Annotated in this window: 213 protein-coding genes and 2 tRNA genes (2 of these 215 cut by a window edge); 133 read left to right on the forward strand and 82 right to left on the reverse strand. The window is 68.4% G+C overall.

Annotation, left to right across the window (positions count from 1 at the left end):
• Positions 1-74 carry the final stretch of an IclR family transcriptional regulator gene (locus G6N67_RS25990; protein WP_036438290.1) on the forward strand. Its footprint begins 682 nt before the window's first position, so only the last 74 of its 756 coding nucleotides appear in the window; its start codon lies beyond the left edge, outside the window; the stop codon is at positions 72-74.
• A 66-nt stretch (positions 75-140) separates the two neighbouring features.
• On the opposite strand, the gene G6N67_RS25995 is transcribed toward G6N67_RS25990, so the two are convergent.
• Positions 141-1325 (reverse strand): NAD(P)/FAD-dependent oxidoreductase, encoded by a 1185-nt coding sequence (locus G6N67_RS25995; RefSeq protein ID WP_036436380.1) that lies wholly within the window; start codon positions 1323-1325, stop codon positions 141-143.
• A gap of 152 nt (positions 1326-1477) precedes the next feature.
• Here G6N67_RS25995 and G6N67_RS26000 point away from each other — a divergent pair, with 152 nt between their 5' ends.
• From G6N67_RS26000 to G6N67_RS26015, 4 genes are all read left to right on the forward strand, one after another.
• Positions 1478-2218, forward strand: coding sequence for a TetR/AcrR family transcriptional regulator (locus G6N67_RS26000; protein WP_036436381.1), 741 nt, complete (start codon positions 1478-1480; stop codon positions 2216-2218).
• Positions 2219-2299: 81 nt separating this feature from the next.
• Complete coding sequence (locus G6N67_RS26005) at positions 2300-3841, forward strand: flavin-containing monooxygenase (RefSeq protein ID WP_036436382.1); 1542 nt, start codon at positions 2300-2302, stop codon at positions 3839-3841.
• 75 nt (positions 3842-3916) lie between these two features.
• Positions 3917-4879, forward strand: a complete 963-nt coding sequence (nrdF, locus tag G6N67_RS26010) for a class 1b ribonucleoside-diphosphate reductase subunit beta (RefSeq protein ID WP_036436383.1) — start codon at positions 3917-3919, stop codon at positions 4877-4879.
• 52 nt (positions 4880-4931) lie between these two features.
• Complete coding sequence (locus G6N67_RS26015; protein ID WP_036436384.1) at positions 4932-6281, forward strand: alpha/beta hydrolase; 1350 nt, start codon at positions 4932-4934, stop codon at positions 6279-6281.
• On the opposite strand, the gene G6N67_RS26020 is transcribed toward G6N67_RS26015, so the two are convergent.
• The 3 genes from G6N67_RS26020 to G6N67_RS26030 all read right to left on the reverse strand — a co-directional run bounded on the left by G6N67_RS26020 (position 6278) and on the right by G6N67_RS26030 (position 8643).
• Complete coding sequence (locus G6N67_RS26020; RefSeq protein WP_229477971.1) at positions 6278-6745, reverse strand: hypothetical protein; 468 nt, start codon at positions 6743-6745, stop codon at positions 6278-6280. The two genes, G6N67_RS26015 and G6N67_RS26020, sit on opposite strands and share 4 nt — an antisense overlap.
• The gene (locus G6N67_RS26025) at positions 6742-7107 is read right to left on the reverse strand and encodes a hypothetical protein (protein ID WP_036436385.1); all 366 of its coding nucleotides are present in this window, start codon (positions 7105-7107) and stop codon (positions 6742-6744) included. Before G6N67_RS26025 ends, G6N67_RS26020 begins: the two co-directional genes overlap by 4 nt.
• 84 nt (positions 7108-7191) lie before the next feature.
• Positions 7192-8643, reverse strand: coding sequence for an LLM class flavin-dependent oxidoreductase (locus G6N67_RS26030; protein ID WP_036436386.1), 1452 nt, complete (start codon positions 8641-8643; stop codon positions 7192-7194).
• Between the two features lie 143 nt (positions 8644-8786).
• Here G6N67_RS26030 and G6N67_RS26035 point away from each other — a divergent pair, with 143 nt between their 5' ends.
• Positions 8787-9125, forward strand: coding sequence for a DUF3349 domain-containing protein (locus tag G6N67_RS26035; RefSeq protein ID WP_036436387.1), 339 nt, complete (start codon positions 8787-8789; stop codon positions 9123-9125).
• Here the strand turns inward: G6N67_RS26035 and G6N67_RS26040 are convergent.
• The 3 genes from G6N67_RS26040 to G6N67_RS26050 form a co-directional block, all read right to left on the reverse strand.
• Positions 9122-10171, reverse strand: a complete 1050-nt coding sequence (locus tag G6N67_RS26040; protein ID WP_036436388.1) for an NAD(P)-dependent alcohol dehydrogenase — start codon at positions 10169-10171, stop codon at positions 9122-9124. The genes G6N67_RS26035 and G6N67_RS26040 overlap by 4 nt on opposite strands.
• 160 nt (positions 10172-10331) lie before the next feature.
• Complete coding sequence (locus G6N67_RS26045; RefSeq protein WP_036436389.1) at positions 10332-10607, reverse strand: YciI family protein; 276 nt, start codon at positions 10605-10607, stop codon at positions 10332-10334.
• 10 nt (positions 10608-10617) lie between these two features.
• Entirely contained in the window at positions 10618-11685 is a 1068-nt protein-coding gene (locus G6N67_RS26050; protein ID WP_036436390.1) for an iron-siderophore ABC transporter substrate-binding protein, read from the reverse strand.
• Positions 11686-11851: 166 nt separating this feature from the next.
• On the opposite strand from G6N67_RS26050, the gene ctaD reads away from it, so the two are divergent.
• From ctaD to G6N67_RS26065, 3 genes are read left to right on the forward strand one after another with little or no spacing between them, the layout of a single operon-like run.
• A complete protein-coding gene (gene ctaD, locus G6N67_RS26055) occupies positions 11852-13579 on the forward strand; it encodes an aa3-type cytochrome oxidase subunit I (protein WP_036438292.1) in 1728 nt (575 codons plus the stop codon).
• Between the two features lie 19 nt (positions 13580-13598).
• Positions 13599-14834, forward strand: a complete 1236-nt coding sequence (gene serB / locus G6N67_RS26060) for a phosphoserine phosphatase SerB (protein WP_229477973.1) — start codon at positions 13599-13601, stop codon at positions 14832-14834.
• Between the two features lie 49 nt (positions 14835-14883).
• Complete coding sequence (locus G6N67_RS26065; RefSeq protein WP_036436392.1) at positions 14884-15177, forward strand: hypothetical protein; 294 nt, start codon at positions 14884-14886, stop codon at positions 15175-15177.
• Here G6N67_RS26065 and yczR read toward each other — a convergent pair.
• On the reverse strand, positions 15174-16613 hold the full coding sequence (gene yczR, locus G6N67_RS26070; protein WP_036436394.1) for a MocR-like transcription factor YczR: 1440 nt from the start codon (positions 16611-16613) through the stop codon (positions 15174-15176). The two genes, G6N67_RS26065 and yczR, sit on opposite strands and share 4 nt — an antisense overlap.
• A 64-nt stretch (positions 16614-16677) precedes the next feature.
• Between yczR and G6N67_RS38835 the strand changes: the two genes are divergently transcribed.
• From G6N67_RS38835 to G6N67_RS26105, 8 genes are all read left to right on the forward strand, one after another.
• Positions 16678-16824, forward strand: a complete 147-nt coding sequence (locus G6N67_RS38835; RefSeq protein ID WP_165572175.1) for a hypothetical protein — start codon at positions 16678-16680, stop codon at positions 16822-16824.
• Complete coding sequence (gene yczE / locus G6N67_RS26075) at positions 16821-17531, forward strand: membrane protein YczE (protein ID WP_036436396.1); 711 nt, start codon at positions 16821-16823, stop codon at positions 17529-17531. The genes G6N67_RS38835 and yczE overlap by 4 nt, the downstream gene beginning before the upstream one ends.
• Positions 17492-18346, forward strand: a complete 855-nt coding sequence (locus G6N67_RS26080; RefSeq protein ID WP_036436398.1) for an ABC transporter ATP-binding protein — start codon at positions 17492-17494, stop codon at positions 18344-18346. The genes yczE and G6N67_RS26080 overlap by 40 nt, the downstream gene beginning before the upstream one ends.
• Positions 18343-19185 carry an NUDIX hydrolase gene (locus G6N67_RS26085; protein WP_036436399.1) on the forward strand — a complete coding sequence of 281 codons (843 nt, stop codon included), beginning with the start codon at positions 18343-18345 and terminating at the stop codon, positions 19183-19185. Before G6N67_RS26080 ends, G6N67_RS26085 begins: the two co-directional genes overlap by 4 nt.
• The gene (locus G6N67_RS26090) at positions 19182-19853 is read left to right on the forward strand and encodes an enoyl-CoA hydratase (RefSeq protein WP_036436401.1); all 672 of its coding nucleotides are present in this window, start codon (positions 19182-19184) and stop codon (positions 19851-19853) included. Before G6N67_RS26085 ends, G6N67_RS26090 begins: the two co-directional genes overlap by 4 nt.
• A 34-nt stretch (positions 19854-19887) precedes the next feature.
• Positions 19888-20868 carry a class I SAM-dependent methyltransferase gene (locus G6N67_RS26095; RefSeq protein ID WP_036436403.1) on the forward strand — a complete coding sequence of 327 codons (981 nt, stop codon included), beginning with the start codon at positions 19888-19890 and terminating at the stop codon, positions 20866-20868.
• Positions 20826-22028, forward strand: a complete 1203-nt coding sequence (locus tag G6N67_RS26100; RefSeq protein ID WP_051579091.1) for a THUMP-like domain-containing protein — start codon at positions 20826-20828, stop codon at positions 22026-22028. Before G6N67_RS26095 ends, G6N67_RS26100 begins: the two co-directional genes overlap by 43 nt.
• Before the next feature lie 74 nt (positions 22029-22102).
• Complete coding sequence (locus tag G6N67_RS26105; RefSeq protein ID WP_036436406.1) at positions 22103-22795, forward strand: esterase; 693 nt, start codon at positions 22103-22105, stop codon at positions 22793-22795.
• Between the two features lie 6 nt (positions 22796-22801).
• On the opposite strand, the gene G6N67_RS26110 is transcribed toward G6N67_RS26105, so the two are convergent.
• Positions 22802-24085 carry a BamB-related PQQ repeat family beta-propellar protein gene (locus G6N67_RS26110; protein ID WP_036436407.1) on the reverse strand — a complete coding sequence of 428 codons (1284 nt, stop codon included), beginning with the start codon at positions 24083-24085 and terminating at the stop codon, positions 22802-22804.
• A gap of 154 nt (positions 24086-24239) precedes the next feature.
• On the opposite strand from G6N67_RS26110, the gene G6N67_RS26115 reads away from it, so the two are divergent.
• From G6N67_RS26115 to G6N67_RS26125, 3 genes are read left to right on the forward strand one after another with little or no spacing between them, the layout of a single operon-like run.
• Positions 24240-24980, forward strand: a complete 741-nt coding sequence (locus tag G6N67_RS26115; RefSeq protein WP_036436408.1) for an acyltransferase — start codon at positions 24240-24242, stop codon at positions 24978-24980.
• Positions 24977-25360 carry a YidH family protein gene (locus G6N67_RS26120; RefSeq protein WP_036438293.1) on the forward strand — a complete coding sequence of 128 codons (384 nt, stop codon included), beginning with the start codon at positions 24977-24979 and terminating at the stop codon, positions 25358-25360. Before G6N67_RS26115 ends, G6N67_RS26120 begins: the two co-directional genes overlap by 4 nt.
• Positions 25357-25671: a DUF202 domain-containing protein gene (locus G6N67_RS26125; protein WP_036436410.1), complete on the forward strand. Its 315-nt coding sequence runs from the start codon at positions 25357-25359 to the stop codon at positions 25669-25671. Before G6N67_RS26120 ends, G6N67_RS26125 begins: the two co-directional genes overlap by 4 nt.
• Before the next feature lie 25 nt (positions 25672-25696).
• Here G6N67_RS26125 and lysA read toward each other — a convergent pair whose 3' ends face one another.
• Genes lysA through G6N67_RS26175 form a run of 10 tightly spaced genes read right to left on the reverse strand, consistent with a single transcriptional unit; the run spans position 25697 to position 37329 of the window.
• Positions 25697-26965 (reverse strand): diaminopimelate decarboxylase, encoded by a 1269-nt coding sequence (gene lysA, locus G6N67_RS26130; protein ID WP_036436411.1) that lies wholly within the window; start codon positions 26963-26965, stop codon positions 25697-25699.
• Positions 26962-27726: a glucosamine-6-phosphate deaminase gene (locus G6N67_RS26135; protein WP_051579092.1), complete on the reverse strand. Its 765-nt coding sequence runs from the start codon at positions 27724-27726 to the stop codon at positions 26962-26964. Before G6N67_RS26135 ends, lysA begins: the two co-directional genes overlap by 4 nt.
• Before the next feature lie 2 nt (positions 27727-27728).
• Positions 27729-29165 carry a xylulokinase gene (locus tag G6N67_RS26140; RefSeq protein ID WP_036436413.1) on the reverse strand — a complete coding sequence of 479 codons (1437 nt, stop codon included), beginning with the start codon at positions 29163-29165 and terminating at the stop codon, positions 27729-27731.
• The gene (locus tag G6N67_RS26145; RefSeq protein ID WP_036436414.1) at positions 29162-30526 is read right to left on the reverse strand and encodes an aspartate aminotransferase family protein; all 1365 of its coding nucleotides are present in this window, start codon (positions 30524-30526) and stop codon (positions 29162-29164) included. Before G6N67_RS26145 ends, G6N67_RS26140 begins: the two co-directional genes overlap by 4 nt.
• Positions 30527-30556: 30 nt before the next feature.
• On the reverse strand, positions 30557-31747 hold the full coding sequence (locus tag G6N67_RS26150; protein ID WP_051578964.1) for a M20 family metallopeptidase: 1191 nt from the start codon (positions 31745-31747) through the stop codon (positions 30557-30559).
• A complete protein-coding gene (locus G6N67_RS26155) occupies positions 31744-32769 on the reverse strand; it encodes an oligopeptide/dipeptide ABC transporter ATP-binding protein (protein ID WP_051578965.1) in 1026 nt (341 codons plus the stop codon). The genes G6N67_RS26150 and G6N67_RS26155 overlap by 4 nt, the downstream gene beginning before the upstream one ends.
• Positions 32766-33776: an ABC transporter ATP-binding protein gene (locus G6N67_RS26160; RefSeq protein WP_036436416.1), complete on the reverse strand. Its 1011-nt coding sequence runs from the start codon at positions 33774-33776 to the stop codon at positions 32766-32768. Before G6N67_RS26160 ends, G6N67_RS26155 begins: the two co-directional genes overlap by 4 nt.
• Positions 33773-34663 carry an ABC transporter permease gene (locus G6N67_RS26165; RefSeq protein ID WP_081812673.1) on the reverse strand — a complete coding sequence of 297 codons (891 nt, stop codon included), beginning with the start codon at positions 34661-34663 and terminating at the stop codon, positions 33773-33775. The genes G6N67_RS26160 and G6N67_RS26165 overlap by 4 nt, the downstream gene beginning before the upstream one ends.
• Complete coding sequence (locus G6N67_RS26170; protein WP_036436418.1) at positions 34660-35628, reverse strand: ABC transporter permease; 969 nt, start codon at positions 35626-35628, stop codon at positions 34660-34662. The genes G6N67_RS26165 and G6N67_RS26170 overlap by 4 nt, the downstream gene beginning before the upstream one ends.
• A 15-nt stretch (positions 35629-35643) precedes the next feature.
• Positions 35644-37329, reverse strand: a complete 1686-nt coding sequence (locus G6N67_RS26175) for an ABC transporter substrate-binding protein (protein ID WP_081812674.1) — start codon at positions 37327-37329, stop codon at positions 35644-35646.
• Positions 37330-37505: 176 nt separating this feature from the next.
• On the opposite strand from G6N67_RS26175, the gene G6N67_RS26180 reads away from it, so the two are divergent.
• Positions 37506-38336, forward strand: coding sequence for a GntR family transcriptional regulator (locus G6N67_RS26180; protein WP_073906826.1), 831 nt, complete (start codon positions 37506-37508; stop codon positions 38334-38336).
• On the opposite strand, the gene G6N67_RS26185 is transcribed toward G6N67_RS26180, so the two are convergent.
• From G6N67_RS26185 to G6N67_RS26205, 6 genes are all read right to left on the reverse strand, one after another.
• Entirely contained in the window at positions 38333-39091 is a 759-nt protein-coding gene (locus G6N67_RS26185) for an ArsR/SmtB family transcription factor (RefSeq protein WP_036436423.1), read from the reverse strand. The genes G6N67_RS26180 and G6N67_RS26185 overlap by 4 nt on opposite strands.
• A complete protein-coding gene (locus tag G6N67_RS26190) occupies positions 39084-40457 on the reverse strand; it encodes an MFS transporter (RefSeq protein ID WP_036436425.1) in 1374 nt (457 codons plus the stop codon). Before G6N67_RS26190 ends, G6N67_RS26185 begins: the two co-directional genes overlap by 8 nt.
• Positions 40458-40500: 43 nt before the next feature.
• On the reverse strand, positions 40501-41562 hold the full coding sequence (locus G6N67_RS26195) for a glycosyltransferase family 4 protein (protein ID WP_407663293.1): 1062 nt from the start codon (positions 41560-41562) through the stop codon (positions 40501-40503).
• Positions 41505-41729, reverse strand: a complete 225-nt coding sequence (locus G6N67_RS39725) for a glycogen/starch synthase (RefSeq protein WP_407663377.1) — start codon at positions 41727-41729, stop codon at positions 41505-41507. Before G6N67_RS39725 ends, G6N67_RS26195 begins: the two co-directional genes overlap by 58 nt.
• A 121-nt stretch (positions 41730-41850) precedes the next feature.
• Positions 41851-43431: a 1,4-alpha-glucan branching protein domain-containing protein gene (locus tag G6N67_RS26200; RefSeq protein WP_051579094.1), complete on the reverse strand. Its 1581-nt coding sequence runs from the start codon at positions 43429-43431 to the stop codon at positions 41851-41853.
• A gap of 5 nt (positions 43432-43436) precedes the next feature.
• A complete protein-coding gene (locus G6N67_RS26205; RefSeq protein ID WP_036436429.1) occupies positions 43437-44222 on the reverse strand; it encodes a class I SAM-dependent methyltransferase in 786 nt (261 codons plus the stop codon).
• A gap of 228 nt (positions 44223-44450) precedes the next feature.
• Between G6N67_RS26205 and G6N67_RS26210 the strand changes: the two genes are divergently transcribed.
• The 13 genes from G6N67_RS26210 to G6N67_RS26270 all read left to right on the forward strand — a co-directional run bounded on the left by G6N67_RS26210 (position 44451) and on the right by G6N67_RS26270 (position 54977).
• Positions 44451-45242, forward strand: a complete 792-nt coding sequence (locus G6N67_RS26210) for an electron transfer flavoprotein subunit beta/FixA family protein (RefSeq protein ID WP_036436431.1) — start codon at positions 44451-44453, stop codon at positions 45240-45242.
• Positions 45243-45276: 34 nt separating this feature from the next.
• Positions 45277-46233 carry an electron transfer flavoprotein subunit alpha/FixB family protein gene (locus G6N67_RS26215; RefSeq protein ID WP_036436433.1) on the forward strand — a complete coding sequence of 319 codons (957 nt, stop codon included), beginning with the start codon at positions 45277-45279 and terminating at the stop codon, positions 46231-46233.
• A 168-nt stretch (positions 46234-46401) separates the two neighbouring features.
• Positions 46402-47145, forward strand: a complete 744-nt coding sequence (locus G6N67_RS26220) for an SDR family oxidoreductase (protein WP_036436435.1) — start codon at positions 46402-46404, stop codon at positions 47143-47145.
• A gap of 1 nt (position 47146) precedes the next feature.
• Positions 47147-47869: an SDR family NAD(P)-dependent oxidoreductase gene (locus tag G6N67_RS26225; RefSeq protein WP_036436437.1), complete on the forward strand. Its 723-nt coding sequence runs from the start codon at positions 47147-47149 to the stop codon at positions 47867-47869.
• Between the two features lie 16 nt (positions 47870-47885).
• Entirely contained in the window at positions 47886-48296 is a 411-nt protein-coding gene (locus G6N67_RS26230) for a cupin domain-containing protein (protein ID WP_036436438.1), read from the forward strand.
• Positions 48296-48955, forward strand: a complete 660-nt coding sequence (locus tag G6N67_RS26235; RefSeq protein ID WP_036436441.1) for a nitroreductase — start codon at positions 48296-48298, stop codon at positions 48953-48955. The genes G6N67_RS26230 and G6N67_RS26235 overlap by 1 nt, the downstream gene beginning before the upstream one ends.
• Positions 48956-49054: 99 nt before the next feature.
• On the forward strand, positions 49055-49894 hold the full coding sequence (locus G6N67_RS26240; protein ID WP_036436443.1) for a GNAT family N-acetyltransferase: 840 nt from the start codon (positions 49055-49057) through the stop codon (positions 49892-49894).
• Positions 49891-50733 carry a lysophospholipid acyltransferase family protein gene (locus G6N67_RS26245; RefSeq protein ID WP_036436444.1) on the forward strand — a complete coding sequence of 281 codons (843 nt, stop codon included), beginning with the start codon at positions 49891-49893 and terminating at the stop codon, positions 50731-50733. The genes G6N67_RS26240 and G6N67_RS26245 overlap by 4 nt, the downstream gene beginning before the upstream one ends.
• A gap of 47 nt (positions 50734-50780) precedes the next feature.
• Positions 50781-52001 (forward strand): cysteine desulfurase family protein, encoded by a 1221-nt coding sequence (locus G6N67_RS26250; RefSeq protein ID WP_036436446.1) that lies wholly within the window; start codon positions 50781-50783, stop codon positions 51999-52001.
• Positions 51998-53068: a tRNA 2-thiouridine(34) synthase MnmA gene (gene mnmA, locus G6N67_RS26255; RefSeq protein WP_036436448.1), complete on the forward strand. Its 1071-nt coding sequence runs from the start codon at positions 51998-52000 to the stop codon at positions 53066-53068. The genes G6N67_RS26250 and mnmA overlap by 4 nt, the downstream gene beginning before the upstream one ends.
• Positions 53065-54078 carry a methionine synthase gene (locus tag G6N67_RS26260; RefSeq protein WP_036436450.1) on the forward strand — a complete coding sequence of 338 codons (1014 nt, stop codon included), beginning with the start codon at positions 53065-53067 and terminating at the stop codon, positions 54076-54078. The genes mnmA and G6N67_RS26260 overlap by 4 nt, the downstream gene beginning before the upstream one ends.
• A gap of 72 nt (positions 54079-54150) precedes the next feature.
• Complete coding sequence (locus G6N67_RS26265; protein WP_036436451.1) at positions 54151-54645, forward strand: SRPBCC family protein; 495 nt, start codon at positions 54151-54153, stop codon at positions 54643-54645.
• On the forward strand, positions 54642-54977 hold the full coding sequence (locus tag G6N67_RS26270; RefSeq protein ID WP_081812676.1) for an ArsR/SmtB family transcription factor: 336 nt from the start codon (positions 54642-54644) through the stop codon (positions 54975-54977). The genes G6N67_RS26265 and G6N67_RS26270 overlap by 4 nt, the downstream gene beginning before the upstream one ends.
• A gap of 24 nt (positions 54978-55001) precedes the next feature.
• On the opposite strand, the gene G6N67_RS26275 is transcribed toward G6N67_RS26270, so the two are convergent.
• Together G6N67_RS26275 and G6N67_RS26280 are read right to left on the reverse strand one after the other, a co-directional pair.
• Positions 55002-56579, reverse strand: a complete 1578-nt coding sequence (locus tag G6N67_RS26275; protein ID WP_036436453.1) for a 4-coumarate--CoA ligase family protein — start codon at positions 56577-56579, stop codon at positions 55002-55004.
• Complete coding sequence (locus tag G6N67_RS26280) at positions 56576-56986, reverse strand: MmcQ/YjbR family DNA-binding protein (protein ID WP_036436455.1); 411 nt, start codon at positions 56984-56986, stop codon at positions 56576-56578. The genes G6N67_RS26275 and G6N67_RS26280 overlap by 4 nt, the downstream gene beginning before the upstream one ends.
• 87 nt (positions 56987-57073) lie before the next feature.
• Between G6N67_RS26280 and ligA the strand changes: the two genes are divergently transcribed.
• The 8 genes from ligA (at position 57074) to G6N67_RS26320 (ending at position 66105) form a co-directional block, all read left to right on the forward strand.
• Entirely contained in the window at positions 57074-59152 is a 2079-nt protein-coding gene (ligA, locus tag G6N67_RS26285; RefSeq protein WP_163642301.1) for an NAD-dependent DNA ligase LigA, read from the forward strand.
• A 237-nt stretch (positions 59153-59389) separates the two neighbouring features.
• Positions 59390-60610 (forward strand): Rv0361 family membrane protein, encoded by a 1221-nt coding sequence (locus G6N67_RS26290; protein ID WP_051578966.1) that lies wholly within the window; start codon positions 59390-59392, stop codon positions 60608-60610.
• A gap of 39 nt (positions 60611-60649) precedes the next feature.
• Complete coding sequence (locus G6N67_RS26295; protein ID WP_036436458.1) at positions 60650-61654, forward strand: AAA family ATPase; 1005 nt, start codon at positions 60650-60652, stop codon at positions 61652-61654.
• 4 nt (positions 61655-61658) lie between these two features.
• Positions 61659-62534, forward strand: coding sequence for a DUF58 domain-containing protein (locus G6N67_RS26300; RefSeq protein ID WP_036436460.1), 876 nt, complete (start codon positions 61659-61661; stop codon positions 62532-62534).
• Positions 62521-62997, forward strand: a complete 477-nt coding sequence (locus G6N67_RS26305; protein ID WP_036436462.1) for a hypothetical protein — start codon at positions 62521-62523, stop codon at positions 62995-62997. Before G6N67_RS26300 ends, G6N67_RS26305 begins: the two co-directional genes overlap by 14 nt.
• Positions 62988-64070 (forward strand): vWA domain-containing protein, encoded by a 1083-nt coding sequence (locus tag G6N67_RS26310; RefSeq protein WP_036436463.1) that lies wholly within the window; start codon positions 62988-62990, stop codon positions 64068-64070. The genes G6N67_RS26305 and G6N67_RS26310 overlap by 10 nt, the downstream gene beginning before the upstream one ends.
• Entirely contained in the window at positions 64067-65131 is a 1065-nt protein-coding gene (locus tag G6N67_RS26315; RefSeq protein WP_036436466.1) for a vWA domain-containing protein, read from the forward strand. The genes G6N67_RS26310 and G6N67_RS26315 overlap by 4 nt, the downstream gene beginning before the upstream one ends.
• On the forward strand, positions 65128-66105 hold the full coding sequence (locus tag G6N67_RS26320; protein WP_131524765.1) for a tetratricopeptide repeat protein: 978 nt from the start codon (positions 65128-65130) through the stop codon (positions 66103-66105). Before G6N67_RS26315 ends, G6N67_RS26320 begins: the two co-directional genes overlap by 4 nt.
• Positions 66106-66121: 16 nt before the next feature.
• Here the strand turns inward: G6N67_RS26320 and G6N67_RS26325 are convergent, their stop codons facing one another.
• A complete protein-coding gene (locus G6N67_RS26325) occupies positions 66122-66790 on the reverse strand; it encodes an ACT domain-containing protein (protein WP_036436467.1) in 669 nt (222 codons plus the stop codon).
• A gap of 82 nt (positions 66791-66872) precedes the next feature.
• Here G6N67_RS26325 and gatC point away from each other — a divergent pair, with 82 nt between their 5' ends.
• From gatC to G6N67_RS26340, 3 genes are all read left to right on the forward strand, one after another.
• Positions 66873-67172: an Asp-tRNA(Asn)/Glu-tRNA(Gln) amidotransferase subunit GatC gene (gene gatC, locus G6N67_RS26330; RefSeq protein WP_036436469.1), complete on the forward strand. Its 300-nt coding sequence runs from the start codon at positions 66873-66875 to the stop codon at positions 67170-67172.
• Positions 67169-68656: an Asp-tRNA(Asn)/Glu-tRNA(Gln) amidotransferase subunit GatA gene (gene gatA, locus G6N67_RS26335; protein ID WP_036436471.1), complete on the forward strand. Its 1488-nt coding sequence runs from the start codon at positions 67169-67171 to the stop codon at positions 68654-68656. Before gatC ends, gatA begins: the two co-directional genes overlap by 4 nt.
• Before the next feature lie 99 nt (positions 68657-68755).
• The gene (locus tag G6N67_RS26340) at positions 68756-69787 is read left to right on the forward strand and encodes an ATP-dependent 6-phosphofructokinase (protein WP_036436473.1); all 1032 of its coding nucleotides are present in this window, start codon (positions 68756-68758) and stop codon (positions 69785-69787) included.
• 25 nt (positions 69788-69812) lie between these two features.
• On the opposite strand, the gene G6N67_RS26345 is transcribed toward G6N67_RS26340, so the two are convergent.
• The gene (locus G6N67_RS26345; protein ID WP_036436475.1) at positions 69813-70505 is read right to left on the reverse strand and encodes an NAD(P)-dependent oxidoreductase; all 693 of its coding nucleotides are present in this window, start codon (positions 70503-70505) and stop codon (positions 69813-69815) included.
• A 74-nt stretch (positions 70506-70579) separates the two neighbouring features.
• Here G6N67_RS26345 and G6N67_RS26350 point away from each other — a divergent pair, with 74 nt between their 5' ends.
• A complete protein-coding gene (locus G6N67_RS26350) occupies positions 70580-71053 on the forward strand; it encodes a MarR family winged helix-turn-helix transcriptional regulator (protein ID WP_036436477.1) in 474 nt (157 codons plus the stop codon).
• Positions 71054-71077: 24 nt separating this feature from the next.
• Entirely contained in the window at positions 71078-72580 is a 1503-nt protein-coding gene (gatB, locus tag G6N67_RS26355) for an Asp-tRNA(Asn)/Glu-tRNA(Gln) amidotransferase subunit GatB (protein ID WP_036436479.1), read from the forward strand.
• On the opposite strand, the gene G6N67_RS26360 is transcribed toward gatB, so the two are convergent.
• Positions 72577-73101: a TetR/AcrR family transcriptional regulator gene (locus G6N67_RS26360; RefSeq protein ID WP_081812677.1), complete on the reverse strand. Its 525-nt coding sequence runs from the start codon at positions 73099-73101 to the stop codon at positions 72577-72579. The two genes, gatB and G6N67_RS26360, sit on opposite strands and share 4 nt — an antisense overlap.
• A 65-nt stretch (positions 73102-73166) precedes the next feature.
• On the opposite strand from G6N67_RS26360, the gene G6N67_RS26365 reads away from it, so the two are divergent.
• Positions 73167-74210 carry an aldo/keto reductase gene (locus G6N67_RS26365; protein ID WP_036436480.1) on the forward strand — a complete coding sequence of 348 codons (1044 nt, stop codon included), beginning with the start codon at positions 73167-73169 and terminating at the stop codon, positions 74208-74210.
• A gap of 6 nt (positions 74211-74216) precedes the next feature.
• Here G6N67_RS26365 and G6N67_RS26370 read toward each other — a convergent pair whose 3' ends face one another.
• Both G6N67_RS26370 and G6N67_RS26375 read right to left on the reverse strand, forming a co-directional pair.
• Positions 74217-74843, reverse strand: coding sequence for a TetR/AcrR family transcriptional regulator (locus tag G6N67_RS26370; RefSeq protein ID WP_036436482.1), 627 nt, complete (start codon positions 74841-74843; stop codon positions 74217-74219).
• Between the two features lie 80 nt (positions 74844-74923).
• Positions 74924-76045 (reverse strand): PQQ-dependent sugar dehydrogenase, encoded by a 1122-nt coding sequence (locus tag G6N67_RS26375; protein WP_179976753.1) that lies wholly within the window; start codon positions 76043-76045, stop codon positions 74924-74926.
• A 135-nt stretch (positions 76046-76180) separates the two neighbouring features.
• Between G6N67_RS26375 and G6N67_RS26380 the strand changes: the two genes are divergently transcribed.
• Complete coding sequence (locus G6N67_RS26380; RefSeq protein ID WP_036436486.1) at positions 76181-77029, forward strand: DoxX family protein; 849 nt, start codon at positions 76181-76183, stop codon at positions 77027-77029.
• 4 nt (positions 77030-77033) lie between these two features.
• Here the strand turns inward: G6N67_RS26380 and G6N67_RS26385 are convergent, their stop codons facing one another.
• On the reverse strand, positions 77034-77432 hold the full coding sequence (locus G6N67_RS26385; RefSeq protein ID WP_036436488.1) for a PH domain-containing protein: 399 nt from the start codon (positions 77430-77432) through the stop codon (positions 77034-77036).
• A gap of 298 nt (positions 77433-77730) precedes the next feature.
• Between G6N67_RS26385 and G6N67_RS26390 the strand changes: the two genes are divergently transcribed.
• The 3 genes from G6N67_RS26390 to ilvC are packed head-to-tail and all read left to right on the forward strand — an operon-like array spanning position 77731 to position 81193.
• Positions 77731-79593, forward strand: a complete 1863-nt coding sequence (locus tag G6N67_RS26390; protein WP_036436490.1) for an acetolactate synthase large subunit — start codon at positions 77731-77733, stop codon at positions 79591-79593.
• 31 nt (positions 79594-79624) lie between these two features.
• Complete coding sequence (ilvN, locus tag G6N67_RS26395; RefSeq protein ID WP_036436493.1) at positions 79625-80137, forward strand: acetolactate synthase small subunit; 513 nt, start codon at positions 79625-79627, stop codon at positions 80135-80137.
• A gap of 42 nt (positions 80138-80179) precedes the next feature.
• On the forward strand, positions 80180-81193 hold the full coding sequence (gene ilvC / locus G6N67_RS26400) for a ketol-acid reductoisomerase (RefSeq protein ID WP_036436495.1): 1014 nt from the start codon (positions 80180-80182) through the stop codon (positions 81191-81193).
• Between the two features lie 73 nt (positions 81194-81266).
• Here the strand turns inward: ilvC and G6N67_RS26405 are convergent, their stop codons facing one another.
• Genes G6N67_RS26405 through G6N67_RS26415 form a run of 3 tightly spaced genes read right to left on the reverse strand, consistent with a single transcriptional unit; the run spans position 81267 to position 83632 of the window.
• The gene (locus G6N67_RS26405) at positions 81267-81551 is read right to left on the reverse strand and encodes a hypothetical protein (RefSeq protein WP_081812731.1); all 285 of its coding nucleotides are present in this window, start codon (positions 81549-81551) and stop codon (positions 81267-81269) included.
• A gap of 60 nt (positions 81552-81611) precedes the next feature.
• A complete protein-coding gene (gene wrbA, locus G6N67_RS26410) occupies positions 81612-82208 on the reverse strand; it encodes an NAD(P)H:quinone oxidoreductase (protein WP_036436499.1) in 597 nt (198 codons plus the stop codon).
• A complete protein-coding gene (locus G6N67_RS26415; protein ID WP_036436501.1) occupies positions 82205-83632 on the reverse strand; it encodes a phytoene desaturase family protein in 1428 nt (475 codons plus the stop codon). The genes wrbA and G6N67_RS26415 overlap by 4 nt, the downstream gene beginning before the upstream one ends.
• Positions 83633-83691: 59 nt before the next feature.
• On the opposite strand from G6N67_RS26415, the gene serA reads away from it, so the two are divergent.
• The 3 genes from serA to G6N67_RS26430 all read left to right on the forward strand — a co-directional run bounded on the left by serA (position 83692) and on the right by G6N67_RS26430 (position 87024).
• Positions 83692-85278: a phosphoglycerate dehydrogenase gene (serA, locus tag G6N67_RS26420; RefSeq protein ID WP_036436503.1), complete on the forward strand. Its 1587-nt coding sequence runs from the start codon at positions 83692-83694 to the stop codon at positions 85276-85278.
• The gene (locus G6N67_RS26425; protein WP_036436505.1) at positions 85275-86288 is read left to right on the forward strand and encodes a 3-isopropylmalate dehydrogenase; all 1014 of its coding nucleotides are present in this window, start codon (positions 85275-85277) and stop codon (positions 86286-86288) included. Before serA ends, G6N67_RS26425 begins: the two co-directional genes overlap by 4 nt.
• 175 nt (positions 86289-86463) lie before the next feature.
• Positions 86464-87024: a hemerythrin domain-containing protein gene (locus G6N67_RS26430; protein ID WP_036436507.1), complete on the forward strand. Its 561-nt coding sequence runs from the start codon at positions 86464-86466 to the stop codon at positions 87022-87024.
• Here the strand turns inward: G6N67_RS26430 and G6N67_RS26435 are convergent.
• On the reverse strand, positions 87021-88202 hold the full coding sequence (locus G6N67_RS26435; RefSeq protein ID WP_036436509.1) for an MFS transporter: 1182 nt from the start codon (positions 88200-88202) through the stop codon (positions 87021-87023). The two genes, G6N67_RS26430 and G6N67_RS26435, sit on opposite strands and share 4 nt — an antisense overlap.
• 125 nt (positions 88203-88327) lie before the next feature.
• Between G6N67_RS26435 and G6N67_RS26440 the strand changes: the two genes are divergently transcribed.
• The 5 genes from G6N67_RS26440 to G6N67_RS26460 all read left to right on the forward strand — a co-directional run bounded on the left by G6N67_RS26440 (position 88328) and on the right by G6N67_RS26460 (position 92128).
• A complete protein-coding gene (locus tag G6N67_RS26440) occupies positions 88328-89482 on the forward strand; it encodes an alpha/beta hydrolase family protein (protein ID WP_036438309.1) in 1155 nt (384 codons plus the stop codon).
• Between the two features lie 50 nt (positions 89483-89532).
• Positions 89533-90336, forward strand: a complete 804-nt coding sequence (locus G6N67_RS26445) for a fumarylacetoacetate hydrolase family protein (protein WP_036436511.1) — start codon at positions 89533-89535, stop codon at positions 90334-90336.
• 10 nt (positions 90337-90346) lie between these two features.
• Entirely contained in the window at positions 90347-91807 is a 1461-nt protein-coding gene (gltX, locus tag G6N67_RS26450) for a glutamate--tRNA ligase (protein ID WP_036436513.1), read from the forward strand.
• A gap of 115 nt (positions 91808-91922) precedes the next feature.
• Positions 91923-91997 (forward strand) — tRNA-Gln (locus G6N67_RS26455).
• A gap of 58 nt (positions 91998-92055) precedes the next feature.
• Positions 92056-92128: transfer RNA gene (locus tag G6N67_RS26460), tRNA-Glu, on the forward strand.
• A gap of 97 nt (positions 92129-92225) precedes the next feature.
• Here the strand turns inward: G6N67_RS26460 and G6N67_RS26465 are convergent.
• Complete coding sequence (locus tag G6N67_RS26465; protein WP_036436515.1) at positions 92226-92927, reverse strand: IclR family transcriptional regulator; 702 nt, start codon at positions 92925-92927, stop codon at positions 92226-92228.
• Between the two features lie 107 nt (positions 92928-93034).
• Between G6N67_RS26465 and leuC the strand changes: the two genes are divergently transcribed.
• The 3 genes from leuC to G6N67_RS26480 all read left to right on the forward strand — a co-directional run bounded on the left by leuC (position 93035) and on the right by G6N67_RS26480 (position 95913).
• Positions 93035-94477: a 3-isopropylmalate dehydratase large subunit gene (gene leuC, locus G6N67_RS26470; protein ID WP_036436517.1), complete on the forward strand. Its 1443-nt coding sequence runs from the start codon at positions 93035-93037 to the stop codon at positions 94475-94477.
• 11 nt (positions 94478-94488) lie between these two features.
• Positions 94489-95082, forward strand: coding sequence for a 3-isopropylmalate dehydratase small subunit (leuD, locus tag G6N67_RS26475; RefSeq protein ID WP_036438310.1), 594 nt, complete (start codon positions 94489-94491; stop codon positions 95080-95082).
• Between the two features lie 204 nt (positions 95083-95286).
• Positions 95287-95913, forward strand: coding sequence for an HU family DNA-binding protein (locus G6N67_RS26480; RefSeq protein WP_036436519.1), 627 nt, complete (start codon positions 95287-95289; stop codon positions 95911-95913).
• A gap of 59 nt (positions 95914-95972) precedes the next feature.
• On the opposite strand, the gene mutT1 is transcribed toward G6N67_RS26480, so the two are convergent.
• The 3 genes from mutT1 to cofC are packed head-to-tail and all read right to left on the reverse strand — an operon-like array spanning position 95973 to position 99851.
• Entirely contained in the window at positions 95973-96914 is a 942-nt protein-coding gene (mutT1, locus tag G6N67_RS26485) for an 8-oxo-(d)GTP phosphatase MutT1 (RefSeq protein ID WP_036436521.1), read from the reverse strand.
• Between the two features lie 55 nt (positions 96915-96969).
• A complete protein-coding gene (locus G6N67_RS26490; protein WP_036436523.1) occupies positions 96970-99180 on the reverse strand; it encodes an RNA degradosome polyphosphate kinase in 2211 nt (736 codons plus the stop codon).
• Between the two features lie 29 nt (positions 99181-99209).
• Positions 99210-99851: a 2-phospho-L-lactate guanylyltransferase gene (gene cofC, locus G6N67_RS26495; protein ID WP_036436525.1), complete on the reverse strand. Its 642-nt coding sequence runs from the start codon at positions 99849-99851 to the stop codon at positions 99210-99212.
• A 64-nt stretch (positions 99852-99915) separates the two neighbouring features.
• Between cofC and G6N67_RS26500 the strand changes: the two genes are divergently transcribed.
• The 3 genes from G6N67_RS26500 to G6N67_RS26510 all read left to right on the forward strand — a co-directional run bounded on the left by G6N67_RS26500 (position 99916) and on the right by G6N67_RS26510 (position 103249).
• On the forward strand, positions 99916-100914 hold the full coding sequence (locus G6N67_RS26500; RefSeq protein ID WP_179976754.1) for an NAD(P)H-dependent glycerol-3-phosphate dehydrogenase: 999 nt from the start codon (positions 99916-99918) through the stop codon (positions 100912-100914).
• Between the two features lie 33 nt (positions 100915-100947).
• The gene (locus tag G6N67_RS26505; protein ID WP_036436527.1) at positions 100948-102051 is read left to right on the forward strand and encodes a cystathionine gamma-lyase; all 1104 of its coding nucleotides are present in this window, start codon (positions 100948-100950) and stop codon (positions 102049-102051) included.
• A gap of 76 nt (positions 102052-102127) precedes the next feature.
• A complete protein-coding gene (locus G6N67_RS26510; RefSeq protein ID WP_036436529.1) occupies positions 102128-103249 on the forward strand; it encodes a D-alanine--D-alanine ligase family protein in 1122 nt (373 codons plus the stop codon).
• A 4-nt stretch (positions 103250-103253) separates the two neighbouring features.
• Here the strand turns inward: G6N67_RS26510 and G6N67_RS26515 are convergent, their stop codons facing one another.
• Together G6N67_RS26515 and G6N67_RS26520 are read right to left on the reverse strand one after the other, a co-directional pair.
• Positions 103254-103835 (reverse strand): DUF3515 domain-containing protein, encoded by a 582-nt coding sequence (locus G6N67_RS26515; protein WP_036436531.1) that lies wholly within the window; start codon positions 103833-103835, stop codon positions 103254-103256.
• Positions 103836-103845: 10 nt separating this feature from the next.
• The gene (locus tag G6N67_RS26520) at positions 103846-104088 is read right to left on the reverse strand and encodes an Lrp/AsnC ligand binding domain-containing protein (RefSeq protein WP_036438313.1); all 243 of its coding nucleotides are present in this window, start codon (positions 104086-104088) and stop codon (positions 103846-103848) included.
• Between the two features lie 106 nt (positions 104089-104194).
• Here G6N67_RS26520 and G6N67_RS26525 point away from each other — a divergent pair, with 106 nt between their 5' ends.
• Positions 104195-105166 (forward strand): thiamine-phosphate kinase, encoded by a 972-nt coding sequence (locus tag G6N67_RS26525; RefSeq protein WP_036436533.1) that lies wholly within the window; start codon positions 104195-104197, stop codon positions 105164-105166.
• A gap of 47 nt (positions 105167-105213) precedes the next feature.
• Entirely contained in the window at positions 105214-105924 is a 711-nt protein-coding gene (locus tag G6N67_RS26530; protein WP_036436535.1) for a uracil-DNA glycosylase, read from the forward strand.
• 413 nt (positions 105925-106337) lie between these two features.
• On the opposite strand, the gene rpmB is transcribed toward G6N67_RS26530, so the two are convergent.
• The gene (rpmB, locus tag G6N67_RS26535; RefSeq protein WP_036436537.1) at positions 106338-106532 is read right to left on the reverse strand and encodes a 50S ribosomal protein L28; all 195 of its coding nucleotides are present in this window, start codon (positions 106530-106532) and stop codon (positions 106338-106340) included.
• A 224-nt stretch (positions 106533-106756) separates the two neighbouring features.
• On the opposite strand from rpmB, the gene G6N67_RS26540 reads away from it, so the two are divergent.
• The 3 genes from G6N67_RS26540 to G6N67_RS26550 are packed head-to-tail and all read left to right on the forward strand — an operon-like array spanning position 106757 to position 111311.
• Entirely contained in the window at positions 106757-108385 is a 1629-nt protein-coding gene (locus tag G6N67_RS26540; protein ID WP_036436538.1) for a fatty acid kinase ATP-binding subunit FakA, read from the forward strand.
• Complete coding sequence (gene recG / locus G6N67_RS26545) at positions 108385-110607, forward strand: ATP-dependent DNA helicase RecG (RefSeq protein ID WP_036436540.1); 2223 nt, start codon at positions 108385-108387, stop codon at positions 110605-110607. Before G6N67_RS26540 ends, recG begins: the two co-directional genes overlap by 1 nt.
• Positions 110604-111311: an HNH endonuclease family protein gene (locus G6N67_RS26550; RefSeq protein ID WP_036436542.1), complete on the forward strand. Its 708-nt coding sequence runs from the start codon at positions 110604-110606 to the stop codon at positions 111309-111311. Before recG ends, G6N67_RS26550 begins: the two co-directional genes overlap by 4 nt.
• A 73-nt stretch (positions 111312-111384) precedes the next feature.
• On the opposite strand, the gene G6N67_RS26555 is transcribed toward G6N67_RS26550, so the two are convergent.
• Positions 111385-111891: a GNAT family N-acetyltransferase gene (locus tag G6N67_RS26555; protein ID WP_036436544.1), complete on the reverse strand. Its 507-nt coding sequence runs from the start codon at positions 111889-111891 to the stop codon at positions 111385-111387.
• A gap of 59 nt (positions 111892-111950) precedes the next feature.
• Between G6N67_RS26555 and G6N67_RS26560 the strand changes: the two genes are divergently transcribed.
• Positions 111951-112526 carry a TetR/AcrR family transcriptional regulator gene (locus tag G6N67_RS26560; RefSeq protein WP_230022203.1) on the forward strand — a complete coding sequence of 192 codons (576 nt, stop codon included), beginning with the start codon at positions 111951-111953 and terminating at the stop codon, positions 112524-112526.
• 13 nt (positions 112527-112539) lie between these two features.
• Here G6N67_RS26560 and G6N67_RS26565 read toward each other — a convergent pair whose 3' ends face one another.
• Positions 112540-113388, reverse strand: a complete 849-nt coding sequence (locus G6N67_RS26565; protein ID WP_036436548.1) for an aldo/keto reductase — start codon at positions 113386-113388, stop codon at positions 112540-112542.
• A gap of 5 nt (positions 113389-113393) precedes the next feature.
• On the reverse strand, positions 113394-114221 hold the full coding sequence (locus tag G6N67_RS26570) for an aldo/keto reductase (protein ID WP_036436550.1): 828 nt from the start codon (positions 114219-114221) through the stop codon (positions 113394-113396).
• A 13-nt stretch (positions 114222-114234) separates the two neighbouring features.
• Between G6N67_RS26570 and G6N67_RS26575 the strand changes: the two genes are divergently transcribed.
• The 11 genes from G6N67_RS26575 (at position 114235) to mutM (ending at position 125165) form a co-directional block, all read left to right on the forward strand.
• Positions 114235-115320: an alpha/beta hydrolase gene (locus G6N67_RS26575; protein ID WP_036436552.1), complete on the forward strand. Its 1086-nt coding sequence runs from the start codon at positions 114235-114237 to the stop codon at positions 115318-115320.
• Positions 115321-115354: 34 nt separating this feature from the next.
• Entirely contained in the window at positions 115355-116227 is an 873-nt protein-coding gene (locus G6N67_RS26580) for a DsbA family protein (RefSeq protein WP_036436554.1), read from the forward strand.
• Positions 116224-116850: a vitamin K epoxide reductase family protein gene (locus tag G6N67_RS26585; protein ID WP_036436556.1), complete on the forward strand. Its 627-nt coding sequence runs from the start codon at positions 116224-116226 to the stop codon at positions 116848-116850. Before G6N67_RS26580 ends, G6N67_RS26585 begins: the two co-directional genes overlap by 4 nt.
• Before the next feature lie 36 nt (positions 116851-116886).
• Positions 116887-120306 carry a pyruvate carboxylase gene (locus G6N67_RS26590; RefSeq protein WP_036436558.1) on the forward strand — a complete coding sequence of 1140 codons (3420 nt, stop codon included), beginning with the start codon at positions 116887-116889 and terminating at the stop codon, positions 120304-120306.
• Entirely contained in the window at positions 120303-120854 is a 552-nt protein-coding gene (gene rsmD / locus G6N67_RS26595) for a 16S rRNA (guanine(966)-N(2))-methyltransferase RsmD (RefSeq protein ID WP_051579098.1), read from the forward strand. Before G6N67_RS26590 ends, rsmD begins: the two co-directional genes overlap by 4 nt.
• Positions 120855-120898: 44 nt before the next feature.
• Positions 120899-121375: a pantetheine-phosphate adenylyltransferase gene (gene coaD, locus G6N67_RS26600; RefSeq protein WP_036436560.1), complete on the forward strand. Its 477-nt coding sequence runs from the start codon at positions 120899-120901 to the stop codon at positions 121373-121375.
• Between the two features lie 87 nt (positions 121376-121462).
• A complete protein-coding gene (locus tag G6N67_RS26605) occupies positions 121463-122029 on the forward strand; it encodes a hemerythrin domain-containing protein (RefSeq protein WP_036436562.1) in 567 nt (188 codons plus the stop codon).
• A 184-nt stretch (positions 122030-122213) separates the two neighbouring features.
• Positions 122214-122951 (forward strand): cell division protein SepIVA, encoded by a 738-nt coding sequence (gene sepIVA, locus G6N67_RS26610; protein ID WP_036436564.1) that lies wholly within the window; start codon positions 122214-122216, stop codon positions 122949-122951.
• 58 nt (positions 122952-123009) lie between these two features.
• The gene (locus G6N67_RS26615) at positions 123010-123615 is read left to right on the forward strand and encodes a YceD family protein (protein ID WP_036436566.1); all 606 of its coding nucleotides are present in this window, start codon (positions 123010-123012) and stop codon (positions 123613-123615) included.
• Positions 123612-124304: a ribonuclease III gene (rnc, locus tag G6N67_RS26620; RefSeq protein ID WP_036436568.1), complete on the forward strand. Its 693-nt coding sequence runs from the start codon at positions 123612-123614 to the stop codon at positions 124302-124304. Before G6N67_RS26615 ends, rnc begins: the two co-directional genes overlap by 4 nt.
• Positions 124305-124310: 6 nt before the next feature.
• Positions 124311-125165 (forward strand): bifunctional DNA-formamidopyrimidine glycosylase/DNA-(apurinic or apyrimidinic site) lyase, encoded by an 855-nt coding sequence (gene mutM, locus G6N67_RS26625; protein WP_036436570.1) that lies wholly within the window; start codon positions 124311-124313, stop codon positions 125163-125165.
• A 9-nt stretch (positions 125166-125174) separates the two neighbouring features.
• On the opposite strand, the gene G6N67_RS26630 is transcribed toward mutM, so the two are convergent.
• Positions 125175-125825, reverse strand: a complete 651-nt coding sequence (locus tag G6N67_RS26630; protein WP_051578970.1) for an Rv0361 family membrane protein — start codon at positions 125823-125825, stop codon at positions 125175-125177.
• Between the two features lie 111 nt (positions 125826-125936).
• On the opposite strand from G6N67_RS26630, the gene G6N67_RS26635 reads away from it, so the two are divergent.
• From G6N67_RS26635 to G6N67_RS26675, 9 genes are all read left to right on the forward strand, one after another.
• Positions 125937-126365 carry an OsmC family protein gene (locus tag G6N67_RS26635; RefSeq protein ID WP_036436572.1) on the forward strand — a complete coding sequence of 143 codons (429 nt, stop codon included), beginning with the start codon at positions 125937-125939 and terminating at the stop codon, positions 126363-126365.
• Complete coding sequence (locus G6N67_RS26640; protein ID WP_036436574.1) at positions 126352-126633, forward strand: acylphosphatase; 282 nt, start codon at positions 126352-126354, stop codon at positions 126631-126633. The genes G6N67_RS26635 and G6N67_RS26640 overlap by 14 nt, the downstream gene beginning before the upstream one ends.
• A gap of 26 nt (positions 126634-126659) precedes the next feature.
• Positions 126660-130241, forward strand: coding sequence for a chromosome segregation protein SMC (smc, locus tag G6N67_RS26645; RefSeq protein WP_036436575.1), 3582 nt, complete (start codon positions 126660-126662; stop codon positions 130239-130241).
• A gap of 215 nt (positions 130242-130456) precedes the next feature.
• Entirely contained in the window at positions 130457-131851 is a 1395-nt protein-coding gene (gene ftsY, locus G6N67_RS26650) for a signal recognition particle-docking protein FtsY (protein ID WP_036436577.1), read from the forward strand.
• Positions 131852-132073: 222 nt separating this feature from the next.
• Positions 132074-133378 carry an ammonium transporter gene (locus G6N67_RS26655; protein ID WP_036438323.1) on the forward strand — a complete coding sequence of 435 codons (1305 nt, stop codon included), beginning with the start codon at positions 132074-132076 and terminating at the stop codon, positions 133376-133378.
• A 6-nt stretch (positions 133379-133384) separates the two neighbouring features.
• Positions 133385-133723, forward strand: a complete 339-nt coding sequence (locus tag G6N67_RS26660; protein WP_018600748.1) for a P-II family nitrogen regulator — start codon at positions 133385-133387, stop codon at positions 133721-133723.
• A gap of 91 nt (positions 133724-133814) precedes the next feature.
• Entirely contained in the window at positions 133815-136295 is a 2481-nt protein-coding gene (locus tag G6N67_RS26665; RefSeq protein WP_036436579.1) for a [protein-PII] uridylyltransferase, read from the forward strand.
• Between the two features lie 66 nt (positions 136296-136361).
• The gene (gene ffh, locus G6N67_RS26670; protein ID WP_036436580.1) at positions 136362-137939 is read left to right on the forward strand and encodes a signal recognition particle protein; all 1578 of its coding nucleotides are present in this window, start codon (positions 136362-136364) and stop codon (positions 137937-137939) included.
• 3 nt (positions 137940-137942) lie between these two features.
• Entirely contained in the window at positions 137943-139019 is a 1077-nt protein-coding gene (locus G6N67_RS26675) for an amidohydrolase family protein (RefSeq protein WP_036436581.1), read from the forward strand.
• Between the two features lie 58 nt (positions 139020-139077).
• On the opposite strand, the gene G6N67_RS26680 is transcribed toward G6N67_RS26675, so the two are convergent.
• The 3 genes from G6N67_RS26680 to G6N67_RS26690 all read right to left on the reverse strand — a co-directional run bounded on the left by G6N67_RS26680 (position 139078) and on the right by G6N67_RS26690 (position 142565).
• On the reverse strand, positions 139078-140655 hold the full coding sequence (locus tag G6N67_RS26680; protein ID WP_407663378.1) for a diflavin oxidoreductase: 1578 nt from the start codon (positions 140653-140655) through the stop codon (positions 139078-139080).
• Positions 140656-140781: 126 nt separating this feature from the next.
• A complete protein-coding gene (locus G6N67_RS26685; RefSeq protein WP_036436583.1) occupies positions 140782-141612 on the reverse strand; it encodes a D-alanyl-D-alanine carboxypeptidase in 831 nt (276 codons plus the stop codon).
• Between the two features lie 68 nt (positions 141613-141680).
• Complete coding sequence (locus G6N67_RS26690) at positions 141681-142565, reverse strand: D-alanyl-D-alanine carboxypeptidase family protein (RefSeq protein ID WP_036438325.1); 885 nt, start codon at positions 142563-142565, stop codon at positions 141681-141683.
• Between the two features lie 144 nt (positions 142566-142709).
• On the opposite strand from G6N67_RS26690, the gene G6N67_RS26695 reads away from it, so the two are divergent.
• The 6 genes from G6N67_RS26695 (at position 142710) to trmD (ending at position 146519) form a co-directional block, all read left to right on the forward strand.
• Positions 142710-143927: an osmoprotectant NAGGN system M42 family peptidase gene (locus tag G6N67_RS26695; RefSeq protein ID WP_370466169.1), complete on the forward strand. Its 1218-nt coding sequence runs from the start codon at positions 142710-142712 to the stop codon at positions 143925-143927.
• Positions 143928-143973: 46 nt separating this feature from the next.
• Positions 143974-144393 carry a nuclear transport factor 2 family protein gene (locus G6N67_RS26700; protein WP_036438329.1) on the forward strand — a complete coding sequence of 140 codons (420 nt, stop codon included), beginning with the start codon at positions 143974-143976 and terminating at the stop codon, positions 144391-144393.
• Positions 144394-144585: 192 nt separating this feature from the next.
• Positions 144586-145056, forward strand: a complete 471-nt coding sequence (rpsP, locus tag G6N67_RS26705; RefSeq protein WP_036436585.1) for a 30S ribosomal protein S16 — start codon at positions 144586-144588, stop codon at positions 145054-145056.
• Positions 145057-145064: 8 nt separating this feature from the next.
• A complete protein-coding gene (locus tag G6N67_RS26710; RefSeq protein ID WP_003881089.1) occupies positions 145065-145307 on the forward strand; it encodes an RNA-binding protein in 243 nt (80 codons plus the stop codon).
• Positions 145308-145311: 4 nt separating this feature from the next.
• Positions 145312-145830, forward strand: coding sequence for a ribosome maturation factor RimM (gene rimM / locus G6N67_RS26715; RefSeq protein WP_036436588.1), 519 nt, complete (start codon positions 145312-145314; stop codon positions 145828-145830).
• A gap of 11 nt (positions 145831-145841) precedes the next feature.
• Positions 145842-146519 carry a tRNA (guanosine(37)-N1)-methyltransferase TrmD gene (gene trmD / locus G6N67_RS26720; RefSeq protein WP_036436589.1) on the forward strand — a complete coding sequence of 226 codons (678 nt, stop codon included), beginning with the start codon at positions 145842-145844 and terminating at the stop codon, positions 146517-146519.
• 87 nt (positions 146520-146606) lie between these two features.
• Here the strand turns inward: trmD and G6N67_RS26725 are convergent, their stop codons facing one another.
• Positions 146607-147551: a serine hydrolase gene (locus tag G6N67_RS26725; protein ID WP_036436591.1), complete on the reverse strand. Its 945-nt coding sequence runs from the start codon at positions 147549-147551 to the stop codon at positions 146607-146609.
• 358 nt (positions 147552-147909) lie between these two features.
• On the opposite strand from G6N67_RS26725, the gene rplS reads away from it, so the two are divergent.
• The 5 genes from rplS to G6N67_RS26750 are packed head-to-tail and all read left to right on the forward strand — an operon-like array spanning position 147910 to position 151500.
• Entirely contained in the window at positions 147910-148251 is a 342-nt protein-coding gene (gene rplS, locus G6N67_RS26730) for a 50S ribosomal protein L19 (protein WP_036436592.1), read from the forward strand.
• Positions 148252-148297: 46 nt separating this feature from the next.
• The gene (gene lepB / locus G6N67_RS26735; protein WP_036436594.1) at positions 148298-149164 is read left to right on the forward strand and encodes a signal peptidase I; all 867 of its coding nucleotides are present in this window, start codon (positions 148298-148300) and stop codon (positions 149162-149164) included.
• A gap of 21 nt (positions 149165-149185) precedes the next feature.
• On the forward strand, positions 149186-149968 hold the full coding sequence (locus tag G6N67_RS26740) for a ribonuclease HII (protein ID WP_230023029.1): 783 nt from the start codon (positions 149186-149188) through the stop codon (positions 149966-149968).
• Positions 149965-150270, forward strand: a complete 306-nt coding sequence (locus G6N67_RS26745; RefSeq protein ID WP_036436596.1) for a DUF2469 domain-containing protein — start codon at positions 149965-149967, stop codon at positions 150268-150270. Before G6N67_RS26740 ends, G6N67_RS26745 begins: the two co-directional genes overlap by 4 nt.
• 3 nt (positions 150271-150273) lie before the next feature.
• The gene (locus tag G6N67_RS26750; protein WP_036436598.1) at positions 150274-151500 is read left to right on the forward strand and encodes an amidohydrolase; all 1227 of its coding nucleotides are present in this window, start codon (positions 150274-150276) and stop codon (positions 151498-151500) included.
• Here the strand turns inward: G6N67_RS26750 and G6N67_RS26755 are convergent.
• The 5 genes from G6N67_RS26755 to G6N67_RS26775 form a co-directional block, all read right to left on the reverse strand.
• On the reverse strand, positions 151487-152191 hold the full coding sequence (locus tag G6N67_RS26755) for a dienelactone hydrolase family protein (RefSeq protein WP_036436600.1): 705 nt from the start codon (positions 152189-152191) through the stop codon (positions 151487-151489). The genes G6N67_RS26750 and G6N67_RS26755 overlap by 14 nt on opposite strands.
• A gap of 40 nt (positions 152192-152231) precedes the next feature.
• Entirely contained in the window at positions 152232-153686 is a 1455-nt protein-coding gene (locus G6N67_RS26760) for a protein adenylyltransferase SelO (RefSeq protein ID WP_036436602.1), read from the reverse strand.
• 31 nt (positions 153687-153717) lie between these two features.
• Positions 153718-154104 (reverse strand): DUF2237 family protein, encoded by a 387-nt coding sequence (locus G6N67_RS26765; RefSeq protein ID WP_036436605.1) that lies wholly within the window; start codon positions 154102-154104, stop codon positions 153718-153720.
• A 32-nt stretch (positions 154105-154136) separates the two neighbouring features.
• Entirely contained in the window at positions 154137-155339 is a 1203-nt protein-coding gene (locus G6N67_RS26770; protein WP_051579099.1) for a serine hydrolase domain-containing protein, read from the reverse strand.
• 63 nt (positions 155340-155402) lie between these two features.
• Positions 155403-156998, reverse strand: a complete 1596-nt coding sequence (locus G6N67_RS26775; protein WP_036436607.1) for a PucR family transcriptional regulator — start codon at positions 156996-156998, stop codon at positions 155403-155405.
• Positions 156999-157111: 113 nt separating this feature from the next.
• Here G6N67_RS26775 and G6N67_RS26780 point away from each other — a divergent pair, with 113 nt between their 5' ends.
• The gene (locus tag G6N67_RS26780) at positions 157112-158605 is read left to right on the forward strand and encodes a CoA-acylating methylmalonate-semialdehyde dehydrogenase (RefSeq protein WP_036436610.1); all 1494 of its coding nucleotides are present in this window, start codon (positions 157112-157114) and stop codon (positions 158603-158605) included.
• Positions 158606-158685: 80 nt separating this feature from the next.
• The gene (locus tag G6N67_RS26785) at positions 158686-160080 is read left to right on the forward strand and encodes an aspartate aminotransferase family protein (RefSeq protein WP_036436612.1); all 1395 of its coding nucleotides are present in this window, start codon (positions 158686-158688) and stop codon (positions 160078-160080) included.
• Positions 160081-160153: 73 nt separating this feature from the next.
• Here the strand turns inward: G6N67_RS26785 and G6N67_RS26790 are convergent, their stop codons facing one another.
• From G6N67_RS26790 to G6N67_RS26800, 3 genes are read right to left on the reverse strand one after another with little or no spacing between them, the layout of a single operon-like run.
• On the reverse strand, positions 160154-160624 hold the full coding sequence (locus tag G6N67_RS26790) for a methylated-DNA--[protein]-cysteine S-methyltransferase (protein WP_306666463.1): 471 nt from the start codon (positions 160622-160624) through the stop codon (positions 160154-160156).
• Positions 160617-160949 carry an Ada metal-binding domain-containing protein gene (locus G6N67_RS26795; RefSeq protein ID WP_081812679.1) on the reverse strand — a complete coding sequence of 111 codons (333 nt, stop codon included), beginning with the start codon at positions 160947-160949 and terminating at the stop codon, positions 160617-160619. Before G6N67_RS26795 ends, G6N67_RS26790 begins: the two co-directional genes overlap by 8 nt.
• Positions 160950-160953: 4 nt before the next feature.
• Positions 160954-161268 carry an ester cyclase gene (locus tag G6N67_RS26800; protein WP_197747933.1) on the reverse strand — a complete coding sequence of 105 codons (315 nt, stop codon included), beginning with the start codon at positions 161266-161268 and terminating at the stop codon, positions 160954-160956.
• A 273-nt stretch (positions 161269-161541) separates the two neighbouring features.
• On the opposite strand from G6N67_RS26800, the gene G6N67_RS26805 reads away from it, so the two are divergent.
• The 3 genes from G6N67_RS26805 (at position 161542) to G6N67_RS26815 (ending at position 163589) form a co-directional block, all read left to right on the forward strand.
• The gene (locus G6N67_RS26805; RefSeq protein WP_036436617.1) at positions 161542-162315 is read left to right on the forward strand and encodes an HAD-IIA family hydrolase; all 774 of its coding nucleotides are present in this window, start codon (positions 161542-161544) and stop codon (positions 162313-162315) included.
• Between the two features lie 84 nt (positions 162316-162399).
• On the forward strand, positions 162400-163134 hold the full coding sequence (locus G6N67_RS26810; RefSeq protein ID WP_036436619.1) for a GntR family transcriptional regulator: 735 nt from the start codon (positions 162400-162402) through the stop codon (positions 163132-163134).
• Complete coding sequence (locus tag G6N67_RS26815) at positions 163131-163589, forward strand: RidA family protein (RefSeq protein ID WP_036436623.1); 459 nt, start codon at positions 163131-163133, stop codon at positions 163587-163589. The genes G6N67_RS26810 and G6N67_RS26815 overlap by 4 nt, the downstream gene beginning before the upstream one ends.
• 10 nt (positions 163590-163599) lie before the next feature.
• Here G6N67_RS26815 and G6N67_RS26820 read toward each other — a convergent pair whose 3' ends face one another.
• Entirely contained in the window at positions 163600-164181 is a 582-nt protein-coding gene (locus G6N67_RS26820) for an SRPBCC family protein (protein ID WP_036436626.1), read from the reverse strand.
• Positions 164182-164293: 112 nt separating this feature from the next.
• Here G6N67_RS26820 and G6N67_RS26825 point away from each other — a divergent pair, with 112 nt between their 5' ends.
• The 14 genes from G6N67_RS26825 to G6N67_RS26890 are packed head-to-tail and all read left to right on the forward strand — an operon-like array spanning position 164294 to position 180461.
• Positions 164294-165289, forward strand: coding sequence for an LLM class flavin-dependent oxidoreductase (locus G6N67_RS26825; protein WP_230023021.1), 996 nt, complete (start codon positions 164294-164296; stop codon positions 165287-165289).
• Positions 165282-165560, forward strand: coding sequence for a hypothetical protein (locus tag G6N67_RS26830; protein ID WP_036436628.1), 279 nt, complete (start codon positions 165282-165284; stop codon positions 165558-165560). The genes G6N67_RS26825 and G6N67_RS26830 overlap by 8 nt, the downstream gene beginning before the upstream one ends.
• 59 nt (positions 165561-165619) lie before the next feature.
• Positions 165620-166603 (forward strand): ABC transporter substrate-binding protein, encoded by a 984-nt coding sequence (locus G6N67_RS26835; RefSeq protein ID WP_036436630.1) that lies wholly within the window; start codon positions 165620-165622, stop codon positions 166601-166603.
• A gap of 35 nt (positions 166604-166638) precedes the next feature.
• Entirely contained in the window at positions 166639-167439 is an 801-nt protein-coding gene (locus G6N67_RS26840; protein WP_036436631.1) for an ABC transporter ATP-binding protein, read from the forward strand.
• Entirely contained in the window at positions 167436-168287 is an 852-nt protein-coding gene (locus G6N67_RS26845) for an ABC transporter permease (RefSeq protein ID WP_036436633.1), read from the forward strand. Before G6N67_RS26840 ends, G6N67_RS26845 begins: the two co-directional genes overlap by 4 nt.
• On the forward strand, positions 168284-169075 hold the full coding sequence (locus G6N67_RS26850) for an ABC transporter permease (protein ID WP_036436635.1): 792 nt from the start codon (positions 168284-168286) through the stop codon (positions 169073-169075). The genes G6N67_RS26845 and G6N67_RS26850 overlap by 4 nt, the downstream gene beginning before the upstream one ends.
• Entirely contained in the window at positions 169054-171384 is a 2331-nt protein-coding gene (locus G6N67_RS26855) for a xanthine dehydrogenase family protein molybdopterin-binding subunit (RefSeq protein ID WP_036438335.1), read from the forward strand. Before G6N67_RS26850 ends, G6N67_RS26855 begins: the two co-directional genes overlap by 22 nt.
• Positions 171381-172262, forward strand: a complete 882-nt coding sequence (locus G6N67_RS26860; protein ID WP_036436637.1) for an FAD binding domain-containing protein — start codon at positions 171381-171383, stop codon at positions 172260-172262. Before G6N67_RS26855 ends, G6N67_RS26860 begins: the two co-directional genes overlap by 4 nt.
• Positions 172249-172755: a (2Fe-2S)-binding protein gene (locus G6N67_RS26865; protein ID WP_036436639.1), complete on the forward strand. Its 507-nt coding sequence runs from the start codon at positions 172249-172251 to the stop codon at positions 172753-172755. Before G6N67_RS26860 ends, G6N67_RS26865 begins: the two co-directional genes overlap by 14 nt.
• Positions 172755-175019, forward strand: coding sequence for an FUSC family protein (locus G6N67_RS26870; protein WP_081812680.1), 2265 nt, complete (start codon positions 172755-172757; stop codon positions 175017-175019). Before G6N67_RS26865 ends, G6N67_RS26870 begins: the two co-directional genes overlap by 1 nt.
• A 22-nt stretch (positions 175020-175041) precedes the next feature.
• Positions 175042-176241, forward strand: a complete 1200-nt coding sequence (locus G6N67_RS26875; RefSeq protein ID WP_051578971.1) for an acyl-CoA dehydrogenase family protein — start codon at positions 175042-175044, stop codon at positions 176239-176241.
• A gap of 27 nt (positions 176242-176268) precedes the next feature.
• Positions 176269-178431, forward strand: coding sequence for a thiamine pyrophosphate-dependent enzyme (locus G6N67_RS26880; protein WP_036436641.1), 2163 nt, complete (start codon positions 176269-176271; stop codon positions 178429-178431).
• A 12-nt stretch (positions 178432-178443) separates the two neighbouring features.
• Entirely contained in the window at positions 178444-179664 is a 1221-nt protein-coding gene (locus G6N67_RS26885; protein ID WP_036436643.1) for a CoA transferase, read from the forward strand.
• On the forward strand, positions 179661-180461 hold the full coding sequence (locus G6N67_RS26890) for an acyl-CoA thioesterase domain-containing protein (RefSeq protein ID WP_036436645.1): 801 nt from the start codon (positions 179661-179663) through the stop codon (positions 180459-180461). The genes G6N67_RS26885 and G6N67_RS26890 overlap by 4 nt, the downstream gene beginning before the upstream one ends.
• Here G6N67_RS26890 and G6N67_RS26895 read toward each other — a convergent pair.
• The 4 genes from G6N67_RS26895 to G6N67_RS26910 all read right to left on the reverse strand — a co-directional run bounded on the left by G6N67_RS26895 (position 180381) and on the right by G6N67_RS26910 (position 186614).
• The gene (locus tag G6N67_RS26895) at positions 180381-182915 is read right to left on the reverse strand and encodes an AMP-binding protein (RefSeq protein WP_229477817.1); all 2535 of its coding nucleotides are present in this window, start codon (positions 182913-182915) and stop codon (positions 180381-180383) included. The two genes, G6N67_RS26890 and G6N67_RS26895, sit on opposite strands and share 81 nt — an antisense overlap.
• 47 nt (positions 182916-182962) lie before the next feature.
• The gene (locus G6N67_RS26900; protein ID WP_036436650.1) at positions 182963-184015 is read right to left on the reverse strand and encodes an ABC transporter ATP-binding protein; all 1053 of its coding nucleotides are present in this window, start codon (positions 184013-184015) and stop codon (positions 182963-182965) included.
• A complete protein-coding gene (locus G6N67_RS26905; RefSeq protein ID WP_081812681.1) occupies positions 184012-185511 on the reverse strand; it encodes an ABC transporter permease in 1500 nt (499 codons plus the stop codon). Before G6N67_RS26905 ends, G6N67_RS26900 begins: the two co-directional genes overlap by 4 nt.
• Positions 185512-185585: 74 nt before the next feature.
• Positions 185586-186614 (reverse strand): iron ABC transporter substrate-binding protein, encoded by a 1029-nt coding sequence (locus G6N67_RS26910; RefSeq protein WP_036436654.1) that lies wholly within the window; start codon positions 186612-186614, stop codon positions 185586-185588.
• Between the two features lie 160 nt (positions 186615-186774).
• Between G6N67_RS26910 and G6N67_RS26915 the strand changes: the two genes are divergently transcribed.
• Positions 186775-187458 carry a response regulator transcription factor gene (locus tag G6N67_RS26915; protein ID WP_036436656.1) on the forward strand — a complete coding sequence of 228 codons (684 nt, stop codon included), beginning with the start codon at positions 186775-186777 and terminating at the stop codon, positions 187456-187458.
• Here G6N67_RS26915 and G6N67_RS26920 read toward each other — a convergent pair.
• The gene (locus G6N67_RS26920; protein ID WP_036438338.1) at positions 187425-188792 is read right to left on the reverse strand and encodes a sensor histidine kinase; all 1368 of its coding nucleotides are present in this window, start codon (positions 188790-188792) and stop codon (positions 187425-187427) included. The genes G6N67_RS26915 and G6N67_RS26920 overlap by 34 nt on opposite strands.
• Before the next feature lie 155 nt (positions 188793-188947).
• On the opposite strand from G6N67_RS26920, the gene G6N67_RS26925 reads away from it, so the two are divergent.
• A complete protein-coding gene (locus tag G6N67_RS26925; protein ID WP_036436658.1) occupies positions 188948-189187 on the forward strand; it encodes a hypothetical protein in 240 nt (79 codons plus the stop codon).
• A 10-nt stretch (positions 189188-189197) separates the two neighbouring features.
• Here G6N67_RS26925 and G6N67_RS26930 read toward each other — a convergent pair whose 3' ends face one another.
• On the reverse strand, positions 189198-190040 hold the full coding sequence (locus G6N67_RS26930; RefSeq protein ID WP_036436661.1) for an isocitrate lyase/PEP mutase family protein: 843 nt from the start codon (positions 190038-190040) through the stop codon (positions 189198-189200).
• Positions 190041-190162: 122 nt separating this feature from the next.
• Here G6N67_RS26930 and G6N67_RS26935 point away from each other — a divergent pair, with 122 nt between their 5' ends.
• The 8 genes from G6N67_RS26935 (at position 190163) to G6N67_RS26970 (ending at position 199239) form a co-directional block, all read left to right on the forward strand.
• Positions 190163-190531 (forward strand): YraN family protein, encoded by a 369-nt coding sequence (locus G6N67_RS26935; protein ID WP_179976755.1) that lies wholly within the window; start codon positions 190163-190165, stop codon positions 190529-190531.
• Between the two features lies 1 nt (position 190532).
• Entirely contained in the window at positions 190533-192044 is a 1512-nt protein-coding gene (locus G6N67_RS26940) for a YifB family Mg chelatase-like AAA ATPase (RefSeq protein WP_036436666.1), read from the forward strand.
• The gene (gene dprA / locus G6N67_RS26945) at positions 192041-193159 is read left to right on the forward strand and encodes a DNA-processing protein DprA (RefSeq protein ID WP_036436668.1); all 1119 of its coding nucleotides are present in this window, start codon (positions 192041-192043) and stop codon (positions 193157-193159) included. The genes G6N67_RS26940 and dprA overlap by 4 nt, the downstream gene beginning before the upstream one ends.
• Positions 193160-193237: 78 nt before the next feature.
• Entirely contained in the window at positions 193238-194104 is an 867-nt protein-coding gene (locus G6N67_RS26950; RefSeq protein WP_036436670.1) for a siderophore-interacting protein, read from the forward strand.
• 24 nt (positions 194105-194128) lie between these two features.
• A complete protein-coding gene (locus tag G6N67_RS26955) occupies positions 194129-195289 on the forward strand; it encodes a lactate 2-monooxygenase (RefSeq protein WP_036436672.1) in 1161 nt (386 codons plus the stop codon).
• Between the two features lie 77 nt (positions 195290-195366).
• Complete coding sequence (locus tag G6N67_RS26960; RefSeq protein WP_036436674.1) at positions 195367-196047, forward strand: hypothetical protein; 681 nt, start codon at positions 195367-195369, stop codon at positions 196045-196047.
• A gap of 9 nt (positions 196048-196056) precedes the next feature.
• The gene (locus G6N67_RS26965) at positions 196057-196881 is read left to right on the forward strand and encodes a DUF5995 family protein (RefSeq protein WP_036436677.1); all 825 of its coding nucleotides are present in this window, start codon (positions 196057-196059) and stop codon (positions 196879-196881) included.
• 6 nt (positions 196882-196887) lie between these two features.
• Complete coding sequence (locus G6N67_RS26970) at positions 196888-199239, forward strand: AAA family ATPase (protein ID WP_036436678.1); 2352 nt, start codon at positions 196888-196890, stop codon at positions 199237-199239.
• 8 nt (positions 199240-199247) lie between these two features.
• Here the strand turns inward: G6N67_RS26970 and G6N67_RS26975 are convergent, their stop codons facing one another.
• Genes G6N67_RS26975 through G6N67_RS26995 form a run of 5 tightly spaced genes read right to left on the reverse strand, consistent with a single transcriptional unit; the run spans position 199248 to position 209871 of the window.
• Positions 199248-200504, reverse strand: coding sequence for an HNH endonuclease signature motif containing protein (locus G6N67_RS26975; RefSeq protein ID WP_036436681.1), 1257 nt, complete (start codon positions 200502-200504; stop codon positions 199248-199250).
• Between the two features lie 47 nt (positions 200505-200551).
• The gene (locus G6N67_RS26980) at positions 200552-201946 is read right to left on the reverse strand and encodes a HEAT repeat domain-containing protein (protein ID WP_036436684.1); all 1395 of its coding nucleotides are present in this window, start codon (positions 201944-201946) and stop codon (positions 200552-200554) included.
• Positions 201943-208803: a hypothetical protein gene (locus G6N67_RS26985; protein ID WP_036436686.1), complete on the reverse strand. Its 6861-nt coding sequence runs from the start codon at positions 208801-208803 to the stop codon at positions 201943-201945. Before G6N67_RS26985 ends, G6N67_RS26980 begins: the two co-directional genes overlap by 4 nt.
• A complete protein-coding gene (locus tag G6N67_RS26990; protein ID WP_036436689.1) occupies positions 208790-209329 on the reverse strand; it encodes a hypothetical protein in 540 nt (179 codons plus the stop codon). The genes G6N67_RS26985 and G6N67_RS26990 overlap by 14 nt, the downstream gene beginning before the upstream one ends.
• The gene (locus G6N67_RS26995) at positions 209326-209871 is read right to left on the reverse strand and encodes a hypothetical protein (RefSeq protein WP_036436692.1); all 546 of its coding nucleotides are present in this window, start codon (positions 209869-209871) and stop codon (positions 209326-209328) included. The genes G6N67_RS26990 and G6N67_RS26995 overlap by 4 nt, the downstream gene beginning before the upstream one ends.
• Before the next feature lie 114 nt (positions 209872-209985).
• Here G6N67_RS26995 and G6N67_RS27000 point away from each other — a divergent pair, with 114 nt between their 5' ends.
• Positions 209986-210264, forward strand: a complete 279-nt coding sequence (locus G6N67_RS27000) for a hypothetical protein (protein ID WP_163642303.1) — start codon at positions 209986-209988, stop codon at positions 210262-210264.
• Positions 210265-210376: 112 nt separating this feature from the next.
• Here the strand turns inward: G6N67_RS27000 and G6N67_RS27005 are convergent, their stop codons facing one another.
• The 10 genes in view from G6N67_RS27005 to G6N67_RS27050 are tightly spaced (at most 15 nt apart) and all read right to left on the reverse strand, a layout consistent with a single transcriptional unit that may run on beyond the window.
• On the reverse strand, positions 210377-212728 hold the full coding sequence (locus G6N67_RS27005) for a hypothetical protein (RefSeq protein ID WP_036436694.1): 2352 nt from the start codon (positions 212726-212728) through the stop codon (positions 210377-210379).
• Entirely contained in the window at positions 212725-214347 is a 1623-nt protein-coding gene (locus G6N67_RS27010) for a hypothetical protein (protein WP_036436696.1), read from the reverse strand. The genes G6N67_RS27005 and G6N67_RS27010 overlap by 4 nt, the downstream gene beginning before the upstream one ends.
• On the reverse strand, positions 214328-214516 hold the full coding sequence (locus tag G6N67_RS27015; RefSeq protein WP_131524767.1) for a hypothetical protein: 189 nt from the start codon (positions 214514-214516) through the stop codon (positions 214328-214330). The genes G6N67_RS27010 and G6N67_RS27015 overlap by 20 nt, the downstream gene beginning before the upstream one ends.
• A gap of 5 nt (positions 214517-214521) precedes the next feature.
• Positions 214522-215733, reverse strand: a complete 1212-nt coding sequence (locus G6N67_RS27020; protein WP_051578972.1) for a phage baseplate assembly protein V — start codon at positions 215731-215733, stop codon at positions 214522-214524.
• Positions 215730-215948: a hypothetical protein gene (locus G6N67_RS27025; protein ID WP_036436700.1), complete on the reverse strand. Its 219-nt coding sequence runs from the start codon at positions 215946-215948 to the stop codon at positions 215730-215732. Before G6N67_RS27025 ends, G6N67_RS27020 begins: the two co-directional genes overlap by 4 nt.
• On the reverse strand, positions 215945-216250 hold the full coding sequence (locus tag G6N67_RS27030) for a hypothetical protein (RefSeq protein WP_036436702.1): 306 nt from the start codon (positions 216248-216250) through the stop codon (positions 215945-215947). Before G6N67_RS27030 ends, G6N67_RS27025 begins: the two co-directional genes overlap by 4 nt.
• 15 nt (positions 216251-216265) lie before the next feature.
• Complete coding sequence (locus tag G6N67_RS27035) at positions 216266-224023, reverse strand: right-handed parallel beta-helix repeat-containing protein (protein ID WP_036436704.1); 7758 nt, start codon at positions 224021-224023, stop codon at positions 216266-216268.
• Positions 224020-227826, reverse strand: coding sequence for a hypothetical protein (locus G6N67_RS27040; protein ID WP_036436707.1), 3807 nt, complete (start codon positions 227824-227826; stop codon positions 224020-224022). Before G6N67_RS27040 ends, G6N67_RS27035 begins: the two co-directional genes overlap by 4 nt.
• Positions 227823-230237, reverse strand: coding sequence for a baseplate J/gp47 family protein (locus G6N67_RS27045; protein ID WP_163642306.1), 2415 nt, complete (start codon positions 230235-230237; stop codon positions 227823-227825). The genes G6N67_RS27040 and G6N67_RS27045 overlap by 4 nt, the downstream gene beginning before the upstream one ends.
• Positions 230234-230686, reverse strand: partial view of a baseplate J/gp47 family protein gene (locus G6N67_RS27050; RefSeq protein WP_036436713.1) — the end only. 3018 nt of this gene lie beyond the right edge of the window; the window shows 453 of its 3471 coding nt (coding positions 3019-3471); its start codon lies beyond the right edge, outside the window; its stop codon occupies positions 230234-230236. The genes G6N67_RS27045 and G6N67_RS27050 overlap by 4 nt, the downstream gene beginning before the upstream one ends.

Raw genomic sequence — 230686 nt, forward strand, 5'->3', positions numbered from 1 at the left:
ACCGCGGCGACGAAGCCGGCCTGATCGCCACCCAGGCCGGGCTGCTGGAAGCCACCGCAGCGTTGGGCCGGTGACCACACAGAGAAACGTCTGCGAAAAATCGAGGGGCGATTTTTCGCAGACGTTTCACACTCGGGGGCCTACTTCGTGGTGTGCTGCGGGCCCTGGGCCTTCTTGTACAGCGCCTTGAGCATCCGGTCGCGGAACGCGGCGTTGTCGATCAGCTTGATGCCGGCGTTGGCGACCTTCGGGTACCCGATCAGCTTGTGCATGTAGCGGCCGCGCCGGTACTCCCGGCCCCACGCCGCCTCCATGCGCTGTGCGTAGTTGGTGAAGTCGTCCGGTCCGCCGTTCTGCAGCGCAGCGATCGCGCATTCGCCTGCGGCGAGCCCGGATTCGAGCGCCTTGGAGATGCCCGCGCCCGAGGCCGGCTTGCCGGCACCCAGCGAGTCGCCGGTGAACAGCACGCCGGGACGCCACGGCGGCCACGCCGTGAATCCCATGGGCAATCGCCACGCCCGCACGCTCTTGTTCTTCTTGAGCTCTTCGATGGGCGGCAGCTCCCAGTCGGCAGGCAGTGTCCGGAGGAACTCGCCGAGGAACTGGGTCGCGTTGATGGACTGCCAGTTCTTGTACGAGTTGACGTAGCCCAGGCCGATGTTGAAGACGCCGTTGCCCATCGGGAACACCCAGCCGTACCCGGGCAGCTGATCGCCCTGGAACACGAGCTTGAGGTAGATGTCGAGGCTGTCCGAGTCGGGCCGGTTCGCGTGCATCTCCGACCGGATCGCGATGGCCGAGTAGCCGTTGTATTCCGAGTCGATCTTGAGCGCGCGCTTGATGGGGGAGTAGGCGCCGTCGGCCGCGATGACCGCGTCGCCGAGCACCTTCTCGCCGCTCTTGAGCACCACGCCGACCACGCGGCCGTTGGCGTCGAATTCGGGCCCGGCCACCTCGGCGCCCTGGCGGACCTCGGCGCCCGCCGACTCGGCGTGTTTGAGCAGCACGGTGTCCAGATGCGTCCGGCTGACCGTGTGGCCATGGTCGGGCATCCCGGGGCGCCGCGGGAACGACAGTTCCCACGCGCTGGGGCTGAACACCGTCACGCGGTTGACCCGGTGATAGGTCGCGACTTCGTCGGCCAGGCCCATCTTCTGCAGATAGCTGACGGCGCGCGCGGTGAGGCCATCGCCACACGGCTTGTCGCGGGGGAATTCCGCCTTGTCCAGGACGACCACCTTGGCGCCGGTCTGCGCCGCCTGCCATGCGGCGGCCGAACCGGATGGGCCGCCACCGGCTATGACCAGGTCGTATCGCTGCGTCATGAGCCTCGTCTCGTTGGTTGAGTGTCGCTGAAATAGTACCCAAGCCCGCCGGAGGCGGCTGCGGGGGAGAAAAACCCCTGCCAGGGCGGCCCTGCGCGTGTTGTGGAACGGTCTGAGCAGGTCAGCACCATCGAAGCGAGTACAGTGATCGCGTGCGGCGAGGGTCGAGATCACATACCAGCGGTCAGGCGGGTGTCAAGGTTGACGCCCGCAGCGAGCGCTGGCGTGAGCACCGCAAGAAGGTGCGCTCGGAGATCGTCGACGCCGCGTTCCGGGCGATCGACCGGCTCGGGCCCGAGCTGAGCCTGCGGGAGATCGCCGAGGAAGCCGGCACCGCCAAGCCCAAGATCTACCGCCACTTCACCGACAAGTCCGACCTGTTCCAGGCCATCGGCGAGCGGCTGCGCGACATGTTGTGGGCCGCGATCTTCCCGTCGATCAACCTCGCCGCCGACCCGGCGCGCGAGGTCATCCGCCGCAGCGTCGAGCAGTATGTGCGGCTGGTCGACGAGCATCCCAGCGTGCTGCGGTTCCTGATCCAGGGGCGCTTCGCCGAACAGAGCGAATCGACCATGCGCGCCTTGAACGAGGGCCGCGGCATCACGTTGGCGATGGCCGACATGTTCTCCAACGAGTTGCGGGAGATGGAGCTCGACGGCGCGGCCATGGAGCTCGCGGCGTTCGCCATGTTCGGGGCGGCGGCCTCGGCAACGGATTGGTGGCTGGGCTCCGAGCAGGACAGCCCGCGCCGGATGCCTGCCGACGAGTTCGTCAACCACCTGACCACGATCATGGTGGGCTCGATCAACGGCACGTGCGAGCTGCTCGGCATCTGGATCGACCCGGACCTGCCGTTACACGAGGGTGTGCAGCGCCGCGAAACGGTGAGCTGACCGGCTCGTTGACAGCTGGCCCCGCGGGCCGGAGACTGGCAAATATCCGGTACCAGCGTTCCCAGGAAGGGCCCTGACACCATGACGACCGCTGAGCAGGCTGTGCAGCGCCAGCAACCCGTGCAGACCCGCACGTTGATCATCGGCAGCGGATTCTCCGGCCTCGGTATGGGCATCGAGATGCAGCGCCGCGGCGTGGACTTCCTGATCCTGGAGAAGGCCGACGAGATCGGCGGCACCTGGCGGGACAACACCTATCCGGGCTGCGCGTGCGACATCCCGTCGCACATGTATTCGTTCTCGTTCGAGCCGAAGGCCGACTGGACCTACATGTGGTCCTTCCAGCCCGAGATCCAGGATTACCTCCTGGGTGTCACGGCCAAGTACGGGCTGCGCCGCTACATCCGGTTCAACACCCACGTCGACCGCGCGCATTGGGACGACGACGAGATGCGCTGGCACGTCTTCACCGACACCGGTCAGGAGTACATCGCCCAGTTCCTGGTGTCCGGTGCCGGTGGCCTGCACATCCCGCAGATCCCTGATGTCGAGGGCCGTGACCAATTTGCCGGCGCCGCTTTCCATTCCGCGCAGTGGGACCATAGTGTCGACATCCGCGGCAAGCGGGTCGCGGTCGTCGGCACCGGCGCAAGTGCCATCCAGATCGTGCCGGAGATCGTCAAGGACGTGGCCGAGCTTCAGCTGTACCAGCGCACGCCGGCCTGGGTGATGCCGCGGGTGAACAACAAGTTCCCGGTGTGGCTGCGCCGGGTGTTCAGTTACGTGCCCGGCACCCGTGCGCTGCTGCGCGCCGCCATCTACTGGATTCACGAGGGCGTCGGCTTCGCCATGACACAGCAGCCGCGGTTGCTCAAGATCGGCGAGCTGATGGGCCGCTACAACATCAACCGCAGCGTCAAAGACCCCGAGCTGCGGCGCAAGCTCACCCCGAACTACCGCGCGGGCTGCAAGCGCATCCTCAACTCCGACACCTACTACCGGGGCATCGCCAACCCGAAGACGCAGGTGATCACCGAGCGCATCGCGCGGATGACCCCGACGGGCATCGTCACGGCCGACGGTGTCGAGCACCCGGTCGACGTCGTGGTGTGGGCGACCGGATTCCACGTCACCGATTCCTACACGTACGTCGACATCAAGGGCTCGGGCGGCGAGGATCTGGTGGACCGGTGGAACCGCGAGGGGATGGCCGCGCACCGCGGCATCGCCGTGGCAGGCATGCCCAACCTGTTCTTCCTGCTGGGTCCGAACACCGCCCTCGGGCACAACTCGGTGGTGTTCATGATCGAGCAGCAGATCCGGTACGTGGGCCAGGCGATCGCCGCGGTCGACGCGGCCGGTGCCGAAGCCCTCACCCCGAGCCGGCGTGCGCAGGACGAGTACAACGCCGAGCTGCAGCACGACCTGACCGGCACGGTGTGGAACACCGGCGGTTGCCGGAGCTGGTACATGGATGAGCACGGTGTCAACCGCACCCTGTGGAGCGGCATGACCTGGCAGTACTGGCTGGCAACGCGCAAGCTGGACCCCTCGGAGTTCGATTTTCTGCGCGCGGGACGCGACACGAAAACACAAGGTGTTGCGGTCACGGCTGGCCAGTAACCCCAGGGGTAGTGTCGGGGGCAGCGTCCGGCAAACAACACGACCTGGTGAAATGAGGTTCTGGTGAGCGAAGGTATGAAGCTGATCGACCGCGTGTCAGCGATCAACTGGAACCGGCTTCAGGACGACAAGGACGCCGAGGTCTGGGATCGGCTCACCGGCAATTTCTGGTTGCCCGAGAAGGTGCCGGTGTCCAACGACATCCCGTCGTGGGGCACGCTGACCGCTCACGAGAAGCAGATGACCATGCGGGTGTTCACCGGTCTCACGCTGCTGGACACCATCCAGGGCACGGTCGGCGCGGTCAGCCTGATCCCCGACGCGCTGACGCCGCACGAGGAAGCCGTCTACACCAACATCGCGTTCATGGAGTCGGTGCACGCGCGCAGCTACTCCAACATCTTTTCGACGCTGTGCTCGACGGCCGAGATCGACGACGCGTTCCGCTGGTCGGAGGAGAACCCGAACCTGCAGCGCAAGGCCGAGATCGTCATGCGGTACTACAAGGGTGACGAGCCGCTCAAGCGCAAGGTGGCCTCCACGCTGCTGGAGAGCTTCCTGTTCTACTCGGGCTTCTACCTGCCGATGTACTGGAGCAGCCGGGCCAAGCTGACCAACACGGCAGACATGATCCGGCTGATCATCCGCGACGAGGCCGTGCACGGCTACTACATCGGCTACAAGTACCAGCGCGGGCTGGCCCTGGTCGACGAGGACAAGCGTCAGGAGCTCAAGGACTACACCTACGAGCTGCTGTTCGAGCTCTACGACAACGAGGTCGAGTACACCCAGGATCTCTACGACGAGGTCGGGCTGACCGAGGACGTCAAGAAGTTCCTGCGCTACAACGCCAACAAGGCCCTGATGAACCTCGGCTACGAGGCGCTGTTCCCCCGGGACGAGACCGACGTGAACCCGGCGATCCTCTCGGCGCTGAGTCCCAACGCCGACGAGAATCACGACTTCTTCTCCGGGTCCGGCAGCAGCTACGTGATCGGCAAGGCCGTCGTCACGGAAGACGAGGACTGGGACTTCTGAGCTTTCCCGGCGGGTTGGGTGGCCGCCCGGGCGGTCCATAAGCTGGATCGCGATGCGTCACTCCATCGCTCAGCTCTCGCTCATCCACGGCTGGTTTCCGCCGGCTGTGCAGATCATCGCTGCGGTGCTGCTGGTGTGTGCCCTGGCCCGGCGGTCTGCGCGGTGGGGCACCCGGTGGTTGCCCGCCATGGCCGTCGTCGCCGTGGCGGCGTCGCTGCTCGCCCGGTGGTACGTCGACTCGCTCGGCGTGGCGGGTAATGCGGGGCCCGTGGCGTTGTGGCTCTGGGCGGGGCTGACGACGTTGGCCGTCGGTGTCGCGGTGGTCGGTTGGCCGGGTGCGCGGTGGTGGCGGCGTGCGGTGTCGGTCCTGGCCGTACCGCTGTGCGCGCTCGGCTGCCTGGTGACGCTCAACAACTGGGTCGGCTACTTCCCGACGGTGCACGCAGCGTGGAACCAGCTGACCTCGGGTCCGCTGATCGATCAGACCGATCGACTGGCCGTGACGGCCATGCAGGTGACCCATGCCCGGCCCACCGCGGGTGTCGTGGTCCCGGTCGACATCGATTCTGACGCATCGGGTTTCGATCACCGTAGGGAACTCGTCTACCTGCCCCCGGCCTGGTTCGCCACCACCCCACCGCCGCGACTGCCCGCGGTGATGATGATCGGCTCGGAACTCAACACGCCCGCCGACTGGTTGCGCGCGGGCAATGCGCTTCGCACGATCGACGGATACGCGGCCACGCACGGCGGCAACGCGCCCGTGCTGGTGTTCGTCGACGCCACCGGTGCGTTCTCGAACGACACCGAGTGCGTCAACGGCACCCGAGGCAATGCGGCCGACCATCTGACGAAAGACGTTGTTCCGTACCTGGTTTCCAACTTCGGGGTGCGGTCGGACCGTGACGGATGGGGGATCGTCGGCTGGTCGATGGGCGGCACGTGCGCGGTGGATCTCACGCTGATGCATCCGGACATGTTCCGGTCGTTCGTCGACATCGCGGGTGACCTGCGACCCAACTCGGGGGACCGGGCCGAGACCGTGGACCGGCTGTTCGGCGGAGACGACGACGCGTGGGCCGCCTACGACCCGCTCACGGTGCTGCACCGGCACGGTCCCTACGCCGGTGTCTCGGCATGGTTCGAAGTGCCTGGGCCCGAACCGGGCGGTGCCGTCGATCCGACGGCAAACCCCGAGGGACAGGATGTCGCAGCCACGACGTTGTGCGACGCGGCACGGGCCGCGGCGATCACGTGCTCGGTGGTGACGGAGCCGGGGCGCCACGACTGGCAGTTCGCGGGAAGGGCCTTTGCGTCGTCGCTGCCGTGGCTCGCGGGAGAGTTGCACACCCCGCAGTCATCCCCGCGAGCCGAAACCGCGCAAGCCCAGGCCGGGCACTAGGAATCGCGGGCGGGTTCGCCGAACCCGGCCAGCAACAGCAGCAACGCCGTCTGCCCGAGCATGCCCGGTGCGAGCGTCGGCGCCGGGCCGACGGTCTTCGTGGCGGCGTACCACCACTGCCGCAGGGGCGACAGCGATTCCCACACGTCGGCGTACCGCTGGTCCAGGAAGCCCGAATCATGGTTGGCCGCAATGTGATCGAGCACGCCGTAGATCGACGCGCCGAGGACGGCAACGGCAAGTACGCGCGCGATCAGGCGCGCCGATCGCCACGGCAGCAGCGCGAGCACCGTGGCGAGGGCCAGCACTGCGAGTGCGACCCACGGGATCAGCTGATCGGGGGTCTGCCAATGCCGCTCGGAGGCAAGTTCGAACGCGGTGGCCAGGATGCCGATGACGGTCAGCCCGTACAGGCCGATCCGGATCAGTGCCGTCCTGTCCCGCCGTGTTGCCGTGGCGGTCACGGGGTCAGCGCGGACACGATCTTGTCCACGGTCTCCGCCCCGGGGTTGTACTTCGCGAGGTTGTCGCGAAGCTTGGTCAGGTTGGCGTCGTCGGTGGGGTAGGGGCGGTACTCGACCACCTCATGTGCCCATCGTTCGGCGTTCTTGACCCCGGCGGCATCGAGTGCCGCGGCGATCTCGTCCTGCGACGCATTGTTCGCCGACACCTTGGTGCCTGCCGGCGCGGGCGCGGCGGTGGGTGTCGCGGCAGGCGGTGGGGCGCTGCTCGTTTCACCTGACGACGTAGACCCGCCGCAACCGACCACGGCGAACAAAATCGCCGTGAGAACCGCTATGCAGGAATGCCTTGCCTTACCAGACATTTCGACTCCCTCGTGGCGTGGCGGTCAAGTCTAAGCACGGTTGACCGGCGCCCCGGGGTGGTTTCGTCAGAGTCGGGTATTTGACTAGCGACCTCGTGCGGGCTGGGCGGCGGTCGAACTCGACGATGACGGCACGGTGGACGGGCGGTCGATGATGGTCGACTTCTGCGCACCCACCCGGTAGCCGGCCCCGCGATGCTCGTCGGCCAGGCGGTCACCGCGGCCCAGCAGCTTGTTGCGCAGGGTGCCTGGCGCGTACTCGGACTGGTACGCGCCGCGCGCCGTCAGCACCGGCACGACATGCGAGATGAAGTCGGCAAACGATCCGGGGGTGATGGCGTAGGCCAGGTTGAAACCGTCGACATCGGTCTCCTCGACCCACTCCTGCAACGTGTCGGCGACTCGAACACCCGATCCGACGATGCGCGGCCCCATGCCGCCGATCTCACCCCACTCCGCGATGTCGCGCACCGCCCACTCGCGCCCGTCGGGGTCGGCGCTCTGAAACGCCTTGACCGCGGACAGGATTGCGTTGGAGTCGACATTGCCGATGGGCTCGTCGAGGCCGTAGCGCGCGAGGTCGACACCCATCCAGCCGGACATGAACACCAGCGCGCCTTCGGGATCCCCGTAGGCCAGATACTCGGCGTGTTTGGCGTGGGCTTCTTCGTCGGTCTCTGCGGTGATGATCGTGGTCAGGTTGAAGATCTTGGCGGAGTACGGATCTCGGCCCGCCAGCTCCAGCTCCGATCGGATCGTCGAAACCGTCTCGCGCAGGATGGCTTTCGTTGGCGCGGCGGTGAAGATCGCCTCGGCGTTCTCGGCGGCGAACCGCACGCCGCGCGGGGACGAGCCGGCCTGGTAGATCACCGGCGTGCGCTGTGCCGACGGCTCCGCGAGATGCACGCCCGGCACGCTGAAATGCTCACCTGAATGGCCGATGTGGTGCACCTTGGCCGGGTCGGTGAACACGCCCCGTTCGGCGTCGCGCACCACCGCGTCGTCCTCCCACGAGCCCTCCCACAACTTGTAGAGCACCTCGAGGTACTCATCGGCGTGGTCGTAGCGCGCATCGTGCGCGGGCTGATCGGTCTGGCCCATGTTGCGCGCCGCCGCAGGCAGATAGCCGGTGACGACGTTCCAGCCGATGCGGCCGTTGGTGAGATGGTCGAGCGTCGACATGCGCCGCGCGAACGGATATGGGTGCTCGAAGCCCGTGCCCGTCGTGATGCCGAAGCCGAGATGCTCCGTCACCAGCGCCATCGCCGACACCAGCAGCATCGGATCGCCGACCGGGATCTGGGCAGCCTGGCGGATGGCGGCCTCGTCGCTCGCGCCGTACACGTCGTATGTGCCGAGCACGTCGGCGATGAACAAACCGTCAAAGCGGCCGCGTTCCAACAGTTTTGCCAGCTCAGTCCAGTAGGTGATGTCCTTGTAGCGCCAGGACTGATCCTCAGGGTGGCGCCACAGCCCGGGCGACTGATGGGCGACACAGTTCATGTCGAAGGCGTTGAAGCGAATCACACGGGTCACCGCGCCGAGACTGCCCGGGAATCGCGGACGCGTCAGCGGTTGCGTTCAGCGGGATTGTTTTTGGCGGTGAACCGGCAATGAACCACCGACGAACTGTCGGATCTCCGGTGGTGCCCGGGTCCGTGTGATATGAGACTTGCGTGGTGACCGCTCAGTCTCTGCTGACCTCGATCTTGAACTGGCTGCGTGCCGGTTATCCCGAAGGTGTTCCCGGCTCGGACCGGGTGCCGCTGCTGGCGCTGCTGCGCGCCACCCCGTTGACCGACGAACAGGTCAAGGAGGTGGTGCGCAACATCACCACAGACGGCGCGGTCACGGTTCCCGAGGGCGGGATCGACCGGGACGAGATCGCCGCATTCATCTCTGACGTCACCGATCACGATGCCGGCCCGGAGAACATCAACCGCGTCGCGGCCAAATTGGCGGCCGCCGGGTGGCCGCTGGCCGGAGTCGATCACAACTCCGGCCAGGCGGGCGGCTAGCCCCGCAGCGAGGCGGTATCGATGACGAAGCGGTACCGCACGTCGCTGGCGAGCACGCGCTGGTAGGCCTCGTTGATGTAGTCGGGCTGGATGACCTCGATCTCGGGGGTCACGTCGTGCTCGGCGCAGAAGTCGAGCATCTCCTGGGTCTCCGGGATGCCGCCGATCATCGAACCGGACAGGCTGCGACGGTATGCGCCGAGCGGGAAGAACGGCACCACCAGCGGCTTCTCGGGCGCGCCCAGTTCGACGAGGGTGCCGTCGGTGGCCAGCAGGCCCAGGTAGGCGCCCATGTCGAGGTTGGCCGACACGGTGTTCAGGATCAGGTCGAACTTGCCTGCCAGTTTGGTGAAGGTGTCCGGGTCGCTGGTCGCGTAGTACTCGTCGGCGCCGAGCCGCAGGCCGTCCTCCATCTTCTTCAGCGATTGCGACAGCACCGTGACGTGCGCGCCCATCGCGTGGGCCAGCTTGACGCCCATGTGACCCAGACCGCCGAGGCCGATGACCGCGACCTTCTTGCCGGGGCCCGCATTCCAGTGCCGCAGCGGCGAGTACAGCGTGATGCCCGCGCACAGCAGGGGAGCGGCCTTGTCCAGCGGGATGCTGTCGGGGATACGCAGCACGTAGTTCTCGTCGACCACGATCGCGCCGCTGTAGCCGCCGTTGGTCGGGGTGCCGTCGCGATCGGTGGCGTTGTACGTGCCGACCATGCCGGTGCCGGTGCAGTACTGCTCCAACCCGGCCTTGCAGTTGTCGCATTCGCGGCAGGAGTCGACGAAGCAGCCCACGCCCACGTGGTCGCCGACCTTGTACTTGGTGACCTCGGAGCCCACCGCGGTCACGACGCCGGCGATCTCATGGCCCGGGACGACGGGGTAGTTGGGCTGGCCCCACTCGGCCTTCACGGTGTGGATGTCGGAGTGACAGATGCCGGCGAAGTGGATGTCGAACGCCACGTCGTGCGGCCCTACCTCGCGGCGGGTGATGGTGGTCTTGGTCAGCGGCTCGGTCGCCGAGGTCGCGGCGTATGCGGAAACAGTGCTCATCACAGCCCTCTTTTATCGTCGTCAGTGCAAATTCGGGGACATCAGCCCACGTAAATGGTGCGCCGCAGAGCGCGGCCCGACACGTGCAACTATCGCAATGTCGGCGTTAGTCCCGTCCTCGACTGTGACTTTGCTCCCTGAGAGCCGGCTGGGAGCGACGTTACAGTCCGGGTGCGCGGATCGAGCCGTTGAAGGACAGCCGCTCGCAGCGGATCAGGCCGGCCAAGGTGTACGGGTCGCGGGCGATGACGTCCTCGACCTCCTCGTCGGTCAGGTCACCGGTGATCAGAACCGCACCGGTCGCGGATTCCACCCGGCCGGCCAGCAGGATGCGGCCCGCGGCCACTTCCTCGTTGAGCCACGCCACGTGGGCTGGACGCGTCTGGTCGACGACGTCGATGGGCTGGGTGTAGGTCGTGGTGAGGACGTGGAACACGCCCGTGACACTAGTTGATCGGAGCGTTGACCCACCGCAGGTCATCCAGGATGCCGCGGGCCGCGACGATGTTCTGACCGGTCTGCCACACCTCGTTGTTGACGACGAAAACCCGGTTGTCCCGTGTGGCCGACAATGCCCGCCACGCGTCGCTGTCGAGGATCTTGGTGGCGTTGTCCCTGGCGGCCGGAGACGCGAACGACACGTAGACGATGTCACCGTCTGCGATCGAGAAATCCGCGTCGGACGTGGCCAGCTCGGCGTAGGGCTTGTCGGTAAAACGTTGCGCGGCAGGGCGATCCAGACCGACGCGGGCCAACACACTGCCGGGGAAGTTCTCGGTCCCGAACACGCGCACGGTGTTCTCGGTGAGCTGCACCACCGATGCCTGGAAGTGGGTGGCGTCGTTGTCGGCACCGGTCTTGGCCGCCGCGTCGTCGAATTTGTCGATCAGCTCGTTGGCCGCGTCGGCGCGTCCGGTCGCCGCGCCCACCGTGCGCAGAGTGTCCTGCCACGCCGCGCCCGGAGCCCCGGTGAACACCGTGGGCGCGATGGCCGACAGCCCGCCGAACGCATCGGGGGTCAAAGCCTGCGATCCCAGGATCAGGTCGGGATGGGCCCCTTCGACCGCCGCGAGATCAGGTGCGTCGCGGTGGCCCGCGGCGGCGACGTCGTGCACCACCGTGCCCAGATACGAGGGCTGCTGATCGGTGCCGTCGGGCAGCGCCGCGGCGACGATGCGGGACTGCAGGCCCAACGCACACAGCGCGTCGAGTTGATCACCGGAGAGCGCGACGATGCGCTGCGGGTCGCCGCTCAGCTCGGTGTTCTCAGGGATTCCTGGTCCGCCGGCATTTCGGACCTGACGGGGTGCGGAATCCGCCGGCGCCGGGTCGGGTGCGCACGACTCGTCGGGCCTGCGCTGGTTACCCAGCACCCCGGCATCGGCGATCTTGGTGGTGCTGGTGATCATCGACTGCTGCGGTTGCGGCGTCGCGGTGTCCGAGCCGCAGCCACTGGCGAGGGTCGCCGCCGCGACAATCAGCGCGGCGGTCGCGCGCGGTCGGGTGATCAGCACCGGCCGACGGTAGCATTCGGATGCTCCGCGCCTGGTCAGCGCGCCGCAGAGGCAAGCTGACGATTAAATACGACAGTTTGTAGCACCCACGGGCGCGCGGACTCGGAGGAGCGATAGGATTCAGTCCGATAAGCGGGAATTCCCCGACGAATCTTTGGAGGATCTCTTGGTAGCCGAAGCGCCCCCAATCGGAGAACTCGAGGCACGTCGTCCGTTTCCGGAACGTATGGGCCCCAAGGGAAACCTTGTCTACAACCTGATCACCACCACCGATCACAAGCTGATCGGCATCATGTACTGCGTCGCGTGCTTCGCCTTCTTCTTCATCGGCGGGCTCATGGCGCTTTTCATGCGCACCGAGCTCGCGATGCCCGGCCTGCAGTTCCTGAGCAACGAGCAGTTCAACCAGCTGTTCACCATGCACGGCACGGTGATGCTGCTGTTCTACGCCACGCCCATCGTGTTCGGCTTCGCCAACCTGGTGCTGCCACTGCAGATCGGTGCGCCCGACGTGGCGTTCCCGCGCCTGAACGCGTTCTCGTTCTGGCTGTTCCTGTTCGGCGCGCTGATCGCGCTGGCCGGCTTCATCACCCCGGGCGGTGCCGCGGACTTCGGCTGGACGGCCTACTCACCGCTGACCGACGCGATCCACTCGCCCGGCGCTGGTGGTGACCTGTGGATCATGGGCCTTGCCGTCGGTGGTCTCGGCACCATCCTCGGCGGTGTGAACATGGTCACGACCGTGGTCTGCATGCGTGCCCCGGGCATGACGATGTTCCGGATGCCGGTGTTCACCTGGAACATCCTGGTGACCTCGATCCTGGTGCTGATCGCCTTCCCGATCCTCACCGCCGCGCTGTTCGGCCTGGCGGCCGACCGCCACCTGGGCGCCCACATCTACGACCCCGCCAACGGCGGTGTCCTGCTGTGGCAGCACCTGTTCTGGTTCTTCGGCCATCCCGAGGTGTACATCATCGCGCTGCCGTTCTTCGGCATCGTCAGCGAGATCTTCCCGGTGTTCAGCCGCAAGCCGATCTTCGGTTACACCACCCTGATCTACGCGACCATCAGCATCGCGGCCCTGTCGGTCGCCGTGTGGGCGCACCACATGTACGCCACCGGCGCGGTGCTGCTGCCGTTCTTCAGCTTCATGACGTTCCTGATCGCGGTCCCGACCGGCATCAAGTTCTTCAACTGGATCGGCACGATGTGGAAGGGCCAGTTGACGTTCGAGACGCCGATGCTGTTCTCGGTCGGCTTCCTCATCACGTTCCTGCTCGGCGGCCTGTCGGGTGTGCTGCTGGCCAGCCCCCCGCTGGACTTCCACGTCACCGACAGCTACTTCGTCATCGCGCACTTCCACTACGTGCTGTTCGGCACCATCGTGTTCGCCACCTACGCGGGCATCTACTTCTGGTTCCCGAAGATGACGGGCCGGCTGCTCGACGAGCGCCTCGGCAAGCTGCACTTCTGGCTGACGTTCATCGGCTTCCACACCACGTTCCTGGTGCAGCACTGGGTCGGTGACGAGGGCATGCCGCGCCGCTACGCCGACTACCTGCCGTCCGACGGTTTCACGACGCTCAACGTGGTCTCCACCATCGGCGCGTTCATCCTGGGCATCTCGACGCTGCCGTTCGTCTGGAACGTGTTCAAGAGCTGGCGCTACGGCGAGCCCGTGACCGTCGACGATCCGTGGGGCTACGGAAACTCGCTGGAGTGGGCGACGTCCTGCCCGCCGCCGCGGCACAACTTCACCGAGCTGCCCCGCATCCGGTCGGAGCGTCCGGCGTTCGAGCTGCACTACCCGCACATGGTCGAGCGGATGCGCGCAGAGGCCCACGTCGGCCGGGCGCATCACCCGGAGCTCGAACCCGTGGACCAATCCAGCTGACGACAGGCGGCTACTGGGGGTGAACACGCCGAAGGTGTCGGTTCTCATCACCGTCACCGGAGTCGATCAACCCGGCGTCACGTCAGCGTTGTTCGAGGTGCTGTCCCGCCATCAGGTGGAACTGCGCAATGTCGAACAGGTCGTCATCCGCGGCCGGCTCACCCTGGGTGTGCTGGTCGCGGCCCCGGCCGAAGTCGTTGACGGCGACGGGTTGCGCACTGACGTCGAGGCCGCGATACACGGCGTCGGGCTCGACGTGACGATCGAGCGCAGCGACGACATGCCGGTGCTGCGGGAACCGTCGACGCACACCATCGTGGTGCTGGGCCGTCCCATCACCGCAGGGTCGTTCGGTGTGGTGGCGCGCGAGGCCGCGGCTCTCGGCGTCAACATCGACACGATCCGCGGGGTCTCCGACTATCCGGTGACGGGTCTGGAGCTGCGCGTGTCGGTGCCGTCCGCGGCGGCCTACGGGCAGCTGCAGACCGCCATGGCGCAGGTCGCGGTCGACGAGGGCGTGGACATCGCGCTGGAGGATTACAGCCTGTCCCGCCGGGCCAAGCGGCTCATCGTGTTCGACGTCGACTCGACCCTCATCCAAGGCGAGGTGATCGAGATGCTGGCGGCGCGGGCCGGGATGGAAGCCCAGGTGGCCGCCGTCACCGAAGCGGCCATGCGGGGCGAACTGGACTTCGCCGAATCCCTGCACCAGCGGGTCGCGACCCTGGCCGGGCTGCCCGCTGAGGTGCTCGACGACGTCGCCGATCAGATCGAGTTGACCCCTGGTGCCCGGACCACCATCCGGACCCTGCGCCGGTTGGGGTTTCACTGTGGTGTGGTCTCCGGCGGGTTCCGTCAGGTGATCGAGCCGCTGGCCGAGGAGTTGATGCTCGACTTCGTCGCGGCCAACCACCTCGAGATCGTCGACGGCAAGCTCACCGGGCGGGTCATCGGACCCGTCGTCGACCGGCCCGGAAAAGCCAAGGCGCTGCGGGATTTCGCCAGCCAGGCCGGGGTGCCCATGGAGCAGACCGTCGCCGTGGGCGACGGTGCCAACGACATCGACATGCTGGCCGCGGCCGGCCTGGGGGTTGCCTTCAACGCCAAGCCCGCGTTGCGCGAGGTCGCCGACGCGTCGTTGAGCCATCCGTACCTGGACACCGTGCTGTTCATCCTCGGCATTACGCGCGCGGAGATCGAGGCCGCCGACGCGATCGACGGCATGGTGCGCCGCGTCGAGATCCCCGAGGACTGAGCGCGGGGCTCGGGTTCGCAATCGTGACCATCTCACGTAGGGTTAGCGCATGGCGACGATGAAGCATGCGGTTGTGTTGTGCGGTTTCGCGGTAGCGGCCGCCCTCGGCCCGGTGGTTCTCGCCGCACCGGCCCAGGCGAAGAACTGCCCGCCCGGGACCACCCAGACCAGGTTCGAGGGCGTGTGCGTCAAGGGCGCGTCCGGCGGCAACGCTGTCGTGGCACCTGCCGCGGGCGGCGGCCCGCAGATCTCGCAGCTGCCGGGCCAGTTGCCCACGGTGAACGGTGTTCCCTGCACGCCCGAGCACTACGGCACCTGCTACGGCATGGCGCAGCAGCCCTAGACCACCACCGCGTGGGTGTCCGGGGCGGGTGCCCCGGTGATGGATCGCCAGGCCCGCACCAGGAGCGCGACCGCTTCTTCGAGCTGGGGCTCCGGTAGCGCGTAGGGCAGTCGGATGAACCGTTCCAGCGTGCCGTCGACGCCGAACCGCGGGCCCGCCGGGATGTCGAGTCCCAGCCGCGACGCCGCCGCCGACAGCGCCGTGCTCATCGGTGCGGGCAACTTCACCCACAGCGACATTCCGCCGCGCCCCGGGCCGGGTTGCCACTCGGGCAATTCGCGTGCCAGCAGGGAAACCAGGAACTCGCGGCGCGCGCGGATGAGCTGCCGGCGCTCCGGCAGCACGTCGGTGTACTGAGTGAGAAGTCTTGCCGCGGTGAGCTGTTCGAGGATCGGCGTGCCGAGGTCGAGCGCGGGGCGGATCGCGGCGACGGTCGCAAGCGTACTGCGGTCGGCGCGGATCCAACCCACTCGCAGGCCACCCCAGAACGATTTGGACATCGACCCGACGGTCAGCACCAGGTCGTGGCGTCCCACGTTCGCGGCCAGGGGTTCCGGCGGTGCCTCGTCGAACCACATGTCGGCGATCGACTCGTCGACAACCGTGCGGGTGCGGGTATCGGAAATGATCTGTCCCAAGCGCTTTCGGTCGGCGGCCGGCATGGTGAAGCCGGTCGGATTGTGGCAGTCGGGGATCAGGTAGGCCAGGCTCGGCGCGAGCTGGCGCACCGCGGCGTGCACCGCGTCGAGTTCCCAGCCGTCGTCGGCGAGCGCGACCGGTACGGCCCGGGCGCCCGCGGTCGATATCGCTGACAGCGCACCGTGATACGTCGGCTGCTCGACCAGCACCCGGTCGCCGGGTTGCGTGTATGTCGCGAGGATCAGCCCGATCGCGTGTTGCGCTCCGCTGGTCACCATGATGTCGCTCGGATCGGTGGGAAGTCCTCGCGCGCAATACCTTTCGGCGATGGCGGTGCGGAGTGCGCACACCCCCATGAGTTCGTGTCCCGGCTCGTGCAGATACGGCGTGATGTCGTGCGCGGCCTCGGCGAAGGCCTCCAGCACGGCCGAGCTCGGCGCGGAAAGCGCCGCGGCGGCCAGGCTGACCGACGGTGGACTGGCCTCCGTGACGATCTCCGGTCGGACCGGCAGTGCCGCGGTGCTGCGTGCACCCCGGCGGGCGTTGAGGTAGCCGTCGTCGCGCAGTTGCGTGAACGCGGCCGTCACCGTGGTGCGGGAGACCCGTAGGGCGTCGGCCAGGGCGCGTTCGCTGGGCAGCCGGGCGCCGACGGGGAGCCTGCCGTCGACGATCAGCAGCCGGATGGCGTCGGCAAGCCCCAGATACGCGGGTCCAGTCAGACTGGACGTCCTCCAGTTGCCGAGTTCGCGGGCCAAAAGGTCCACATCGAGCGAGCGGGCGGCCATTTCAATGCTCATAATGTAGCCAGTATCCGCCAACTGGCTATTGAAGAGCAAGCCAGATCGCCAGCATGATCGGATCATGGGTACGAATTGGATCTCTCGGCTGGCGGAGAATCTCCGCCGTGTGTACGACCCGGTCGACGGCGTCGCAGAGTGGGATGCGGACGAGCGCAGGATCCGCAGCGAACTCGAAGCCATCCGCGTCCGATTCCCCGATCACGCATGAGGGCCGCGGTCAAACGAGGTTCGCTGCTGCTGATCGGACTGTGCGGCTACGGCTTCTCGATGGGATTGATGGTGCGGGCCGGGCTGGGCCTCGACCCGTGGGACGTGTTCCATCAGGGGCTGACGCGGCACACGCCGCTCACCATCGGGATGGCGTCAGCCGTGGTCGGCGTGGTCGTGCTGCTGGGCTGGATCCCGCTGCGCAACCGCCCCGGCATCGGCACCGTCGCCAACGTGATCGTCCTCGCGGTCACCGTCGACGCGACGCTCGCCGTGCTGCCCGTCCCGACCGCGATGCCGGTGCGGATCGCCATGATGGTGGGCGCCGTGGTGCTCAACGCCATCAGCACCGTGCTCTACATCGGTGCCGGGCTCGGACCCGGACCACGGGACGGCCTGATGACCGGGCTGGTGGCCCGGACCGGACTGTCGGTCCGGCTGGTCCGCACCGGTATCGAGGCCACCGTGCTCGCGGTCGGTTGGCTGCTCGGCGGCACCGTTGGGGTCGGCACCGTCATCTATGCGTTCGGCATCGGCCCGCTCGTGCAGCTGTTCCTGCGGCTGACACCGCGGTCGCTGCTGTTCCACGATTTCGGTGCGCAGCCCGACGCGCCCGCGCGGCGTGGCCGTCGCCGGGCGCGGGCCGAGGGCATCATTACGATGGGCGAGTGCCCACAACCGGAGAAGATGCAGCCGACGGCGCAGTAGACGAGGATCTGCTGATCGACTTCGCGAGGGTCAGCCTCCGCCGAGGCGGCAACACCCTCGTCGGACCCGTCACCTGGGCCGTGGAACTCGACGAACGCTGGGTGGTGATCGGGCCCAACGGCGCGGGCAAGACCTCGCTGCTGCGGATCGCCGCGGCCACCGAACATCCGTCCTCGGGCACGGCGTACGTGCTCGGCGAGCGGCTGGGCCGCACCGACATGTCCGAGTTGCGCTCACGGGTCGGGTTGAGCAGTTCGGCTCTCTCGCAACGTATTCCGGACGACGAGGTGGTGCGCGACCTGGTGGTGTCGGCCGGGTACGCGGTGCTCGGGCGCTGGCGCGAGGCCTACGAGGACGTCGACTATGCGCAAGCCGTCGACATGCTCGAAAGCGTCGGCGCCGAACATCTCGCCGAGCGCACCTACGGCACGTTGTCCGAAGGCGAACGCAAACGCGTGTTGATCGCGCGCTCGCTGATGACCGATCCCGAACTGCTGCTGCTCGACGAACCGGCCGCGGGCCTGGACCTGGGAGGCCGGGAGGAACTGGTGGCCCGGCTCGCCGATCTCGCTGCCGACCCGGATGCTCCGGCCATGGTTCTGGTCACCCACCACGTCGAAGAGATCCCGCCGGGCTTCAGCCACGCGCTGATCCTGTCCGAGGGAAAGGTGGTCGCGGCGGGTCTGCTGCCCGACGTGCTGACCGCCGAGAACCTGTCGAAGGCGTTCGGTCAGTCGATCGCGCTCGACGTGATCGACGGGCGGTACTTTGCGCGCCGCATCCGTAGCCGCGCGGCACACAGGAGGAGAGCATGACCCAACCTGAGCCCGATCCACTGGTTCCGCGGCCTGCCGCGACCGTGATGCTGATCCGGGACACCCCGGAGGGGATCAAGGTGTTCCTGATGCGCCGGCACGCCGCGATGGAGTTCGTCGCGGGAGTGATGGTGTTCCCGGGCGGCGGCGTCGACGATCGAGACCGCAACGCCGACATCGCATGGTTCGGGCCGGAACCATCGTGGTGGGCCGAGCGGCTGGGCGTCGACGTCGGTTTGGCCGAGGCGCTCGTGTGTGCGGCCGCGCGCGAGACCTTCGAGGAATCCGGCGTGCTGTTCGCCGGGCCGGCCGACGATCCGGACGGGATCGTGAGCGATGCATCGGTGTACGGCGAGGCCAGGGCTGCCCTGGCCAGCAACTCGTTGTCGTTCGCCGACTTCCTGCGTGACGAGAAGCTGGTCTTGCGCGCCGATCTGCTGCGGCCGTGGGCCAATTGGGTGACCCCGAAAGAGGAGCGCACCCGTCGCTACGACACGTACTTCTTCGTCGGCGCGCTCCCGGAAGGCCAGCGGGCCGACGGGGACAACACCGAGAGCGACCGGGCGTTCTGGTCGACGCCCCAGGCCGGACTCGACGACTTCGCCGCCGGGACCTCGTTCCTGCTGCCGCCGACGTGGACCCAACTGGACTCGCTCAACGGCCGCACCGTCGCCGAGGTGCTCGCGGTCGAACGCAAGATCGAGGCCGTCGAACCGCACCTGGCGATGCACGGCGGCAACTGGGAGATCGAGTTCTTCGACAGCGACCGCTACAACGCGGCGCGCAACCACAGGGCACCCGCGGGCAGGGGCGCAGCGTCCGGGGAATCGGCCCGGTGAACGAGTTCGTCAGCGTCGTCGTCGGCGGCACGCCGGAACAGGCGGGTATCGGCACCCTGCTGCTTTCGCGGCCGCCCACCAACGCCCTGACCCGGCAGATGTACCGGGAGATCACGGCGGCCGCCGAGGAGCTCGGCGACCGCGGCGACGTCACCGCGGTGATCGTGTTCGGCGGCCACGAGATCTTCTGTGCCGGCGACGACGTGCCCGAACTGCGCACGCTGGACCTCGGCGAAGCGACGGCGGCCGACGAGGCCCTGCGACAGTGCATCGATGTCGTGGCCGGCATCCCCAAACCCACGGTCGCGGCCGTCACGGGCTATGCGTTGGGCAGCGGGTTGACCCTGGCCTTGGCGGCCGACTGGCGGGTCAGCGGCGACAACGTGAAGTTCGGTTCTACCGAGATCCTCGCCGGGCTCGCTCCACGGGGTGGCGGCGGGCGCAGGTTGGCCGAGGTCATCGGTGCGAGCCGGGCCAAGGAACTGGTCTTCAGCGGCCGGTTCGTCGGGGCCGAGGAGGCCCTGGAACTGGGGCTGATCGATGAGATGGTGGCCCCGGACCATGTGTACGACGCCGCGCTGGCGTGGGCCCGCCGGTTCGTCGACCATCCGGCCGGAATCCTGGCCGCGGCCAAGGCGGCCGTCGACAGCCGGGTGGATAGGCCCTGACCCGTCCCGCTGGGCGACTATTAGGCTGCCCTGCATGACGGAAACGAAGGATGCCGCCGATCCGGCTCCGAACCCGCACGCCACGGCCGAACAGGTCGAGGCCGCGATGCGCGACAGCAAGCTGGCCCAGGTGCTCTACCACGACTGGGAAGCCGAGACGTACGACGAGAAGTGGTCCATCTCCTACGACCAGCGGTGCATCGACTACGCACGCGGCCGGTTCGACGCCATCGTTCCCGAGGCCGAGCAGCGTCAGCTGCCGTACGACCGGGCCCTGGAGCTGGGCTGCGGCACGGGTTTCTTCCTGCTCAACCTGATCCAGTCCGGGGTGGCCCGGCGTGGTTCGGTGACCGATCTGTCGCCGGGCATGGTCAAGGTCGCCACTCGCAACGGGCAGTCGCTCGGCCTCGACATCGACGGGCGGGTCGCCGACGCGGAAGGCATTCCGTACGAGGACGACACCTTCGATCTCGTGGTCGGCCATGCCGTGCTGCACCACATCCCCGACGTGGAACTGTCGCTGCGTGAGGTGATCCGGATCCTCAAGCCGGGCGGTCGGTTCGTGTTCGCCGGTGAGCCCACCACGGTCGGCAACCGCTACGCGCGTGAACTGTCCACGCTGACCTGGCATGCCACCACCAACCTGACCAAGCTGCCGCTGCTCAGCGGCTGGCGCAGGCCCCAGGCAGAACTCGACGAATCCTCCCGGGCCGCCGCTCTGGAGGCCGTCGTCGACCTGCACACGTTCGATCCGGCCGACCTGGAGCGCATGGCCACCAATGCCGGTGCCGTCGAGGTCCGCACCGCGAGCGAAGAGTTCACCGCGGCGATGCTGGGCTGGCCCGTCCGCACATTCGAGGCGGCTGTGCCGCCCGGGCGGTTGGGCTGGGGCTGGGCGAAGTTCGCGTTCAACAGCTGGACCACGCTCAGCTGGGTGGATGCCAACGTGTGGCGCAAGGTGGTGCCGAAGGGCTGGTTCTACAACGTGATGGTGACCGGGGTCAAGCCGTCGTAGCGTTCAGCCCGGCCGACGTTGTGTACCTGACGTCGGCGGCCGGCGCGCAGGCGTTGGACCAGGTGGCCGACCGTCACCTGTCCAGCGCCAGCCTGGTCGGCGATATCGCCGCGGTCCGAGCGCAATTCGGCGAGCGGGCCGCCATCCTGGTGGAGACCGTGCAGCTGCGCCGTCGGGCTGCGGCCAAATTCGACGATCCGTCGGGCTGGCTGTTCACCGACGAGGCGCTGCAGCAGGCCACCGCGGGCGCGGTGGCCGCGCATCGCGCGGGCCGCCTCGCCGGCCTGCGGGTGCACGATGCGACCTGTTCGATCGGCAGTGAGCTTGCGGCGCTGCGTGTTTCAGCCGCCGATCTGGTCGGCAGCGACATCGACCCGGTGCGCCTGGCGATGGCCGCCAACAATGTGCCCGGCGTCGGGCTGTGCCGGGCCGACGCACTGCGACCCATCACGCGCGACACCGTGGTGATGCTCGACCCGGCACGCAGGCAGGGTGGCAGGCGCCGGTTCGATCCGCGCGCGTACGCACCGGCGCTCGATGACGTGTTCGCTACCTACGGCGACCGGGACATCGTCGTAAAGGCCGCTCCTGGAATCGATTTCGATCAGGTCGAACGGATGGGCTTCGACGGTGAGATCGAGGTGACCTCGCTGGGCGGCGTAGTGCGGGAAGCGTGCCTGTGGTCGGCGGGGCTGGCCAGAACCGGGGTACGCCGGCGGGCCACCCTGCTCGACCGCGGTGAGGAGATCACCGACGCCGAACCCGACGAGTGCGCGGTGGCCCCGGCCGGCCGGTGGATCGTCGACCCGGACGGTGCAGTGGTGCGTGCCGGGCTGGTGCGGCACTATGCGGCCCGGCACGGGCTGTGGCAGCTCGACCCGGACATCGCCTACCTGTCGGGTGACGAACTCCCGGAAGGCGTGCGCGGTTTCGAGGTGCTCGAGGAGCTCGGCTTCCATGAACGCCGGTTACGCGCCGCGCTCACAGCACGTTCCGTGGGAGCGGTCGAGATTCTGGTACGTGGTGTGGACGTGGATCCCGACGTGCTGCGGACCCGGTTGAGGTTGCGCGGGCCCGAGCGCCTGGCGGTGGTGATCACCCGGTTGGGGACCGGAGCGGCAAGCCGTGCAACGGCATACATTTGTCGTCCGTCCAGATGACGGCCACGTACCCTGATGTTGATACGCCGCCACCGGTGTCGGCGTGAGTTGATCGCCTGCGAGGACGACTGACAATGCGAATTCCCACTGTGGCGGCCCTGGTGGCGGCTGGTGTGCTGGTCGGCTGGACCGGCACCACTGTTGCCACGGCGCAGCCCGCGTGCATCGAGCTCGGCGGCACCGTCGGCCCGGACCAGCTCTGCGGCGTGCACACCGCGAACTCGACGTACACCCTCGATTTCACGTTCCCGTCGGGCTATCCCGATCAGCAGGCCGTCGCGGGCTATCTCATCCAGACCCGGGATGGCTTCGTCAACGTCTCGCAGATGCCGGGCTCGCGCGATCAGCCGTATGTGCTGGACGCGCGGGGCACCGAATACACGTCGGGGCTACCACCGCGCACCCAGAGTCTGGTGTTCGAGGTCTACCAGGACATCGGCGGGGCTCATCCGCAGACCTGGTACAAGGCGTTCAACTACAACCTGATCACGCGGGCGCCCATCACGTTCGACACGCTGTTCAAACCGGGATCGCGGCCGCTGGACACGGTCTTCCCGATCGTGCAGCGCGAACTGCAGAAGCACTCGGGTGCGGAACTCGCCATTCCACCGGCGGTGGGGCTCGATCCCACGCACTATCAGAACTTCGTGATCACCGACGACGCGGTGATCTTCTACTTCGGCCAGGGTGAGATGTTGGCCGAAGCGGCGGGGGCCAGCCAGGCGTCGGTGCCGCGTTCGGCGGTGGCGCAGCTGCTGGCGGTCTGAGGGCCGTCAGGCCGGCGCGAAGCCGTACACCTGCCCGTCACTCGTCGCGGCCACCGCTCGGCCGTCGTGGGCGATGGAGACCCCGACCGGCCATCCCGTGGCATCGGGCAACGGGTAGCTGTTGAACGTGTGGCCGTCTCCGGTGTCGAACACCACCAGGGTCTGCCCGTGGCCACCCTCGCGGGCCACGGCGTAACCGACCCCGCCCGACCGGCTCGTGGTGGACAGCGGCACGACATCGTCGCGGGTCCACACCACTTCGCCGGTGTCACCGTTGTCCCGGACCGCGAGCAACTTGGCATCCGGTCCGCCGCCGGCCACGATGAGCCCGTCGGGCGACACCGAAGGCGGGGTCTGCGCCAGATACCCCAGCGGCACCGACCATTTCGCCGACCCGTCGGCGGTGTTGACCGCCCACAGGCGCTTGTCGCGGCCATTGACGTAGACAGTGTTGCCGTCCGCGGACACGACGGGGCTCGCGATGGGGCCACCACCCACAGCGGTGCTGGTCCATTCACGATTGAGCAACGGCTTCTGGCCAGGGCGGTACCGCAGCCCGACCAGAACGGGCGCCTCCGCACCGGGCTCCCACAAATCGAGCGCCACGATTCCGGTGGCTGTTCCGAACGCGGGCGCGGCCGGGACCGGGCAGCGGGGGCGCGCCGGCTGGCAATCGCCGAGACCGCGCTGCGGATCGGTGGGGTCGACGCCGGACACGAGGTCGAGCGGGGTGCCCTCGACGGTTCCGCGGTGTCCGTCGAACACCAGCACCTGTCCCAGGTGCGTCACCACCAACAGTTGTCCGTCGGCCAGCAGCCGGGGCGTGGTCGGCATGCCGATCACGGGCTGCCGCCACCGGATCCACTGGGTCGGCGGAAACGAGAGCATCGCACCGGGCTGGCCGATGTAGACGTTGTCGAAACCGTCGAACAGAGGAGACGACCAGCCGCCGCCCTGGACCAGGCGCGTGCACCAGCGTTGCCGTGCGTTGTTGTCGAACTCCCACACCATCAAGCTGCAGCCGGTCGGGGTTTGCCCGTTGACCGCCAGATAGCTGCCTGAACCGAGTGCGACCTGGGCACCCAGCTCACCCTTGACGGACCGGTTCCACTCCAGGCGCAGCGCGTTGGCCCCGGGTGATCGGGTGAAGCTGCTGTTGGCCGCGTCGCCGTACTGCGCGGACCACCCCGACGCCGCATGGGCGTTGACCCACGAATCGGTGTTCTCACACCCGGCGAGCAGGCCGGTGAGCAGTGCCGTTACCGCCAGCGCAAGGTATCGACGGAACACGGTGTCCTTTCGTCGGAAAGCGCGGCGGGCCGCATGTGCAGACCACGTGAGAGTAACCCGGCGATGTCGGAGGGTCGGAGCGGAGCGACCGAGGAGTTGTCGGTGCGCCGCGACGCGGAAAGTGGGCGAGCAGGCTCGCGTAGGCTGTGCGGCCATGACGACGATGTGGGGCGCGCCGATTCACAAGCGTTGGCGCGGGTCTCGGCTGCGTGATCCGCGCCAGGCGAACTTCCTGACCAGGGACTCGTTGAAATGGGTGCTCGCCAACCGTGCGTACACGCCGTGGTACCTGGTGCGGTATTGGCGCCTTTTGAAGTTCAAGCTGGCCAACCCGCACATCATCACGCGCGGCATGGTGTTCCTCGGCAAGGGCGTGGAGATTCAGTGCACGCCGGAACTGGCCCAGATGGAGATCGGCCGGTGGGTGCACATCGGCGACAAGAACACCATCCGCTGCCATGAGGGGTCGCTGCGGATCGGCGACAAGGTCGTGCTCGGGCGCGACAACGTCATCAACACCTACCTCGACATCGAGCTCGGCGATTCGGCGCTCATGGCCGACTGGTGCTACGTCTGCGATTTCGACCACAAGATGGACGACATCAACGTGCCGATCAAGGACCAGGGCATCGTCAAAGGGCCGGTCCGGATCGGGCCGGACACCTGGATCGCGGCCAAGGTGACCATCCTGCGCAACACCACGATCGGCCGGGGCTGTGTGCTCGGCGCGCACGCCGTGGTCAAGGGCGAGGTGCCCGACTACTCGATCGCCGTCGGCGCGCCCGCCAAGGTGGTCAAGAACCGCAAGCTGGCGTGGGACACATCCGCCGCGCAGCGAGCCGAGCTGGCGGCGGCCCTTGCCGACATCGAGCGCAAGAAGGCTGCAAGCAACTGAGCGAGCGCACCGGCGACGACACAGGCCCCTGTTCCGAGAGGGAAGAGGAGCCCGATTACCGGTTCACGCTTGCCAACGAGCGGACGTTCCTGGCCTGGCAACGCACCGCGCTCGGCCTGCTGGCCGCCGCGGTCGCCGTCATCCAGTTCGTGCCCGAGCTCGCGGTACCCGCGGCGCGCCACATCCTCGGCCTGGTGCTGACGATCCTGGCGACGGTGACCGCCGGGGTGGGCCTGTTGCGGTGGCGTCAGGTCGAGCGCGCGATGCGCACCGGCACGTCGTTGCCGCGGCATCCGACCCCTGCCTATCTCGGGGTGGGGCTGTGCGTGATCGGGCTGCTGGTGTTCGCCGTGGCCGTGGTCAGGATGGCAGGCGGATGACGACGGCCGACCGCGGACTGCAGGCCCAGCGAACCTCGTTGTCCTGGACGCGGACGGCGTTCGCAGTGCTGGGCAACGGGGCGCTGCTCATGTTGCACGACGTCGCGCACCACCGAGCCGGATTCGGGCTGATCGCCGCGGTGGTGGCGGTCGCGGTGGCGCTGCTCGTGTTCCTGGTCGGGATGCGCAGGCAACGCGCCCTGGCCTGCCAGCCGCTGCCCGGCCGCATCACACCCGCGCTGGAAGTCCATGTGGTGACCGTGGGCGTGCTGGTTCTCATCGTGGTGTCGGTGCTGTCTCTGGTGGTGTAGCGCGGGCTCGGTGGGCGATGAGGCGTCACACGTCACGGCTCAACAGGTCGGCCCAAGTGTCGCGACGGACAACCAGGCGTGCGACGCCGTCGGCGGTGAAGACCACGGGGATCCTGCGGGCGCCGTTGTACTGGTTGGACATGGTGTAGCAGTACGCCCCGGTGACCGGCACGGCCACCAGGTCGCCGACCCGCGGATCCTGCAGTGGCACCGAGGAAATGAGCTCGTCCCCGGACTCGCAGTGCCTGCCGACCAGGCTGACCTCGCGCCCGCCGCCGACCCGATCGGCGATGGTCGCTTCGAAACGTTGCCCGTAGAGCGACACCTCGAGGTTGTCGCCCATCCCGCCGTCGACCGCGACGTGTGTGACCGGACCGCGCTTGACCGTGGTGACGCGGTAGAGAGTGCAGGCGCTCGCCGCGCCCATGCTGCGCCCGGGCTCGACGATGATCCGGCTGTCCCCGGGCAGCAGTTCATGTGCTTGTTCGACCATCGCTTCGGCATATTCGGCCAGGCTCGGCGGATGCTCGGCATACGTGTACCGCACGCCGAGCCCGCCGCCCAGGTCGTAGACCTCGAACGTGCCGAGTGCGGCGATCGGCGCCACCGCGGCAGCCAATTCGCCGGCCGACAGCAGCTGGGAGCCGACATGGGTGTGTACGCCCGCGCAGTGAAGTACCGCGCTGCGCTCGATTCGGCTGATCGCGCGGCGGGCATCGCCGGGCAGCAGGCCGAATTTCGAACCGACGTGCCCGGTGGCCACCGACGTGTGGGTTGTGGCGGCGACGCCGGGGATCACCCGGACCAGGCAGGCCTGGTTGTGACCGCGCGGCACCAGCCGCTCGAGCCTGTCGATGTCGTCGAAGTTGTCGACCACCACCAGCCCGATTCCGCTGTCGACGGCCATCTGGATCTCTTCGTCGGTTTTCGCGTTGCCGTGCAACACCATTCGGGCCGGATCGGCGCCTGCGGCGACGGCGCTGACGATCTCGCCGCCGCCGGCCACGTCGAGATGCAGCCCCTCCTGCGCCATGACTCGTTGGATCGCGGTGCACGGGAAGGACTTCGACGCAAAGGCGACGTCGGACCGGGGCCATCTGCTGCGGAATTCCCGCAGATAGTCGCGGGCCCGTTGGCGCAGCGCGCTTTCGGCCACGATCATGGTCGGTGTGCCGTACTCGGCCGCGATGTCGTCGAGACGGCAGCCACCGATCGTGAGCACGCCGTCGGCGGCCAGCTGGGTGCCGGCCGGGAACAGCCCGAGAACGTCCATCCGGGTTGATGTCTCAGTCATGATTGCCGCTCCGCTCGATCATCCGCAGCGGTGAGCTCTGCGGCCGCCGACCGGTCGGCGACCACCGTCACGTAAGGGTGGCGCTGTAGCGCCGACGCAGGCACGGTGCCGTCGACCGGACCGGTCAAGGCCGCTGCCAACGCTGCGGCTTTCCCCGGGCCGCGCGCCAACAACACGACGGTGCGGGCACGGCGGATCGTCGCAAGGCCCTGGGTGATGGCGTAGTGCGGAACGTCCGCGGGGCTGTCGAAGAATCGGGCGTTGTCGCTGCGGGTCTGTTGAGACAGGCCCACGACCCGGGTGACGGAATCGAGCGGAGAACCCGGCTCGTTGAATGCCAGGTGCCCGTTGCTGCCGATACCGGCGATCTGGACGTCGACACCACCGATCTCCTCGATACGGCATTCGTACGCTGCCGCTTCGGCTTCGGGATCCTCGGCTAGCCCGTCGGGAACCAGGATGTTGCCCGGCGCGACGCCCAACGGTGCGCCCACCTCGGTGCGCACGTACGCGGCATAACTGCGCCGATCGTGGGCGCCGAGCCCGACGTATTCATCGAGCGCGATCAAAACCGCGTTCCCGAGCTCGATTTCACCAGCGTGCGCGCGGCGGGCGAGTTCGGCGTACAGCGGCATCGGGGTACTGCCGGTGGCGATGCCGAGTCGCGGGCGATGCGCCGGCAGCAGATCCTGGACGACGTCCGCCGCGGCTGCTCCGAAGTCGTCGTTGTCGACCACCCGCAGTCGGACAGTGTGGGGCATGGTCACGGTTCGATACCTCCGAGCGCGATGCGCAATGCGTCATGACGGTCCGCGGCCCGTGCCCACCACTGCGCCCGGTGGTGCCGCGGCACCACTCGATGCAGTTGCGGGGCATGGGAGATCGGCAGGCCGAGTGTCTGTGCCGCGAACATCGCCGCGCCGACGGCTGAGTGATCGCGGCAGGACCGGTCCACCAGCACTTCGCGGCCGGTGGCATCGGCGAGTTCTTGCCACAGCAGGGGATTGGTGGCAGCGCCACCGCCGAGCAGCACCGGACCGCGTCGACCGGTTGCGGTCTCCGCGATCGAGATGGCCCTGCGCAGTTCCACGATGACGCCCGTCAAGAGCGCCCGCCCGAGGTGGCCCGGGCCCATGGACAGGTCCAGCCCGTGCAGGGTGCCGGTCAACCGCGGATCCCACAGGGCCCCTTGTTCACCCGGAGTGAGGTATGGCAGGAACACCGGGGTATGGCCGGGCGGCACCGTTGCGGCAGCCTCCAGCAACTCGGCCGGGCCCGACAATCGAAGGAGCCTGGCAATACCGTCGAACGCCGAACCGACTGCCAGGACATCCATCTCAAGTCCCCACCCGGTGCCGGCCAGCGGCGTGATCAGGTAGCGGCTGTGCGGATCACGGACAGCGTGGTCGGAGATGCCCAGCACGACAGCGCTCGTCCCGGCGATCACCGCGACGTCGCCGTGCGCGCGCGCACCCATGCCGAATGCACCCAGCACGGAGTCGGCTGCTCCCAGCACGACCGGCACGTCGTCGGTGATGTTCAGCGCCGACCGCCACTGTGGCGACAGTGGTGCGACCGTACTCGACGGGGCAACCACAGGCAGGCCAGGAACGTCGGCCGTGACGATCAGCTCGGGATCCCACGCCCGTCGGTCGAGGTCGAACACCGCCGTGCCTGCGGCTGTGCTCGGATCGGTCAGCAGCCGGCCGGTGAGCCGATCGAACAACACATCCTTGGCCGCCGCCGCGACCACACCGCCGCGCCCGAGGCGGGTCAGCCGCTCGTGCATCGGTGCGAGGTACCGCCCGTCGACGCGCTGGCCCGTGAGCTGGTAGAGCCGGTCACCGCCGATCGCGTCACGCAGGCGCGCGGCCTCCGGCTCCGCGCGGCCGTCCTCCCAGGTGATCGCCGGGCCCACCGGAGTCCCCGTGGAGTCGAGCGCGACCAACGTGGGCAGCATCGCCGACAAGCCGATGCCCGCCCAGTCGCGAGCAGGTACGGCGGCGGCCACCTCGGCCAGTGCGCGTGCCAGCGCACTCCACCAATCTTGCGTATCCTGCTCTGCGGCAAGGGGTTCGGGTCTTGCGGTGGGGTAGTCGCAGCGTGCGGTGGCGCGCACCGCCCCGTCGCGCCCTACCGCGACGACCTTCAGTGCCGACGTCCCGAGGTCGACTCCGAGGTGGACCTGGTCGGTGGTCATGGGGTGCGTGCGGGTTGCCGGCCGGTGGCCACCACGGACAACGCGTCGGCGGCCGCGTCGAGTGTCTCGTCGATGTCGTGGCCGTCGTGCACGAGCGAGACGAACAGGTTCTCGAACTGCAACGGGTGGAACAGCACGCCCCGCACCAGCATCTCCTGATACCACCGGGTGAACAGTTCTTCGTCGGCGTGCGCGACTGCGTCGCGCCAGTTGCGGATCGGGCCGTCGGCGAACCATAACTGGAACACCGTGCCGAGGCCCTCGACGTACGCGTCGAGCCCACGCTCGGCGGCCAGCGACGAGAGCCCCTCGGCGAGCCGGAAGCCCAGCGCGCGTTGTCGTTCGTAGAGCCCCGGTTCGGCCAGCACGTCCATGGTGGCCGACACCGCGGCGCACTGCACCACGTTGGCGTTGTAGGTCCCGGAGTGTGAGTACTTGCCCGCGGCAACGAGTCTCATTGCCTCGGTGGTCCCGCCGACCGCGGCAACGGGGAAACCTCCGCCGAGTCCCTTGGCCAGCGTGGTCAGGTCAGGCAGCACGCCGAACCATTCCTGGGCGCCCCCGCGGGCGAACCGGAAGCCGGTGATGACCTCGTCGAAGATGAGCATCGCGCCGTGCTTGCGCGTCTCGCTGCGCAGCAATTCAAGGTATCCGGGCTCGGGCAGGATGCAGCCCGTGTTGAACACGGCGGGCTCGGTGAGGACCGCCGCAACCTCGTCGCCGCGTCGGTCCATGAGTTTGACGAAACTCTCCGGGTCATTCCAGGTCAGCACTTCCAGTGTGCCGCCGAGTTCGGCGGGCACACCCGGGCCCATGGCAACGGGTCGGGGATGGTCGGCCGGGCCTGCCAGGTCCACGTCGACATGGTTGGACCAGTACACGGTGTCCTGCCACCCGTGGTAGTGGCCTTCGAATCGGACGATCAAGCGCCGGCCGGTGGTGGCGCGCGCCAACCGCACGGCGGTGCCGACGGCCTCGGATCCGGAGTTGGTGAACCGCACCTGTTCGATGCCGGGTACCGCCGCGACCACCTTTTCTGCCGCTTCGATCTCCAATTCGTAGGGCAGTCCGAAACAGGTTCCGCGCTCTGCGATCGCCTGTTGGACTGCCGACGTCACCACCGGATGACGGTGGCCGAGGATCATGGGGCCCAGGCCGAGCAGATAGTCGATGTAGGTGTTGCCGTCGACGTCGCGGAGGCGCGAGCCGGTGCCTTCGGCCATGAAGATCGGGGCGGGTTTCCAGCCGTTGCGCGGTAGCCGGGCGGTGGATCCGGCGCCACCGGGGATGGTGCGTTTGGCGCGCTCGAACAGGGCCCGGGTGTTTGGCGTGCGGACGTTGAACGCCTCAGCGAAAGTCATTGGTTTCCTTGAGTTGTCGGTTGATGATGGTCAGGGCTGTGACGTGGCCGGGACCGGCGTCCGGAGCAGGGTCACGACGGTGCGCCGCAGGATTTCTGCTGTCGCCACGACGTCGGGGATCGACACCCATTCATCGGCGGCGTGGTAGTTGCCCCCTTCAGGGCCGAAGAGCACGGTCGGGATTCCCGCGCTCTGCAGAAGCGCCGCGTCAGTCCAGGCGTTGAGGCCCGTGATTTGTGCTCTCGTGCCGTTGACGGCTTCGGTGGCGTCGGCCAGCGCGGTCAGCAGGGTCTCGTTGCCGGCACCGGTGAACGGATCGCGGTCCAACCGGACCCGAACCTCGCCGCGGAACCGCGGCTCGACGGCCTTGACCTCTTCGAAGATGGCCTCGATCTCGGCGACCCGGTCGGCCAGCGTCTCACCGGGTTGCGTGCCGATCTCGATGCCGAGTACCACCTCAGCCGGGTATGTGGCGTAGTCGGTACCGCCGCTTATGGTGCCGGTGTGAAACACGGTTCGGCCGTTGCGCGGGTCAGGATTGAGCTTCCAGCGCGTCTCGTCGAGCCGGTGCAGTCGTGTGATGACCTCGGCCATGTGCACGATCGCGTCGACGCCCTTGTCGGGTGCCGAACCGTGGGCCGGTTCGCCGAACACCACGATGTCGATCCAGCCGAAACCCTGGTGCTCGCCGAAGATCAGGTGGGAGCCTTCGGGTTCCAGCTCGATCGCCAGGTCGATCTCGTCGGCGTGGTTGGCGACGAGATGCTCGGTGCCGATGCTGATGCCTTCCTCGTCGATCACGAGCGCCACCAGCACGTTGCCGGCCAGCGGTGTTCCGGATCGCACCAGATCGGCAGCGGCCAGCATCGCGGCCGCGCAACCGCCCTTGTCGTCGGCAACTCCGACGCCCGTCATGCGGTCACCGTCGACCACGGGGCGCAACGCGCGGTCGGGCCAGGCCGCGTACCCCACGGTGTCACTGTGGGCAGTCAGGCAGATCGTGGGTCCGGGGGCGCTCCCGCGCAGCCACGCCAGCACATTGGGGCGGCCCGGCTCGACGTCCTCGAGTGTGACGTCGAGGCCCGCCTCGGTCAGCCAATGCTGCATGAACCGCGCAACCTCGCCCTCGCCTGCGCCACCCGGGATGAGCCACGGGGTGACCGAATCGATGCGGACCAGGCTGTCGAGTAGCTGGATGGCCTCTTCGCGGCTGACAGTCATGCGATGTTCTCCTTAGCGGTTGACAGGGCTGTGGTGTCCGAGAAGTGACACGCCACAGCGTGTTCGGCGCTGATCGAGCGCAGTGCCGGTGATTCGGTGGTGCAGCGCTCGGGCTCGCCGAGCTCTTTGAACAGCGGGCAGCGCGCGACGAACCGGCATCCGGCCGCCACTGTGGTCGGGTTCGGTGGCTCACCGGCCAGCAGGGCGCGGGCGCTACGCCGGCCCCCAGGTTTGGGCATCACGTCGACCAGTGCCCTCGTATAGGGGTGGGCGGGGTTGGCGATCACTTCTGTGCCCACGCCCTGTTCGACGATGCGCCCCAGGTACAGCACGGCGACCCGGTCGGCGAACACGCCGGCCAGCGCGAGGTCATGCGTGATGAAAAGGGTTGCGATGCCGAGGCGTTCCCGCAGGTCGAGCAAGACGCGCAAAATGCCCGCGCGGAGCGACACATCCAGCATGGACACCGGCTCGTCGGCCACGAGAAGCCGGGGTTCGACGGCCACCGCCGCGGCGATGGCCACGCGTTGACGCTGGCCACCGGACAGTTCGAACATGCGCCTGCCCGCGACGGTCTCGGGTAGCCCGCACGCCGTGAGCGCACCCAGCGTGGCCTGCCTGCGGTGTGCCGTGTCGAGGTCGCGACGATGGATCGACAGGCCCTCGGCCACCACCTCGAAGGCGGTCGAGTTGGCGGGCAGGCTCTCGAAGGGATCCTGGAAGATCATCTGGAAGTCGCGGCGCATCGCCCGCAGCTTCCGGCCGCCGAGGTGGGTGATGTCCACTGCGCCGATCGAGATCGTGCCGGAGGTCGGCTCGTGCAGGCGCATGATGGTGCGCGCGATCGTGGTCTTGCCGCATCCGGATTCGCCTACCAGTGCCACGATTTCGCGCTCATGGAGGGTGAGATCGACGCCGTCGACAGCGCGCGCGACAAGCCTGTGCCTGCCGTGGCGGATCGGGAAGTGGACGTGCAGGTCGGTGACCTCGGCGACGGCGCGCCCAACGCCTGCGTCGGTCATCGGGCTGTCTCCAACGGGGCGGCGTGTTCCGCGGACACGCGGTGACATGCCGCGATGTGAGCGGTGCCGGCACGGACCGAGCGCAGCTCAGGAGCGGTGGTCGTGCACACGGGCAACGCGACCTCGCAGCGGTCACAGAACCTGCAACCGGCAGGCGGATGCGCGAGGTCAGGTGGGCTGCCCGGGATTCCGCTGATGGAGTCGGCACCCGCGCCCGGCTGTGGAAAGCATGCCAACAGCTGGCGGGTGTAGGGGTGGGCCGGCCCGGCGCCTGCCGCTTGGCTGAACACGTCGTCGGCCTGCCCGTGCTCGACGATTCGGCCGGCATACATCACCGCGGCCCGGTCGCAGAGCTCACCGAGCACCATCAGGTCGTGTGAGATCACCAGCATCGCCAGGTCCAGTTCGTCGGCCAGGCGCCGGATGAGCTCCAGGATCTGCGCCTGCGTCATGACGTCGAGCGCGGTGGTCGGCTCGTCTGCGATCACCAGGTCGGGATCGCACGCGAGCGCCATGGCGATCATGGCCCGCTGCTTCATCCCACCGGAGAACTGGTGCGGATAGTCGGCGGCCCGTCCTCCTGCGATGCCCACCTCGCCGAGCAGTTCGGCGACGCGTGCCCGGATTTCGCGTTTGCCGGTGCGCGGGCGATGGGTACGGATCGCTTCGGCGATCTGTGTGCCGATCGGCATCACGGGGTTGAAGCCGTTCATGGCGCCCTGGAACACCATCGACAACCGGCTCCAGCGCAGCCGGCGCAGGCTCTCTGCGTCCACCGTGAGCAGGTCGGTTTCACCCAGCCGGATGCGATCCGCGCGCACCTCGGTGCCGCGGGGCAACAGCTGCGCTATCGCGAGGGCCAATGTGGTCTTGCCGCAGCCGGATTCGCCGGCCAGCCCGACGACCTCACCGGTGCCGACGTCCAGGTCGACGCCGTCGACGGCACGTACCTCGTCGGGTCCGCAGCGGTAGGTGACCGAGAGATTGCGAATCTGAAGCAGGTTCATGTCGTTGCCGCCAGCTTTGGGTTGAGGATGTGCTCAAGGGCCTGGCCGATCAGCGAGAAGGCCAGCACCACGACGACGATGCCAACGCCGGGCGGTAGGAAGTACCACCAGTAGCCGCTGCCCACCGCCCCCGACACGAACGCGTTGTGCAGGATCTGGCCCCACGAGGTGCGCGCCGGGTCGCCGAGCCCGAGGAACGAAAGGGTGGCCTCGGCCAAGATGGATCCGGCGATCACCAGGACCGCGTTGGCGATCACGAGGGCCGCGACTCCCGGCAGGATCAGCTTCCACAGCACTGACGGAGCGGAAAGCCCAACGGTGCGCGCCCGGGCGACCACCTCGCGTTCCCGCAGGGCCAGCGTCTGCGAGCGGACGATGCGGGCTGTCGGCGGCCAACTTGTCACCGCGATCACCAGGACGATCATCGGAAGGCTTTGTCCCACAATGGCGCCGAGCGCGATCATGAGCGGCAGGTTCGGCAGCACCAGGAAGAAGTCGGTGACGCGCATCAGCACGGCGTCGACAAATCCGGTGAACCAGCCCGCGAGGAGGCCGACCACGGTGCCGATGAGAACGGTGACCGCAGTGGCGATCATACCGATCTCCAAGGAGACCGGGGTGCCCGCAAGCACCTGGCGTAGCACGTCACGGCCCAGCTCGTCGGTGCCCAACAGGTGAGTGGCGCTGGGGGGCTGCAGGATACCGGCGCGAGACGCGGCGACCGCAGCGCGATCGTACGGAGCCACCAGCGGCCCCACGACGGCCAGCGCCACGACGCCCACGGCCATCAGCACCCCGGTCCGTCCCATGCCGTCGTGCCACAGCTTGGTCGTCACGTCGCGCCAGCCGGTGCCCGTCGTACCGGCGGGGATGTTCACCTCGGTCATGTCAGTCTCACTCTCGGGTCGAGTGCGCGGTAGATGACGTCGCTGGCGAAATTGGCAAGCACCACAACCACGGCGAACAACAGGAAGCAGGCCTCCATCACGGGGTAGTCGCGCCGCACCACGGACAGGTAGATCAGCTGGCCCATGCCGGGCCAGGAGAACACCGTTTCGACTTGAATCGTGCCGCCGACCGTGGCGCTCGCGTACAGCGTGGTCGCGGTGGCGACGGGCAGCAGGGCGTTGCGCACTCCGTGCTGCCACAGCACCCGGCGCGGGTGTAGACCCTTGGCTCGCGCGGTCGTCATGAAGTCCTCCGACAAGGTGTTCAGCAATGAGCTGCGGGTGATGAGGACGAACTGGGCGATGTCGACCATGACCATCGCAGCAGTGGGCAGCACGAGATGCCGTGCCAGGTCGGCGATCCGGGTGAATACCGTCGGGTAGATGGCGTCTGCCGTGTACATCCCTGCGATCGGCAGCCAGTCGAGTGCGACCGCGAAGGCGAAGATGAGCAACATGCCTACCCAGAACGTGGGCAGGCTCCAGAACACCAGCGACCCGACCACCAGGCCGCGGTCGGACCGGGTGCCCCTGCGGGCTGCCGCGAACACGCCGATGACCACGCCGAGTCCCACCACGAGCACTGTCGAAACCGTAACCAGGATCACGGTGTTCACCAGGGCTTCGCCGACGATGGGGCCGACCGGGGCCGAGTAGGAGTACGAGTACCCGAAGTCGCCGCGTAGCAGGTGCGTCACGTACGTGACGAACTGCGAACCGAGTGGCCGGTCGAGTCCGTAGTAGGCGCGCAGCCGCGTGATCGCCGCCGCGTCGAGGTGCTGTCCGCGGGCGATGTGGGTGACGGGGTCACCGGGCATGAGATGAAAGATCAAGAAGTTGGTCGCGAGAACCGCGAGGAGGGTGAGCGCGAGGTAGGCCAACTTCGTCGAGAGATAACGCAGCATCTCCTCGGCGCCGCCTCAGGCCGGTTTCACGTCGAGATAGTTGACGCGGGGGAAGTTCAGCACCATGCCGCCTTTGATGGGCTGCCAACTGGTCCAGGTGTCGGTGCGGGTGCCCGTGAGCTTCTTCTGGTACCACATCACGATGTACGGGCAGCTCGCGTAGTGGATGGCCTGCATTTCCTGGACCAACTTGACCCGCTCACCGCGGTCGACGGTGGTGCGCTGCTGCGTGTAGAGCTCGTCGTAGCGGGGGTTGCTCCAGTACGTGTCGTTGTTGCCGCCGATCTGGTCGGTGGTGGCGATGCCGAGCAGATACGAGGGGTCGTACATCTCAGAGTCCCAGCCCCACACCATGATGTCCCAGTCGGGCCCTTCGGTGTTGAACACCGTGCTGCCCATGGCGTCGGCATCGGTCGTGGACAGCTTGAGGCCTATCCCGATCGCCTTGGCCGCGGTGACGAAGAGCTCGGCGGCCTTGACATCGACCGCGGTGTCGGCGATCGCGAGGATGCGGAAGTTCAGCGGCACACCGTCTTTCGTTTCCCGGATGCCGTCCCCGTTGCGGTCGGTGTAGCCCGCCGCCTCGAGCAGCCTGCGCGCCTTTTCCTGGTCGTTGTCGAGGACGTCGCCGAGTGCGGGGGTGTAGTGGAAGTCGCCGAACGCCACCGGCAGGAGGCCGGTTCCAGGTTCTCCGTAGCCGGACAGGGCGAGCTCGACGAATTGACCGCGGTCGACCGCGCAGCTCAGCGCCTGGCGTACGGCTTGGTCGAGCAGGATCCGGTTGCCCTTCGATTTCGGGTCGGTCGAGCAGTTGAAGCCGATCATGTGGAACGAAAACGACTCAAGATCATCGGTTTTGACGTTGGCGGCATCCTTCAGCCCGGCGAATATCGTGGGCGGGATCTCGGCGACGATGTCGATGTCCCCGGTGCGGAGTGCCTGTGTGACAATGTCGTCGCTGCCGAACTTGGTCCACGTCACCTTCTCGGCCGCGGGTTTGGGGCCCCACCAGCTGTCGTTGCGGGTGACGGTGACGACGCTGCCCTTCTGCCACGAGTCGAAGATGAACGGTCCGGTGCCGACGGGTTTGTCGTTGGCGAACCGGGGCAGGTCGTCTTTGGCGACGCCGGCCCAGACGTGCTTGGGCACGATCGGGGTGATGACCCCGGGGTCCAGGGTCTGGGGTTGCGAATAGGTCAGGCGCACTTGGTTTCCGGTCGCCGTCGCGTCGACGAGATCCGTGAAGTACGCCCCATAGGTGCCATAGTCGTTGTCGCGCACCATGAGCAGGGTGAACACCACATCATCGGCGCTGAAGGGGCTGCCGTCCTGCCATTTGACGTCGTCACGCAAGGTGTAGGTATAGGTCTTGCCGCCGTCGTCGACCCTGACCTCGGTGGCCAGTGACGGCTTGATGTTCAGGTCGGCGTCGTACTCCATCAACTTGTCGTAGAGCAACTGGAACACGTCATAGGACTGGGTCGAGAACGCCGTGAACGGATTGAGCGAGTCGATGTCGGTGGTCGAACCGACGCGCAGGACCGTGTGGGTCGCGGTCTCCGGGGCGCAGCCTGCCAAGGCTGCGGCGCCACCGAGCGCTGCGGCAACCACCGCTGAGTTACGCAGGAAACTGCGTCGGTCCATCATGTGCATCGCCGGGGTTCTCCTTCGGGTGCGGAGCCAGTGCTGATCACTGTGCATACACAGTATTGTGAGTATGGATATGTTCGGCCGATGTCGTGCTGGTTTCGCGAATATTTCTCATACTCTGGCGATAACTACCAGGTTGATGCCGATTCTCGGTGTGCTCAGTCGGATGCATAGTTAGTATGCTGTGTACGACGACAGGTCGGGGTGGGACCGGATGGGGAGGGCGGATGCCTACACAGAAGGGGGACAGCCCGGTGGCGGGCGACCGGAAACTGCGCTATCAACAGGTGCAGGAGTTGGTGCTGAGCATCATGGCGGAGCGTGACCTGCGCCCCGGCGACCGGCTGCCGTCGACCAACGAACTGGCCGAGATCGCCGACGTCAGCACTATTTCCGTGCGTCGTGCGCTCGACGAACTGGAACGCGCGGGCAGGATACACCGGCATCAGGGGCTGGGAACCTTTGTCGCCGAACCGCGCATCGGCGCAGACCCGACCCGGCCCGGCGAGCTGCTGCAGACATTGACCGACAACCAAGGGCGTTCGCCATCGGTGACCACATCGCTGATCACCATGTCGGTGGGCCTGCCGAGCCACACGATCGCGGCCGCACTCGGAGTCGACGCGGGCGAGCCCGTGTGGGAGATTTGGCGTCGCAGGACCATCGGCGTGGGGGCAACGGCGGATCGGATCCTGGAACGGGCGGTGCTGCCGCTGAGCCGGGTGCCGTCGATCGACCGCGAGCGCCTGGCGGGTGGTGAATCGCTGTACCGATTCCTGCAGGAGCGCTACGGGTTCACCGACGATTACACCGAGCAGGCGTTCGAGGTCGACTCGCCGAACAGTTGGGAATCCGAACAGCTTGAGCTGGAGGACGGCGAGCTTGTCGTGCGTATCCGCGGAGTCAGTTTCGACTCCGGCGGCAAGGCCTTCGACTGTTTCGAACAGTGCTACCGCGCAACCAAATTCACCTTCTACACTGCGGGCCAGACCCGGCACCGCATTCTCGGGCCCTCCGAACTGTCCAACTGGTCGGTGTCGCCGTTGGCGGACGGCTAGTTGTGCCAGTCGATGCCGAACCGCTGGTGCAGCACGATCTGGCCGGCATCGGTCACCGAGAGCGTGCGATTGCGCGGTGTGCGGGAGACCCAGCCCGCGGCCAGGAAATGGTCTAGCACGGCCCGTCCCAACGCGCCGGCGAGATGGTGGCGCTGTTCGGTCCAGTCGACGCAGTAGCGCACCAGAGGCCTTCGGCCCGTTGGTAATTCGATGCCGAGCTCGGCGAAACGATCTCGCCCGCGCTCGGTGAGTTCGTAATGCACCTCGCGGCCGGGACTGCTCAGCTTGTCGGAGCCATCCGCGTGGTATCGGCCGTCGCCTCCCGTGAGCACATCCTGCTCGAGCAGGCTGCTCATGATCTGCACGCCCAGCCGGCCGGCGATGTGGTCGTAGCAGGTCCGTGCGCTGCGCAGCCGCGCCGCCCTGGTGCCTTCCCGCAGCGATGTGACCGGACGGGCCGGTGCCAACCGGCCCAGCTGCTCGAGCAACGCCCCGACCTCCGGACCGGCCAGCTGGTAGTAGCGATGCCGGCCGTGGGCCTGAACGGACAGCAGCCCGGCCTCGGTGAGCTTGCGCAGGTGGCTGCTGGCCGTGGCGCGGCTGATGCCGGCCTCGTCGGCGAGCACGCTGGCCGGTAGGGCGCGGCCGTCGTCGAGAGCCAGCAGCACCTTGCACCGGGCCGGGTCGGCCAGCAGGGCGGCCAGTGCGGCGATGTCGGCGTCGCCCACCGACGGGATTTCCTGTGCGTCACGCACGGCACACCTCCTGTTCGACGGCGGCGGGTTCCGGCCTGGCCAGCCGCAGTGCCGCCGCCGCACCCGCGAGTTGGCACAGCCCACCGACCAGCAGCGCCACGCGGACGCCGCCGTCGCCTGGCACCGATGCCATGGCACTACCCAACACCGCGACCCCGACAGTGATACCCAGCAGCCGGGCCAGATTCACCACGCCCGCGGCCATGCCGGTGCGCTGTACGGGTATGGCCGACATCGCCAGCGCGACGGCCGGGCCGGTGTTGAGGGCCAGGCCGGCACCCGCAAGCACGAACGACAGCTCGACGAGCCACAGCGGCGCACCGGCACCCGCAGCGGAGTAGACGAGCAGCCCGGAGGCCATCAACGCCAGGCCTGCCGTCATGGCGGTCCGCGGACTGGTCCGGCCGGCCAGCTTGGCGGCGGCCGGGATCAACAGCAGGTACGTCACGGGCATCGGCAGGAACCACACCGCGGTGGCCAACGCGTTCACCCCCCGGTTTTGTTGGAACGCAAAGCTGTTCACCAACAGCAGGCCGTAGATGCCGAACGTCATCGTGAACGTGGCGACCAGGGCCGCGACCAGACGGCGCTTGCCGAACAGATCGAGCGGCAACATGGGGTGTGCGCCGCGGCGTTGGGTTCCCAGGAACGCCGTAATCGTAGCCAGGGCAATGACCGTGACCACGGCGGTCTGTGCAGCCGGCCACGCGTGACCTTCGACGAGTGCAAGTGTGAGCGCCGCGAGACCCACCACGGCCAGCACCTGCCCCCGGATGTCGAGCCGGGCCGCCGCCGGATTGCGTGACTCGGGCAGGTACCGATAGGTCAGCGCCAACGCCAGCGCTCCGACCGGTGCGTTGAGCCAGAAGATCCACCGCCAGCCCGCGGTGTCGGCCAGCACCCCGCCGAACAGCGGGCCGATGGCGGTGCTGCCCGCCGCCGCCATCGCCCAGGCGGCGGCCGACCGGGCCCGGTCGGCCGGGTCCGGAAACGCGGCCGCGGTGATCGCGAGCCCCTGCGGCAGCATGGTGGCCGCGCCGACGCCCTGCAGCGCCCGCGCGGCCAGCAACAGCGGCAGGGTGGGCGCCGCGGCGCAGCCCAGGGATGCTACGACGAACGTGACGAGCCCGATGCGCAGCATCCGGCGCCTGCCGAACCGGTCGCCGAGGGAACCCGCGGTGAGCAGGAACGCTGCGAAGGTGACGTTGTAGGCGTCGACTGTCCACTGAGCACCGGAAATGCCGCCGCCCAGGTCGCCGCCGATCGCCGGCAACGCCAGGTTGACCGCGTTGGCGTCGATGAGACCCACGAACAGTCCCAGGTAGGCCGCGATCAGGGTGAGGATCGAGGATCGATTGAGGGCCATATCCGCACGCTAGGTGCGAATCGATTCGATGCCCGTCGAATCGTCAGCGATCGGGCAGCGCGTGCTCCACGATGGGGCGGCGCCGGTGCGGTTCGCGTTCACCGCGTTTGGCCGCCAGGTACACCTGGGCGGTCTCGGCGGCGACGGTGTTCCAGTCGAAGTCGGAGGTGAGCCGCTCGCGCGCGGCCACGGCCCGGCGTGCGGCGGCGTCGGGATCGTCGAGCACGGCCCGCACGGCCGCGGCCAGTCCCGCCACATCGCGTGGGGCGAACGACATACCGGTCTGGCCATTGATCACCGCTTCACCGAGACCGCCGACGTTCGACGTCACGAGGGGGGTTCCGGTGGCCGCGGCCTCAAGCGCCACGATGCCGAACGGCTCGTAGTGGCTGGGCAACACCGCGGCGTCCGCGGTGTGCAATGCCCGCACCAGATCGTCATGACCGAGCCGTCCGACGAATCGGGTTGCCTTGAGCACCTTGTGCTTTCGGGCCTGCTCGATGAGCCACTCCTGCTGGGTGCCGTCTCCGGCGATGGTGAGCGTGGTACCGGGATGGGCGCGACGGATCCGCGGTAGCGCCGCGATGGCCTCCTGGATGCCCTTCTCATACTCGAGCCGGCCGACGTAGAGCAGTTGGGGCGGGCCTTGGCGCGGCTGCCGCGGGGCGAACGGCCACAGCGCGGCGTCGATACCGTTGCGGATCACGTGGGTCTCGGCCAGCGCGGGCCCGAACAGCTCGGTGATCTCGTCGCTCATCGACGCCGAACACGTGATGAGCGAATCGGATTCATGCACCAGCCACGACTCGATCGCGTGCACCTGCCGGCTGATCGGCCCGGAGACCCACCCCGAGTGCCGGCCCGCCTCGGTGGCGTGGATCGTGGAGACCAGTGGTACGTCGAAGAATTCGGCCAACGCGATCGCCGGGTGGGCAACCAGCCAGTCGTGGGCGTGTACGAGGTCGGGAACCCAGCGCTCGCCGAGTTCGTCGCGCACCGCGAGTCCGGCCCGCATCATGGCGTGCCCCATCGCCAGGATCCAGGCCATCATGTCGGAGCCGAACGCGAACTCATGGGGATCCTGGGCCGCCGCGACGACCCGCACCCCTTCACTGATCTCGTCGGTCGACGGATGCGTGCTCGGGTCGGTGTCGGCGGGCGGCGGCTGAGCACCACGACCTCGTGGCCGGCCGCCGCCAGTGCGGTGGCGAGGTGATGCACATGTCTGCCCAGTCCGCCGACGACAACCGGCGGATACTCCCACGACACCATCAGAATTTTCACGGCTGTGTACCTTCGGCCTTCGGCGAGTGTGCGCAAACTGCGGAGGAGGTGCGGTGTGTCGGCCGGCAGACCCGCACACAGCGCAGCGCGGTCGAGACGGGGTGATGTGTCATTTTGGCAGACGCCTGGCGTCGAGGCCACCGAACAGCCCGTCGGCCCGGTTCCAGCCGTCGGCCAGGCGCTGGGCCTGCTCGCGGCGTCCCGACGCCAGCGCGTCGGCGATCTCACGGGTGGCGTGCGCGTGCAGATGCGCGCGGTAGCGCGCGTAGTCGGCAGCGGAATCCTTGCTGACCATGAACGGCCAGTCGCTCGACACCGTCAGCAGGGTCTCGCGCAGGATCTGGTCGGCGACATGGTCGCGCGGTGTCGGCGAGCCGACCGAAGCGTTCTGGGTCAGTGCCTTGTCCACGGTGCTCAGCGCGGTGTCGACGACTTCGGCGTTGAGTTGCACCAGGTCGGCGACCTGTGCGCCGTTCCAGACCTGCCAGTCCTTGCCGGAACCCCATGAGCTGGGCGGCAACTCGACCGGGTCGCCGACGAATCCGGCGGCCTTGGCATCGGCCAGCGTGCCGACCCGGATTCCGGCCGCGGGCAGGGCCCGCAACACGCGCTCCAGCCACACCGGGCCCTCGTACCACCAATGCCCGAACAGTTCGGTGTCGAACGCGGCCACCACATGGGCGGGTCTGCCGATGCGTTCGGTCTCGCTCGTGAGTCTGCGCCGCACCACGGCGACGAAGTCGGCGACGTGGTCGTCGATGGCCCTGTCGGCGCGCTGGGGATCGTAGGGTGCTTTGTCCTCGGAAGCCACGTTGCGGCCCGTGACCCGGGCGGGCTTGAGACCGGTGGTGTGGTCGTAGGTGTGGAAGTCGCGATAGGCGGCATGGCCCGGGTAACCCGACTTGGGTGACCACACCCGGTAGCTGACCTGCAGGTCACGCCCGAACGCCACGACGTCGGAGTCGCCGACCGGACGGCCCAGTGCGGTGTCGCCGTGCAGTGAGGGACCGTCGACCATGAAGTGCCCGACGCCCGCTGCGGCGTAACCCGCCTCCATGCCGGGTGCATACGCGCACTCGGGCGCCCAGATGCCGGCGGGTGTGTGGGCGAAGCGCTGCCGGGCGTCGGCCAAGCCCTCGCGGAGGGCGAACTCGCGCAGGCGTGGGTTGAGCAACGGCTGGAACGGGTGCGCCAGTGGGCCGCCGAGCAGTTCGATGGTCTCGGCGTCGATCAGCTCGCGCAGCAGTGGGCTGGCACCGTGCCGCCACCGGGCGGTGAAATCCTCGATCGCCGCACCGGCTTCGGCGTGTTCGCGAATCCCGAACTCGCGCAGACCTTCCGGTTCGCGCAGCGTCGTCGCCTCCAACGCCCGCAGCTGCCAGTTGGCCAGCCAGTGGTGCATTCCGGTGAGGCAGTACGGGTCGTCGAGCTGTGCGGTGACGACGGGTGTCATCCCCAGGGTGATCAGGTGCGTGCGGTTCTCTGCGGCCAGGGTCCGCAGCACCCGGAACAGCGGCAGGTAGGCCGCCGACCACGACTGGTAGAGCCACTCCTCGCCCACGGGCCACCGGCCGTGGTGAGCCAGCCACGGCAGGTGCGTGTGCAGCACGAGGGTGAACAGCCCCGGTACGGGATCGGGGCTCGCCGGGTCGGGTTTCGGCGGGCAGGAGCCTAGCGACCCGGGGTCCAGCCCAGTCACGGCCGCACCGCGATCGCCACCAGATCGAGGCTGTCATCAATGTTGCGGAAGTTTGCCGGCGTGAGGTCGAAGTCGTCGGTGCGCACCGCGGCGACGTCGGCCAGCAACTGCTCGGGCCAGGGCGCCTCGGCGACCGCGCGGGCGACCTGCGCATCGATGATCGACCCGCCGTGGCGCGCGTCGAGCTCCGCGAGCCCGGCGCCGTGGAAGACACCGAGCATCGACTCGACGGTGAAGCCCGCGGCCTCCAGCAGCTCGGTCAGCTCGGCGGCGTTGAGTTCGCGGGTATGGAACGGATTGAGCGGTGTGTCGCGCCCGGGCGAGAAGGTGATGCGGTTGGGCGTGGACACCAGGAATGTCCCGCCGGGCCGCAGCACCCGGGCGCACTCGGCAACGAATTGTGCTTGGTCCCAGAGGTGTTCGATCACCTGGAAGTTGACCACGACGTCCACCGACGCATCCTCGAGAGGCAGCTCGGCAAGGTTGCCGTGCCGGATGTCGACCCGCGGATACCGGGCGCGCACGTGGGCGACCGTCGCCTCGTCGTAGTCGAGGCCGATGACGCGGTTGGCCACGTCGGCGATGAGATCGGCGCCGTAGCCCTCGCCGCAGCCGGCCTCCAGCACGTCGCGGCCGGCGCAGCGATCCGCGAGCCGTCGGTAGACCACCTCGTGGCGACGGAACCAGTAGTTTTCCTCGGCCAAGCCGGGAATGGTCCGTTCGCCGGTCAGGGGTAGGGCGGGGGATCGGGCACCGCCTGCGTCGTCCACAAATGCGCTCATTGGAAGGCAGGCTAACCCAGCCTTACCCGGGGTGAAGGTGTTGGTGGCGGATCGACCAACACTTCCCCCACCGCCCCGGTGTGATAGGGGAGACCGGAATACAAAGTCCGACCAGCTATGGTGATCCTGCGAACCACCGTAAGTTACCGACGAGTAACATGGTGCTAGTTACCAAGAACGTGATAGAGGCCGGCCCGTCGGCCTCATCGAGGAGGACGAACCAGAGTCATGACGAACATCGTGGTCCTGATCAAACAGGTCCCAGACACTTGGTCGGAGCGCAAGCTCACCGACGGCGATTTCACCCTCGACCGGGAAGCCGCCGATGCCGTGCTCGACGAGATCAACGAGCGCGCCGTCGAGGAAGCGCTGCTGATCAAGGAGCGTGAGGGTGGCGACAGCACGGTGACCGTGTTGACCGCGGGCCCGGAGCGGGCGACCGAGGCCATCCGCAAGGCGCTGTCGATGGGGGCCGACAAGGCCGTGCACCTCAAGGACGACGGCCTGCACGGGTCCGACGTCATCCAGACCGCGTGGGCGCTGGCCCGCGCGCTGGGCACCATCGAGGGCACCGAGCTGGTCATCGCCGGCAACGAGGCCACCGACGGTGTCGGTGGCGCGGTACCTGCGGTCATCGCCGAGTACCTGGGCCTGCCGCAGCTCACCCATGTCCGCAAGCTCAACGTCGAAGACGGCAAGGTCACCGCCGAGCGTGAGACCGACGAGGGTGTGTTCACCCTTGAGGCCCCGCTGCCGGCCGTGGTCAGCGTCAACGAGAAGATCAACGAGCCCCGCTTCCCGTCCTTCAAAGGCATCATGGCCGCCAAGAAGAAGGAAGTCACTGTGCTCACGCTCGCCGAGATCGGCGTCGAGGCCGACGAGGTCGGTGTCGCCAACGCCGGGTCGAAGGTGCTGTCGTCGACCCCGAAGCCGCCGAAGACCGCTGGTGAGAAGGTCACCGACGAGGGTGACGGCGGTACCAAGGTCGCCGAATACCTGGTCGCCCAGAAACTCATCTAGACACCTACTTCCCCAAAGGACATAGCGAGAACTCATGGCTGAAGTACTTGTGCTCGTCGAGCACGCAGATGGCGCATTGAAGAAGGTCAGCGCCGAACTGATCACCGCGGCCCGCGTGCTGGGTGAGCCGTCCGCCGTCGTGGTGGGCAAGCCGGGCACCGGCGCGGCGCTGACCGACGGACTCAAGGCCGCCGGTGCGGCCAAGATCTACGTCGCCGAGTCCGACGACGTCGAGAACTACCTCATCACCCCGGTCGTCGACGTGCTGGCCGGGCTGGCCGAGTCGGCGGCGCCCGCCGGTGTCTTGATCGCCGCGAGCGCCGACGGCAAGGAGATCGCCGGCCGGCTGGCCGCGCGCATCGGGTCGGGCCTGCTGGTCGACGTCGTGGACGTCAAGGAGGGTGCGGTGGGTGTCCACAGCATCTTCGGTGGCGCGTTCACCGTCGAGGCCCAGGTCACGAGCGACACCCCGGTCATCACGGTGCGTCCCGGCTCGATCGAGGCCAGCCCGGCCGACGGTGCCGGCGAGGTCGTCAATGTCGAGGTTCCGGCCCAGGCCGAGAACGCGACCAAGATCACCAAGCGTGAGCCTGCGGTGGCCGGTGATCGTCCGGAGCTCACCGAGGCCACGGTCGTGGTCGCCGGTGGCCGCGGCGTCGGCAGCGCGGAGAACTTCTCCGTGGTCGAGGAACTGGCGGACTCGCTCGGTGGCGCCGTCGGCGCCTCGCGTGCCGCGGTCGATTCGGGCTACTACCCGGGTCAGTTCCAGGTGGGCCAGACCGGCAAGACCGTGTCGCCGCAGCTGTACATCGCGCTGGGCATCTCCGGGGCGATCCAGCACCGGGCCGGTATGCAGACGTCCAAGACCATCGTCGCGGTGAACAAGGACGAAGAGGCGCCGATCTTCGAGATCGCCGACCTCGGCATCGTGGGCGACCTGTTCAAGGTCACGCCGCAGCTGACCGAGGCCATCAAGGCCCGCAAGGGATAAGTTCCCGCGCAAGCACACGCGAAGGCACCCCCAAAACGGGAGTTTTGGGGGTGCCTTTGTCATGTGCCCGGCATACCGGGTTGGAGACTACGGACTTTCCAGGGTTCGGTTCTCGGCGTGCGGTGCCAGTGTTGATGCCGTCAGCACGTTGAGAAAGGTATTCGCACAATGAAAATCACAGTCATCGGTGCCAGCGGCCAGATCGGTTCGCGGGTGGTGCGGTTGCTCACCGAGGCCGGGCACGACGTGGTGGCGGCCTCCCTTTCCACGGGTGCCGACGTCCTCACCGGTGAGGGCCTGGGCGAAGCACTCAGCGGTGCCGAGATCCTCGTCGACGTCGTCAATTCACCCTCGTTCGAGGACGGCCCCGTGATGGACTTCTTCACGAGATCGGCGAGCAACTTGGTGGCTGCCGCCAAGGAGACCGGCGTCGGCCATTACGTCGCGCTGTCCATCGTGGGAACCGACGGCTTGCCGGACAGCGGCTACATGCGGGCCAAGGTGGCTCAGGAAAAGATCATCACCGAATCCGGACTGCCGTACACGATCGTGCGCGCCACGCAGTTCCAGCAGTTCGCCGAGGCCATCACCGCGTCGTTGGTGGTGGGTGACGAGGTGCGCGTCCCGGATGCACGGATTCAGCTGATCGCAGTCGACGACGTCGCCGCCGAGGTGGCCAAGGCCGCTCAGGCCGCTCCGCGCAACGGCATCATCAACATCGGTGGGCCCGAGAAGCTCTCGTTCGCCGACATGGCGCGTGCGGTACTGGCGGCCAAGGGTGACGACAAGCCGGTCATCGTCGACCCGCAGGCCACGTACTTCGGCACCGCGGTCGACGACAACAGCCTGGTCACGGGCGACGACGGAATCCTCGGTGAGATCCGGTTCGCCGACTTCATGGCGGCTCGCTGAGATGGAGTTGCAGGGTCAGCGTGCCGTCGTCACCGGCGGCACCGCAGGCATCGGGCTGGAGGTTGCGCGGCTTCTTGCCCGCGAGGGCGCCGAGGTGATCATCACCGGGCGCAACGGCGAACGGGGCCGGGCCGCGGCCGCTGAACTGGGTGCCTCTGTCACGTTCGTCGCCGCCGACATGGCGGACATCGACTCGGTGAAAACCCTTGCCGCGCAATGCGGTGATGTCGACATCATCGTCAACAACGCCGCCAGTTTCCCCGGCGCGCTGACGGTGAACCAGGACATCGCATCGTTCGAGACCACGTTCGACACCAACGTCCGCGGTGCGTATTTCCTGGTCGCTGCCCTGGTGCCGGGCATGCTGCGCCGAGGCAGCGGCAGCATCGTCAACGTCACCACCATGGTCGCGTCGAAGGGTGTCCCCGGGGCATCGACCTACAGCGCGTCCAAGGCGGCCCTGGAGTCGATGACCCGTACCTGGGCCGTCGAGTTCGGACCGCGCGGCGTACGGGTCAACAGTGTCGCTCCGGGCCCGACCGCGACGGAAGGCGTTGCCGCCGAATGGGGCGACACCAACGAGGAACTCGGTCGCGCACTACCGCTGGGCCGGACGGCCAACCCGGCCGAGATCGCCGAAGCCGTACTGTTTTTCGCCTCGCCCCGGTCGAGTTTCATCACCGGTTCCACCCTGCATGCCGACGGCGGCGGCGCCGCGGCCTGAACCATAGGAGTCAGCAATGCCTGTTTCACCGGAGCGCGAAAAGGCGCTTCACGACGCGATGACTGTGCTCGCGAGCGTCACACCGCCGTTCATTCCGCCCAATGCCGAGGTGATGACGACCGTGATCGAGTGGCCTGCCGGGTCGCCGGGGGCACCGCCACACCGCCATCCGGCCGGGCCCGCGTTCGGCTACGTGCTGGAGGGCGAGATGCTCTTCGAGCTGGAAGGCGAAGCGCCTCGCGTGATCAAGGCAGGCGAAGCGTTCTGGGAGCCCGGTGGTGACGTCATCCACTACTCGGACGCCAACAACCGTGAAGACGTCCCGTTGCGATTCCTGGTAAACATGCTCTGTGTGCCAGGTGAACCGATGCTCGTGATCGTCGAGGACGAGGAACTCGAGGCCCGTAAGGATCGCCGGGTGGCCTGATGGGTGAGTTCGCAGACGTCGTCCGGACGCGTCGCTCTTCGCGGATGTTCTTGGCGGACAAGCCGGTTCCGCGAGAACTGCTCGACGAGGCGCTCGAGTTGGCGATCCGGGCGCCGTCGAACTCCAACACTCAGCCGTGGCACGTCTTCTTCGCGACAGGCGAGCGCCGTGCCCGGCTGGTGGAGGCGCTGCTCGCGGCGGTGCAGGCGGCGCCGCCGGCGATAGGTTCGGCCGGCCTGCCACCGCGGTTCGCCCACCTGCGCAGGGAGAGCGGAGCTTTGGTGTACGGCGCGATGGGCATCGCGCGCGACGACGCCGATGCGCGATGGGCGGCCCAGCTGCGCAACTGGGAGTTCTTTCACGCCCCGGTCGCCGGCGTGGTGTGCATGCATCGCGATTTCACCAACGTCGATGCGCTGGGAGTGGGGATGTTCCTGCAGACCCTGTTGCTGGCGTTGAACGAACGGGGAATCGGCAGTTGCGTACAGGTGTCGATTTCGTTCTATCCGGACGTGCTGCGTGAACACCTCGGCATCCCCGACGACCTGACGGTCCTGTGCGGGGTGTCGATCGGCTATCCCGACCCCGATTTTCCCGCCAATCACCTGGACACACCGCGCAATCCGGTCGGCGAGAACGTCGTGTTCCTCGACGATTGACGGTTCGACGGCGGTCGGCCACATTTCGTCACCTAGCGCTCACGGACATGTCACGCGGGCGATGCCGTCCGGAGACCCAACTGGGCGACCGTGCTGGCTATGAGCACTTCATCTGTACTCATCGCCGCTGATCGCTCGATCCCCGCGTCGGCGGACACACCGCGCTACACCCTGTTGCTGTCCACCGATTCCGATCACATCGTCGAGGCGCAACGCCTCCGTCATCAGGTGTTCACCGCCGAGCCCGGATTCGCGCTTGCCGGGGCTGCGGACGGCCTGGATGCCGACCGGTTCGATCAGTTCTGCGATCACCTGCTGGTCCGTGAGGACGGCACCGGTGAACTGGTGGGGTGCTACCGCATGTTGCCGCCGCCCGGTGCGATCGCCGCGGGCGGGCTCTACACGGCCACCGAGTTCGATGTGCGCGGTCTGGACGCGCTGCGGCCCTCCCTGGTCGAGATGGGGCGGGCCGTGGTCCGCGCCGATCACCGCAACGGCGGCGTGGTGTTGCTGATGTGGGCGGGCATCCTGGCCTACCTGGACCGCTGCGGCTACGACTACGTGTCCGGCTGCGTCTCCGTGCCGGTCGCCGGCAACGCCGACGGCCCGCCCGGCACCCAGATCCGTGGCGTGCGCGACTTCGTCCGGCGCAGGCACGCCGCGCCGAGCGAGTACACGGTTTTCCCGTACCGGCCGGTGGTGCTCGACGGCAGGGGACTCGACGACATCGACCCGCCGTCGCGGACCACGGTGCCCCCGCTAATGCGCGGTTACCTGCGGCTCGGGGCCAAGGTGTGCGGCGAGCCCGCGCACGATCCCGACTTCGGCGTCGGCGACTTCCCGGCGCTTCTGGACAAGCGCCAGGCCGACGTGCGGTATCTGAACCGGCTGCGCTCGGTGTCGGCCGCGGCCGACATGGCTGACGGGATGGGCTCGTGAGCAACCCCAGCTGTGAACACTCGTGGTTGCCGCGCGCGTCGTGCGACGCGAGCTGCGTGCACGCGGGCGGTGCCGAAACCGGCCGGCGTCCCGTGGTCTGGGTGCGTACGACGGTCCGCGTCGCGATGGCGATGGTCCTGGCCCCCGGACTGCCGCTGCTGGCCGTGCCTCTGCCCGGCCGCTCGCACCTGCAGCGGGTCTACTGCCGGCTGATGCTGCGATGCCTCGGCGTGCGGATCACCGTGTCAGGCGGCCCGATCCGCAACCTGAGCGGCGTGCTGGTGGTCAGCGGGCACGTGTCGTGGCTCGACATCTTCAGCATCGGCGCGGTGCTGCCGGGATCCTTCGTGGCACGCGCCGATCTCATCGAGTGGCCCGCGCTGGGACGGCTTGCCCGCATCATGAAGGTCATCCCGATCGACCGGGGGAGCCTGCGCCGGCTGCCCGCGGTGGTGAACACGGTCGCCGAGCGGCTCAGGGCCGGGCACACCGTGGTGGCGTTCCCGGAGGGCACCACGTGGTGCGGGCTGGCATACGGCCCGTTCCGGCCGGCGATGTTCCAGGCCGCGGTGGATGCCGGGCGCCCCGTGCAGCCGCTGCGGCTGAACTACCGGCATCGCGACGGCCGCCCCTCGACCGTTCCGGCCTTCGTCGGCGACGACACCCTGCTCGAATCGGTGCGTCGCGTCATCACCGCACGTCGGACCGTCTGCCACATCCATGTCGGGTCGCTTCAGCTGCCCGGCGAGGACCGGCGCGATCTGGCCGCACGCTGCGAGGCAGCGGTGCGCGGCGAGCAGGTGCTGCCGGTGGCACCCGCGCACGCATTGGCCGCCTGACCAGCCAGTCGGGGGATGGGCCGGACGGCGGCTATCCTAGGAGGGTTATGGCCTCCATCCCGACCTCATCCTCAGGCGGGCCGGTCTATCTCGATCACGCCGCCACCACCCCGATGCACCCTGCTGCCATCGAGGCGATGACCGCTGCACTGGCCACCGTCGGCAACGCATCCTCACTGCACGGTTCCGGCCGGCTGGCGCGTCGCCGCATGGAGGAGGCCCGCGAGACGCTGGCCCACCTGCTCGGCGCCCGACCGTCCGAGGTGATCCTCACCGCGGGCGGCACCGAGAGCGACAACCTCGCCGTGAAGGGCATTTACTGGGCCCGTCACGACGCCGAGCCTGCGCGGCGCAGGATCATCACCACCGGCGTCGAGCATCATGCTGTGCTCGACGCCGTGCAGTGGCTCGTCGAGCACGAGGACGCCGAGGTGACCTGGTTGCCGGTGGACGCCACCGGCGCGGTGTCGCCCGACACGCTGCGGGCCGCACTGCAGGCAGGCGCCGACGACGTCGCGCTGGTCAGCGTCATGTGGGCCAACAACGAGGTCGGCACCGTCATGCCGATCGCCGAGTTGACGGCCGTCGCGGCCGAGTTCGGCATCCCGATGCACAGTGACGCGGTCCAGGCAGTCGGCAACGTTCCGGTCGATTTTGCCGCGAGCGGCCTGGCGGCCATGAGCGTCACGGCCCACAAGTTCGGCGGTCCGACCGGTGTGGGCGCGCTGCTGCTGCGCCGCGACACGGCGTGTGTGCCGCTGTTGCACGGCGGCGGTCAGGAACGTGACGTGCGTTCCGGGACGCCAGATGTGGCAGGCGCGGTCGCGATGGCCGCTGCCGCGCAGGTGGCCGTCGACGGTCTGGCCGACCACAGTGCCCGTGTGCGGGCCCTGCGCGACCGGCTGATCGACGGGGTGCTGGCCCAGATCGACGATGTGCAGCTCAACGGTGCCCGTGGCGACGGCAGGTTGCCCGGCAACAGCCACTTCACTTTCCGTGGTTGTGAAGGTGATTCGCTGCTGATGCTGCTCGACGCCAAGGGCGTCGAATGCTCGACGGGCTCGGCCTGCACGGCCGGGGTGGCCCAGGCGTCGCATGTGTTGATCGCGATGGGTGCCGACCCGGCCACCGCGCGCGGGTCTTTGAGACTTTCGCTCGGCCACACCAGCACCGACGCCGACGTCGACGCCGTCCTGCAGGTGCTGCCCGCCGCGGTCGAGCGGGCCAGGCAGGCCGCTCTCGCGAGTTCGGGGACGTCTCGGACATGAGGGTTCTGGTTGCGATGAGCGGCGGCGTGGATTCGTCGGTGGCCGCTGCCCGGATGGTCGACGCCGGTCACGACGTCGTCGGTGTCCACCTGGCCCTGTCCACGGCGCCGGGCACGTTACGCACCGGCTCGCGGGGCTGCTGCTCGAAGGAAGACGCAGGCGATGCCCGCCGGGTCGCCGACATTCTCGACATCCCGTTCTATGTATGGGATTTCGCGGACCGGTTCGCCGACGACGTGATCGACGACTTCGTCGAGTCGTATGCGCGTGGGGAGACCCCGAATCCGTGTGTGCGCTGCAACGAGCGGATCAAGTTCTCGGCGCTGTCCGCCCGCGCACTCGCCCTCGGTTTCGACGCGGTCGCCACCGGGCACTATGCGCGGCTGGCCGATGGCCGGCTGCGACGTGCGGTCGACGCCGACAAGGACCAGTCCTACGTGCTGGGTGTGCTTACCGCAGAACAGCTTCGGCACGCGCTGTTCCCGATCGGCGACACCCCCAAGCCGCAGATCCGGGCCGAGGCCGCCGAGCGCGGCCTCGCGGTCGCGCAGAAGCCCGACAGCCACGACATCTGCTTCATCCCGTCCGGGGACACCAAGGCGTTCCTCGGCGCGCGCATCGGTGTGCGGCCCGGCGCGGTCGTCGACGCCAGCGGCACCGTGCTCGCCGAACACGACGGTGTGCACGGGTTCACCATCGGCCAGCGCAAGGGGCTGGGCATCGCCGGCCCTGGTGCCGACGGCCGGCCCCGCTACGTGACCGCGATCGACGCCGAAACCGGCACCGTGCGGGTCGGCCCGGCCGAGGATCTCGAGGTGTCCGAGCTCTTCGGCGAGACACCGATCTTCACCAGCGGCGTTCCGCTGCGCGGTCCTGTCGAGTGCCAGATTCAGGTGCGTGCACACGGCGGCATCACCGACGCGGTCGCCGAGTTGCGGGACGGACGGCTGGCGGTGTCGTTGCGGTCGCCGCTGCGCGGCGTGGCGCCGGGTCAGACCATGGTGCTCTACCGTCCCGATCAGGACGGTGACGAGGTCATCGCCAGCGCGACCATCGCACGCGCGTGAGTGTTTTCGCCACCGCGACCGGTATCGGTTCGTGGCCGGGTACCACAGCGCGTCAGGCCGCGGAGGTCGTGGTCGGCGAGCTGCACGGACTGAGCCACCTCGTGGAACTGCCCGCTCGCGGGATCGGCGCCGACATGATCGGCCGGACGGGTGCGCTTCTGGTCGACATCGGCATCGACACCGTGCCGCGTGGATACCGCATCGCCGCCGGTCGGCGCAGCTCTGCACTGCGCAGGGCCGTGAGCCTGCTCGGTGAGGACATCGACGCGCTCGAAGAGGCTTGGGAGCGGGCCGGGTTGCGAGGCAGCGGCCGTGCGGTCAAGGTGCAGTCGGCCGGGCCGATCACGCTGGCCGCCCAACTCGAGCTCCCCGGCGGCCACCGGGCCATCACCGATCGCGGTGCGCTGCGCGACCTGGCCGCGTCGCTGGCCGAGGGGCTGTCGGTGCACCGGGCCGAGGTCGCGCGCCGGCTGGGCACCACGGTGGTCGTGCAACTGGACGAGCCGTCGTTGCCGGCTGCCCTCGAGGGCCGCCTGACCGGGGTCACGAGCCTGACGCCGGTGCACCCGGTCGACGAGCCGTTGGCGATGAGCCTGATCGACGAGTGCGCCGCCGCGGCCGGATCGGAGCTCGCGGTGCACTGCTGCGCGCCGGGCCTGCCGTGGAAAGCGCTGTTGCGCAGCGCGGTTCAGGCCATCTCGGTGGACCCGGGCACGCTCACGCCTGCGGATCTGGACGGCATCGGGGAATTCGTCGAATCGGGCCGCACAGTTCTGCTCGGTGTGGTGCCCGCGGCGGCGCCAGAGCGCAGGCCTGCGGTGGAAGAGGTGGCCAAGGCGGCCGCCCAGATCACCGATCGCCTCGGTTTCGCACGTTCGGTGCTGCGCGAGCGGATCGGTATCACGCCGGCGTGTGGGCTGGCCGGCGCCACTGGGGCGTGGGCACAGGCAGCGTACGAACTGGCGCAGAAGGCCGCCGACGGGTTCGCCGTCGACCCCGAAGGCATCTGAAAAAAAGAGCAACCAAAAGGTTGCGCTTCGATCGGTACGCCGCTACGCTGAGAAGCAACTGAAAGGTTGCATATGAGTACTGATCGGATCGAAAAAGAAGTTCTCCTGCGTGCCTCGCTCGAGCGGGTCTGGCGTGCGATCAGCGATTCGGAGGAATTCGGCCGCTGGTTCGGCGTCCGCTTCGACGGACCGTTTGTCGCAGGGCAATCCGTCAACGGTGTGATGACGCCGACCGAGGTCGACGAGGAGGTCGCGGCGGCCCAGCAGCCGTACGCCGGGGAGGCCGACAAATGGCACATCGTCGCGGTGGAGCCGCCGCACCGGCTGGCCTACCGCTGGCATCCGTACGCCGTCGACCCCGGCACCGACTATTCGGCCGAGCCGACGACATTGGTCGAGTTCACGCTTACCGAGAAGCCCGACGGCGTGCTACTGCGGATCGTCGAATCGGGCTTCGATGCGATCCCCGCCGAGCGGCGCGTGTCGGCGTTCGAGGCCAACAGCGAGGGCTGGGCCGCCCAGACCGAGCTGGTGCGCAAGTACCTCGCGCTCGGCGAGCCGGTGTGACCACCGCCGGTTTGACCGAGACGCCGTCCTCGGTCTTCGACGCGCTCGGCGACCCCAACCGGTTGCGCATCGTCACGCGGCTCTGCGATGGCGGACCCTGTTCGACAATGCAACTGACGCAAGTGATTCCGGTGACGCGTCAGGCCGCGACCAAGCATCTGCTGCTACTGGAGGCGGTGGGTTTGGTGACCAGTGACCGCAAAGGCCGCGAACGCATCTGGCGCATCCAGCCGGAACCCCTGGTGCAGGCCGGCGATTACCTGACCGCGCTGTCGCGGCGGTGGGACCGTGCCATCGACCGGTTGCGTGCGTTCGTGGAGGAACCGGAGTAGACAGCCGGAACTGCGTACCGGGCGCTACGAACGCGAACGCAACTCGCGCCGCAGGATCTTGCCGGCCGCCGACTTCGGCACCGCGTCGATGAACTCGACCTGACGCACCTTCTTGTACGGCGCGACCTGACCGGCGACGAACTCCATGACCTCGTCGCCGGTCAGCTCCGCTCCGGATTGCTTGACCACGAACGCCTTCGGGATCTCCTCGCCCGTCTCGCTGTCGGGTACGCCGATCACCGCGGCATCGGCTATGCCCGGGTGGGTCAACAACACCGACTCCAGCTCGGCGGGCGGTACCTGGTAACCCTTGTACTTGATGAGCTCCTTGAGGCGGTCGACGATGTAGACGCACCCGGTGGCGTCCACCTTCGCGAGATCGCCGGTGTGCAGGAAACCGTCGGAGTCGATGGTCTCGCGCGTCGCCTCGTCGTTGTTGAGGTAACCGGCCATCACGTTGGGGCCTCTGAACCACAGCTCGCCGGTCTCACTCAAACCTTCTGCGGGAACGCCGATTTCGGCGCCCGTGTCGGGGTCGACGAGCTTGCTCTCGGCGTTGGGCACCGTCCAGCCGCACGAGTCCAAGGGCGCGACCGAACCGATCGTGGCCAGGCCGCCGTCGGTCGGGGTGATATGGCTGACCGGGCTCAGCTCACTCATTCCGTAGCCCTGAACGACGTTGCAGCCCAACCGGTTGGACACCGCATGGCCGAGCTCGGCGTCCAGCGAGGCCGCACCGGACATGATGCCCTTGAGCGAGGACAGGTCGTAGGAATCGACCAGCGGATGCTTGGCCAGCGCGACGGCCACCGGGGGAGCGATGTATGCGTACGTGCACCTGTGGGTCGCGATGTTGTCCAGGAACTCGGCCAGGTCGAACGACGGCATGATGACGAGCTTCGCGCGTGCGTGCAGCGCGGCGTTGAGCAGCACCGTCATCCCGTAGATGTGAAAGAACGGCAGAACCGCCAGCAGCCGGTCGTCGGCGTGCATGCCCTGCAGCGGCCGGATCTGCGCGACGTTGGCGGTCAGGTTGCCGTGGGTGAGCATGACGCCCTTGGGATTTGCCGTCGTCCCCGAGCTGTACGGCAGCACCGCGAGGTGCGTGGCCGGGTCGAAACTCACGTCGGGTGCCGGATGGCCGTCGGGCAGACCGGCGCCGTCGAGCACCACCACCTGCTCCTCGGTCAGCCCAGCGGCCGCGGCGCCCTCGCGGGCCTGCGGCAGCAGCGCGTTCACCGTCAGCAGCAGACGCGCTTTGGAATCGGTCAGCTGCTTGGCGATGTCCTTGGCGGTGAACAGGGCATTGACGGTGGTGGCCGTCGCGCCCGAGCGCAAGATGCCGTGGAACGCGATCGCGAATGCGGAACTGTTCGGCGAGAACAGTGCCACCACATCCCCGACACCGATGCCGCGCGCGGCCAGCGCACCGGCGAACGCATCGACGCGGCCCACCATTTCGGCGTAAGTGGTTTCCGTGCCCGTCTTGGCGTCGACGAGTGCCACCCGATCGGCGTCGTCGGCGCCGAGGTCGGCGAACAGGTAGTCGTAGACACTGACCGCCGGAATCCGGATATCGGCAAAGGGGCTCGCGAAACTCATGGTTCCTCCAGTCGGCGTTCGTCGAGTTGCTTGATGAGCTTGCGGGGCGCCACGAGCCGGAACGAGGCGTCGACCAGCTCCGTCACCTCGTCCCAATCCACTTCGGCCGCAGTGAAATCCAGTCCCAACCACCCGAACGGCCCCATATAGGCCGGGAAGAAGAACCGCTTGTCCTGCTCCAGTGCGCGGCGGTCACTGTCGTCGACCTTGACCAGCAGCGAGTACGGATACGGGACCATGCCTTCGGTGGACTTGACGTTGCCCCCGTACATCGCGAACATCTTCGGCGCGCAAAACACGGGCCTGCCCCACGAGACTTTCTCGAAGGCCTCGGGGAAGTCCAGTGCGATGCTGCGGAGCTCGGCCAGGCCCTGATCATCGTCGTGGAACATGATCGGATGCGGCATGCCGCCAACCCTAACCAAAGCCGTCCGGAACTCCGCCGACACCGCCAACGCTGTTTGCCTGTCGGTGCCCTCGGCTACCCTGCGGGGGTGACCTCGAGCGACGTGGAAGACGCTGACCTGCGGCGACGTTGGCAAGAACTGGCCGACCAGGTGCGTGAACACCAGTTCCGCTACTACGTGAGGGACGCGCCGATCATCTCCGACGCGGAGTTCGACACGATGCTGCGCCAACTGCAGGCGCTCGAAGAGGCCCATCCCGAACTGTTGACGCCGGATTCTCCGACCCAGCTGGTGGGGGGCGCGGGCTTCGCGACCGACTTCACGCCCGCCGAGCACCTCGAACGCATGCTGTCACTGGACAACGTGTTCGACTCCGACGAGTTGTCGGCGTGGGCGGCCAGGATCAGTGGTGAGACGGGCGACGCCGCGCACTATCTGTGCGAGCTCAAGATCGACGGCGTCGCGCTCGCACTCGTCTACCGCAACGGCCGGTTGGAGCGCGCCGCGACCCGCGGCGACGGGCGCGTCGGCGAGGACGTCACGCTCAACGCCCGCACCATCGACGACATCCCCGAGCGCCTCACCCCCTCCGACGAATTCCCCATACCCGCCGTGCTGGAAGTGCGCGGTGAGGTGTTCTTCCGGGTCGCCGACTTCGAGGAGCTCAACGCCGGACTGGTCGCCGAGGGCAAACCGCCCTTCGCCAATCCGCGCAACAGTGCGGCGGGCTCGCTGCGGCAGAAGAACCCGGCGGTGACGGCCCGGCGCAAGTTGCGGATGATCTGCCACGGGTTGGGACGGATGGAAGGCGACGGCGGATCGAGCTTCAAGACCCTGCACGACGCGTACCGCGCGCTGGGGCAGTGGGGGCTGCCGGTGTCGACGCACACCACCAGGGTGTCCGGGGTCGCCGCGGTCGCCGAGCGGATCGCGTACTGGGGCGAGCACCGTCACGACGTCGACCACGAAATCGACGGACTTGTGGTCAAAGTCGACGAGGTGGCCCTACAACGCAGGCTGGGTTCGACGTCGCGTGCCCCGCGCTGGGCGGTGGCCTACAAGTATCCGCCCGAGGAGGCCACCACCAAGCTGCTCGACATCAGGGTCAGTGTGGGCCGCACCGGTCGGGTCACGCCGTTCGCCTACATGGAACCGGTCAAGGTGGCCGGATCGACGGTCGGCCTCGCGACCCTGCACAACGCCACCGAGGTCAAGCGCAAGGGTGTGCTCATCGGCGACACCGTCGTGATCCGCAAGGCCGGCGATGTCATCCCCGAGGTGCTCGGCCCTGTCGTGGACCTCAGGGACGGGACCGAACGTGAATTCGTCATGCCCACAAACTGTCCCGAATGCGGCACCCGCCTGGCACCGGCGAAAGAGGGCGATGCCGACATCCGTTGCCCCAACACCAGGAGCTGCCCGGCGCAGTTGCGGGAGCGCGTGTTTCACGTCGCGGGCCGGGGCGCGTTCGACATCGAGGGGTTGGGGTACGAGGCCGCGACGGCGCTGCTGGCCGGCGGGGTGATCACCGACGAGGGCGATCTGTTCACCCTGACCGCCGAGGATCTCTTGCGCACCGAGCTGTTCACTACCAAGGCCGGCGAGTTGTCCGCGAACGGCAAGCGCCTGCTGGCCAACCTCGGCAAGGCCAAGGCCCAACCGCTGTGGCGGGTTCTGGTCGCGTTGTCCATCCGCCACGTCGGGCCTACCGCGGCGCGGGCCCTGGCCACCGAGTTCGGCAGCCTGGACGCCATCGTCGAGGCGTCGGAGGAACAACTCGCCGCGGTCGAGGGGGTCGGGCCGACCATCGCCGCGGCGGTGGTGGAGTGGTTCACCGTCGACTGGCACCGCGCGATCGTCGACAAGTGGCGTGCCGCGGGCGTACGGATGGCCGACGAACGCGACGCGACCGTCGAGCGCACGCTGGAAGGCCTGTCGATCGTGGTCACCGGGTCGCTGCCCGGATTCTCGCGCGACGAGGCCAAGGAGGCCATCATCGCCCGGGGTGGCAAAGCCGCGAGCTCGGTGTCCAAGAAGACGGCGTTCGTGGTGGCGGGCGACGCCCCCGGATCGAAATACGACAAGGCCGTGGAACTGGGCGTACCGATTCTCGACGAGGACGGTTTCCGGCAACTGCTCGCCGAGGGGCCACCGGCCGCGGACTGACGATCAGATCCGCTGTTTGTCGTTGCGCTGCGGGTGCGGCGATGTTGCTGGGGCGGGCTCTCCGGCGTCGGTGACGCTCAATCGTCGGTTCCGCAGATTAGTGTCAGCGCCACGGTCGGCGCCCGCTTAGAATGCCTTCGAACGACTATTTGCTTCGGGCTGTTGTTGTGCGCCGAATCGGGTCTTGGACAGTGGGGGTTTGCCAGTGCGGCGCATACCGCGGTTGGGAGTTCTGCGATGACGAATTGGTCCGGTGGCGAAGGCTACGGTGGGCCCAGCCCGATCGGTGGGCAGGGCGGCCAGGGCAACGCCGACCAGTCCGGCAGTTGGTCACCTCAGACACCCGCCTATCAAGCGCCGCCCCCGCAGCAACAGTGGGGTGGACAGCAGCCGCCCGGCTGGAGTGCACCGGGGCAGCAGGGTTGGCCGCAACCGGGCCAACCGCCGCAGGTCGGTCCACCGCAGTTCGATTCTCAGTTCACCGGATTCCAGCAGCCGGGCGGAAAGCGCAACAAGGCACTCATCGTCACGCTCATTGCCGGCGCAGCCGTGCTTCTGGTGATCGTCGTGGTGGTCGCATTCGTGTTGATCGGCCGTGGCGGTGGCGGATCGAGCGACTCTGCGGGCGCGGCCGTGCAGGGCTATCTTGAGGCGCTCGCCAACGGCGACGCCGAGGCCGCGCTGAGTTACGGTGCCGATCAACCCGCGTCCAAGGAGCTGCTCACCGACGAGATCCTCAAGCAGCAGATCGAGAAGGCGCCGATCTCGAACATTCGCATCCTGGGCGACGATTCGAAGAACGCCATCGGCATGGGACAGGTGCACGTGACCGCCAATTTCGGCGATCAGGTCTCGGACGCCACCTTGATGTTGAAGAAGCACGACGGCAAGTGGAAGTTGGATTCCGCGGCGGTGCGCCTCGATTACACGACGCAATCGACCATCAGCAAGGGCGCGGAAACGCTCACGGCGTTCGGCAAGCCGGTCGGCACATCGGTCGTGTACATGTTCCCGGGCTTCGTGGACTGGGGTTCGAACAACTCGAACCTCAAGGTTGACGGAAAACCGTTGTTGCTCGACGCAATGGCGACTTACTCCAGCTCGTTCACCACGATGCCGAAGTTCGAGCTGAGCGATTCCGCTCACTCGAGCATCGTCGCGGCCATCAAGACCATCCTGGACGATTGCGCGCGTTCCCGCGCGCTTTCACCGCCCGGATGCCCGCAGAGCCTTTATGAGTACGGTGCCGTCGACGGCTCGGTGACGTGGCAGGCACCCAGTGCCGACGGCGCCAAGATCACGTTCAGTGACTACGACCTCACTGCCAGCATCTCTTATTCCGGCAGCTTCGGCTATTCGGTTCAGACCCGTGACGGCCCGGTGACGGGGTCGGAAACGTTCAACTTGTTCGGCGACGCCGATCTTCACCAGACGCCGCCGACCATCAAGTGGAGCTGAGCGCGATTCAGGTTTGATCCAGTACGGGGGGAGTGGATTTTGACGACGGTTACGCGCGTCCAACCGAACCAGCACGAGATGGAAAGCGCCCATCGGATCGTCAACGCGATCTCACAGGTGTTCTCCACCAAGGTGGTCGGCCAGGAGAATCTGCGTGAATCGCTGTTGATCGGCCTGCTCACCGGCGGGCACATCCTGCTGGAAAGTGTTCCAGGGCTTGCCAAGACGACTGCCGCGCGCGTCGTGGCCGACGCGATCTCGGGTGGGTTTCAACGCATCCAGTGCACGCCGGATCTGCTGCCGAGCGACATCATCGGCACCCAGATCTACGACTCGTCATCGAGTCAGTTCGTGACGCAACTGGGCCCGGTGCACACCAACATCGTCCTGCTCGACGAGATCAACCGGTCCAGCGCCAAGACGCAGAGCGCGATGCTCGAGGCGATGGAGGAGCGCCAGACCACGATCGCGGGCAAGCTGTACCGGATACCGGAGCCGTTCCTGGTCATCGCCACCCAGAACCCGGTCGACCAGGAAGGCACGTATCCGCTGTCGGAAGCACAGACCGACAGGTTCATGCTCAAGGAAGTGCTGCGGTACCCCACGCCGCAGGAGGAAGCCGAGGTCATCTTCCGGATCGACGCCGGGGTGTATGACCGTGACGGGCAGCCGAGACCCGTTGTCGGACTGGATGATATGCGTCGCCTGCAGAGCGTGGTGCGCAATGTCCACCTCGATCCGGTGCTCGTGCACTATGTCACCCAGCTCATCCACGTGACCCGCAACCCGCAGCAGTTCCTGCCAGCGCAACTGGCCAAGCTGCTGCAGTACGGGGCAAGCCCCCGGGCCACCATCGCCTTCAGCCGCGCGGCCCGTGCCGCGGCGCTGCTGCAGGGTCGCAACCACGTGCTGCCCGAGGACATTCAGAAGCTCGCCTACCGCGTGCTGCGGCACCGGTTGATCCTCGGGTTCGAGGCCACCCGGTTGGGCGTGACACCCGAAACCATCATCGACGCGGTGTTGCAGTCGGTCCGAGTGCCCTGACCGCATGGGTAAATACCTCAATCGCGCCAAGCAGTACTTCGGCACCGACGCGCGGGGGCTGCTGGAGGGCGGCCGTTACGCGTTGTTGCACACCAGGACTCTGGAACTCGACGATCTGCGCCCGTACGTGGCCGGTGACGACGTGCGCGACATCGACTGGAAGGCATCCGCGCGCGCCGGTGCGGTCCTGATCAAACGTTTTGTGTCAGAACGGCACCACAAGATCCTGCTGGTGGCCGATGCGGGCCGCAACATGTCCGCGCTGACACCGGCCGGCGAGGTGAAGCGGGAGGTGGCAACCAACGCGATGGGCGCCATCGGTCTCATCGCGGTGGGGCGCAGTGACGAGATCGGCATGGTCTACGGCGATTCCAGAGGATCGGCAAACATCCGCAACCGGCGCGGTGAGACCCACATCGAGAGCATGCTCGAGCACTACTACGGCCACAGCCTGGGCGAGGTCGGCACGAGCGACATCGCCGCGCAGCTGGAGTTCGTCGCACACGCGCACCGCAGGCGACTGCTGCTGATCGTGGTGTCGGACGAACCGGAGATCAGCACCCGTCTCGACGAAGCCCTCAAAGCGCTTGCGGGACAGCATGAACTCATCTGGCTGATGGTCACCGACATGCCCGCGGTCGGAGCGGACGAAGGTGAGCACGACGGGTTCGACGTCGCCACTGGCCGGTTCGTGCTCAACGGGGCCACCCTCGGGCCGCGGGTCGTCGCGGCATACCGCGCTGCCGAGCAGGCTCGCGCCGCTGCGCTCGACAGTTTCCTCGGCTCGCACGAGGTCTCGTTTACCCGGATCGGCTCCAGTGCCGAGATCCGCGACCGGATCGTCGACATGAACGAGGTGTTCAGCAATGCCGGTCGATGACCTTTTGCGGTTCATCGGCGGACCGCTGCCGTCGTCGATGTGGTGGGTGGGGATCGGTGTACTGCTGATCGTCATCGTGATCGCCTGGTGCGTCGGGATTTTCGTGTGGACCCTGGCTCCGGCCCGGCTCCGCATGGTTCCGGTGATCGGCGGGCTGCACGGCCGGCTGGTGCGCAGGCGCTTCGTCCGATCCGTGCAGCACACCAACGAGTTGTATCGGTCCGGCGGGCTGACGGCCGCGCAAGCCGGTGCCGGCGTCAGCCGGGTGCTGCGCAGTTTCCTCTTCGTCGCGACCGGAGTCCGGGCGCAATACCTGCACGTCGGCGACATCGCCGAAGGTGAGCTGGCCGCCGCCGGACCGCTGCTCAGCGCGCTCAACGACGTCCAGTTCAGTGGCCGACCACGCAATGACATGGCGGCGCTGGGACAAGCCGCCGAGGAGTTGATCCGGTCATGGCGCTGAAATGGTGGCCGGTGATCGTCATCGGGCTGCTCTGCCTGATCGTCGCCGTCACGGCAGCTTCGCTGTTGCCCATGGCCACGGTGCAGCGGGTGCTGCGGCCGCTGGCCCATGTCGAGCGGCTGACCCGGTTGCCCGAGTATGCGCGGGTCTACCGAATCTACGTCCTCTCGATGATCGTCACCGGCGCCTTGCTGCTGGCGACGTTCATGACCGCCGTGTACGCGAGCGCCAGGCCGGCGGGAACGTCGAACAGCTCCAAGGAATTCGACAGGCAGCATCCTGAAGACGTCATGTTGTGTGTCGGTGAACCCGTCACCGATCCCAGCACCGCGAACTTCCTGACCTACTATGCGCAGCAGGCCAAGTCGTTCGACACGCAACGGATCGGGCTGACGTCGCCCACGCTGCGGGTGGTTCCGCTGACCCGGGATCGCGACTTCGCCGCGCAGCGGCTCGAGTACTTCGCGAAAATGGCTCGGCTTCAGCAGGATCTGGACACCGGCAAGCCGGTGTCGGACGCCGACCGGGCCGAACTGAAGAACGGCATCGAGAAGTTCTCGCAGCCCATCACCTACGTGGACTACGCCAAGAGCGCCGAGGACATCCTGGCCCTGTGCCTGACCGGCTTCCCGTCGTTCGAAGGCAAGAGCACCCATCGCCGGTCGCTGGTCTATCTCGGCTACAGCGCGCTGCGCTCACCCGACGAACAACGCCGGCAGCTGTACACCGAGCAGGCCGTCAAGGACATGGCGATTCGCGCGGGAGTCCAGATCAACGTGATCTCGCGGTCGGATGTGGCCCAGAGTTCGCCGGACGCCAACAACCGGCTGCAGTCCATCGCAGAGTCGACCGGCGGCAGGTTCTCGCTGTACAACCCGGCGGGTACCGCACAATCCGGGGATTCCACATTGAGCAGGTTGCTGGACGAGATCCGGGACCACCCACCCGAAGTCGTGCTGCCCAGCGGCACTGTGGTGACCACCGAGACGCTGGATGCGCCGGAGTACGCGCTGCTCGGAGCGCTTGTCGCCGCGGTCTTGCTGTCCGTGTCGCTGGCGGTGCTGCGGCGATGAGTTTCGATCCGATCGTCAGTCCGGTCCTGTTGTTCGTCCTCGGCGGGCTTCTCATCGTGATCCGGATGGCCGCGTTGTACCGCGTGCTGGTCCGCACCGGCACGGGCCACTACCGCAAGGTCGTGCTGCGCTGGTCGGGCCTGACCCTTGCGGTGCTGCTGCTCGTGCTCGCCGCGGCCCGGCCCGGATTCGACCTCGGCGACGACCATCCCGCCGAACAACCCAAGGGGTCGCTGGCGGTGGACCCGAACCTCAACGTGTTCTTCGTCGTGGACCGCTCGGTGAACTCACGCGTCGAGGACTTCGGTGACAGGGAATCACGCATGGCCGGGATCCGCGCCGACATCGCTTCACTGATCGACGAATACCCGCGTGCCCGGTTCGCCGTGATCGCCTTTGCGTCCAAAGCCGGTGTGGACTGGCCGCTTTCCGACGACGCCTGGAGCCTGCAATCTATGATCCGGGGGCTGTCGCCCTACACGTTGGTGGCCCCCGACGCGGTGTACACAGCCGATCCCGCTGCGGCCAAGGATGTGCTGGCCGAACAACTGAAGACCGCGGCCGAACGGTTCCCGAACTCGAAGAGTGTCGCGTTCTATTTCGGCTCAGGCGATTCCGGCAGCCGTGCGTCGTCGGCATCTTTCGACCTGCCCGACGACGCCATCAGCGGTGGTGCGGTGCTCGGCTACGGCACATCCGCCGGCGGACCCGTCCCGCAGGGCTGGGCGGGCACCACAAAGGTCTATCAGAGTGATCCGGCCACCGGTGCGCCGGTGAACTCCACGCTCGACGAGGCCACCCTCGAACGGATCGCGCGTGACCTGGCGGTTCCGTATTTTCACCGCGAGGCCAACCAGCCGATCGCGGTCGCCTTGCCGCCCGTGACGGCGACCGAAGCGAGCGGTGACGAGAGCGCTTTGCGGGCATCGAAATTCGTCGAACGGCGGGAGTTGTATTGGTTGTTCACAATGCTCGCGGCGGCGTTGGTGCTTGCCGAGATCGTCATGACGATCCGTGAGTTCCGCCGTAATCGCATGTCGCGCAAGGACGTGACGTCATGATGCTGAGAAGAGATCCCGGCGCCGCGATGCGCGGCGTGACCCGCCGGGTGTCTGCTTGGTACCGTTCCGGGCCCTCCCGATCGCGGTTGCGGCGGCGGCTGTACCTGTTCTCCGCGCCGCTGGTCGTGATCCTGCTGTTGGTGGCCGCGAAGGTGATCAGCGTGGTGGTCGCGGGCAATTGGGCGGCATCGGATTTCGACCGCCACGATATCGACGCCCTGCGCGCCGACATCGCGATCCTGGAGACCGTCGACGTGATCGACCCGGCGAAGACGTCGTTCGCCCGCGGTGATCTGGCGGTGCTGGAAGGCCGCCTGGCCGAGGCCGAGACCCGTTTCCAGGAATCACTGTCGCGCACCGATCAGGCCGATTCCTGCCCGGTTCGCGTGAACCTGGAATTGGTGCAGGAAACGTTGGGGGACTTGGCCACCCGCGGCAACGACAAGGATGCCGCCGAGCGGTGGTACAACGCTGCCATCGCGATCGTGCAACAGGCCCCGGCCGGATGCTTCGAGGGCAACGACGATGCCGATGCCGACCGCAAGGCCATCCGCGCGGAGGCGCTGCCCCGGCTGCGGGAGAAGTTGCGCAACCTGCACCGGCCGCCCGCGCCGCCGTCCCAGGCGCCCGGTCCGTCGCCGTCGGCGCCGCCGCATCCCGGCCAGTCCGGCGCCCCGCCGTCACCTGGCGAGCCGTCACCCGGGCAGCCGTCACCGGGCGCACCAACACCCGGCGCCCCGACCCCGGAGCCCGGCGCCAACATGCCGTCACCCGATGCGCCGGAGCCGACCGCGACGCCCGGCCCGGAAGCGGGGGCCGGAAACGACGAAGTGCTCGACCCGATCAGCGCCGACCGCCTGCCCAGCGCGGGCAACGGGCGTGCGCCCGGCCAACGCCTGGGTACGGGAGATCCGTTGGAGCAGCTCAAGATTCTGCTCGACAACGCCAACGCGCACGGGGAGAACCGGGAGTGATCTCCCGGGTTGCGACTCACCGCAGGATGGTCGCCACGATCCCCGCGAGGTAGCCCAGCCGCGCGACCTCAGACGGCCGGAATCCCGGGCCGCCGGGGCGGCCGAGCACCACCGCGGTGTCGGAATCGCCAAGCGGTGCGGCCGCGAGGGTGGTGTCCATGTCGCGCCACACCTGCGGCACCCAATCGGCGCCCGCGTCCAATGACGTCGCGGCCTGCAGCGGCAACCACGGCGCCGCGGTGGCTTGCGTCTCGGGGGCGCCGTGACTGCCGGACACGCGCTCGACGCCCGTTCCAGTGGACCGCAGCACCGTGCACCAGCCGACGCGGAGCACCCGCGGCGCCTCCTCGGCCAGCACCTGCAGTTTGGCGGCCTTGCCGGGCGCTGCGGCGACGTGGTCGATCAGCTCGAGTTCCCGGTGTGCCTCAAGGAGCCCGGTATGGGGCCGGATGCTGTCCACGTAGACGCCGGACAGGGCCTCGGCCGCGGTGATCAGCGTGTCGGGCATCGCGCCCGCGGGCAGCTCGACCACCAGATCGTCGATCGCGTATCCCGGTCCGCGTTCGACCACGTCGAGGGACAGGATGTCGGCGCCCACAGAGCCGAGGGCTACCGCCAGGGAGCCGAGGCTGCCTGGCCGATCCTCCAGCTGGACCCGCAGCAGATAGGAAGGCACGGCCAACACTGTTGCACAGCGGCGCCGCGCGGGCATTCCGGCATCCTGCCGCTGTGATGCGCGCGCACCGGCTTGACTAGGCTGCGTTGTCGTGTCGCAGATCTCCCGAGACGAGGTGGCCCACCTGGCGCGTCTGGCCCGGTTGGCGCTGACGGATAACGAGCTGGACAGTTTCGCGGGCCAGTTGGACGCGATCCTGGGCCATGTCGGCCAAATCCAGGCTGTCGACGTCACCGGCGTCGAACCGACCGACAATCCGCTCAAGGACGTCAACGTCACGCGGCCCGATGTCGTCACGCCGTGCCTGAGCCAGGACGAGGCGCTCGACGCCGCGCCGAAAGCCGAAGACGGCCGGTTCGCCGTGCCGCGGATTCTGGGGGAATCAGAGTGACCAATTCCGAGCTCATCCGGCGTGACGCCGCGACGCTGGCCGCCCAGATCGCCGCCAAAGAGGTGTCCTCGACCGAGGTGACGCAGGCACACCTGGATCAGATCGCGGCTACCGACGAACGGTTCCACGCGTTCCTGCACGTGGCCGGCGACACCGCGCTGGCCGAGGCGGGCCGCATCGACGCCGCCGTCGCGGCCGGTGAGGATCTGCCGTCACCGCTCGCGGGCGTGCCGCTGGCGCTGAAGGACGTGTTCACCACCACCGACATGCCGACCACGTGCGGCTCGAAGATCCTCGAAGGGTGGCGTTCGCCGTACGACGCGACCGTCACGGCGCGGCTGCGGGCCGCCGGGATCCCGATCCTGGGCAAGACCAACATGGACGAGTTCGCGATGGGCAGCTCGACCGAGAACTCCGCCTACGGGCCGACCCGCAACCCCTGGAACACCGAACGGGTGCCCGGTGGCTCGGGCGGCGGCAGCGCCGCGGCATTGGCGGCCTATCAGGCGCCGCTGGCGATCGGCACCGACACCGGTGGGTCGATCCGGCAGCCTGCCGCGTTGACCGCCACGGTCGGTGTCAAGCCGACGTACGGCACGGTGAGCCGCTATGGCCTGGTGGCCTGCGCGTCGTCGCTGGATCAGGGCGGCCCGTGCGCGCGCACGGTGCTCGACACCGCGCTGCTGCACCAGGTGATCGCCGGACACGATCCGCGGGACTCGACGTCGATCGACGCCGCTGTGCCCGATGTCGTCGGAGCCGCCCGCGAGGGCGCCCGAGGCGATCTCAAGGGTGTGCGGGTCGGTGTGGTCAAGCAGCTGCGGGGCGAGGGCTACCAACCGGGCGTGCTGGAGTCGTTCAACGCGGCCGTCGAGCAGCTCACCGCGCTCGGGGCCGAGGTGACCGAGGTGGATTGCCCGAACTTCGACCACGCCATGGCCGCGTACTACCTGATCCTGCCGTCGGAGGTGTCGAGCAACCTGGCGCGCTTCGACGCGATGCGGTTCGGGCTGCGCGTCGGCGACGACGGCACGCGCAGCGCCGAAGAGGTCATGGCGCTGACGCGGGCCGCGGGATTCGGCCCGGAAGTCAAGCGCCGCATCATGATCGGCACCTATGCGCTGTCGGCGGGCTATTACGACGCGTACTACAACCAGGCGCAGAAGGTTCGCACGCTGATCGCTCGCGACCTCGACCGGGCGTACGAGAGCGTCGACGTCTTGGTGTCGCCCGCGACCCCGACCACCGCGTTCCGGCTGGGGGAGAAGGTCGACGACCCGCTGGCCATGTATCTCTTCGACCTGTGCACGCTGCCGCTGAACCTGGCGGGGCACTGCGGCATGTCGGTGCCGTCCGGGCTGTCGCCCGACGACGGGCTGCCGGTCGGCCTGCAGATCATGGCGCCCGCGCTGGCCGATGACCGGCTCTACCGGGTCGGCGCCGCGTACGAGGCCGCGCGGGGTTCGCTGCCGAGCGCCGTGTAGCCGGCGGGGATCTGCCTGCGGTTTCGATGCTGATCCGGCGAGCAGTTGGCCGGCCGGGCAAGATAGGGCACATGCGCACGACGAGGAGCAGGTGAGCAGATGCGTATCGGAATTCTCACCGGCGGCGGTGACTGTCCTGGCCTGAACGCCGTGATCCGGGCGGTGGTGCGCACCTGCGACGTCCGGTACGGCTCGTCGGTCGTCGGATTTCAGGACGGCTGGCGCGGCCTGCTCGAGGACCGGCGGATTCAGCTCAAGAACGACGATCGCAACGATCGGCTGCTCGCCAAGGGCGGCACCATGCTCGGTACCGCACGGGTCAATCCGGAAAAGCTGCGCGCCGGTCTGAATCAGATCAAGCAGACGCTTGAGGACAACGGCATCGACGTGCTCATCCCGATCGGTGGCGAGGGCACGCTGACCGCTGCGCACTGGCTTTCGGAGGAGAACGTCCCGGTGGTGGGCGTGCCAAAGACCATCGACAACGACATCGATTGCACCGACGTCACTTTCGGCCACGACACGGCGCTGCAGATCGCCACCGAGGCCATCGACCGCCTGCACAGCACCGCCGAATCGCATCAGCGTGTGATGCTGGTCGAGGTGATGGGCCGCCACGCAGGCTGGATCGCGCTCAACGCCGGCCTGGCCTCGGGCGCGCACATGACGTTGATCCCCGAGCAGCCGTTCGACGTCGAAGAAGTCTGCCGGCTGGTCAAACAGCGCTTCGTGCGCGGTGATTCGCACTTCATCTGCGTGGTCGCCGAGGGGGCCAAACCCGCCGAGGGGTCGATGCAGTTGCGCGACGGCGGTATCGACGAGTTCGGCCACGTCCGGTTCACCGGTGTCGCTGCGCAACTCGGCGTCGAGATCGAGAAGCGGATCAAGAAGGAAGTGCGCACCACCGTGCTCGGCCATGTGCAACGCGGAGGTACGCCCACTGCCTACGACCGCGTGCTGGCCACCCGCTTCGGCGTCAACGCCGCCGACGCCGCGCATGCCGGTGAGTACGGGATGATGGTGTCGCTGCGCGGCCAGGACATCGGGCGGGTGCCGTTGGCCGACGCGACGCGTCAACTCAAGTTGGTGCCGCAGAGCCGGTACGACGATGCCGCGGAGTTCTTCGGCTGACCTACTTTTGGCCGAGCGGGAGAACTCACGCGCTCTTGAACGCTTCGCGGCGCAGCAACTGCCACATCGACGGGGTGTCGACGGTGGTCGAGATCGTCACGGTCGCACGTGGTGCGGGGGACTCGGCCAGCTTCAGCAGATAGTCGGCGAGATCCGTGCGGGACGTGAACGCGCCCACCGGATCGCCCTGTCCGGCAACGTATTCGGTGACGTTCGGCAGGTCGAAGAGGCCTGAGGGCCGCACGATGGTCCAGTCCAGACCGCTGTCGGCGACGATCCGCTCCATCCGCCGCATGTCCGCGTAGAGGGTCTTGCCGAAGATGCGGCTGATCACCGGTTGGACCACGCGCAGTGCGAACGGTGTCGCGGTGCGGCCGGGGTAGTCGTCGATGGCAGTCGAGCTGACCACTGCCAGCCGGCTGACCCCGGTCTTGTGCATCGCCTCGACGATGTTGGCCACGCCGACCGAGTACGTGTCGACGGGCTCCAAGGTGAACGTGACGCCGAGGGAGGACAGCACCGCGTCAGCGCCGTCGACCGCACGGGCGACGGCCGCGGGATCGCGCACGTCCGCGCCCACCACGGTGAGCGCCGGCGCGGCGAGCGGGAACTCGTCGGGATGTCGCGTGACGGCCACGGCCGTGTGACCCGCGTCGAGAACCCTGCGGGTGAGCAGGCGTCCGGTGGCTCCGTTGGCTCCGAAGATGACGATTCGCATGAATGCCTCCAATTAGTCACTAATGGTGATAATCCCGATATATGACAATCATAGGTGGTGCTAGTGTCCGCGGCATGGCTGAGGAACCGATCGGCGTCGCCGCGCTCGACCAGCGCATTCCGTTCCTGCTGTCCCAACTCGGCGCGTATGTCGCCGAGGGGTTCAAGGCCAAGCTGGAGCCGCTCGGCATCCACCCAAGGGCCACTGCCGTACTGCTGGCCCTGTCCGCCGCGGACGGCCAGTCGCAGCGCGAGCTCTCGGAGCGGCTCGGGCTGCATCGCAATGTGATGGTCACGCTCATCGACACGCTGGAGGCCGAGGGACTCGTGGAACGCCGGCCGCACCCCGGCGACCGGCGCGCATTCGCGGTGTCCCTGACCGAACGGGCGCGCACGCTGCTCCCGGAACTGGATGCGGCAGGCCGGGCGCTTGAGGCGGAGGTCACCGCGTCGCTGTCCGGCGAGGAGCGAACCGTGCTGCGGCGCCTGCTGCGACGGCTCTCGGCGGACGCGGGCCTGATTCCCGGCGTCCACCCCGGACTGGCCTGATCACCCCCAACTAGGATCGACGACATGTCTGTCGCCACCGCTGACCTCGTTGACTACGACGATGTGATCGCCGCCTACGAACCCGTGATGGGTATGGAGGTGCACGTCGAACTGTCGACGCAGACCAAGATGTTCTGCGGCTGCGCCAACCGGTTCGGCGCCGAGCCCAACACCCTGGTCTGCCCGGTCTGCCTGGGGCTGCCCGGCTCGCTGCCCGTGCTCAACCAGGCCGCGGTCGAATCGGCCATCCGCATCGGGCTCGCGCTCAACTGCGACATCGCGCCGTGGGGGCGGTTCGCCCGGAAGAACTACTTCTATCCCGACCAGCCGAAGAACTACCAGATCTCGCAGTACGACGAGCCGATCGCGGTCAACGGCTACCTCGATGTGCCACTCGACGACGGCACGACGTGGCGGGTCGAGATCGAACGCGCCCACATGGAAGAGGACACCGGCAAGCTGACCCACCTGGGTAGCGACACCGGGCGCATCGCGGGCGCGACGACGTCGCTGGCCGACTACAACCGGGCCGGGGTGCCACTCATCGAGATCGTCACCAAGCCCATCGAGGGCACCGGGGCACGCGCCCCGGAGATCGCCCGCGCCTACGTCACGGCGCTGCGGGATCTCTTGCAGGCCTTGGGTGTTTCCGACGTCCGGATGGATCAGGGGTCGATGCGGTGTGACTCCAACCTGTCGCTCAAGCCGATCGGTGCGGCCGAGTTCGGCACCCGCACCGAGACCAAGAACGTCAACTCGCTCAAGAGCGTCGAGGTCGCGGTGCGTTACGAAATGCGCCGCCAGGCCGCTGTTCTCGGAGCCGGCGGCACCGTGACGCAGGAGACCCGCCACTTTCACGAGGACGGTTACACCTCGCCCGGACGCAGCAAGGAGACCGCGCAGGACTACCGGTACTTCCCGGAGCCCGATCTTGAACCCGTGGCGCCCAGCGCCGAGCTGGTCGAGCAGCTCCGGACGACCATTCCCGAGCTGCCGTGGCTGGCGCGCAAACGCATTCAGGAAGAGTGGAGCATCACCGACGAGGTGATGCGCGACCTCGTCAACAACGGCGTCATCGACTTGGTCGCCGCGACCGTCGAGCACGGCGCGTCGAGCGAGCAGGCCCGCGCATGGTGGGGCAACTTCCTGGTGCAGAAGGCCAATGAGAGGGGAGTGGCCGTGTCCGAACTGGCGATCACGCCGGCACAGGTCGCGGCTGTGGTGAAGCTCGTCGACGACGGCAAGTTGTCCACCAAACTGGCCCGGCAGGTGGTCGAGGGCGTGCTGGCCGGCGAGGGTGAGCCCGAACAGGTGATGAACGATCGCGGGCTGGTTGTGGTGCGTGACGATTCGGTCATCCAAGCCGCCGTCGACGAGGCTCTGGCGGCCAATCCCGATGTGGCCGAGAAGATTCGCGGCGGCAAGGTGGCCGCGGCAGGCGCGATCGTGGGTGCGGTGATGAAGGCCACGAAAGGATCGGCCGACCCGGCACGCGTGCGCGAACTCGTCTTGGCCGCCTGCAGTTAGGCGCGCATCCCGCGCAACACGGTATCGAGGTGACGCCGCCAGACGTCGTCGCCTCCACCGGACTGGACGATGCCGCGCAGCGCCCACACGGTCGCGGTGACATCCATCGTCGTCACGTCGTCTCGGATCGCTCCGGCGCGTTGGGCGCGCGACAGCAATGCGGCTGACCGCTGCCTGAGGTCGTCGACCAACTCCCGCGGTGCAAGATCGCCCCAGACGTAGGCCGACAACCCGCTCTTCTGCGCGAGTTCGGCACCCACGGTGTGCAGGAACACATCTATGCACCGGTCGGGAGGGGCGTGCTGCGCGTGCTCGGCCACCAGCACCAGGCGCCCGAAAAAGACCGCGAGCACCTCCCGAACCAGGGCGTCCTTGTCGGCGAAATGGCGGTACAGCGTGGCCGGGCCGATGCCGGCTGCCCGCGCGACATCGTCCAGGGTCGCGGCGGTCCCATGCCGCGCGAATACCTCTTCAGCCGCGGCGACGAGCCGGTTTCGGTTGTCGGCCGCATCGCGTCTCATCGTCGTCTCCGTTTCGCGCGTACTATCTGATAGTGAAACTATCACTTATGCAAAAGGAGCGCGCCATGGCAGCGATCGATGGTTCGGCAACGGTCAGGCTCGGCCACTCGGATCTGACGGTCAGGCCGGTCGGGCTGGGCTGCATGGGAATGTCGCAGCATTACGGGCCGGGCGACGACGCCGCGTCGGTGCAGACGATCCGGACCGCACTCGATCTCGGCGTCGACCACCTCGACACCTCCGACGTGTACGGCGCCTCCGACATCACCTGGGGCGTGCCGATCCGGGGATTCGGGCACAACGAGGAGCTGATCGCCGCCGCGATCGCGGGTCGTCGCGACGACGTGGTGCTGGCCACCAAGTTCGCCGCCAAGATCAACGAAACGCACGACGGCATCGCCATCGACGGACGCCCCGAATACGTCACCGCGGCCTGCGAAGCCAGCCTGCGTCGCCTCGGCACCGACGTGATCGACCTGTACTACTACCACCGCCTCGACGCCGGCGTCCCGATCGAGGACACCGTCGGCGCGATGAGCGAGTTGGTCGCGGCGGGCAAGGTGCGGGCCATCGGACTCAGCGAGGTCGGCCCACAGACGCTGCGCCGCGCGCATGCCGTGCACCCCATCACCGCGTTGCAGAGCGAATATTCGCTGTGGGAGCGTGGCATCGAGGCCGAGATCGCCGGAGTCTGCCGCGAACTCGGCATCACCGTGGTGGCCTACAGCCCGCTCGGGCGATCGGCGCTCACCGGAGCGCTGACGCCCGACGCGACATTTGGCCCCGGTGATCTCCGGGCCACCAACCCCCGCTTCACGACTGAGAATCTGCGCACCAACCTCGCGCCCGTCGCGGCTCTCACCGCGCTGGCCGAGGAAAAGGGCTGCCGCCCCGGCCAATTGGCACTCGCGTGGCTGCTGTCTCGGCCGTGGGACGTCGTGGCGATACCCGGCACGAAGCGTGCCGAATATGTCGCCGAGAATCTCGGTGCCACCAACGTCGCACTCAGTGCCGATGAAAGTGCTTACCTGGCCGAGGTTTTCGCTCCCGGCACGATCGTCGGAGAGCGCTACGCGCCGGTGCACGCGCGCACGGTCGCCGCGAGTTGACGGCCCTCAGTCGGCGCCGGCGAACATGGTCATCGCGGTGATCGCGTACTGCTCGAGGCGTTCGCGGGGATAGCGGTGCGGATCGTTGACCGCGAGCCGGCCCAGCATTTCGGCGAACGACAACAGCGTGTGACCCAGCAGCACCGGATCGAGCCGCGCGAGCCGCGGATCCAGCGTCATGCCGGCTTTCGCAAGCTCCTCGGCCTGCGCGACGATCTGCGAGCGGGCACTGCGCATCGTGGCGCGATAGTCCCGCGGAGCGCTGTCCGGCACGGTGAGGATCAGCCGCCACCGGGTGGGGTTCTCCAGGACGCACCGCAGAAAGGCCGACACCGCCGTCGTGTAGGCCTCGGTCGGCCCGACGGTGGCGAGATCGTGTGGGATGGCCGCGCGCACCTGCTCCAGGCCGCGCTGATGTTCCCGCGTGAGCAGCGCGGTCACCAGTTCGGCGCGGGTGCGGAACGCGGTGTACAGCAGAGGCTTGCCCACTTCGGCGGCGTCGGCGACGGCCTCCATGCTGAGCTCGTGCAACGGGCAGTCCGCGAGCACGGTCAGCGCGACGTCGAGCAGCTGTTCACGTCGCTGCTCGCGCGGCAACCGAGGCGCATACCTGCGCCGCTGGCGGTCGGGCACCCGGCCAATGGTACGTCATGTGGCACATCTCACACCGGATCATGATCAGTCTCCGGTGCGGCCGCCAAACCCGTTGGCTGTCAGGTCTTCTCGGCGTCGCTGCGCGGGAAGCCACCGCCTTGCGGGAAGAGTGGGAACACCACGTCGTCGAAGGACTCGGCATCACCGGCCGTCCGGTTCACCGTCGCGCCCCAGACGTTGCCGTCGGGGGAGAGCTGCAGTGCCCACGCATGGCCGCGCACGTTTTCCCGGATCACCTCGGGATCGCCGGTCACCGCGCCGGTGTCCGGCGCCAGGTGCACCGCTACGGTCTTCTTGGTGTTGACCAGGTTGACCAGCACGGTTCCGTCGAGCGCCGCGCATCCGGCCACACCGGGCCGGTCGGGCCAGGTCCATACCGTGGACGTCTTGGAATCCCGCGTGATGCGTTGCAGCCGGTCGGCTGTGGGCGTGCGGTCGGTGATGTACAGCGAGCCGTCCGACGGGTCGATGCACATGCTGCCGCCTGCGCCCATGCCGGACAGCGCAGTGGTGACCGGAGCCTGATTGACCGTGGTGGGTTGTTCGATGCGCAGCACCTTGCCCGCCATCGACGCGGGGTCGGCGGCCAACGCCGGGTCGCCCGCGTCCCCGGTCTGCACCACGAGCGTGGTCGGGCTGGTGAAGATCAACGACCCGGTGTTGCCGGTCGCGCCCTTCGGAATGCCGGTCAGGATCGGCTTCGGTGGATCTGCATTGGCGATGCGGACCACGCGATTGTCGGTCGGCGTGCTGATGTAGGCGTACATCAGGCGGTCCTGCGTATACGTCGGTGACAGCACGATGTCCATCAGGCCGCCGTCGCCGGACGGATCGACCGGGATGACGGTCTTGATCTTGGGCTCGGCGCGCACCGCCACTTCCTTGATCGCCCCGGTGAGCCGCTCGGCCACCAACGCCGACTGGCTGTCGGGGCCCATGATCAACCCACTCGTGGCGTCCAGGCAGCCCTGCATCACGCCGGTGGCCTTGCACTGCTTGGGGAAAGGTTGCGCCGGAAGCGGCGGCGGAGGAGGCGGGGACGTCGTCGGCCCGGCCCGCATCTCGGGCTCGGTCGTGAACGGCTCGGTCTGGGCGGAGTCGAACCGGGCACAGCCCACCCCCACCAGCATCGCGGCGCACAAGACGGCAGCCACCCCCGATATCCGCCGGCGCGATTTCATGGTCGCCAGATTACGGATTGCCCCAGGGTGCGCGCCACGCCGGCAGGTTGACGCCGCTGGGCAGTCGCCAATACCAGGCGGAAGCGCCGGGGTAAATACCCGGATCGCGACTGATTTGCACTTACCCTGGGCAGTGTGACCAGTCACTCGCAGGACGCAAACGCTTGGCAGAGACCTGCTTCTTCGGGGTCCGGCGATTCCGGCCGGCCCGCCGCGGCAAGCCTGGTCGACCCGGAAGACGACCTGCCGTCCTCGACGTACGGCGGCGACTTCGAGACCACGGCAATCCCGCGTTACGACTCGGCCAAGCCGGAGCAGCCGGCGTACGGCCTGGTCGGTGACCCTGAGCCGCTGCCGTATGTGCAGCCCGGCGTCGGGCAGCCCCTTGCGCCCTTCTCAGCCGAGCCGGCCGAGATCGAACGCGACGAGTTCGTCGACGATCGGGTCAGGGCGGCCGGCCGGCGCGGTACCCAGGATCTGGGCCTGCTCATCCTGCGCGTCGCGATCGGCGGATTCTTCATCGTCCACGGCCTGCAGAAGGCTTTCGGCTGGTGGGGCGGTCCCGGTTTGGACGGCTTCAAGACGTCACTGTCGGACATGGGCTTCCAGCACGCCGACATCCTCACGTATGTGGCCACGGGAGGCCAGCTCGCGATCGGCGTTCTGCTGGTCTTGGGACTGTTCACCCCGGTGGCCGCGGCCGCGGCACTGGCCTACCTGCTCAACGGCGTGCTCGCCGAGGCCATGCTCGCCCACGAGCAGGCCAGGCTTTCGGCATTCCTCACCGACGGCCACGAATACCGGCTGATCCCGGTCGTCGTTGCGGCCGCGATCATCCTGACCGGTCCGGGGCGCTACGGATTCGACGCGGGCCGCGGGTGGGCCAGGCGCCCGTTCGTGGGGTCGTTCGTCGCGCTGCTGCTCGGTGTCGGTGCCGGCATCGGGATCTGGGCGCTGCTCAACGGCGGCAATCCGTTGTCGTGACGGCTCACGCGTAGGGATTGGGCACGCGGCCGCCGCTCACGTCGGTCAGTAGCGGCAGCGATCCGAAGGTGACCGCCGGCAGGCGCAGGTCCGAGCCGTCGTGCAGCTGCGCGATCGCCCAGGCCGACCGCTCGAAGCGCAGTCCGTCGATGTCGGACCACGGCACAGTGACACTGCTGAGAAGCGACCGGGCCGTCACGTTCTCGGTGTCGGCCACCGTGCGGTACCGCACGATCGCGAACGACAGCCCGACGGGGATGACCAGCAGCGGGGCGAACCACGTGGGATTGGTGAACACCAAGGCCAGCAGCCCGAGCGCGAAGAATCCGACCGCGAAGTGGGCCATCGGGGAGATCCGGATGACGACCGGCTTGGTAGCGGAACGTGGCTTCACAGTCTCCATCCTTGCACTCGCGCGCGAGCGGACCGGCCGCCTGTCCCCGCTGGTCGACCGCAATTTGACCTTTGACCAGTACGGCAGCTACCGTCAGGTGCTATGCACACCCCCGGATTGCTCGTAGTAATTGGTTGGCGCGTTGATGCCGCGCTGGCCCTCTGCCGGGCATAGCCACCAGCATCGACGCGCCACCCTCGTACAGCAGCCTGCTGACGGGGGTTTTTTGTTGCTTCAAGCGCGCCGCCCAACATTGAAAACCGAGATTCGCCCGAAGAGGACGTGACGAGAACGTGAAGAGGACATCGTGAGCGCACCGACCACACGACCGGCGGAACAGACCGCCACCTCACAGGCCAACGGCGCATCGCCGGTCAAGGCCGACCAGCCCCAGCCCAAGCGGGTTGCGCCCCATCAGCTCACCGGCGCGCAAGCGGTGGTGCGGTCCTTGGAGGAGCTCGGCGTCGACGTCATCTTCGGCATCCCGGGCGGCGCGGTGCTGCCGGTCTACGATCCGCTGTTCGATTCGCAGAAGCTGCGCCACGTCCTGGTCCGGCATGAGCAGGGCGCAGGCCACGCGGCCAGCGGCTACGCGCATGCCACCGGCAAGGTCGGCGTGATGATGGCGACCTCGGGCCCGGGCGCGACCAACCTGGTCACGCCGCTGGCCGACGCCCAGATGGACTCGATCCCGGTCGTGGCGATCACCGGTCAGGTCGGACGCGGCCTCATCGGCACCGACGCCTTCCAGGAAGCCGACATCACGGGCATGACCATGCCCATCACCAAGCACAACTTCCTGGTGCGCAACGGCGACGACATCCCACGCGTGATCGCCGAGGCCTTCCACATCGCGTCAAGCGGACGGCCAGGCGCAGTTCTCGTTGACATCCCCAAGGACATCCTGCAGGGCGAGTGCACGTTCAGCTGGCCGCCGCGCATCGACCTGCCCGGCTACAAGCCGAACACCAAGCCGCACAACCGGCAGATCCGTGAGGCGGCCAAGCTCATCGCGGCGGCCCGCAAGCCGGTGCTCTACGTCGGCGGCGGGGTCATCCGCGGCGAAGCCACCGAGCAGTTGCTGGAACTGGCCGAGTTGACGGGCATCCCGGTGGTCACCACGCTGATGGCCCGCGGTGCATTCCCCGACAGCCACCCCCAGCACATGGGCATGCCCGGCATGCACGGCACCGTCGCCGCAGTCGCCGCGCTACAGCGCAGCGATCTGCTGATCGCGCTGGGCACGCGCTTCGACGACCGCGTGACCGGTCAACTCTCGTCGTTCGCGCCCGAGGCCAAGGTGATCCACGCCGACATTGACCCGGCCGAGATCGGCAAGAACCGGCACGCCGACGTGCCGATCGTCGGTGACGTCAAGGCTGTCATCACCGAGCTGATCGAGTCGTTGCGCAAGACCGGAACCAGTGCCGACACACTGGATCTCGCCGACTGGTGGAAGTACCTGTCCGGCGTCCGCTCGACATACCCGCTGAGCTACGGTCCGCAGAGCGACGGCAGCCTGTCGCCCGAGTACGTCATCGAGAAGCTGGGACAGATCGCCGGACCGGATGCCGTGTACGTCGCGGGTGTGGGTCAGCACCAGATGTGGGCCGCGCAGTTCATCAAGTACGAGAAGCCGAAGACGTGGCTGAACTCGGGTGGCCTCGGCACCATGGGCTTCGCGGTGCCCGCGGCCATGGGCGCCAAGTTCGCCAGGCCCGAGGCCGAGGTGTGGGCCATCGACGGTGACGGCTGCTTCCAGATGACCAACCAGGAGCTGGCCACCTGTGCGTTGGAGGGTGCGCCGATCAAGGTCGCGCTGATCAACAACGGCAACCTTGGCATGGTCCGGCAGTGGCAGACGCTGTTCTACGAGGAGCGCTACAGCCAGACCAACCTGGCCACGCACTCGCACCGGATCCCGGACTTCGTGAAGCTGGCCGAGGCGCTGGGATGCGTCGGATTGCGTTGTGAGCGTGCCGAAGACGTCGAAGACGTGATCAACCAGGCACGCGCGATCAACGATCGCCCGGTGGTGATCGACTTCATCGTCGGCGCCGACGCCCAGGTGTGGCCTATGGTCGCCGCGGGCACCAGCAACGACGAGATCATGGCGGCGCGGGACATCCGGCCGTTGTTCGACGACGAGGACGGCGAGGGACACGCCTGATGAGCGCTTGCGCGAAGAAGAGAGAACCCTGATGAGTAACGGAATGCCCACGCACACCTTGTCGGTGCTGGTCGAGGACAAACCCGGCGTGCTGGCCCGGGTGGCCTCGCTGTTCTCCCGCCGTGGCTACAACATCCAGTCCCTGGCGGTGGGTGCCACCGAGCAGAAGGACATGTCGCGGATGACGATCGTCGTCAGCGTCGAGGATTCGCCGCTCGAACAGATCACCAAGCAGCTCAACAAGTTGATCAACGTGATCAAGATCGTCGAGCAAGAAGAAGACAACTCGGTCTCCCGTGAACTCGCCTTGATCAAGGTGCGGGCCGATCCGAGTACCCGGAGCCAGGTCATCGAAGCGGTGAACCTGTTCCGTGCCAAGGTGGTCGATGTCTCGACCGAGTCGCTGACCGTCGAGGCCACCGGCACGCCGGAGAAGTTGGAAGCCCTGCTGCGGATCCTGGAGCCGTACGGCATCCGGGAACTCGCGCAGTCCGGTGTGGTGTCGGTGTCCCGAGGGCCACGCGGCATCGGCACGGTGAAGTAGCGTCAAACGGCTGTATAGCTAGAAAGAGAAGGAAATTCACGCATGGCAGTTGAGATGTTCTACGACGACGATGCGGACCTGTCGATCATCCAGGGTCGCAAGGTCGGCGTCATCGGCTACGGCAGCCAGGGGCACGCGCATTCGCTCTCGCTGCGCGACTCGGGCGTGCAGGTCAAGGTCGGCCTGAAAGAAGGCTCGAAGTCACGGGTGAAGGTCGAGGAGCAGGGCCTTGAGGTCGACACGCCTGCCGAGGTCGCCAAGTGGGCCGACGTCATCATGGTGCTCGCGCCCGACACCGCGCAGGCCGAGATCTTCCGCAACGACATCGAGCCGAACCTCGAAGACGGCAACGCGCTGTTCTTCGGCCACGGCCTCAACATCCACTTCGGTCTGATCAAGCCGCCGGCCAACGTCACCGTCGGCATGGTCGCGCCGAAGGGGCCGGGGCACCTGGTGCGCCGCCAGTTCGTCGACGGCAAGGGCGTGCCCTGCCTGATCGCCATCGACCAGGATCCCAAGGGCGAGGGCCAGGCGCTGGCGCTCTCGTATGCCGCCGCGATCGGTGGCGCCCGGGCCGGCGTCATCAAGACCACATTCAAGGAAGAGACCGAGACCGATCTGTTCGGTGAGCAGGCCGTGCTGTGCGGTGGCACCGAGGAACTGGTCAAGACCGGTTTCGAGGTCATGGTCGAGGCGGGTTACGCGCCCGAGATGGCGTACTTCGAGGTGCTGCACGAGCTCAAGCTCATCGTCGACCTGATGTACGAGGGCGGCATCGCGCGCATGAACTACTCGGTGTCCGACACCGCTGAGTTCGGTGGCTACCTTTCGGGCCCGCGCGTGATCGACGCGGGCACCAAGGAACGGATGAAGGACATCCTCAAGGACATCCAGGATGGCACCTTCGTCAAGCGCCTGGTGGCCAACGTCGAGGGCGGCAACAAGGAGCTCGAGGGCCTGCGCAAGGAGAACGCCGAGCACCCGATCGAGGTCACCGGCAAGAAGCTGCGCGACCTGATGAGCTGGGTCGACCGGCCGATCACCGAAACGGCCTGATCTCATACGCCGACTGGCCAGTTACTGCACGCGAAGCTCGAAAAAGCGTGCAGTAACTGGCCTTTCGGCTCTTCTAGACAATTCGGTACCCGATCCCGGCCAGCGTACGCACGACGTTCCTGCCGTCGGCGCTGCCCGGCAGTTTTTCGGTGTGGTCGATCTGCAGGCCCTCCCCGACGACTCCGTACAGTTCGGTGGACACCGGATCGTCGGGCTCTGGCGGCTCGATGCGGCCGTCGGGATAGACGCACTGCGCCCGCATGGCCCACATCTGCTGCGACGCCGCGACGACGTGGTAACCACACCACGGTGGGCTCACGTGGTACAGCTCCATGTCGCCCACCGCGAACAACTTCATGACCGGATCCGAATGCGGCACGGATCCGACGAGACGTGCGATACCCCCGGTGCTCACCCGTCAAATCAGCCGGTCGGTCACGCTGACGACGCGGCGAGCCAGGTGCTCCAAGGCCGCTTCCGTCGTGTCGTCGAAATCGCTGATGTTGTCGTGATTGGCCAGCAGGCTCGCACCGTACGGGTTGCCGTCGGCGAACTTGAGGGGTTCGGTGTAGCCGGGCGGCACGATGATGCCGCCCCAGTGCATGAGCGTGACGTAGAGCGTGAGCAGCGTGGTTTCCTGCCCGCCGTGTGCGGTGTTGGTCGAGGTGAACCCCGCGTAGACCTTGTCGGCGAGCTTGCCCTGTGACCACAGACCGCCGAGCGAATCGAGAAAGCCGCGCAATTGCGAAGCGACGGAGCCGAATCGGGTCGGGGAGCCGAAGATCACCGCGTCAGCCCAGACCACATCGTCGCCGGAGGCCGACGGAAGATCCTTGGTGGCTTCGTAATTGGCGGTCCAGGCCGGATTGTGGGCGAACGACTCGGGGTCGGCCGTCTCGGCGACGTGGCGGACGCGGACTTCCGCACCTGCCGATTCGGCAGCCTTGGCGACGCGTTGCGCCATGCTGGTGCCGTGGCCGGTGGCTGAGTAGTAGATGACTGCGAGTTTGGTCACGGCGCCAGCTTAGGCAGTTGCGTGATGCCGAACTCGCGTTTGAGCATCGTGCGGGCGGCGTAGTAGCCGGCCATCCCGTGCACTCCGCCGTTCGGTGGAGCCGCGGCCGAACACAGATACGCCCGGGGGACCGGGGTGGCCCATGGCACCAGTCGCAGTGTGGGCCCGGCGAGCGCGCGCCACGCGCTGTTGCCGCCGCCCGTGATGTCCCCGGCGGTGAGGCTCGCGTTGTGCTCGGCGAGTCTGGACGCGGGGACGGAACGGGTTGCCACCACGATGTCGCGGAACCCGGGGGCGAATCGCTCCATGATCTCGACCACGGCGTCGGTCTGATCGAGCGGCGAGTCGCGGGGCACGTGCACATAGCTCCAGAACGGTCGACGACCCTGGGCGTCAACCCGATTCGGGTCGGCAACGTGGGGAGATGCCGCGAGCACCATAGGCCAGTCGGCATGCCTGCCCCGCGCGATGGCCCGCTCGGCGCGGGCCATCTGCGGGCGGGTGCCGCCGAGGTGGAACGTGACCGTGTGGGCCAGCCGTGCGTCGCGCCAAGGGATCTCGTCGGCCAGCACGAAATCGACCTTCGCCACTCCGGGGTTGGGGCGCAGCCTGCGCAACGCCGCCGCGTAACGCGACGGCAGCCGGTCGCCGTAGATGTTCAGCAGGGCTTTGGCCGGAGTGTCGTAGAGCACCACGCCCTGCGGCGGTTCCGTGACGGGCTCACCGAGCACCAATTCGCCGCCGTGCGCCAGCAGGTCGGCGATCAACGCGTCGGCGATGGCCTGGCTGCCGCCCGTCGGCACGGGCCACCCCACCGAGTGCGCCAACACGGCCAGCATCATGCCCAAGCCCGCGGACGTCATCGAGGGCATCTGCGAAATCGTGTGCGCGGCAACACCACTCAACAGAGCGCGAGCATCCTCGCCGCGCAGCAGATTCCACGCCGGGCTGCCCTGGATCAACATCCGCAGCGCGAGGCGGGCCGCGGTGACGAGGTCGGGCGGCAATGAGCGCTTGTCGCCGAGCACGAAGGCGGTCGCGGCCTCGCTGCGCCGCACCATCGGTCCCAGAAGCCATCGCCACGAGGCGCCGTGGCTCAACTCGGCGCACGTGCGCTCGAGGTCGCGGTAGGCCACTGCGGCGGGCCTGCCGGGCAGCGGATTGGCGTAGGAGATCTCCGGAACGTTCAACGCGATGCGATCCGCCAGACCGAACTCGGCGAAGAACGGCGACGCGTACGCCAGCGGGTGTACGGCCGAACAGACGTCATGGAGCACGCCGGGGAACTCCGGGTCGGGTGCGCTGCGGGTACCGCCGCCCGCGGTCGCCTGTGCCTCGATGACCCGGACCGACAGGCCGGCGCGGGCGCATATGACCGCGGCGGCCAGTCCGTTGGGGCCGCTGCCGACGACTGTGACGTCCACGCCACCAGTAGACCGCACGCGCTGCGGGCGTGGTAAGGGCCACACACTAGGCTGTCCGCGTGAGTCTTCCCGTTGTACTGATTGCCGACAAGCTCGCGGAATCGACTGTTGCCGCCCTGGGCGACCAGGTAGAGGTCAGGTGGGTCGACGGTCCGGACCGCGAGAAGCTGCTGGCCGCCGTGCCCGAGGCCGACGCGCTGCTGGTGCGTTCCGCGACGACGGTCGACGCCGAGGTCATCGCCGCGGCCCCGAAGCTCAAGATCGTCGCCCGCGCGGGCGTCGGCCTGGACAATGTCGACGTCGACGCTGCCACGGCGCGCGGTGTGCTCGTGGTCAACGCGCCGACCTCCAACATCCACAGTGCGGCCGAGCATGCGCTCGCGCTGCTGCTGGCGGCCGCGCGCCAGATCCCCGCCGCCGACGCGACCTTGCGTGAACACACCTGGAAGCGGTCGTCGTTCTCGGGTACCGAGATCTTCGGCAAGACCGTCGGTGTCGTCGGCCTCGGCCGCATCGGTCAGCTCGTCGCGCAGCGGCTCGCGGCGTTCGGCGCGCACATCGTCGCGTACGACCCTTACGTCTCGCAGGCCCGCGCCGCCCAGCTCGGCATCGAGTTGCTGCCGCTCGACGAGCTGCTCGGCCGCGCCGACTTCATCTCGGTGCACCTGCCCAAGACCAAGGAGACCGCCGGGCTGATCGGCAAGGAAGCGCTCGCCAAGACCAAGCCGGGCGTGATCATCGTCAACGCCGCGCGCGGCGGCCTGATCGACGAGCAGGCCCTGGCCGACGCGATCACCAGCGGCCATGTTCGCGCCGCGGGGCTCGACGTCTTCTCGACCGAGCCCTGCACCGACAGCCCGCTGTTCGAGCTGCCGCAGGTTGTCGTCACGCCGCACCTCGGCGCGTCGACCGCCGAGGCGCAGGACCGCGCAGGCACGGATGTGGCCGCGAGTGTGAAGCTCGCGCTGGCCGGCGAGTTCGTGCCCGACGCCGTCAACGTGGGTGGGGGAGTCGTCGGCGAAGAGGTCGCGCCGTGGCTGGAACTGGTCCGCAAGCTGGGCCTGCTGGTCGGTGTGCTCTCCGACGCGCCGCCCGTGACGCTGTCGGTGCAGGTGCGTGGTGAGCTGGCGTCGGAAGACGTTGAGATTCTACGGCTTTCGGCGCTTCGCGGGCTGTTCTCCGCCGTGGTCGACGAGCAGGTGACGTTCGTCAACGCGCCGGCCCTCGCGGCCGACCGCGGTGTGACCGCCGATATCAGCACCGCGACCGAAAGCCCCAACCACCGCAGCGTCGTCGACGTCCGCGCGGTGCACGCCGACGGCTCGGCCATCAACGTGGCCGGCACGCTGTCCGGTCCGCAGCAGGTGCAGAAGGTCGTCCAGATCAACGGCCGCAACTTCGATCTGCGTGCCGAGGGCGTCAACCTGATCGTCAACTACACCGATCAGCCCGGTGCGCTGGGCAAGATCGGCACCCTGCTGGGTGGCGCCAACGTCAACATCCTCGGCGCGCAGTTGAGCCAGGACGCCACCGGCGACAATGCGACGGTGATGCTGCGCCTGGACACCGACGTGCCCGACGACGTGCGCGCCGCGATCGCCTCGGCGGTCGGCGCCACCACACTGGAAGTGGTTGACCTGTCATGAAGCTCGCTGTAATCGCCGGTGACGGCATCGGACCGGAAGTCATCGCGGAAGCGCTGAAGGTGCTCGACGTGGTGCTGCCCGGTGTGGAGCGCACCGAATACGACCTGGGCGCGCGGCGGTACCACGCCACCGGTGAACTGCTCACCGAGGACACCATCGAGGAGCTGCGCTCGCACGACGCGATCCTGCTCGGTGCGATCGGCGATCCTTCGGTGCCCAGCGGTGTGCTCGAGCGCGGCTTGCTGCTCAAGCTGCGGTTCGCGCTCGACCATCACGTGAACCTGCGACCGGGACGCCTGTATGCCGGCGTCAGCAGCCCGCTGACCGGGGTGTCCGACATCGATTTCGTGGTGGTCCGCGAAGGCACCGAAGGCCCGTACACCGGTAACGGCGGTGCCCTGCGCGTCGGCACCCCGCACGAGGTGGCCACCGAGGTCAGTGTCAACACGGCGTTCGGCGTCGAGCGCGTCGTACGGGATGCGTTCGCCCGCGCGCAGACGCGGCGCAAGCATCTGACGTTGGTGCACAAGACGAATGTGCTGGCCTTCGCCGGCGGGCTGTGGTCGCGCATCGTGGCCGAGGTCGGCAAGGAGTACCCCGACGTCGAGGTCGCCTACCAGCACATCGACGCCGCGACCATCCACATGGTCACCGATCCCGGCCGCTTCGACGTGATCGTCACCGACAACCTCTTCGGCGACATCATCACCGATCTGGCCGCCGCGGTGTGCGGCGGCATCGGCCTGGCCGCGAGCGGCAACATCGACGCGACGCGGACCAACCCGTCGATGTTCGAGCCCGTGCACGGCAGCGCGCCCGACATCGCGGGGCAGGGCATCGCAGATCCGACCGCGGCCGTCATGAGCGTGGCGCTCTTGCTGGCGCACGTCGGCGAGACCGAGGCCGCCGCGCGCGTCGACAAGGCTGTCGGCGAGCATCTGGCCACCCGCGGCGATGCCAAGCTGTCGACCAGCGAGGTCGGCGAGCGGATCGTCTCGCTCCTGGGTTGATCCTGCGCTGAGGGCGCGGATCCGTCGGATTTCTGCGCCCTCACCGCAGTCTCGGCGATGTGGTCATCGGAAGCGTTGGCCGGTAACCCGATTCGCCGACGGTTGAATCCGCCCTGGCTCCGGCCTAGCGTCAGAGTTGCCTGCATTCCGGGCGGCACCGACCGAGGAGCGAATCATGACGACGTCAGATACGCAGGATCTCGTCGACAGGATCATCGCGGATCACCGCGAGGTCGAAGCAGTCTTCAAGGAGATCGAGGGCTGCGGTACCCCGGCGAAACGGCACGAACTCGTCGAGCATGCCATCGCCGAACTCGTGCGCCATTCGATCGGGGAGGAGGAATACCTTTATCCCGCGGCCCGGAAGGCTCTGCCTGCCGGTGACGACCTGGCCAATCGGAAGCTCAGAGAGCACACCGACGCCGAATGGGTCATGAAGCGCATCGAGGGGCTGCACGCGGACGACACCCAATTCGAGAGCCTTATCACCAAGCTGATCGACGACGTCCGCCAACACTTCGAATCCGAGGAACGCGAGGTTCTCCCGGGCCTGCGCACCGCATGCAGCGATACGGAACTGCGCGCCCTCGGGGAGAAGTTCGAGCACAGCAAGCGCTCGGCACCGACCCGGCCGCATCCGTCCGCGCCGAATCGTGCACCGTTCAACAAGATCCTGGCGCCGGGCGAAGGCCTGATCGACCGGTTGCGCGATGCGATGACCGGCCGCAAGGTCTAGGTTTCAGCGTCGGCCGGTACCAGCGGGACGGCCAGCAGCGGCAGTACGGCGCACACCGCGAATGCCACGGGATACCCGGCGACACCGATCAATCCACCGAAGAGCGGTGCCGAGCTGGCGGTGGCCAGGTGCTGTGCGGTGTTCTGGGTGCCGAGCGCGCGGCCACTCCAGAACGGTCCGGCGATCTCGGCGATGGCCGTGAACGCCAGACCGTTGTCGGAAACCGTGATGACCGACGCGATCACGACCAGTGCGACGCTGATCGGCGAGCTCAGCCAATCGGTGAGCGCCAGTAGACCCATCGTCACGGCGGCCGCGGCCGCGATCGTGCGGATGGGCCGCAACCGCTGTCCGACGACGTCCGACCATCGGCCTGCCGCGATTCGTCCGGCGGCGCCCAACAATTGGGACACCGTGACCAGCGCGCCGGCCGATGCGGCGGACCAGCCGCGGTCACTCATGAGCCAGACCAGGGTGAAGGTCCACACCATGCCCTGCGGCACCACCAACAGCACCGATACGGCGTGGATGCGCCACAGGACCGACGAGCCGCGGTACGGATTGGCGAGATGCTCTTGAGGCGCCTCGGTGCGCGGTGGCCGCGGCGGATCGATGACACCCACGGCGCACATCACCGCCGCGAACGCACACACGATGGCGGGGAACAGCAATGCCGCTGTCACCCCGTGAGATTCGGCCAGCCGCGGAATCACCAGGGCGCCAAGGCCGACACCCAGCGGCGTGGCGGTCTGGCGGATACCCATCACCAGTCCGCGCTGGTTCGGCGGGAACCAGCCCACCACCAGGCGTCCGCTGGCGGAATTGCTGCTGGCCGCCGCCATCCCGCCCAACAGCAGGAACGCGCCGACCGCGACCAACGACTGCGCATAGGCCGCGGCGAGTGCCGCGGCGGCCGTCAGCGCCGAGCCGACCGCGAGCACGATCCGCTCGCCGACCCGGTCGACCAGGTAGCCCCATGCGATCAGCGTCACGACGAGGCCGAAGCTGGGCATCGATGACAGCAGACCGGCGGTCGCGAGGTCGAGCCCGCGTTCGTCGTGCAGCGTGGGGATGAGAAACGCTGCGCCGTTGATGAACACGTTGGCACAGGTCGTCGCGGTCAACGCGATCACGAGCATGGACCAACGGCGTGCAGTTCCGATCGACGGGCTGGTCATAAGGCCATCGTCGCACGCCGGTCTCAAAATATTGAACATGCATTCCACATCATGAGATCGGTGAACACGGCACTTAGCCTGTGACGGTGACTGTGGGCATGCGGCTTGTCGCAATTGCGGTGGTGATGGCGGGATTTGCGACGGCGACTCCGCTGCCGGTGGCCGGGGCTGCGGCCCCGGACTGGTCCGGCCTCGACGCCCGCGAGTACGCGGGCCCGATTCCCGCGCCGGGAACCCTGATCACGTCGGCCCCGCTGCCTCCCGCGCTGTCGGTCGCAGGTGCGGCCCGCGCTTATCGGATCTTGTATTCGACGGTGGATCAACATGATTCACCTGCGGTCAGCACCGCGGCGGTGTTCATCCCGCACGGCGAACCGCCCCAGGGCGGTTGGCCGGTGATCGCCTGGGCGCACGGCACGGTCGGGCTGGGTGATGACTGCACGCCTTCGGCGCAACCGCGCAGTGAGAGGGACAACGAGTACCTCAGTCATTGGCTGGAGCAGGGGTACGCCGTCGTCGGCTCCGATTACGCGGGGCTCGGCACGCCCGGTCTCATGAGCTATCTCAACAGCATCGCAACCGCGCACGGTGTGGTCGATTCGGTCATCGCGATGCATCAGATGGGGCTTCCGCTCTCGCCGAAGTGGACGATCGTCGGGCAGTCCCAGGGTGGCGGCGCGGCCGTCAACAGCGCGCGGTGGGCAACGGAATTCAGTCGCGGGACCGGCCTCGACTACCGCGGCGTGGTGGCGACCGGAACGCCCGCGGGAGTCGAGAACATCGTCATCCAGGCCGGCCCCGGCCTGGAGTTGCCCGCCGGCGCCGGGCCTGCGGCCAACAGTTACACGGCCTACCTGCTCGCGGGTCTCCGGGAAGCGCTCACCGGTATCGACATCGACAGTGTGCTCACGCCCGACGGGCGGGACGCCGTCGACAAGGCGCAGACCGTGTGCAAGCCGCAACTCGACCACGAGCTGGCGCGTATGACGCCAACAGGGTTCTTCAGCGCGCCGTTGGCCTCGCTGCCCGGGATCGCCGATGCGCTCGACCACTACCTCGGCACCCCCACCAGCGGGTATGACCGGCCGATCTTTCTCGGCGTCGGGCTGCTCGATCGTGATGTGCCACCCACGATGTCGCTTCAGCTCGACGATCAGCTGAAGGCCAACGGGCAGGACGTCACCCTCAAGGTCTATCCCGACCAGGACCACTCGGGCACGGTGCTGGCCTCGCTTGGCGACTCGACCCCGTTCCTGCGGGCGTTGTTCGACGGGAGCTGACGGCGATCACCCGGGGCCGCGCCACCAGGGCCGGTCATTAGGCTTACCCAATGCGCTTAGGTCGAATCGCCAGTCCTGACGGGGTCGCTTTCGTGAGCATCGAAGGCGACGGTGCGGACGCCGTCTGCAAGGAGATCGCCGAACATCCGTTCGGTACACCGAATTTCACCGGGCGGACCTGGCCACTGGCCGATGTGCGCCTGCTGGCACCGATTCTGGCCAGCAAGGTGATCTGCATGGGCAAGAACTACGCCGCACATGCCGAGGAGATGGGTGGCGTGGTCCCGGAGGATCCGGTGATCTTCCTCAAACCGAACACTGCGATCATCGGCCCGGGAGTGCCGATCCAGTTGCCGGCCGATGCGTTCCCGGTGCACCACGAGGGCGAACTCGCCGCCGTCATCGGACGGCCGTGCAAGGACGTGCCCGCCGCACGCGCCGCCGAGAACATCCTCGGCTACACGATCGCCAACGACGTGTCGGCGCGCGATCAGCAACAGAAGGATGGGCAGTGGATGCGGGCCAAGGGGCACGACACCTTCTGCCCGGTGGGCCCGTGGATCGAGACGGCGATCGATCCGTCGGATCTCGAAATCCGAACGGAGGTCACCCGTCCGATTGCCGGCTCCGCCGGCGAGAGTGAGGTACGGCAGCGCAGCCGAACCTCGTTGATGATCCACGACATCGGCGCGATCGTCGAGTGGGCGTCGGCTGTCATGACCCTGCTGCCCGGTGACCTCATCCTGACCGGAACACCCGAGGGCGTGGGCCCGATAGAGCACGGTGACACCGTGAGCATCACCGTCGAGGGCATCGGCACCCTCACCAATCCCGTTGTGCGCAAGCAGAAGTAGAGGTAAGTAGATGACCAACGCTCCCGTTCGGGTCCGATTCTGCCCGTCGCCCACCGGTACTCCGCACGTCGGCCTGGTCCGGACCGCGCTGTTCAACTGGGCGTATGCGCGACACACCGGCGGTACGTTCGTGTTCCGGATCGAGGACACCGACGCCGCGCGTGACAGCCAGGAAAGCTACGACGCGATTCTCGATGCATTGCGGTGGCTCGGACTCAATTGGGACGAGGGCCCCGAGGTCGGGGGTCCGCACGAGCCCTACCGGCAATCCGAGCGGTCCGCGATCTACCGCGATGTGATCGCGCGTCTCAAAGAGGCCGGCGAGGTGTACGAGGCCTACTCGACGCCGGCGGAGGTCGAGGCCCGCCACATCGCCGCGGGCCGAAATCCCAAGCTGGGCTACGACAACTTCGACCGTACGCTCACCGACGAGCAGCGCGCCCGGTTCGCCGCCGAGGGGCGCGAGCCGGTTTTGCGGCTGCGGATGCCCGACGAGGATCTCACCTGGAACGACCTGGTGCGGGGGCCGACCACGTTCGCCGCCGGTGTCGTGCCCGACTATGCGATCACGCGCGCCAACGGAGATCCGCTCTACACGTTGGTCAATCCGGTCGACGACGCGTTGATGAAGATCACCCATGTGCTCCGCGGTGAGGATCTGCTGCCGTCGACGCCGCGGCAGCTGGCGTTGTACCAGGCGCTCATCCGGATCGGCGTCACCGACGCGATCCCCGAATTCGCGCACCTGCCGAGCGTGCTGGGCGACGGCAACAAAAAGTTGTCGAAACGTGACCCGCAGTCAAATCTGTTCCTGCACCGCGATCGCGGATTCATCCCCGAGGGGCTGCTGAACTATCTGGCGCTGCTCGGGTGGGGCATCGCCGACGACCACGACGTGTTCAGCCTCGACGAAATGGTGGCGGCGTTCGACGTCGTCGACGTCAACTCAAACCCGGCCCGCTTCGACCAGAAGAAGGCCGACGCCATCAACGCCGAGCACATCCGCATGCTCGCGCCGGACGAGTTCACCGCGCGGCTCCGTGAGTACTTCGTCACACACGGCCATGACACCGGCCTGGACGACGCGGCATTCGCCGAGGCGGCCGCGTTGGTCCAGACCCGCATCGTCGTGCTGGGTGACGCGTGGGGGCTGCTGAAGTTCTTCAACGACGGCGACTACGAGCTCGACGAGAAGGCCGCGGGCAAGGAACTCAAGCCCGAGGCCGCGCCCGTGCTTGCCGCGGCCCTGAGCGCGCTTGAGGGCCTCGAAGAGTGGACCACAGCCGCGATCGAGGACGCCCTGAAGACGGCCCTCGTGGACGGCCTGGAGCTCAAACCCCGCAAGGCCTTCGGTCCTATCCGGGTCGCCGTGACCGGAGCGGCGGTCAGCCCGCCGCTGTTCGAGTCCATGGAACTGCTCGGCCGGGAGCGCAGTTTGGCCCGGTTGCGCGCCGTGGCGGACACCGTGTGAAAAGTGGGTCGAAATCTTTGGTAGTCTGCTCGTCGGCCCGATAAGCAAGGCGGGGAAGCCCCCGCCGAGCGGTTCGAGTCGAAAATGCCCGTGACCAGCGGTGATGGGCAGCCAATGGGGTATGGTGTAATTGGCAACACAGCTGATTCTGGTTCAGCCATTCTAGGTTCGAGTCCTGGTACCCCAGCCAATCGTGTCGATTAGGTCAGCGTGATCACCTGAGCTATGCTGACCAACCGGAAGTTCTAGCCCCCGTCGTCTAGCGGCCTAGGACGCCGCCCTCTCACGGCGGTAGCGTGGGTTCGAATCCCATCGGGGGTACAAACGCGAAAAGGCGCTCAGCTCGAAACGAGCTGAGCGCCTTTTCGTTGTTCGCCCGCCGGTCGCGTGCCGCGGGCGCGGGCAGGGGAGAGATGCCTCACAGTCTCCGGGTCAACGCATCGGCTGCCGCGAGGAGATCGGCGGCCCAGCGCGCCCCGGGGCGGCGGCCCATCCGATCGATCGGTCCGGATACCGACACCGCGGCGATCACGGTGCCGCGCCCGTCGCGCACCGGCGCGGAGACGCTCGCCACACCGGGCTCGCGTTCGGCCGCGCTCTGGGCCCATCCGCGCCGGCGTACCTCGGCCAGTGTCCGGTCGGTGAACTTGGCGGTCGGCAGCACGGCCTGCTGGGTGGCCGCATCGGCGTACGCCAGCAGGACCTTGGCGCCCGAGCCCGCGGTCATCGGCAATTGCGTACCGACGGGCACGGTGTCGCGCAGCCCGGCCGGTGGTTCGAGCGCAACCACGCACACCCGCGACAGTCCCTCCCTGCGGTACAGCTGGACGCTCTCGCCGGTGATCTCGCGGAGCCTCGGCAGCACCGCGGCCCCCGCGGCCAGCAGCGGATCGTTGACGTGCGAGGCCAATTCGGTGAGGGCCGGTCCGAGCCGCCAGCGCCCATCGCCGTCTCGGGCCAGCAGGCGGTGGGTCTCCAGGCCCGCGGCCAGCCGGTGGGCGGTGGCCCGGGGGAGGCCGGTCCGCTCCACCAGTTCGGCCAGCCCACACGGAGACTCCGCGACCGAGTGCAGTACGCCCACCGCTTTGTCGAGCACGCCGATGCCGCTATCATTTCTCACAGAGAGATACTAGCGTCTCGGAATGTGAGATGGCGAGTGTAGCTCTACAGCCCACGCGGACGCTCGATGCCGCCCGCATCTGCTTTGAACCGAAGCGAGTAGTAGCGATGAACGAACCGACACAGACTTCCGGAAAGCCGCGCACCATGGCCGAAAAGGTGTGGGCCGACCACGTTGTGGCCTCCCAGGAGGGCGAGCCCGACCTGATCTACATCGATCTGCATCTCGTGCACGAGGTCACCAGCCCGCAGGCCTTCGACGGGCTGCGCATGGCCGGACGCCCGGTCCGCAGGCCCGATCTGACCATCGCCACCGAGGATCACAACGTGCCGACGGTCGACATCGACAAGCCGATCGCCGACCCGGTGTCGCGAACACAGGTCGAGACATTGCGGCGCAATTGCGAGGAATTCGGCATCCGGCTGCATCCGATGGGCGACGCCGAGCAGGGCATCGTGCACATCATCGGGCCGCAACTCGGACTCACCCAACCCGGCATGACCGTGGTATGCGGCGACAGCCACACCTCGACGCACGGCGCATTCGGTGCCATCGCAATGGGTATCGGCACGTCTGAGGTCGAACACGTGCTGGCCACGCAGACGCTTCCGCTCAAGCCGTTCAAGACCATGGCGGTCAACGTCGACGGCGTCCTGCCCGCGGGCGTGAGTGCCAAGGACATCATCCTGGCCGTCATCGCCAAGATCGGCACGGGCGGTGGCCAAGGTCACGTCATCGAGTACCGCGGCAGCGCCATCGAGGCCCTGTCGATGGAAGGCCGGATGACGATCTGCAACATGAGCATTGAAGCCGGCGCGCGCGCCGGGATGGTCGCCCCCGACGAGACCACCTTCGAGTTCCTCAAAGGCCGCCCGCACGCGCCGCAGGGTGCGGACTGGGATGCCGCGGTTGCCGCCTGGAGCCGGTTGCGCACCGACGACGGCGCCGAATTCGACACCGAGGTCTACCTCGACGCGGCCTCGCTGAGCCCCTTTGTGACGTGGGGCACCAACCCGGGCCAGGGTGTTCCGCTCTCGGCGACCGTGCCCGATCCGGAGCTCATGGGCGACGACGCCGAACGCCAGGCCGCGGAAAAGGCATTGGCCTATATGGACCTTCGCGCGGGCATGGCCATGCGGGACATCGCCGTGGACACCGTGTTCGTCGGCTCGTGCACCAACGGCCGCATCGAGGATCTGCGGGTGGTGGCCGATGTGCTGAGGGGCCGGAAGGTGGCCGACGGTGTGCGGATGCTCGTCGTGCCGGGGTCGATGCGGGTGCGGGCGCAGGCCGAATCGGAAGGACTCGACCGGGTATTCACCGCGGCGGGGGCCGAGTGGCGCCAGGCCGGCTGCTCGATGTGTCTGGGGATGAACCCCGATCAGCTCTCGCCGGGGCAGCGCTGTGCCTCGACGTCGAATCGCAATTTCGAGGGCAGGCAGGGCAAGGGGGGCCGCACGCACCTGGTGTCGCCTGCCGTCGCGGCCGCCACCGCAGTCCGCGGAAAATTGGCGTCCCCAGCGGATCTGCCTGCTGTTACGAGCCGTTAGAGGAGATGACGATGGAAGCTTTCACCACCCACACCGGCATCGGCGTTCCGCTGCGGCGGTCGAATGTCGACACCGATCAGATCATTCCCGCCGTTTATCTGAAGCGGGTGACCCGAACGGGATTTGAGGACGGGCTTTTCGCCGCATGGCGCACTGATCCGTCATTCATCTTGAATCTGCCACCGTTCAACAATGGCTCGGTGTTGGTGGCCGGGCCCGATTTCGGTACCGGATCGTCGCGGGAACACGCCGTCTGGGCGCTCATGGACTACGGCTTCCGGGTTGTCATCTCATCCCGGTTCGCCGACATTTTCCGGGGCAACGCGGGCAAAGCGGGGCTATTGGCCGCCGAGGTGTCCCAAGATGATGTGGAGCTCCTTTGGAAGCTCATCGAGCAGAATCCGGGCTTGGAAATCACTGTGAATCTTCAAGATCGAAATGTCACCGCGGGAACGGTTGTGGTGCCGTTCAGGATTGACGATTACACCGCGTGGCGACTGCTCGAGGGACTCGACGATATAGGCCTTACGCTGCGGAAACTCGACTCGATCGAGGCCTATGAGACCCGCAGGCCGAGCTGGAAACCCCGCACCCTCACCCCCTGATTCGGGGGCCTCGGCGACCCGAATTCGCCGCCTACCGAACCGGTTCTGGACCCCCCGGACAGGAGACCAAGGGGGGCAACCAGATTGCCGGAAAGTTCGCTAGCTACGCCTGAAATTGCGCGTGGCTCTTGGAAATCAGTGGTCACAGGGTTTACCGTGTCCTCTAGTCGGTTCAAAGTGGACCACTGGTTTCGGAGGTTTTGGATGAACAAAGCGGAGCTCATCGACGTACTCACAACCAAACTGGGCACCGATCGTCGGCAGGCTACCGCCGCGGTGGAGAACGTTGTCGACACCATCGTGCGTGCGGTGCACAAGGGCGACAGCGTCACTATCACCGGCTTCGGCGTTTTCGAGCAGCGCCGCCGCGCCGCTCGGGTGGCGCGTAACCCGCGCACCGGTGAGACGGTGAAGGTCAAGCCCACCTCGGTGCCGGCGTTCCGGCCGGGTGCGCAGTTCAAGGCGGTTGTCTCTGGCGCACAGCGCCTCCCGGCAGACGGCCCCGCGGTCAAGCGTGGTGTGACTGCAGGCCCCGCCAAGCGGACCGCCGCCAAGAAGACCGCCACCAAGGCTGCGGCCAAGAAGGCCCCGGCCAAGAAGGCCGCCACGAAGGCTCCGGCCAAGAAGGCCGCGACCAAGGCGCCCGCGAAGAAGGCCGCGACCAAGGCGCCGGCCAAGAAGGCCGCGACCAAGGCGCCCGCGAAGAAGGCCGCGACCAAGGCTCCGGCCAAGAAGGCCGCCGCCAAGGCTCCGGCCAAGAAGGCCGCGACCAAGGCTCCGGCCAAGAAGACCGCCGCCAAGAAGGCCCCGGCCAAGAAGGGCCGCAAGTAGATTCCCGACAGGCACGCCGTGAGCTGATTCAGCTCACGGCGTGCCTTTCTGTGCCGCCGTCACCGGGGCTTGGCCAGCGGACTGCCAAGGTGGTCGGCGGCCACGAGGCGCCCGTCGACCAGTGACAGCACCCACGTGCTGCCCTTGCGGTTGCCGGTCGTGCTGGGGCGCACCCCGTCGCGTTCACACCACCAGTCGATGAGACCGGGGATCACCTTGCCCTGCGAGCAGATCACCGGTGTTCCGGCGCGTGCGGCGATTTCGACCAGCCGGTTGCGGGCGGCCTTGTGGTTACCCGCGTATGCACCTTCGGTCAGCGTCGGCTCGTTGTGGATCGCGGTCCCGAGTTCCTCGGCCAGCGGGGCGATGGTCTGATGGCACCGCAACTGGTCGGCGGCGTACAGCGTTGTGGCGCCGAACGCCAGCAGTTGACCGACCAGGGACTCGGCCTGCGCGCGCCCGCGCTTGTCCAGCGGCCGCTGGCGGTCGTCGCCCTTGAACCGGGACCGGCGGCCGGCGGAGCCGTGCCGCACGACGAGCACGGTCTTGGTGGCAGGCGGTTGTTTTGTGAAGCGGCGCAACACTTTTCGATCATGCGGATACTGCAGCTGGTCCATGGCCGCGTCGACGGGCAACCAGATGAGCTTGTCCACCTCACTGTTGGGGGCGAACTCTCCGCCCGTCGTACGGGCCGCCCAGTACCAGACGCGTTTGGTGCCCTGCGGGATGTCGTATGAGATCGCGCCCAGCCGCCGTCCCAGGACAGCGGTGTAGCCCGTCTCCTCGTGGACTTCGCGCACCGCGGTGACCGGTTCGGTCTCACCCGGATCCACCTTGCCCTTCGGCAGCGACCAGTCGTCGTACCGCGGACGGTGGATGATCGCCACCTCTGTGACGGCAGCCGCATCGGCCGGCAGCCCGGTGCCCGGCCGCCACAGCACGGCCCCCGCCGCGGGAACGGTCCTGGCCGACTTCGCCGTTGTCGTGTTGTCGTTCGACACCTCAACTCCTGCAGGTCATTCCCTGGTACCGCCGGTGGACCGTACCCGACCCGGATCAGGGGTGCCGGTGACGTTCCATCAGCGACACCTGGTGGTCCCGTACGGTCTGCCCTTCCTGAGGCAGCGCCGTCCAGTGACCGTCGGGCCGCAGTTCCCAACAACGGGTGGCCGGGTCCATGGCGGACTCGAACACGTCGTTGAGTTGCGCAGTCAACCGTGGATCCTTGACTTGCGCCATCACCTCGACACGCCGGTCGAGATTACGATGCATCATGTCGGCGCTACCGATCCAGAATTCGTCGATGGCGCGGAAGTGAATAATGCGTGAGTGCTCGAGGAACCGGCCCAGGATGGACCGCACGGTGATGTTGTCGGAATAGCCGGCGACACCGGGGCGTAGCGCACAGATGCCGCGGACCACCACCTCGACGCGAACCCCGGCCTGCGACGCGCGGTAGAGCGCATCGATCACCTGCTCGTCGACCAGTGCATTGGCCTTCAACCGGATTCCGCTCGGGGTGCCGCTGCGATGGGCGGCGATTTCCCGGTCGATGCGTTCGATGATGCCCTTGCGGACGCCTCGCGGCGCGACGAGCAAGTTGCGGTACGAGTCCTTGCGCGAGTAGCCGGTCAGCGAGTTGAACAGATCCGTGAGATCCGAACCGATGTCGGGGTCGGCGGTCAGCAGGCCCACATCTTCATACAGGCGCGCGGTTTTCGGGTTGTAGTTGCCCGTGCCGATATGGCAGTAGCGGCGGATGGCCGACCCTTCCCGCCGCACCACGAGGCAGGTTTTGCAGTGGGTCTTCAGGCCGATCAGGCCGTACACGACGTGCACACCCGCCTGCTCAAGTGCACGAGCCCACTTGATGTTGGCCTGTTCGTCGAAGCGGGCCTTGATCTCGACCAGCGCCACCACCTGCTTGCCGGCCTCCGCGGCATCGATGAGGGCGTTGACGATCGGCGAATCGCCCGATGTGCGGTACAGCGTCTGCTTGATCGCGAGCACGTTGGGATCCGCCGCGGCTTGTTCGATGAACCGTTGCACGGTCGTGGAGAACGAGTCGTAGGGGTGGTGCACCAGCACGTCGCCGTCGCGCAGCGTCGAGAAAATGCTCTTGGGTGTTTCGCGTTCGCCGAACGCCGGTGGCGTGGCAGGCACGAACGGCGGATCCTTGAGCGCGGGGCGGTCCACGCTGTAGACCTGCCACAGCGCCGAGAGATCGAGCAGCCCGGGCACCTCGATGACATCGCCGGGTGCCACGTCGAGTTCGCGCAGCAGCAGCTCCAGCATGCTCTCGGTCATGTCGTCGGACACTTCCAGCCGCACGGGCGACCCGAATCGCCGCCGCGCCAGTTCGCGCTCGAGGGCTTGGAGCAGATCTTCGTCGCGGTCTTCCTCGACTTCGAAGTCCGCGTTGCGGGTGATCCGGAAAGCGTGGTGCTCCACCACCTCCAGGCCGGGGAACAGCACCGGAAGGAACGCCGCGATGAGCTCTTCCATCGGCAGGAAGCGCACCACGTCCGAGCCGTCGGCGGGAGGGCTCAGTTCGACGAACCGGTTGACGTTGTCGGGCACCTTGATTCGGGCGAAGTGCTGGCCACCGTCGTCGGGATGCTTGACGGTGATGGCCAGGTTCAGGCTCAAGCCGCTCACGAACGGGAATGGGTGCGCCGGATCCACCGCGAGCGGTGTCAGCACCGGGAACACCTGTTCGTGGAAGTAGGTGGACAATTTCGCGCGTTCGTCGTCGTCGAGTTCGGCCCAGGTGACGATGACGACGCCTTGCTCGGCGAGCGCCGGGCGCACCGAGTTGAGGAACACCGCGGCATGGCGGCTGGAGATCTGTTGTGTGCGTTCGTTGATGCGGCGCAGCTGTTCACGGGGTGACAACCCGTCGGCCGAGCGCACCGACAGGCCCATCTCGTCGCGGCGTTTGAGCCCGGCGACGCGGACCATGTAGAACTCGTCGAGGTTGGACGCGAAGATCGCCAGGAACTTCAACCGCTCCAACAGAGGCAGGGACGGATCGGCCGCCAGCGCCAGCACGCGGGCGTTGAAGTCGAGCCAGCTCAGCTCGCGGTTGAGGTACCGGTCCTCGGGCAGGGTCTTGTCGACCACCGGTGAGGTGGCCGCGGGCGGAGCTTCCGGTGTGGAGTCCGGACTGGGCGCGGGCTCGGTCCCGGCCGGCGCGCCGTCCCGTTCGGAGTCGGTGGATTGAATTCCAGCCTGCGCTTCGGTGGCTTCGCTCACCTTTCCGATCATTCCCTATCTGTTGCCGCTGCGGCTACCCGCTACCGGTGCTCTGCAACCGCCTGCGCAGTCGCCGCGCCGACACCTAGGCGCCGCGCAGTCAACAGATCGTCGGGAGTGTCTATGTCGCAGCGCAAGCCGGGCCACGCACCGGTCAGTTCGATCGCACCGGAGTGCCGGTGGTGGGCCGCCGAATCGGCACCGAACGCGGGCTGCAGCGGAACGCCGAACGCGAACAACGCCGAGGTGCCCGTGCCGTGCCGGTCGCCGACGAAGCTTCGCGGGTAATTCCGTGCGGCGGTCAGCGCCTCGTCGAGCTCCTGTGGCTGCAGGGCCGGAAGATCGCCTTGCAGGACAACGATATTCGGTATCGATGTGCGGAGCTCGGCCTCCGCGGCGGCGATCGCGTTGTTGAGTGGGTTGCGGTGGCCTGCCGGTGTCGGGTCCGTGATCACCGCCGCGCCGAGCTGCCTGGCGGCATCGGCGGCGACGTCGTCGGGGGTCACCACCGTGACCGGCGCCACGGCAGACGCCGCGGTCACGGTGTCGACCAGCATGGCCAGCACGACGGCCTCACGGGTTGACGCGGAAAAGATCGGTGCCAGTCGAGTCTTGGCTGCTGTGAGCCGTTTGACGGCGATCACCAACGCCACGTCGGCGCTGGGTGTCCTCGGGCCGCTCATCCTGCCATCCTGCCAGCCGAGCCGTCATCGGTGCCGGGCCGATCACCCGCGTTAGGGTGAAGCCGTGGTGGAAGCTGCGGTCATGGGCGCCGGTGCGTGGGGAACGGCATTGGCAAAGGTGCTGGCGGATGCGGGTAATCCGGTGACGATGTGGGCCCGGCGCCCCGAGGTCGCCGACGAGATCAACGCCGCGCATCGCAACAGCGCCTACCTCGGCGACGTCGTGTTGCCCGCAGCCATCCGCGCGACGAGTGATCCCGCGGAGGCGCTCGCCGGAGCGTGCACGGTGCTGCTCGCGGTGCCCGCGCAACAGCTCCGGGTCAACCTCGACGGCTGGAAGCACCTGATCGGCGACGACGTGACGCTGGTCAGCCTGGCCAAGGGCATCGAACTCGGTTCACTGATGCGCATGAGCCAGGTCATCGTTCAGGTCACCGGCGCCGATCCGCTGCGCGTGGGTGTGGTGACCGGCCCGAACCTGGCCAGCGAGATCGCCGACGAGCAGCCGGCGGCAACCGTTGTGGCGTGCGGTGACTCCGGGCGCGCGGTGGCCCTGCAGCGGGCGCTGGCCACCGGGTACTTCCGCCCGTACACCAACTCCGACGTGATAGGTGCCGAGGTCGGCGGTGCCTGCAAGAACGTGATCGCCCTTGCCTGTGGCATGGCGGTCGGCGTGGGTCTGGGCGAGAACACCATCGCGGCCATCATCACGCGCGGGCTCGCCGAGATCATGCGACTGGGCATCGCGCTGGGCGCCCAACCCGCGACGCTGGCCGGGCTGGCCGGCGTCGGCGATCTGGTCGCGACCTGCACATCGCCGCACTCGCGCAACCGGTCGTTCGGTGAGCGGCTGGGCAAGGGCGGGACCATGGAGTCGGCGCTGATCGCCGCGGGTGGCCACGTGGCCGAAGGCGTTTCGTCGTGCGAATCGGTGCTCGCGCTGGCCTCCAGTTATGACGTCGAGATGCCGTTGACCGACGCGGTGCACCGGGTCTGTCACAAGGGCCTGTCGGTCGACGAGGCGGTCGCGCTGTTGTTGGGCCGCAGCACCAAACCCGAGTAGGAGCTCTCCGGACCTGAGGAGGAAGGCGTGAGTATGGATGGGGCATACGGCGATTCCACTCGAAGTGTCAAAGCCGTTGGATCCGAGTCGATCCCGGGTCGGCCAGTGGCTCCGGTGCCGATTCCGGCCTCGACGTATCACCTTTCGCCCGACGAGACCGAGCCGCTCGACAGCTACGGGCGTAGCTCGAACCCGTCGTGGCGCCAACTGGAGGCGGCGCTGGCCGAACTGGAGGGTGCGGCCGCGGCGCTCACGTTCGGCTCGGGAATGGCGGCGATCACGTCGGTGCTGCGGGTCGTGGCCAAACCCGGTGCGACCGTGGTGGTTCCATCCGACGGCTATTACCAGGTGCGCCGTTATGCTGCGGAATACCTTGCACCACAAGGGATAACTGTCGTCGAAGCTGCCACGGCCGAGATGTGCGATGCGGCCGCAGAGGCCGACGTGGTGTTGGCCGAGACCCCCGCGAACCCGGGGCTGGACGTCGTCGATCTGCACCGGCTGGCGATGACCTGCCGCAGCCGCGGCGGCACCCTCGTCGTCGACAACACCACCGCCACCCCGCTGGGCCAGCAACCTCTTTCGCTCGGGGCCGATCTGGTGGTGGCCAGTGCCACCAAGTCGCTGTCGGGACACAGCGACCTGATCGCCGGTTACGTCGCGGGCAGTCAGCCCGAACTCATGGCCGCGGTGGAGCGGGATCGCCTGTTGGCGGGTCCGATCCTCGGGGCTTTCGAGGCCTGGCTGGTGTTGCGCAGCCTCGGCAGCGCCGGGCTGCGATTCGAGCGGCAGTGTCAGAACGCCCATGCGTTGGCCGTCATGTTGCGCAGCCATCCGGCGGTGCGTTCCGTGCGGTATCCGGGCCTGCCGGACGACCCGGCACACGAACTGGCGGCGACGCAGATGAAGCGATTCGGCGGATTGGTGTCCATCGAACTGGCCGACGCGGCGGCCGTGCACGCGCTCGTCGAACGCAGCGCGCTGTTGATCGCGTCGACGAGTTTCGGTGGGATTCACACCTCGGTGGACCGGCGGGCCAGGTGGGGCGATCCGGTCGCGTCCGGATTCGCCCGTATCTCGGCGGGCATCGAGGACACCGACGACTTGCTTCGTGATGTCGAAGCCGCACTGTCGTGAGATAACCCCAGCTCAGCACCGGTGCAGCGACGTGCCGAAATGCGACGTCAGGCCCAGCCGGTAGCCTCTGTAGGTTGTGACTGCCCGCAATCAGACCGGATCCCGTATCCGGGTCGCCGTCGTCTACGGCGGACGTAGCTCCGAGCACGCGATCTCCTGTGTGTCGGCGGGTAGCATCCTGCGCAATCTCGACCCCGAGCGTTTCGAGGTGGTGGCGGTCGGAATCACCCCCGACGGTTCGTGGATGCTGACCGACGGCAGGCCCGAGACGCTCGCCATCACCGACGGCCAGCTTCCCGAGGTCACCGAGGCTTCGGGCACCGAGCTGGCCCTGCCCGCCGCCCCCAGCCGCAGTGGTCAGCTGCTGTCGCTCGGCGCCGGTGCGGGGGAGGTGCTCACGTCGGTCGACGTGGTGTTCCCGGTGTTGCACGGACCCTACGGCGAGGACGGCACCATCCAGGGTCTCCTCGAGCTGGCAGGCGTTCCGTATGTCGGGTCGGGTGTGCTGTCGAGCGCCGCGGGCATGGACAAGGAATTCACCAAGAAGCTGCTGGCCGCCGAGGGGCTGCCCATCGGAGACCAGGTGGTGCTGCGCCCGAAGGACGCCACCGTCGAACTCGAACAGCGCGAGCGTCTTGGCCTGCCGGTGTTCGTCAAACCCGCGCGCGGCGGATCCTCGATCGGTGTCAGTCGCGTGACGTCGTGGGCCGAGCTGCCCGCGGCCATCGAACTGGCCCGCAGGCACGATCCCAAGGTCATCGTCGAGGCCGCGGTTCCCGGTCGCGAACTGGAGTGTGGTGTGCTCGAGTTCCCGGACGGTTCGGTCGAGGCCAGCACCGTGGGGGAGATCCGGGTGGCAGGCGTGCGGGGCCGCGAGGACGGTTTCTACGACTTCGCCACCAAATATCTGGTGGATGCCGCCGAACTCGACGTACCCGCCAAGGTCGACGACGACATTGCCGACGAGGTGCGACGGCTCGCGGTCCGCGCCTTCACCGCGATCGACGGGCAGGGCCTCGCTCGGGTCGATTTCTTCCTGACCGAGGACGGGCCGGTGATCAACGAGATCAACACCATGCCCGGCTTCACCACCATCTCGATGTACCCGCGCATGTGGGCGGCCAGCGGCGTGGACTACCCGACCTTGCTGGCCACCATGGTCGAGACCGCGCTGGCGCGGGGGACCGGACTGCGCTGACGCCTCAGCGCGCGGGGGCCGGATCGATGGGCCGGGCCGGCATGGTCCGGTTGATCTGGCCGGAAAGCTGCTGAATCGGCGTCGGGCCGGCGCCGGCGGGCAGGGTCAGTGCGACGTACACCGGGCGGTCCACCGCGTACCAGGTGCTGCGGCCCTGGTCGCCCGGATCGGTGGGGCCGGCCTCGCTCACGGTGTTGTCGCCGATGCGGAACCACTGCACGGCGTCGACGACCTGCAGGGCTGTTCCGACGACGAAGTCACCCGGCCGTTCCAGGCCGCACCGCAGGATCACGGGCTCCTCGCCGGTCCCGGCCTGCCACGCCGCGGCGCCGGGCGGTGTCGGCTCGACGGTCTCGGCCCGCCGGAAGTCACCGAGCTGCTCGGGCAGCGCGGCCAGCAGATCGCGGCACTCGGGGCTGTCGGCCTGCGGCGCAGGCACCGACGAAATCGCCACCGGAGCTTTCTCCGGTGACTGTTGCCGGGCGGCCGCGATCCCCAGCACCGTGATCAACGCCGAGACAGCCACCACGACCGCGGCGATCAGCAGCGTGCGTGGAGGTCCGTCGTCGGAAACCGGGTCGGTCACACCCTCAACTCTATGGGTGCGCCGCCGCGGCGATCGGACAGGTCAAGGTGCGGGTGATACCGCTGACCCGTTGCACGCCGGGCACGACGTCAGACCGCAGGGCCTCCAGGGTTTCGGCCGAGATCCGCAGCACGACGTCATAAGGGCCGGTCACATACTCGGCCGAGACCACGCCGGGCAGCGTGGCCAATTGCTTGGCGACGACCTCGGCGCGGCCCACCTCGGTCTGGATCAGCACATAAGCCTCTACCACCGGCTGCTCTCCTCCGTGTCGCTGCATAGACTCCTCGCCGCAGGGACCAAACCTACCGCAGGTCGGGTCTGTGTTCAGGGCACGACAGCTTCGGGCAGGAGGTGACATGGTCGGCGAGCAATCCGCTGACGCCTCCGACGACAGTCTGGGCGGGGTAGGCGAATTCGCGGTCATCGACCGGTTGGTGGCCGGACGTGAGCAACCCGGGACCGTGGCGCTCGGACCTGGCGACGACGCGGCGATCGTGACCGCCGCCGACGGCCGGGTCGTGGTGTCGACCGACATGCTGGTGCAGGAACGGCACTTTCGGCTGGACTGGTCGACGCCACACGACATCGGTCGCAAGGCGATCGCCCAGAACGCCGCCGATGTCGAGGCGATGGGCGGGCGGCCGACCGCGTTCGTGGTGGCCTTCGGTGCGCCGGCCGAGACCGACACGGCCGCCGCGGTCGAGCTGGCCGACGGTATGTGGGACGAGGCCCGTCGGTTCGGCGCAAGCATCGTCGGCGGTGATCTCGTGCGGGCACCGCAGTGGGTGATATCCGTCACGGTGCTGGGCGACCTCGGAGGGCGCCCGCCCGTCCTTCGCAGTGGCGCCCGTGTCGGTGACACCGTCGCGGTGGTCGGCGCCCTGGGACCGTCTGCAGCCGGATATTCGTTGTGGATCAAGGGAATCGACAATCACACCGAGCTGCGTCGCCGCCATCTGGTGCCCGAGCCGCCGTACGGACAGGGTGCCGCAGCGGCCACGGCGGGGGCGAGTGCGATGACCGATGTGTCTGACGGCCTGCTCGCAGATCTCGGGCACATTGCATCGGCTTCTGGTGTGGAAATCGACCTGCACACCGGGTTGCTCGATGCCGACCGTGCCGCGCTCGCGGGGGCGGCCGCTACGGCAGGCGAGGATCCCTGGAACTGGGTGCTGGGCGGCGGCGAAGATCATGCCCTGGTTGCCACGTTCCCCGGCGCGGTTCCCGACGGCTGGCGCGCGATCGGGCGGGTGGTCGACGGCCCTGCGGGGGTGACGGTCGACGGCACGCAATGGTCCGGAGACCCGGGATGGCAGTCATTCCGGTAGCCGCTTGCTACGTTGGCTTGTTGTGATGCGGACGTGAGGAGCAATTGATGACGGCGCATGTGAAGACCAGTTCCACAACCGCGCGTCCCTTGAACGAACTCGTCGAGGCCGGCTGGGCGCGCGCCCTCGAGCCCGTCAGCGCGCAGGTCGCCCAGATGGGCGAATTCCTGCGCGAGGAGCTCGCAGCCGGCAGGCGTTATCTGCCTGCGGGTCAGAATGTGTTGCGCGCCTTCAGCTTTCCCTTCGATCAGGTGCGCGTGCTGATCGTCGGTCAGGATCCTTACCCCACCCCCGGTCATGCCGTGGGGCTGAGCTTTTCGGTGGCTGCCGATGTGCGCCCGCTGCCGCGCAGCCTGTCGAACATCTTCACCGAGTACGCCGAGGATCTCGGTCACCCGCAGCCTTCCACCGGTGATTTGTCGCCGTGGGCGCAGCAGGGTGTGCTGCTGCTCAACAGGGTGCTCACCGTGCAGCCGGGCAATCCGGCATCCCACCGCGGCAAGGGCTGGGAAGCGGTGACCGAGTGCGCCATCCGAGCGTTGGTGGCACGCAGGCAACCGATGGTCGCGGTGCTGTGGGGACGGGACGCGTCGACGCTCAAACCGATGCTGGCAGAGGGCGGCTGCGCGACCATCGAATCACCGCATCCGTCGCCGCTGTCGGCGTCGCGCGGGTTCTTCGGATCACGGCCGTTCAGCCGCGCCAACGAATTGCTGCAGAAACAGGGCGCCGAGCCGATCGACTGGCGGCTGCCCTGACCGCACGTGCGGTCACGGCATCGGGATAGGCGGCGGTGAAGGAATCGCCGGAGGTGCCGGAATCGCGGGCGGCGACGGGATCGCCGGCGGCGAGGGGATCTCGATCGTGGCGTCTCCGTTGCCCTCAGTAGTCTCTACCGGTGGTGCGGACGGAGGTGCGGTCGGTGCGAGCGAGACCGACGTCTGCACGGTCGTCTCGACGACAGTGCTTTCACTGGTGGTGGAGGTCTGCGGCGAAGTCGATTCGGACGTCGATTCGTCGCCGGAGTCACTGCCACCGCACGCCACGAGAACCGCAGCAGCGGCAAAACCACAGATCAAGGTGTACAGCGAAGAATGGGCGAGGCGATGCGAGGTCATGCCGACAACACATACCCCGCCCACCGTTCGCTAAACGACGGCGCTGGGCCGGGTCAGCCGCGGCTGACCTTGCCTGCCTTGATGCACGAGGTGCACGCGTTCACGCGTTGCTTGTTGCCGCCGGGGCGCGTCACGGCGCGCACCGACTGGATGTTCGGATCCCAGCGTCGGCTGGTCCGCCGGTGCGAGTGCGACACCGACTTGCCGAAGCCCGGCCCTTTGCCGCAGATATCGCAGACGGCAGCCATATCAACAACTCCTCGAAATCAGTACTTGGGGTCTGGGCCAGTCCGCCGCAAACCGACGCGGCTCGACCCGACAACCTGACCAGGATACCGGGAGGCCAAGGTATCGCCAAAACGGCCCGTGAACGTCGCCGCAAGGTTGTCCACAGGCAGTGATGCTCTCATCGGGAATGTCGCTGCGACTGGATAGGCTGACGGCCACGCGCAGTTGGGATATGGGAGGTCCGATGTCTGCTCGGCGGCTCGACGCCTCCGCCCTGCGGGACTGGGCCCACACGGCCGTCGGTGACCTGATCACGCACACCGACGAGATCAACCGGCTCAACGTGTTCCCGGTCGCCGACGCCGACACCGGCACCAACATGCTGTTCACCATGCGCTCGGCCTGGGCGCATGTCGATGCCGAACCGCCAGGCCGGGACGTCGCGGCGGTCGCGGCAGCCTTGGCCGCCGGCGCGCTGCAGGGTGCACGTGGCAATTCCGGCGTGATCCTGTCCCAGATCCTGCTGGGCTTCGCGGAGGTCATCGCGTCTGCCGCCGCCGAGCGCGAGGGTGACCTCGCCGATATCGACGGTGAGCTCTTCGGTGCTGCGTTGCGGCACGCGGTCGGCCTGGTGGTCAGCTCGATGGGGGATCCGGTGCCGGGCACCATCGTCTCGGTGCTGCAGGCCGCGGCCGCGGCAGCCGAGCACAGCGCGGCCGAGGGAGTAGAACTCGTCGGGGTCATGGAGGCGACGGCGGAAGCCGCGGCGGCCGCGCTGGACGAAACCCCCGAACAGCTCGACGTGCTGGCCGAGGCCGGTGTGGTCGATTCCGGGGGGCGTGGCCTTCTGGTGCTGCTCGACGCGCTGACCGGCACGGTCGGCGGCAACACCGGCCATCGGCCGGCCTACCAGCCGTCGTCGTCGCCATCGGCACTGATGTCCCGGACAGCGGCGCCACCCCAGTTCGAGGTGATGTACCTGCTGAGCGGCTGCGGTCTCGACGCGATCGAGCGGTTGCGCGGCGAGCTCGACAAGCTCGGGGAATCGGTCGCGATCGCCACATCCGACACCGACCAGTACTCGGTGCACGTCCATGTCGACGATGCGGGCGCCGCGGTCGAGGCCGGCTTGGCCGTCGGTGTGCTGCGCCGCATCCAGATCACCGCGTTGACGGGCACCACGGGTGCGCGCTCGGCCGGCGGCTGGGCCAGGGGACGGGCCGTACTCGCCGTCGTCGACGGTGACGGTGGTGCCGAACTGTTCGGTGGCGAGGGCGCGCACGTGCTGCGTCCCGACGCCACCGAACCGGTCACGGCCAAACAACTGCTGCGCGCGCTCGTCGATGTCGGTGCGGCGCAGGTGATGGTGCTGCCCAACGGATATGTGGCGGCAGAGGAGCTGGTGGCCGGCTGCACGGCGGCCATCGGCTGGGGTATCGACGTGGTGCCCGTGCCGACAGGGTCCATGGTGCAGGGCCTCGCGGCGCTGGCCGTGCACGACGAGGACCGGCAGGCTGTCGACGACGGCTACACCATGGCCCGGGCCGCCGCCAGTGCGCGGCACGGCTCGGTGCGGGTCGCCACCGAAGAGGCGTTGACCTGGGCGGGCACGTGCAAACCGGGTGACGGCCTCGGCATCGCGGGCGACGAGGTGCTGATCGTGGGACCGGACGTGACGGCCGCGGCGGCCGGCTTGATCGACCTGCTGCTGGTCGCCGGCGGCGAGCTGGTCACGGTGCTCACCGGCGAGGGCGTCGACGCCGCGGTCGGTGAAGCGCTGCAGGCGCACGTGCATCGTCACCACCTGGGTGCCGAACTGGTGACCTACCACACCGGCCACCGCGGCGACGCGTTGTTGATCGGGGTCGAGTAATGGCCACCCTCGCCGACCGCCTCGACTTCGTTCTCGGCAAGAAGACCGCCGACAAGCTCTACGAGCATTTCGGGCTGCGGACCGTCAACGATCTGCTGCGGCACTACCCGCGCAAGTACAGCGAGGGTATGTCGGTGCGCGGCGAGGACGAGGCGCTCGATCTCGAAGAAGGCGAGCACGTCACGTTTGTCGACGAGATCACCGAGACCAAGGACGGTTTGATGCGCAGCCAGCCCGGCAAGCGCACCCGCAAATGGCTGCGCATCACGCTCGGTCATCACCGCCCCAAGGTCACCGCGACGTTCTTCAACGCGGGCTGGATGGTCGACCAGCTGCCGACGGGAACCAGGATCATGCTGTCCGGTGAGGTCGGATTCTTCAAGGGCACAATGCAATTGACGCATCCAGCGTTTCTGGTGCTGGATTCGCCCACGGGCAAGACACCCGGCAGCAAGGCCATGAAGACCATCGCCACCAGTTCGGGTGCCACGGGCGACGAGTTGTTGTCCGCGTTCGAACGGGACTTCTTCCCGATCTACCCGGCCAGCGCCAAGGTGCAGAGCTGGGACATCTACGCGTGCGTGCGCCAGGTGCTCGCGGTGCTGGATCCCATCCCAGAGCCGTTGCCGGCATCCTTTGTCCGCGAGCGCGATCTGATGAGTGAGGACGAGGCGCTGCGGGCCATCCACACCGCCGAGAACTCGGCGGAGCGGGACCGCGCGATCGAACGACTGACCTACGACGAGGCACTCGGTCTGCAATGGGGCCTGGTGGCCCGCAGGTACGGTGAGCTCAGCGAATCCGGGCCGCCGGCACCTCGCACCCACCACGGCCTCGCCGCCGCGATGGCCGGCCGGCTGCCGTTCGAGCTCACCGAGGGGCAAGCCGAGGTGCTCGACGTGATCTCAGCCGAATTGGCGTCGACCCGGCCCATGAACCGCATGCTGCAGGGCGAGGTCGGCTCGGGCAAGACCATCGTCTCGGTGCTGGCGATGCTGCAGATGGTCGACGCGGGGTACCAGTGTGCGCTCCTCGCGCCCACGGAAGTGCTTGCCGCCCAACATGCCCGGTCGATCCGGCAAGTGCTCGGGCCGCTGGCCATGGCGGGTCAGCTCGGCGGCGCGGACGACGGTACCCGCATCGCCCTGCTGACCGGATCGATGACACCGCAACAGAAGCGTCAGGTGCGCGGTGAGGTGGCCTCGGGAGAGGCAGGCATCGTCATCGGCACCCACGCGTTGCTGCAGGAGACCGTGGAGTTCCACAACCTCGGCATGGTGGTGGTCGACGAGCAACACCGGTTCGGGGTGGAGCAACGGGATACGTTGCGCGCCAAGGCCCGTGACGGCCTGACTCCGCATCTGCTGGTGATGACGGCTACCCCGATTCCGCGGACGGTCGCGCTGACGGTCTACGGCGATTTGGAAACGTCGACGTTGCGTGAGCTTCCGCGAGGGCGCCAACCCATCACCACCAACACGATCTTCGTGACGCAGAAACCCGCGTGGCTGGACCGAGCCTGGGCCCGCATCCGTGAAGAGGTGGGCGCAGGCCGCCAGGCCTACGTGGTGGCCTCGCGCATCGACGAATCGGATCAGGACAAGGGGGAGGGCGGCCCGCCGCCGGTGACCGTGCTCGAGCTCTTCGACCGGCTGAACGCGGGTCCGCTCGCGGGGCTGCGGCTCGGTCTCATGCACGGCCGCCTGTCCGGTGAGGACAAAGATCTTGTGATGGCGGCGTTCCGGGCCGGAGAGATCGACGTCCTGGTGTGCACCACGGTCATCGAGGTGGGCGTCGACGTGCCGAACGCCACGGTGATGGTGGTGATGGACGCCGACCGGTTCGGTATCAGCCAGCTGCACCAGCTGCGCGGTCGCATCGGCCGCGGGCAACACCCGAGCCTGTGTCTGCTGGCGACGCGGCTGCCCGAATCGTCGAAGGCCGGCGAGCGGATCAAGGCCGTCGCCGCCACGCTCGACGGATTCGCCCTCGCCGACCTCGACCTGGCCGAGCGCCGGGAAGGGGATGTTTTGGGGCTCAACCAATCCGGGCGCAGAATCAACCTGCGTTTCCTGTCGCTGGCCGACCATCTGGGGGTCATCACCGACGCTCGCGAGTTCTGCGAGTCGCTGTACGAGAAGCATCCAGACGATCCCGGGATGGCGCTGCTGGCGGCGCAATTCGTCGACACCGACCGGGTCGAGTACCTGGACAAGGCATGAGTCGCCGCCGGGTGTGGTGGCTCGCCGGCGCGGTCGTGCTCGCGGTGATCGTGGCGGTTCAGGTCACGCTGAGCGTGCAGCGGTCCGACCGGTTCGTGGCGCTGGCCGACACCCCGAGGGTGCAGGCCGGAGTTGACGTGCTGACCGGCGTGGCCGAGGTCCCGCAGCGCGTGCGCGGCAACGACTACCGGCGGGCGGCGTTCGGCGAGGCGTGGGACGACGACAATTCCGCTCCCGGCGGCCACAACGGATGCGACACGCGCAACGACATCTTGAACCGGGATCTGTCTGACAAGACGTTCGTCTCGATCAAACGGTGCCCCAACGCGGTGGCTACCGGAACACTGCACGACCCGTACACCAACGCCGTGGTGTCGTTCGTGCGCGGCAACCAGGTCGGCGCCTCGGTGCAGATCGATCACATCGTGCCGTTGGCGCTCGCGTGGGATCTCGGTGCCAGAAACTGGCCGGACGATCTGCGGCTGCGGTTCGCCAACGACCCGGCGAATCTGCTTGCCGTGCAAGGCCAGGCGAATCAGGACAAAGGGGATCAGGAACCCGCGCACTGGATGCCGCCCAACCAGGCGTTCTGGTGCCAGTATTCGGTGCAGTTCGCCGAGGTGCTGCGCGGTTACGGGTTGCCCGTCGACGCACCGTCGGCCGTGGTGCTGCGCGAGGCCGCAGCCACCTGCCCGGTGGCCTGACTTCCCGCGAGCAGACACGAAATCCCCTGAACCTGCCCTGTTTTAGGGGATTTCGTGTCTGTTCGGCGGAACCTCAGAGGTCGAGTAGCCAGTTCTGACCGTTGAGATCCTGGCCGAAGCTGTGGTGCGGTTCCTCGTCGACGAGGCGAAAACCGAACTGCTGATAGATCTTTCGAGCCGCCACCAGCACGTCGTTGGTCCATAGGGTCACCTGGCGGTAGCCGGCGTCACGCGCGAAGCGCAGGCACTGCTCGACCAGGCGGGAGCCCAGTCCGAGGCCCCGCGCCTCAGGGGTGACCAGCAGGATCCGCAGCTTGGCCACGCCGGGTGCCTCGTCGGCCACGCAGAAGATGCAGCCCGCCCGTTCGCCGTCCACCTCGGCGATCCAGCCGGCTTCCCGGGCCGGGTCATGGTGCGCCGCATAGTCGGCCACGATCTTGGCCACGAGTGCTTCGAAGTCGGAGTCCCAGCCAAACTGGCGGGCGTAGACCTCACCGTGGGCCATCACCACCCAGCCAAGGTCGCCCGGACGATCCGCCCGGCGCAGCGTGATCCGCGACTGGTCGGCCTGTTGCAGCATGGCGTACCTCCAAGCTACTGAAACACCTGTTTCAGTAGCGGTAGGCTACCAACGTGTCCGTGGACGAAACAACCCCCTCAGCCCGACGCGTCGAGCTGCTGGAGCGGGCCTACCAGTACGCGCTCAGTCACGGCCTGGGCGACATGTCGCTGCGCCCGCTCGCGGCGGCCATCGGCTCGAGCCCGCGGGTGCTGCTGTTCCTGTTCGGCAGCAAGGACGGTTTGGTGCGCGAACTGCTCGCGCGGGCACGCACGGACGAACTCGCGCTCCTCGACCGCCTGCCGCACGGCCTCGACGGCGCCGGCCTCGCAGGCGCCGTCGAGCAGGTCTGGGGGTGGCTGGCCGCCGAGGAACGTCGGCCCCTGCTCACGTTGTGGGCCGAGGCCTACACCCGTTCACTCGTCGAACCCGACGGCGCGTGGGCCGGCTTCGCCCGCGCGACGGTCGAGGACTGGCTGGCCGTTCTGGCGAAATGTCAACCGGCGCAAGAACGCAACGGCGACGATGGCATGGCGCGCCGGACCGCGGCATTGGCTGTGTTGCGCGGCGCGCTGCTCGACCTGCTGGCCACCGGCGACACCGGCCGCGTCACCGCGGCCGTGCGCGTCCAGCTCGGTGCTTGGGGCGCACCATGACCGCCTCGGCGGACTAGGTGCCCGTGTACGTCGCGGGGTCCGGGCGGAACCGGGTGCCGTCGTCGAGGCCGCTGAGGCTTGCCATCTCGTCGTCGGTGAGCTCGAAATCGAACACGTCGAGGTTCGAGGCGATGCGCTCGGGGTTGGCCGAACGCGAGATCACGATGTTGCCGAGCTGAAGGTTCCAGCGCAGGAGCACCTGCGCGGCAGTCTTGCCGTGGGCGTCGGCGACCGCGGTGACAGCGGGGTTGCTCAACAGCTTGCCGACGCCGAGCGGGCTGTACGCCTCGGTGGCGATGTTGTGTTCGGCGTTGGCCGCGCGCAGTGCGGCCTGGTTGAGCAGCGGGTGCAGCTCGATCTGGTTGACGGCCGGGGTGACGAAGGTCAGGTGGATGATCGTCGACAGTTCCTCGGGCCCGAAGTTGCATACGCCGATCGAGCGGGTGAGGCCGTCCTCTCGGGCCTTCATGAGGCCGCCCCAGCTGTCGACGTACTTACCGGTGTCACCGCCGGGCCAGTGGATGAGGTAGAGATCGACGTGGTCGAGCCCGAGCCGCTCCAGGCTGGCCCGCGCCGCGTCCTGCGAGGACGAGAAACCCTGGTCAGGCGTGGCCAGTTTGGTGGTGACAAAGAGCTCGTCGCGCGGAATGCCCGACGCGGCGATTGCCCGGCCGACTCCGGCCTCGTTTCCGTAGGCCGCCGCGGTGTCGATCAGCCGGTAGCCCGCTTCGAGCCCTGCCGATACCGCCCGTTCGGCGTCGCTGTCGGACAGCTCGCCGACACCGAGCCCGACGACGGGAATCGTCTTGTCGTCGTTGAGTGTGACGGTCGGGACCGCCGCTTCCCCAGCCGATGGGGTCATGTCACCTACCCTGTGAAGTTGAAGGTTCGAGGATCGGGCCCCAGACGTGTCCCATTGGCGAGGGACGCGATGGACGCGAGATCCTGTTCGCTGAGTTCGAAATCGAACACGTCGAAATTACTCGCAATCCGTTCTGGGTTCACCGACTTCGGGATGACGATATTACCCAGCTGGATATGCCACCTAATCAGTACCTGCGCGGGTGTTTTGCCCCGGCTTTCGGCGATCCCGGTGACCACCGGATCGGCGAGCAACGAGCCCTGACCAAGCGGGCTCCACGCCTCGGTCGCGATGCCCAGCTGCGCGTGCACCTCGCGAAGTTCCTGCTGGGGCAACAGTGGATGCAATTCGATCTGGTTCACCGCCGGGACGATGCCGGTGGTGTCCATGAGGATCTTCAAGTGTTCGGGTTCGAAATTGCTCACCCCGATCGAGCGGATCCGGCCCTGATCGCGCAGGTGCGCGAACGCCTTGAACGTATCGACGTAGGCGTTCTTCGCGGGCACCGGCCAGTGAATGAGATAGAGATCCAGATAGTCGACCCCCAGGCGCGCGATGCTGGCGTCGAACGCGGCGAGCGTGGCATCGTAACCCTGGTCGCTGTTCGACAGCTTGGTCACCAGGAACACCTCGTCGCGCGGTACTCCTGAGGCCGCCAGGGCCCGCCCGGTTTCGGTCTCGTTCTGATACGCCGCGGCGGTGTCGATGTGCCGGTACCCAGTTTGCAGGGCGGCGACGACCGCCCGTTCGGTGTCTTCGGGAGGGGTCTGCCAGACTCCCAGCCCGACCTGGGGTATCGAATTACCGTCGTTGAGCGTCACGCGCGGATTCACAGAGGGAGCTGCCATGTCCGAAAGTCTGCCAGGCCGGGACGGGGTCAAGGGCGCTCTGCTGGAACGGGCGACCGACTTCACCCTCAACGCGATTCCGCGGATCCCCGATCGGCGCAAGCGGCTGCTGCTCGGTGGACGGACCGTGACCGTCGACGGCAACACCCTCGACACGACACTTCAGTTCATGCTGGCGGCCCAGCGTGCGTCGGGATTGGGCGGCTTGGTCTCCGACCGTGACTCCGTCCCGGCGTCGCGTGAACAACTGCGGACAACTGCGGCGATGCTGCGGACCCGCATCCATGTGGACGTGACGAACATCTCGATTCCGGGCCCTGCGGGACCGATCCCGGCGCGTCGCTACGTGTGCGACCGCCCCGCCGCGGGCCCGACGGCGCTGCTGCTGTTCTTTCACGGCGGGGGTTTTGTGATCGGCGACCTGGACACCCACGACAGTCTGTGCCGGCTGATCTGCCGGGACGGCGGCATCCAGGTGCTGTCGGTGGATTACCGGCTCGCACCCGAACACAAGGCCCCGTCCTCGTTCGACGACTGTTATGCGGCCTACGAGTGGGCACTCGACCATGCCGCGGGGCTCGGCGCGTCGCGAATCGTGGTCGGCGGTGACAGCGCGGGCGGCAACCTCGCGGCGGTGGTATCCCAGCAGGCCCGCGACAACGATCTGCCGCTGCCGGCGCTGCAGCTGCTGCTCTACCCGGTGACCGACTGGTCGAGCGACACGCGATCGCGGACCCTGTTCGCCCACGGCTACTACCTCACCAAACCCGACATGGACTGGTTCGCCGCCCATTACCTCGACGGCGCCGACGTCGAACCGGACGACCCCGTGGTGTCGCCGCTGCTGGCCGAGGATCTTTCGGGCCTGCCACCGGCGCTGGTGTACACCGCGGGATTCGATCCGCTGCGCGACGAGGGCAACCGCTACGCGCTGGCCATGCGTGACGCGGGTGTACTGGTCGATCTGCGCGAAGAACGGTCACTGACCCACGCGTTCGCGAACTTCTTCCCGCTCGGCGGGGGCAGCGCGACCGCGACCACCGCGATGATCTCGGCGCTGCGCGCGCATCTCAGCCACGCCTGAGGTCGGGCAGTTCAGCGCCGGTACGCTTGGTCCCGTGGCCAAACCGAAAAAGACCGCCAAATACGACCTCAAGGCAGCCGACCGCAAGCGCAACCTGCTGATCCAGATCGGCCTGACCTCGGTGGTCGTCGTGTTTGCCGCGGCATTGGTGATCTACATCGTGACCCAGGGCAAGTCGAAGGAAGACGGCCGGGCCATCCGCGTGGCGTCCGACAAGGTGATCACCAGTGAGGGCACCACCGACCCGAAAGTCGTGATCGGGCTCTACGAAGACTTCCTGTGCCCGGCCTGCGGCAACTTCGAGCGCTCGTTCGGCCCCACGATCTCCAAGCTGATCGACACCGGCGCGGTCGCGGCCGACTACCACATGGTCGCGATTCTCGACAGCGCAGGCAACGGCTATTCGTCCCGCGCGGGTAGTGCGGCGTACTGCGTGGCCGACGAGTCCATCGACGCGTTCCGCCGCTTCCACACCGCGCTGTTCAACGAGAAGATCCAGCCGCAGGAGAACAGCGGCGTGTATCCCGACAACGCGCAGCTGATCGAATACGCCCGGCAGTCCGGCGTCACGGGCGGCGTACCGGATTGCATCAACAAGGGCAGCTACGTGGACATGGTCAAGAAGATGGCAGGGGCCACCGGCATCCAGGCCACTCCGACCATCCGGATCAACGGAGAGGACTACAAGCCGACGACACCGCAGGATCTGGTCGCCAAGGTCAAGGAGATCGTCGGTGACGTGCCCGGCCTGGAGGCCGTCGCACCGGGTGCGCCGGCTGCTCCGGCGTCCGCCCCCGGTGCGCCGGGCGCACAGGCTCCCGCGCCCGCTGCGCCTGCTCCCGCCGCGCCCGCTCCCGCTGCGCCAGCGCCCGCCGCGCCTGCTCCCGCTGGGTCGACGCACCCATGACCGTCGCCGCGCCGGCCGAGTCCGATCAGCCCGCGACCCAGACGTCGTCGGCCGTGGCCGTCGGCCGGCCCAGCGCGGTGTGGGTGCTGATCGCCGGTGTGGTCGGTCTCGCGGCGTCACTGACGCTGACGTACGAGAAGATCGAAATCCTGATCAACCCGAAATACGTCCCGTCGTGCAGCATCAACCCGGTGCTGTCCTGCGGTTCGGTGATGGTCACCCCGCAGGCGTCGGTGTTCGGATTCCCCAACCCGATGATCGGCATCGTGGCGTTCAGCGTCGTGGTGGTCACCGGGGTGCTCGCGGTCGCGAAGGTGCGCCTGCCGCGCTGGTACTGGGCGGGGTTGGCGGTCGGCACCCTTTTGGGCGCCGCGTTCGTGCACTGGCTGATCTTCCAGAGCCTCTACCGCATCGGTGCGCTGTGCCCGTACTGCATGGTCGTATGGTCGGTGACCATCCCGCTGCTGGTGGTGACGACGTCGATCGCGCTGCGACCGCTCGCAGGCAATCCGGTCGCGCGGATCGTGTACGAGTGGCGCTGGTCGCTGGTGGCCCTGTGGTTCACCACCCTGGTGCTGTTGATCCTGGTCCGATTCTGGGACTACTGGTCGACACTCGTTTAACACACCGGAAACAACCTGGCGGTTAGGGTATCGCGCGTGATCTCCAAACTCCTCGTCGCCAACCGTGGTGAAATCGCGATTCGTGCGTTCCGTGCTGCGACCGAGATGGGCATCGCGACCGTCGCGGTGTATCCGTATGAGGATCGCAATTCGCTGCATCGGTTGAAGGCCGACGAGTCGTATCAGATCGGTGAGGCCGGCCATCCGGTGCGGGCCTATCTGTCCGTGGAAGAGATCATCCGGGTGGCCCGCCACGCTGGCGCGGACGCCATCTATCCCGGATACGGCTTCCTGTCCGAGAACCCCGAGCTGGCTTCGGCGTGTGTGGAAGCGGGCATCACGTTCGTCGGCCCGTCGGCCGACGTGTTGGAGTTGACCGGCAACAAGGCGCGCGCGATCGCGGCGGCACGCGCGGCGGGGCTGCCGGTGCTGGCGTCTTCGGAGCCGTCGGCGTCGGTCGACGAGCTGGTGGCGGCGGCCGCCGACATGTCGTTCCCGTTGTTCGTCAAGGCCGTCTCGGGCGGTGGAGGGCGCGGCATGCGCCGGGTGACCGATCCGGACGCGCTGCCCGAGGCCATCGAGGCCGCCAGCCGGGAGGCCGACGCGGCGTTCGGCGATCCGATGGTTTATCTCGAGCAGGCGGTGATCAACCCCCGCCATATCGAGGTGCAGATCCTGGCCGACACCCACGGCAACGTCATCCACCTGTTCGAACGGGACTGCAGCGTGCAACGGCGCCACCAGAAGGTGATCGAGCTGGCGCCGGCCCCGAACCTCGACCCCGAGGTCCGCGAACGGATCTGCGCCGACGCGGTGGCACTGGCGCGGGAGATCAACTACTCGTGTGCGGGCACCATCGAGTTTCTGCTCGACGAGCGTGGCCATCACGTGTTCATCGAATGCAACCCGCGCATCCAGGTCGAGCACACGGTGACCGAGGAGATCACCGATGTGGACCTGGTGTCGTCGCAGTTGCGCATCGCGTCCGGTGAGTCGCTGGAATCGCTCGGGCTGAGCCAGGATTCGGTGCAGATCCGTGGCGCCGCGCTGCAGTGCCGGATCACCACCGAGGATCCCGCCAACGGGTTCCGTCCGGACACCGGGCGTATCACCGGGTACCGGTCGCCGGGTGGCGCGGGCATCCGCCTCGACGGTGGCACCCACACCGGCGCCGAGATCGGGGCCCACTTCGACTCGATGCTGGTGAAGTTGACGTGCCGCGGCCGCGATTTCGCGACCGCTGTGGTGCGCGCGCGGCGTGCGCTCGCCGAGTTCCGGATCCGCGGTGTCTCGACCAACATTCCGTTCCTGATGGCCGTGCTCGACGATCCCGATTTCCGGGCGGGCCGGGTGAACACGTCGTTCATCGACGACCGCCCGCAGCTGCTGACCTCGCACACGCCGGCCGACCGCGGCACCAAGATCCTGAACTACCTGGCCGACGTGACGGTCAACAAGCCGCACGGCGAGCGGCCGTCGACGGTGTACCCCAACGACAAACTGCCTGCGCTCGACCTGGCCGCGGCTCCGCCTGCGGGTTCCAAGCAGCGGTTGACCGAACTGGGCCCCGAGGGTTTCGCGCGGTGGATGCGGGACAGCCCGGCGGTGGGCGTCACCGACACGACGTTCCGCGACGCGCACCAGTCGCTGCTGGCCACGCGGCTGCGCTCGTCGGGGTTGCTGAAGGTCGCGCCGTACGTGGCGCGGTCGATGTCGGAGCTGCTCTCGATCGAGTGCTGGGGTGGTGCGACTTACGATGTGGCGCTTCGCTTCCTGAAAGAGGATCCGTGGGGGCGGCTGGCCGCGCTGCGCGAGGCTGTGCCGAACATCTGTCTGCAGATGTTGCTGCGCGGCCGCAACACGGTGGGCTACACGCCGTACCCGGAACTGGTCACGTCGGCGTTCGTGGCCGAGGCGACCGCGACGGGTATCGACATCTTCCGGATCTTCGACGCGCTCAACAACGTCGAGTCCATGCGTCCCGCGATCGACGCGGTTCGGGAAACCGGAACGGCCATCGCAGAAGTCGCGATGTCCTACACCGGTGACCTGAGCGACCCGGCCGAAAACCTCTACACGCTCGACTACTACCTGAAGCTGGCCGAGCAGATCGTCGATGCCGGCGCGCATGTCCTGGCCATCAAGGACATGGCCGGTCTCCTGCGGCCGCAGGCCGCCGCGGCGTTGGTGTCCGCGTTGCGGTCCCGGTTCGACCTACCGGTGCATGTGCACACGCACGACACACCGGGCGGCCAGCTCGCGACGTACCTCGCGGCGTGGCAGGCCGGGGCGTCGGCCGTCGACGGTGCGGCCGCACCGTTGGCCGGGACGACGAGCCAGCCCGCACTGTCGGCGATCGTCGCGGCGACCGCCCACACGCAGTACGACACCGGCCTTTCGCTGAGTGCGGTGTGTGATCTGGAGCCGTACTGGGAAGCGCTGCGAAAGGTGTACGCGCCGTTCGAATCCGGGCTGCCAGGGCCGACGGGCCGGGTGTATCACCACGAGATCCCGGGTGGGCAGCTCAGCAATCTGCGTCAGCAGGCCATCGCACTTGGACTGGGGGATCGGTTCGAGGACGTGGAGAACGCCTACGCCGGTGCCGACCGGGTGCTGGGCCGGCTGATCAAGGTGACTCCGTCGAGCAAGGTGGTCGGAGATCTCGCGCTGGCTCTGGTCGGTGCGGGCGTGACGGCCGACGAGTTCGCGGCCGACCCCGCGAAGTACGACATCCCCGACAGCGTGATCGGTTTCCTGCGAGGCGAACTCGGTGACCCCGCGGGCGGCTGGCCGGAACCGTTGCGCACCAAGGCTTTGGCGGGCCGGGGCCCGGCCAAGCCCGAACAGGAACTGTCCCCCGAGGACGAGGCCGCGCTGGCCGCGCCGGGCGTGAAGCGTCAGGCCACCCTGAACCGGCTGCTGTTCCCGGCTCCCACACGGGAATTCGAGGCGCATCGCGACGAGTACGGCGACACGTCGCGGCTCAGCACCAATCAGTTCTTCTACGGCCTTCGCCAAGGCGAGGAGCACCGCGTGGAATTGGAACGCGGCGTCGAACTGCTCATCGGGCTCGAAGCGATCTCCGACGCCGACGAGCGTGGCATGCGCACGGTGCTGTGCATCCTCAACGGACAACTGCGTCCGGTTCTGGTGCGCGACCGCAGCATCGCCAGCGATGTTCCGGCCGCCGAGAAGGCCGACAAGGCCAACCCGGATCATGTGGCGGCCCCGTTCGCCGGTGTGGTCACGGTCGCCGTGTCGGCGGGCGATGCGGTCGAGGCCGGGCAGACCATCGCCACGATCGAGGCCATGAAGATGGAGGCCGCGATCACCGCACCCAAGGCGGGCACCGTCGACCGTGTCGCCGTCTCCGCCACCGCCCAGGTCGAGGGGGGAGACCTGCTGGTGGTGGTCGGTTCGGCGGGCAGGAGCGAAGCGACCGGGGGATCAGACTGACCCGCATCATCGCCGGGACGCTGGGGGGTCGCCGAATCGCGGTCCCGCCCAGGGGAACCCGACCGACCTCGGATCGGGTGCGCGAAGCGGTGTTCAACGCGTTGTCCGCGCGGCTGGATTTCACGGGCCTCGATGTGCTCGATCTGTACGCGGGATCCGGAGCGCTTGGCCTGGAAGCCATTTCCCGCGGAGCGGCCTCGGCGCTTTTCGTCGAGGCGGACCAGCGGGCCGCGGCGGTGATCGCGAAGAACGTCGCGACCCTCGGGGTCGCGGGCGCGTCGGTGCGGCGGGGCAGTGTCGAAACCGTGCTCGCGGCAGGCGCCGACAGGGCAATGGATCTCGTGCTCGCCGACCCGCCCTACGACCTCGGCGCGTCCGCGGTCGACGCGATGGTGCTCGCGCTCGCCGTGGGCGGTTGGGTCGGCACTGGAACCGTGGTGATGGTCGAGCGCCGGGCCAACAGTGAACCGACCGGCTGGCCTGCCGGCTGGACTGCGTTGAGCGCACGCCGGTACGGCGACACCCGCGTCGAGCTCGCCGAGGTGTGATGTGGCGGCCGACAGCTGTTGTCGGCCCTGTAGCGTCGTCATCCATGAGTGGCGCGGTATGCCCCGGATCCTTCGACCCGGTGACTCTCGGTCATGTCGACATTTTCGAGCGTGCGGCCGCGCAGTTCGACGAGGTCGTGGTCGCGGTCCTGGTGAACCCCAACAAGAAGGGCATGTTCGATCTCGACGAGCGGATGGCGATGATCCGCGAATCGACCCGACACCTACCGAATCTGCGGGTCGAGTCGGGTCAGGGCCTGGTGGTCGACTTCGTCAAGTCGCGCGGGCTGACGGCGATCGTCAAAGGCCTGCGCACGGGTACCGATTTCGAGTACGAGCTGCAGATGGCCCAGATGAACAAGCACGTCGCGGGCGTCGACACCTTCTTCGTGGCCACCACACCGCAGTATTCGTTCGTGTCGTCGTCGCTGGCCAAAGAAGTCGCCTCGCTCGGCGGCGACGTGTCGGCGCTGCTGCCCGAGCCCGTCAACCGCAGGCTGCAGGAAAAGCTCAACGGTTAGCTCACGCCCCCGCCGGGTAAATACCGGATGGCGCACAACAGCCCATGGCGCCCATCCATTGCACCCGGATCAATCGGAGGTACCGCTGTGCCGAACACATTCGTCCAATCCACCGACGACGTCGTCAAGTTCCTCAAGGATCAGCACAACCTGATCAAGGATCTGTTCGAGGAGGTCTTCTCGGCGTCGAGCACCGAAGCCAGGGAGAAGGCGTTCGTCGACCTGCGCCAGCTCCTCGCAGTGCACGAGACCGCGGAGGAGATGGTGGTCCACCCGCGCGCCCGCAGTGTGGTGGCCCACGGCGACGAGATCGTCGACGCCCGGCTGCAGGAAGAGCATGCGGCCAAGCAACAGTTGTCGGACCTGGAGAGCATGGACATCGACTCCAAGGAATTCCTCGCCGAACTCGCCAAGTTCCGCGATGCCGTCGTCGACCACGCCGAGCACGAGGAACACGAGGAGTTCGACAAGCTGCAGCGCAAGCTCGACTCCGACGACCTGGAACGCATGGCCAAGGCCGTTCAGGCCGCCGAGGCGATCGCGCCGACCCGGCCTCACCCCGGCGTCGAGTCGGCCAAGCTGAACTTCGCTGTCGGCCCGTTCGCGTCGATGCTGGACCGAGCCCGCGACCTCATCGGCGCGGCAGTCCGGTGACGGGTGTCGCCGGCGGGGCCCGGCGTGACGTCGGTCGCGAAAGCGGCAGGTCACCCGGGTTGTCATACTGGCGTTGGATACAGCGTGCCGGTGCCCCGCTGGCGACACACCGATCGTGCTCCCCAGTCACAGGCGTAACACCAGGCACACTAGTCACTAACAACGACGCCTGGAGGGTTTAGCCGTGTACCGAGTTTTTGAAGCGCTCGATGAACTGGGCGCGATCGTCGAAGAAGCCCGCGGCGTGCCGATGACGGCGGGCTGCGTGGTTCCGCGTGGGGACGTTCTGGAATTGATCGATGACATCAAGGACGCCATTCCCGGCGAACTCGACGACGCACAAGACGTGCTCGATGCTCGTGACTCTTTGCTGCGGGAGGCCAAGGAGCACTCCGAGTCGGTAATGTCGTCGGCCAACGCAGAAGCCGACGGAATGCTCAATCACGCCAGGGGAGAAGCCGATCGACTTCTTGCCGACGCCAAGGCCCAGGCTGACCGTATGGTTGCCGAGGCTCGCCAGCACAGTGAGCGGATGGTCGGCGAGGCACGCGAGGAAGCTGCCCGGCTGAACGCCGCAGCTAAGCGTGAGTACGAGGCGAGCACCGGCCGGGCCAAGGCCGAGGCAGACCGACTCATCGAGAACGGCAACCTCTCGTACGAGCGCGCGGTGCAGGAAGGCATTAAGGAACAGCAGCGTCTCGTGTCACAGACCGAGATCGTCTCGACCGCAACTGCCGAGGCCACCCGCCTGGTCGACGCTGCGCACGCCGAGGCCGACCGGCTCCGCGGCGAGTGCGACATCTACGTCGACAGCAAACTCGCCGAGTTCGAAGAGTTCTTGAACGGGACGCTGCGTTCCGTGGGGCGCGGCCGTCATCAGCTACGTACCGCAGCGGGCACGCACGACTACGCGACGCGCTGACGGACACGACAACCAGAACTCGTCGTCAATAGCTGAGGCGCCGCCGTAGGATTGCTGCATGGCGACGCATGCGAGCGGGGGCAGGCACCGCGAGTCACAATCGCCGCTGGTTATCAACGTGTCTCGACTGGGCCGGCGGCCCGGTTCGATGATGACGCTCACCGAGACGGTGCCGAGCCCGGCCCGCATGGGAGCGGAGTTGGTCGCCATCGAGGCCGGTGCCCCACTGGAACTCGACCTGCGGCTGGAATCGGTGTCCGAGGGCGTACTGGTGACGGGGACGGTCTCGGCACCGACCGTCGGCGAGTGCGCCCGGTGCCTCACCGAGATCACCGGCGATGTGCAGATCGACTTGACCGAGTTGTTCGCCTATCCCGACAGCACGACCGACGAGACCAGTGAGTCCGACGAGATCGGTCGGGTCAGCGGAGATCGCGGCCGGCCCGACACCATCGATCTCGAGCAGCCGATCACCGACGCGGTCGGCCTGGCATTGCCGTTCTCGCCCCTGTGCCGTCCGAACTGTGTGGGGCTGTGCCCGCAGTGCGGCGTGCCGCTGGCGTCTGCCGGGCCGGATCATCAGCACGAGCAGATCGATCCCCGCTGGGCGAAGCTCGCGAAACTGATGCCGACCGACGAGGACCAGGCCGGGGGCGGCTCGTGAGTGATGGTCACCAAGATCTGCTGACTGCTTTGGGTGTGGCGCTTCCGGCGGAGTTGCTCACCATCGCGTTGACCCACCGCAGTTACTCGTATGAGAACGGTGGTCTGCCAACCAATGAGCGGCTGGAGTTTCTCGGCGACGCGGTGCTGGGCCTGACCATCACCGAGGAGCTCTACCACCGCCATCCCGACCGGTCCGAAGGCGACCTGGCCAAGCTGCGTGCGAGCATCGTCAACACCCAGGCACTTGCGGACGTGGGCCGGGGGCTCAGTGACGGCGGGCTGGGTGCGCATCTGCTGCTCGGCAAAGGGGAAGAGAACTCCGGCGGCGCCGACAAGTCGAGCATTCTGGCCGACGGCGTCGAATCACTGCTCGGCGCAATCTATCTGGAACACGGCCTGGAGGGCGCGCGGGCCGTGATCCTGCGGCTGTTCGCCGAGTTGCTCGACACCGCACCGACATTGGGCGCCGGCCTGGACTGGAAGAGCAGCCTGCAGGAGTTGACCGCGGCCCGCAACATGGGTGCGCCGTCCTACCTGGTGACCTCGACCGGTCCCGACCACGACAAGGAATTCACCGCCACGGTGCTGGTCGGCGAGGCCGAATACGGCAAGGGTGTCGGGCGCACCAAGAAGGAAGCCGAACTCAAGGCCGCGGCCGCGGCATGGAAGGCGCTCGACGACGCATGACCACCGATGCCTGAACTGCCCGAGGTAGAGGTCGTTCGCCGAGGGCTGCAGGAGCACGTCGCGGGACGGACCATCACCGCCGTGCGGGTGCATCACCCGCGCGCCGTGCGCCGCCACGAAGCGGGCCCTGCCGATCTGACCGCCCGGCTGCTCAACGCGCAGATCTCGGGCACGGGCCGGCGTGGCAAATACCTGTGGCTGACGTTGGAAGACGGTGCGGCCCTTGTGGTTCATCTCGGGATGAGTGGGCAGATGCTGTTGGGCCCGGTGACCAACGATCGCCATCTGCGCATCGCGACGCTGCTAGACGACGGCACCGCGCTGAGCTTCGTCGACCAGCGCACGTTCGGCGGTTGGCAGCTGGCCGACATGGTCACGGTCGACGGCACCGATGTGCCCGAGCCCGTCGCGCATATCGCGCGGGATCCGCTCGACCCCCGGTTCGACCGGGACGCCGTGGTTACGGTGTTGCGGCACAAGCATTCCGAGATCAAACGCCAATTGCTGGACCAGACCGTGGTGTCCGGGGTGGGCAACATCTACGCCGACGAGGCGCTGTGGCGGGCGAAACTCAACGGCACGCGGGCCGCGGCGTCGCTGCCCCGCAAACGGCTCGCAGAACTGCTCGACGCCGCCACCGAGGTGATGACCGAGGCCCTCGGCCAGGGCGGCACGTCCTTCGACTCGCTCTACGTCAACGTCAACGGCGAATCCGGTTACTTCGAACGGTCATTGGACGCCTACGGCCGGGAAGGCGAGCCGTGCCGGCGGTGCGGTGCGGTGATGCGGCGCGAGAAGTTCATGAACCGGTCGTCGTTCTACTGCCCCAAATGCCAACCGCGACCGCGGCCGCGCCACTGACCGGGCTGCTCAGCGCAGGCCGCGCATGGCCGGATCATCGGACATGCAGAGCTTCCAGTTGCCCGACTCCTTGCGGAAGTACAGCGTGCCGTCCTGTCCCTTGGCCTTGACGGGAAGGGTAGCCTTGTTGCCGTTGACCTGGAGATCGCCGAATTCGGCTGAATCGGTCGGCGGCTCGAGCGTGGGCTTGGGCAGCTCGATGTCGATCCCGAGATCCTTGAGCGGGTTCGAGTCGAGCAGATCGAACATCTCCTGATCGCTCTGGCAGTAGTACTGCCGCATCTCGGAGAAATCGGGCGCCGCGTTGCCGATGTCCTTGAGCGTGTTCATGATCGCCCGCTCGTCGGCTGACGGCCGCAGCACGAGGAAGAGCACTATGCCGACGACGATCACCACGGCCAGCACGGCGGCCGCGATGCCGCCGATGATCAGGCCTTTACGGCCACCGCCCGAATGCTGCGGTGGCATGCCGTAGCCGTAGGGCTGCTGGGGTGCCCCGAACTGCTGCGGGCCGCCATACGGCGGCTGCGCCCCGTACGGCTGCGGGGCCCCGTACTGCGGCATCCCGTACGGCCCGGGCGGCTGATACTGCGGTGGTCCACCGAACTGCTGCGGCGGCTGCTGCTGCCACGGTTCCTGCGGTCCGGACGGATAGGTCATTAGGCTCCTCGACAAAGGCGATGCGTCGAGTTTATCCGTTCGCCGTGCCAGACATGGATCCCAGAACTCGCTGCCGGAATAGCGAGACGTCGCTGAGTGTAGAAATACCCCATGACCGAACTCTGGGTTGAGCGCACCGGGGTGCGCCGCTACACCGGGCGCAGCTCCCGAGGCGCGGAGGTACTCGTGGGCAGCGAGGACGTCGAAGGCGTGTTCACGCCTGGCGAATTGATGAAGATCGCGCTGGCCGCGTGCAGCGGCATGAGCAGTGATCAGCCTCTGCGTCGGCGGCTCGGCGACGACTATCCGGCCACCATCCGCGTGTCGGGCCCGCCCGACCGTGAGCAGGAGCGGTATCCGCTGCTCGAGGAGAAGCTCGAAGTAGACCTGTCCGGGCTGTCGGAGGCCGACGTGACCAGGCTGCTGACCGTGGTCGAGCGGGCCATCGACCAGGTGTGCACCGTGGGGCGCACGCTCAAGTCCGGCACCGAGGTGAAGTTCGCGGTAGCCGACCAGGTCAACTCCGGTGACCAGCGCTGACGTCAAGCTCAGTGCGTGGGTGCACGGCTACGTCCAAGGCGTGGGTTTCCGGTGGTGGACCCGGGCGCGCGCACTGGAGTTGGGGCTGACCGGGTTTGCTTCCAACCGTCCCGACGGGCGCGTGCACGTCGTCGCGCAGGGCCCTCGCGACGCCTGCGAGCGTCTTCTTGACCTGCTGCAGAGCGGTAAAACCCCAGGTTCGGTGGACAAAGTGATCGCCGACTGGTCCGAACCCGACGCCCCGATGACGGGGTTTCACGAGCGGTAGCTCCCGCGGCGGTAGGGTAAGTCGCCGTGCACCTCAAGAGTCTGACGCTGAAGGGTTTCAAATCCTTCGCCTCGCCGACGACTCTGCGCTTCGAGCCCGGCATCACCTGCGTCGTCGGCCCCAACGGGTCGGGCAAGTCCAACGTCGTGGACGCCCTGACCTGGGTCATGGGAGAGCAGGGCGCCAAGACGCTGCGCGGCGGCAAGATGGAGGACGTCATCTTCGCCGGCACGTCGTCGCGGGCGCCGCTGGGCCGTGCCGAGGTGACGCTGACCATCGACAACTCCGACAACGCGCTGCCCATCGAATACTCAGAGGTGTCCATCACCCGCCGGATGTTTCGGGACGGGGCCGGTGAGTACGAGATCAACGGCAGCAGTTGCCGGCTGATGGACGTGCAGGAACTGCTGTCCGATTCCGGTATCGGCCGGGAAATGCACGTCATCGTCGGGCAGGGCAAGCTTTCGGAGATCCTCGAATCGCGCCCCGAGGACCGGCGCGCGTTCATCGAGGAAGCCGCCGGGGTGCTCAAGCACCGCAAACGCAAGGAAAAGGCCGTCCGCAAGCTGGATTCGATGGCCGCCAACCTCGCCCGGCTGACCGACCTGACGACCGAACTGCGCCGTCAGCTCAAACCGCTCGGCCGACAGGCCGAGATGGCGCGGCGCGCGGCGACCATCCAGGCCGACCTGCGGGACGCGCGATTGCGACTGGCGGCCGACGACCTGGTGCAGCGCCGGACCGAATTCGAGAACACCAACCAGGCCGAGACCCTCCTGCGTCGCGAACACGATGAGGTGACGGCCAGGCTCCAGGCCGCCTCCGTCGAGCTGGAAGCGCACGAGTCGGCCGTCGCCGACCTGTCGGAGCGGGCCGAGGCCGCTCAGCAGACCTGGTTCCGGGCGTCGGCGCTGGCCGAGCGCGTCAGCGCGACCGTGCGGATCGCGACCGACCGGGCGCAACTGTTCGACACCGAGCCCGAGATGTCGAGCGGACGCGATCCCGACGAGTTGGACGCCGAAGCCGAGCAGGTCGCCGAACTCGAGCAGCAACTGCTCGATGAACTCGCCGAATCCCGCGCTCGGCTCGAAGCAGCGCGGGACGAGCTGGCTCAGCGCGAGCAAGCCGCGGCCGAGGCCGAACGTGCGCACCTCGCCGCGGCCCGCGCCGAAGCCGACCGCCGCGAGGGACTCGCGCGGCTGGCCGGGCAGGTCGACACCATGCGCACGCGCGTCGAGTCGATCGATGAAGGCGTCGGGCGGTTGTCGGTCCGCATCGACGAATCAGCGGCGAAAGTCGAACACGCGAAAGCAGAATTCGAGACCGTGCAGGGCCGGGTCAGTGAACTCGACGCCGGTGAGGTGGGCCTCGACGAGCACCACGACCGCTCGGTGGCGGCATTGCGGCTCGCCGACGAGCGTGTCGCCGAGCTGCAGGCCGCCGAGCGTGCCGCAGAACGCCAGGTCGCGTCGCTCCGAGCCCGCATCGAGGCGCTCTCGGTCAGCCTCGACCGCCGTGACGGATCGGCGTGGCTGCAGCAGAACCGAAGCGACGCAGGGCTTCTCGGTTCTGTCGCAGAGCTGCTCAAGGTTCGCTCCGGCTATGAGGTGGCCATCGCGGCAGTGCTGGGCGCCGCCGCGGACGCGATTGCGGCCGAGAACTTCGGCGCGGCCGCCGCGGCGGTCGCCGCACTCAAGGAATCCGACGGGGGCCGCGCGTCGATCCTGCTCGGCGACTGGCCGGCGGCGAACGCCGCGCGTTCGGAGGTGCTGCCCAACGGTGCGCTGTGGGCCACCGAGTTGGTCACGGTTCCGGACCGGCTGCGCGGAGCCATCACGGCGATGCTGGCAGATGTGGCGGTCGTCAGCGACATGCCGGCCGGGCTGCAGCTGGTCTCGGCGTACCCGGGCCTGCGCGCGGTGACCACAGACGGTGATCTCGTCGGTGCCGGCTGGATCAGCGGCGGCTCGGACCGCAAGCCCTCCACTCTGGAGATCACGTCGGAGATCGACAAGGCGCGCGCCGAACTGGAGGCCGCGGAGAAACAGACCAGTGAACTGGGGGCCGCGCTCGCGGGTGCGCTGGCCGAGCAATCCGACCGGCAGGACGCGGCCGAGCAGGCGCTCGCTGCGCTCAATGAATCCGACGCGGCGATTTCGGCGATCTACGAGCACCTGGGCCGGCTCGGCCAAGACGCACGGGCGGCCGAAGAGGAATTCCAGCAGCTGATCAAGCAGCGTCACGAGCTCGAAGCGGGACGCGCCAAGACCGTCGAGGAGCTCGCCGAGCTCGAAGCCCGCCTGCGCGGCGCTGAGCAGGTGCCGATGTTCGAGGCCGAGCCGGTGGACCGGCAGACCTCGGTGGCGGCGGCCGAAGCCGCGCGCGGTGTCGAGGTCGAGGCCCGGCTCGCGGTGCGCACGGCCGAGGAACGCGCGAATGCCGTTCGGGGCCGGGCGGATTCGCTGCGCCGCGCCGCGACCGCCGAGCGGGAGGCCCGCCTGCGCGCGCAACGGGCCAGGGAAGCACGTGAACACGCTGCCACGGTGGCCGCCGCGGTGGCCGAGTCGGGACGCCTTGTCGCGCAACGGCTCAACGCGGTCGTGGCGGTTGCCTCGCGCACGCGTGACGAGCTGGCCGCTGAACGTCAACTCCGGGTCGCGGCGCTGGCCAAGGCTCGTGAGGAAGCCAACCAGCTCAGCGCCAAGATCAACTCGCTGACCGACGCGTTGCATCGGGATGAGGTCGCCAAAGCCCAAGCGTCGCTGCGGATCGAGCAGTTGGAAGCCCAGGTGCTCGAACAATTCGGCATGCCGACCGCCGACCTGATCGCCGAATACGGTCCGCAGGTGCCGTTGCCGCCGACAGAGCTGGAGATGGCCGAGTACGAGCAGGCCCGCGAGCGCGGCGAACAGGTCACCGCGCCCGCGCCCATGCCGTTCGACCGGCCTACACAAGAGCGCCGCGCCAAGAAGGCCGAGCGCGAGCTCAAGGAACTCGGCCGGGTGAACCCGTTGGCACTGGAGGAGTTCGCGGCCCTCGAGGAGCGCTACAACTTCCTGTCGACGCAGCTGGAAGACGTCAAGGCGGCCCGCAGTGACCTCCTCGACGTCATCTCGGAGGTCGACGCACGCATCCTGCAGGTGTTCACCGAGGCCTACGCCGACGTGGAACGCGAGTTCGAGCAGGTGTTCGCCACGTTGTTCCCCGGCGGCGAGGGCCGGCTGCTGCTCACCGATCCGAGCGACATGCTGACCACCGGCATCGAGGTCGAGGCCCGCCCGCCGGGCAAGAAGATCAAACGGCTGTCGCTGCTTTCGGGCGGCGAGAAGTCGTTGACCGCCGTGGCGATGCTGGTGGCCATCTTCCGTGCGCGGCCGTCCCCGTTCTACGTGATGGACGAGGTCGAGGCCGCGCTCGACGACGTCAACCTGCGGCGCCTGATCAGCCTGTTCGAACAGCTGCGGGAACGCTCACAGCTCATCGTCATCACGCACCAGAAGCCCACGATGGAAGTGGCCGATGCGCTCTACGGCGTGACGATGCGCGGCGACGGCATAACGACCGTGATCTCGCAGCGGATGCGCGGCCAGGAGCTGGTGTCGCCATGAAATGGCTTTCACGGCCGCGTTCAGCTACGCCGTAGGGGTGAATTCCAAGGCCCCTTGGCGACGAACCGGACAAGACCTTACGTGGGCGTAAGGTGCTCCTCGGTACATGCCGGTACCGACAAATGGCAAAGATTTTCCCGATGCAATCAGGGGATGTGCGAGGGCCCGCCCCGGGGCTGGGCGCCGCGGCCCGGGCCCCCTGCGACAATGGCGCGGTGACAGAAACTGCGTTGCTAGGGGTCTGGATCGCCGTTGCGGTCATCGCCGTCCTGCTGATCGTGGCGCTCGTCGTCGGTTTGGTGCGTTACCGGAAGCGGCGCATCAGCCTGCCCGGTGCCGACGAGACCAAGACGATCGACCGCTCTGGCGGCTACAAGGCGTCATCGGGGATCAGCTTCAGCCAAGGGGCGACACCGACCGCCGAACGCATCGACACCAGCGGGCTGCCCGCGGTCGGTGACGACGCCACGATCCCGCGGGATGCGCCCAAACGCCCCATCGCCGACGTGCGCCTGCCCGAGCCTGTCATCGAGCCCGAGACCGAGGCGCCGGCCGAGGCTCAGGCGCCCGCAGAACCTCCCACAGAAGCGCCTCCCGTGCCGGAAGCGCCCGCGGCGCCCGAGACGCCCGCCGAAGCGCCCGCGGCGGCCGAGACGCCCACTGAAGCCCCCGCCGCCGTCGAGGAGATCGCGCCCCCGGAAGGCCGGCTCGATCGCCTGCGCGGCCGGCTGTCCAAATCCCAGAATGCGCTCGGCCGCAGCATGTTGGGTCTGCTCGGCGGCGGCGACCTCGACGAGGACTCCTGGGAGGCCGTCGAGGACACCCTGCTGATCGCCGACCTGGGCCCCGTCGTCACCGAATCCGTGGTCTCGGCGTTGCGGACCCGGATGGCCAGCAAGGGCGTGCGCACCGAGGCCGACGCGCGTGCCGTGCTGCGCGAGGTTTTGATGTCGGAGCTGCGGCCCGATCTCGACCGTTCGATCAAGGCCCTGCCGCACGCCGACAAGCCGTCCGTGCTCCTCGTCGTCGGCGTCAACGGCACCGGAAAGACCACGACAGTGGGCAAGCTCGCCCGTGTGCTTGTCGCCGACGGCAGGCGCGTGGTGCTCGGCGCGGCCGACACGTTCCGTGCCGCGGCTGCCGACCAGCTGCAGACCTGGGGCTCGCGAGTCGGGGCAGACGTCGTACGTGGCCCCGAGGGGGCCGACCCCGCGTCCGTGGCGTTCGATGCGGTCGATGAGGGAATCAAGACGGGTGCGGATGTCGTCGTGATCGACACTGCGGGCCGGCTGCACACCAAGACCGGCCTGATGGACGAGCTCGGCAAGGTCAAACGCGTCGTGGAGAAGCGTGCCGCGGTCGACGAGGTGCTGCTCGTGCTCGATGCCACGATCGGCCAGAACAGCCTCCCGCAGGCCAAGGTGTTCGCCGAGGTCGTCGACATCACCGGTGTCGCGCTCACCAAGCTCGACGGGACCGCCAAGGGCGGCATCGTGTTCCGCGTGCAACAGGAACTCGGCGTTCCGGTCAAGCTCGTCGGGCTCGGTGAGGGTCCGGACGACCTGGCACCGTTCGAGCCCGGGGCGTTCGTCGACGCGCTGCTGGGGTGAGAAACGCGGGCAAACCCGCGGTGTAACACCGACGAAACGCAGCCGGGCTATCCGTTCACACGAGCGAAACGCAACGGCGTCGTAGCCGAAACATCCACTCAGCATTGTCTTGGACCAGGTCAATGGTCGTAAATCCTTGCGGCCGTGGCGTGGTGAAGGAGGAAACTGCGAGTGGAGCAATTCCCGATACTGGGTGCGCCGGATACCGGCGACACGGCGTGGATGCTGGCCAGCGCCGCGCTTGTGTTGTTGATGACACCGGGTCTGGCCTTCTTCTACGGCGGCATGGTGCGGGCCAAGGGCGTGCTCAACATGATCATGATGAGCGTCAGCGCAATGGGTGTCGTGACGGTGCTGTGGGTGCTGTACGGCTACTCGGTCGCGTTCGGTGACAACACCGCAGGCATCATCGGCAATCCGGGTCAGTTCTTCGGTCTCAAGGGCCTGATCGGAGCGAACGGCTCGGCCGACGCGCCCATCGCGCTGGCCGGAACCATCCCCGCCACCGTATTCGTGGGCTTCCAGCTGATGTTCGCGATCATCACTGTCGCACTGATTTCCGGCGCGGTGGCCGACCGCATCAAGTTCGGCGGTTGGCTGCTGTTCGCGGCGCTGTGGGCGACGTTCGTCTACTTCCCGGTCGCGCACTGGGTCTTCGACTTCGACGTCAAGGGCTCCGACGGCGAGACCGTGATCCACCACGGCGGCTGGATCGCCAACCAGCTCAAGGCAATCGACTTCGCCGGCGGCACCGCGGTGCACATCAACGCGGGCACCGCAGGCCTGGTGCTGGCGATCATCCTCGGCAAGCGGCTCGGCTGGCCCGGTTCGCCGATGCGCCCGCACAACCTCCCGTTCGTGATGCTCGGCGCGGGCCTGCTGTGGTTCGGCTGGTACGGCTTCAACGCCGGTTCCGCGGTGTCGGCCAACGGAGTTGCCGGTTCGACCTTCGTCACCACCACGGTCGCGACCGCGGCTGCCATGCTCGCCTGGCTCCTCACCGAGCGCATCCGTGACGGCCACGCCACGTCCCTGGGCGCCGCGTCGGGCATCGTCGCCGGACTGGTCGCCATCACGCCGTCCTGCTCGTCGGTGAATGTCGTGGGCGCATTGGTGATAGGCGCCGTCGCCGGTGCCCTGTGTGCCCTGGCGGTGGGTTTGAAGTTCAAGTTCGGTTTCGACGACTCGCTCGACGTCGTGGGTGTCCACCTGGTTGGCGGTATCGTCGGCACGTTGCTGGTCGGCCTGGTGGCGACCAAGGAAGCGCCTGCCGCGGTGGACGGTCTGTTCTACGGCGGCGGGTTCGACCAATTGTGGCGACAGGCCGTCGGGGCAGGCGCGGTTCTGCTCTATTCGGCGGTGGGTACCGCTATCTTGGCGTTGATTGTCAAATACACCGTGGGCCTGCGCCTGGACAAAGAAGAGGAAGCATCCGGTATCGACGAGGCCGAACACGCGGAAAGCGCCTATGACTTCGTCGCGGTCGGAACCGGTTCTGTTCTTGGTCGTCACGGCGGGGAGGAATAAGGGAATATGAAGCTGATCACTGCGATCGTGAAGCCGTTCACTCTGGAAGACGTCAAGACCGGCCTGGAGCAGACGGGCATTCTCGGAATGACCGTCAGTGAGGTGCAGGGCTACGGCCGCCAGAAGGGGCACACCGAGGTGTACCGCGGAGCGGAATATTCCGTCGACTTCGTGCCCAAGGTCCGCGTCGAGGTCGTGGTCGAGGACTCCGCTGTCGACAAGGTCGTGGACGTCATCGTGCAGGCGGCCCGCACGGGCAAGATCGGCGACGGCAAGGTGTGGGTCAGCCCCGTGGACACCGTGGTTCGGGTTCGCACCGGTGAGCGGGGGGCCGACGCACTGTAGCCACACTCGGTCCGGATACTCCTCGACCGAGTCTGCCGGCCATGCACCCATGTGAAGCACTTGTTGGTAATTGGCCGGGGGAGGAGTCGAGATGACAGAGAAGCAACCACAGTCCGCCGGAGCCTCACGATCGGAGGCTCCGGCGGGCTCGTCAAGGCCCGCGACCGATCTGGCCGCGGCCATCGGGCAACTGCTGTCCGGGTCCACGCGCCAGCTCGACGCGGCGGCGCTGCGCGACGCACTGCTCGATCTGCACGAATTCTGGCTCAGCACAAAAGCGTCGGAGATCGGCGTCACCGCGACCAGTGGGTTCGCGATCGTCGCGACCGGTGGTCTGGGCCGCGGGGAGATGCTGCCGTATTCCGATCTGGACCTGATGCTGCTGCACGACAACATGCCTGCCGAGGTCGTCGGCGAGGTCGCCGAGAAACTCTGGTATCCGTTGTGGGACGCCAACATCCGTATCGACCACAGTGTGCGCACCGTCCCAGAGGCGCTGCAGGTCGCCGGTGCGGACATCTCGGTGGGCCTGGCCATGCTCGATGCGCGGCACGTCGCCGGCGACGCAGATCTGTCGTCGCTGCTGGTGGGCGGGGCGCGCAGGCAGTGGCGCATCGGAATCGCCTCGCGCTTCGAAGAACTCGTCGAGCACGCGCAAGCCCGCTGGGAGCGTAGCGGCCAGATCGCACACCGCGCCGAACCCGACCTCAAATCGGGCCGGGGCGGGCTGCGCGACGTGCAACTGCTCAACGCGTTGGCCATCGCCCAGCTGGCCGACGTTTACCCCAGCCGTGCGGTGGCCTCGCCCACCGGAACCCTCGGCGGAGCGCACCTGGCGCTGCTGAACGTGCGGACGGAACTGCACCGCTCCGCGGGCCGCGGGCGCGAACTGCTGCTCGCGCAGTACGCCGACGAGATCGGTGCGGCACTGCGTATCGGTGACCGTTTCGACCTGGCGCGGATGCTGTCCGACGCCGCCCGGACGGTCAGTTACTACGTCGACTCGGGAATCCGGACCGCCGCGAATGCCTTGCCGCGGCGCGGGTTTGCGGCACTGCGCCGCCCCGTGCGCCGCCCGCTGGACGAAGGCGTCATCGAATACGCCGGTGAAGTGATCCTGGCCCGCGATGCCCGGCCCGAGCGGGATCCCGGCCTGATCCTGCGAGTTGCGGCGGCCTCGGCCACCACCGGGCTGCCGATGGCGGTGTCGACGTTGGGCCGGCTCGCCGAGACCGCGCCGGAGTTGCGCACACCGTGGCCGCGCCAGGCGCTCAAGGATCTGTTGGTGCTGCTGGCCGCGGGGCCCGCCGCGGTCGCCACCATCGAGGCGCTGGACCGGACGGGGCTGTGGGGGCGGCTGTTCCCCGAGTGGGGTGCGGTGCGCGATCTGCCGCCGCGTGATGTCGTCCACATCTGGACCGTCGACCGCCATCTGGTCGAAACCGTCTCGCGCGCAAGCGCTCTCACCACCCGGGTGTCGCGCCCCGATCTGCTGCTGCTGGGTGCGCTGTGCCACGACATCGGCAAGGGTCGCGGCGGCGACCACAGTGTCATCGGGGCTGAGCTGGCCACCCAGATCGGCACGCGGCTGGGCCTGTGGCCGTCCGACATCGACATCCTGTCGAAGGTGGTGCGCTACCACCTGCTGTTGCCCCACACCGCAACCCGGCGCGATCTCCAGGATCCCGGCACCATCGATGCCGTTGCCACCGCACTCGGCGGCGACTTGGTGGTGCTCGAGCTGCTCGACGCGCTCGCCGAGGCCGATTCGCTGGCCACCGGGCCGGGCGTGTGGGGGGACTGGAAGGCGTCGCTCATCGGCGATCTGGTGCGGCGCTGCCGGCTGGTGATGGCAGGCGAGCCACTGCCGCACCCCGATCCGATCGAATCCAAGTATCTCGAGCTGGCCGCCAAGGTCGGTGTGCACGTCGAACTCACCCAGGGCGACGGTGCTCACATCTACAACGTCACGATGATCGCCCCGGACCGGCGCGGGCTGCTGTCCAAAGCTGCGGGTGTCATGGCCCTGAACTCGTTGCGGGTCCACTCGGCATCGGTCAACAGCCACGCCGGTTCTGCGATCAACACGTTTGTGGTGTCACCGCACTTCGGGTCGCCGCCGGCAGCCGAGCTGTTGCGCCAGCAGTTCATCCTCGCGCTCGACGGGGAGCTCGACGTGATCGCCGCCCTGCAGAACCGGGAACGGGAAGCCGCGCAGTTCCCGACGACCCGCGCGGGCGAGATCCTCGCGACGGTCCCGGCCAACCACGTGCCTGCGCCGCCCCGCATCCTGTGGTCAGAGGGCAGCGCACCGGGCGAGTTGATCGTGCAGATCCGCACGACCGACCGGGCCGGGTTGCTGGCCCGGCTGACGGCGGTGTTCGAGCGCGACGGTGTCGACATCGCGTGGGCGAAGGTCACGACGCTCGGATCCTCGGTGGTCGACGCCTTCGGCATCGTGGTGCCCGCGCTGGCCGCGGGTGACGCCACGGTGCGCGACGATCTGGAACGCGATCTGTATGCCGTGCTGCCGACGCCGCCACCGGCAAAACCGGCTGCGGAGGCCAGCTGAGGGATTGGCCGGCCCCGCTCGCGGCGCGCGACCACACCGCAGTTTCCGCACCGCTAGGCTTACCACGTGTTTGAGAGCCTGTCTGACCGGTTGACCGGCGCCCTGCAGGGGTTGCGTGGCAAGGGGCGGTTGACCGACGCCGATATCGACGCGACGTCCCGGGAGATCCGGTTGGCGCTGCTGGAGGCCGACGTTTCGCTGCCGGTGGTGCGTGCGTTCGTCGCACGCATCAAGGACCGCGCCAAGGGCGCCGAGGTCTCTGCCGCGCTGAACCCCGCCCAGCAGGTCGTCAAGATCGTCAACGAGGAGCTCATCGGCATCCTCGGTGGCGAGACCCGGCAACTGGCCTACGCCAAGACCCCGCCGACCGTGATCATGCTGGCCGGTCTGCAAGGTGCCGGTAAGACCACGCTGGCCGGCAAGCTGGCCAAGTGGCTCAAGGGCCAGGGGCACACGCCGCTCCTGGTGGCGTGCGACCTGCAGCGGCCCGGTGCCGTGCACCAGCTCAAGATCGTCGGTGAGCGGGCCGGCGTGTCGGTCTTCGCGCCGCACCCCGGCACCTCGGTGGAGGGCATGGAGAGCGCCGGCCACGGCGACCCGGTCGCGGTGGCATCCGCGGGCCTGGCCGAAGCCAAGGCCAAGCACTTCGACGTCGTCATCGTCGACACCGCAGGCCGGCTGGGTATCGACGAGGAACTGATGGGCCAGGCCGCGGCGATCCGCGACGCCGTCCGCCCGGACGAGACGCTGTTCGTGCTCGATGCCATGATCGGCCAGGACGCCGTCGCGACAGCCGAGGCGTTCCGCGAGGGCGTCGGCTTCACGGGCGTGGTGCTCACCAAGCTCGACGGCGATGCCCGCGGCGGTGCCGCGCTGTCCGTCCGCGAGGTCACGGGCGTGCCGATCCTGTTCGCGTCGGCCGGTGAGAAGCTCGAAGACTTCGACGTCTTCCACCCCGACCGAATGGCGTCGCGCATTCTGGGCATGGGCGACGTGCTCACCCTGATCGAGCAGGCCGAGCAGGTCTTCGATGCCCAGAAGGCCGAGGAGGCCGCGGCCAAGATCGGTTCGGGTGAGCTGACCCTGGAGGACTTCCTCGAGCAGATGCTCGCCATCCGCAAGATGGGACCGATCGGCAACCTGCTCGGCATGCTGCCCGGCGCGGGCCAGATGAAGGATGCGCTGGCCGCTGTCGACGACAGCCAGTTGGACCGCGTGCAGGCCATCATCCGCGGCATGACGCCGGCGGAGCGGGCCGACCCGAAGATCATCAACGCCTCGCGCAGGCTGCGCATCGCCAACGGCTCGGGCGTCACCGTCGCCGAGGTCAACCAGCTCGTCGACCGGTTCTTCGAGGCCCGCAAGATGATGTCGCAGATGGCGGGCCAGATGGGGATGCCGTTCGGCCGCAAGAACTCTCCGCGTAAGGCCGCCAAGGGCAAGAACAAGCAGGCCGGCAAGAAGAAGGGCCGTCAGTCCGGGAAGGGCCCGACCCCGCCCAGGAATCGCAACCCGTTCGGTGATCCCAGCGCGTTGCCCGCCGGTTTCCCGGACTTGTCCAACATGCCCAAGGGCCTCGATGAACTGCCGCCCGGCCTGGCCGATTTCGATCTGTCGAAGCTGAAGTTCCCGGGGCAGAAGTAGCCGATGGCGCTGCACGTCCGGGGCCGGGGTCTGCCCGACGGCGAAGAAGTGCAGTGGTGGATCGCGGACGGTGTCCTGAGCGCTGAGCCGATCGGCGGTGCCGACACGGTGTTCGGAGCCGACGGCGCAGGCGGCTGGATCATCCCCGGCCTCGTGGACGCGCACTGCCACGTCGGTCTCGGCCCGCATGGTGCGGTCGACCTCGATGAGGCGGTCACGCAGGCCGAGGCCGAACGCAGCGCCGGGGCGCTGCTGCTGCGCGATGCCGGGTCGCCCGTCGACACCCGCGCGTTCGACGACCGCGACGACCTGCCGCGCATCATCCGGGCGGGCCGGCACCTGGCCCGGCCGAAGCGTTATTCGCCCGGGCTGCCGATCGACATCGAGGACGAGTCCGAGCTGCCCGACGCGGTCGCCGAGCAGGCCCGGTTCGGCGATGGCTGGGTCAAACTCGTGGGGGACTGGATCGACCGCGGCATCGGTGACCTGGCGCCGCTGTGGTCCGACGACATCCTCAAGGCGGCGATCGACGCCGCACACGCCAACGGAGCACGCGTCACCGCGCACGTGTTCGGCGAAGACGCGCTGCCGGGGTTGATCAACGCGGGCATCGACTGCATCGAGCACGGCACGGGCCTGACCGACGACATGATCGAGCTCATGGTCGACCACGGCACGGCACTGGTGCCCACGTTGATCAACATCGAGAACTTTCCTGGCATCGCCGCGGCGGCCGCGAAATACCCGACCTACGCCGCGCACATGCGCGAGCTGTACGCCACGTGCAAGCAGCGGGTCGGTGCGGCACGCGAGGCCGGTGTGCCGATCTTCGCGGGCACCGACGCGGGCGGGATGATCGCCCACGGTCGCATCGCCGACGAGATCGACGCGCTCAAAGGCATCGGGATGAGCCCGACGGAGGCGCTGGGCGCGGCATGTTGGGATGCGCGGCGGTGGCTGGGGCGGCCCGCTCTGGAGCACGGGGCATCCGCGGACCTGTTGTGCTTCACCGAGGATCCCCGCGTCGGCGGGGTGAACCATCCGGATCTGGTGATCCTGCGCGGCAATATCTGGCGTTGATCCCGCGCCGGCGGCCCAGAAGTACGAGTAGGGAGCGCCATGGGCGCAGGGGCAACGGCTAATACACGTCGCGCAGGTAGCGGTGGCTCTTGATGAGATCGTTGACGTAGGCGTGCGCGGCGTCGGCGTCCATGGCCCCGCAGCGCGCCACGATGTCGTGCAACGTCGCGTCGACGTCTTTGGCCATGCGGTCGGCGTCGCCGCACACGTAGACGTGGGCACCGTCCTGCAACCACGCGTAGAGCTCGCAGGCGTTCTCCCACATGCGGTGCTGTACATACGTTTTCGTGTCCTGGTCGCGGGAGAATGCCAGATCCAGGCGGGTCAGTGTGCCCGAGGACGCGAAGTCCTCGAGCTCGTCGCCGTAGAGGAAATCGGTGGCGCGGCGCCGATCCCCGAAGAACAGCCACGACGGGCCCGTCGCCGCGGTGGCCCGGCGCTCCTGCAGGAACGCGCGGAAGGGCGCGATCCCGGTGCCTGGCCCGATCATGATGACCGGCACATCCGGCGCGGGCAGCCGGAACGTGTGGTTGGGCCGCAGGTGCACCCGTACCGCTGCACTGCGATCCGCCAGGAACGTCGACGCAACGCCGCCGTACTGCCGGTCGCGCGCGGCGTAGCGCACGGTCGTCACGGTCAGGTGCACCCGATCGGGATGTGCCAGCGGGCTCGAGGCGATCGAGTAGTCACGGAACTGCAAGGGACGCAACGTGTCGACCAGCTCGTCGGCGGTCAGCTCGGCCAACCCGATGAGATCGAGGATGTCCTTGCCGTATGCCCATGAACCCGGTGCCGCACCGCCATGGGTGGCTCCGTCGCCGAGGGCCGCTGCGGCTTCCTCGTCGCGCGTGCGTGAGGCCACCAGGGCCTGCAACGCGCGCGACGGTGTCCGGATCTCGAACTGCTCGGCGAGCAGCACCCCGAGCGGCTCGTCGTGCCCGGCGACCGCATGATCGGGTCCGACGCCGAGCCGGGTCAGGACGGCGTCGACCAGGGCAGGGTCGTTGGTGGCATGCACGGCGATGGAATCGCCTGCGTGATAGGTGATTCCGGTTCCGGCGAGATCGACCTCGTAGTGGCGGACCTCCTTGTCGGATCCGGCCGCGGTGAGCAGCCGGTTGACCACCACGTGCGTGTCGACCGGCGCATGGCGTTCCCGGCCGGGCTGCTCCGCGGGTACGGGTGCGGCCGCGGGCGTTGTCTGCTCGGCGGACAGCAGTTTGACGAGGTCGGTGGTCCACGCCTTGGCGGGCTGTTCGTAGTACCCGTCGACGTCGACCCGGTCCGTGAGCCGGGTGGCGCCGAGGGCTTCCAGCCGTTCGTCGAGCAGTTTGCCTGCGTTGCAGAACAACTCGTAGGAGCTGTCACCCAGGGCCAGCACCGCGAAGCTCAGGTGTTCCAGCCGCTCGGTCTCGCCGCTGATCGCCTCCCAGAACAGCGTTGCGGTGTCGGGGAATTCGCCGTCGCCGAACGTCGAGGTCACCACGACGAAGTGGGTGGCGTCCTGCAGCTCGGCCGGCTCGACCTGATTGAGTTCGCGGGCTTCGACTTCGATACCGATGTCGGCGAGCGACTCTGCGAAGGTCATCGCGGCGTCCTCCGAGTTACCCATGTCGGTGCCGTAGGCGACGATCATCGAGACCTCGCGGTCCTCGGTCACACTGGCTCCCCTCATCCCCTCGACGCGCACCCGTCTGCGCGAAATTAGGGTGACCTTACTTCGGGGGAGGGTTTCGTGGGGGCGTCCCTTTCGCGGTCGGGCTCAGGTGGTTTGGCTGAAGCCCCAGTCCAGCAGGTTGATCGCCTGACCGTAGAGATCGCCCGAACCGCGCATCTGCACGACGACGAGCCTGCGGTTTCCCCGTTGCGCCGCGCCCACGTACGTCTTGCCGGCCAGGTCGGTGTAGCCGGTCTTGCCGCCGAGGTCACCGGGATAGCGCGACAGCAGTTCGTTCTGGTTGGTCAGCGTCTTGCCCGGGAACGGGGCCGACGGCTGCCGCATGATCTGCGCGATCAGGGGATAGGTCAGCGCGGCGCGGAACATCACCGCGAGGTCGTGCGGCGTCGTGATCGATTCCCAGCCCGGTCCGTCCAGACCCGACGGCGACGACGCCCTGGTGCCGCGGGCACCGACGCTGAGCGCTTTGCGGTTCATCGCCGCGACCGCCGCGCGCTGGCCGCCGAGCATGTCGGCCAGCATGTTGGCGGCGTCGTTTCCCGACACCATGAGCAGCGCCGAGAGCAGCTGGGCGGTGGTGTAGGGCTGGCCGGGTTTCAGCCCAACGCACGAGCATTCGACCTTGGTGTGCGACTGGTTGGCCCTCGCGAAATTGTCGGGCCTCAGATTGTCGAGCACGACCATCGCGAGCAGCACCTTGATGGTGCTGGCCGGGGCGTACGACCCGTACGGATCCTTCGATGCCAAAACCTGCCCGGTGTCCATGTCGGCGAGCAGGAACGCTTTCGCCGGACCGTTCGCAAATGCCTGTGCGCCTGCGGGTTCCACGGTGGGCGCCGCGTGCGCGATCGATGTCGGGGGCATCGCCACCACCGCGCTGAGGGCGAGCGCGGTCGCCGCGAACAGTCTTCGCACGAGCGCCGAGGCTACGGCTCGCAGGACTCTTTCAGCGCGCGATCAGGTTTCCATCGGATATCGCCCGGCTACAGCGTGTCGATGCCCGCCGACCGGTCCTGCGCGAAGCCCCAGTCGAGCAGGGCGGTGGCCTGATCCCAGTAGGTCGGTCCGCCCTCTTTCACCAGGCCGTACATCATCGCCACCACCAGCCGGCGGCCGTCGCGCTGGGCTGCGCCGACGAACGTCTTCTTCGCCACGTCGGTGAAGCCCGTCTTGCCGCCCAGCATGCCGGGGTAGCGGAACAGCATCTCGTCCTGATTGATCAGGTCGATCGGTCCGGACGGACCCGGGAAGGACGCCGAAGGGGCCGCGGTGATCGATGCGAACACCGGATTGGCCATCGCGGTGGTGAAGATCACCGCCAGATCGCGTGGGGTGCTGGCGCCGTCGATCCCCGGCCCGTTGAGACCCGACGGCGATCCGGCATGTGTCGACGTGGCGCCGATGGCTGCGGCCTTGGCGTTCATCTTGGCCACCGCGGCGTCGGTGCCGCCGAGCATGTGCGCGAGGGTGTTGGCGGCGTCGTTGCCCGATACCAGCAGCAGGCCGTCGAGCAGTTGCCGCGTCGTGTAGGTGCGGCCCGCCTTGATCCCGGCGCAGTTGCACTCGACGTTCGCGTCGGCCTCGTCGGCGACCACCGTCGCGTCGAGCGGCAGCTCGTCGAGCACCACCAGCGCCAGCAGCGTCTTGATGGTGCTGGCCGGCGCGTGCGCGGCGTACTGGTCACGGCCCGCGAGGATCTGGTGAGTGTCCATGTCGGCGACGATCCAGGCCGGTGCCGGGCCGTCGGGGATGGGCACATTGCCGATCTGCTGCACACTGGCGTCAGCCGCCGCTGTGGGAATGCCGACAAGCGAGGTGGGGAGAACCGCTGCGATGCACAACACGATTGCGCCGACGAGCCTGACCATGTGCACTGAGCCTAGCGGCCCGGCGTCCGGGCGCGAGGCGACGGCGTAGATCGACGTGGTTCGACCCGATCGATCCGCCGTTTGGTAGAGACGACTTGTAGCGACGACGACGTGAAGGGAGACGCTGTGGCCGAATCCGCGGTGATGCCGGAGGCAGAACGCAAATGGATGGTTGACACCCTGCTTGCGCTTCTGCAGACCCCGAGCCCGTCGGGGCGCACCGATGCGGTGATGCAGTTGATCGGCGACATCCTCAACGACCTCGGTGTGCCGTTCACCCTGACCCGCCGTGGCGCGTTGACGGCCGAGCTGCCCGGCGAGTCGGATTCGATCGACCGGGCACTGGTCGTGCACGCCGACACGATCGGCTGCATGGTCCGCAATCTCAAGGACAACGGCCGCCTCGAGCTGGTCCCGGTCGGCACGTTCTCGGCACGCTTCGCCGCGGGCGCCCGGGTCCGGATCTTCTCCGACGACCCGGACGAGTTCTTCACCGGCACGATCATGCCGCTCAAGGCCAGCGGGCACGCGTTCGGCGACGAGATCGACACCCAGCCGACCGACTGGGACCACGTCGAGGTCCGCGTCGACCGCAACGTGTCGAACCGCGCGGATCTGGAGAACCTCGGCCTCAACGTCGGTGACTTCGTCGCGCTCATCGCCAGCCCCGAACTCACCGAGGACGGTTTCGTGGTGTCCCGTCACCTCGACGGCAAGGCCGGGGTCGCGGTGGCGCTCGCCCTGGCCAAGACCATCGCCGAGCAGAAGATCGTGCTGCCGCACCGCGCGATGCTCATGGTCACCATCACCGAGGAGGTCGGCCACGGCGCGAGCCACGGGCTGCCGCCGGACGTCGCGGAACTGGTTTCCGTGGACAACGCGGTCTGCGCACCCGGGCAGCATTCGATCGAGCACGGGGTCACCATCCCGATGGCAGATCTGCACGGCCCGTTCGACTATCACCTGACCCGCAAGCTGTGCCGGCTGGCCAAGGGGCAGAACATCCCGTTCGCACGCGACGTTTTCCGCTACTACCGGTCGGACGCGGCAGCCGCCATCGAGGCAGGCGCGGGCACTCGCGCCGCGCTGGTGGGGTTCGGCCTGGACGGCAGCCACGGCTGGGAGCGGACGCATCTCGACTCGCTGGAGGCCACGTATCTGCTGTTGCATTCGTGGCTGCAGACCCCGCTGACGTTCGAGGCCTGGGACGCGGCCCCGACTGGCAACCTGCGCGACTTCCCGTCCTCGAAGCAGCCGGCTCCCAGCGAGCAGTGGGTGCCGCTGTCGCGCGGCGATCACACCGAACCGGGGGAGGCGTCGCCGGGCGAGCACTGGCCCCCGTCGGAAGGCCCGCAGTCTTGACGCGCACGCGACGAGCCCTCGGGCGCAGGTGGTGTTGAATCGAACCGTGCTGAGCCTGGAAGAGATTTCCGACCGCCTTGAGATTCAGCAGTTGCTGGTGGCCTACTCCACGGCCATAGACCGCCGGCAGTTCGATGACCTCGACGCGGTGTTCACGCCGGACGCCTACATCGACTACCGCGCGATGGGCGGCGTCGACGGGCACTATCCCGAGGTGAAGGCCTGGCTCGCCGAGGTGCTGCCGAACTTCCCGGCCTACGCCCACATGCTCGGCAACTTCGACGTCCGGATCTCCGGCGACACCGCGTCGTCGCGCACCATCTGCTTCAACCCCATGGCGCTGCCCGGTGAGCAGCAGCAGGTGCTGTTCTGCGGGCTCTGGTACGAGGACGAGTTCGTCCGTACCCCCGACGGCTGGCGGATGAGCCGCCGCGTCGAGACCAAGTGCTTCGACAAGGTGATCTGACCGCGACGACCCCGATCGGCGCGTCCGCGGGATTTGGGCAGGCCGGACGGCCTCTGGCACAATGGTCGGCTGTCTGCCGTGCGACTCGTTGAATGCGCTGCGCGGCGGTCACACACGTAAGGCAAAACCGGATCCCGGCATCCCGCCGGAGATCGCCGAATTGCAGCGTGGCAACGATTTAGGAGCTTCATCGTGGCTGTGAAAATCAAGCTGACCCGGCTTGGCAAGATCCGTAATCCCCAGTACCGCATCATCGTCGCCGATGCGCGCACGCGCCGTGACGGCCGCGCCATCGAGGTCATCGGCCGCTACCACCCGAAAGAAGAGCCGAGCCTGATCGAGCTCAACTCGGAGCGCGCGCAGTACTGGCTGGGCGTCGGCGCCCAGCCCACCGAGCCGGTGCTGGCGCTGCTGAAGATCACCGGTGACTGGCAGAAGTTCAAGGGCCTGCCGGGCGCCGAGGGCACGCTGAAGGTCAAGGAGCCCAAGCCGTCCAAGCTGGATCTGTTCAACGCCGCGCTGGCCGAGGCCGAGAGCGGCGGCGGTGCCGAGGCCACCACGCTCAAGAAGAAGAAGGCGCCGGCCAAGAAGGAACAGCAGGACGAGGCAGCTGCCGAGGCTCCCGCTGAGGCGGCAGCCGCCGACACCGCCGGCGAGAGCTGAGCGTCGCGGTGAGTTCTGTCGTGGTCGACGCCGTCGAGCACCTGGTCCGCGGCATCGTGGACAATCCGGACGACGTGCGGGTCGACATGGTGACCAGCCGTCGGGGCCGCACGGTCGAGGTGCATGTGCATCCCGACGACCTGGGCAAGGTAATCGGCCGCGGTGGCCGTACCGCCACGGCGCTGCGGACGCTGGTCGCCGGCATCGGTGGCCGCGGCATCCGCGTCGACGTGGTGGACACCGACCAGTAGCGCCATGGACCTCGTCGTCGGACGGGTTGTCAAGGCCCACGGCATCACCGGCGAGGTCGTCGTCGAGGTGCGTACCGACGATCCCGACGCCAGGTTTGCGCCCGGCACGGCCCTGCGGGGTCGTGCGAAGGGCGGAGCCGAACGTCCGGTCGTCATCGAATCGGTGCGCGAACACGGTGGTCGCCTGCTCGTGCGGGTGGCGGGGGTGAGCGATCGAGATTCCGCTGATGCGTTGCGCGGCACCGTTTTTGTGGTCGATTCTGCTGATCTGCCTGCGATCGACGACCCCGACGAGTTCTACGATCACGAACTCGAGGGCCTGGCCGTGGTGACGGTCGACGGTGCGCCGGTGGGCACGGTCGCGGAGGTGCTGCACACCGCGGCCGGTGAACTGCTCTCGGTCAAGGCCGAGGGCGGTCGCGAGGTTCTCGTCCCGTTCGTCAGCGCCATCGTCACGTCGGTTTCGCGCGATGACGAGACCATCGTCATCGACCCGCCCGACGGACTGCTGGATCTGGGCTGAAGGGCGACGCTGTGCGCATCGACGTCGTCACGATCTTCCCCGAATACCTAGCCCCGATCCGACAGTCGTTGCCGGGCAAGGCTATTGACGCCGGCATCGTCGAGCTGGCGGTGCACGATCTGCGATCCTGGACCCACGACGTGCACCATTCGGTGGACGACTCGCCCTACGGGGGCGGCCCCGGCATGGTGATGAAGGCGCCGGTGTGGGGCGAGGCGCTCGACGAGATTTGTTCCGACGAGACACTTCTGGTGGTGCCGACGCCCGCGGGCCGGCCGTTCACCCAGGCGGTTGCGCACCGTTGGAGCGACGAGAAGCACCTGGTTTTCGCGTGCGGCCGGTATGAGGGCATCGACCAGCGCGTGGTCGACGACGCCGCGCGACGCATGCGCGTCGAAGAGGTGTCGATCGGCGACTATGTGCTCACCGGTGGCGAATCCGCGGCCCTGGTGATGATCGAGGCGGTGGTGCGGCTGCTGCCCGACGTTCTGGGCAACCCCCAATCCCACCAACAGGATTCGCACTCCGACGGACTGCTCGAGGGGCCCAGTTACACGCGCCCGGCCAGTTGGCGCGGGCTCGAGGTGCCGCCCGTCCTGTTGTCCGGAGACCACGCGAAGGTGGCGGCCTGGCGGCGCGAGCAGGCGCTGCAGCGCACCAGGGAGCGCCGCCCAGACCTGCTGGACTGATTTTCCTATCGCGAGCAGACGCGGGAGTACCCGAGTAACCGCGTTATCGGGTACCGGCGCGTCTGTTCGCGGAGAAAAAGTGGCGGATTAGATCCGGCCGCCGGGGAACATGATCTTGACCGCATCGGTGATGGTTCTGCGTGCGGTGTCGGAATCGGTCGGCTGCAGCGAGCCGATCACCATGATGAAGCGCCGGTCGGGACCGATCACACCCGTGGACAGGTGCATCCAGTCCGAGCCGATACAGCACATCCAGCCCTGCTTGACGGCAACCGGTTCGGCGTAGAGACCGTCGGGAATGCCGAAGCGCTGAGGATAGATGCCGCCGGGCTGTGTGCCGTCGATCGCGGTCGGGGTGGACTGCGCGAGATTGGACAGGATGATGTTGGCCTGTTCGGGCGGCAGTCCGCCGCTGCCGTTCATCAGCATGTCGTAGTAGCGCACCAGGTCCGCCGCGGTGCTGACGGTGTTCCACCAGCGGCTGTCGTACGGCGGGCGGGTCGAGCTCAACCCGTAGCGGGTCGCGACCCGGGTGATGATCGCGTCGCCGCCGCTGCGGTTCCAGAGCACCTCGGCCGCACTGTCATCGGAGGACCGCAGCATCACGTCGAGCAACTTGCGGTCCTCGGGTGTGATGACAGTCTGGCCCCTGGCCTCCTGCAGCAGCAGGTCGTCGGCGATGAACAGCTTGGAGACCGACGCGATGGCGATCGCCGTGTCGTTTCCGTTGGAGACCCGCTGATCGGTGTTGCGGTCGAGCACCAGCACGGTGATGTCCGCGCCGGCCTTGGCGGCCGCCGAAGTGGCTTGCGCCGCACGGTCCTGCAGGCCGTTGAAGGTTGCGGCGGGCTCGTCGGGCGGGGCCTCGGGCAGCGGCGCCATGCTGCCCTGCGGCACCACCACGGTGAGGCGAGGTGCCGAAGGCGCGACGGGGGGAGTCCCGTACACGGGCGCGGTACAGCCGGCGAGGGTGACGGTGGCGACCACGCTGACTGCTGCCGGCGTGATCAGCCTCGGCGGCCGCCGTCGCATAGCCCTCCCTTGGCCCGTTTCCGCGGAATTCCGGATGGGAACGTCGGCAGCGGCGCATCCGGTGGAAGCAGAGTAACCGCTGTGGGCCCAGCCCGTGTAGTTAGTTGCGCTCATGGTTTGGGTGCCGGATATCGGTTAGGGTTCATGCGCCTGTCCGAGGCGTTATCCGAGGGGTTATCGGCCACCGATTTCACTGGATCGGACCTCGTCTGGCACAATTGAGCAGTTGTCTGCTGCAGGCCTGGGCTAGGGTGCGTCCCGCCCGCTGCGAGATACACCCGATACACCCGAAAATTAGCTTCGGCTGCGCGACCGCGCGCACTCGCCCGGAGCCGCGAACAACAAGGAAGTGTCACCGATGAACACGCTGGACTTCGTCGATCAGGCGTCGCTGCGCGACGACATCCCGACCTTCAGCCCCGGCGACACCATCAATGTGCACGTGAAGGTGATCGAGGGCACCAAGGAGCGCATCCAGGTGTTCAAGGGCGTCGTGATCCGCCGTCAGGGCGGCGGCATCCGCGAGACCTTCACCGTGCGCAAGGAGAGCTACGGCGTCGGCGTCGAGCGCACCTTCCCCGTGCACTCGCCCAACATCGATCACATCGATGTCGTGACCCGTGGTGACGTCCGCCGGGCCAAGCTGTACTACCTGCGTGAGCTGCGCGGCAAGAAGGCGAAGATCAAGGAAAAGCGCTGAGCGCCTTCCGGCGTCCCGCGCGGTCCGGTTCGCAGCGCTCGCTACTGTGGGTGCCGTGACCGGACCCACCGAATCTGCTGAGTCCTCATCGGACGACCCGCCGAAGGTCGACGCTCAATGGCCTCAGGCTGAGGAGCCCGAAGCCGAGCCCGAGGCGGAGAAGGACGATTCGCCGAAGCGTAAGCATTCCGCGTTACGCGAGGGTGCAATTCTGGTCACCATCGCGGTGGTTCTGTATTACGTGATGCTGACGTTCGTCGCGCGGCCCTACCTGATCCCGTCGGAATCGATGGAGCCGACGCTGCACGGCTGTAACGGCTGTGTGGGTGACCGCATCATGGTCGACAAGCTGACCTACCGGTTCTCCAAGCCGGAGCCTGGTGACGTGGTGGTGTTCAAGGGCCCGCCGTCGTGGAACATCGGCTACAAATCGATCCGTTCGGACAACACCGCGGTGCGGTGGGTGCAGAACGCGTTGTCGTTCATCGGGTTCGTGCCGCCCGACGAGAACGATCTCGTCAAACGCGTCATCGCGGTGGGCGGCCAGACGGTCGAATGCCGCGCGGCCACCGGGTTGACCGTCGACAGCAAGCCGCTCAAAGAGCCGTACCTGGACCCCGCCACGATGATGGCCGATCCACAGGTGTACCCGTGTCTCGGCAACGAATTCGGGCCCGTCACGGTGCCCGAAGGGCGGATCTGGGTGATGGGGGACAACCGCACCCATTCGGCCGATTCCCGCGCGCACTGCACCAACCTGCCCGCAGACGCCCAGCGCGGACTGTTGTGCACCGGCGACCCCACGGCGGGCACCGTACCGGTGGACAATGTGATCGGTAAGGCGCGATTCATCGCCTGGCCGCCGTCGCGGTGGGGCGGGATCAGCAGCGTGAACCCGCAGGCCAACTCTTAGGAGCAGCCGGTGGCCTCAGAGCTGAGGATGTCATGGCCGCCTCGAACGGTGATCCGGAAGTCGTCCGGGCTGCGCACCCTGGAGGCGGCGCTGTACCGCAGTGGGCTGGGACCGGTCGCCGGGGTCGACGAGGTGGGCCGCGGAGCCTGCGCGGGCCCGCTGGTGGTGGCCGCCTGTGTCCTGGGGCCGAACCGGCTTGAGAGCCTGGCCGCGCTCGACGATTCCAAGAAGCTCGGCGAGAAGGAACGTGAGCGGCTGTTTCCACTGATCCGTCGGTACGCCGTGGCCTATCACGTGGTCTTCATCCCGTCGACCGAGGTGGATCGTCGCGGTGTGCACGTGGCCAACATCGAGGGCATGCGGCGCGCGGTGGCCGGGCTGTCGGTTCGGCCCGGCTATGTGTTGTCCGACGGTTTCCGGGTGCCGGGCCTGGCGGTCCCGTCCCTTCCGGTGATCGGGGGCGACGCGGCGGCGGCGTGCATCGCGGCGGCGAGTGTGCTGGCGAAGGTCAGCCGAGACCGGCTCATGGTCGAGATGGAGCGCGACCATCCCGGATACGGGTTCGCCGAGCACAAGGGCTACAGCACGCCGGCGCATACCGCGGCGTTGGCGGAGCTCGGGCCGTGTCCCGAGCATCGCTACTCGTATGTGAACGTGCGCCGGGCCGCCGAGGCGGTCGGTGTGCGGCGGGTTGGGCGACCCGCGCGGCATGCGGAACCCGGGTACGCAAAGATGGGTTCGGAAGGCTTGTGTGAAGAGCAGACTGAGGCAGTGGACCAACGAGAAGGACAGCTGAGCGGATGAGTGCCGAAGATCTCGAGAAGTACGAAACCGAGATGGAGCTCTCGCTGTACCGCGAATACAAGGACATCGTCGGTCAGTTCAGCTATGTGGTGGAAACCGAGCGCCGGTTCTACCTGGCCAACAGCGTGGAGATGGTGCCCCGCAACGCAGACGGCGAGATCTATTTCGAGCTGCGGCTGGCCGATGCCTGGGTGTGGGACATGTACCGGCCCGCCCGGTTCGTAAAGCAGGTGCGGGTGATCACCTTCAAGGACGTCAACATCGAAGAAGTCGAGAAGCCCGAGCTGCGGCTGCCGGAGTAGCACGTGACCGGAAGCCGCGCCGACGCGATCCTGGCCGCATTGCCCGAGGTGCGGGCGTGGCAGGAACCGCTGTACCGGGATCTGCATCAGCATCCCGAGTTGTCGCACCACGAGCAGCGGACCGCCGGTGTGATCGCGTCGCGGCTGGCGGCGGCGGGCTTGCAGGTGCACGACGGCATCGGCGGCACCGGTGTGGTGGGGATGCTGCGTAACGGCGCCGGTCCCACGGTCTTGTTGCGTGCCGACATCGACGCGCTGCCGGTCACCGAGGTGACGGGCCTGCCGTATGCCAGCACCGAACCCGGCGTGATGCACGCGTGCGGGCACGATGTGCACGTCACGTGCTTGTTGGGTGCGGCCGAATTGTTCGCGCGCGCAACGGAACACTGGAACGGCACGGTGGTGGCACTGTTCCAGCCGGCCGAAGAGGTCGGTGGCGGTGCCCGCGGCATGGTCGACGACGGCCTCGCCGACGTGGTCGGCCGCGTGGACGTCGCGATGGCCCAGCATGTGATGCCCGCACCGGCCGGGCACCTCGGTACCCGCAGCGGCCCCGTGTTGTCGGCCGCCGACAGCATGCGGGTCACGGTGTACGGCCGCGGCGGGCACGGCTCGATGCCGCACGCGACGGTGGATCCCGTGGTGCTGGCCGCGATGATCGTCATCCGCCTGCAGACCATCGTGTCGCGTGAGGTGGCGCCGACCGAGACCGTGGTGCTCACTGTCGGCAGCATCCATGCGGGCACCAAGAGCAACGTGATCGGTGATCACGCGGTGCTCGAGCTCAACCTACGGACATACGACCAGGCGGTTCGAGCCGCGGTGCTCGACGCGATCCGGCGCGTGGTGATCGCGGAGTGCCAGGCGTCGGACTCGCCTCGCGAACCGGAATTCGAGCTGTACGACAGCTTTCCGCTGACGGTCAACGACGCCGACGTCACTGCGCGGGTCGACGCGGCCTTCCGCGGGTATTTCGGTGACCGCGTGCAGGCCATGGGGGCGCATGCGGCCAGTGAGGATTTCAGCGACATCCCCGTCGCGCTCGGCGTGCCGTACACCTACTGGGGGCTCGGCGGTATCGACGAGCAGACCTATCGCGCCGCGGCCGCCGCCGACCGGGTGAGCGCGGACATCCCGGTGAATCACTCGCCACGGTTCGCGCCGGTGATCCAGCCGACGTTGGACACCGGCACGCAAGCGCTCGTGGTGGCCGCGCTCAGCTGGCTTTAGCCTGCAGGTGTTCGCCGAAGAACGCGAACACCCGCGCCCACGCGTCGGACGTTGCCGCCTCGTTGTACCCGAAGCCCGCGATGCGCAGAAGTGGTTGGGCCGGAAGCTGATTGGCGAAACTGTGCCCGGCATCGGGATACACCTTGATGTCGGCCGGGATGTTCTTGGCCTCGACGATCTTCCGCAGCCGTTTCGGCGCGCCGATACCGGCCGGGTCACGGCGGCCGAAGCTCGCGACGATGGGGCACGACGCGTCGAGGGTTTCGTCGAGATGGCGGGGCAGCGGCGTGCCGTAGAACGGTGCTGCCGCGGCGAACCCCCTTGGCCCCATGATCAGGGCGAACTGACCGCCCATGCAGAATCCGGCGATGCCGACCGTCCCCGTGCAGTCGGGCAGCGACCGCAGATGATCGCGTGCGGCCAGGATGTCGTCGAGGGCCGTGCCGCGCTGGGTCAGCAGGTCGCGGAACACGCGCGTGATGCAGCGCGCGCGACCGCCCCGCGCAAACAGGTTGGGCGTGATCGCCAGGTAGCCGGCCCCGGCGATGCGCGCCGAGGTCGCCTCGTTGTCGGGGCCGTAACCGATCGCATCGTGGATGACCACGACGCCGGGCCACGGCCCGGAGCCTTCGGGGGTGTCCAGGAGCGCGTCGATCGGGCCGTCTGGGGTGGCGAGTGAAATCGTGGACACGTCCCCGAATGTAGCGGCTCGGGGTGGCCGCTCGCTGGGCTCAGGTGCCGCAGAACGTGCGGTACGTGCCGAAGTCCTCGGGTGCCGGGGCCGCGTAGGCGTCGAGGCCTGGCCGTTCGTCGTATGGGGCGGCCAGCGCGGCCATCAGTTTGCGCAGCGGTTCCAGCTCACCGGACGTGGCCGCGCTCAGGGCTTCCTCGACCAGGTGATTGCGCGGGATGTAGATCGGGTTGACGCGGTCCATCGCGTCGGCGTCGGGGCCCAGCGCGCGCCACCGCGCCTGCCACTCGTCGAACTCACGGGGGAGTTCGGTTCCGCCGCGTGCGGCGCGGGCGAGGGTCCGGAAGAACGACGTGTAGTCGATCCGGTTCTGCTGCAACAACACCAGCAGGCCATCGATCAGCGGACGGGCTGCCGCGCGGTCGACATCGCCCGTCAGGCCGAGCTTGGCGCGCATGCCCGCCGTCCAGGCATCGTCGAACTGGGCGCGGAACTCGCCGAGTGACTCGGTCGCGAGTGCCACCGCGGCTTCGGCGTCGTCGGAGATGAGTGGCAGCAGGGTTTCGGCGAACCGGGCCAGGTTCCACTCGGCCACCGCGGGTTGATTGCCGTAGGCATAGCGCCCGCCGTGATCGATCGAGCTGAAAACCGTTGCCGGATCATAGCTTTCCATGAAGGCGCACGGTCCGTAGTCGATGGTCTCGCCGGATATGGTCATGTTGTCGGTGTTCATCACACCGTGTATGAAGCCGACGTGCAGCCAGCGGGCCACCAGCGCGGCCTGTGCCGACACCACCGCGTCGAACAGCGCGAGGTACGGATTGTCGGCGTCCGCCGCCCGTGGGTGGTGCCGGGCGATCGCGTGGTCGGCAAGCCGCCGCAACAACTCGAAATCGCCTGCAGCTCGGCCATATTGGAAAGCGTATTGGAAGCTGCCGACGCGTAGGTGGCTCGCGGCGACCCGGGCCAGCACCGCTCCGGGCTCCTGGGTCTCGCGCCACACCCCGCGGCCGGTGGCCACCACGGCCAGCGCCCGCGTGGTGGGTATGCCCATGGCGTGCATCGCCTCGCTGACGATGTACTCGCGCAGCATCGGTCCCACGACGGCAAGACCGTCGCCGCCGCGGGCGAACGGGGTGCGTCCGGAACCCTTCAGGTGCAGGTCACGGAGGCGCCCTTCGGTGTCGGTCAGCTCGCCGAGCAGCAGGGCGCGCCCGTCGCCGAGGCGCGGGACGTACCCGCCGAACTGATGTCCGGCGTAGGCCTGCGCGACGGGCGTGGCGTCGCCGGGCACGACCGTGCCGAGCAGCAGACCCAGCCCGTCGGGGCCACGCAGCCAGTCGGGATCGAGGCCCAGCTCGGCGGCCAGCGGTTCGTTGAGCACGAGCAACCCCGGATCCGGCGCGGCCTCGGCCCGCCACGGAATGGCCAGTTCGGGCAGCTCGCGGGCGAACCGGTCATCGAGGCGGACCGTGGTCTCGGGTGTCACACTCACGACACGAGCCTACGGAGAATTCCGCTGGGGCTCAGAGATCCGCCAGGTCGTCGGGAACGTCGACGGCGTAGCGCTGCAACACCTCGAGTGGCACGACGTCGAGGGTGCGTTCGTGGGTGGCCGACAGCACGACCGGTGCGGCGTAGCCGTCCTGGTGGGCGCGCAGCCAGTTGGCCGCGGTGACGCACCAGCGGTCTCCCGGGTTGAGACCCGGAAACCGGAAATGCGGTGCCGGGGTCGAGAGATCGTTGCCGATCGAGCGTTGATGCTCCAGGAACTCGGCGGTGACCACGGCGCAGATGGTGTGCCTGCCGATGTCGGCGTCGCCGGTGGAGCAGCAGCCGTCGCGGTAGAAGCCGGTGAGCGGGTCGGTGCCGCATTCGTCGAGCGGGCCGCCCAGCACGTTGCGATCAGACATCGCATCAGTATCTCTCGGCAGGGGACCGCAGGTCAGGACAGTTGCGCGGCGATTTCGTCGAACGCGGCGATGGTCGGGAACAACTTCGCGGCGTCCTGCGGGTACGGCCAACTCGACAACTTCGCCGCAACGACGTTCGCCGACCGGTTGACATAGATCATCTGCCCGTGGATGCCGAGGCACAGCAGCACGTTGTTGCCCGACTTGGGGAACCAGCACTGATTGCGGTACATGCCGCCGGGCATGCGGTTGTCGTCGGGGCTCGCGGCGAACGCGGCCCGGGAGTCGATGCCGCCCGCGAACGTGTCGGCGATCCAGGACAGTGGCACGACCTGCTCGCCGGTGAGCGAGGTGCCGCCACCGAGGAACAGCGCCCCGAACCGGACCAGGTCGCGCAGGCTCGCGTTGATGCCGCCGTCGAACATGCCGGTGCCCACCGAATCGATACCGATGGTCGCGTCGTTCTGGGCGCCGAGCTTGCTCCAGAGCAGCTGCGACATCAGCTCGGGCATCCGGATGCCGGACGCCGCCTCGCAGATCCAGCCCAGCACGTCTGTTTCGCACGAGCGATATTCGAACGAGCCGCCGTGCGGCGACTTCTGCCGCAACGTGAGCAGGAAGTCGTACATCGTCGTGGGCAGGTCGGGCACGGTGCGCGGGGCCCAGCCGATGGCCTGCTCCAGCAGCCGCACCTCGGCCATCGGGTCCAGGTAGGTCTCGGAAAAGGCGATACCCGAACGCATGTCGAGCAGGTGGCGCACGGTGGCACCTGCGTAGCCCGAGTGCTCGAGTGCGGGCACGTAGTGGGTCAGCGGGGCGTCGACGTCGATCGCGCCGCCGGCGACCAGGGCCCCGGTGACCATCCCGACCAGCGACTTGCTCACCGACATCAGCAGGTGCGACGTGTCGGGGGTCATCCCGCCGTAGTAGTGCTCCTCGAGAATCCTGCCGCGCTGCGTGACGATCCAGCCGTCGGTCGCGGTGCCGGTCATGACGTCGCCGACCGTGGTGCGCATGGCGTTGGTGCGGTCATAGAGCGGTATCGAGGACAGGTCGGCAGGCGCGGCGGGCAACTCGGCCACCGGCCCCGTGCCACGCGAGATCGCCGCGGTCGGCAGGAAGTCGGCGACGTGTTGGAAGGTCCAGTGCAGCTGCTCGGCGGATTGCCAGTTCTGCAGCGTCAGTTCGGGGGGTACGTGAGCGGACTCTGGACCGTGTGCGTTGCCGAGCAGCATGTCCATGTCCAGCCTCCTGATGCCGTGCCGGTCACGCCCAGCAATTCCACCGACGACCCTAGCTCAGTTCCGGGCCGCGCCGTGCTGGGCATCGAGGATCAACAGTGCCACGTGCAGCGAGGTCATCGACTCGCCGTCATCCAGGTCGACGCCGAGTCGCCGCTGGATGGAAGCCAACCGGCTGTAGAGCGCCGGTCTGCTCATGTGCAGCCGTTTGGCCAACGCGGACTTGTTGCCCGCAAGTTCCAGGTAGCCGCGCAGCACCGCGGTGTCGTCCTCGCCGTGGTCGGCGTCGTGGATGAGCAACGTCTTGAGCTCGGTCTCGGCGAAGGTCTGCACCCGTGGGTCGTCGTGCAGCAGGGTGAGCAGGCCCCGGAGCCTGACGTCGGAGGCCCGGACGAACGGTCGCTGGGCGCCGGACATGGACAGCGCGACGTCGGCCACGTGCGTGGACTCCCGTAGCCCGTGCACGGCGTCGGCGAAGGCTTCCGCGTCGGCACCGATCGCCACCACCACCCGGTCGGTGTCGCCGCCGCGGCTGATGGCCTCGCGCAGGCCGTCGGCGAGCCGGGTCAGGGTCGAGTCGGGCGTCATGCCGCGCCGAACGACCAACGCCAGCACCAGGCTCACTTCGCCGTCGCGCCGGATCGAACATATCGCGCTGTGGCCCTGGGATTTCACGCTGTGCACCACGGCGTCGAGGATGCGGATGTTGCGGCGCTGCACGGCCACCGGATCGAGTCGGTCGGCTGAAGCGCCGACCCGCACCGTGACGGGGAGATAGGGCCCGTCGGCGCGCAGGCCCAGTGCGGCTGCCCGCGCGGCCGCGTCACGGTCGTCGGCGATGCGGCCGCCGAGTACGTCATCGATCAACCCGCTCTGCGCCTGGTGCTCGAGACCGGACCGCCCCCGCTCGGCCATCCGGTGCAGCGCCAGCGCCTGGGCGGCGCGCTCCAACACCGTCGTGGCCCGGGCCGGCGCCTCGGGCCGGTGCGGAATGATGAGCCGGCCCCATTCTTCGCTGCGCGGGCCGACCGGCGTCGTGATCCACGGTTCGGTCATCGCGCGCGAGCGCCGCTGCCAGTCGTCGAGCACCGCGGTGGCCGGTTCGCGGCGCGGCGATATCGCCAGCACCTGGTGGGACAGATCCTCCAGCACCACCGACTCGTTGATCATCTCGGCGGCGGCGCGGACGATGTCGGCCAGTGTCGGGCGCCGCATGCTCAGATCGGTGAAGGTCTGATGGGTGCGGTGCGCGAACGCGAGTTCCTCGTACTGGTCGGCGACGATCAGGCGGTGTACCGCCTCGGTGACCTCGACGAACCTGGTCTGCCGGTGCAGCAGCACGAGCGGAAGGCCCAGTGCCTGCGCCACTTCGGCGACTGAGGCTGGCAGTGCCTCCACTCGGGTGCCCAACTCGACGACGACGCCGACCGCCCCGGCACGTTTCATGCCTTCGAGGTAGGCGCGGGGGGCGTCCCGCAACGCCGAACCCGTGGTCAGCACCAGCTCGCCGCCCTGCAGCAGGCCCGAGAGGTCGGCCATCTCGCTGACGTGCACCCAGCGCACCGGGCTATCGAGGTGTTCGGAGCTGACCACTTCGGGCAGACCGGCCTGGACCACCGGCAAGGCGATGACGTCGCGGACGGTGGGGATCATTTACACAGTGTAAAAAAGTAGTCAATCCTGGATACACAATGACGGCGATTGGGGGCTTGCCGGTGCCCCAGAGTTGTAGGCATCACACCAACACCTCAAAGGAGGGCTCGCCCATGAACAACGTCATCCAGCACTGGCGCGACGGCAAGTCGTTCGCCGGCACGTCCACGGCGACGTCGCCGGTGACCAACCCCGCGACCGGCGAGGTGACGGGCGAGCTGTTGCTGGCCAACGTCGAGGATGCGCGTGCGGTGATCGACGCGGCCGCGGCGGCGTTCCCGACGTGGCGGGACACCTCGCTGGCCAAGCGTGCGTCGGTGTTGTTCGCGTTCCGTGAGCTGATCAACGCCCGCAAGGAGGAGTTGGCGGCGATCATCACCAGTGAGCACGGCAAGGTGCTCTCCGATGCCCTCGGTGAGGTCAGCCGTGGTATCGAGGTCGTCGAGTTCGCATGCGGCATCCCGCATCTGCTCAAGGGCGGATACACCGAGAACGCCTCGACCAAGGTCGACGTGCACTCCGTACTGCAGCCGCTGGGCCCGGTGGCCATCATCAGCCCGTTCAACTTCCCGGCGATGGTGCCGATGTGGTTCTTCCCGATCGCCATCGGCGCGGGCAACACCGTGGTCATCAAGCCCTCGGAGAAGGATCCCTCGGCCGTGATCTGGATGGCCGAACTGTGGAAGGAAGCCGGGCTGCCCGACGGCGTGTTCAACGTGCTGCAGGGCGACAAGACGGCGGTCGACGAGCTGCTGACCAACCCGAAGATCAAGGCGGTGTCGTTCGTCGGGTCGACCCCGATCGCGCAGTACGTCTACGCCACCGGAACCGCGGCCGGCAAGCGCGTCCAGGCTCTCGGTGGCGCCAAGAACCACGCGGTGATCCTGCCCGACGCCGATCTGGATCTGGCTGCCGACGCCATGGTCAACGCCGGTTTCGGGTCGGCCGGTGAGCGCTGCATGGCCATCTCCGCGGCCGTTGCGGTCGGCCCGATCGCCGACGATCTGGTCGCCAAGATCGCCGAGCGCACCGCGACCATCAAGACCGGTGACGGCACCAAGGACTCCGACATGGGTCCGCTGGTCACCAAGGCCCACCGCGACAAGGTGGCCTCCTACATCGACGCCGGCGAGGCCGCGGGTGCCAAGGTCGTCGTCGACGGCCGCACGGTGATCGCCAACGGCGGCGCCGACGGGTTCTGGCTGGGCCCGACCCTGCTGGACAACGTCACCCCGGAGATGAGCGTCTACACCGACGAGATCTTCGGCCCGGTGCTGTCGGTCGTGCGCGTCGAAACCTATGACGAGGCACTCGAACTCATCAACAGCAACCCGTACGGCAACGGCACCGCGATCTTCACCAACGACGGTGGCGCGGCGCGGCGGTTCCAGAACGAGGTCGAGGTCGGCATGGTCGGCATCAACGTGCCGATCCCGGTTCCCATGGCCTACTTCAGCTTCGGTGGCTGGAAGGCATCGCTGTTCGGCGACAGCCACGCCCATGGCACCGAGGGTGTGCACTTCTTCACCCGCACCAAGGCCATCACCACCCGCTGGCTCGATCCCAGCCACGGCGGCATCAACCTGGGCTTCCCCGAAAACAAGTAGTCGTACACCGGCGGTGCGGTCCCATACTCGGTATGGGACCGCACTTTCGGTCAGGTTCCCTACGAGTGAGAGACTTGATCATGAGCTTGATTGACGAGACTGACAACGCCACCGTGCTGCCCAACGGACTGACCGTCGAGGATGCGCGCGCCGAGGCCGCCCGTGCCTACGAACTGGACCGGGCCCATGTTTTCCATTCCTGGTCGGCTCAGGCCGAGATCACGCCCATGACGATCACGGCGTCGGCGGGGTCGTACGTGTGGGACGGCGAGGGCAACCGGCTGCTGGACTTCTCCTGTCAGCTGGTCAACACCAACATCGGCCACCAGCACCCGAAAGTCGTTGCCGCCATTGCCGAACAGGCTGCCAAGCTGTGCACGGTGGCGCCGCAGTACGCCAACGCGGCCCGCTCGGAAGCGGCCCGGCTGATCGCCGAGCGCACGCCGGGCGAGCTGAACAAGATCTTCTTCACCAACGGTGGGGCAGACGCGATCGAGCACGCGGTGCGCATGGCGCGCCTGCACACGGGCCGTTACAAGGTACTGACGCGGTACCGCTCGTACCACGGTGGCACCGACACCGCGATCAACCTCACGGGTGACCCGCGGCGGTGGTCCAACGACTACGGCAACAGCGGAGTCGTGCACTTCTTCGGGCCCTTCCTGTACCGGTCGCAGTTCCACGCCACCACCGAGGCCGAGGAGACCGAGCGGGCGCTGGCCCACCTCGACGAGGTCATCCGGCTGGAAGGCCCGGCCACCATTGCCGCGATCGTGCTGGAGTCCATTCCCGGCACCGCGGGCATCATGGTCCCGCCGCCCGGGTACATCGCCGGTGTGCGCGAGCTGTGCGACCGCTACGGCATCATGTACGTCGCCGACGAGGTCATGGCCGGGTTCGGTCGCAGCGGAAAGTGGTTCTCCATCAATCACTTCGACGTGGTTCCCGATCTGCTCACGTTCGCCAAGGGCGTGAACTCCGGTTACGTGCCGCTCGGCGGTGTGGCGATCAGCCCGGCCATCGCCGAGACGTTCGCGCACCGGGCCTACCCCGGTGGGTTGACCTACTCGGGTCATCCGCTGGCCACTGCCGCGGCCGTCGCCACCATCAACGCGATGGAGGACGAGGGCATGGTCGACAACGCGGCCAAGGTCGGCGCCGAGGTCATCGGACCCGGGTTGGCCGAGCTGGCGGCCAAGCACCGCAGCATCGGCGAGGTGCGTGGCGCGGGCGTGTTCTGGGCCGTCGAGCTCGTGGCGAATCAGCAGACGCGGGAACCGTTGGCGCCCTACGGCGGTTCGAGCCCGGCGATGAACGCCGTGATCGCGGCGTGCAAGGCCAACGGCCTGCTGCCGTTCGCCAACTTCAACCGGATCCACGTCGTCCCGCCGTGCAACGTGACGGCCGACGAGGCGCGCGAGGGCCTGGCGATCCTGGACAAGGCGCTGGACGTGGCCGACGAACACACGGTCTGATCGCAGTACCCGACCGACGGCCCGGCTGTGTGCGATCCGCACAGCCGGGCCGTCGGCGTCTGCGTCGACCCGCTCACCACAGGTACGGCGCTGACGAGATCAGTTGCAGCCGAGTGGCGTTCGCGTACTCCAGGTCGAGCAGGCGGCGTTTGCGCGCGAGGCCGCCTGAGTAGCCCGTCAGTTTGCCGTTGCTGCCGATCACGCGATGGCACGGCACGACGATCGACAGCGGGTTGCGTCCCACCGCGGCGCCGACCTGCTGCGCGGTGACATCTGGACCGATGCGGCGGGCGAGCTCACCGTAGGTGACGGTGGTGCCGTACGGGATGTCGCCGAGCGATTCCCATACCGCGGCCTGCAGAGGGTCGGCGTACGAGGGGCGCAGCGGCAGGTCGAACCGTTGCCGTTGACCGTCGAGGTATTCGGTTATCTGGTGCGCGGTCTCGTCGAATCCACGATCGAGGGCGGGGCCGAACGTCACGGGATCCGGCCGGTGCCAGTGGTGCGGAAAGTAGATTCCGCGCAGTCCCTCGGTGTCACGCACCAGGGTGAGCGTGCCGAGAACGGTCTCGAGTGTCCGATGCCAGGTCGGGTGTGGGTCGTGGTGAGCCATGGTGTCGTTTCCAATCGTTGTAGGCCTGCGGCAGGCACACCGCACACGGTCGGTACCCCGCGGTGACGGCGGTGTGCTCGTCGGCGAAGAAGACCCGGTGGCGGCCGTAACCGCCGCCCGCCAGGGCGCGCAGTGCCGCCGGACAGTCCAGTCGGCCGTAGAGCTTGCTGCGCCGGTGACCACCCAGCGTGCCGGGGGTGGTGCTGACGTACGGACGCCCGTCGGCGCCGATCAAGATGTAGCGGGCCGAAGGCATGCCGTCAGGCCGGCTTGATGAGGCCGAGCTGCTGCAGCACCGTGACGCCGTCGTCGAGGCCGATCTCTTCGGCGATCATCCCGTCGACGACCTTGAGCACCGATGTCCCGGTGAAGCGCATCGACTTGCCGCTGCCTGCAGGCAGCGCGCCGATCGGCATGTCGTCGAATGCGTCGCCCGTGTGTGTCCCACCGCCGATCCACTGGCCGACGACGTAGTCGCCTTCGGCGATCAGGTCCGCGGTGCCGCCGAATGCCAGGTCGGGGAACGCGGCGCGGAACTTCGTCGCGAACGCCTGACCTCGTCGCGCCCCCGGCACGGGGCGTGCAGCGAGTACTCGAACCGGATGTCAGGTGCGGCGAGTTGGTCGATCACGGCGGGGTTGAAATCCGGCCCCCAGAACTCGGTGAACCAGCGTCCGACAACCGCCTTGTTCTCTTCAATCGACATTGATCGTCCTTCCGTCCGTGGGATTCGGGGCGGGCTCGAATCGAGCACCTATCAGGTAGACGGCGGGCCTGGCCCGAACGTGAGATCGCCGGGAAAACTGCGTTGGACGGTGAACCCGGGGCGGTCTTGAGAGACTGAACCGGTGCGTTCACATGCCCAGTGCTGGCTGACCGATATGGACGGCGTCTTGGTACGCGAGGAATCCGCGTTGCCCGGTGCCGCGGAGTTCCTGCAAACGCTGGCCGACAAGGAGCGGCCGTTTTTGGTGTTGACCAACAACTCGATCTTCACGCCGCGCGATCTTGCGGCGCGGTTGACGCGGTCCGGTCTGACCGTGCCCGAGGCCTCGATCTGGACCTCGGCGCTCGCCACGGCCGCATTCCTCAACGACCAGTTGCCCGGCGGATCGGCCTACGTCATCGGCGAGGCCGGGCTGACCACCGCGCTGCACGAGGTCGGCTACACGCTCACCGACACCGATCCGGATTTCGTCGTGCTCGGTGAAACCCGCACCTACTCGTTCGAGGCCATCACCAAGGCGATCCGGCTGATCCTAGGCGGAGCCCGCTTCATCGCCACGAATCCCGATGTGACCGGGCCCTCGGCGGAGGGACCGCTGCCTGCGACCGGCTCGGTGGCCGCGATGATCACCAAGGCGACCGGGCGGGATCCCTACTTCGTGGGCAAACCCAATCCGATGATGTTCCGCAGCGCGCTCAACCGGATCGAGGCGCATTCGGAGAACACCGTCATGGTGGGCGATCGGATGGACACCGACGTGGTGGCAGGCATCGAGGCCGGGCTCGACACGATCCTGGTGCTGACTGGCTCGACGTCCGTCGGCGACATCGAGCGCTATCCGTTCCGGCCCAGCCGCGTGTTGCCGTCGATCGCCGAGGCCATCGAACTGATCTGACATGACCGTCGAAACGCCGAACGGGGATGGCCCCACGATCGGGTGATCGCATAGAGTATCCAATATTAGCGAAAGCGAGACCCGATGCCGCCCCGAACAGCCACTCCGCGCACGGCCTCCGACACCGCCAACGGCGGCAAGGGGCCGCGCTCGGACTTTGTCAGGCCCAAGACCGCACAGCAGGCCGTGGCGGAGGCGCTGCGCCGGGACATCACGAGCGGCAAACTCGCGCCGGGCAGCTGGATCGTGCAGGAAAGCCTCGCCGAGCAGTTCGGCATGTCCCGGATCCCGATCCGCGAGGCGCTGAAAACGCTTGAGGCCGAGGAATACATCACCTATGTGCCGCACAGCGGCTACCGGGTGGCCAAGCTGGGTCTCGACGAACTGATCGAGGTGTTCCGGCTGCGCGACATCCTCGAAGCCGAGCTGATCCGCGATGCCATGCCTGCCGTGACCGACGAGGTCGTCGAGCAGATGCGCGAGCAGATGGCCGAAATGGAGCGGGCCGCGACGGCAGGCGACCTGATCGCCGTGGGCCTGGCCAACCGGAAGTTTCACTTCCTGACGTTCGAGGGCAGCGGTATGGCGCGCACCAAGCGCATCGTGACGCAGTTGTGGAACACCGCGGACGCGTACCGCCCGCTGTATGCGCACCTCATGGACCTGGCGAAGGTCAACAGTGAACACGTGCTCCTGGTCGACGCGATGGCGGCCCGCGACGTCGAGCGGGTGGTCAAGCTCAACCACGAACACCGTCTGCACGCGATCGATCACCTGCACACCGTGTTCGGTCGCGAGGACTCCGAAGCGGGCGCGTGAGCCCGCGAGACCGCCTCGCGGCGTTGGGTTTCGAGATCCCGCCGGCACCGAAGCCCAAAGGTGCGTATTTCCCGAGCCGTCGGTGCGGTGACCAACTGTGGATATCGGGTTCGACCGCGCGGCGGCCCGGCGATCCCGGCGCCGTGGGTGTCGTGGGGGACGACGTCACGGTCGAACAGGCTCGGATCCAGGCGCGTTTCGCGGCGTTGAACCTGATCGCGGCGATCGACGCGGCGGTCGGGGTGCACGCCGTGACGGCGCTCGTGCACCTTCGCGGTTACGTCCGGGCGAGATCCGATTTCGACGGGCATCCCGCGGTGATCGACGGTGCCTCCGAGTTGTTGATCGACGTTTTCGGTGAGGACTGCGGCGCGCACGCCCGCACGGCGATCGGGGTGGCATCCCTGCCGGGCGGTGCGTGCGTGGAACTGGAACTCGTAGCAAGCGTGGGTTAGCGGGTCTGGGTCAGGCCAGCCGTTCGGCGGCGCGCCCGATGGCCAGGCCCAGTGCCACGCCGGCCAGTGCCGTCAATGCGATTGCCAGCCAGTCATTTTCGTCTACCGTCCGATCAATTCTCGGCCGCCCGGCAGCGGGTTCTGCTTCGGCCGGTGCGATCAACGCGTTGAGCCTGCGCACGAACTGGCCGATGATGCGGTTGCCGACCTGGGTGATGACGCCACTGCCGAACTGGGCGATGCGGCCCCCGAGTTCGAGGTCGGTCCGCACCGTGACGGCGGCGCGGCCGCCGCTGTCGCGGGCCGACATCGTGACGGTCGCCGCTGCCGAGCCGTTACCCTTGCCGTCGCGCGCGGTGCCGCGCACCACCATCTGATGCGCGGTGTCGTCGCGGCTGACGACCGTCGCTGTGCCGGCCAGCGTGAGCCCCACCGGACCGACCTTGACCGCGACCCGCGCCCGGTAGTCGTCACCCTCGTGGCCTTCGAGTTCCGCGCCGGGTATGCACTCGACGACGCGCGGGATGTCGGTCAGCGCCGCCCACGCGACCTCGAGCGGCGCATCGACGGAGAACTCGTTGACCAGTTGCATGACGTTTCCTTGTCCTCTCCTCGATCGGTCCGTCACCCGTTTGGAGTTGTGTGACCTGAACCGCACCCTTACGATTGGATACGATATCCAACGCAGGCCCAGGAGGTCGATAGTGCTGAGTAAAGGGGTCGGTCTGTTCCCGACCGAGCCGGTGGGCGCCATGTGCGAGTACGTCAAGCTGAGCGAATCGCTCGGGTACGACAACGTGTGGTTCGGTGACTCGCAGAACATCTGGCGGGAATCGTCGACCGTCATGGGGGCCGCGGCCGTCGGCACCGAGCGCATCATCTTCGGCACCGGCGTGACCAACGCGGTCACGCGCCATCCTTCGCTGCTCGCGTCCACCTGGGCGACGCTCGCCGAGTTCACCGGTGGTCGCGTGGCGCTGGGGATCGGGACGGGCGATTCCTCACTGCGGACCATGGGCCTCAAGCCGCTCAAGCTCGCGGAGCTGGAGCAGTCGATCGTCGACCTCCGCGCGCTGTTCAAAGGTGAGAAGGTGGTGGAGCCGACCAGCGGCGCCGAATACCACCTCAACTACGTGACCGAGCCGATGAACATACCGATCTACATCGCCGCATCCGCACCGAAGATCCTGCGGATGTCCGGGCGAATCGCCGACGGCGTGATCGTGCTCGTCGGCACGGCACCGCACTTCATCGAAGCGGCGCTGGCGACCATCGAAGCGGGTGCGGCCGAGAGCGGGCGCACGCTCGACGACATCCACATCGTGTTGTGGACCCCGACGGCGATCGACGAGGATCGCACCAAGGCCCGGGATCTGGTGCGCGCGCACGTATCCCGTGTCGCGATCCGGCCGTTGCCCGCCAAGGTCGAGCCGTCGCTTGAGCAGGCGATCGACCGGATCCGGGAGTCCTACGATTACTACCAGCACATGAACACCGAAGCCTCACACGCGGATCTGGTACCCGACGAATTGGTGGATCTGTTCGCGCTGGCAGGCACGCCGGACGAATGCGCCCAGCGGCTCAAGGAGATCGAGGCACTCGGTGTCGACCAGGTGTCGATCGTGCCGTTCGTGCGACCGGGGGAGAGCCGGGCTCCGACCATTCGCACCTTCGCCGAGATCGCCGGCGGCCGTGCCTGACGCGGCCCGCGCCGAGCGCGCGTTTCCCGCTCCGGGAAGCGCGGTGCCCGGCGCACCGCCCGCGTTGAAGCGGGCACTGACTCCCGCCGACGGTGTGCAGCTGGGTGGGCAGCAGCCGCCTGGTGTGTCTGCCGTGGTGTCCGCTGCGCCGGCGGCAGCCGGTGGTGCCCGATTCACGGCGGCCGCGGCGCTCATGGGGGTGGCGGTGGGGCTCGAACTGGCCGGTTTGTTGTCCAGGGTCACGAGGGCGCTCGGGCGTCCGAAACATTGACCTAGATCACAGTAATTCGTATAGTGTATCCAATATTCAACAGCCGGAGGTTGTGTCGGATGTCGTGGTTTCCCAAAGTCTTTGCCGCTGCGTGTACTGCGGTCGCCGTCGTCGTCGGGATGACGGCGTGTGCCGACGAATCCGCCGGTCCCGCAGGCGGCGGCACCGACGCGTTGAGCATCTCGGCGACCGGCGTCGACAGCCTGCCGTTCATGGCCATCCTCCAGGTCGGCATCGACAAGGGCTGGTTCAAGGAGCAGGGGCTCAACGTCGACCTCTACTCCGGTGGCGGCGGCGGGAACACGCTGCGGGTGGTCACCAGTGGCGACGCGGACATGGCCATCGCGGGCAACAGCTCAGTGATTCTCGCTGCACAGCAACCGAATTCGAAGCTCAAGGTCGTCGCGCCGTGGTTCCAGATCAACGACTTCTCGTGGATCTCCCCACCCGGGCGCAAACTTGAGGGCGCGACCCTCGGCTTCAGCTCGGCGGGATCCTCCACCGAACTCATCGTCAAGGGCCTCGAACGCAAACTGAACGTCAAGTCCCAGGCAGTCGGTCCGATGGGCGACAACTGGACCGCGGCCAAGGCAGGCCAGATCACCGCCGGATGGGCCATGCAGCCGTTCATCGCGGACAAGCAGGCATCGGATCACGCTGAGGTACTGGTGGATTCGCGTGATGTGGTGGGCGACCTGCCCGCCGACCTGGTCGCGGTCAACACCGACTACGCCGAGCAGAACCCGGACAACATCCGTGACTTCTTCACTGTCGTCAACCGGCTCAACGAGTGGCTGGTGGCCAACCCTGACGAGGCCGCGGCGACCATCGCACCGCTCGTCGGTGTCAGCCCCGAGGTGATGAAGTCGGCGTTCTCGGCCAACCCGGACCTTGCCAAGGGGTACACCCTGAAGGTCGACACCGCGGGCCTGACGAACCTTTCGGAGTTGATGGTGGGCGCCGGTCAGATCTCCGAGCCCATCGACTGGGCCACCACACTCGACCAGCAGTACCTGCCCGAGGATGCACGGGCGGAATTCTGAGCCACGACAGCCAGCTAGTGGAAGAGGCGCACCCCATGGACCATGACGGCATCCGGATCGAAGACGTATCCGTCGTCTTCGACGCCCCGGCAGGCAAGGTGACGGCGGTTACCGACATCACCCAGCACGTGCCGCACTCCAGCTTCGTGTCGATCGTCGGGCCGAGTGGATGTGGCAAATCCACGCTGCTGGCGGTCATCTCGGGATTGCAGAAGGCCTCCACGGGCCAGGTGCGGGTCGCCGGAAAACCCGTGACCGGGCCCGACCCCACGATCGGCGTGGTGTTCCAGGAGGACTCGACCCTGCCGTGGCGCACGGTCGAGGAGAACGTGGCGTTCGCGATGGAGATGATCGGCACCGACAAGGCCGCCCGTCGGCAGCGCGCGAAGGACGCCATCGAACTTGTGGGCCTGGGCGGCTTCGAAAAGTCGTATCCCTCGATGCTCTCCGGCGGCATGCGGCAACGGGTGGCGCTGGCCCGCACGCTCGCCGTGCAGCCCGAGGTGGTGCTCATGGACGAGCCGTTCGCCGCGCTCGACCAGCAGACCCGGCTGTTTCTCGGCGCCGAGGTCCGCCAGATCTGGGCCCGCACGCACCAGACCATCGTGTTCGTGACGCACGACATCTCCGAGGCCATCCTGCTGTCCCAGCAGGTGTGGGTGATGTCCTACCGGCCGGGGTCGATCATCGACGTCGTCGACATCGACCTGCCGGACGAACGCGACGCAGGCATGGTGTCCACGCCTGAGTTCAACGAACTGCAGAACCGGATCTGGACCTCGCTGCAGGCCGAATCCATGCGCGGGTTCAAGCAGCAGGAGGCTGCCACCACGTGACGACTTCCTATGTGGCACAAGACGACCTGCCCACCGAGACGATGACCCCGGATTCCGGCCGGCCGCACCCCACGCCGCGCAGGCGCGGGCTGGGCAACTTCGCGTTGAGCGGCATCTCGACCGTCGTGCTGATCGTCGCGTTCCTGGTGTTCGCCGAGATCGGTGCCAAGGCGGGGATGTGGAGCGACCGCATCCTGCCCGCACCGTCGGTCATCCTGGCCGAGTTGGGCCGGCTGCTGGGACAACCACAGTTCTGGGACGACGCCGCACGCACCGGCGTCGAGGTCGCGTTCTCGATCGTGTTCGGCAGCCTGCTGGGATTCGCGGCGGGCCTGGTCTTCTGGAAGGTGCCCGCCGTCGGGCGGATCTTCGAGCCCTATCTGGTGTCGTTCTACGCGGTGCCGCTCGTGCTGTTCTATCCGGTGATGATCGTCCTGGTCGGGATCAACGCCACGTCGGTCATCATCCTGGCGACCGTCATGGCCGCGATCCCCATGGCGCTCAACACCGCCGTCGGGCTCAACTCCATGCCGCCGGTGTACCTCAAGCTGGCCCGCTCGCTCAAGGCTTCCCCGCGCCAGACCCTGTTCGCGATCGCGATCCCCGCGGCAGGGCCGTTCATCGTCGCAGGCCTGCGGCTGGCCGTGGTCTACGCGCTGATCGGCACCATCGCGATGGAGTTCACCACCGCGCAGGCCGGCCTGGGCTACCGCATCCGCTATCTGTACGAGATCTTCAACAACAACGAGATGTTCGCCTACATCGCGGTGGTGCTGGTGCTCTCATGCATCCTCACCGTGCTGCTGGCGCTCGTGGAACGCGTGCTGCTGCGGGGGAGGAACCGATGACCGCCACGGTGGAAAGCACCTCGGCACCGACGAAAACCAGGTCGACCGCGCACCGGATCCGCGTGCTGCTCGGCAACCAGGCCGTAGGTGCGACTTTGCTTGCCGTGCTCGTGGCGATCGTGTGGGAGGTGTTCTCCGAGCTGACGTTCGTGATCCCGTCGCCGGTGCAGACCATCGGCGTGCTCATCGGCAACCTCTCGGATCCCGCGTACCTGTTCGATCTGCGGGTCACCGCGCAGTCGGTGTTCCTGGCCTTCGTCATCGGAACCGCGATCGGTGGGGGACTGGGGCTGCTGCTGGGGCTTTCGGAGCGGCTGCGCGTGATCTTCGAGCCGATGCTGATCATGCTCAACGGAATTCCCAAGATCGTGCTGTATCCGGTGTTGCTGCCGATCTTCAGCCTGACCGGATCCAAAGTGGTCATGGGTGTACTGTTCGCGTTGTTCCCGGTGCTCATCAACGTGTCCACCGGCGTTCAGGAGATCCCGCGCGTCTACTGGAAACTCGCCCGCTCGGTACGGGCCAACGCGTGGCAGATGCTGGTGCACATCATCATTCCGGCGATCCGGCGGCCGCTGCTCACCGGCATTCGGCTCGCGGTGAGCCTGGCGGTGGTGGGCGTGGTGCTCTCGGAGTTCTTCGCGACCCGTCGCGGCCTGGGCCGCGTGGTGTTGCAGGCCTACAGTCACGGTGACTACCCGTCCATGGTCGCCACCATCATGCTGTTGATCACGATCTCGTTCGGCATCTCGATCGCGTTGTGGCAGTGGGAGAAACGACTCCATTGAAACCGGGCTACATCGGCAGTTCGGTGCGGCGGCGCGAGGATGAGCGGCTGCTGGGCGGACACGGGCAGTTCGTGGCCGATCACGCGGCGGGCGCACACCACGTGGTGTTTCTGCGCTCCAGCGAGCCGCACGCCGCGATCACCCGGATCGACACCGCGGCCGCAGCAGGCATGCCCGGCGTGGTTGGCGTTTTCACGGCAGCCGACCTCGGGCTGTGCGGCGTGCCCATCCCGAGCCTGACCACACCGGACCCGCAGTTCACCGCGGCCACCGCGTGCGTGCTGGCCGAACAGCGGCTGTCGATCCTGGCCTCCGATCGGGTGCACTACGTCGGTCAGCCGATCGCCGTGGTGGTCGCCGAGGACCGGTACTGCGGCGAAGACGCGCTGGAGGCCATCGAGATCGACTACGAGGCTCTCCCGGTGGTCACCGATCCGGAGTCGGCGCTCGAGCCGGGGAGTCCGGTGTTGTTCGACCACCTCGACGGCAATGAAGCTGCCCGCCTGCGGTATTCGTTCGGTGATCCCGAGCGGGCATTCGCCGCTGCCGCCCACGTGGTCACCGGAACGTACCGCATGAACCGCCACGGGGCGGTCCCGCTGGAATGCCGGGGCGTGCTCGCGCACTTCGACCCCCGTCTGCAGCGCGTCGAGCTGACCACCTCGACCCAGGTGCCGCACATGGTGCGCAACGCCATCTGCGCTGTGACCGGTTGGTCCCGTCAGGACATCAAGGTTTCGGTGCCCGACGTCGGCGGCGGTTTCGGCACCAAGGCCAACGTGTACGGCGAGGAGATTCTGCTCGCGCTGCTGGCCCGGCACACGGGCCACCGGATGATCTGGGTGGAGGACCGCCAGGAACACCTGGTGGCCAGCGCGCAAGGCCGCGACCAGATTCATCGCACCCGGCTCGCGTTCGATGCCGAGGGCCGCATCCTCGCCTGGGCCGACGACTTCGTCGTGGACATCGGCGCCGGAAGCCTGTGGGTGGCAGGCATCATCGCCAACACCGCGATCCATCTGCTCGGACCGTACCGGATACCGGCGGCCGACATCGCGGGGCGGGCCGCGCTGACCAACAAGACCCTGGTGGCGCAGTATCGCGGCGCGGGCCGGCCCGAGGCGACGTTCGCGCTCGAACGCAGCCTCGACGCCGCGGCTGCCGAACTGGGCTTGTCGACCGACGAGATCAGGCGGCGCAACGTGCTCACCGACGCCGACCTGCCGTACGCGCGGCCCATTCCGTACCGCGACGGCGTGCCGATCAGCTACGACGGCCGCGACTACCGTGCGTGTCTGGAGTCGGTGCTCGAATCGCTGCCGCGCGACGAGATGACGCGTTGCGCGGCAACGCATCCGCAGTACCGCATCGGGTACGGGCTGTCCTGCTACCTGGAGGCGACGGGCCGAGGCCCGCACGAGACGGCACGGATCCGGCTGCTGCCCGACGGGCGCTTCGAGGTGACGGCCGGGGCCGCGTCCGCGGGCCAGGGCCACGAGACCGTGTTCGCCCAGGTGGCCGCCGAAGCGTTGGCGGTGCCGATGGAACAGGTCTGTTACGTGCCGGGCGACACCGAGCGGCTGCCCGACGGGGTCGGCACGTTCGCCAGCCGCTCGGCGATCCTCGCAGGCTCGGCCGTGCACAAGGCCGCCCGCGAACTCGTCGAGCTCGCCACCGGGCGCGCCGCGCGCCTGGCGGGCGCCGACGAGTTCGACGTGCAGTACGCCGACGGCCGATTCCATGTGGCCGCAGAACATTCCGTGAGCTGGCCCGAACTCGCCCGTGTCGCTGCTCTCGGCGGTGATCAGGAAAGCGGTGGCGCACTCGACGTGACGGCGGTGTACCGGGTGCCGACCGTGACCTGGACCATGGGTGTGCACGCCGTGATCGTCGGCGTGCACCGGCGCACCGGTATCGTGAAGGTGCTGCGCTACGCGGTATCGCACGAAGGCGGCCGCGAGATCAACCCGAAGATCGTCGAGGGACAGATCATCGGCGGGGTCGCTCAGGGGGTCGGTGGGGCGTTGTTCGAGCACTGGCGGTATTCGGCGTCAGGCCAGCCGCAGTCGACCACGTTCGCCGCCTACCACCTGCCGCTCAGCACCGACATGCCGCGCGTGCAGGTTCGGCACCTGCACGTCGATACCCCGGTCAACCCGATCGGCGTCCGGGGTGCGGGCGAGAGTGGCACCATCGCCGTCTACTCGGCCTTGGCCTGCGCAGTCGACGATGCCGTCGGTGGCGGATTCCACGTCGTCAGCACACCAATCTCGACGGGTGAGGTGTTCCGGGCCCTGGAGGCATCGTGAAACCCGCTGCGTTCGAGTACTTTCGCCCTGAGGCGGTCGGTGAGGCGCTGGAGCTGCTCGCCACGTACCCGGACGCCAAACTCATGGCGGGTGGACAGTCGCTCATGGCGTTGATGAATCTGCGGCTGGCCCGGCCTGCCGCGATCGTCGACATCGGCAGGCTCGAGGAGCTCACCAGGATCTTCGACGACACCGACGATCTGATCCTGGGTGCCCTGGTCACGCACCGCACCGTCGAGGTGGATCCACTGATCGCCGCGCGGGCTCCGCTGCTCGCCGACGCCGCACGCTACATCGGCCACGTCGGCATCCGTAATCGCGGCACCATCGGCGGATCGGTGGCGCACGCCGATCCGGCCGCCGAAATGCCGCTGGCGACATTGGTTCTCGGAGCGACATTCCACACCGAATCCGCATCTCGTGGGCGCCGCCAGATTCCGGCAGAGGACATGTTCGTGTCGTTCTACACCAACGCGCTGGAACCCGACGAGATCATCACCTGGATCTCGGTGCCCGCGACCCGCGCCGGTCAGGGCTGGGGTTTCGTCGAATATGCCCACCAGCACGGTGATTACGGGCTCGCGGGGGCCGGCTGCCTGCTCGATGTCGGAGCCGACGGGCGCATCGCGTCGGTCCGGTGCGCAGTGCTCAGCGCGGCCGACCGGCCGTTGCTGTTCACGGGCGACGACGTCGTCGGTCAACGACCGTCGACTCGGCTGTGGGACACCCTCGCGGCCGGCTGGGCACAGTCGACCGAGCCGTCCGCCGAGGATCCTGACTATGCCCGCCGGTTGTGTGAGGACGCGATGCGGCAAGCGCTCGCCGACGCGCACCAGCGGGTCCGTAATCACGAGAGGGATCCCGATGAACGGCGTTGACACCGTCAAACATACTGCCGGCGTGGCTATCTCGGTGACGGTCAACGGTCGCCTCGTGCAGCGCACCGTGCCGCCGCGGTTGACCCTGGCGGATTTCCTGCGCGACGAGCTGGGCCTCACCGGCACGCATCTCGGCTGCGAACACGGCGTGTGCGGCGCCTGTTCGGTGTTCATCGACGGCCGCAGTGCACGCACCTGCCTCATGCTCGCGGTGCAGGCCGACGGGCTGCGGGTGACCACCGTGGAGGGCCTCGGCGAGTTCGAGGAGACCCGTCGGCTCCGGCAGGCGTTCTCCGAACGCGGTGGTTTGCAGTGCGGATTCTGCACGCCCGGGTTTCTGGTCACCGCGGTTGAGCTGTTGCGCGACCCGAACACCGAGAAGCCGCTGACCGAGGACGCGGTCCGGGAAGCGTTGTCGGGCAACGTCTGCCGCTGTACCGGGTATCAGGGCATCGTGCAGGCGGTGCTGGACGCCGCAGATCAGTCAGGGTGATGCCGGCCGGCCGACTCCGCACGCCGAACCTGCTGCGCCCGGTCGGCTCCAGCCGGTGGGGCATGGGGATGATCCTGGCGCTCGCGCTGGGCGCCATCCTCATCGTCCCGGCCATGGCCGGCCACGCCGAAGCGGGCTCGGCCGCGGCGCTCGGGTTCGTCCTGACCGCGGTGCCCGAGCTGCCCACCACACGTCGTGCGGCGGCGGAGACGATGGTGGCGCGGGCCGCGAGCGTGGTGGCCTGCGGCGTGATCGTGGTGCTGAGCACGCCATACCCCGCCGCCCTCTTGGTCGTGACCGTCGCGGCGGCCATGTTCGGAGCCGTGGTGCCCCGGGTAGGTGCCACCGCGGGGTTGGCCGTGGTGCTGCTGGCGAGCGATCTGGACGGCGCGCGCGGCCTCGGCGCGCTGTGGCCGTATGCGTTGGGTGCGGCCGTCGTATTCGCGGCTTGGGCGGTCTGGTCCGGCTTTGCCCGCCGTGGACCTGATGAAGGCGGGTCGCCTCGAGCGGCCCCCGGCTGGCAACACGCGCTGCGCGTCGGTGCCGCCGTCGGCGTCGCGGCGTCTGCCGTCACGCTCCTGCCCGTGGACCTGGTGGGTGGGCACTGGCTCGTCACGAGCGTGTTGTTGACGATTCAGCCAAGTCAGTCGCAGACCGGAATGCGGTTGGCGCAACGGCTTTCGGGCAATGCGGTGGGAGCGGTGATCGCTGCGCTGCTGCTGGGGGCGCAGCCACCGGCGCCGGTGACGGTCGGTGTGACCATCGTGCTCTTCATGCTCGCGATGGCGCTGCGTCCGGTCAACTACACGTGGTGGGCGATCACCGGACCGCCGGTGTTGCTCGTCATCAGCGAGTACCCCGAGCTGTTCCCGTGGTACGAGGGCGGCGTGCGGCTCGCGATGAATTTCGCGGGTGCGGCGATCGTCGCGGTGGTGGTCTTCGCGATCCCGACGCTGATCCGGACCTGCCGGGAACCTCGGCCGGTCTGTACCAGCTCGCAATTATCGGATAGTGTATACAAAATCCAAACTGATTCAGGAGGTTGCGTGACCACGCTGCTCGTGGAGGACATCGGTCTCCTGGTGCACGGCGACGCCACGAGGAAACCGCTGCGGGACACCACGCTGCTGATCGAGGACGGACGCATCGCGGGCATCGGGGTCGATCATCCCCACCCCGACCGCGTGCTCTCGGCCGGCGGACTCACGGTCATACCCGGCCTGGTCGACGGGCACGTGCACCCGACATTCGGCGAGTGGACGCCCGCGCAGAACTCGATCGGATGGATCGGCAACTACCTGCACGGTGGTACCACATCGATGGTGTCGGCAGGCGAATTGCACATCCCCGGACTGGATTTCGGGGCACTCACACCCGAACTCGTGCTGAGCATCGCGATCACGTCCAAGCACACCACGGGTCGGGCCCGGCCCTCCGGCGTCAAGGTCGGTGCGGGAACCGTGCTGCTCGTGCCGGGCATGACGGAGGAACACTTCGACCGGGCCCACCGCGAAGGCATCGACCAGCTCAAGTTCATCTTCTACGACTGGAACCGGTTGGGCGACGGTGAAGCCCAGCGCTACGTCGAATGGGCGCACCAACGCGGCATGACCGTGAAGATGCATTCGGGCGGGGTGTCGCGGTCGGGGTCGAGCCGGGTCGCGGGCCGTGATGTCGTGGCCGCCGTTCGCCCCGACATCGTCGGCCACATCTCGGGTGGCCCGATCCCGCCGCCCGACGAGGACATCGTGGCGATCATCGCCGACGTGCCGACCGCCCACATCGAAGTGTGCAGCTCGATGAACTTCCGGGCCACCAAGCTCGTCGCCGAGCAACTGTCGGCCCGGGGCGAGCTGGGGCGGCTGACGCTGGGCACCGACACCCCTGGCGGCACGGGCGTCATACCGCGAGGCATGTTGCGCAACATCTGCTTTCTCGCGTCGATCTGCGGTGTCGATCCCGTGGCGGCCGTCGCGGCGGCCACCGGCCAGACCGCCAAGGCCCACGGCCTCGACACGGGTGTGCTCACCGAAGGCGCACCCGCCGACCTGCTGGTGCTCGGCCCCATCACAGGTTCCACGGCGGGCGATGCGCTGGAGTGCTTCGCGCTCGGTGATCTGCCGGGAATCGCGACGGTTCTCGTCGACGGTGTGCCGCTGGTGGAAACCCGCAGCCAACAGACCCCGCCGCCGAGCCGCTCCGTCAGCTGGCGCGGCGAGCTCACGCCTGCCACCGCGCCTGCCCGCGTCACCGGATGCTGCTGAACCGACAAGGAGTCCAGACCACATGACACAAACCGCTGTCTCCCAGGGGGTTTCGGCCGGTATCAGCGCCGACGCGCTGATCGGCATCGATGCGCTGCTCAGCGTCGAGGAGCGCGAGATCCGCGACACCGTCCGTTCGGTCGTGCAGCGCAGGATCAGCCCCCACATCGCCACCTGGTACGAGGATGGTGACCTGCCCGCCCGTGAGCTGGCCGTCGAGCTCGGCGAGCTCGGACTTCTCGGAATGCACCTCAAGGGCTACGGCTGCGCGGGCACCTCGGCCGTGGCCTACGGCCTGGCGTGCCTCGAACTCGAAGCGGGCGATTCCGGAATCCGGTCCCTCGTCAGCGTGCAGGGATCGCTGGCGATGTTCGCGATCTACGCGTTCGGCAGTGACGAACAGAAAGAGCAGTGGCTGCCCGACATGGCGACCGGGCACCGCATCGGCTGCTTCGGCCTGACCGAACCCGACCACGGCTCCAACCCGTCGGGCATGCGGACGCGGGCGACGCGTTCCGGTGACGACTGGATCCTCACCGGCACCAAGATGTGGATCACCAACGGATCGGTCGCCGACGTCGCGGTCGTGTGGGCCAGGACCGACGACGGCATCCGCGGATTCGTCGTCCCCACCGACACCCCGGGCTTCACCGCCAACACCATCAAATCCAAGATGTCCCTGCGTGCGTCGGTGACCAGTGAACTGGTGCTCGACGGTGTCCGGCTGCCCGACAGCGCCCGGCTGCCCGGCGCGACGAGCCTGGGTGCGCCGCTGCGGTGCCTGAACGAGGCCCGGTTCGGCATCGTGTTCGGTGCGCTCGGTGCCGCGCGGGACTGCCTGGAGACCGCACTCGGGTATGCGCGGTCACGGGAACAGTTCGGCCGGCCGATCGGCGGCTTCCAGCTCACGCAGCAGAAGCTTGCGGACATGACGCTCGAATACGGCAAGGGCATCCTACTGGCGCTGCACCTCGGCCGCCGTAAGGACGCCGGCGACCTGCTGCCCGAGCAGGTGAGCGTCGGCAAGCTCAACAACGTGCGGGAGGCCCTGGAAATCGCCCGAGTGTCGCGCACAATCTTGGGCGCCAGCGGTATCACCGGCGAGTACCCGGTCATGCGGCACGCCAACAACCTCGAATCGGTATTGACCTACGAGGGCACCAGCGAGATGCATAGTCTGATCGTCGGGCAGGCGCTCACCGGAGTCGGCGCGTTCCGCTGAGAGTCGCCACGAGCGCTAGGAGGCCAGGTGGCTAGTTCCAGACAAGAGGCCATCGATTCACATTTCACGACGACGGTCTCGGCGCTGCCCGGGCCCGGAGCCGAGCCGTGGCCCGACGCGTCGACGCTGACCGTGCCGAACGCGTTGGCGCTCTTCGACGCCCAGCTCGCGAGCCGTCATCTGGATCTCGCGGCGCGCTGGCTGCGCGCGCAGGGCAAGGGCTTCTACACCATCGGCTCATCGGGCCATGAGGGCAACGCCGCGGTCGCGGCCGCGCTGCGCCCGACCGACCCCGCGCTGCTGCATTACCGGTCCGGCGGCTTCTACCTGGCCCGCGCCGCACAGGTGGACGGTTCGGATCCGGTCCGCGACGTGCTGCTCGGGCTGGTCGCCGCGACCAGCGAACCGATCTCGGGCGGACGGCACAAAGTGTTCGGCCACCACGATCTCAACGTCATCCCGCAGACCTCGACCATCGCGTCGCATCTGCCGCGCGCGGTGGGCGTGGCGTTCTCGATCGCCCGGGCCCGCAAGCTCGACGTGCCCTGCGCGTGGCCGGACGACGCCGTGACGGTGTGCAGTTTCGGCGACGCGTCGGCGAACCACTCGACCGCGGTCGGCGCCATCAACGCCGCGCTGCACGCCTCGTACCAGGGCCTGCCCATGCCACTGCTGTTCGTGTGCGAGGACAACGGCATCGGCATCAGCACCAAGACACCGCGCGGCTGGGTGGCCCGCACCTACGCGAACCGCGAGGGCCTGCAGTACTTCGCCGGGGACGGATGCGACCTGGCCGACGCCTACGACACCGCGCTGGCCGCGGCGGACTGGGTGCGCAGCCATCGCAAACCCGCATTCCTGCATCTGAGCACCGTGCGGCTGATGGGCCACGCCGGTTCGGACTACGAGCCGGCCTACCGCAAACCCGACGAGATCACCGGCGATTTCGACCGGGATCCCGTGCTCAACACCGCGAAACTCCTTGTCCGGCACGGCGTCCTGACTCCGCAAGAGGTGATCGAGCGCTACGAGACCGTGCGTGGCGCGGTGATCGACCTGGCGCGCGAGGTCAGCGAGTCGCCGCAGCTCGACAGCGCCGCGGCGGTGGCGCGGCCGCTGCGCGACACGCTCGACGAAGCCAAGGCCGTCTCCGTCGTCGCACCCGGTCCGGCCGCCGACGGCCTGACCCTGGCGCTGGCGATCAACCGCGCCCTCAAGGATGTGCTGGCCCGATACCCCGAAGCCATGGTGTTCGGGGAGGACGTCGCGCGCAAGGGCGGCGTCTACGGAGTCACGCGAGGCCTGCAGGGCAGCGCGGGCCCCGCGCGGGTGTTCGACACGCTGCTCGACGAACAGACCATCCTGGGCCTCGCGCTCGGCGCGGGGGTTTCGGGTCTGTTGCCCATTCCCGAGATCCAGTACCTGGCCTATCTGCACAACGCGGCCGACCAGATCCGCGGTGAGGGTGCGACCCTGCAGTTCTTCTCCGATCGGCAGTACCGCAATCCGATGGTCGTGCGCATCGCGGGGTACGGCTACCAGAAGGGCTTCGGCGGGCACTTCCACAACGACAACTCGATCGCGGCCGTCCGGGACATCCCCGGGGTCGTGATCGCCACGCCGGCCCGCCCCGACGACGCGGCAGCCATGCTGCACACATGTGTGGCGGCGGCGAAAACGGCAGGCGCGGTGTGCCTTTACCTCGAACCGATCGCGCTGTATCACACCAAGGATCTGTACGCCGACGGCGACGGCGAGTGGCTCGCGTCCTATCCGACCCAGGCCGTGCAGATCGGCCGCGCCCGCACCTACGGCGACGGAACCGACCTGACGATCCTCACCTTCGGCAACGGCCTGTGGATGAGCCTGCGGGTGGCCCGTCGGCTCGCCGATCAGGACATCAGCGCCCGCGTGGTCGACCTGCGCTGGCTGGCCCCGCTGCCGGTCGACGACATGATGCGCGAGGCCAACGCCACCGGCCGCGTCTTGATCGTCGACGAAACCCGCGAAACCGGGGGAGTGGGGGAAGGCGTGCTGGCCGAACTGCTGTCGCACGGGTACACCGGCCGCGTGGTCAAGGTGGCCGGCAGCGACAGTTTCATCCCGCTCGGTGACGCGGCGCTGCAGGTGTTGCTGTCCGAGGACACCATCGAGGCGGCTGCGGTCAAGCTCGTGGGCAGCCGCGCTTGATAGCTTGACCGGATGGGCGAACCTGCAACGTCGCGGCCCCTGGCCGGTGTCCGGGTCATCGAGATCTCGAGTTTCGTCGCGGTGCCGCTGGCCGGTATGACGCTCGCGCAAATGGGCGCCGAGGTGGTCCGGGTCGACCCGATCGGCGGCGCGGCCGATTACCACCGGTGGCCCGTCACCGAGAGCGGCGACAGCATCTACTGGGCCGGGCTGAACAAGGGCAAGCGTTCGGTGGCCGCCGATCTGCGCTCACCGCACGGGCAGCAGCTGGTGCAGCGGCTGATCGCCGAGGCAGGCGTGCTGATCACCAATGTCGCTGGACGGCAATGGCATTCGTACGAGACGCTGGCCGCACTGCGGCCCGACCTGATCCACGTCGAGGTGTCGGGACGTGCCGACGGCGGCACCGGGGTGGATTACACCGTCAACGCGGGCCTGGGTTTCCCGCTCGTGACGGGTCCGCCGGAGCTGGCCAGTCCGGTCAACCACGTGCTGCCTGCCTGGGACGTGAGCTGTGGGCTGTACGTCGCGCTCGCGGTGAGTGCCGCACTGCGGCATCGGGATTCCACCGGCACCGGGGCACGGATCAGCATTCCGCTGGAGAACGTCGCCCTGGCGACCGCGGGCAATCTGGGCTTCCTCACCGAGGTGATGGTCAACGGCACCGGCCGTGAGCGGCTCGGCAACACGCTGTTCGGAACCTATGGTCAGCACTTCACCAGCAGCGACGGCGTGGCCTTCATGCTCGTCGCGCTGACCGGCCGGCACTTCCGCGATCTCACCGAGGTCACCGGTACCACCAAAGCCGTTGCCGCACTTGCCGAGACGCTGGGTGCCGATTTCACCGACGAAGGTCAGCGCTTCACTCACCGCGACGCCCTGACCGGGCTGTTCACGCTGTGGTTCAGCGAGCACACCGCGGACGAGATCACCACGGCGCTGGCGAGCACATCGGTGCTGTGGGAGCGCTATCGCAGCTTCGCGGAGGTGGCCGTCGACGAGAAGGTCACGGCGAACCCGTTGTTCACACCGCTGGAGCAGCCGCGCATCGGCACGTACCTGGCACCTGGCCTGCCCATGGCGATCGACGGCGCCTACCCGCCCCCTCAGATCGCGCCCGCGCTCGGTGACGACACCGTCGCCGTGCTCACCGACCACTTGGGGCTCAGCGGTGACGCCATCACCGCACTGGCCGAATCGGGCACGGTCGCAACCGGATCCACCGCGAAGTGAGCGTGCTGCCTGGGCTGCTCCGCCTGGCGGACGCCCCGGACGGCTGGGCCGGCGCCGCTGCGGGGCCTGCCGGCAAGCGGGCCTACGGTGGCCTGCTGGCAGCGCAGAGCCTGGCCGCGGCATGCCGGACCGTCGAGCCGGATCGCGCGCCGACCAACATGCACCTGCAGTTCCTGCGCGGTGGCGACGCGGGCGAGCGCGTGACGTATCGCGTGCAACCGACCTACGACGGGCGCACCGCGGCGGCCCGCCGAGTCGATGCGTACGAGCACGGCCGGATGCTGACCACTGCGACGGTGTCGTTCGCGACCGCGCTCGCCGGCCCGGAGCACGGTGTACGAAACCTGCCGCACGATCCGGAGTCGTTGCCGCGCACCGGCCCTCCCGGCCCCGCGCCCGCGGTGCCGCTCGACGAGTTCGACATCCGCATCGCGGACGACACGGTGAACGGCGCGTTCGTGCGGCGGTTCTGGTGGCGCGTCACAGCGGAGCTGCCGGATGAACCGCTCCTGCACACCCTGATCGCGGTGTACATCACCGATCTCTACGGCATCGATCCCGCGCTGGCCGTGCACGGGCACAGCATGCGGTCCCGCAGCCATCGCAGCGGCACGACCGATTCGTCGATCTGGTTCCACCGTCCGGTGCGCGCAGGCGAGTGGAATCTGCTCGAATCGACGTCACCGGCCGCCGCGCGGGGCCGCGGCGTGATCACTTCAAGCCTGATCCGCGCGGACGGGGCCGTCGCCGCGACGCTGGTCCAGGAAGGGCTCATGGCCGAGCGCGTCGTGGGCTGACTTTCCTCGCCGAAAAGACGCGTAGGTACCCGAATATGCGGCGTGTCGGGTACCCGCGCGTCTGCTCGCCAGCCGGGAACGGGCCCACGTCACGAGGTAGGTCAGCGCCACCCCGACCACCAGTGACGCGCACACCCCGATGAACGGGTGCCCACCGAACAGCGCATAGACCTGGAAGTGTGTGAGGTAGACGTACAGCGACGCCTCCGCGAGCAGGCCGCACACCACCGCGACCGGGGCGGGACAGCGAAGCGCAGGCAGCCAGATGAGCAACACCAGCCCGGCGAACACCAGGGCCTCCCGGTGCGGATTGCCGAAGTAACCCGCCAGCCCGACCGCGAGCACCGCGGTGACGGCTGCCCGGTGCCACGTGGTGGTGGCCTTGGCGGCGGCCCAACCGGCGGCGAAGAACCAGAACGCCAGCACCGTGAACCAGGCTTCGCGGCCGAGCCCGAACCCCGCCACGTCGTAGCGCAGCGCCACCCCGAACGCGAGGAAGGCCGCGGCGAATCCGAACGGGCGGTGCCGCTCCCAGCGGTCAGCGGCAGGCAGCCAGCAGACTGCGGTGAGCGCCACCAGGATCCACACCAGCACCTCGACGAACCACAGCCGGCCCGCCGTCATGCTGTCGGGCGGCCCGAGGATCTTGTTGGCCAGCAAAAGGTTCGACGCGTGATAGTCGTCGGTCAGCACCAGGGCGATCGCGATCCAGATGATCGACGGCACGGCGATCCACGCGATGGTGGTGCGCAGGTGGCGCACCCGCCGCTCGCGCGACACCGGTGTGAGGCAGAAGCGGCCGAAGTTGTAGCCTGCGACACCGAGCAGAAGATGCGCGCCGCCCCACAGTTTGAACAGGTCCGCGTGCGAACCGACGATCAGCACGATCGCGGCGGCCCGCAGCGCGACGCTGGTTTCCACCGTCGCACCCCACCGGCGCTTGGGTGCGGTGGTGGGGCGGAGGTCACGCAGTGGCATCAGGTGCCACCGGGCGGGCAGCCGCCCGAGGGCCTGTTCGAGCCGGACCGACATCGCGACGTAGGACAGCGAGTTTCCGCCGAGGTCGACGAAGCTCGCGTCGGTGTCGATCCTCGTGGGATCCAGGTGCAGAACGTCGGCGAACAGCTGCCGCAGGTCCGATGAATCGGCCATCCCGTCGTCAGCGGTTAGCGCACGTACCGCGAGATAGTCGGGCTTGCCCGACGGGAGGCGCGGCAACGAGTCGACCACGGTGGCGCGGACCGCGACCGCGGGTACACCGGCCGCGTCGGCTGCCAGTTGAGCCACCTCGGGCGCGCCGTGCGACGTGACGGCCGCGACGACGATGCCGCCGTCGTCGTCGGTGCACAACGCGTCGACACCATGGCGCGACAGCGTGGCCTCCAGCTGCTGAAGATCGATCCGCAGGCCGTAGAGCTTCACGAAACGGCCTGCGCGGCCGATGATCTCGTAGAGACCGTCGGCGCCGCACCGGGCGATGTCGCCCGTGCGCAGCTCGTCCACGGTGGCTCCGAGCGCCAGATCCGCGGGGTGCTGGGCGTAGCCCATCATGACGTTCGGGCCCCGGTAGACCAATGCACCCACGCCGTCCGGCCAGTCGCCCCCGGTGTCGATCGACAACGATCCGCCGGGGATCGGCCTGCCGATGCTGTTCGGGTGCGTCACCGCAAGCTCCGGTGGCAGATACGCCATCCGGGCGGTGGCTTCGGTGGCGCCGTACATCACGAACAGCTGCCAGCCACGGCGCCTGCCCAGCGTTGCGACCTCGCGGACCCGCTCGGGCGGCATGCGTCCGCCGGCCTGCGTGACATAGCGCAGGTGGGGGAGATCCATGCCGGCGAAGCCGATGCGGTCCAGCAACTCGAACGTGTGCGGTACACCGGCGAAACTGGTGCCGCGGTGGCGCCGGAACAGTGCCCAGAACTCGTCGTCGACGACGGAGGCGTCGGTGAGGATCAGGCCTGCGCCGCGCAGCAGGTGACTGTGCACGACGGACAGGCCGTAACAGTAGGACATCGGCAGCGTGGTTGCCGCACAATCCGTCTCACGGATGTCGAGGTACTCGGCGATGGCGGCTGCATTGCTGATCAGGTTGGTGCGCGACAACCGCACCAGTTTCGGGGATCCGGTACTGCCCGACGTGGACAGCAAGAGCGCCAGTTCGTCGTGCAGCCGGTGGGCGCTTTCGCGACGTCGGTGCCGCACACCCGCCGCGTCCACGACGGTATCGGGGTCATAGGTCGCGATGATCGCGTCGTGATCGCGGCCTGCGGGCACCGGAATCACCACGTGCCCCGCGGCGAGCGCACCGAGATAGTGCGCCAGGGTGGGGATGTCGTTGTGCGTCTCCAGCAGAACCAGGCGGCGACCCGGGCCGAGCGCGGCCGCGGCCGTTTCGACGCGGTCGGCCAGGGCGAGGTAGCTCAACTGCTCCTCGGCGGTGTACGCCGCCACCCGATCACCATGGGAGCGTAGGCATTCGGTCAGCGAGGCCGGTGCGCTCACCGGAAAACCGTTCCGCTGCCGAGCACCTTGATCCGGACCTTGGTGTCCACCGCCGGCGGATTGAGGCTGTGCTGGCGGACGGTGACCGGAGCCGCGTCACCGGCCGGGTCGATGGTCAGCAATACATCGTGGCCCAGGAACTCCGTTGCCACGACGGTGCCCACCCCCGACGGTCCTTCGGTGTCCGAAACCGCGGTGGCGACAAGCTGTTCGGGGCGCAGCAGGATCGTCGCGGTGCCGTCGTCAACGCCCGGCTGCACCGGGATACGGCCCAGCGCGCAGTCCGCGAATCCGCCCGACACCGTGCACGCCAGCGTCACGCAGTCGCCGAGGAATTCCGCGGTGAACCGGTCACGCGGATGGTGGTACACCTGCATGGGCGCACCGACCTGGGTGAACCGGCCGTCCCGCATCACCGCGACCTGGTCGGCGAGCGACAGCGCCTCCTCCTGATCGTGGGTCACCAAGAGCGTGGTCACGCCGGCGTCGGCGAGGGTCGCTGCGACGGCCTTGCGGGTGGAGGCGCGCAGGCCCGTGTCGAGCGCACTGAACGGTTCGTCGAGCAGCATCAGCGCGGGACGGCGGGCCAGCGCCCGGGCCAGCGCCACCCGCTGCTGCTGGCCACCGGAGAGCTGATGGGGATGGCGGTCGGCGAAAGAACCGTCCAGCGACACGGTTTCGAGGAGCTCGGTGATCCGGGAGCGTGCCGCGCGGCCGCGCAGCACACCACGCAGGCCGTAGCCGACGTTCTGCCCGACGGTCAGGTGGGGGAACAGCGCACCGTCCTGCGCGACGTAGCCGACCCCGCGTTGATGCGCGGGCACGTGGCGGTGGGCGGTGGCGACCTCGCGTCCGTCGATCGTGACCGAACCGGCGTCGGGGGATTCGAAACCGGCGATCAGTCGAAGCAGCGTGGTCTTGCCGCACCCGGATGCACCGACGACCGCGGTGACGGTGCCCGGCGCCAGGTCCAGGTCGATGTCATGCAGCACCGTGGTGCCGTTGAACGACTTCGCCAGGTTGCGGGTCTGCAGGGTCGGCGTGCTCACAGCGCGGCCACCTTCGTCGACTGGCGGAACAGCACCAGTGTCACGGGGATTGCCAGCACCACGAGCACCAGCGCGTACGGTGCCGCCGCGGGGTAGTCGAGTTCGCTGGCGTAGGACCAGAACCGCATCGACAGGGTGCGCGTCCCGGTGGGGGCCAGCAGCAGCGTCGCGGTCAGTTCGGTCGCCACCGCCACGAACACCAGTGACGCACCGGCCGCCGCGGCAGGAGCGGTGAGGCGCAACGTGATTCGGGTGAACGTGCCCGACGGGGAACTGCCCAGCGCCCGCGATGCCTCCTCCAGGTTGATCGGAACCTGGGCCAATCCCGCCCGCAGGCTCACCAGCGCGCGTGGCATGAACAGCAGCACGTAGGCGCCGAGGATCAACGCAACGGTCTGATACAGCGGGGGGACGACGCGGATCGCGACGGTGACGAGCGCGAGCGCGGTGACGATGCCGGGCAGTGAGCTCGTGACGAAGTTGGCGCCCTCGACGATCCGGGGCAGCGCGCCGCGGCAGCGCACCGCGACCCACGCCACCGGAAACGCGAGCAGCGTGGTGACGGCGGCAGCCGCGGTCGCCAGCGCGACGGTCTGTCCCAACGCGGAACCGAGATCGTCGAGTGCCCACACACCTGGGCCACCGATCCACAACCACCGCACGATCGTCCACACCGGTACCCCCAGTGCCGCCGCGAGCAGTGCGGCGAGGGCGGCCTGTGCCGGAAACATCATGCGGCCCAGGGGAATCGGCGTCGGGCGGCGCGGCGCTCCCGCGCCGATCCTCGCGAAGCGAGCCTCGCCCCGGGCACCGGCCTCGGCGACCAGCAGCACCAGGCAGCACAACACGAGCACACCGGCGAGCATGCTGCCCGCCGCCCCGTCGAAGGTCGCTTGAAATTGCTCGAAGATCGCGGTGGTGAAGGTGTCGAACCGCAGCATCGCGAAAGCGCCGTATTCCGCGAGCAGATGCACGGCGATCAACAAGCCGCTGCCGAGCACGGCCAACCGAAGCTGCGGCAGCACGACCCGCAGCGTCACACCCGCGGTGTCCGATCCGAGGGTCCGTGCCGACTCCTCGACGGCCGGATCCAGGCGGCGCAGCGTCGCGGCCGCCGGCAGATACACGAACGGGAAGTACGACAGCGTCGACACCAGCACGCCCCCGGCCATGCCGTGCAGCGACGGGATCACGCCCACCCACGCGTAGCTGTTCACGAAGGCGGGCACCGCCAGCGGCGCCACGAACAGCGGCCGCCACACGGCCCGGCCCGGCAGGTCCGAACGTTCCACGAGCCAGGCCACCGCGACGCCGAGCACGACGCACAGCGGAACCGTCAACGCCACCAAACCCACTGTGTTGACCAGCAACTCGCCGACCCGCGGGCGGATGAGCAACTCGCGGGCCTGGGCCGGCCCCGTCGTGACGATCGCCCACGCGACGTAGCCGAGCGGGATCGCGGTGGCAGCGACGAGGACCACCACGACAACCGTCATCACAGGTCCGGGCCGGGTCGACGGTCCCGATCGTCGGGCCGGGATCCGGGTGACCGGCGGGGCTACCACAGCACTTACAGCAGACCCGCTGCCGTCATCAGATCGGACACCTTCTTGGCGTCCAGGTCGGACGGATCGACGGCGGGCGGATGCAGCTCACTGAGCGGTTTGAGGGCGGGGTTCGCCGGAACGTCGCTGGCCACCGGGTATTCGAACGACGTGCCCTGCTGCAGCACTTCCTGGCCGGCCTTGCTGGTGACGAACTGGAGGAACTGCTGGGCCTGCTGCTGCTTCTTGCTGGACTTCAGTACCCCGCCACCCGACAGCGACAGGAACGCGCCGGGGTCGCCGTTGCCGAAGTAGTGCAGCGCGGTGTTGCCGCTGATCTCCTTGGCCTTGGCCTGATCGCGGAACCAGTAGTAGTGGTAGATCACGCCGCCTTCGACCTCGCCGGTGTTGACCGCCTTGAGCGTCGCGATGTTGTCCTTGTAGGCGACGGCGTTGGTTTTCATGCCCGCCAGCCACTGGGCTGTGGCGGGTTCGCCCTTGAGCGCGAGCAGCGCGGCGACGATGGCCTGGAAATCGGCCTTTGCCGGGGGCGCACCCCAGCGGCCCTTCCACGTCGGCTGCTGCAGATCCAGCAGGGACTTGGGCAGCTGTTCGGGCCGCAGCTTGGTGGTGTTGTACGCGAAGACCGTGGTCCTCGCCGCGACACCGGTCCACTTACCGGTGGCCGGACGGTATTGCGCGGGAACCTGTTTGATGGTGTCCGCCGCCACGTCGGCGAACAGGTCGGCCTGCTCGACGGCCGCCATCGCGGGGGAGTTCTCCGTCAAGAACACATCGGCCGGTGACGCGGCGCCCTCTGCCACCAGCTGGTTGCCCAGCTCGGTGTCACCGCCCTGGCGGTAGGTGACCTTGATGCCGGTCTCCTTGGTGAACGCGTCGATCCATTCCTTGGTCAGCGATTCGTGCTGGGCGTTGTAGATCAGCAGCTCGTCGCTCTGCTCGGAACCTGAGCACGCGGTCGCCCCGAGCGTGAGCGCGACGATCGAGGCGATCGACAGGACGGGGCCCGCGATCCGGCGCCAGGTGTTTCGCATCCGTAGGTTCCTTCCGCGCCGCTCACGACGTTGTCAGTTGGTCTTTGTTAGCCCAGCGTTGCCTAACGACCCTACCGGCGGGCATCGCGAAGCACGAAGAAGACCGGCAAACCGGGGCGGACGCGCTGCCGCGCGGTGCGCGTGGGGTGACAATTCACCCGTGCGGGTTCTGATCGTCGACGATGAGCCGCGTCTGACGGCGATGCTCAGCGTGGGCCTTCGGGCCGAGGGCGCCGTGGTGGTCACGGCCGACAACGGCGTGGACGGCCTGCACCACGCGGTGGAGGAAGACTTCGACGTCATCGTCCTCGACATCATGTTGCCCGGCATGAGCGGCTATGAAGTGCTGCGCACCCTGCGGGCCAAACACGTGTGGACACCCGTGTTGATGCTGACCGCCAAGGACGGCGAGCTCGACGAGACCGACGCGTTCGATCTCGGCGCCGACGACTATCTCACCAAGCCGTTCTCGTTCAACGTGCTGATGGCGCGGCTACGGGCGTTGCAGCGGCGCGGCGCGCCGGCCCGTCCGGCTGTGATGTCCGCCGGGGGCCTGGTGCTCGACCCGGCCCGCAAGACCGTGACGCGCGACGGCACGCTCATCGAGTTGACGGCCAAGGAGTTCTGTCTGCTGGAGTTCCTGATGCGCAACAAGGACACCGTCGTGACGAAGACCGACATCCTGCGCAACGTCTGGGATTCGCATTACTCGGGCCCGGCCAACGTGGTCGAGGTGTACGTGAGATATGTGCGGCTCAAGATCGATGTTCCGTTCGGCACCAACACGATCGCGACCGTTCGGGGGGTCGGTTACCGGCTCGAGTCCGAGGACAGCGGGAACTGAACGACCATCGCCGTGCCGCCGCCGGACGCGTCTTCGATCGTGATGTCGCCACCATGTGCCGCAACGATTTCCGCGACGATGGCCAACCCGAGGCCGGTGCCGCCCGCACTGCGCGCACGGTCGGCGTCGAGCCGCACGAAGCGGTCGAAAACGCGGGTGCGCTCGGTGACGGCGATGCCGGGGCCGTCGTCGCACACGCTCAGCACGGCGCGGCCGGCGCGGGCCTCGACCCTGATCGTGACCCGCGAATTGGCATGGCGCACCGCGTTGTCGGTGAGGTTGCGCAGCACGCGCGACAGCGCACGGGCATCGCCGACGATCTGCGCAGGCTCGACGTCGGAGCTGACGGACACCGTGGTCTCCCGCTTCAGCCGGGCCAATTCGGCCCCGACGAGCTCCTCCAGATCGACCGCATCGTGCCGCAGGTTGAGGCCGCGTTCGTCCGCGCGGGCCAGCAGCAACAGATCCTCGATCAGCGACCGCATCCGCTGCGCCTCCGGCATCAACGTCGTCTGCGCCAGCTCCTGATCCAGCAGTTCGGGGTGCGCGCGGGTGACTTCGAGCGCCGAGATGATCGTGGTGAGCGGACTGCGCAGCTCGTGGGAGGCGTCGCCGACGAACTGCCGCTGCACGGTGTGACCGACTTCCAGGCGCGCCAGCATCTCGTTCATCGTGGTGGCTAGTGCCGAGATCTCGTCGCGCCCGTCGGGCACCGGAACCCGTTCCGACAGATCTGATGTGGAGATCTCGGCGACCCGGCTGCGGATCGCGTCGACCGACCGGAGCGAGCGTTTCACCAGCACGTAGGTCACCATCGCGACGACCAGGATGACCACCGGCGCGGCTGCCAGCAGCAGCCGCCCGACGGTCTTGACGGTGGATTCGACCGATTCGGTGCCGCCCGCGACCAGGATGGTGAAGCGCCCGTCGTGCGTCGTGACCTGCCTGCCGCTGATCCGCACGTCGTCATCGGGCACGGCGTCGACGGGAATCCCGACCGTGGGGTGGGGGCCGAAGCGTGAGAGGGCGACCATGGGTTGGTCGGGTGCATCGCCGGACCGCTTGAGCACGCGTCCGTCGGCGTCGATCACCTGGATGCCGACCACCCGTTGATCGGTGGCGAGCAGCTCGGCGTCGATCTGGTCGACCGGGTCGGCTCGGAGGCTCGCGGTGATGTCGTGCAGGCGTGCCGTGGCCGCGTCGTCGACGTCGGTGATCATGATCCGGTACAGCAACACGATGAGCCCGGCGCCCGCCGCGGCGAGCGCGATCAGCACCACGGTCGCGGCCACGACTGCCGAGCGCGCGGCGATTCCCCAGTGCCCGGGCATCATCCCGTCAGTGTGGGCCGGAATGTTCCCGAGCACGTCAGCGGGGTCCGCAACGGCGCACAAGTTGCGCATCCCGGCTGGTCAGGGCGCTTCTCAGCGTCCTCTCATCGGCGCACTGAAACCATCTGGCGCGTCGTAGACAGAGAGGAGCGCAAACCATGAAGAACGCGCAACGTGCGGTGGCTTCGCGACGGATCAAACTGGTGGCGGCGACCTGCGGGTTCGCGGCGATCGGAGCCCTGGGGGCGACCGTCGGGATGGGCCAGACCGCTGCCGCGCCGAGCATCCCGACTCAGATGGGCGGGATGACGTTGGGTGCGACGGCAACCGTCTCGACCCCGCCGACCGCGCCTGCGACGTCCTTCGCGGCACCTGCGGTCAAGGCGACGCCCAAGTAGCCGCGCGCCCTCATGGGAGCGCGTCGGGTCCGATCGGCGGCAGGTACTCGTTGATCACTGATCCGGGGAGCGCATCGGCCGCGTAGGTGAACGTTCCTGACGACCTCACCTCTCGGGCTGCACGCATCACCGCGCCGAGCGCGGCGCGGGCGAACGACCCTCCGACAGAGATGCGCCGCACGCCTGCCTCGGCCAGTTGCGCCACCGAGTAGGTCGGCTCGCGCAGTCCCATGACCACATTGACCGGCTTGTCGACGGCTTGGCACACGGCCTTGATCGCCTTGAGGTCGGGAAGTCCCGGGGCATACAGAACATCGGCCCCTGCTTCGGAATAGGCCTTCAGGCGCGCGATCGTGTCCGCCAGATCAGCTGATCCCCAGAGGTGGTTCTCGGCTCTGGCGGTCAGCACGAAAGGCAGGTCGCGGGCGGCGTCGGCCGCGGCGCGGACCCGTTCGACGGCTTCGGTGAGCGGATAGATCGGTGCACCGGGGTCGCCGGTCGCGTCCTCGATCGACCCGCCCACCAAGCCGATGTCGCACGCGGCCCTGATGGTCTGCGCGCAGACGTCGGGCGCGTGCCCGAAGCCGTTGCCGAGGTCAGCCGAGACGGGTAAGTGCGTCGCCGCGACGATCTCGGAGGCGTTCGCAAGCACCTCGGCTCTGGTAAGCGCGGCAACGGAATCCCGTTTGCCCCGCGAGAAAGCGTAGCCCGCGCTGGTGGTCGCGAGGGCTTCGAAGCCCACACTCGTCAGCAGTCGTGCCGAGCCGGCGTCCCAGGGATTCGGCATCACCAGCACTTCGTCCTGGGCGTGCAAGGCGGTGAAGCGCTCGAACTTGGTTTGTTGATCTGTCACGGTCGCTCCTGGGTCGTCGGCACATGATCCCTGCCTGTGGATGAAATCAGATCTGGGGATAACCCGTTGTCGCTGCCCGGGATCTGGCCGGTGCTGTCGGACCGGGTCCGCACGGTGTTCTCATGACAGCAATGACGCGAGCCGAGATCGGCGCACTGGGCGAACGGTTGGCGGTCGAGCATCTGACGGCTCTGGGGTTGCGGATAGTCGCCCGCAACTGGCGATGCCGCTACGGCGAACTCGACGTGATCGCCGTGGACGAGTCTTCGCGCACGGTGGTGTTCGTCGAAGTGAAGACCCGGACCGGTCATGGGTTCGGCGGTCTGGCCGAGGCCGTGACGGCGCAGAAGGTGCGCCGGATCCGCCGGTTGGCCGCGCTGTGGCTGGCCGAGCAGGACGTCCGGTGGGCCGGTGTGCGTATCGACGTGGTCGGCGTCCAGCTCACCGCGGGTCAGGCGCCCGTGCTCAGCCACCTGCAGGGGGTGGGTTGAAATGGGTTTGGGGAGAGCGTATTCGGTGGCGGTGCGGAGCCTCGACGGAGTGATCGTCGAGATCGAGGCCGATATCACCTCGGGCCTGCCGGGTGTGCATCTGGTGGGGCTTCCCGACGCCGCGCTGCAAGAGTCGCGTGACCGGGTCCGCGCGGCGATCACCAATTGCGGCAACTCCTGGCCGATGTCGCGGCTGACGCTGGCGTTGTCGCCTGCGACGCTGCGCAAGGTCGGCTCGGCATACGACCTGGCGCTCGCGAGCGCCGTGCTGTCGGCGCACACCAAGACCGCGTGGGCCCGGTTGGACAAGACCGTACTGCTCGGCGAGCTCGCGCTCGACGGCCGGGTTCGCCCCATCCACGGTGTGCTGCCCGCCGTGCTCGCGGCCAAGCGCGAGGGCTGGCCCACCGTGGTGGTACCCATTGACAATCTCGCCGAGGCGAGCCTTGTGGACGGTATCGACGTGCTCGGGGTACGCACGCTGGGGCAGTTGAAGGCGTGGTTCGAGAACAAGGCCGATCTGTACGGCCGTGTCACCGCGGGCGAGCAGGCCCCTCAGGCCACTGCGGACCTTGCCGACGTGGTGGGCCAAGGCCAGGCTCGCTACGCCGTCGAGGTGGCGGCCGCAGGCGCACACCATCTGATGCTCACCGGGCCGCCCGGTATCGGGAAAACCATGCTGGCGCAGCGCCTTCCAGGCCTACTTCCGCCCCTGTCGTATGAGGAGTCGCTCGAGGTGACCGCGATCCATTCGGTCGCCGGGCTCCTCGCGGGCGACACCCCGCTCATCACTCAGCCCCCTTTCGTCGCGCCGCACCACACGTCGAGTGTCGCGGCCCTCGTCGGAGGAGGCAGCGGACTGGCCCGGCCCGGCGCGGTCAGCCGGGCCCATCGCGGGGTGTTGTTCCTCGACGAATTCGCCGAGGTGGGCACCAGCGCCCTGGAAGCACTCCGAACACCGTTGGAGGACGGCGAGATCCGGCTGGCACGCCGAGACGGCGTCGCGTGCTACCCGGCCCGGTTCCAGTTGGTGTTGGCCGCCAACCCCTGCCCGTGCGCGCCGCCCAATCCGGTCGACTGCATCTGCTCGGCGCAGGCCAGGTTGCGGTACCGGGGCAAGTTGTCAGGGCCGTTGGTGGACCGTGTGGACCTACGTGTCCAATTGCACCCGGTCATCGCGGGCGCGTTCGCACCGGAGGCGGGGGAGTCCAGTGCCACGGTTCGTGAGCGGGTGGCCACGGCTCGCCTCGCGGCGGAAGAACGATGGCGACCACACGGCATCCGCACCAACAACGAGGTGGGCGGATCCCTGCTGCGGCGCAAGTTCAGGTTGCCGCGGGCAACGATGCAGCCGCTGAGCACCGCGCTGGATCGCGGTGCGATCAGCATGCGCGGTGCGGATCGTTGCCTGCGGGTCGCGTGGACCCTCGCCGACCTGGCGGGCCGGACTTCGCCGTCGGTCGCAGATGTGGCTGCCGCGTTGAGTTTCCGGCAGGACGGGGGTGTGTCATGACCGACGAGGTGCGCCGGGCCTGGGCCTACCTGTCGCGGGTTGCGGAACCGCCGTGCCGTGAGCTGGCGGCGTTGGTGCGAAAGCACGGCCCTGTCGATGCGGCAGGGATGGTGAAAGCCGGTGACGTCGACCGGGACTTGGCGAGATGGGTCGAAGCGCGACGCGGGCTGGATCGTGCCGTCGACGATCTCGACGTGTTGGACCGGATGGGCGGCAGGCTGATCACGCCGGACGACGACGAATGGCCGCTGCTGTCCTTCACCGCGTTCGGCGGTTTGAAGAAACCCAACGCGTCTGCGCCTTTGGTGCTGTGGGCGAGCGGACCGGTACGGCTCCACGACGTCGCGGTGCGCGCCGCGGCGATCGTCGGTACCCGTGCGGCGACCGCGTACGGCGAGCATGTCGCCGCGGACCTGGCGGCCGGGCTGGTGGAGCGGGATGTGGCGGTGGTGTCCGGTGGCGCGTACGGCATCGACGGGGCCGCGCACCGCGCCGCGGTGGCGTGCGAGGGCGTCACGGTCGCGGTCGTTGCGGGCGGCATCGACAATCCCTATCCATCCGGCCACAGCGCACTGTTCCGCCGGATCCGTGAGGACCACCTGCTGGTGAGCGAGTACCCGCCGGGCACCGCGCCGGGACGGCTGCGGTTTCTCACGCGTAATCGGCTGGTGGCGGCGTTGTCGGGCGCGACGGTGGTGGTCGAGGCAGGTCTGCGCAGCGGTGCCGCCAACACGGCGTCGTGGGCCAAGGGGCTCGGCAGGACGGTGGGGGCGGTACCGGGGCCGGTGACCTCGGCGGCGTCCGCGGGTTGTCATGCGTTGCTGCGGGACGACGCCGTCTTGGTGACCCGGGCCGACGACATCGTCGAAATGGTCGGCCGCATAGGGGAACTCGCAGCCGAACCGGCACACCCGGTCGGGCCGCTCGACCATCTCGCCCCGCAGGAGAAGCGGGTGTACGACGCGCTGCCGTCGCGCGGTGTGCTCACCGCCGACGAGATCGCGGTCTCCGCGGGTATGCCGACACACGAGGTACTGGGCCCGCTGGCGATGCTCGACATCGCCGGGCTGGCTGTCGGTGAGGCAGGTTGTTGGCGCCGTAGCCGCCGCCGGTAGCACCCACCGGCGACTACGCGCTCCGTATAGTCGGTGAGGTCGGCTAATCATTGGTCGGAGCTGAGTTTTGGAGGCGGTATGGCTGGACGTCCGGTGCACACGTTCGAAGTGGTGCGGCGTGAGCAGTTGTCGCCGCACATGGTGCGGCTGGTCCTTGGCGGAAATGGGAGCGACGGCGGCTTCGGGACGTTCAACCCGAGCGAGTTCACCGATTCGTACGTCAAGCTCGTGATCGTTCCGGCCGACGCCGATGTCGCCGCGCTGCCGCGACCGCTGACCCTGGACAGTTTCGGTGAACTGCCCGAGGCGCAGCGGCCCACCGTCCGCACCTACACCGTGCGCGACGTCGATGGTCAGCGTGGCGAGATCACCATCGATTTCGTCGTACACGGGGAGCTCGGCACGGCCGGGCCCTGGGCGGCCGCGGCGGTTCCCGGGCAGCCCGTCTACCTGATGGGCCCGGGCGGTGCCTATTCGCCGGACCCTGCGGCGGACTGGCATCTGCTGGCGGGCGACGAGGCCGCCCTGCCGGCAATCAGCACCGCACTGGAAGCCCTTCCCGACGACGCGATCGGCAAAGTCTTCATCGAGGTCGCCGGACCCGACGACGAAGTGGAGCTGACCGCCCCGGCGGGTGTCGAGGTGACCTGGGTGTACCGCGGTGGCCGGGCCGACTTGGTGCCCGACGACCGCGCGGGAGACCACGCCCCGCTGATCGCCGCGGTGAAGGAGGCGGCCTGGCTGCCGGGCCAGGTGCAGGTTTTCATTCACGGCGAGGCGCAGACCGTCATGCACAACCTGCGGCCCTACATCCGCAAGGAACGCGGTGTCGACGCCAAGTGGGCCTCCTCGATCTCCGGTTACTGGCGCCGCGGCCGCACCGAGGAGACTTTCCGGCAGTGGAAGGCCGAACTGGCAAAAGCGGAGTCCGCCACGGGCAACTGACCGGGGGATGGCAGGGTAGCCGTCATGGCATACGGCGACTACCAACTCGAGATCTACCTGCAGGGTCTGGCAGGCGTGCTGCCGACCCTGCCGATGGACTACGCGGGGCTTGAGGCCAAGGCGCAGGCCGCGATGCCTGCGTCGATCTGGTCGTACGTCGCAGGCGGCGCGGGCGACGAACGCACGCAGCGGGTCAACCGCACGGCGTTCGACCGTTGGGGCCTGATGCCGCGGATGTTCAACGCACACCGCGAGCGCGACCTGTCGGTGGACCTTTTCGGACTCAAGCTGCCGTCCCCGTTGTTCATGGCGCCGATCGGCGTTCTCGGCATCTGCGGTCAGGACGGCCACGGTGATCTCGCCGGTGCCCGGGCTGCCGCGCGGACCGGGGTGCCCATGGTCCTGTCGACCTTGACCGAGGATCCGATGGAAGACGTCGCCGCCGAATTCGGCGACACCCCAGGGTTTTTCCAGCTCTACACACCGACCGACAAAGAGCTGGCCGCGAGCCTCGTGCAGCGCGCGGAGGCCGCCGGTTTCAAGGGCATCGTGGTCACGCTCGACACCTGGGTTCCGGGCTGGCGCCCGCGCGACCTGGCGACCTCGAACTTCCCGCAGCTGCGCGGCAAGTGCCTGGCGAACTACACGAGCGACCCGGTGTTCCGTGCGGGCTTGCAGCAGCCACCCGAGGAGAACCCGCAAGCCACCGTGCTGCGGTGGGTGAGCCTTTTCGGAAATCCGCTGACCTGGGATGATCTGCCGTGGCTGCGGTCTCTGACCAAGCTGCCGCTCATCGTCAAGGGCATTTGCCATCCCGACGATGCGCGGCGCGCCAAAGACGGTGGCGTGGACGGCATTTACTGTTCCAACCACGGCGGGCGGCAGGCCAACGGCGGCCTGCCCGCGATCGACTGCCTGCCCGGGGTGGTCGAGGCCGCCGATGGGTTGCCGGTGCTGTTCGACTCGGGTATCCGCAACGGTGCCGACATCGTCAAGGCGCTCGCGCTGGGCGCCACCGCGGTCGGGGTGGGCAGGCCCTACGCGTACGGCCTGGCCCTCGGCGGTGCCGACGGCATCGTGCACGTGCTGCGCTCGCTGCTGGCCGAGGCCGACCTCATCATGGGTGTCGACGGCTACCCGACGTTGGCCGACCTGACGCCGGATACGCTGCGCCGCGTCGAGTAGCACCCAGAACTCGGGTAGTCGGCTACTCGCGCGTTCGGGGCTCCGGCCGGGCGACCATGGACGCCTGGAGGTGCGCGATGGACTATGGAGTGCCCATTCTGATCGCCGTGCTGGGCCCGTTGGTGACCGGACTGGTCACCGCAGCGGGTATCGCGTTGGAACGGCGCCGAACCGAGCATGACCTCGAAGTCCGGCGCCTGAGACTTGTTGAGCTGGCCCGCAATCAGATCGAGGCCGTCCAACCGTTGCTCAACTCGCCGAGCGCCGACGGGGTGGGAACGGACAGCCGGGAACGCGCCAACAGCATCGTGGTGTCGGCCCTGGACTCACTGCTTCATGCCCAAGCCCTGACCCGGCAGGAAGAGACCCTGCAGCAGCGCGCCGCCAAGGTGGTGGAACGCCACAGCGGCAGCGTCACCAGTGAGTTGCTTCTCCGGCGCCCGTTGCGCAGCCCCGGCGCGCGGACCCTGCGGGTGATCTACTACCTGGCGTTCACCTGGGGCGGTCTCGGACTTCTGTTCTTCGGTGCGTCGGTGTTCACCCTTCCGGGTGCCGGTACCGACGCGGCCTCGGTGGTCGGCTTCGCGGTGTCCTTCGTCCTCACGGGCCTGCTGCCGGTGCTCCTGCTGCGCAAGGCGGTCCTCGGGTGCGAGCGACGGTACAGCGAACGCAAGTCCACGCGACACGAGGTGCCGCCGCCACCTCCTCCTCCGCCGGCGCCGTATCCGTACCATCCGATGCTCAGCCAACCGCGGTAGGCGCCCCCTATGGACCAACTCCCGCCCCTGCCGCGCGCGGCGACCTTCGACGACGTCATCGGCGCTCTCGATGCGGTGATCGCGTGGTCAGTCGAACAGTCCAGTCGCCTGGGCTATTTCGCCGCGCTGTACAAGCGCATCACCATCGCGGTGCGAACCGCGGTGGCCGACGGCGTGTTCGAGGATGGTCCGCGGCTGCAGCGGCTCGACGTGGCGTTCGCCAACCGGTACTTCGACGCCGTCAACGGACACTTCCACCCGGGGAGGTTCCCGAAGCCGACCCGGTCCTGGCGCGTGACCTTCGACGCCGCGGACTCACCCGAGCCGATCATGTTGCAGCACATGTTGGCCGGGATCAATGCGCACATCGGTCTCGACCTCGGCATCGCCGCCGCGGCGCAGTTACCGCGGGCCCGATTATGGGAACTGCAAACGGATTTCGACCGGATCAATGCCGTGCTCGCCAGCCAGGTCAACGGCATCGTCGTCGACATCAACGAACTGTCACCGGCTTTGGCCGACGTCTATGCGGTGCTGATGGACAACCAGATCTTCCTGATCAACGAGGCGGTTCGGACACTGCGGGACGACGCGTGGCGATTCGCGACCTTGCTGGCGCTGCAACCGGGTTTCACCCGACCGTTCGCGATCCGTATCCGTGACCATCACGTTGCGGGGCAGGGGAGCTTGATATACCGGCCGCCCGGTGTTGTCGGTCTGATCCAGTGGGCGGTCAACGCCGTCGCGGCTAGGGAAAGCCGCGATGTCGTGCGCAACATCAAAGTGCTGGATGAGATTGCTTGTGCACCAGCACCTATTGCCACGGCATTGTGACCGCCTATGCTCAACAGATGGCACGACGACATGGTCCCATCGGTGGACCGTGACGAGCCCCTTGCCGAGGCGCTGCGCCGGTTGGACGCGCGCCTGCTCAGTGTTGTCGATGAAGAGGAACACCGCGCTCACACCCTGACGGCTGAAGGAGCCGATGGGTGGGACGGTGTCCGCAACCTGATCCGCCCGTCCGTGGCGCGGCTGCGCCCCACCGCCGGGCAGTGGGATCCGCTGGTTCCTGTCATGCCGTCGCCGTTGCGCACCTTGTCCGACGGATTGTGGCTCGAGGACGTAGAACTCGAAGCCGTACTCGTCGCGCTCGCCCCGCATGTGGAGCCGCGTTACTCCGCGGTGTACGGGCTGCTGCAGGACGATGTCCGTCAACCGCTGGCCACCGAACGCCTGCTGTACGCGGTCCTGGGACGCGACCCCGTCCGGATGGCAACGCTGGCCGAAAGTCTCGGGCCTGCAGGGCGTCTCACCCGCAGCGGCGTCCTGACCCAGGTGCACAAACAGGCCGCACCGTTGGCGCGGGCGTTCGACCTGCCCGCTGACGTGGTCGCGGCGCTGCTCGGCGGCGCCCGGCCGCCCGTGACCGGTGCTGCCGGCCAACGTTGGGTCGCTGGAACAGGAGCCGGCCCCACGTCGGCGGTGACCGTGGTGCACGGCACCGGGGACCGGGTGGAGCGGGCACTGGCGTTGGTCGACGGTATCGGGGTCGTGGTGCGGCCGGGTTCTGCGACCGCCGAGGCGGTCCGGTCGGCGTGGCGCGTCGGTCTGCTGGCCGGTGCCGTTCCGGTGATCGACCTTGGGGCGTGCGAGGATCCGGCACCGATCGTCGCCGAGGCCGTCGAACTGGTCACCGACCTCGGTGGCCGCGCGATCCTGCTCACCAGGGAGCCGTTGCCGATCGCCGCCGCGCACGTCGAAGCCACCGCGCCCACCTGGGCCGAACGGCGGGCAGCGTGGTTGTGGGCCACCGACGGCACTTTGAGCGAGGCCGACGCCGGCCGGCTCGCGGCGCGGCACCGCATCGGTGCTGCCGGGATCCGCCAGATCGTCGGAAGGGCCGTTTCGCGGGATGTCGATGAACTCGATTCTGCAGCAGCAGGATCCGGTGTCGAGGCGGTGCGGCACAGCAAGCGGGTGGTGCCCGGCCGGTCGCTGGATGACCTCATCTTGCGGGACACCACGCGAGACGCGGTCGAGCGCCTGATCTACTACGTGGCGCACCGCGACGAAGCCGGCGAGGCCCTGGGACTGAGTTCTCGTTTCCCGGTGGCCACCGGACCGGTGGTGCTTTTCGCGGGCCGGTCGGGCACCGGGAAGACCGCCGCGGCCGAAGCGGTGGCCGCCGCGGTGGGCCGCCCGTTGCACACAGTGGACCTGGCCCAGTTGATGAGCAAGTACGTGGGGGAAACCGAGAAGCACATCGACGAGGTGTTCACCCAGAGCCAACGCACGTCGGCCGTGCTGCTGTTCGACGAGGCCGACACGCTGTTCTCGGCGCGTGTCGAGCAGGCGTCGAACGCTGGCGAGCAGTTCGGCAACATGCTGGTCGGCTACCTCCTGCAGCGCATCGAGCGGCACGACGGGCTGACCATCCTGGCCACGAACCTGCGCGGCGGCATCGATGAAGCGTTTCTGCGCCGCTTCCAGTTCCGCATCGAGTTCCCGCTACCGGCCGACGACGAGCGGATCCGGATCTGGGATCTCATGTTGCCGCCCAAGGTCGCCCGCGCCGACGACGTGGACTTCGCGGCCCTGGCCAAGGCGCACCGGTTCACCGGCGGCGACATCCGCAACGCGGCGCTGCGGGCGATCTTCCTCGCGCACCGGCGCGGCGAGCCGGTGCGCCAGGCTGATCTGGAGCGTGCTGTGGAACTGGAACTCCTTGAGATGGGCCGACTCTCCCGCCATGACGCTGGCGCAGAGGCCGACCGGGGCCAGCTGATGCGCCGCACGCTAGACGCGCTCGAGGACGTGCTGGGCAGCGCGTTGCGGGCGCGGTTCCGCAACGAGATCCACGTGGTCCACGGCGCGCCCACTCCGGACAATGTCGGTGCCCGCAGGCCCGCGGTGTCAATGGCACTGTTCCGGCTCGCCGCACGGCGCGGCAACGCCGGGCTGCGGACCGGGTTCATCGTGTCGGCCTGGTCCCATCGTCCTGAGGAGGAGAGCGAGCTGCTCGGTGTGGTGCACGAGGTGCTCAGCGAGGCGACGCTGCCTGCGGTGCACGGTCGCCAGACCCACTTGCGCATCGCCGAGAGTCACGACTTCGATCTGCTCAACCGATTCTGGAGCAGTCACGGTCAGGCGGTTCGGCCGTCGCTCGTCGTAGACGTCGAGATCGACTGAATCCAAGCCTAATTGGTGCTTGGTGGTGGTTGCGGTTGGAATGGGGTGTACCACCACCATTGGGCGCGTTCACCGGTGGGCCCGGAGTATGGCGGGACGTCGGGTGGGGGTGTGGTCGGTGGGCGGGCCAACGAAGCCCTGGTCAATGGTCGGCCTGAACTGTCGGTGATGGTGAGGCGGTGGGCGGGTCCGATAATGGTGATACCACCCTGATGATGTAGCCGATGGTGATACGGACAGAGCAGGACGAGGTTGTCAAGTTCGGTGAGACCGCCATCCTCCCAATGGTTTACGTGATGAGCATGCAGACCACGGGTCGCCCCGCAGCCCGGCACAACGCAGCACTTGTCGCGATGCTCCAACGCGCGGCGTAACCGCCGGTTGACGGTACGGGTGGCCCGGCCGGCGCCGATGACCTGACCGTAGCGTTCGAACCACACCTCGCACGTCGCGTCGCAGAGCAGGTAGCGGCGGTCGGCGTCGGACAGCAGCGGACCCAGGTGCAGAGCGGCGATGCGCTGGGCGAGGTCGAGGTGGACGACGACGGTGGTGTGCTGGCCATGCGGCCGGCGCGCTCCATCGGTGTCCCATCCGGCCTCGATCAGGCTCATGAAGGCATCGATGCGGGTGGGGAACGGCTGCGCCTGCTCTGAAGCCCGCTCACCGGTATCGGTTTCGTGGTCGCGGCGCCAGTCGGCGATCAGGGCGTCGTGGTGGGATTGCAGGCCGGCGTCGAGTTTGGCGGCTTCGACCCGTGGCAGGGTGATGCGGTAGGTGGTGTAGTCGTCGTGCTCGTCTTTGGTGATGGCGCGGCGCGGTTCGGGCGGTATCTCGGGCTCGGGGCGGGGTTCGAGTTTGATCGCGGTGCGCAGTTGACTCACGGTGGCGCTGGCGGCGAACTCGGCGTAGTGCTCATCGGAGCCGTCGGCGGCGCGTTCGGCGATCACCCCGACCTGATCCAGTGACAGCCGGCCCTCGCTCAGCGCCTGGGTGCACTGCGGAAATTCGTGACGGCGGCGCGCGACAGCGACCATGGTGTCGGCGTTATGTGGGGTGATGCCGGTTTTCCAGGCCACGAACGAGGACAGGGAGCGCGCACCGGTCATTCCGCACAGTTCGTCGCGTTCGATCTCGGCGACGATCTGCACCAGCCGACCGTCGATCGCGTTGCGTTGACCGCACAGCCTGGCCATCTCCTCACACAACACCTCCAACCGCTGCACCGGACTCACCCCGGTAGCGAAAGATGTTGCCGTCGTGGACATGACACTATTCTCGCAAAAGGGTCTGACAAATCCGGACGCGCCGATCACTACAGCGGGAAACGCATCGCGAGCCGCACCGGCAACAGCTCATCGGGATCGGCCGGGTGCACCACGCCCAAATCGGCCGGGTCAGCGCAGCGCCCTTGGCTCAGCCGCTCCCGCACTCCTGGCACCGCGAGTGCGCCCCAAGGCGATACAGCTATGGCCGGTGCGACGTTGCCGGCCGTGAAGCACCGGCCGTCGGGCCCGCGCAGCGCCGCCTGCCAACGCTGCGGATCGACCACCTGCAGCGGCACGTCTTCCCGCGCTGACAGCCGGCCTGCGAGGTTTTCGGCCATGGTCTCGTCGACGAGATACGGGTCGGCATCCGCGCCGTCGCACGTCAATCCCAGCTTTCGTGCGGTTCCGATGTCCACCGGTGCTGATGTCATGACGAATGCCTCCGGGCAGGCCCTCTGCAAGCGCCCTTCGCTCCACAACCAGTGGCGGACCGACGGGATCAGACACACCGGAATGCCCGAATCGCGCAGTCGTACCCCGGATTCCGGGGACAGATGAGTGGGCAGCCGCTTCGGTGCCGGGACATCGATCACAGGTTCGGCCAGCGCGAACAGCAGTAGGCTCTCGCTGTCGAACGGCTCATCGACCCGCAATGGGCGGCCAGCCCGAAGGTGCTCGCGGGCCGATCGGACCGGACCGGACAGCGTGTCGGGAACGGTGAGATGCTCGACCGTGTCCGCGACCTCGTGTGTGCCGAGGCGGGCGGCGACCACGGCTGCCGTGGCGCGGACTTCGGGATCGTCATCCGCCAATCCGGTCCGCAGCGCCTCCAGGGCCCCGGAAGTCGCGCGCCGGCGGTCGACCCCGATCCAGCGCAGAACCTGGCGCCGGTCCTCAGTCGCCATGAGCGCCAGCAGCACTGACTGCCCGGGGTGTGACGCCCGCTGGGCACGCCACCGGTCGAGCGCGGCGGTGACCAGTTCAGGCAGTCGCCACGCGACGTCTCGGGCGACTTGGCGCACCAGCTCATCGGGATGTGTCGATGCGAGCTCGCGCACCCGCCCCAGCAGCGGCACCCACACCAACGCTTGAACGCCCAACAGCCCCCGGAGAATTCGCTCGGTGTCGGTGGCATCGAGTAACTCCACCAGATCTGCTCCGTCCAGATGCGGCACGCTGGTGAGCGCGGCCAGCACGTCCGGGTTTCCGTGGGCGACGATCGTGCGCAGCCCGACCGGAGGCAGTAACTCATATTCCAGATCGGCCCCTGACGGATGTCGGTAGCGCACCCATTCCGGCTCGCCGGGAAGGGTCGGCAGCTGCTGGGACTCATTGGCCCACTCCCACCCGAGCCGCACCAGGTCATCGCGCACGGCTGCGTACGGACGTGCGGGGTCGGGGAGTAGGCGTAGCACGGCGTCCAGCCCGGGAGTGGCGGTCATGGCACGAAGGGATCGCCGAGTGTCACCGGGTCGCCGACGACTTCGCGGAAGCGGGTGCGGGTCGCTCCGTCGGCGTCGCGGAAAGTCTGGGCGTAGATCCGGCGCACCACCACGTTCTCGACGGTGCCGTCCGGATGGACGACCCGCACCGGCTTGCCCGGATTCTTGATCGCTTCGTCGAGGGCTTCGGTGATGTTGCGGAGATCACGGTCGCTGAGCGCGGCATCGGGCAGATGTCCGCGCAGCCAGTCCGATCCGAGCTGCTGAATGTCGGGGTCCGACGACATGGTCTTGAGGCGGCCCGCTCCCTCAGGTGCCCTGGGGCTGATGTCGGCGGTCGCCTTGGCGTCGCCCAACAGGTACTCGGTCACTCCCGGCCGCTCTCGGCTGACAATGAAGTCGATGTCCTGCTGTCCCCGCCGGCTCAGCAGGGCCCGCTCGAACGCATCGAGAGATGTGACCTGACGAGGGTCGAGTGTCCGGCCCAGCGTCTCGAATCCACCGTCGAGAAGGTTTGCCACGGAATCGAGTTCACCGAACAGGCCGATCCGGCTCTTGATCAGCGGATCCGTCGGGTCAACGAGTGGGATGGTCTTCCAGACCTGGTCGGCGTAGAAGAGGGAGCCACGGCGCTCGATCCCGTCGACGAGCCCGTTCAACTTGACAGCTTCAGCATTCAGCGCCGCCAGCTCCCGGGCGAGTTTGGCGCGTTCGACGTTGAGTCCACTCACCTGCGACGGGTCGGCCCGATTGCGGGCCACCATGTTCTCGTTCCATTTCTCGGCGATGGCGCTTTCGCGCTTCTGAACGTCGGCGAGCTTGGCGCGCAGGTTCTTCAGCTCCTCTGCGTCGGCCGCCGATCGGCGGACCAGGGCCTCGTACCTGTCCCAGAGGTCGGGGTTGTCCCGCGCGAGTACGTTCTCGTAGACCTCGTCCTGCATCGCGGTCAGCCGTTGGTGGTACTCGGAGGGCGACTCACCGGGTCGTCGATCGAACAGGGCCGCCTCCTGGGCCCGCCTCCCTTCCGTGGGCACTGCCGCGTACTGATCAGCGAGCTTGCTCTTGAGGGACTCGAGGTTGGCCGCCTCGTTGGTGCTCAGGCCCCCACGTTGTCGACCGCGTGCTTCGAGCCCTTCGATCTGCGCGCGCAGATCGGTGACGGTCTGGCGTTGCCGGACGATCTCAGGCGGCGCCGCAAGGCGTTTGGTGTCGGCGGTGGTCTTGCGACTCCGGGCCGGCGGAGGGCGTGTCGCAGGCGGGGCCTTGGCGAACAGCCGTGCCGGCTGGTCCAGCCACGGGGGTTGCGGGAGTACACCCCAGGCCATCAACTGGCGCTGGAACGGGCCGATCCGACCCATGTCGCGGGCCCGCTTGTCGAGGTTGTCGAGCGTGTCCCTCGCCCTGGCCAGGCGTTCGGCCAGTCCAGGGTCGTCGACTGCACGCCCTGCCCGCTCCTCAAGGGCGGCAACGACATTACGTTGCGCCTCGAGTTCGAGGTCGAGTTTCTCCTTGTACAGCACCAGTTTTTCGCGGACGTCGAGGCTGCTCCAGCGGCTCATCACGGATTCGTCGAGGCGCGCGACCTTGGGCCGCGTCTTCGGGTCGGCGGCCTGCAGCAGGTGGAACCCCTCTTGGGCGATCTCCAGTGGGTCGGCGCCCTGTTTGACGATCACGGTGGGCCGGCCGTCCTTGACGACGACGACGGCGTGCCCGGTCTTGCTGCCGGTGAACTCTTCGAACCGCTTGGTGTCCCACATTTCCACGGGGTGGTCGGCGACCACGGATTTCTGGCTCACCGGCAGCAGATCGGCGATGTTGTCCCGCAACCGTGCTTCGAGTCGCGCCTTGACCTCGGGGTTGTACTTGGCCTGCAGCATGACCAGGCCGTCGAGATCGCGCTGGAAGTCCGCGTGGGTCCGGTTCGGGTTGAGCTCGAAGTACCGGGCTTCCAGGTGGGCGTGCTCGGCAGTCCCGGGTACCAGGTCGACCAGCCGGCCCTGGATTGCCGGAACGTTGCCGGGCTCAGGCACGTGCACGCTCTTCGGGCCGCGCAGATTGGTCAGGCCGCCGATCGTCCCGCTGGCGAACGTGCCCATGCCGACGCCCATCCCCACGCCGGCGAGCATGTTGAACAGCGGATTGCCTTCGGTCCAGGTCTTCTCGTCGAGCGCCGTACCGAGCACCGCGGTCGGCAGGGACTGCAGGAATCCCTCGGCGCCTTCGGCGATCGCATGTGCCGCAGCGCGTTTCAGTGTCGTGCCCTCGGCCATCCGGCCGAGGGTGACCAGTACGCCCCGGCCGGTGGTCCCGGCAGTCTTGGCCGCGGCTGTCGCGCCCTTGAGCAGCTTGCCACCGAATCCGGCGGTCGCCGCCGACACCACGGCATCGACGACGCCGAGCGCGATGTCCACACCCAGCTCGTCGGTGCCGTATGCGGCGCCCTTCATCGACATCTTGGTGGCGATGCCCGCGGCGGCACCGAACAGTGATGCGGCGCCTGCGATGAGGGCCGCGCCCGCGAACGAGCCGACACCTCCGGTGGCGACGGTGATCACCACGGCGGCGACGATCGTGACGGCCATCGTGACGATCTGCGCGGCGAGCTCGGTGCGTTGGTCGACCAGGAACCGGTGTGTCTCGATGCCGCTGGTGAACGCCTGAGTGCCCTGGTCGAGTCGGGCCTGCGCCCACATCTTGCGCGGATCGTCGTCGGGAAGATCCTTTGTCTGCTCGCGTTCCTTGGCGGCCGCCTTGAGGTCTTCGAGCCGCTGTTCCAGCACCAGGTACTCGTGGTTCTTCACGGTCTGGACCTCGCCGGACTCGTCGACATAGGTACTTTCGCCCCCGGAACGCCGTTCGAAGTCCAGCTGTGCGGTGGCCTTGGCGACCATCACGGCCGGATCGTCGGGCTCGCCGCCGTAATCGTTGTCGACCAGCAGGTCGTTTTCCAGGCGGCCGGACGTCTCGTCGTGGATCAGATCCTTGATGGTGCGGGTGGTGCCGGTCTTGCTCTGCCAGATGGATTGCAGCGCATCCTGTTCGGCCTTGGTCTTCTGCTTCTTGATGACGCGTTTGAACTCGTCCTCGTCGGTGCCCGCCCCCTTGGTCGCGTACTCGAGCACCTGCCAGTCCTCGAGGAAACCACCCTGGTCGTACAGGGTCACGCCCTTCTCCTCGTCGACACCCTGGGTCAGGTCGATGATGGTGTCGCGGAAGCTCTCGGTGCCGCCGGTGTAGTTGGTCTCGAAGTAGCTGCCGAGTCGGCCCATCGACGCCTTGCCTTCCTTCTTGGCGGTTTGCTCGGCGGTCTTTTCGAGCTCCTTCATCTCCTCCTTGTTGGGGCCGCGGCCGTTGTGTTTGGCCGCGAATTCGACCAGGGCGTCGCGCCGGGCGTTGTCGTAGGCACGCGAATACTGCAGCGCGAGAACCTTGTTGATGGTCTCGTCCTTGGCGTAGAACCCCGTGCGTTCGATCTGGATCTTGCCCGCGTCGGCCCGCGTGAGATCGCCGGTCGCCAGACCCATCACCAGATCGCGGCGGCCGGCCCAGTACTGCTTGGCCGCTTCACGTTGCGCGGGATCCCAGATCTGATCGGTCGGCGGGTTGAACGACTTCTCCAGATCGTCCATGAGACCACGCTTGGTGTAGCCGGCATACTCGGTGGCCATCTTGCCCGTGCGGCGCGCGATCTCGGCGTTGATCTGTTCGGTCTTCCAGCCCTTGGCGTCGCCGTCCTGAGTCGCCTCGTCGCGGACCCGCGTGTAGACCTGCTCGATCTTCTCGTGGTCGGGGCCCCAGAACCCTTCACGGGCCACCTTGATCTCGATGGCGTCGGCCTTCTCCTTGTTGCCCACCCAGAGTGCGTCCACGATGGCCCGGTCGTCGCCGCGCAGTTCCCTGGCGAAGTCGACCACGAGCTCCTTGCCGTAGAGCCGCTTGTAGGCGTCGGCGATCGCCTTGCGTTGTTCCGGAGTCTTGTTGCGCAGCGTTTCCCGGATGAGGGTCTGGTCATTGCTGAACACGCGTCCCATCGCGTCGGCGAGTGCGGCAGCGTCCGCCGAGGCCTGCTGGTCGTCGAAGCCGTACTGCACGCGCTGCAGGTCGGTGCCCGACAACTCGGATTCCATCCGCTCGTCGAGATCCTCGTTGTGCGACGCCTTGTAGACGCCGCGCACGGCCTTGCTCTGCTCCAGGCTGAGCCCGCCCTTGACCGCCGCGAAGGCCTTGTCCTCGTCGGTGCCCCAGGTGTGCTCGAAAGCCTGCCACAGCTGGTCGGCGATCGTGGCCGCGCTGAACCCCGGCTTCTGCATGGCGCCGATGATGTCGAGCTCTTTCCAGTACGTGACGTTGTCGAGCGCCAGCACCTTGTCGCGGATGTATTGCTGCGCAGATGATTTGCGTTGCCTGCGGAGCCGGATGGCAAGCATGGACGCGAGCAGCAGGACGGTGTCGCCCTTCGCGTCGCCTTCGGTGAAGTAGGCCTGCATGAGCTTTTGTTCCTCGGCCGTCATCTGCCCGAGGAGGTCTTTGCCGTCGCGGTCGAGCTTCTCCATGCCGCCGAGCTTGAGATCGTTGATCACCTGCAGCGTGCCGCCAAGGGCGGCGACGGTCTCGTCGGTCTGCGCCTGTTCGAACGCCTTGTTGTCCTGCTTCTTGGTCATCAGGCCCTGCAGCCATTCGGCGATCAACGATTCGAGCCACCCGCGTTCACGCCCGATACGGCCGTCGGCCCACTTGCGGGCGGTCTCCACCCCCTCGTCGCGCGCCTTGTTCATCTCGGTGGTCCAGCCGTCGACGGTCTTGGCCAGGTCGGTCCGCAGCGCGAGCACGGCCTTGTCGACTTCTGCCCGCCGCTCTTTGACCCATTGCTGCAGAGCGGGATCGGTGAGTTCGGTGACCGCAGGTTTCGCAGGTTCGGCTTTCGCCGGTTTGGCCGGTGCCGGGGGCGGCTCCTTCTTCTCGCGCTGCTCCTGGTCGGCGACCGCGGCCTGTTGGTAGGCCGTGTACTGGTCCTCGCGGGCGCGGTTGAGATCGCGGTCGCGGACCTTGCGAATCCCGGCCCACGCCGTGGTGTGGGTACTGGCGAACGTCCGCAGTTCCTCGCCGATCCTGGCTTCCTCGGCCCGGACCGCGGTGGGATCGACACCGCCTTTGGCCTGGGCCGCCATCGAGTCGAAGTGCCGCTCCCAGGCCTGGAAGGACGCTTCGGCCATGGACTGTGCGCGGGCACCGGCCTCGGTGGCCCTGGCCACCTGTTCCTGGGTGGCCGTCGCGACCTCGACCGCATGCGCCTGGTTGCCCTTCTCGAGCTCCTTGGCCCGCTCGACGACGGCGGCGTCGAGCGCGGCCTTGCCGATGGAGGCGGCCTCGGCCACGCGTCCGAGTTCCTGGCGGAACCACAGCGCTTCCTGTTCCTCCTGCTCTTTGCCGAGGTCTGCGAGCCTGCCGCTCAAGGGTTTCGGGTACGCGGTGGCGCGCGCATCTTTCAAGACCTCGGCGCCCATGCCTTCGGCCTGCAGGTACACCCGGGCGAGCACCTTGGTGATGTCGGCGCGATGTGGTTCGGCGATGGTCGGTGTCGGTAACCGCTCCGACCCGGTCAGGGTCTGGCCCTCGCCGGGTGCCGGAGCTGGCGGACCTTGGGCCAGGGTCTCGTTGACAGCCTTGACCGGGGTCTTCGAGCGAGCCCCCTTCTTGGTCTTCGGGGACGGGGGCGGGGCGGGCGGAACCTTCGTATCCACCGGCGGCCCTGCGACATTCGGCAGGAACCCGTTCGGGGTGGCGATCAGTTTGGGTAGCTTCTGGTCGGGCAGCTTGCGCACCGCGAGATCCTTGAGCCGCTGGGTGGCGGCCGGTATCGGATCGGGTGCCGGGACGCCGGGTGCCTCCGGTAACGGTTTGAGCGGCCTGGCCTCCAGAACCTTCTTGGCCTCCAGCGGAATCTCTTCGGCCTTCTTGCGCAGTGCCTGGGTACCCGCGCCGCCGACGGATTCGATCGGCTTGCTGTACGTCCCGGCCGGCGCTGGTTGAGGGCGCGACATCGTGGCCGCGGCAGTCTGCACCCGGCCCTGCCACGCCGCGACGTCGTCGGACGCCGCCCCCTCGGTGTCCGGCGACGCGGCGGCGGTCGGCAGTTCGGCGGCGACGGCCGGCGGCTGCTCCGGGCCTGCCGGCTCCTGAGCCTGCGGATTCTCGCGTTCGGCCCCTTCGACGGGCGTCGAGGCTTCGAGTTCGGCCTCGACGCCGGCGACAGCGCGTTCGGCGTCGGCGGCCGCCAGGTCGTCCGCGGGTTCGGGCTGGGGCGACGTCAGCGGATCGACCTCGCGGGGTTCGACACCGCTGCGGCGTACCGCTTCTCGGCGTGGTCCGGAGTTCTCCAGCGCGGGTGCCGACACGGCGCCACCGCCGAGGTAGCGCCGATTGCCGTGCTCGACCGATTCGGTCGACAGTTCCAGGGGTGCGGGCTCGGCGGTGACGTCGGCTTCCGTGACGACCGCGCCCGGGGCAGCATCGGGCGTGCCGGACACCTCAGCGGGGTGGTCGGCCGGGCCGCCGAGCTCGCCCGCCGCTCCCGCGAGGGTGGACCGGTGGTCGGTCGGCATCCGGGGCGGGATCGTCGGGCCGCGCCGCTGGACCGTGCCGGGCGCGGGCATCGGCACGGCAGAGGAACTCAGCAGCCGATTCGCGGCGGCGGCCTGCGCGGGCCGGTAGCCGTCGGCCAGGTGGGTCAAGGCCGCATTCGGTGAAACCGTTGCAGTCGGGGCCGAGATGGTCTCCTCGGCCGCCCGGTCCGCATCGGTTTCGGCGACGCGGGCCGTCGACCGCGTCGTGGTGGCGAGGATCCTAGTCGGCAGCACCGGGCCCGTCCGGTCCGCGCCGTTCGGCCACCGCGGTCTCGGCGGTCAGGATGGTCCGCTGCCGGACCGAACTCGCTTGATCGGCACCGGTATTGGTGCGGCCGAACACCCGCACGCTCACCCGCGCCGGGCGGTCGGACGTCAACCGGACCACGGCTCCCGAAGGCCCGACGGGTTCGACTGGCCCCCGCCAGTTTGCCGTCCAGCCCGCCTCGAGGCCTTCGACGACGACGGTGAGCTCGGCCGAGTCGGTGCCCGGGCCGACGATCGCGGCCGCGGGTGCCGGGGCCGGTTCGCCGATCCTGGCCCACCGGTACATCAGCACAGCGGCCAACCGTTGCGTTTCGGCGTCACCCAGGTCATCTGCCAGCGTCATGACGGCGCCGGGTACGGCCAGGCGCCGCAACGACTCCGCCACATCTGACCAGCGCTCGTCGGCGAGCACCGTCGACCAGTTCACGGTGAGGTCTTCGGCCAGCCCGGCCACGACCCGGGCCAGTTCGACGGGCGCAGGCAACCCGGTCATCGCGACCTCCGCAACGTGCGGTCGAGATAGCGTCGCTGGAGCTCGGACTGCATCGCGGATGCCGTGGCGGCCGGCAGTCGCGCCAGAGCCCGGCGGGGGCCTCGCACGCCGGGGAGCGGTGGCGGACCGGGCTGATCGACTGCGATGAATGTCTCGCCGGCCGCAGGTGTTTCGGCGACCACCTCAGGGGTTGGAGAGAACTCGGTGGCACCGTCGCCACCCTCGACTCCGTCGATGACGAGATCCACCGGTTCGGCCGGTGCGGCGGCGGCACGTGGGGCCGTGCTGGCGGGTTCGGCTCGGGCCGAGACGGGGCATGGTGCCAGATCCTGGGCGGGTGGCGGCTCGAGCCTGGGCGTCGGCCGGGGCGTGGGCAGCTGCGGTGCAGTGGACGCGCGCGGTGGCAGCAGGGTGGCGGCCGTCGGGGGCGCCGGTGGTGCGGGTTCGACGGGTACGGCGACCACGACCGGGGCGGGCGGCGGTGTCGCAGGCGCGATCGCCGGCTCGGTCGGCAGTCGCGGGACCGGCGGTCCGGGAGCCATCGGTGCGCGGACTTCGGTTGTCGCCCCGGCAATTCGAAGCTCGGGTGCGGGACCGCGGTGGTGTGTTGCGGTGGCCCGCGCGGTGTCGGGACCGGCGGGCGGCGGGGCGGGGAGATGGCAGATTCGACGGGGCCCGCCGAGACCGCCGGGCCCCGGGCCGGCGGTACGGGTGGCGGTGCGGTTGCCTGCGCGCTGTTCGGAGCGCGGGCCGGCGCGGGTATCGGCAGTTCGGCACGCTCCACCCACTCGACCTCCGGTGCGGCCAACGGCGCGACCACCTCGGGTGCCGTGCGTGTTGCCATCCATCCCGAGCTCGATTGCCGGGCAACCGGATCCGAGCCTCGCGAGCCGGTCGGCGGAAGCGGCGGCAGGACGGCAGGCGGCAGCCGGTAGCAGGTAGCCGGCCTGGCGGCCGCGGGGTGCAGCATGCGGTCCAGCTCGCGCAGAAAGGCTGCGACGCGGTACAGGTCGGCGGGGGCTGCGGGCTGGCCGCCGTCATGCGTGCTCATTGGCGTGCGTACCTCAACCAGTCGGTGAAAACCTCGTTGGCATAACTGAATTCTCTCGACCGGTCGACTCCGGCCGGCCCTGACGGCGCCGCCCCGAACAGCTCGGGCGGCAGCATGCGCCCGGTCGCGAGGCTCATCGCATCGAATCCCGTGAAGTCCCGCCGCAGCGTCACCGGGCCTGTCAGCGCAACGTCGACAGTGTTGCGGCGCAATGTCACAACGGCGACGTCGGCCTCTGGCCCGCACCGGAAGGGCGGTGTGTCGTCGCCGCTCGGCGCGACCGTGGAGAGCCGTCCTGCCGCGGCGAGATCCATCGCATCGAGCATCGAGCCCGTGGTCCGGACGACGGTGTCGACCTCGACGACGCCCTGCACGACCGTGGCGGGTCCACCGCCCTCGGGTTGCGCCGTCCCGCGCAGCAGCAGCGTCTCGCCCGCGCGCACCGCGCGGGGGACCGGATCCTCGGGGTCGGTCCGGTCCCACATCGCCGCGGGGAGGTCGGTGAGCACGAGCGTCGTCGCCCGCGCAGGCACGGTGCCGAGCCACGGCACGTGCTGCAACGGGCCGCCCGCCGGATCGGGAACCGGGGCCGACTCGGCCTCCACGGTGGCTCGGCCGAACACGGCGCACAGCCGTGACCACAGGGCCAGCGTCTCGGCGACCAATCCGTCGGCGGCCGGTCCCTGTGCCGATTCGCCGGTGCGCAACTCGTCGGGCGTGAGCCCGGCGGCGCTCGCCTCGATGTCCGATCCACCGGGGATCAATCCGGCCAGGCCTGCGCCTGCCGCGACCGAAACCCGAACGGGTACGACGTCGAGCGTCACGCGACCGTGCGCCGCACCAACCCCCAGGATCGTGACCGCGGCCGCCCGGTCACCGCCGATCACGCCGACTTGCCCGGGTTCGATGTCATCGACGGTGGGCAGCAACGAATCCGGCTCGCCGGTGACCACCTGGGTCGCGGACACCGCAACCGTCGGCCCGACGGTGAGGCCCAGCGCCAGCAGCCCGGTGTCACCACCGTCGATCAGTGCCCGCAGGCTCGTGTGAAACGGCGCCCGGAAACGCGCCAGCAGCGGAGCCAGGACCAGATCGCGACGCGTCGTGAACCATCTCACCCTTTGCGGCCAGGTCCACGCGAACGCGGCTTCCATGGTGCGCAGCATCCGCAGGCTGCCGTCGGGGTACTGCAGTCGGCCTGCGACCGCCTTGTCGAGCTCGGCGCGCAGTGGCCCTGCCTCCACGGGAACGCTGAGCAACCGGGATGCCGACGCCGTGAGACCGAGTGCGCGGGCCCGGGTGAGCACCGCGTCCTGCCGGGCCGTCGAGGTCGGTGCCGCGGCCAGCGCGGTGATGGCCGCGACCAGGGCCTGTTGCGCGGCGGGCGTGCCGCGCAACGCCGCGGCGAGTGCGTTGACGTCGTCGGGCAGGGCCGCGTCGTCGGTGCCCTCGTCATCGAGGATCTCGGCCGCATCGGCAAGGGCATCGGCATCGGCGTCGGCGCCTGCTCCGAGGTTGCCCTGCGCCGCACGGGTCGCGATCAAGGCGGCCAGGGCACCTGCCGCGGCCGCCGCGGGAATCGTTGCGGCGCGCAGGCTTTCGACGAGGGCTGTCGCTTGTGCTGCGAGCAGGGCCGCCCGGCCCGCGGCCGACGGCGGGTCCAACGAGATCTTCGTCGCGTCGGTCACGGCAGCGCGCCGCGCGGCTGCCAGCTCACCCCAGCTGCGGACGTGTTCGGTGTCGGGCTCGGTTCCCATCGTGGCCAGGACGCGGCGGGTCACCGAGAACAATCCGGCGAGTTCGCCGTCGGCGCCTTGGATGTCGACCAGGCGATCGGTCGGCCCGACGATCGTGGCCGCCGCGGTGCCCGACTGGGGACTGTAGGACGGCATCGCCCCGAGCGTCACCACACCCGCGCGGGGATCGACCCGGACCGGCACGGCGCGCGCGGCCATTAGGCGGACCATCGTGAGGTCACCGTCGATCGGTTCGTTGGCGACGTTGACGGTGCTCACCGGTCCGGCCGCGAGCTCGAGGTCGTCAAGACCGGGCAGGCGCGCGGTCCGGTCGGCGGGCGACCACGGGTCCGCGACCGGCTCACTGGTCCCGGACCGGTCCACTTTGGCCGTCGGCAGGCCGGCCACCACCGGCGCACCGAGCGACCTGGTCTCGGTCGGTTGCCTGGCACGCTCGATGACCGCCGCGACCGTCAGCAGCGCCTGCACCTGGCGGCGCGCCGTGGCATCGGAATCCGCGGCACCCGAGATGCGGTCGACGAAGGTCTCGACCTGTTGCCACATGGCACTCCACAGGTCCACCTCCTGGCGCAGCCGGCGGGCGTACTTCATGGGCCGGGTTCCGAACCTGGTGCGGCCGGGCCTTTCTGGCGCGGCCCCATCGACATGGCGAGCGACCGGGCGCCTCGGCGTTGCGCCCTCCGGGTCGCCTCGACGTGGGCCAGCAGCAGCGGGTCGATCGGCCTGCCGGTCCCGCGGGCGCCGTCGACGGCGGCTGCGAGGCCCACGCGATCGGAACGGGTCGCCTCGTCGGCCTCGTCCTCACTCAGGCCGAGCGCGTCCAGCAGGTCACGGCGCTCCTGGTCGAGATCGGCCAGCCCCTCGGTCAGCAGCGCCTTGATGCCCTGGCTGCCGGTGCCGTTTTCGGCGCCGTGCCAGGCGGTACTCAGGGCCGCCGATGCGTCGGCGACCGCGACCTTGCTGCCCTCGACCAGCGAGCCGACGTCGGTGCGCAATCCGGCGAACGCCTGGTCCATCGACCCGCCCTGACCCAACAGCGCCCAAACCGTCAGGGCGGCAACGGGATCGATCTCGCTGCCGCCGGCCAGCGCACATGCCCCGATGATCGCATTGGCTCCGGTCAGCTCACCGGTCTCCGGATCGGTGCCCGGTCGGTTCTCGGCCGACAGGAAGGCTTCGACGAGCCCTCCGACGCCTTCGTTGGTCGCGACCGACAACACATGGAGCCCAGTCGCCGACAACGCCTTCAGCAGGTCGATCACCTGCTGGACCAGTTCGACCATGTCCTGCAGGATCTTGATCTTGTCCTGGACCGCGGCGATCAGCGCCTTGATCAGCGCCACGATGCTGTCACCGTTGATCAGCAGGGCCTTGAGCGCCTCGGGGATCTTCTCCAGCTCGCGCAGGGGATAGTCCGGCGGCCCGATGTCGCGCAGTTGCCACGAGTGCCAGTCGGGGGCGATCGAGCGGGACCGCAGCCGCGACCGGTCCGGGTCGTCGGGCCATTCGGGGAACGTGTCGAGGAAATCTTCGACAGCTTTCTCGAATTTCGACGTGTCCAGCAGCATCTTGAACAGCGAGCCGAACCGGGCCAGGTCCGGCAGCTGCGGTGCGGTCGCGACGATGAAGACCGCGGTCACGGGCGCACCGTCGGAGAAGATCGGGCGTTGCTCGTCGCCCGGGTCGTCGAACGACTGCCGGAACCGGGCGGCCCACGCCCCGAAGCCGTCGGCCGGGGCGACCGGAACACGCTTGGTGCCGCCTGCCAGCCACGGCGGCAGGTCGCCCTCGGGCATGCCCAGGTTCACGAGCGCGGCCTGATTGGTCACCAGGCCGGGACCGTCGGCATAGACGTAGGCGCCCGAGGCCAGGAAGTCGGAGACGATGTCCTTGAGGATCTCGTAGGCGGCGAGGATCAACGCGCGGAACGGATCGGTGATGTCGATCAGCAACGCGCTGATGGCGTCGAGGATGCCCGAGATGACCGACAGCACAGTGGAAACGGCCTGTACCGGCGGGCTGACCACCGAGATGAACTCGTCGACTCCCGGGATGTCGCCGAGCGTGAGGTTGCGCCAGCGCAGACCGCCGGCGTCGATGTCGGCGAGGCTCAACGCGAGCTGCGTCAGCAGCTCGTCGGCGCAGCCCGGGCAGTGCTCGCGCAGCAGCGCGAGCAACTGGGCGTCGGGATCACCGGTGTGCGTCGCCACGCCGTTGCTCCGCGAGACGGCGATGCAGTTCGACCAGCGGTGCGACGCGGGCGGATTCCTGCGCCGCGGCAAGCACACTCGCCTGTCGCAGGAGTGCCTTGACCCGCTCCAGCCGGTCGATGTACGAACTGGCATCGATAGGTTGCCAACGGTTTTGGCTTTCGGTCATGTCGCTCACCCCACCGGGAATCGTTTGACGAACGCGAAATACGACAGGTCCATGGCCGGCGTCATCGCCAACCACGCATCCAGCGCCGGGCCGTACGCGGCGACCGTCAGCGGATTCACGGTTTTGAGGATCTGGACGAGCAGTGCCAGGTGGACGGCCAACCCGTCGCCCAGCACGGCGGGGGAGATCGCCGTCATTCCGCCAAGCTGGAGGATGCCGAGCATGGTGTTGATGCTGACGTTGCCGAGCAGGCCGTCGATCGAAACCGCCTTGAGCGACAGGTCGGCCACGCCCGCCGCGATCTTGACCGGACCCGCCGACGACAGGTTGATACCGCCACCCGCCGACATGCCGTACCCGCCGACTGCGGTCTCGGTGACGGCACCGGAAACCGAGCGGGTCACGCTGCCGGACACCTTTTCGGTGAGTGGCCCACCGACGCTGACCGACGTACCTGCCTCGTCGACCCGTCGCGTATAGGCCGTGCGCCCGACCTTCTCGGTGAGATTGCCGCGATAGGTCAGGGTGACGTCGCCGCCGACCTCGCGGCGGTGCGGGCCGTCGACCTTCTCCCTCGATCCGCCCGCGATCACCGAGTCGTCGCCGCCGTCGATCTGCACCGAGCGGGCGCCCTTGTTGAGCACGCGCTCATTGCTCATGATGCGGTCCATCCCCTCCGGCGACAGGATGATCCGGTTGCCGCGGCTGTCGTGGATCTCCAGCCGCTCCGACTCGGGACGGTCGTCCATCACGACGTGGTGGCCGGTGGACGACTTCCAGATCCGGACGCGCGGTGCCGGGGTCTCGCGCGGGTATGCGTGCTGAGGTGTCTCGGGCCACCGCTCACCCGCACCGGTGGCCGCAGGGCGCGGCGCCCCGGTCGGTGCGGTGCTGTCCGGTTGACCCAGCTCGTCGGTCAGGGGCGCGCCCCACCACTGGCCGGTCCAGATGGGCCGGTGCAGATCGCCCTCCTCGAACTCGATCCAGACGCCGGAACCCACGTCGGGCACGGTGTAGAACCCTTGATCCGGTCCGGCGTACGGCGTGCAGGGGAGGGCCCATCCCGTGGGGGTCTGATCGCCGAGCAGGCGCGGCACGATCGCGCGAATCCGTCCGCGACCGTCCGGGTCGTCGACGTCGTGCACGTAGCCCCGGTACTTGCCGTAGTAGGTGCTGTCGAGCTTGTCGACCAACTGCGAGAGCACATCCTCGATCACGTGATCCCCCCTTCGGGCTCTTCTGTGACGGGCCGGACCCCCGAGACATCACCAAGGGCCAGAACGATTTCGGCGATGGCCGAGCCGGGCCGGGCCAACCGGATCGCGTCGTCCTCGATGTCGGTCAGGGTGCCGACGTAGACGTGTCCGAGCGTGGTGAACACCAGCAACCGGGTCTCGGGCGGGAAGGCCTCGAGCTGACTCCGCAGGGTCATGGCGCCAGCCCCCGCAGGACCGCGTCGACGACCACGCGGCGGGCACCGAGTTCTGTGGCCTCGCCCCGGACCCGCTCTTCACGAAGTCGTCTGCGGGCGGCCTGCACCAGCTCGGCCAGCGTCTCCTGGCGTTCGGGCGGCGGGAACCACGGCAAGCGGATCTGGACGGCTTCGCTCACGACGAGCGCCGTGTCGATCCGGCCGAGGCTGCGCCGCAGCGCGGGCTCGGGCGCGACGGCCACCGGGACGACTGCCCGGATCAGGTGTGCGGCCGAGACCGCGACCGGGGTCGGCTGATTCATCGGATTCCCCTCCGTTCACAGGTTGTTCTCGACCGAATGAGCGGCGTCGTGCACGTGGATGCCCGCCGTCGTCACGTTGCCGACCATGGCCACGCGGCTGCCGCCGATGACGACGATCGACTTGCGCCGTGGATCGGGCGCAGGCAGCGGACGCGGCGGGATCACCAGATCCGGCCGGATCGGCGTGAACGTGCGGTTGCGCAGCAACAGCGACATCATGTCCTCTACCGGGTTCGCGGCCAGCACGCGTTCGCTGACCGTCGGTCCGCCCGCGTCGTCGATACCCGTGATCTCGGCGAGACCCGAGGCCAGCGCCGAGGTCTGGTCGCCGCCGGCCCGCAGCAGATGCCCCTGTACGAACGCGCGCGCCTGGTGTGCGGGCATCCCCGAGCTGGCCGCCAGGCCGAACAGTTTGGCCGGTGCGCTGAGCCGGCTGCTCGACAGGATCGCGTTGCTGGTCAACACCGCGCGTTCGACGCGAGGATCCGGCTGGTCGGCCGCCTCGGCGGCGGCAGGGCCTGCCAGCGTGATCCGGTCGGCGATGCGGCGTAGGGAAAGGCCGGTGTCCCGCCCCGCGGTCAGCACGCTCGCGATGTCCGGGTTGACCACGAGATCCGTTGCCCGCGTGAACAACCCGAAGCTGGTCTCGGCTTCCTCTGCCACCGCGGTGAACGCCGACGTGCGCTTGGCGTCGATGGCCGTCCGGACCGCCTCGGGGTCGAGCCGCAGGGTCAGCGAAGCCCGTCCGCCGACCGGCACGGTCAGGTGCAGATCGCCGAGATCCGGTCCGAGCGGCCGGATGTCGAGTGGTACGGGCGGCGCGGGCGGAGCCGGCGGCTCCTGACCGGCTGCGGTGTTGCCCGTGACGCTCACGAGCGATTCGCGCACCCGCAGCACCGCGACGTTGACCTCGCGCTGGCTTTCCATCCGGTTGCCGCCGACCACGGTGGTGTCGACGCCGCGCAGGTACAGCGCCCCTGTGGTGCCGAGGGATTCGAGGTCGTTGTCGACGACCGTTGCCGACAGGAGTACCGCACCGTCGTGCAACACCGCCAGAGCGGGACCCATCGACACCACGTCGTTGCCGACGGCCTGCACCGACCTGCGGACCGGCGGCGGCAGCACGATCAGCGGCGGTCGGGGTAGCCGCAGCCAGTCCAGCAGCGGGCCGGTCGTCACCGCGGGCAGCACATCGACCGTCGTGGCCGACAGCCAGCCGTCGGCCGCGGACTGCGCGAGTGTGGTTGCGGGAACCGCACGTACGCCTGCGTTCAGCACCGCGAACACCGGGCGCTGTGCGCGCGTGGTGAACTGCAGGCCACCCACGCCGACAGCAGCCGGTTCGCCCACCGCGGCGGTGTGCGCCGCGGTGGTGACCGTCTTAGTCAGGCCCGCCGACAACACGTCGTCGAGGCCCGTCAGGATCCCCAGCGGAGGACGTGGGAAGGGCAACCTGGTGACCGGCTCGGCGATGAGTGCCGGGGTGGCGACCAGACGGCGCACCAGGTCCGCCGCGACCGGTCCGGAGATCACCGCCAGGCCGTAACCGCCGGAACTGCCACCCGCGTGCCGCACCTGGTTGCCGCGCAGCGTGACGTCGCCGTCCCAGTTCAGCAGCACCTCGTGCACCGGTGCGTCGGAACGGGTGTTGCCGTTGTCGCGCAACAGGTTGTCGGCAAGCAGCAGGGCGCCGCTGCCGGTCGCGGACACGACCGCCTGTCCGTATGCGGCTGCGGCGTTGTTCAGCGCGCCGCAGCAGCCCGTGGCGGTGTTGGCGACGACGGCGGCGGTCGCGCTGGGTAGCGCGACATCGACCGCGCCGAGAGTTGCGGCCTCGACGGTGTTGCCCGTCACGGTGAGCATGAGAGCTTCGGAGTCACCCGTCGGTGCCAGCGCGTGCCCGTCGGATCCGCGCACCGTGATCCCTACGCGGCAGTCCGCGACCGCATTGCCGGACAGCTCCAGACGCCGTGCGGCACCGGCGACGAGCGCGCCGTCGGCGGTCTCGACGTCGACCGCCAGCGGTTCGGCGGGGCGCGGGCGCACCGGCGGGATGGGCAGCAATGTGTCCAGGCCACTGTGCAGCCCGGCGAGCGTGGCCGCGAGATCGGCCGCGCTGCTGAGCTGTGCCGCAAGGGATGTCGAGAGCGCTTCGCCGCGCGATGCGGTCCAGCCGCTCACGGCGCTGACCCGCGCGTCGTCGGACAGTGTCGGGTCGAGTGCGCGCGCCAGGACGCCCGAAAGCACATGCACAGCGCGGATCTCCGCGGTGGCGTCCGGGCGCTGCGCCGCGCGGTAGGCGACGGTCTCGACCTTCGTCGCCAGGGCGCCGAGCGCGGCCGCCCTGGCCGACGTGCTGCCCATGACCGCGCTGTCGACGGTCTCGGTGACGTCGCCGAGCAGATCCGCGGCCTCGGCGGGCCCGATTCCCGCGTCGCCCACCGCGGCGCGGAGCCGATTGTCCAGCAGCGCACCGGCTTCCGTACGTATCTCGACCGGCTGGCCGGTATCGCGCAGGGTCAGAACCAACTGGCCCAGCGCGGCGATGGGCTCGGACAGGTCGGTGGCGTGGTCGCCGTCGGCAGGTGCTGCGCCGACCGGCGTGGTCGAGGCCGGGGTCGTGCTCGCGACGGGCAGGCCCTGCATACCGGCGAGTTCGCGCAGCAGCGTCCTGGCCCGGGCCTGGTGCTCGGCGCGATGCTCCACATCCGACAGCGCGTCGCCGAGCGCTGCGCGGGCCGCCCGTGCGGTGCTGCGGGCCTGCGGATCCGTCCCGACCAGGTGGCCGAGCTGGTCGGCGGCCTGTTCGATCAGCGCAAGATTGCGCGACGCGCTCGACTCCGGATCGACCTCGAGAGCTGCCACCCGCCGTTCGATCTGGTCGGCGGTCACCGCGATGAGCGAACTCTTGAACGTCTGGTGCTGGGCGTCGAGGTCCGCTTCCGCCACGTCGTGGGTGACCTGCTCACCCCGGGCGAACGCCTGTACCTCCTGCAGGGTGCTGGTCAGCCGCGCGACGTCGATCGCGGTGGGCCGCCCACCCGCGGCGCGCAGCCGTGCGATGTCGGTGTTGACCCGTTCTGCGAGAGGCGAACTGACCGACCTGAGCACTTCACTCAGCCCCACTCCGCCGTGTGCGAGCCGCGCTACGGCCTGCTCGTTGAGCTCGGTGGCGTCTGGCACTTCGAGCGCTGCCAGCGACAGTTGCACGATGCCCTCGGCCGTGGCCCGGTCGGTGCTGCTGAGTGCGGCCCCGGTCGCGGACTGTTCGAGCCGGACCTTGCTGCCGCGCGCTTCGGCCAGGGTGCCGAGGGTCGTGGCGAGCGTTGCCATGGCTTTGGCCTGCTGCGTGCTGGTACCGCCGCCGGACAGCACGGCCCGGGCCTGTTCCTCGGCGTCCAGGCCGAGGCCTTCGAGCCCGGCCACCAGTTCGGGCGCGCCCGCCAGGACGTCGGCGGCCGCGGCCCGGACCGCCGTCGCGCGGGACTGTGGTTCGCCGACGAGTGCGGTGTCGAAGCGTGCGGCGGCGTCCCAGGCCTGTGTCACCGCAGGATCGGGGGCGGTCAGCGCCGCGACGCGCGACAGCGTGGCCCGCACGTGATGTGCGGCGAGCGTGTGGGCGTCGGTGCCCTGGGCCTCGAGCATCTCGGTGAGCCCGCCTTGCAGTTCCACGGCAAGCCGCCGGCTTTCCGGGCCGCCGGCTTCGAGGGCGCCGGCAAGCGATTCGATGGGCGCATAGATGCCGCGCCCGATGCGTTGGCGGTCGCGCGCGTTTCCGGCGGCGTACTCCATGACCTGGCGGCGCAGCGCCACCGCGGGCCCGAACACGTCGAGCACGCGGGCCGGTCCGAGCGGACGGATCAGGTCCGGCAGGATGTCGAGCACCGGCGGCCGGACCGGGTCGACGGTGACCGGCGGCCGGATGACCGTCACCGGGGCCCGCACGCCGCGGATCCGATTGCCCGTGACCGTGAGGTCGCGGGTGCCGACCGCGGCAACGGCCGCAGTGCGAATATCGGTGCCGGGGCGGACGAATCCCGCCGGATACGCCGTGCGGCCCACCTCGGTGATGTCGTTGCCACGCACGACGCTGTTCTCGGCGAGGCTCAGCACGATCCCGCCGCGCAGCGTGGCCCGCTCCAGCCAGCGCAACACCGCGTCGAGCGCCGCCGCAGCGCCTGCGCCCTGCCCGAGCAGGGTGTCGAGCACGTCGCGCGGCGAGGCGTTCGCCGGAAGTTGTGCGCCAGACAGCGCCTGAACCTCGGCCACCACAGCCGGACCCCAGCTCAGGTACTCCCTGGCCACGTCGCTGAGCGTGTTGTCCTCGACCCGGGCGCCGCCGACCGGGCCCGACGATGCCCACACCCGCACGCCGGCATCGCCCAACGCGCGCAACGTGTTCCGCTGGACATACACGTCCAGGTGAGGTGTCGAGCCGCCGATCAGAACTCCGCAGGCCTGGGCCCCGCCGCCGTCGACGCGGTTGCCGGCGACCACCACATCGTGCACCGGCCTGCCCACCGCGGCGCCGTCGTCGGCACCGGTGCCGATCAACACCCCGGTCTGCACCGACAGCGCCGGGGCAGGCCTGCCGTCAAGGGTTATCCAGTTGTCCCGCACCCGGTTTGCGGATCCGGTGACCCGGATCGCCGCACGCACCCCGGCTCCGGCCGGAGTCTCGCCGCCGAGTCGCACCTCGTTGGCGTCCACCTCGACGCCGTCGCCGCCGACCGCGATCCCCGTCGCGGTCGCTGCGACGATGTTGTCGCGCACCACTGTCCGATCGATCGCTTCGGCGTCGCGGGCCTCGGCCGCGTCCTCGATCGCGATGCCCGTCGCGAAGCCGTCCACGCGGTTGCCCGAGACGACGACGCCGTCGACGACGCCGTCGGCCACCCGGACGCCGTGGCTGGCGGCGCCGCTCGCACCGATCACGCAGTCGCGCACGCTGATCCCGTGCAGGAACAGGCCCGACCGGGGCCACAGCGCGACCGCTGCCGGCGTGAACGAACGGGCATACGGTGCCGCGACGACGCCCGACGGCGCGTGCATGCGGCAACTGTCGACGACCAGATCCGCGCAGCTGCCCGACACCAGCACCGCGGCCGCGACGGTGCCCGCGGCCTGCCCCTGCTCACGGGACGTGAGTGTCAGATCGGCCAGCCGGACCCGGTCGGAGTCGGTGACGGTGACCACGCCGTGCGGCAGCCGCCGTAACACGTCGAGTTCGGCCGGCGCGACGTCCTCCAGGGGCCGGCCGGGTTCGGCGCGCTGCAGGCGACGTAGTTGCGCCAGGGTGGCGACGACCGAGCCGGCCGCACGCGCTTCGAGGGGGCCGGCCGCACGCAACCGGTCGGCCAGGCTCGCCACGAGGTCGGGTACGGTCGGCACCGACGACACGAGATCGGCGAGCACGATCGGGCGCACCGCGAGCAACGGCGGGACCGGCACGATCGGTCCGAACGGTCGCGGTATCACCGGTCGGGCGGCCTCCGATCCGATAGGGGTTTCCAGCTCGGGTGTTTCGGCCAGATCGAGCAACTCGACCGAGATCTCGCCGTCGGCGCCGCAGCCGTCGATGTGGAACGCGCCGCCCGCGCCGGTCACCTGCAACCGGCTGGCCGCACCGTCACCGAGGATGCGCACCTTGCTGCGATTGAGCAGCAGCACAGGGTGTTCCAGACGGTACTGGCCGGCGCGCACATAGACCGCGCCGCCCGCGGCGCCGATCCTGTCGAGCGCGGCCTGCAATGCCTCGTCGCCCGTGACGCCCTCGGCGAGATTCTGGTCGATGTCACCGAACGTCCGCAGGCCGTCGCCGACGACGACCGTGAAGGCACCCGGTGCGAGCTTGCGCGCGCCCAGCTCGATCAGGCGGTCGCGTACCTCGTGCAAGGGCAGGAACCGGATCCGCAGGTCGGTGAACTCACGTCCGGCCGGGGTCCACGTGACGCGTCCCAACGCGACCCGCTCGTGGCGCGGACCGGCGATCGGCGCCGCGGTCAACTGCTGCACCACGCCTTCGGCGACGGCGTCGGGACCGGCCACCCGGCACGTGAACGTCCAGTGCTCGAGCACCCGGAAATCATTGCCGGACAGGGCGAAATCGATGCCGTCGGCAAGGTTGTAACGGACCTCGGTGATGAGGTGGTCGACACCGTCCCAACGGCGCACCGCTGCGGCGTCGGTCCGCAGGAATGCGCGGGACAATCCGCCGCCGAGCACTAGCGGCACCGGGTCTGTCGTCGAGGTCCAACCCGCAGGTTCGAACTCGAGCTCCCCGGTGGCGGAGTTCACGGTTCGCAACGCGCGTACTTGGGCCCGGTGTCCGGGCCGGTCCGGGTCGAGCCGGCTGCGCCGATCCTCCACCACCACAAGGCCGCCCGCGGCGAACGACCGGGCGTCCTCGGGCGCGACGAACACCGATTCGGCGCCTGCCGCGGCGTCGATGACCAGCGGGGCGATGCGCGCCGCGTTGTCGCGGGACCAGCCGATGACGCCGGGCTGGGTGAGGGTGGGCGCGGCCAGGATCTCGACGCGAACCTGGATGTTCTCCGAGCCGCGATATCCGACACCGGTGGTGACGTTGGTCGAGAACAGGCACCGGTCCCGGCACGGGTCGCGTTCTTCGGGCGGGAACCGGTCGGGGAACGCGCCCGCGGGCACATTGGTGGTCAGGCGGCCGTCGCCGGTGGGGCCGGGCAGCGTCTCGGCACCGTCCGGGCCCACCGGCAGCACCCTGATCTGGGTGACCTTGCGGGTCCGGAACGCCGTTTCCTCGCCGCCGAGCGCGGGTTCGATGACGCTGGGCTCGGCGAAACCGCGCACGACCTCTTCGAAGATGTCGGCGTACACCAGATGATGGCCCGTCGATCCGTCGGGCGCGGGTGTCGGCCGGACCAGGGGCTCCGGGTCGGGCAGGTCGGGCTGTAGCGAATACCGCCAGTCGTGTTCGAGGAAGGTGCGCATGCCGTGCACGAAGAGCCGGCCCGCGCCGGGTATCGTGCCGTCCCCGCCCCGGATGACGAGATCGCCCTCACCGAGTCCGGTGTCGACCACGAGCAGTGCATCGATGTCGACGGTCGCGCGGGGCGGCAGGCCGCGCAGGCCCCAGCCGGTCAGCACACAGGTCTCGTCGGGCCCTGCGCCGCGTCGTAGCGGCGCCAGCGCGCCGATCGGGATGCTCACCCTGGTCCAGGGTGGGCTCGCCTGGACGGCCTCCGGCGCGTCCGGCGCGGGGACCGCTCCGGCATCGTGTTCGGCACCGTCCGCGTCGAATACCACCGCTCGGACGTCGACGATCTCGTCGTCGGTCGGCGGCCGGTCGAAACGCACCTGCATGACGATCGACGCGGCCGCGTACGTGGCGCCGGACGGGTGCAGCGGCACCGGTAGCCGCAGCAGGTCGACTCCGGGCCTGCGCCGGGTGACCGCGGTGTGTCCGCGGGTCCGCAGCACATGCGGAAGGGTGTCGGGGTCGCGGCGCACCAGCCCGAGTTGAGGGGTGATGACGCGCTCGTCGTCGGCAGCCAATCCGACTGCAGCCCAACCGTCGAGCGTGAGCACCGGATCGAGCAGGTGGGTGTCGGTGATCCGGAAACCGTCGTCGGGGGAGCCCTCGGCCAGATCACCGGACCGGCGCCGCGCGTCGGCACGCGTGATGTCGACCTGGAGGTTCGCCTCGGAATCGAGCCGGACCTGGCCCATCTGTTCGCGGACACCGGTGTAGCGGTCCCGCTCGTCGTACAGGTTGCGCGAGGTGTAGGCCTTCACGGGAGCCTCCGGATGCGGACAAGGTCGGCCACGGTGTGGTCGACGTGGAACGGGGCGAGGGCCAGCGGCAGGAATTCCTCGGTACGCAGATCGAGTTCGGCTGCCCGGTCGGCGAATTCGTGATGAGCCCCGGGCGTGCCTGCGTGCTCGGCAGCACGGAGCACGCCGGGATTGTTGACGTCCAGCCGCAGATAGTCGGGATCGGTGGGGCGGTGCGACGAGAACGAGACGGACGCGGTGACGCCGCGGTAGCTCAACGGGCGGCGCCCTTCTCCCGGCGCAACGCAGTAGCGCAGCCAGCCGAGGTCGGGTCGGTCGCACATCACCGAACCGCGGAACGCACTCGAGCTGGCCCGCAGCACACCGGTCACGGTACGGCCGTGAACAGTGCAGTGCCGCAATCGGACTCCGGCGCCGGGCGCCGCGATGGCCACCGCGTCGGCGGTGCCCGCATCGAATGTGCAGCCGACGGCGACCACGTCGGTCCACGGCGGCACCTCGAGCACGCCGAGTTCGCATCCGACCAGCCGCAGCGCAACCCGTGGCCGGGGCAGCGAATAGCGGACCAGGTCCGGTGCGTGACCGGCGCCTGCGACGCGGATCGCGATCTCGCCCGGCGCTGCCACCGTGCACCAACGCACGTCCAGCCGGCCGGCGCTGACCGCGAGTTCGACCGCCCCGGCGAACGCGAGCCCGCTTAACAGCCAGCTGGGGCCCGCGTCGGGATCGTCGTCGCCGAACGGTCGAAGCTGTTCGTGCAGGGCCAGCGACACCCCGGCGTCGGCTTCGAGGTAGGGGCGTGTCCCGCTGTCGGCGGCGGTGATACCGACCACGGCACGCTGATCGGCGACCAGCACTTCGGCGGGCAGCCGCGGCGAGCCGAGAACTGCGATCCCGGTCGGGCTTTCGCCGCTGCGCGCCGCGACCGCGTCGCCGAGTCCCGCGTACCACGTGGTGTCGTGCGGCGCGGTGAGACCGGCCCGGGTCGGGGAGACCCACGCCGTTGGCGCGGGGTGTTCGATCGTGAGATCGGCGTCCGGATCGTCCCACGGCGCCGGGACAGCACCGTCGGCAGGCGCGAACCCCGCCCCGATCGCCGCGGAGCGCCCGACCCGGATGGTCGCCGTGACAGGGCCGTCCGCTATCTCGGCGCGGATCAGGATGCGGCCGAGACGCGGATCGACGCCCACCGCATCGGGCAGCCGCAGTGTCACCGGTTGGTCCCACGGCCCCAGGGAGACCTGACGCAGCCGCAGTGGCTGCCACGCCAGCCGGCCGGGGATGCCGATCCGCGCGGCAGGCGCGTCCCGGTGGGCCGGGGGTGCGGCGCGTCCCGCACCGAGGCGCAGATTGTCGACGACGGGCAGGCCGGGCGGCAGCCAGCGTCGGGTCGAACCGTCGTCGGACAACGTCAGCGCAATCGCCTCGCCCGGTGCGGGATCGAGGGCAGGCAGGAAAGCCAGCATCCCCGTGCCGCCCACCGTGACGACGACCTCGGACGGTGGCAACGGCGACGGTCCGGCGACGACGAGGGTTTCGCCGAGGAACTGGGCTTCCCCCTCGGCGGGTGGATTCGGCGCACCGGCCTCGACCGCGTCGGGTTCGGCGCGCCAGCCCCGTGCGGCGTCGGACCGCAACCGCACGGGGTGCACAGAATCGATCCAGGCCAGCACCTCGATTCCCGCGCCGGATGCCGCGGGCTCGGCCCGCGCCACCGCGATGCCCGGAACACCTTCCGGCACCGGCAGATCCGGTAGGCGCTCCCAGCCGGGCCGGGCGCGCGTCAGGTCGAGCCGGTGCACTGTGGCAGCGAGTTCGCCGCGTGTGCTCGCGCCACCCACGAGGACGATCCCCGCGGGGGTGACCACCAGGTTGCCGCCCACCCGCGGAGCGCGCCGCCGGACCGCGTGACTGCGCCATGCGCCGACATCCGGTGCGATGGACCAGGTGTCGTCGAGTATGCGTCCCGAGTGCTCGCCGCCGTGCAGCACCAACCGGTCGCCGTCGAGGACGGCGCTGGGTGCCACCCGGTCGGTTGGACGTTGCGCCGACGCGCCGTCCAACCGCTCGATCGTGGCGGCGCCGGCCAACCCGCTGATCCGCCAGAGCCCGAGCCCCGGTGTCTCTGCCGCGTCGTTGCGCACCGGCGCGACCAGCAGGACCGTGTCGTCGTGGCCCGTGAGGGTGAGCGCCGGACCGTCGACGGGCGGATCGACGTCGGGCTGATCGGCGTCGGGCAGGCCGGACAGATCCAGCTCGGCCGATGACCAGCGCGATGCGATGTCACCTGGAACCCATTGGGCGACAGCACATCCTGTCGCAGTGCGCTCGAGCCGGACGAGGGTCGGGCCGACCAGCACGAGGTTCGAGAGTACCGGGCCGGTCCGTGGGCCGGTGGTCAGGGCTGTCCAGGTTCCGTCGGCGCCGCGGCGATGCCCCTGATCGGCACCGGTGACCCGCGCGATACGTAACACGACTCCGGCGCCTGCCCGGTCGATCCCAGCCGCCTCAGTGACCGCGACCGGGTCGCGGTCGCGCCTACGCGCCCGCGTGGACAGCAGCAGCGGGCTGTTCCCGCCCGGTGCGGGCACGTCGGGCAGCACCGCCGTGGGCACGGGGCCGTCGGCCTCCAGCGCGTAGCTCCGCAGATCCCACTCTTCGCCTTCGGACGGGCGGGACGCGTCGGCGAATCGCAGCGTCGGTGCCGGCCCCACCGGCGCGAACGCGAGCGACCCGCCCGCGGCGCCGACATCCGCCGGCCCCACGAGCCGCACGCCGTCGACGAAGACGCTCAACGTGTCGGCGGCTTCGAGTCCTTCGGCGTCGTGCGCCAGCGCGGTCGGTGTGAGGACTCCGGCGCGGTACGTAGGTGTGGGAGTCGTGGCCGCAGGCTCGTGCGCCGCGGTCAGGCGGGCCAGTTCATCGGGCGCACGGACCGGGAACCGCCCGATCACCGGCAGGTCGCGGCCACGTGGATCCAACGGGTAACCGCGCAGTTCGATGGACGGGTCGCTGCGATGCGCCACGACGAGCGGTGTACCGAGCTCGAGACCGTCGAGTTCGGTGGTCACCATGCGGTCGGTGCGAATCACCGCGCGGTCGGGACGCGCCCAGCCGGTGAGATCGACTGTGCGCGGTGAGGCGGCATAGCGGCCCGCGTCCACGGCGCCCACGCGTCGCAGGGTCTGCTCGACGTCTTCGCCGGGCCTGCGCACCAATTCGGGACCGGGCTCGGGATCGCGGGCCGAACGGTTGCCGCGGGCCCGGCGCGTCAGCGGATCGGCGAGCGGGACCGGATCCCACACCACCGCGGTGCGGCCCCGCCAGGTCTGCAACCGCGCCAGATCCTGCGTGAGCACCAGTGACCGGTAGGCCTCGTCGACCTCGGCCGGCCAGCCGCTGGTGCCCGTCAGTACTTCCTCGAGGGTTGCGAGCGTGCCTTTGCGCTTGCGCCAGTGCAGGGTTCGGGCGACGACCGCGCGGTGCCGATCTGCATCACCGCCGGTGAGCCGCGCCCCGACCAGATCGGCCAGGAGGCGCAACGCCGGCGCGGACGCGCGCTCGACGAACCTGTCGTCGAGCAGTGTCGCGGCCGCCTGGTCGAGTGCGTCGAGCTGCTCGGCGACGATCTCCAGCAGGGTCAGCAGCGGCCGTCCGGGCACAGAATCGTTGCGGGACAGGTAGATCTCGGGCACCAGCCGGGCCAGTGCCGCTGCGGCGGGGGACAGCTCTGCGGGTTGTTGCGGCGCCGGTCGGGCTTCGCGCCCGTCGCCGGGCACGAATTGCAGCGTGGGTACGGTCATGACTGCACCTCCCACGCCAGGACCAGCCCGTCGTCGGCTCCCGCCCACGCGGCGACGGCATCGCGAGGCACCTCGACGCGGTCCTGCGCGAGACCAGGTGTCGTCGGGCGGTCAGCCCGGTCGAGCTCGTCCAGATGGGCCGATACGACATCGGGCATGCCGTCGAGCGCACCGTAGACGTCCGACGCATGGACGTCATCGCCCAGTTCGGCGCGCTCGGGAGCCAAGAGCCCCGGATCCTCACCCGGAGCGGCGGTTGCGGCGCCCAGCCGACGCCGAACGGCGGCCAGGACGGCCAACGGGTCGGTGCCCGCAGTCAACAGCAGCCGCAGCCGCGCCCGGATCAGCACCTGCCGGTGGGGCAGCACGCGGATCACGACACCGGGTGCGGTGCGGGCAGTGAGAAACGTTCGGACCCGGGCTAGTTCGTCGTCGTCGAGAATGTGCCCGGCCGCCCCCGCCGCGACCACGGTGACGTGGTCGCGGTGCCTCAGCGCGTCGCGGAACACCCGGGCTCGGCGTACCCCGGACACGGTTTCGGCGAGTGAAGCCAGGTCGGCGATCGAGATCGCGCGGTCGAGCGCATGAATGCCGCCGTTGGCGCGGGCGCGGGACAACTCGGCGGGTTCGGCGTCCGCTCCTCCGGTCATGGGCAGCGGATTGAACGTGCTGACCAAACCGGGGTGGGCGGCCGCGATGGTGGTGACGGCGCGGGCCGCACGGTTGCCTGCGACACCGAGCCCGGTGCGGTACCGCAGGCGCACGGTGGCACCGTCGGGAGTCGCCGGTCCGAGTCGCACGTGGCTTTGTCCCGCGGTGTCGACCTCGACGGCGAACGCCGCGTCCGATGCGCTCGCGTGACGCAGGTCGGCCTGCCGGTTCCAGTCGCGTCCCGCGACGGCGACGGCGACCTGTGGCAACCGACCGTCGGGCACCTCGGGGGAGACCGACTGCAGCCAGCACAACGGGCCACCTGCGGGCCGTAGCACCGGTCCGTCGCCGCGGTGCCAGGTCACGGAGTCCTCGGTGGTGACGCCGTGGCTGACCGGAATCACATTGCCGAGCATGACGGTTCGGTCGAGCACGTACCGGCGGCGCAGCGGCGGGGTGAACGTGACCTTGGTGACGGGCTCTCGTAGTCCTGCGGGCGTCTCGTCGCGCACGCGGAGCACCTGGACCGCCTCGAGATGGCGGCGTGGAATTCCTGGCTCGGTCGGATCCTCGGCGAACACCAGCCAGTCTCCGGGCGTGAACAGCGCCGTCTGAGTCGTCGGCGCGCCACCGGAAGGTGCCGCAGTAGGCAGCAGGTACACGGCATCGGTGCCGGGCAACGCCACGCCGCGCGCCGCAACCTGCGCCGAGAACTGCGTGTCGAGCACCGTGAGCGCCCGGGTGCCGCGCAGGCGGACGACCTGGTCCCTGGCCTCCTGCAGGATGCCGCCGACGAGGGCATCGAGAAACCCCATGAGCTGGTCGAGGCGCGCGGAGTACGACGCGTCGTCCTCGCCGTCGCAGCGCGCCAGCGCGCGCTCAAGCCCGGCCAGCGCCGTTGGTCTGCGCAGCGTCATCTGGCGCAGCTGAACCGCGAGCAGCTCCTGGGATTCCGACAGCGGGCCAAGGCCGTCGGGTACCGCCAGGCCGAGTTCGGTTGTCTCGCAAAGCTTGGCGCACAACGCGTCGTAGCTCTCGCCGCAGATGTCAGGCGCGCCCGCGGCACGCAGCTGGGTCAGCACGTCGGCGACCTGCTGAGCTTTCTGCCGGGCTCGCGCGGCGTTGCGGGCCGCGAGCGTGGTCAGCCGTCCGGCCTCGAACCTGCCGCTGAGCACATCGGCGAACGACTGCAGCCCCGGCACAACGACTTCCGGGAGATCCTGGAGCTGTTCGACGGCGGCCGAGATCGCTCCGGCGGTGGGTGGCGGCGGGGCCGCTGCGGGCAGGAACGGGCGCAGCTCGTTGAGCTCGGCGCGCACGGTGACTGCCCGGGTGGTCTCATACGTCGCGGCGGGCAAGTCGCCCGCGGCAGGCGCACTGACCCGGAAGCCCGGCGGTAGAACAGCGGTCACGCCGTCTTTCACCTGCAGGTACTGCAGCCCCTGCGCGGCGGTGCCGGGATTCGGGTGATACCCCACGAGAGCGAGCAGCCGCCACACCGACGCCGGCAACCGCGCGTTGGTGAGCGAACCCTCGTCGGCCCAGGCTTCCTGGTAGGTCCAAAGCACATGCAGCGCAAGGGCGGTTGCGTCGAGAAGCCCGCGGCCGTGGTCCGGGGTGCCCGTCGTGCGGGTCGGATCCCATGCCGGGCTAAGGAGGTGGGCGCGGGCCGCGACGGTCATCTGCTCGAGCAACTCGGCGTGCGGGCGGCCGGTGTGTCCGGTGGGAAGGCGTCGGGTGGGACGGGTCGGTGTTGTCATGGCTGCGCCTCGCATACCGTGACGGTGAGCAGTCCGGACGGGAATGCCGCGCCGTACGGGTGCCTCAGGATCGCCACCTCGTCGGGATCCACGGCCAGCCTGCCGGTGCGCGCGTGTTCGGCGGCATCGGGCTGCAGCCTGCGCAGGTGACGTATCCGCACGGCCTGCACACCGGGCACGGCCAGCACCCGGCGATGGATGGCGTCGACATGGACATCACCGCCGAGCCCACCGACATCGGGGTCGAAGAGCCCGTCGGGTCCGCCGAGAGCGTGCTGGACGGCGAATTCGGCGGTGTCGAGTGCCCATTCGTCGACATCGACCACGACGTCGACGTCGAGTGGCACGAACCGGGGCGGCACCAACTCGACGTCGAATCCCAGCAGCCGGACCTCCTCCAGCCGGGCACGCGCCGCGGCCCAGCGACGCAGTCGTTCGGCCTCGCCCTG

This window comes from Mycolicibacterium mageritense (assembly GCF_010727475.1).
In the GTDB taxonomy this organism is placed as follows: domain Bacteria; phylum Actinomycetota; class Actinomycetes; order Mycobacteriales; family Mycobacteriaceae; genus Mycobacterium; species Mycobacterium mageritense.

What these genes read in the sequence shown, in the direction of transcription:
- G6N67_RS25995 (WP_036436380.1), bottom strand. Translation starts at nt 1,325, where the DNA reads ATGACGCAGCGATACGACCTGGTCATAGCCGGTGGCGGCCCATCCGGT.
- G6N67_RS26005 (WP_036436382.1), top strand. Translation starts at nt 2,300, where the DNA reads ATGACGACCGCTGAGCAGGCTGTGCAGCGCCAGCAACCCGTGCAGACC.
- nrdF (WP_036436383.1), top strand. Translation starts at nt 3,917, where the DNA reads ATGAAGCTGATCGACCGCGTGTCAGCGATCAACTGGAACCGGCTTCAG.
- G6N67_RS26015 (WP_036436384.1), top strand. Translation starts at nt 4,932, where the DNA reads ATGCGTCACTCCATCGCTCAGCTCTCGCTCATCCACGGCTGGTTTCCG.
- G6N67_RS26025 (WP_036436385.1), bottom strand. Translation starts at nt 7,107, where the DNA reads ATGTCTGGTAAGGCAAGGCATTCCTGCATAGCGGTTCTCACGGCGATT.
- G6N67_RS26040 (WP_036436388.1), bottom strand. Translation starts at nt 10,171, where the DNA reads ATGAGCACTGTTTCCGCATACGCCGCGACCTCGGCGACCGAGCCGCTG.
- G6N67_RS26065 (WP_036436392.1), top strand. Translation starts at nt 14,884, where the DNA reads ATGGCGACGATGAAGCATGCGGTTGTGTTGTGCGGTTTCGCGGTAGCG.
- yczR (WP_036436394.1), bottom strand. Translation starts at nt 16,613, where the DNA reads ATGAGCATTGAAATGGCCGCCCGCTCGCTCGATGTGGACCTTTTGGCC.
- G6N67_RS38835 (WP_165572175.1), top strand. Translation starts at nt 16,678, where the DNA reads ATGGGTACGAATTGGATCTCTCGGCTGGCGGAGAATCTCCGCCGTGTG.
- yczE (WP_036436396.1), top strand. Translation starts at nt 16,821, where the DNA reads ATGAGGGCCGCGGTCAAACGAGGTTCGCTGCTGCTGATCGGACTGTGC.
- G6N67_RS26085 (WP_036436399.1), top strand. Translation starts at nt 18,343, where the DNA reads ATGACCCAACCTGAGCCCGATCCACTGGTTCCGCGGCCTGCCGCGACC.
- G6N67_RS26095 (WP_036436403.1), top strand. Translation starts at nt 19,888, where the DNA reads ATGACGGAAACGAAGGATGCCGCCGATCCGGCTCCGAACCCGCACGCC.
- G6N67_RS26105 (WP_036436406.1), top strand. Translation starts at nt 22,103, where the DNA reads ATGCGAATTCCCACTGTGGCGGCCCTGGTGGCGGCTGGTGTGCTGGTC.
- G6N67_RS26115 (WP_036436408.1), top strand. Translation starts at nt 24,240, where the DNA reads ATGACGACGATGTGGGGCGCGCCGATTCACAAGCGTTGGCGCGGGTCT.
- G6N67_RS26125 (WP_036436410.1), top strand. Translation starts at nt 25,357, where the DNA reads ATGACGACGGCCGACCGCGGACTGCAGGCCCAGCGAACCTCGTTGTCC.
- lysA (WP_036436411.1), bottom strand. Translation starts at nt 26,965, where the DNA reads ATGACTGAGACATCAACCCGGATGGACGTTCTCGGGCTGTTCCCGGCC.
- G6N67_RS26135 (WP_051579092.1), bottom strand. Translation starts at nt 27,726, where the DNA reads ATGCCCCACACTGTCCGACTGCGGGTGGTCGACAACGACGACTTCGGA.
- G6N67_RS26140 (WP_036436413.1), bottom strand. Translation starts at nt 29,165, where the DNA reads ATGACCACCGACCAGGTCCACCTCGGAGTCGACCTCGGGACGTCGGCA.
- G6N67_RS26145 (WP_036436414.1), bottom strand. Translation starts at nt 30,526, where the DNA reads ATGACTTTCGCTGAGGCGTTCAACGTCCGCACGCCAAACACCCGGGCC.
- G6N67_RS26150 (WP_051578964.1), bottom strand. Translation starts at nt 31,747, where the DNA reads ATGACTGTCAGCCGCGAAGAGGCCATCCAGCTACTCGACAGCCTGGTC.
- G6N67_RS26155 (WP_051578965.1), bottom strand. Translation starts at nt 32,769, where the DNA reads ATGACCGACGCAGGCGTTGGGCGCGCCGTCGCCGAGGTCACCGACCTG.
- G6N67_RS26160 (WP_036436416.1), bottom strand. Translation starts at nt 33,776, where the DNA reads ATGAACCTGCTTCAGATTCGCAATCTCTCGGTCACCTACCGCTGCGGA.
- G6N67_RS26165 (WP_081812673.1), bottom strand. Translation starts at nt 34,663, where the DNA reads ATGACCGAGGTGAACATCCCCGCCGGTACGACGGGCACCGGCTGGCGC.
- G6N67_RS26170 (WP_036436418.1), bottom strand. Translation starts at nt 35,628, where the DNA reads ATGCTGCGTTATCTCTCGACGAAGTTGGCCTACCTCGCGCTCACCCTC.
- G6N67_RS26175 (WP_081812674.1), bottom strand. Translation starts at nt 37,329, where the DNA reads ATGCACAGTGATCAGCACTGGCTCCGCACCCGAAGGAGAACCCCGGCG.
- G6N67_RS26180 (WP_073906826.1), top strand. Translation starts at nt 37,506, where the DNA reads ATGCCTACACAGAAGGGGGACAGCCCGGTGGCGGGCGACCGGAAACTG.
- G6N67_RS26190 (WP_036436425.1), bottom strand. Translation starts at nt 40,457, where the DNA reads ATGGCCCTCAATCGATCCTCGATCCTCACCCTGATCGCGGCCTACCTG.
- G6N67_RS39725 (WP_407663377.1), bottom strand. Translation starts at nt 41,729, where the DNA reads ATGGTGTCGTGGGAGTATCCGCCGGTTGTCGTCGGCGGACTGGGCAGA.
- G6N67_RS26205 (WP_036436429.1), bottom strand. Translation starts at nt 44,222, where the DNA reads ATGAGCGCATTTGTGGACGACGCAGGCGGTGCCCGATCCCCCGCCCTA.
- G6N67_RS26210 (WP_036436431.1), top strand. Translation starts at nt 44,451, where the DNA reads ATGACGAACATCGTGGTCCTGATCAAACAGGTCCCAGACACTTGGTCG.
- G6N67_RS26215 (WP_036436433.1), top strand. Translation starts at nt 45,277, where the DNA reads ATGGCTGAAGTACTTGTGCTCGTCGAGCACGCAGATGGCGCATTGAAG.
- G6N67_RS26220 (WP_036436435.1), top strand. Translation starts at nt 46,402, where the DNA reads ATGAAAATCACAGTCATCGGTGCCAGCGGCCAGATCGGTTCGCGGGTG.
- G6N67_RS26225 (WP_036436437.1), top strand. Translation starts at nt 47,147, where the DNA reads ATGGAGTTGCAGGGTCAGCGTGCCGTCGTCACCGGCGGCACCGCAGGC.
- G6N67_RS26230 (WP_036436438.1), top strand. Translation starts at nt 47,886, where the DNA reads ATGCCTGTTTCACCGGAGCGCGAAAAGGCGCTTCACGACGCGATGACT.
- G6N67_RS26235 (WP_036436441.1), top strand. Translation starts at nt 48,296, where the DNA reads ATGGGTGAGTTCGCAGACGTCGTCCGGACGCGTCGCTCTTCGCGGATG.
- G6N67_RS26240 (WP_036436443.1), top strand. Translation starts at nt 49,055, where the DNA reads ATGAGCACTTCATCTGTACTCATCGCCGCTGATCGCTCGATCCCCGCG.
- G6N67_RS26250 (WP_036436446.1), top strand. Translation starts at nt 50,781, where the DNA reads ATGGCCTCCATCCCGACCTCATCCTCAGGCGGGCCGGTCTATCTCGAT.
- mnmA (WP_036436448.1), top strand. Translation starts at nt 51,998, where the DNA reads ATGAGGGTTCTGGTTGCGATGAGCGGCGGCGTGGATTCGTCGGTGGCC.
- G6N67_RS26265 (WP_036436451.1), top strand. Translation starts at nt 54,151, where the DNA reads ATGAGTACTGATCGGATCGAAAAAGAAGTTCTCCTGCGTGCCTCGCTC.
- G6N67_RS26275 (WP_036436453.1), bottom strand. Translation starts at nt 56,579, where the DNA reads ATGAGTTTCGCGAGCCCCTTTGCCGATATCCGGATTCCGGCGGTCAGT.
- G6N67_RS26280 (WP_036436455.1), bottom strand. Translation starts at nt 56,986, where the DNA reads ATGCCGCATCCGATCATGTTCCACGACGATGATCAGGGCCTGGCCGAG.
- G6N67_RS26290 (WP_051578966.1), top strand. Translation starts at nt 59,390, where the DNA reads ATGACGAATTGGTCCGGTGGCGAAGGCTACGGTGGGCCCAGCCCGATC.
- G6N67_RS26300 (WP_036436460.1), top strand. Translation starts at nt 61,659, where the DNA reads ATGGGTAAATACCTCAATCGCGCCAAGCAGTACTTCGGCACCGACGCG.
- G6N67_RS26305 (WP_036436462.1), top strand. Translation starts at nt 62,521, where the DNA reads ATGCCGGTCGATGACCTTTTGCGGTTCATCGGCGGACCGCTGCCGTCG.
- G6N67_RS26310 (WP_036436463.1), top strand. Translation starts at nt 62,988, where the DNA reads ATGGCGCTGAAATGGTGGCCGGTGATCGTCATCGGGCTGCTCTGCCTG.
- G6N67_RS26315 (WP_036436466.1), top strand. Translation starts at nt 64,067, where the DNA reads ATGAGTTTCGATCCGATCGTCAGTCCGGTCCTGTTGTTCGTCCTCGGC.
- G6N67_RS26320 (WP_131524765.1), top strand. Translation starts at nt 65,128, where the DNA reads ATGATGCTGAGAAGAGATCCCGGCGCCGCGATGCGCGGCGTGACCCGC.
- G6N67_RS26340 (WP_036436473.1), top strand. Translation starts at nt 68,756, where the DNA reads ATGCGTATCGGAATTCTCACCGGCGGCGGTGACTGTCCTGGCCTGAAC.
- G6N67_RS26345 (WP_036436475.1), bottom strand. Translation starts at nt 70,505, where the DNA reads ATGCGAATCGTCATCTTCGGAGCCAACGGAGCCACCGGACGCCTGCTC.
- G6N67_RS26350 (WP_036436477.1), top strand. Translation starts at nt 70,580, where the DNA reads ATGGCTGAGGAACCGATCGGCGTCGCCGCGCTCGACCAGCGCATTCCG.
- gatB (WP_036436479.1), top strand. Translation starts at nt 71,078, where the DNA reads ATGTCTGTCGCCACCGCTGACCTCGTTGACTACGACGATGTGATCGCC.
- G6N67_RS26360 (WP_081812677.1), bottom strand. Translation starts at nt 73,101, where the DNA reads ATGAGACGCGATGCGGCCGACAACCGAAACCGGCTCGTCGCCGCGGCT.
- G6N67_RS26365 (WP_036436480.1), top strand. Translation starts at nt 73,167, where the DNA reads ATGGCAGCGATCGATGGTTCGGCAACGGTCAGGCTCGGCCACTCGGAT.
- G6N67_RS26375 (WP_179976753.1), bottom strand. Translation starts at nt 76,045, where the DNA reads ATGAAATCGCGCCGGCGGATATCGGGGGTGGCTGCCGTCTTGTGCGCC.
- G6N67_RS26385 (WP_036436488.1), bottom strand. Translation starts at nt 77,432, where the DNA reads ATGGAGACTGTGAAGCCACGTTCCGCTACCAAGCCGGTCGTCATCCGG.
- ilvN (WP_036436493.1), top strand. Translation starts at nt 79,625, where the DNA reads ATGAGTAACGGAATGCCCACGCACACCTTGTCGGTGCTGGTCGAGGAC.
- ilvC (WP_036436495.1), top strand. Translation starts at nt 80,180, where the DNA reads ATGGCAGTTGAGATGTTCTACGACGACGATGCGGACCTGTCGATCATC.
- G6N67_RS26405 (WP_081812731.1), bottom strand. Translation starts at nt 81,551, where the DNA reads ATGAAGTTGTTCGCGGTGGGCGACATGGAGCTGTACCACGTGAGCCCA.
- G6N67_RS26425 (WP_036436505.1), top strand. Translation starts at nt 85,275, where the DNA reads ATGAAGCTCGCTGTAATCGCCGGTGACGGCATCGGACCGGAAGTCATC.
- G6N67_RS26430 (WP_036436507.1), top strand. Translation starts at nt 86,464, where the DNA reads ATGACGACGTCAGATACGCAGGATCTCGTCGACAGGATCATCGCGGAT.
- G6N67_RS26435 (WP_036436509.1), bottom strand. Translation starts at nt 88,202, where the DNA reads ATGACCAGCCCGTCGATCGGAACTGCACGCCGTTGGTCCATGCTCGTG.
- G6N67_RS26440 (WP_036438309.1), top strand. Translation starts at nt 88,328, where the DNA reads ATGGCGGGATTTGCGACGGCGACTCCGCTGCCGGTGGCCGGGGCTGCG.
- G6N67_RS26445 (WP_036436511.1), top strand. Translation starts at nt 89,533, where the DNA reads ATGCGCTTAGGTCGAATCGCCAGTCCTGACGGGGTCGCTTTCGTGAGC.
- gltX (WP_036436513.1), top strand. Translation starts at nt 90,347, where the DNA reads ATGACCAACGCTCCCGTTCGGGTCCGATTCTGCCCGTCGCCCACCGGT.
- leuC (WP_036436517.1), top strand. Translation starts at nt 93,035, where the DNA reads ATGAACGAACCGACACAGACTTCCGGAAAGCCGCGCACCATGGCCGAA.
- leuD (WP_036438310.1), top strand. Translation starts at nt 94,489, where the DNA reads ATGGAAGCTTTCACCACCCACACCGGCATCGGCGTTCCGCTGCGGCGG.
- G6N67_RS26480 (WP_036436519.1), top strand. Translation starts at nt 95,287, where the DNA reads ATGAACAAAGCGGAGCTCATCGACGTACTCACAACCAAACTGGGCACC.
- G6N67_RS26490 (WP_036436523.1), bottom strand. Translation starts at nt 99,180, where the DNA reads ATGATCGGAAAGGTGAGCGAAGCCACCGAAGCGCAGGCTGGAATTCAA.
- cofC (WP_036436525.1), bottom strand. Translation starts at nt 99,851, where the DNA reads ATGAGCGGCCCGAGGACACCCAGCGCCGACGTGGCGTTGGTGATCGCC.
- G6N67_RS26505 (WP_036436527.1), top strand. Translation starts at nt 100,948, where the DNA reads ATGGATGGGGCATACGGCGATTCCACTCGAAGTGTCAAAGCCGTTGGA.
- G6N67_RS26525 (WP_036436533.1), top strand. Translation starts at nt 104,195, where the DNA reads ATGGTCGGCGAGCAATCCGCTGACGCCTCCGACGACAGTCTGGGCGGG.
- G6N67_RS26530 (WP_036436535.1), top strand. Translation starts at nt 105,214, where the DNA reads ATGACGGCGCATGTGAAGACCAGTTCCACAACCGCGCGTCCCTTGAAC.
- rpmB (WP_036436537.1), bottom strand. Translation starts at nt 106,532, where the DNA reads ATGGCTGCCGTCTGCGATATCTGCGGCAAAGGGCCGGGCTTCGGCAAG.
- G6N67_RS26540 (WP_036436538.1), top strand. Translation starts at nt 106,757, where the DNA reads ATGTCTGCTCGGCGGCTCGACGCCTCCGCCCTGCGGGACTGGGCCCAC.
- recG (WP_036436540.1), top strand. Translation starts at nt 108,385, where the DNA reads ATGGCCACCCTCGCCGACCGCCTCGACTTCGTTCTCGGCAAGAAGACC.
- G6N67_RS26550 (WP_036436542.1), top strand. Translation starts at nt 110,604, where the DNA reads ATGAGTCGCCGCCGGGTGTGGTGGCTCGCCGGCGCGGTCGTGCTCGCG.
- G6N67_RS26555 (WP_036436544.1), bottom strand. Translation starts at nt 111,891, where the DNA reads ATGCTGCAACAGGCCGACCAGTCGCGGATCACGCTGCGCCGGGCGGAT.
- G6N67_RS26565 (WP_036436548.1), bottom strand. Translation starts at nt 113,388, where the DNA reads ATGACCCCATCGGCTGGGGAAGCGGCGGTCCCGACCGTCACACTCAAC.
- G6N67_RS26575 (WP_036436552.1), top strand. Translation starts at nt 114,235, where the DNA reads ATGTCCGAAAGTCTGCCAGGCCGGGACGGGGTCAAGGGCGCTCTGCTG.
- G6N67_RS26585 (WP_036436556.1), top strand. Translation starts at nt 116,224, where the DNA reads ATGACCGTCGCCGCGCCGGCCGAGTCCGATCAGCCCGCGACCCAGACG.
- coaD (WP_036436560.1), top strand. Translation starts at nt 120,899, where the DNA reads ATGAGTGGCGCGGTATGCCCCGGATCCTTCGACCCGGTGACTCTCGGT.
- G6N67_RS26615 (WP_036436566.1), top strand. Translation starts at nt 123,010, where the DNA reads ATGGCGACGCATGCGAGCGGGGGCAGGCACCGCGAGTCACAATCGCCG.
- mutM (WP_036436570.1), top strand. Translation starts at nt 124,311, where the DNA reads ATGCCTGAACTGCCCGAGGTAGAGGTCGTTCGCCGAGGGCTGCAGGAG.
- G6N67_RS26630 (WP_051578970.1), bottom strand. Translation starts at nt 125,825, where the DNA reads ATGACCTATCCGTCCGGACCGCAGGAACCGTGGCAGCAGCAGCCGCCG.
- G6N67_RS26635 (WP_036436572.1), top strand. Translation starts at nt 125,937, where the DNA reads ATGACCGAACTCTGGGTTGAGCGCACCGGGGTGCGCCGCTACACCGGG.
- G6N67_RS26655 (WP_036438323.1), top strand. Translation starts at nt 132,074, where the DNA reads ATGCTGGCCAGCGCCGCGCTTGTGTTGTTGATGACACCGGGTCTGGCC.
- G6N67_RS26660 (WP_018600748.1), top strand. Translation starts at nt 133,385, where the DNA reads ATGAAGCTGATCACTGCGATCGTGAAGCCGTTCACTCTGGAAGACGTC.
- G6N67_RS26665 (WP_036436579.1), top strand. Translation starts at nt 133,815, where the DNA reads ATGACAGAGAAGCAACCACAGTCCGCCGGAGCCTCACGATCGGAGGCT.
- G6N67_RS26675 (WP_036436581.1), top strand. Translation starts at nt 137,943, where the DNA reads ATGGCGCTGCACGTCCGGGGCCGGGGTCTGCCCGACGGCGAAGAAGTG.
- G6N67_RS26680 (WP_407663378.1), bottom strand. Translation starts at nt 140,655, where the DNA reads ATGATCGTCGCCTACGGCACCGACATGGGTAACTCGGAGGACGCCGCG.
- G6N67_RS26690 (WP_036438325.1), bottom strand. Translation starts at nt 142,565, where the DNA reads ATGGTCAGGCTCGTCGGCGCAATCGTGTTGTGCATCGCAGCGGTTCTC.
- G6N67_RS26695 (WP_370466169.1), top strand. Translation starts at nt 142,710, where the DNA reads ATGCCGGAGGCAGAACGCAAATGGATGGTTGACACCCTGCTTGCGCTT.
- rimM (WP_036436588.1), top strand. Translation starts at nt 145,312, where the DNA reads ATGGACCTCGTCGTCGGACGGGTTGTCAAGGCCCACGGCATCACCGGC.
- G6N67_RS26725 (WP_036436591.1), bottom strand. Translation starts at nt 147,551, where the DNA reads ATGCGACGGCGGCCGCCGAGGCTGATCACGCCGGCAGCAGTCAGCGTG.
- rplS (WP_036436592.1), top strand. Translation starts at nt 147,910, where the DNA reads ATGAACACGCTGGACTTCGTCGATCAGGCGTCGCTGCGCGACGACATC.
- G6N67_RS26745 (WP_036436596.1), top strand. Translation starts at nt 149,965, where the DNA reads ATGAGTGCCGAAGATCTCGAGAAGTACGAAACCGAGATGGAGCTCTCG.
- G6N67_RS26765 (WP_036436605.1), bottom strand. Translation starts at nt 154,104, where the DNA reads ATGTCTGATCGCAACGTGCTGGGCGGCCCGCTCGACGAATGCGGCACC.
- G6N67_RS26770 (WP_051579099.1), bottom strand. Translation starts at nt 155,339, where the DNA reads ATGCTGCTCGGCAACGCACACGGTCCAGAGTCCGCTCACGTACCCCCC.
- G6N67_RS26775 (WP_036436607.1), bottom strand. Translation starts at nt 156,998, where the DNA reads ATGATCCCCACCGTCCGCGACGTCATCGCCTTGCCGGTGGTCCAGGCC.
- G6N67_RS26780 (WP_036436610.1), top strand. Translation starts at nt 157,112, where the DNA reads ATGAACAACGTCATCCAGCACTGGCGCGACGGCAAGTCGTTCGCCGGC.
- G6N67_RS26785 (WP_036436612.1), top strand. Translation starts at nt 158,686, where the DNA reads ATGAGCTTGATTGACGAGACTGACAACGCCACCGTGCTGCCCAACGGA.
- G6N67_RS26795 (WP_081812679.1), bottom strand. Translation starts at nt 160,949, where the DNA reads ATGCCTTCGGCCCGCTACATCTTGATCGGCGCCGACGGGCGTCCGTAC.
- G6N67_RS26810 (WP_036436619.1), top strand. Translation starts at nt 162,400, where the DNA reads ATGCCGCCCCGAACAGCCACTCCGCGCACGGCCTCCGACACCGCCAAC.
- G6N67_RS26820 (WP_036436626.1), bottom strand. Translation starts at nt 164,181, where the DNA reads ATGCAACTGGTCAACGAGTTCTCCGTCGATGCGCCGCTCGAGGTCGCG.
- G6N67_RS26835 (WP_036436630.1), top strand. Translation starts at nt 165,620, where the DNA reads ATGTCGTGGTTTCCCAAAGTCTTTGCCGCTGCGTGTACTGCGGTCGCC.
- G6N67_RS26840 (WP_036436631.1), top strand. Translation starts at nt 166,639, where the DNA reads ATGGACCATGACGGCATCCGGATCGAAGACGTATCCGTCGTCTTCGAC.
- G6N67_RS26850 (WP_036436635.1), top strand. Translation starts at nt 168,284, where the DNA reads ATGACCGCCACGGTGGAAAGCACCTCGGCACCGACGAAAACCAGGTCG.
- G6N67_RS26865 (WP_036436639.1), top strand. Translation starts at nt 172,249, where the DNA reads ATGAACGGCGTTGACACCGTCAAACATACTGCCGGCGTGGCTATCTCG.
- G6N67_RS26870 (WP_081812680.1), top strand. Translation starts at nt 172,755, where the DNA reads ATGCCGGCCGGCCGACTCCGCACGCCGAACCTGCTGCGCCCGGTCGGC.
- G6N67_RS26875 (WP_051578971.1), top strand. Translation starts at nt 175,042, where the DNA reads ATGACACAAACCGCTGTCTCCCAGGGGGTTTCGGCCGGTATCAGCGCC.
- G6N67_RS26885 (WP_036436643.1), top strand. Translation starts at nt 178,444, where the DNA reads ATGGGCGAACCTGCAACGTCGCGGCCCCTGGCCGGTGTCCGGGTCATC.
- G6N67_RS26905 (WP_081812681.1), bottom strand. Translation starts at nt 185,511, where the DNA reads ATGACGGTTGTCGTGGTGGTCCTCGTCGCTGCCACCGCGATCCCGCTC.
- G6N67_RS26910 (WP_036436654.1), bottom strand. Translation starts at nt 186,614, where the DNA reads ATGCGAAACACCTGGCGCCGGATCGCGGGCCCCGTCCTGTCGATCGCC.
- G6N67_RS26920 (WP_036438338.1), bottom strand. Translation starts at nt 188,792, where the DNA reads ATGATGCCCGGGCACTGGGGAATCGCCGCGCGCTCGGCAGTCGTGGCC.
- G6N67_RS26925 (WP_036436658.1), top strand. Translation starts at nt 188,948, where the DNA reads ATGAAGAACGCGCAACGTGCGGTGGCTTCGCGACGGATCAAACTGGTG.
- G6N67_RS26935 (WP_179976755.1), top strand. Translation starts at nt 190,163, where the DNA reads ATGACAGCAATGACGCGAGCCGAGATCGGCGCACTGGGCGAACGGTTG.
- G6N67_RS26940 (WP_036436666.1), top strand. Translation starts at nt 190,533, where the DNA reads ATGGGTTTGGGGAGAGCGTATTCGGTGGCGGTGCGGAGCCTCGACGGA.
- dprA (WP_036436668.1), top strand. Translation starts at nt 192,041, where the DNA reads ATGACCGACGAGGTGCGCCGGGCCTGGGCCTACCTGTCGCGGGTTGCG.
- G6N67_RS26950 (WP_036436670.1), top strand. Translation starts at nt 193,238, where the DNA reads ATGGCTGGACGTCCGGTGCACACGTTCGAAGTGGTGCGGCGTGAGCAG.
- G6N67_RS26955 (WP_036436672.1), top strand. Translation starts at nt 194,129, where the DNA reads ATGGCATACGGCGACTACCAACTCGAGATCTACCTGCAGGGTCTGGCA.
- G6N67_RS26960 (WP_036436674.1), top strand. Translation starts at nt 195,367, where the DNA reads ATGGACTATGGAGTGCCCATTCTGATCGCCGTGCTGGGCCCGTTGGTG.
- G6N67_RS26965 (WP_036436677.1), top strand. Translation starts at nt 196,057, where the DNA reads ATGGACCAACTCCCGCCCCTGCCGCGCGCGGCGACCTTCGACGACGTC.
- G6N67_RS26970 (WP_036436678.1), top strand. Translation starts at nt 196,888, where the DNA reads ATGCTCAACAGATGGCACGACGACATGGTCCCATCGGTGGACCGTGAC.
- G6N67_RS26975 (WP_036436681.1), bottom strand. Translation starts at nt 200,504, where the DNA reads ATGTCCACGACGGCAACATCTTTCGCTACCGGGGTGAGTCCGGTGCAG.
- G6N67_RS26980 (WP_036436684.1), bottom strand. Translation starts at nt 201,946, where the DNA reads ATGACCGCCACTCCCGGGCTGGACGCCGTGCTACGCCTACTCCCCGAC.
- G6N67_RS26990 (WP_036436689.1), bottom strand. Translation starts at nt 209,329, where the DNA reads ATGACCGGGTTGCCTGCGCCCGTCGAACTGGCCCGGGTCGTGGCCGGG.
- G6N67_RS26995 (WP_036436692.1), bottom strand. Translation starts at nt 209,871, where the DNA reads ATGGCTCCCGGACCGCCGGTCCCGCGACTGCCGACCGAGCCGGCGATC.
- G6N67_RS27000 (WP_163642303.1), top strand. Translation starts at nt 209,986, where the DNA reads ATGGCAGATTCGACGGGGCCCGCCGAGACCGCCGGGCCCCGGGCCGGC.
- G6N67_RS27005 (WP_036436694.1), bottom strand. Translation starts at nt 212,728, where the DNA reads ATGAAGTACGCCCGCCGGCTGCGCCAGGAGGTGGACCTGTGGAGTGCC.
- G6N67_RS27015 (WP_131524767.1), bottom strand. Translation starts at nt 214,516, where the DNA reads ATGACCGAAAGCCAAAACCGTTGGCAACCTATCGATGCCAGTTCGTAC.
- G6N67_RS27025 (WP_036436700.1), bottom strand. Translation starts at nt 215,948, where the DNA reads ATGACCCTGCGGAGTCAGCTCGAGGCCTTCCCGCCCGAGACCCGGTTG.
- G6N67_RS27030 (WP_036436702.1), bottom strand. Translation starts at nt 216,250, where the DNA reads ATGAATCAGCCGACCCCGGTCGCGGTCTCGGCCGCACACCTGATCCGG.
- G6N67_RS27040 (WP_036436707.1), bottom strand. Translation starts at nt 227,826, where the DNA reads ATGACCGTACCCACGCTGCAATTCGTGCCCGGCGACGGGCGCGAAGCC.
- G6N67_RS27045 (WP_163642306.1), bottom strand. Translation starts at nt 230,237, where the DNA reads ATGACAACACCGACCCGTCCCACCCGACGCCTTCCCACCGGACACACC.